The sequence below is a fragment of the Psychrobacter sp. MF31 genome, from assembly GCF_012847335.1.
GTDB lineage: Bacteria > Pseudomonadota > Gammaproteobacteria > Pseudomonadales > Moraxellaceae > Psychrobacter.
Window position 1 is genome coordinate 1 of the sequence record NZ_JABBDX010000005.1, and the last position, 230,686, is coordinate 230,686.

At 44.5% G+C, this 230,686-nt stretch carries 199 protein-coding genes, 6 tRNA genes, 1 other RNA gene, 4 pseudogenes and 2 riboswitches (1 of these 212 cut by a window edge); of the genes and pseudogenes, 105 read left to right on the plus strand and 105 right to left on the minus strand.

Annotation, left to right across the window (positions count from 1 at the left end; genetic code table 11):
• Positions 1–117: 117 nt before the first annotated feature.
• The 5 genes and pseudogenes from HF322_RS07615 to HF322_RS07635 all read right to left on the minus strand — a co-directional run.
• Positions 118–429, minus strand: a pseudogene (locus tag HF322_RS07615) (GNAT family N-acetyltransferase); the annotation flags it as partial.
• Between the two features lie 77 nt (positions 430–506).
• Positions 507–1,154: an aminodeoxychorismate/anthranilate synthase component II gene (locus HF322_RS07620; RefSeq protein ID WP_169392826.1), complete on the minus strand. Its 648-nt coding sequence runs from the start codon at positions 1,152–1,154 to the stop codon at positions 507–509.
• On the minus strand, positions 1,151–2,596 hold the full coding sequence (locus HF322_RS07625) for an anthranilate synthase component I family protein (RefSeq protein ID WP_169392827.1): 1,446 nt from the start codon (positions 2,594–2,596) through the stop codon (positions 1,151–1,153). Before HF322_RS07625 ends, HF322_RS07620 begins: the two co-directional genes overlap by 4 nt.
• A 23-nt stretch (positions 2,597–2,619) precedes the next feature.
• The gene (locus HF322_RS07630; RefSeq protein ID WP_169392828.1) at positions 2,620–2,907 is read right to left on the minus strand and encodes a Trp family transcriptional regulator; all 288 of its coding nucleotides are present in this window, start codon (positions 2,905–2,907) and stop codon (positions 2,620–2,622) included.
• A gap of 76 nt (positions 2,908–2,983) precedes the next feature.
• On the minus strand, positions 2,984–3,940 hold the full coding sequence (locus HF322_RS07635; protein WP_169392829.1) for an EamA family transporter: 957 nt from the start codon (positions 3,938–3,940) through the stop codon (positions 2,984–2,986).
• Between the two features lie 296 nt (positions 3,941–4,236).
• On the opposite strand from HF322_RS07635, the gene HF322_RS07640 reads away from it, so the two are divergent.
• Positions 4,237–5,514 carry a PLP-dependent aminotransferase family protein gene (locus HF322_RS07640; protein WP_223193232.1) on the plus strand — a complete coding sequence of 426 codons (1,278 nt, stop codon included), beginning with the start codon at positions 4,237–4,239 and terminating at the stop codon, positions 5,512–5,514.
• 833 nt (positions 5,515–6,347) lie between these two features.
• Positions 6,348–7,499 (plus strand): ABC transporter ATP-binding protein, encoded by a 1,152-nt coding sequence (locus HF322_RS07645; protein WP_169392830.1) that lies wholly within the window; start codon positions 6,348–6,350, stop codon positions 7,497–7,499.
• A 9-nt stretch (positions 7,500–7,508) separates the two neighbouring features.
• On the opposite strand, the gene HF322_RS07650 is transcribed toward HF322_RS07645, so the two are convergent.
• Both HF322_RS07650 and HF322_RS11790 read right to left on the minus strand, forming a co-directional pair.
• Positions 7,509–7,943 carry a glutathione S-transferase family protein gene (locus HF322_RS07650; protein WP_169392831.1) on the minus strand — a complete coding sequence of 145 codons (435 nt, stop codon included), beginning with the start codon at positions 7,941–7,943 and terminating at the stop codon, positions 7,509–7,511.
• Complete coding sequence (locus tag HF322_RS11790) at positions 7,910–8,128, minus strand: glutathione S-transferase N-terminal domain-containing protein (protein ID WP_169392832.1); 219 nt, start codon at positions 8,126–8,128, stop codon at positions 7,910–7,912. The genes HF322_RS07650 and HF322_RS11790 overlap by 34 nt, the downstream gene beginning before the upstream one ends.
• Before the next feature lie 85 nt (positions 8,129–8,213).
• On the opposite strand from HF322_RS11790, the gene HF322_RS07660 reads away from it, so the two are divergent.
• Positions 8,214–8,621, plus strand: a complete 408-nt coding sequence (locus tag HF322_RS07660; RefSeq protein WP_169392833.1) for an ACT domain-containing protein — start codon at positions 8,214–8,216, stop codon at positions 8,619–8,621.
• A gap of 20 nt (positions 8,622–8,641) precedes the next feature.
• Positions 8,642–9,064 carry a hypothetical protein gene (locus HF322_RS07665; protein WP_169392834.1) on the plus strand — a complete coding sequence of 141 codons (423 nt, stop codon included), beginning with the start codon at positions 8,642–8,644 and terminating at the stop codon, positions 9,062–9,064.
• A 33-nt stretch (positions 9,065–9,097) separates the two neighbouring features.
• Here HF322_RS07665 and HF322_RS07670 read toward each other — a convergent pair whose 3' ends face one another.
• Both HF322_RS07670 and HF322_RS07675 read right to left on the minus strand, forming a co-directional pair.
• Positions 9,098–9,643, minus strand: coding sequence for a DinB family protein (locus HF322_RS07670; protein ID WP_188211240.1), 546 nt, complete (start codon positions 9,641–9,643; stop codon positions 9,098–9,100).
• A gap of 74 nt (positions 9,644–9,717) precedes the next feature.
• The gene (locus HF322_RS07675) at positions 9,718–11,109 is read right to left on the minus strand and encodes a PLP-dependent aminotransferase family protein (RefSeq protein WP_169392835.1); all 1,392 of its coding nucleotides are present in this window, start codon (positions 11,107–11,109) and stop codon (positions 9,718–9,720) included.
• A 220-nt stretch (positions 11,110–11,329) separates the two neighbouring features.
• On the opposite strand from HF322_RS07675, the gene HF322_RS07680 reads away from it, so the two are divergent.
• Entirely contained in the window at positions 11,330–12,496 is a 1,167-nt protein-coding gene (locus tag HF322_RS07680; RefSeq protein WP_169392836.1) for an MFS transporter, read from the plus strand.
• Between the two features lie 177 nt (positions 12,497–12,673).
• Here HF322_RS07680 and HF322_RS07685 read toward each other — a convergent pair.
• The 4 genes from HF322_RS07685 to msrB form a co-directional block, all read right to left on the minus strand.
• Positions 12,674–12,750, minus strand: a tRNA-Asp gene (locus HF322_RS07685).
• A 47-nt stretch (positions 12,751–12,797) separates the two neighbouring features.
• Positions 12,798–12,873, minus strand: a tRNA-Val gene (locus tag HF322_RS07690).
• Positions 12,874–13,169: 296 nt separating this feature from the next.
• Entirely contained in the window at positions 13,170–13,658 is a 489-nt protein-coding gene (locus HF322_RS07695) for a glutathione peroxidase (RefSeq protein ID WP_169392837.1), read from the minus strand.
• Positions 13,659–13,697: 39 nt separating this feature from the next.
• Entirely contained in the window at positions 13,698–14,123 is a 426-nt protein-coding gene (msrB, locus tag HF322_RS07700; protein ID WP_169392838.1) for a peptide-methionine (R)-S-oxide reductase MsrB, read from the minus strand.
• Between the two features lie 405 nt (positions 14,124–14,528).
• On the opposite strand from msrB, the gene HF322_RS07705 reads away from it, so the two are divergent.
• Positions 14,529–16,214 carry an aminotransferase class I/II-fold pyridoxal phosphate-dependent enzyme gene (locus HF322_RS07705; protein ID WP_169392839.1) on the plus strand — a complete coding sequence of 562 codons (1,686 nt, stop codon included), beginning with the start codon at positions 14,529–14,531 and terminating at the stop codon, positions 16,212–16,214.
• 66 nt (positions 16,215–16,280) lie between these two features.
• On the opposite strand, the gene HF322_RS07710 is transcribed toward HF322_RS07705, so the two are convergent.
• Positions 16,281–17,888, minus strand: coding sequence for an inorganic phosphate transporter (locus HF322_RS07710; protein ID WP_169392840.1), 1,608 nt, complete (start codon positions 17,886–17,888; stop codon positions 16,281–16,283).
• A gap of 225 nt (positions 17,889–18,113) precedes the next feature.
• Positions 18,114–19,823, minus strand: coding sequence for an ATPase (locus HF322_RS07715; RefSeq protein ID WP_308811488.1), 1,710 nt, complete (start codon positions 19,821–19,823; stop codon positions 18,114–18,116).
• Between the two features lie 212 nt (positions 19,824–20,035).
• Between HF322_RS07715 and HF322_RS07720 the strand changes: the two genes are divergently transcribed.
• The 4 genes from HF322_RS07720 to HF322_RS07735 all read left to right on the plus strand — a co-directional run bounded on the left by HF322_RS07720 (position 20,036) and on the right by HF322_RS07735 (position 24,305).
• Positions 20,036–20,746, plus strand: a complete 711-nt coding sequence (locus HF322_RS07720; RefSeq protein ID WP_169392841.1) for a hypothetical protein — start codon at positions 20,036–20,038, stop codon at positions 20,744–20,746.
• A 38-nt stretch (positions 20,747–20,784) separates the two neighbouring features.
• Entirely contained in the window at positions 20,785–21,849 is a 1,065-nt protein-coding gene (ubiE, locus tag HF322_RS07725; RefSeq protein WP_223193233.1) for a bifunctional demethylmenaquinone methyltransferase/2-methoxy-6-polyprenyl-1,4-benzoquinol methylase UbiE, read from the plus strand.
• Between the two features lie 67 nt (positions 21,850–21,916).
• Positions 21,917–22,621 (plus strand): SCP2 domain-containing protein, encoded by a 705-nt coding sequence (locus HF322_RS07730; protein ID WP_169392842.1) that lies wholly within the window; start codon positions 21,917–21,919, stop codon positions 22,619–22,621.
• A 25-nt stretch (positions 22,622–22,646) separates the two neighbouring features.
• The gene (locus HF322_RS07735; protein ID WP_169392843.1) at positions 22,647–24,305 is read left to right on the plus strand and encodes an AarF/ABC1/UbiB kinase family protein; all 1,659 of its coding nucleotides are present in this window, start codon (positions 22,647–22,649) and stop codon (positions 24,303–24,305) included.
• Between the two features lie 36 nt (positions 24,306–24,341).
• Here the strand turns inward: HF322_RS07735 and ruvB are convergent, their stop codons facing one another.
• The 7 genes from ruvB to HF322_RS07770 form a co-directional block, all read right to left on the minus strand.
• Positions 24,342–25,322, minus strand: coding sequence for a Holliday junction branch migration DNA helicase RuvB (gene ruvB, locus HF322_RS07740; protein ID WP_169393054.1), 981 nt, complete (start codon positions 25,320–25,322; stop codon positions 24,342–24,344).
• A 121-nt stretch (positions 25,323–25,443) separates the two neighbouring features.
• A complete protein-coding gene (ruvA, locus tag HF322_RS07745) occupies positions 25,444–26,064 on the minus strand; it encodes a Holliday junction branch migration protein RuvA (protein ID WP_169392844.1) in 621 nt (206 codons plus the stop codon).
• Positions 26,065–26,128: 64 nt separating this feature from the next.
• On the minus strand, positions 26,129–27,169 hold the full coding sequence (fba, locus tag HF322_RS07750; protein WP_169392845.1) for a class II fructose-bisphosphate aldolase: 1,041 nt from the start codon (positions 27,167–27,169) through the stop codon (positions 26,129–26,131).
• 207 nt (positions 27,170–27,376) lie between these two features.
• Positions 27,377–27,775 carry a hypothetical protein gene (locus tag HF322_RS07755; protein WP_169392846.1) on the minus strand — a complete coding sequence of 133 codons (399 nt, stop codon included), beginning with the start codon at positions 27,773–27,775 and terminating at the stop codon, positions 27,377–27,379.
• Positions 27,776–28,060: 285 nt separating this feature from the next.
• The gene (locus tag HF322_RS07760; RefSeq protein ID WP_169392847.1) at positions 28,061–29,269 is read right to left on the minus strand and encodes a phosphoglycerate kinase; all 1,209 of its coding nucleotides are present in this window, start codon (positions 29,267–29,269) and stop codon (positions 28,061–28,063) included.
• A gap of 150 nt (positions 29,270–29,419) precedes the next feature.
• A complete protein-coding gene (locus tag HF322_RS07765) occupies positions 29,420–30,064 on the minus strand; it encodes a thiamine phosphate synthase (RefSeq protein ID WP_169392848.1) in 645 nt (214 codons plus the stop codon).
• Between the two features lie 111 nt (positions 30,065–30,175).
• Positions 30,176–31,237, minus strand: coding sequence for a serine hydrolase (locus HF322_RS07770; protein WP_169392849.1), 1,062 nt, complete (start codon positions 31,235–31,237; stop codon positions 30,176–30,178).
• Between the two features lie 541 nt (positions 31,238–31,778).
• Between HF322_RS07770 and HF322_RS07775 the strand changes: the two genes are divergently transcribed.
• The 3 genes from HF322_RS07775 (at position 31,779) to HF322_RS07785 (ending at position 35,866) form a co-directional block, all read left to right on the plus strand.
• The gene (locus HF322_RS07775; protein ID WP_169392850.1) at positions 31,779–32,414 is read left to right on the plus strand and encodes a response regulator; all 636 of its coding nucleotides are present in this window, start codon (positions 31,779–31,781) and stop codon (positions 32,412–32,414) included.
• Between the two features lie 92 nt (positions 32,415–32,506).
• Positions 32,507–34,249 (plus strand): PAS domain-containing sensor histidine kinase, encoded by a 1,743-nt coding sequence (locus HF322_RS07780; RefSeq protein ID WP_169392851.1) that lies wholly within the window; start codon positions 32,507–32,509, stop codon positions 34,247–34,249.
• 39 nt (positions 34,250–34,288) lie between these two features.
• Entirely contained in the window at positions 34,289–35,866 is a 1,578-nt protein-coding gene (locus HF322_RS07785) for a sigma-54 dependent transcriptional regulator (protein ID WP_169392852.1), read from the plus strand.
• A gap of 35 nt (positions 35,867–35,901) precedes the next feature.
• On the opposite strand, the gene HF322_RS07790 is transcribed toward HF322_RS07785, so the two are convergent.
• Together HF322_RS07790 and gpmI are read right to left on the minus strand one after the other, a co-directional pair.
• Positions 35,902–37,386: a S41 family peptidase gene (locus tag HF322_RS07790; RefSeq protein ID WP_223193234.1), complete on the minus strand. Its 1,485-nt coding sequence runs from the start codon at positions 37,384–37,386 to the stop codon at positions 35,902–35,904.
• Between the two features lie 416 nt (positions 37,387–37,802).
• Positions 37,803–39,431, minus strand: a complete 1,629-nt coding sequence (gpmI, locus tag HF322_RS07795; RefSeq protein ID WP_169392853.1) for a 2,3-bisphosphoglycerate-independent phosphoglycerate mutase — start codon at positions 39,429–39,431, stop codon at positions 37,803–37,805.
• Between the two features lie 288 nt (positions 39,432–39,719).
• Here gpmI and ssrS point away from each other — a divergent pair.
• Positions 39,720–39,911, plus strand: a non-coding RNA gene (gene ssrS, locus HF322_RS07800) — 6S RNA.
• Positions 39,912–40,016: 105 nt separating this feature from the next.
• Here the strand turns inward: ssrS and HF322_RS07805 are convergent.
• Complete coding sequence (locus HF322_RS07805; RefSeq protein WP_169392854.1) at positions 40,017–40,652, minus strand: FxsA family protein; 636 nt, start codon at positions 40,650–40,652, stop codon at positions 40,017–40,019.
• A gap of 219 nt (positions 40,653–40,871) precedes the next feature.
• Between HF322_RS07805 and ruvC the strand changes: the two genes are divergently transcribed.
• On the plus strand, positions 40,872–41,456 hold the full coding sequence (gene ruvC / locus HF322_RS07810; protein WP_169392855.1) for a crossover junction endodeoxyribonuclease RuvC: 585 nt from the start codon (positions 40,872–40,874) through the stop codon (positions 41,454–41,456).
• Positions 41,457–41,570: 114 nt separating this feature from the next.
• Here ruvC and HF322_RS07815 read toward each other — a convergent pair whose 3' ends face one another.
• From HF322_RS07815 to HF322_RS07835, 5 genes are all read right to left on the minus strand, one after another.
• Positions 41,571–42,479: an META domain-containing protein gene (locus tag HF322_RS07815; protein ID WP_223193235.1), complete on the minus strand. Its 909-nt coding sequence runs from the start codon at positions 42,477–42,479 to the stop codon at positions 41,571–41,573.
• Between the two features lie 299 nt (positions 42,480–42,778).
• Positions 42,779–43,438: a glutathione S-transferase family protein gene (locus HF322_RS07820; RefSeq protein WP_169392857.1), complete on the minus strand. Its 660-nt coding sequence runs from the start codon at positions 43,436–43,438 to the stop codon at positions 42,779–42,781.
• Positions 43,439–43,630: 192 nt separating this feature from the next.
• Positions 43,631–44,269, minus strand: coding sequence for a peroxiredoxin (locus HF322_RS07825; protein ID WP_169392858.1), 639 nt, complete (start codon positions 44,267–44,269; stop codon positions 43,631–43,633).
• 219 nt (positions 44,270–44,488) lie between these two features.
• Complete coding sequence (locus tag HF322_RS07830; protein WP_169392859.1) at positions 44,489–45,250, minus strand: phospholipase D family protein; 762 nt, start codon at positions 45,248–45,250, stop codon at positions 44,489–44,491.
• A 215-nt stretch (positions 45,251–45,465) separates the two neighbouring features.
• Positions 45,466–45,780, minus strand: coding sequence for a DUF305 domain-containing protein (locus tag HF322_RS07835; protein ID WP_219848198.1), 315 nt, complete (start codon positions 45,778–45,780; stop codon positions 45,466–45,468).
• Positions 45,781–45,928: 148 nt separating this feature from the next.
• On the opposite strand from HF322_RS07835, the gene HF322_RS07840 reads away from it, so the two are divergent.
• Positions 45,929–46,774, plus strand: a complete 846-nt coding sequence (locus HF322_RS07840; RefSeq protein ID WP_223193236.1) for a hypothetical protein — start codon at positions 45,929–45,931, stop codon at positions 46,772–46,774.
• 120 nt (positions 46,775–46,894) lie between these two features.
• Here HF322_RS07840 and HF322_RS07845 read toward each other — a convergent pair whose 3' ends face one another.
• Complete coding sequence (locus HF322_RS07845; protein ID WP_375138534.1) at positions 46,895–48,205, minus strand: lytic murein transglycosylase; 1,311 nt, start codon at positions 48,203–48,205, stop codon at positions 46,895–46,897.
• A 528-nt stretch (positions 48,206–48,733) separates the two neighbouring features.
• On the opposite strand from HF322_RS07845, the pseudogene HF322_RS11680 reads away from it, so the two are divergent.
• A pseudogene (locus HF322_RS11680) lies at positions 48,734–49,204 on the plus strand (hypothetical protein); the annotation flags it as partial.
• A 90-nt stretch (positions 49,205–49,294) separates the two neighbouring features.
• Positions 49,295–49,483: pseudogene (locus tag HF322_RS11685) on the plus strand (glycine zipper domain-containing protein); the annotation flags it as partial.
• Between the two features lie 935 nt (positions 49,484–50,418).
• Here the strand turns inward: HF322_RS11685 and HF322_RS07855 are convergent.
• Complete coding sequence (locus HF322_RS07855) at positions 50,419–51,096, minus strand: hypothetical protein (RefSeq protein WP_223193237.1); 678 nt, start codon at positions 51,094–51,096, stop codon at positions 50,419–50,421.
• A 178-nt stretch (positions 51,097–51,274) separates the two neighbouring features.
• A complete protein-coding gene (locus HF322_RS07860; RefSeq protein WP_169392862.1) occupies positions 51,275–51,595 on the minus strand; it encodes a YcgL domain-containing protein in 321 nt (106 codons plus the stop codon).
• A 162-nt stretch (positions 51,596–51,757) separates the two neighbouring features.
• Positions 51,758–51,876, plus strand: a riboswitch (glycine riboswitch).
• Positions 51,877–51,891: 15 nt separating this feature from the next.
• A riboswitch (glycine riboswitch) is annotated at positions 51,892–51,998 on the plus strand.
• A 138-nt stretch (positions 51,999–52,136) separates the two neighbouring features.
• On the opposite strand from HF322_RS07860, the gene gcvT reads away from it, so the two are divergent.
• From gcvT to HF322_RS07885, 5 genes are all read left to right on the plus strand, one after another.
• On the plus strand, positions 52,137–53,294 hold the full coding sequence (gene gcvT, locus HF322_RS07865; RefSeq protein WP_169392863.1) for a glycine cleavage system aminomethyltransferase GcvT: 1,158 nt from the start codon (positions 52,137–52,139) through the stop codon (positions 53,292–53,294).
• Between the two features lie 46 nt (positions 53,295–53,340).
• Positions 53,341–53,721 carry a glycine cleavage system protein GcvH gene (gene gcvH / locus HF322_RS07870; protein WP_169392864.1) on the plus strand — a complete coding sequence of 127 codons (381 nt, stop codon included), beginning with the start codon at positions 53,341–53,343 and terminating at the stop codon, positions 53,719–53,721.
• 157 nt (positions 53,722–53,878) lie between these two features.
• Entirely contained in the window at positions 53,879–54,694 is an 816-nt protein-coding gene (locus HF322_RS07875) for a nitroreductase family protein (RefSeq protein WP_169392865.1), read from the plus strand.
• A 74-nt stretch (positions 54,695–54,768) separates the two neighbouring features.
• Positions 54,769–57,666 carry an aminomethyl-transferring glycine dehydrogenase gene (gene gcvP / locus HF322_RS07880; protein WP_169392866.1) on the plus strand — a complete coding sequence of 966 codons (2,898 nt, stop codon included), beginning with the start codon at positions 54,769–54,771 and terminating at the stop codon, positions 57,664–57,666.
• A 126-nt stretch (positions 57,667–57,792) separates the two neighbouring features.
• The gene (locus HF322_RS07885; protein ID WP_169392867.1) at positions 57,793–58,470 is read left to right on the plus strand and encodes a triacylglycerol lipase; all 678 of its coding nucleotides are present in this window, start codon (positions 57,793–57,795) and stop codon (positions 58,468–58,470) included.
• A 1-nt stretch (position 58,471) separates the two neighbouring features.
• Here the strand turns inward: HF322_RS07885 and HF322_RS07890 are convergent, their stop codons facing one another.
• From HF322_RS07890 to HF322_RS07905, 4 genes are all read right to left on the minus strand, one after another.
• Positions 58,472–59,749, minus strand: a complete 1,278-nt coding sequence (locus HF322_RS07890) for an HRDC domain-containing protein (protein ID WP_169392868.1) — start codon at positions 59,747–59,749, stop codon at positions 58,472–58,474.
• A gap of 49 nt (positions 59,750–59,798) precedes the next feature.
• Complete coding sequence (gene recR / locus HF322_RS07895; protein WP_169392869.1) at positions 59,799–60,392, minus strand: recombination mediator RecR; 594 nt, start codon at positions 60,390–60,392, stop codon at positions 59,799–59,801.
• A gap of 120 nt (positions 60,393–60,512) precedes the next feature.
• Positions 60,513–60,842, minus strand: coding sequence for a YbaB/EbfC family nucleoid-associated protein (locus HF322_RS07900; protein WP_169392870.1), 330 nt, complete (start codon positions 60,840–60,842; stop codon positions 60,513–60,515).
• A gap of 77 nt (positions 60,843–60,919) precedes the next feature.
• A complete protein-coding gene (locus tag HF322_RS07905; protein ID WP_169393058.1) occupies positions 60,920–62,104 on the minus strand; it encodes an O-succinylhomoserine sulfhydrylase in 1,185 nt (394 codons plus the stop codon).
• Between the two features lie 512 nt (positions 62,105–62,616).
• On the opposite strand from HF322_RS07905, the gene HF322_RS07910 reads away from it, so the two are divergent.
• From HF322_RS07910 to dusA, 4 genes are all read left to right on the plus strand, one after another.
• The gene (locus HF322_RS07910) at positions 62,617–63,546 is read left to right on the plus strand and encodes an NAD(P)-dependent oxidoreductase (protein ID WP_169392871.1); all 930 of its coding nucleotides are present in this window, start codon (positions 62,617–62,619) and stop codon (positions 63,544–63,546) included.
• A 112-nt stretch (positions 63,547–63,658) separates the two neighbouring features.
• Positions 63,659–65,323 carry a phospholipase D family protein gene (locus HF322_RS07915; protein ID WP_169392872.1) on the plus strand — a complete coding sequence of 555 codons (1,665 nt, stop codon included), beginning with the start codon at positions 63,659–63,661 and terminating at the stop codon, positions 65,321–65,323.
• Between the two features lie 129 nt (positions 65,324–65,452).
• Positions 65,453–66,757, plus strand: a complete 1,305-nt coding sequence (locus tag HF322_RS07920) for an MFS transporter (protein WP_169392873.1) — start codon at positions 65,453–65,455, stop codon at positions 66,755–66,757.
• Between the two features lie 67 nt (positions 66,758–66,824).
• Positions 66,825–67,787: a tRNA dihydrouridine(20/20a) synthase DusA gene (gene dusA, locus HF322_RS07925; RefSeq protein ID WP_169393059.1), complete on the plus strand. Its 963-nt coding sequence runs from the start codon at positions 66,825–66,827 to the stop codon at positions 67,785–67,787.
• 15 nt (positions 67,788–67,802) lie between these two features.
• On the opposite strand, the gene HF322_RS07930 is transcribed toward dusA, so the two are convergent.
• From HF322_RS07930 to HF322_RS07945, 4 genes are all read right to left on the minus strand, one after another.
• On the minus strand, positions 67,803–68,567 hold the full coding sequence (locus tag HF322_RS07930) for a CPBP family intramembrane glutamic endopeptidase (protein WP_169392874.1): 765 nt from the start codon (positions 68,565–68,567) through the stop codon (positions 67,803–67,805).
• The gene (locus tag HF322_RS07935; RefSeq protein WP_169393060.1) at positions 68,564–69,490 is read right to left on the minus strand and encodes an alpha/beta fold hydrolase; all 927 of its coding nucleotides are present in this window, start codon (positions 69,488–69,490) and stop codon (positions 68,564–68,566) included. The genes HF322_RS07930 and HF322_RS07935 overlap by 4 nt, the downstream gene beginning before the upstream one ends.
• A 72-nt stretch (positions 69,491–69,562) precedes the next feature.
• Complete coding sequence (sppA, locus tag HF322_RS07940) at positions 69,563–70,624, minus strand: signal peptide peptidase SppA (RefSeq protein ID WP_169392875.1); 1,062 nt, start codon at positions 70,622–70,624, stop codon at positions 69,563–69,565.
• 102 nt (positions 70,625–70,726) lie between these two features.
• Positions 70,727–73,468 (minus strand): ComEC/Rec2 family competence protein, encoded by a 2,742-nt coding sequence (locus HF322_RS07945; RefSeq protein ID WP_223193238.1) that lies wholly within the window; start codon positions 73,466–73,468, stop codon positions 70,727–70,729.
• 257 nt (positions 73,469–73,725) lie between these two features.
• Here HF322_RS07945 and HF322_RS07950 point away from each other — a divergent pair, with 257 nt between their 5' ends.
• Positions 73,726–74,301, plus strand: coding sequence for a DUF2062 domain-containing protein (locus HF322_RS07950; protein WP_169392876.1), 576 nt, complete (start codon positions 73,726–73,728; stop codon positions 74,299–74,301).
• Between the two features lie 6 nt (positions 74,302–74,307).
• Here HF322_RS07950 and lolD read toward each other — a convergent pair whose 3' ends face one another.
• Both lolD and HF322_RS07960 read right to left on the minus strand, forming a co-directional pair.
• Positions 74,308–74,988, minus strand: a complete 681-nt coding sequence (gene lolD / locus HF322_RS07955) for a lipoprotein-releasing ABC transporter ATP-binding protein LolD (protein WP_169392877.1) — start codon at positions 74,986–74,988, stop codon at positions 74,308–74,310.
• Between the two features lie 35 nt (positions 74,989–75,023).
• Complete coding sequence (locus HF322_RS07960) at positions 75,024–76,259, minus strand: lipoprotein-releasing ABC transporter permease subunit (RefSeq protein ID WP_169392878.1); 1,236 nt, start codon at positions 76,257–76,259, stop codon at positions 75,024–75,026.
• Positions 76,260–76,601: 342 nt separating this feature from the next.
• Between HF322_RS07960 and HF322_RS07965 the strand changes: the two genes are divergently transcribed.
• Complete coding sequence (locus HF322_RS07965) at positions 76,602–77,570, plus strand: hypothetical protein (protein ID WP_169392879.1); 969 nt, start codon at positions 76,602–76,604, stop codon at positions 77,568–77,570.
• A gap of 66 nt (positions 77,571–77,636) precedes the next feature.
• Here the strand turns inward: HF322_RS07965 and HF322_RS07970 are convergent, their stop codons facing one another.
• A complete protein-coding gene (locus HF322_RS07970; RefSeq protein WP_169392880.1) occupies positions 77,637–78,026 on the minus strand; it encodes an SCP2 sterol-binding domain-containing protein in 390 nt (129 codons plus the stop codon).
• Positions 78,027–79,029: 1,003 nt separating this feature from the next.
• Between HF322_RS07970 and ccoN the strand changes: the two genes are divergently transcribed.
• The 6 genes from ccoN (at position 79,030) to HF322_RS08000 (ending at position 84,964) form a co-directional block, all read left to right on the plus strand.
• Positions 79,030–80,511: a cytochrome-c oxidase, cbb3-type subunit I gene (ccoN, locus tag HF322_RS07975; protein ID WP_169392881.1), complete on the plus strand. Its 1,482-nt coding sequence runs from the start codon at positions 79,030–79,032 to the stop codon at positions 80,509–80,511.
• A 9-nt stretch (positions 80,512–80,520) separates the two neighbouring features.
• Positions 80,521–81,159 (plus strand): cytochrome-c oxidase, cbb3-type subunit II, encoded by a 639-nt coding sequence (ccoO, locus tag HF322_RS07980; protein ID WP_169392882.1) that lies wholly within the window; start codon positions 80,521–80,523, stop codon positions 81,157–81,159.
• Complete coding sequence (locus tag HF322_RS07985) at positions 81,159–81,338, plus strand: CcoQ/FixQ family Cbb3-type cytochrome c oxidase assembly chaperone (protein ID WP_169392883.1); 180 nt, start codon at positions 81,159–81,161, stop codon at positions 81,336–81,338. The genes ccoO and HF322_RS07985 overlap by 1 nt, the downstream gene beginning before the upstream one ends.
• Entirely contained in the window at positions 81,338–82,519 is a 1,182-nt protein-coding gene (gene ccoP, locus HF322_RS07990) for a cytochrome-c oxidase, cbb3-type subunit III (protein ID WP_169392884.1), read from the plus strand. Before HF322_RS07985 ends, ccoP begins: the two co-directional genes overlap by 1 nt.
• Before the next feature lie 361 nt (positions 82,520–82,880).
• Complete coding sequence (gene ccoG, locus HF322_RS07995) at positions 82,881–84,293, plus strand: cytochrome c oxidase accessory protein CcoG (RefSeq protein WP_169392885.1); 1,413 nt, start codon at positions 82,881–82,883, stop codon at positions 84,291–84,293.
• A gap of 80 nt (positions 84,294–84,373) precedes the next feature.
• Positions 84,374–84,964 carry a FixH family protein gene (locus HF322_RS08000; RefSeq protein WP_169392886.1) on the plus strand — a complete coding sequence of 197 codons (591 nt, stop codon included), beginning with the start codon at positions 84,374–84,376 and terminating at the stop codon, positions 84,962–84,964.
• Between the two features lie 111 nt (positions 84,965–85,075).
• Here the strand turns inward: HF322_RS08000 and ttcA are convergent, their stop codons facing one another.
• Complete coding sequence (ttcA, locus tag HF322_RS08005; RefSeq protein WP_219848205.1) at positions 85,076–86,044, minus strand: tRNA 2-thiocytidine(32) synthetase TtcA; 969 nt, start codon at positions 86,042–86,044, stop codon at positions 85,076–85,078.
• A 286-nt stretch (positions 86,045–86,330) separates the two neighbouring features.
• On the opposite strand from ttcA, the gene queC reads away from it, so the two are divergent.
• The 10 genes from queC (at position 86,331) to HF322_RS08055 (ending at position 97,377) form a co-directional block, all read left to right on the plus strand.
• Positions 86,331–87,107 carry a 7-cyano-7-deazaguanine synthase QueC gene (queC, locus tag HF322_RS08010; RefSeq protein ID WP_169392888.1) on the plus strand — a complete coding sequence of 259 codons (777 nt, stop codon included), beginning with the start codon at positions 86,331–86,333 and terminating at the stop codon, positions 87,105–87,107.
• A 163-nt stretch (positions 87,108–87,270) separates the two neighbouring features.
• Positions 87,271–87,600 (plus strand): hypothetical protein, encoded by a 330-nt coding sequence (locus tag HF322_RS08015; protein WP_169392889.1) that lies wholly within the window; start codon positions 87,271–87,273, stop codon positions 87,598–87,600.
• Between the two features lie 286 nt (positions 87,601–87,886).
• Positions 87,887–89,365, plus strand: a complete 1,479-nt coding sequence (locus HF322_RS08020; RefSeq protein ID WP_169392890.1) for a dihydrolipoyl dehydrogenase — start codon at positions 87,887–87,889, stop codon at positions 89,363–89,365.
• A 100-nt stretch (positions 89,366–89,465) separates the two neighbouring features.
• Positions 89,466–90,647, plus strand: a complete 1,182-nt coding sequence (locus tag HF322_RS08025; protein ID WP_188211241.1) for a mechanosensitive ion channel family protein — start codon at positions 89,466–89,468, stop codon at positions 90,645–90,647.
• Between the two features lie 106 nt (positions 90,648–90,753).
• Entirely contained in the window at positions 90,754–93,018 is a 2,265-nt protein-coding gene (rlmKL, locus tag HF322_RS08030; protein WP_169392891.1) for a bifunctional 23S rRNA (guanine(2069)-N(7))-methyltransferase RlmK/23S rRNA (guanine(2445)-N(2))-methyltransferase RlmL, read from the plus strand.
• Positions 93,019–93,144: 126 nt separating this feature from the next.
• Complete coding sequence (locus tag HF322_RS08035) at positions 93,145–93,720, plus strand: TerD family protein (protein ID WP_169392892.1); 576 nt, start codon at positions 93,145–93,147, stop codon at positions 93,718–93,720.
• 217 nt (positions 93,721–93,937) lie between these two features.
• Complete coding sequence (locus HF322_RS08040) at positions 93,938–95,011, plus strand: DUF475 domain-containing protein (RefSeq protein ID WP_169392893.1); 1,074 nt, start codon at positions 93,938–93,940, stop codon at positions 95,009–95,011.
• Positions 95,012–95,275: 264 nt separating this feature from the next.
• Positions 95,276–95,851, plus strand: coding sequence for a TerD family protein (locus HF322_RS08045; protein WP_169392894.1), 576 nt, complete (start codon positions 95,276–95,278; stop codon positions 95,849–95,851).
• Between the two features lie 101 nt (positions 95,852–95,952).
• The gene (locus HF322_RS08050) at positions 95,953–96,705 is read left to right on the plus strand and encodes a TIGR00266 family protein (protein ID WP_169392895.1); all 753 of its coding nucleotides are present in this window, start codon (positions 95,953–95,955) and stop codon (positions 96,703–96,705) included.
• Positions 96,706–96,768: 63 nt separating this feature from the next.
• Positions 96,769–97,377 (plus strand): TerD family protein, encoded by a 609-nt coding sequence (locus tag HF322_RS08055; protein WP_169392896.1) that lies wholly within the window; start codon positions 96,769–96,771, stop codon positions 97,375–97,377.
• A 75-nt stretch (positions 97,378–97,452) separates the two neighbouring features.
• Here the strand turns inward: HF322_RS08055 and HF322_RS08060 are convergent, their stop codons facing one another.
• Positions 97,453–98,706, minus strand: coding sequence for a TerD family protein (locus tag HF322_RS08060; protein ID WP_169392897.1), 1,254 nt, complete (start codon positions 98,704–98,706; stop codon positions 97,453–97,455).
• 191 nt (positions 98,707–98,897) lie between these two features.
• Here HF322_RS08060 and HF322_RS08065 point away from each other — a divergent pair, with 191 nt between their 5' ends.
• The 6 genes from HF322_RS08065 (at position 98,898) to HF322_RS08090 (ending at position 105,513) form a co-directional block, all read left to right on the plus strand.
• Positions 98,898–99,980: an ATP-grasp domain-containing protein gene (locus HF322_RS08065; protein WP_169392898.1), complete on the plus strand. Its 1,083-nt coding sequence runs from the start codon at positions 98,898–98,900 to the stop codon at positions 99,978–99,980.
• A complete protein-coding gene (locus tag HF322_RS08070) occupies positions 99,977–101,107 on the plus strand; it encodes an NYN domain-containing protein (protein WP_169392899.1) in 1,131 nt (376 codons plus the stop codon). The genes HF322_RS08065 and HF322_RS08070 overlap by 4 nt, the downstream gene beginning before the upstream one ends.
• 43 nt (positions 101,108–101,150) lie before the next feature.
• Complete coding sequence (locus HF322_RS08075) at positions 101,151–102,377, plus strand: phosphoribosyltransferase domain-containing protein (protein ID WP_169392900.1); 1,227 nt, start codon at positions 101,151–101,153, stop codon at positions 102,375–102,377.
• Positions 102,378–102,418: 41 nt separating this feature from the next.
• Complete coding sequence (locus tag HF322_RS08080) at positions 102,419–103,243, plus strand: hypothetical protein (RefSeq protein ID WP_169392901.1); 825 nt, start codon at positions 102,419–102,421, stop codon at positions 103,241–103,243.
• On the plus strand, positions 103,240–104,376 hold the full coding sequence (locus HF322_RS08085; RefSeq protein ID WP_169392902.1) for a cysteine protease StiP family protein: 1,137 nt from the start codon (positions 103,240–103,242) through the stop codon (positions 104,374–104,376). Before HF322_RS08080 ends, HF322_RS08085 begins: the two co-directional genes overlap by 4 nt.
• An 84-nt stretch (positions 104,377–104,460) precedes the next feature.
• Entirely contained in the window at positions 104,461–105,513 is a 1,053-nt protein-coding gene (locus tag HF322_RS08090) for an HpcH/HpaI aldolase/citrate lyase family protein (protein ID WP_169392903.1), read from the plus strand.
• Here the strand turns inward: HF322_RS08090 and HF322_RS08095 are convergent.
• On the minus strand, positions 105,495–106,340 hold the full coding sequence (locus HF322_RS08095; protein WP_169392904.1) for an alpha/beta fold hydrolase: 846 nt from the start codon (positions 106,338–106,340) through the stop codon (positions 105,495–105,497). The genes HF322_RS08090 and HF322_RS08095 overlap by 19 nt on opposite strands.
• A gap of 252 nt (positions 106,341–106,592) precedes the next feature.
• Between HF322_RS08095 and HF322_RS08100 the strand changes: the two genes are divergently transcribed.
• Positions 106,593–107,390 (plus strand): enoyl-CoA hydratase/isomerase family protein, encoded by a 798-nt coding sequence (locus tag HF322_RS08100; RefSeq protein ID WP_169392905.1) that lies wholly within the window; start codon positions 106,593–106,595, stop codon positions 107,388–107,390.
• Between the two features lie 41 nt (positions 107,391–107,431).
• Entirely contained in the window at positions 107,432–107,842 is a 411-nt protein-coding gene (locus HF322_RS08105) for a hypothetical protein (protein WP_169392906.1), read from the plus strand.
• 124 nt (positions 107,843–107,966) lie between these two features.
• Here the strand turns inward: HF322_RS08105 and HF322_RS08110 are convergent, their stop codons facing one another.
• The 3 genes from HF322_RS08110 to HF322_RS08120 form a co-directional block, all read right to left on the minus strand.
• Positions 107,967–110,177 (minus strand): PhoX family phosphatase, encoded by a 2,211-nt coding sequence (locus tag HF322_RS08110; RefSeq protein WP_169392907.1) that lies wholly within the window; start codon positions 110,175–110,177, stop codon positions 107,967–107,969.
• Between the two features lie 199 nt (positions 110,178–110,376).
• On the minus strand, positions 110,377–112,980 hold the full coding sequence (acnB, locus tag HF322_RS08115; protein ID WP_169393063.1) for a bifunctional aconitate hydratase 2/2-methylisocitrate dehydratase: 2,604 nt from the start codon (positions 112,978–112,980) through the stop codon (positions 110,377–110,379).
• A 199-nt stretch (positions 112,981–113,179) separates the two neighbouring features.
• Complete coding sequence (locus HF322_RS08120; RefSeq protein ID WP_169392908.1) at positions 113,180–114,061, minus strand: IS982 family transposase; 882 nt, start codon at positions 114,059–114,061, stop codon at positions 113,180–113,182.
• A 548-nt stretch (positions 114,062–114,609) separates the two neighbouring features.
• On the opposite strand from HF322_RS08120, the gene lipA reads away from it, so the two are divergent.
• From lipA to HF322_RS08150, 6 genes are all read left to right on the plus strand, one after another.
• Positions 114,610–115,656, plus strand: a complete 1,047-nt coding sequence (lipA, locus tag HF322_RS08125; protein ID WP_169392909.1) for a lipoyl synthase — start codon at positions 114,610–114,612, stop codon at positions 115,654–115,656.
• Between the two features lie 191 nt (positions 115,657–115,847).
• Positions 115,848–116,774, plus strand: coding sequence for an alpha/beta fold hydrolase (locus HF322_RS08130; RefSeq protein WP_169392910.1), 927 nt, complete (start codon positions 115,848–115,850; stop codon positions 116,772–116,774).
• 310 nt (positions 116,775–117,084) lie between these two features.
• A complete protein-coding gene (gene dapD / locus HF322_RS08135; RefSeq protein WP_169392911.1) occupies positions 117,085–117,906 on the plus strand; it encodes a 2,3,4,5-tetrahydropyridine-2,6-dicarboxylate N-succinyltransferase in 822 nt (273 codons plus the stop codon).
• Between the two features lie 127 nt (positions 117,907–118,033).
• Positions 118,034–118,771: a radical SAM protein gene (locus HF322_RS08140; protein WP_169392912.1), complete on the plus strand. Its 738-nt coding sequence runs from the start codon at positions 118,034–118,036 to the stop codon at positions 118,769–118,771.
• Positions 118,772–118,838: 67 nt separating this feature from the next.
• Positions 118,839–119,879 (plus strand): multidrug resistance efflux transporter family protein, encoded by a 1,041-nt coding sequence (locus HF322_RS08145; RefSeq protein WP_169392913.1) that lies wholly within the window; start codon positions 118,839–118,841, stop codon positions 119,877–119,879.
• Positions 119,880–120,195: 316 nt separating this feature from the next.
• The gene (locus HF322_RS08150) at positions 120,196–120,912 is read left to right on the plus strand and encodes a trimeric intracellular cation channel family protein (protein ID WP_223193239.1); all 717 of its coding nucleotides are present in this window, start codon (positions 120,196–120,198) and stop codon (positions 120,910–120,912) included.
• Positions 120,913–120,976: 64 nt separating this feature from the next.
• On the opposite strand, the gene recJ is transcribed toward HF322_RS08150, so the two are convergent.
• Positions 120,977–122,821 carry a single-stranded-DNA-specific exonuclease RecJ gene (gene recJ, locus HF322_RS08155; protein ID WP_169392914.1) on the minus strand — a complete coding sequence of 615 codons (1,845 nt, stop codon included), beginning with the start codon at positions 122,819–122,821 and terminating at the stop codon, positions 120,977–120,979.
• Between the two features lie 215 nt (positions 122,822–123,036).
• On the opposite strand from recJ, the gene HF322_RS08160 reads away from it, so the two are divergent.
• Positions 123,037–123,555: a hypothetical protein gene (locus HF322_RS08160; RefSeq protein ID WP_169392915.1), complete on the plus strand. Its 519-nt coding sequence runs from the start codon at positions 123,037–123,039 to the stop codon at positions 123,553–123,555.
• Between the two features lie 88 nt (positions 123,556–123,643).
• On the opposite strand, the gene HF322_RS08165 is transcribed toward HF322_RS08160, so the two are convergent.
• The 3 genes from HF322_RS08165 to uvrB all read right to left on the minus strand — a co-directional run bounded on the left by HF322_RS08165 (position 123,644) and on the right by uvrB (position 127,086).
• Positions 123,644–124,018: a hypothetical protein gene (locus tag HF322_RS08165; protein WP_169392916.1), complete on the minus strand. Its 375-nt coding sequence runs from the start codon at positions 124,016–124,018 to the stop codon at positions 123,644–123,646.
• A gap of 196 nt (positions 124,019–124,214) precedes the next feature.
• Positions 124,215–124,805: a hypothetical protein gene (locus HF322_RS08170; RefSeq protein ID WP_169392917.1), complete on the minus strand. Its 591-nt coding sequence runs from the start codon at positions 124,803–124,805 to the stop codon at positions 124,215–124,217.
• A gap of 166 nt (positions 124,806–124,971) precedes the next feature.
• Positions 124,972–127,086 (minus strand): excinuclease ABC subunit UvrB, encoded by a 2,115-nt coding sequence (uvrB, locus tag HF322_RS08175; RefSeq protein WP_169392918.1) that lies wholly within the window; start codon positions 127,084–127,086, stop codon positions 124,972–124,974.
• A gap of 162 nt (positions 127,087–127,248) precedes the next feature.
• On the opposite strand from uvrB, the gene HF322_RS08180 reads away from it, so the two are divergent.
• Positions 127,249–127,674 carry a GFA family protein gene (locus tag HF322_RS08180; RefSeq protein ID WP_169392919.1) on the plus strand — a complete coding sequence of 142 codons (426 nt, stop codon included), beginning with the start codon at positions 127,249–127,251 and terminating at the stop codon, positions 127,672–127,674.
• A gap of 270 nt (positions 127,675–127,944) precedes the next feature.
• Positions 127,945–128,451, plus strand: coding sequence for a DNA starvation/stationary phase protection protein Dps (gene dps, locus HF322_RS08185; RefSeq protein WP_169392920.1), 507 nt, complete (start codon positions 127,945–127,947; stop codon positions 128,449–128,451).
• Positions 128,452–128,535: 84 nt separating this feature from the next.
• On the opposite strand, the gene HF322_RS08190 is transcribed toward dps, so the two are convergent.
• Positions 128,536–129,570, minus strand: a complete 1,035-nt coding sequence (locus HF322_RS08190) for a cation diffusion facilitator family transporter (RefSeq protein WP_169392921.1) — start codon at positions 129,568–129,570, stop codon at positions 128,536–128,538.
• 145 nt (positions 129,571–129,715) lie between these two features.
• On the minus strand, positions 129,716–130,264 hold the full coding sequence (locus tag HF322_RS08195; RefSeq protein WP_169392922.1) for an acyl-CoA thioesterase: 549 nt from the start codon (positions 130,262–130,264) through the stop codon (positions 129,716–129,718).
• 356 nt (positions 130,265–130,620) lie between these two features.
• On the opposite strand from HF322_RS08195, the gene HF322_RS08200 reads away from it, so the two are divergent.
• The 4 genes from HF322_RS08200 (at position 130,621) to HF322_RS08215 (ending at position 132,348) form a co-directional block, all read left to right on the plus strand.
• Positions 130,621–130,696 (plus strand) — tRNA-Asn (locus tag HF322_RS08200).
• A gap of 220 nt (positions 130,697–130,916) precedes the next feature.
• A tRNA-Asn gene (locus HF322_RS08205) sits at positions 130,917–130,992 on the plus strand.
• A 111-nt stretch (positions 130,993–131,103) separates the two neighbouring features.
• Positions 131,104–131,430: a CopG family transcriptional regulator gene (locus HF322_RS08210; protein ID WP_169392923.1), complete on the plus strand. Its 327-nt coding sequence runs from the start codon at positions 131,104–131,106 to the stop codon at positions 131,428–131,430.
• A gap of 138 nt (positions 131,431–131,568) precedes the next feature.
• Entirely contained in the window at positions 131,569–132,348 is a 780-nt protein-coding gene (locus HF322_RS08215; RefSeq protein ID WP_223193240.1) for a hypothetical protein, read from the plus strand.
• A gap of 85 nt (positions 132,349–132,433) precedes the next feature.
• Here the strand turns inward: HF322_RS08215 and HF322_RS08220 are convergent.
• The 3 genes from HF322_RS08220 to HF322_RS08230 all read right to left on the minus strand — a co-directional run bounded on the left by HF322_RS08220 (position 132,434) and on the right by HF322_RS08230 (position 135,880).
• Positions 132,434–132,524: transfer RNA gene (locus HF322_RS08220), tRNA-Ser, on the minus strand.
• 62 nt (positions 132,525–132,586) lie between these two features.
• The gene (locus HF322_RS08225; protein WP_169392924.1) at positions 132,587–133,810 is read right to left on the minus strand and encodes a type I glyceraldehyde-3-phosphate dehydrogenase; all 1,224 of its coding nucleotides are present in this window, start codon (positions 133,808–133,810) and stop codon (positions 132,587–132,589) included.
• Between the two features lie 135 nt (positions 133,811–133,945).
• Positions 133,946–135,880 carry an AAA family ATPase gene (locus HF322_RS08230; protein ID WP_169392925.1) on the minus strand — a complete coding sequence of 645 codons (1,935 nt, stop codon included), beginning with the start codon at positions 135,878–135,880 and terminating at the stop codon, positions 133,946–133,948.
• A 278-nt stretch (positions 135,881–136,158) separates the two neighbouring features.
• Here HF322_RS08230 and HF322_RS08235 point away from each other — a divergent pair, with 278 nt between their 5' ends.
• On the plus strand, positions 136,159–137,685 hold the full coding sequence (locus HF322_RS08235; protein WP_169392926.1) for an aldehyde dehydrogenase family protein: 1,527 nt from the start codon (positions 136,159–136,161) through the stop codon (positions 137,683–137,685).
• Between the two features lie 47 nt (positions 137,686–137,732).
• On the plus strand, positions 137,733–138,065 hold the full coding sequence (locus tag HF322_RS08240; RefSeq protein ID WP_169392927.1) for a DUF779 domain-containing protein: 333 nt from the start codon (positions 137,733–137,735) through the stop codon (positions 138,063–138,065).
• A gap of 5 nt (positions 138,066–138,070) precedes the next feature.
• Here the strand turns inward: HF322_RS08240 and HF322_RS08245 are convergent, their stop codons facing one another.
• Positions 138,071–138,853 (minus strand): nuclease-related domain-containing protein, encoded by a 783-nt coding sequence (locus HF322_RS08245; protein WP_169392928.1) that lies wholly within the window; start codon positions 138,851–138,853, stop codon positions 138,071–138,073.
• 155 nt (positions 138,854–139,008) lie between these two features.
• Here HF322_RS08245 and HF322_RS08250 point away from each other — a divergent pair, with 155 nt between their 5' ends.
• Positions 139,009–139,605: a YceI family protein gene (locus HF322_RS08250; protein WP_169392929.1), complete on the plus strand. Its 597-nt coding sequence runs from the start codon at positions 139,009–139,011 to the stop codon at positions 139,603–139,605.
• A gap of 91 nt (positions 139,606–139,696) precedes the next feature.
• Here HF322_RS08250 and tkt read toward each other — a convergent pair whose 3' ends face one another.
• Together tkt and serS are read right to left on the minus strand one after the other, a co-directional pair.
• On the minus strand, positions 139,697–141,694 hold the full coding sequence (gene tkt, locus HF322_RS08255) for a transketolase (RefSeq protein WP_169392930.1): 1,998 nt from the start codon (positions 141,692–141,694) through the stop codon (positions 139,697–139,699).
• 215 nt (positions 141,695–141,909) lie between these two features.
• Entirely contained in the window at positions 141,910–143,199 is a 1,290-nt protein-coding gene (gene serS, locus HF322_RS08260; RefSeq protein ID WP_169392931.1) for a serine--tRNA ligase, read from the minus strand.
• Between the two features lie 255 nt (positions 143,200–143,454).
• Here serS and HF322_RS08265 point away from each other — a divergent pair, with 255 nt between their 5' ends.
• A complete protein-coding gene (locus HF322_RS08265; RefSeq protein WP_169392932.1) occupies positions 143,455–144,108 on the plus strand; it encodes a YcxB family protein in 654 nt (217 codons plus the stop codon).
• Between the two features lie 154 nt (positions 144,109–144,262).
• Positions 144,263–144,748 (plus strand): Dps family protein, encoded by a 486-nt coding sequence (locus tag HF322_RS08270; protein ID WP_169392933.1) that lies wholly within the window; start codon positions 144,263–144,265, stop codon positions 144,746–144,748.
• 101 nt (positions 144,749–144,849) lie between these two features.
• Here HF322_RS08270 and HF322_RS08275 read toward each other — a convergent pair whose 3' ends face one another.
• From HF322_RS08275 to HF322_RS08285, 3 genes are all read right to left on the minus strand, one after another.
• Positions 144,850–145,530 (minus strand): DUF2057 family protein, encoded by a 681-nt coding sequence (locus tag HF322_RS08275; RefSeq protein WP_169392934.1) that lies wholly within the window; start codon positions 145,528–145,530, stop codon positions 144,850–144,852.
• A 24-nt stretch (positions 145,531–145,554) separates the two neighbouring features.
• Positions 145,555–146,358, minus strand: coding sequence for a DnaA regulatory inactivator Hda (hda, locus tag HF322_RS08280; RefSeq protein ID WP_169392935.1), 804 nt, complete (start codon positions 146,356–146,358; stop codon positions 145,555–145,557).
• A gap of 150 nt (positions 146,359–146,508) precedes the next feature.
• Positions 146,509–147,615, minus strand: a complete 1,107-nt coding sequence (locus tag HF322_RS08285; RefSeq protein WP_169392936.1) for an AI-2E family transporter — start codon at positions 147,613–147,615, stop codon at positions 146,509–146,511.
• Between the two features lie 322 nt (positions 147,616–147,937).
• Between HF322_RS08285 and purM the strand changes: the two genes are divergently transcribed.
• On the plus strand, positions 147,938–148,987 hold the full coding sequence (gene purM, locus HF322_RS08290; protein ID WP_169392937.1) for a phosphoribosylformylglycinamidine cyclo-ligase: 1,050 nt from the start codon (positions 147,938–147,940) through the stop codon (positions 148,985–148,987).
• The gene (purN, locus tag HF322_RS08295) at positions 148,987–149,664 is read left to right on the plus strand and encodes a phosphoribosylglycinamide formyltransferase (protein ID WP_169392938.1); all 678 of its coding nucleotides are present in this window, start codon (positions 148,987–148,989) and stop codon (positions 149,662–149,664) included. Before purM ends, purN begins: the two co-directional genes overlap by 1 nt.
• A gap of 80 nt (positions 149,665–149,744) precedes the next feature.
• Here purN and HF322_RS08300 read toward each other — a convergent pair whose 3' ends face one another.
• Positions 149,745–150,737: a LysR family transcriptional regulator gene (locus HF322_RS08300; RefSeq protein ID WP_169392939.1), complete on the minus strand. Its 993-nt coding sequence runs from the start codon at positions 150,735–150,737 to the stop codon at positions 149,745–149,747.
• 985 nt (positions 150,738–151,722) lie between these two features.
• On the opposite strand from HF322_RS08300, the gene HF322_RS08305 reads away from it, so the two are divergent.
• Positions 151,723–153,309 carry an isocitrate lyase gene (locus HF322_RS08305; RefSeq protein WP_169392940.1) on the plus strand — a complete coding sequence of 529 codons (1,587 nt, stop codon included), beginning with the start codon at positions 151,723–151,725 and terminating at the stop codon, positions 153,307–153,309.
• Between the two features lie 183 nt (positions 153,310–153,492).
• Positions 153,493–155,004 (plus strand): CYTH domain-containing protein, encoded by a 1,512-nt coding sequence (locus HF322_RS08310; protein ID WP_169392941.1) that lies wholly within the window; start codon positions 153,493–153,495, stop codon positions 155,002–155,004.
• 21 nt (positions 155,005–155,025) lie between these two features.
• Here the strand turns inward: HF322_RS08310 and HF322_RS08315 are convergent, their stop codons facing one another.
• The 3 genes from HF322_RS08315 to HF322_RS08325 all read right to left on the minus strand — a co-directional run bounded on the left by HF322_RS08315 (position 155,026) and on the right by HF322_RS08325 (position 157,637).
• On the minus strand, positions 155,026–155,646 hold the full coding sequence (locus HF322_RS08315; protein ID WP_169392942.1) for a nitroreductase family protein: 621 nt from the start codon (positions 155,644–155,646) through the stop codon (positions 155,026–155,028).
• A 147-nt stretch (positions 155,647–155,793) separates the two neighbouring features.
• Entirely contained in the window at positions 155,794–156,312 is a 519-nt protein-coding gene (locus tag HF322_RS08320; RefSeq protein ID WP_219848200.1) for a L,D-transpeptidase, read from the minus strand.
• An 86-nt stretch (positions 156,313–156,398) separates the two neighbouring features.
• The gene (locus HF322_RS08325; protein ID WP_169392943.1) at positions 156,399–157,637 is read right to left on the minus strand and encodes an argininosuccinate synthase; all 1,239 of its coding nucleotides are present in this window, start codon (positions 157,635–157,637) and stop codon (positions 156,399–156,401) included.
• Between the two features lie 376 nt (positions 157,638–158,013).
• Between HF322_RS08325 and pyrC the strand changes: the two genes are divergently transcribed.
• The 4 genes from pyrC to HF322_RS08345 all read left to right on the plus strand — a co-directional run bounded on the left by pyrC (position 158,014) and on the right by HF322_RS08345 (position 160,418).
• Entirely contained in the window at positions 158,014–159,081 is a 1,068-nt protein-coding gene (gene pyrC / locus HF322_RS08330) for a dihydroorotase (protein ID WP_169392944.1), read from the plus strand.
• A gap of 115 nt (positions 159,082–159,196) precedes the next feature.
• On the plus strand, positions 159,197–159,940 hold the full coding sequence (gene rnt, locus HF322_RS08335; RefSeq protein WP_169392945.1) for a ribonuclease T: 744 nt from the start codon (positions 159,197–159,199) through the stop codon (positions 159,938–159,940).
• Between the two features lie 154 nt (positions 159,941–160,094).
• Positions 160,095–160,283: a hypothetical protein gene (locus HF322_RS08340; protein ID WP_169392946.1), complete on the plus strand. Its 189-nt coding sequence runs from the start codon at positions 160,095–160,097 to the stop codon at positions 160,281–160,283.
• Between the two features lie 59 nt (positions 160,284–160,342).
• Positions 160,343–160,418: transfer RNA gene (locus HF322_RS08345), tRNA-Glu, on the plus strand.
• 146 nt (positions 160,419–160,564) lie between these two features.
• On the opposite strand, the gene HF322_RS08350 is transcribed toward HF322_RS08345, so the two are convergent.
• The 12 genes from HF322_RS08350 to HF322_RS08405 form a co-directional block, all read right to left on the minus strand.
• A complete protein-coding gene (locus tag HF322_RS08350) occupies positions 160,565–161,185 on the minus strand; it encodes a BLUF domain-containing protein (protein ID WP_169392947.1) in 621 nt (206 codons plus the stop codon).
• A gap of 289 nt (positions 161,186–161,474) precedes the next feature.
• Complete coding sequence (gene ispD, locus HF322_RS08355; protein ID WP_169392948.1) at positions 161,475–162,200, minus strand: 2-C-methyl-D-erythritol 4-phosphate cytidylyltransferase; 726 nt, start codon at positions 162,198–162,200, stop codon at positions 161,475–161,477.
• A 71-nt stretch (positions 162,201–162,271) separates the two neighbouring features.
• On the minus strand, positions 162,272–162,589 hold the full coding sequence (locus HF322_RS08360; RefSeq protein ID WP_169392949.1) for a septum formation initiator family protein: 318 nt from the start codon (positions 162,587–162,589) through the stop codon (positions 162,272–162,274).
• A gap of 114 nt (positions 162,590–162,703) precedes the next feature.
• The gene (eno, locus tag HF322_RS08365) at positions 162,704–164,020 is read right to left on the minus strand and encodes a phosphopyruvate hydratase (protein ID WP_169392950.1); all 1,317 of its coding nucleotides are present in this window, start codon (positions 164,018–164,020) and stop codon (positions 162,704–162,706) included.
• A 160-nt stretch (positions 164,021–164,180) separates the two neighbouring features.
• Positions 164,181–166,499 (minus strand): cation-translocating P-type ATPase, encoded by a 2,319-nt coding sequence (locus HF322_RS08370; protein WP_169392951.1) that lies wholly within the window; start codon positions 166,497–166,499, stop codon positions 164,181–164,183.
• A 193-nt stretch (positions 166,500–166,692) separates the two neighbouring features.
• The gene (locus tag HF322_RS08375) at positions 166,693–166,917 is read right to left on the minus strand and encodes a heavy-metal-associated domain-containing protein (RefSeq protein WP_169392952.1); all 225 of its coding nucleotides are present in this window, start codon (positions 166,915–166,917) and stop codon (positions 166,693–166,695) included.
• A 91-nt stretch (positions 166,918–167,008) separates the two neighbouring features.
• Positions 167,009–167,260: a heavy-metal-associated domain-containing protein gene (locus HF322_RS08380; protein ID WP_169392953.1), complete on the minus strand. Its 252-nt coding sequence runs from the start codon at positions 167,258–167,260 to the stop codon at positions 167,009–167,011.
• A 34-nt stretch (positions 167,261–167,294) separates the two neighbouring features.
• Positions 167,295–168,164: a 3-deoxy-8-phosphooctulonate synthase gene (gene kdsA, locus HF322_RS08385; RefSeq protein ID WP_169392954.1), complete on the minus strand. Its 870-nt coding sequence runs from the start codon at positions 168,162–168,164 to the stop codon at positions 167,295–167,297.
• 237 nt (positions 168,165–168,401) lie between these two features.
• Entirely contained in the window at positions 168,402–170,036 is a 1,635-nt protein-coding gene (locus tag HF322_RS08390) for a CTP synthase (protein ID WP_169392955.1), read from the minus strand.
• Positions 170,037–170,218: 182 nt separating this feature from the next.
• A complete protein-coding gene (locus HF322_RS08395; RefSeq protein ID WP_169392956.1) occupies positions 170,219–171,388 on the minus strand; it encodes a porin in 1,170 nt (389 codons plus the stop codon).
• Positions 171,389–171,471: 83 nt separating this feature from the next.
• Positions 171,472–172,653: a porin gene (locus tag HF322_RS08400; protein WP_169392957.1), complete on the minus strand. Its 1,182-nt coding sequence runs from the start codon at positions 172,651–172,653 to the stop codon at positions 171,472–171,474.
• A 422-nt stretch (positions 172,654–173,075) separates the two neighbouring features.
• Positions 173,076–175,268, minus strand: a complete 2,193-nt coding sequence (locus tag HF322_RS08405; protein WP_308811490.1) for a malate synthase G — start codon at positions 175,266–175,268, stop codon at positions 173,076–173,078.
• Between the two features lie 617 nt (positions 175,269–175,885).
• Here HF322_RS08405 and HF322_RS08410 point away from each other — a divergent pair.
• On the plus strand, positions 175,886–176,605 hold the full coding sequence (locus HF322_RS08410; protein ID WP_169392959.1) for a tRNA-(ms[2]io[6]A)-hydroxylase: 720 nt from the start codon (positions 175,886–175,888) through the stop codon (positions 176,603–176,605).
• 69 nt (positions 176,606–176,674) lie between these two features.
• Here HF322_RS08410 and HF322_RS08415 read toward each other — a convergent pair whose 3' ends face one another.
• The 6 genes from HF322_RS08415 to mtgA form a co-directional block, all read right to left on the minus strand.
• Positions 176,675–176,890: a hypothetical protein gene (locus tag HF322_RS08415; RefSeq protein ID WP_169392960.1), complete on the minus strand. Its 216-nt coding sequence runs from the start codon at positions 176,888–176,890 to the stop codon at positions 176,675–176,677.
• A 10-nt stretch (positions 176,891–176,900) separates the two neighbouring features.
• Positions 176,901–177,713 carry a hypothetical protein gene (locus tag HF322_RS08420; RefSeq protein WP_169392961.1) on the minus strand — a complete coding sequence of 271 codons (813 nt, stop codon included), beginning with the start codon at positions 177,711–177,713 and terminating at the stop codon, positions 176,901–176,903.
• A 150-nt stretch (positions 177,714–177,863) separates the two neighbouring features.
• Positions 177,864–178,226 (minus strand): hypothetical protein, encoded by a 363-nt coding sequence (locus tag HF322_RS08425; RefSeq protein WP_223193241.1) that lies wholly within the window; start codon positions 178,224–178,226, stop codon positions 177,864–177,866.
• 51 nt (positions 178,227–178,277) lie between these two features.
• Complete coding sequence (locus HF322_RS08430; protein ID WP_169392824.1) at positions 178,278–178,460, minus strand: hypothetical protein; 183 nt, start codon at positions 178,458–178,460, stop codon at positions 178,278–178,280.
• 255 nt (positions 178,461–178,715) lie between these two features.
• On the minus strand, positions 178,716–180,902 hold the full coding sequence (ppk1, locus tag HF322_RS08435; RefSeq protein WP_169392962.1) for a polyphosphate kinase 1: 2,187 nt from the start codon (positions 180,900–180,902) through the stop codon (positions 178,716–178,718).
• 115 nt (positions 180,903–181,017) lie between these two features.
• On the minus strand, positions 181,018–181,698 hold the full coding sequence (mtgA, locus tag HF322_RS08440; protein ID WP_169393068.1) for a monofunctional biosynthetic peptidoglycan transglycosylase: 681 nt from the start codon (positions 181,696–181,698) through the stop codon (positions 181,018–181,020).
• A gap of 163 nt (positions 181,699–181,861) precedes the next feature.
• On the opposite strand from mtgA, the gene HF322_RS08445 reads away from it, so the two are divergent.
• The 8 genes from HF322_RS08445 (at position 181,862) to HF322_RS08480 (ending at position 191,186) form a co-directional block, all read left to right on the plus strand.
• On the plus strand, positions 181,862–182,173 hold the full coding sequence (locus HF322_RS08445) for a glutaredoxin family protein (protein ID WP_223193242.1): 312 nt from the start codon (positions 181,862–181,864) through the stop codon (positions 182,171–182,173).
• Positions 182,174–182,380: 207 nt separating this feature from the next.
• Positions 182,381–183,847 (plus strand): FAD-linked oxidase C-terminal domain-containing protein, encoded by a 1,467-nt coding sequence (locus HF322_RS08450; protein ID WP_169392963.1) that lies wholly within the window; start codon positions 182,381–182,383, stop codon positions 183,845–183,847.
• The gene (gene glcE, locus HF322_RS08455; RefSeq protein WP_169392964.1) at positions 183,844–184,902 is read left to right on the plus strand and encodes a glycolate oxidase subunit GlcE; all 1,059 of its coding nucleotides are present in this window, start codon (positions 183,844–183,846) and stop codon (positions 184,900–184,902) included. Before HF322_RS08450 ends, glcE begins: the two co-directional genes overlap by 4 nt.
• A gap of 12 nt (positions 184,903–184,914) precedes the next feature.
• On the plus strand, positions 184,915–186,123 hold the full coding sequence (gene glcF / locus HF322_RS08460; RefSeq protein ID WP_169392965.1) for a glycolate oxidase subunit GlcF: 1,209 nt from the start codon (positions 184,915–184,917) through the stop codon (positions 186,121–186,123).
• A gap of 214 nt (positions 186,124–186,337) precedes the next feature.
• Entirely contained in the window at positions 186,338–188,128 is a 1,791-nt protein-coding gene (locus tag HF322_RS08465; RefSeq protein ID WP_169392966.1) for an L-lactate permease, read from the plus strand.
• A gap of 90 nt (positions 188,129–188,218) precedes the next feature.
• A complete protein-coding gene (locus HF322_RS08470) occupies positions 188,219–189,424 on the plus strand; it encodes an alpha-hydroxy acid oxidase (protein WP_169392967.1) in 1,206 nt (401 codons plus the stop codon).
• 88 nt (positions 189,425–189,512) lie between these two features.
• Positions 189,513–190,331: a rhomboid family intramembrane serine protease gene (locus tag HF322_RS08475; RefSeq protein ID WP_169392968.1), complete on the plus strand. Its 819-nt coding sequence runs from the start codon at positions 189,513–189,515 to the stop codon at positions 190,329–190,331.
• 63 nt (positions 190,332–190,394) lie between these two features.
• Entirely contained in the window at positions 190,395–191,186 is a 792-nt protein-coding gene (locus HF322_RS08480; protein WP_169392969.1) for a MipA/OmpV family protein, read from the plus strand.
• Positions 191,187–191,328: 142 nt separating this feature from the next.
• Here HF322_RS08480 and HF322_RS08485 read toward each other — a convergent pair.
• Both HF322_RS08485 and fumC read right to left on the minus strand, forming a co-directional pair.
• Positions 191,329–192,423: pseudogene (locus HF322_RS08485) on the minus strand (DUF4238 domain-containing protein).
• A gap of 162 nt (positions 192,424–192,585) precedes the next feature.
• Positions 192,586–193,989: a class II fumarate hydratase gene (fumC, locus tag HF322_RS08495; protein ID WP_169392972.1), complete on the minus strand. Its 1,404-nt coding sequence runs from the start codon at positions 193,987–193,989 to the stop codon at positions 192,586–192,588.
• Between the two features lie 246 nt (positions 193,990–194,235).
• On the opposite strand from fumC, the gene HF322_RS08500 reads away from it, so the two are divergent.
• Both HF322_RS08500 and HF322_RS08505 read left to right on the plus strand, forming a co-directional pair.
• On the plus strand, positions 194,236–194,892 hold the full coding sequence (locus HF322_RS08500; RefSeq protein ID WP_223193243.1) for a 5-formyltetrahydrofolate cyclo-ligase: 657 nt from the start codon (positions 194,236–194,238) through the stop codon (positions 194,890–194,892).
• Positions 194,892–195,131 carry a hypothetical protein gene (locus tag HF322_RS08505; protein ID WP_169392973.1) on the plus strand — a complete coding sequence of 80 codons (240 nt, stop codon included), beginning with the start codon at positions 194,892–194,894 and terminating at the stop codon, positions 195,129–195,131. The genes HF322_RS08500 and HF322_RS08505 overlap by 1 nt, the downstream gene beginning before the upstream one ends.
• A 559-nt stretch (positions 195,132–195,690) precedes the next feature.
• Here the strand turns inward: HF322_RS08505 and HF322_RS08510 are convergent.
• Entirely contained in the window at positions 195,691–197,052 is a 1,362-nt protein-coding gene (locus HF322_RS08510) for a Na+/H+ antiporter family protein (protein ID WP_169392974.1), read from the minus strand.
• Positions 197,053–197,397: 345 nt separating this feature from the next.
• On the opposite strand from HF322_RS08510, the gene lon reads away from it, so the two are divergent.
• The 3 genes from lon to HF322_RS08525 all read left to right on the plus strand — a co-directional run bounded on the left by lon (position 197,398) and on the right by HF322_RS08525 (position 202,289).
• The gene (gene lon, locus HF322_RS08515; RefSeq protein ID WP_169392975.1) at positions 197,398–199,893 is read left to right on the plus strand and encodes an endopeptidase La; all 2,496 of its coding nucleotides are present in this window, start codon (positions 197,398–197,400) and stop codon (positions 199,891–199,893) included.
• 156 nt (positions 199,894–200,049) lie between these two features.
• Entirely contained in the window at positions 200,050–201,066 is a 1,017-nt protein-coding gene (locus tag HF322_RS08520; protein ID WP_169392976.1) for a hypothetical protein, read from the plus strand.
• 65 nt (positions 201,067–201,131) lie between these two features.
• The gene (locus HF322_RS08525; RefSeq protein ID WP_169392977.1) at positions 201,132–202,289 is read left to right on the plus strand and encodes a hypothetical protein; all 1,158 of its coding nucleotides are present in this window, start codon (positions 201,132–201,134) and stop codon (positions 202,287–202,289) included.
• A gap of 93 nt (positions 202,290–202,382) precedes the next feature.
• On the opposite strand, the gene HF322_RS08530 is transcribed toward HF322_RS08525, so the two are convergent.
• Positions 202,383–202,796, minus strand: a complete 414-nt coding sequence (locus HF322_RS08530) for a hypothetical protein (protein WP_169392978.1) — start codon at positions 202,794–202,796, stop codon at positions 202,383–202,385.
• Between the two features lie 307 nt (positions 202,797–203,103).
• Here HF322_RS08530 and HF322_RS08535 point away from each other — a divergent pair, with 307 nt between their 5' ends.
• Complete coding sequence (locus HF322_RS08535; RefSeq protein WP_169392980.1) at positions 203,104–203,676, plus strand: superoxide dismutase family protein; 573 nt, start codon at positions 203,104–203,106, stop codon at positions 203,674–203,676.
• A gap of 115 nt (positions 203,677–203,791) precedes the next feature.
• Here HF322_RS08535 and topA read toward each other — a convergent pair whose 3' ends face one another.
• The gene (gene topA / locus HF322_RS08540) at positions 203,792–206,455 is read right to left on the minus strand and encodes a type I DNA topoisomerase (protein WP_169392982.1); all 2,664 of its coding nucleotides are present in this window, start codon (positions 206,453–206,455) and stop codon (positions 203,792–203,794) included.
• Between the two features lie 232 nt (positions 206,456–206,687).
• A complete protein-coding gene (locus HF322_RS08545; RefSeq protein ID WP_169392984.1) occupies positions 206,688–207,212 on the minus strand; it encodes a hypothetical protein in 525 nt (174 codons plus the stop codon).
• A 244-nt stretch (positions 207,213–207,456) separates the two neighbouring features.
• Between HF322_RS08545 and HF322_RS08550 the strand changes: the two genes are divergently transcribed.
• Positions 207,457–207,972, plus strand: a complete 516-nt coding sequence (locus tag HF322_RS08550) for a DUF2799 domain-containing protein (protein WP_169392993.1) — start codon at positions 207,457–207,459, stop codon at positions 207,970–207,972.
• 170 nt (positions 207,973–208,142) lie between these two features.
• On the opposite strand, the gene HF322_RS08555 is transcribed toward HF322_RS08550, so the two are convergent.
• The 3 genes from HF322_RS08555 to HF322_RS08565 all read right to left on the minus strand — a co-directional run bounded on the left by HF322_RS08555 (position 208,143) and on the right by HF322_RS08565 (position 210,586).
• A complete protein-coding gene (locus tag HF322_RS08555; protein ID WP_169392995.1) occupies positions 208,143–208,544 on the minus strand; it encodes a biopolymer transporter ExbD in 402 nt (133 codons plus the stop codon).
• A 72-nt stretch (positions 208,545–208,616) separates the two neighbouring features.
• Entirely contained in the window at positions 208,617–209,273 is a 657-nt protein-coding gene (locus tag HF322_RS08560; RefSeq protein WP_169392996.1) for a MotA/TolQ/ExbB proton channel family protein, read from the minus strand.
• A gap of 161 nt (positions 209,274–209,434) precedes the next feature.
• Positions 209,435–210,586 carry a TonB family protein gene (locus HF322_RS08565; RefSeq protein WP_169392998.1) on the minus strand — a complete coding sequence of 384 codons (1,152 nt, stop codon included), beginning with the start codon at positions 210,584–210,586 and terminating at the stop codon, positions 209,435–209,437.
• 306 nt (positions 210,587–210,892) lie between these two features.
• On the opposite strand from HF322_RS08565, the gene HF322_RS08570 reads away from it, so the two are divergent.
• From HF322_RS08570 to HF322_RS08585, 4 genes are all read left to right on the plus strand, one after another.
• Positions 210,893–211,939 (plus strand): siderophore ABC transporter substrate-binding protein, encoded by a 1,047-nt coding sequence (locus tag HF322_RS08570; protein ID WP_223193244.1) that lies wholly within the window; start codon positions 210,893–210,895, stop codon positions 211,937–211,939.
• Positions 211,940–212,017: 78 nt separating this feature from the next.
• Positions 212,018–213,103 (plus strand): ABC transporter permease, encoded by a 1,086-nt coding sequence (locus tag HF322_RS08575; RefSeq protein WP_188211242.1) that lies wholly within the window; start codon positions 212,018–212,020, stop codon positions 213,101–213,103.
• A 99-nt stretch (positions 213,104–213,202) separates the two neighbouring features.
• The gene (locus HF322_RS08580; RefSeq protein WP_169393003.1) at positions 213,203–214,228 is read left to right on the plus strand and encodes an iron chelate uptake ABC transporter family permease subunit; all 1,026 of its coding nucleotides are present in this window, start codon (positions 213,203–213,205) and stop codon (positions 214,226–214,228) included.
• A gap of 46 nt (positions 214,229–214,274) precedes the next feature.
• Complete coding sequence (locus HF322_RS08585) at positions 214,275–215,036, plus strand: ABC transporter ATP-binding protein (RefSeq protein ID WP_169393009.1); 762 nt, start codon at positions 214,275–214,277, stop codon at positions 215,034–215,036.
• Here HF322_RS08585 and HF322_RS08590 read toward each other — a convergent pair.
• A complete protein-coding gene (locus HF322_RS08590) occupies positions 214,960–216,330 on the minus strand; it encodes a PepSY domain-containing protein (RefSeq protein WP_169393011.1) in 1,371 nt (456 codons plus the stop codon). The genes HF322_RS08585 and HF322_RS08590 overlap by 77 nt on opposite strands.
• 500 nt (positions 216,331–216,830) lie before the next feature.
• On the minus strand, positions 216,831–217,484 hold the full coding sequence (locus tag HF322_RS08595) for a TetR/AcrR family transcriptional regulator (RefSeq protein WP_169393012.1): 654 nt from the start codon (positions 217,482–217,484) through the stop codon (positions 216,831–216,833).
• Positions 217,485–217,732: 248 nt separating this feature from the next.
• Here HF322_RS08595 and uraD point away from each other — a divergent pair, with 248 nt between their 5' ends.
• From uraD to HF322_RS08620, 5 genes are all read left to right on the plus strand, one after another.
• Positions 217,733–218,254 carry a 2-oxo-4-hydroxy-4-carboxy-5-ureidoimidazoline decarboxylase gene (gene uraD, locus HF322_RS08600; protein WP_169393014.1) on the plus strand — a complete coding sequence of 174 codons (522 nt, stop codon included), beginning with the start codon at positions 217,733–217,735 and terminating at the stop codon, positions 218,252–218,254.
• 72 nt (positions 218,255–218,326) lie between these two features.
• Positions 218,327–218,695 (plus strand): hydroxyisourate hydrolase, encoded by a 369-nt coding sequence (gene uraH / locus HF322_RS08605; RefSeq protein ID WP_169393016.1) that lies wholly within the window; start codon positions 218,327–218,329, stop codon positions 218,693–218,695.
• Between the two features lie 364 nt (positions 218,696–219,059).
• Positions 219,060–220,394, plus strand: a complete 1,335-nt coding sequence (locus HF322_RS08610; RefSeq protein ID WP_169393018.1) for a urate hydroxylase PuuD — start codon at positions 219,060–219,062, stop codon at positions 220,392–220,394.
• A 551-nt stretch (positions 220,395–220,945) separates the two neighbouring features.
• Positions 220,946–221,929: an allantoinase PuuE gene (gene puuE / locus HF322_RS08615; RefSeq protein ID WP_169393020.1), complete on the plus strand. Its 984-nt coding sequence runs from the start codon at positions 220,946–220,948 to the stop codon at positions 221,927–221,929.
• Between the two features lie 321 nt (positions 221,930–222,250).
• Positions 222,251–222,784, plus strand: a complete 534-nt coding sequence (locus tag HF322_RS08620) for an ureidoglycolate lyase (protein ID WP_169393022.1) — start codon at positions 222,251–222,253, stop codon at positions 222,782–222,784.
• Between the two features lie 66 nt (positions 222,785–222,850).
• Here HF322_RS08620 and HF322_RS08625 read toward each other — a convergent pair whose 3' ends face one another.
• The 4 genes from HF322_RS08625 to HF322_RS08640 form a co-directional block, all read right to left on the minus strand.
• Positions 222,851–223,594 carry an amino acid ABC transporter ATP-binding protein gene (locus HF322_RS08625; RefSeq protein ID WP_169393023.1) on the minus strand — a complete coding sequence of 248 codons (744 nt, stop codon included), beginning with the start codon at positions 223,592–223,594 and terminating at the stop codon, positions 222,851–222,853.
• A 66-nt stretch (positions 223,595–223,660) separates the two neighbouring features.
• Positions 223,661–224,344, minus strand: a complete 684-nt coding sequence (locus tag HF322_RS08630; RefSeq protein WP_219848209.1) for an amino acid ABC transporter permease — start codon at positions 224,342–224,344, stop codon at positions 223,661–223,663.
• 35 nt (positions 224,345–224,379) lie between these two features.
• Positions 224,380–225,213: an amino acid ABC transporter substrate-binding protein gene (locus HF322_RS08635; protein ID WP_169393027.1), complete on the minus strand. Its 834-nt coding sequence runs from the start codon at positions 225,211–225,213 to the stop codon at positions 224,380–224,382.
• A gap of 357 nt (positions 225,214–225,570) precedes the next feature.
• Entirely contained in the window at positions 225,571–226,167 is a 597-nt protein-coding gene (locus HF322_RS08640; protein ID WP_169393028.1) for a PepSY domain-containing protein, read from the minus strand.
• 213 nt (positions 226,168–226,380) lie between these two features.
• Between HF322_RS08640 and HF322_RS08645 the strand changes: the two genes are divergently transcribed.
• Positions 226,381–227,232 carry a hypothetical protein gene (locus HF322_RS08645; protein ID WP_169393030.1) on the plus strand — a complete coding sequence of 284 codons (852 nt, stop codon included), beginning with the start codon at positions 226,381–226,383 and terminating at the stop codon, positions 227,230–227,232.
• Positions 227,233–227,247: 15 nt separating this feature from the next.
• Here the strand turns inward: HF322_RS08645 and HF322_RS08650 are convergent, their stop codons facing one another.
• The 3 genes in view from HF322_RS08650 to HF322_RS08660 are tightly spaced (at most 55 nt apart) and all read right to left on the minus strand, a layout consistent with a single transcriptional unit that may run on beyond the window.
• Positions 227,248–228,201, minus strand: a complete 954-nt coding sequence (locus HF322_RS08650; protein WP_169393032.1) for a glycosyltransferase family 2 protein — start codon at positions 228,199–228,201, stop codon at positions 227,248–227,250.
• A gap of 55 nt (positions 228,202–228,256) precedes the next feature.
• Entirely contained in the window at positions 228,257–229,483 is a 1,227-nt protein-coding gene (locus HF322_RS08655; RefSeq protein ID WP_169393034.1) for a hypothetical protein, read from the minus strand.
• Positions 229,484–229,520: 37 nt separating this feature from the next.
• Positions 229,521–230,686: the 3' portion of a glycosyltransferase gene (locus tag HF322_RS08660; RefSeq protein ID WP_169393035.1), read on the minus strand. 61 nt of this gene lie beyond the right edge of the window; only the last 1,166 of its 1,227 coding nucleotides appear in the window; its start codon lies off the right edge, out of view — the gene reads right to left on this strand; its stop codon occupies positions 229,521–229,523.

Sequence of the window (230,686 nt, forward strand, 5' to 3'; positions counted from 1 at the left end):
TACTATCAAATCGTGAGACCGCACAGTTTTAATGATTATTTAACACCGCTAGAAAAAGAGAAACGCTACTTTAACCGAAACCTCTTATCAGGTGTCCTAAATTAGTTGACCACTACAAAGTAAGCGGCTTGCTACGCCTTTTTGTTGAAATTCAGGTTCAATAAAGACACTTGATAAAGTCGCTTTATGAGAAAACTTTGTTCCTGTTTCTTGGGTTAAGGTTGCTAAACCTATAATTTGATTATGATGATAAGCGCCAAATACCGTTGAGCTTGATAAGCAATTTTCGAAAAATACTAATGGTCTATCCACTTCTGCTTCATAGGTAGAGCCAAGCATTTCAGGCGACTTTTTTAAGGCTGAAAGTCTAATCGCTTTGAAATCTCTAGCTTCATCCACGGTTAGAATTTTAATCTTAACGTTTAACATATGATGACCTTTATTTTTATTTAAAAACTCTTATTATCTAACAGCTATTAAGCCAATTTAAAACGGGTAAAAGAAAATCAGACTCCCATCAAAAAATTAGTCAGTAGATTTTTTGCGCCTTCAGTGGCAAATGACTCGGGATGAAACTGAACCCCTTGAACGGGATAGTTTTTATGACAAATTCCCATGATTTCATCGCCTGCAAGTGCACATTGAGCCAAGCTTAATGACGCATGACCCTCATTTTGAATCACTGAGGTCACATCAAAACAATCCGGCAGCGTTTTACCTTCTACCATAAGCGAGTGATAGCGCATGATTTCAATACCTTGCGGCAAACCTTGATAAACCCCCATGCCATCATGGCGGATTGCAAATACTTTGCCATGCATCGGAACAGTAGCGCGAACTACCTTTCCGCCAAACACATGAGCTATGCCTTGCATCCCTAAGCAAACTCCCAAAATAGGAGTCGTTTTACCAAGAACATCAATGACCTTTGAGCAAATACCAAAATAAGCAGGGTCATCAGGAGCGCCAGGACCGGGTGAAATAATAATGCGGTCAACATTCATCGCCTGAATTTCCGCTAAGCTTATTTCATCATTACGTTTCACCACTACCTTATTTGTGCTGCCATGCTCTAAATATTGTAAAATCTCGCCCACATACTGATAAAGATTAAAAGTGAACGAGTCATAATTGTCGATGATTAAAACATTCATAGCAAAGCACTCTGTAAGGGCGTATTAAAGCTATCTAAAACGGTTTTCATGGCGGATAATTTACGTTGAATTTCTAAATACTCATCATCAGGATTGGAATCAAAAACATTGCCGCCACAAGTTTGTATATAAGCGGAAGAGCCATTAATAAATAAGCTGCGAATTGGAATAGCAAAAATGCAATCGCCGTTAAAATTAAATGAGCCGATGGCGCCGCCATAAGCCCCTCTGCCGTCAGTTTCTAGCTCATTAATGACTTTGATGGCTTCAATCTTTGGCGCTCCCGACAGCGTTCCTGCGGGAAAGTTGCTGGCAAGGGCGCTAAACATGTCCTCATCAGGGTGCAAGATACCAACGATTTCTGATGAAATGTGCTGAACATGAGAAAAGCGTTTGATGTCCATAAGACTACGCACTTTTACCGTACCAAATTGTGCCACACGGCCAATGTCGTTTCGGTGTAAATCAACCAGCATATTATGTTCAGCAATTTCTTTGGCATCGTTTAAAAGCGCTCTTGCCAGCTTGCGGTCTTCAGCACTATTAGCTCCGCGTTTGGTCGTTCCTGCTAAGGGGTACGTTTCCATCTCACCTTGGCGCAAGCGGAACAGAAGCTCAGGGGACGCGCCAATGATACATTGCTCAGTAAATTTCATAAAATACATATGCGGCGAGGGATTCACTAAGCGCAGCTTTTCATAAATGGGCATCTTATTGCCGCTGATATGGTATTTGGATTTAAAGCCGACTTCACATTGAAAAATGCGCCCTGACTTAATGGCTTCTTTAACTTTCATGACAGCATTGGCATGCTCCTCACGGCTCATACTGTCGCCTAAAAACTCAATGGCAGGCGGCTTGTGGTTTGGCGCGCACGCCGTTAGCAGCGCTTTGACTTGGTTAATTCTGTTGTCCTGCTCATCGGTTGGATAGTAAAAATAAAAGATTTCGCCCGTCATCTTATCAAGGGTTAATCCATCCAAATACAAACCGAACTTAAAAGGCTCAAAATCTGAATGAGCCTTTGCCGTTAAGCTGGGTTCAAAAAAATTAACACTGTCGTAGCCCAAATAGCCGACCAAGCCGCCGCTTTGCTCGCGGGAAATATCGTGCTGAGGGGTAATTTTGCGCAGTAATTGATAAGGATTTTCTGATTGATACTCCAAAAATTCATTCGTTCGATGATTGGTTATCGTCAGTGTTTCGCGATCAATAGCGCTAATTGTCAATACTGGATCAAAGCCAATGGCATGATGCCTTGACATGTGGCTGTCTTCCCCTAAAGACTCAAGCAAATAGCAAGTATCAAAATTGGCTTCAATGCGTTTAAATAACTCAAAAAAGTCAATATCTTGAGTCAGCTTAATGCGTATTGGCTTACTGGGAATCTTAATTGGGCTTGGCTCAATCGCTAAGAGGTTCTTATTTTGGTCTAAAATCATAAAATTTCCTAAAATTCATGCGGTTAAGCATCCCCGTTCGCGCCATTTCGATGGGTAGCTAATAAAGCGCTAACATCATTGTGCTGGATTGCCTTAGCGCCGCGCGATACCGTTGCAATACCGACACCGAGCTGCTCTGATATGTCACGTTGAGACATACCGCGATCTAATAACTCAAATATAAGGATTCGGTTAGTGATTTCGCGTTGCTCTTTTTCCGTTAAAAGTGCAGTTAATATTGATTTAATTTCGTCTTTGTCATTACATTTAGCTAAATGTACCAGTAGGCTATCGTAAGGATTATTGATCATGGCATGAGCTCGTAAGAGTCAGTATTAATTTAGATTGCTTATTCTACTGTACTAGTACGTAAATGCAAAGCGCTATTTACTCGTAAATCATCTTTTTAGAGCGTCTGATTTTCACGTTTGCAAATACTAAGCCTGATAAAATGAACACCATCGCAAGCATCTTCCACCACGTTACGCTCTCCCCAAGTAACATCACCGAGGTGATCATTCCAAATATCGGTACAAGTAAAGCAAATGGCACAACCTTGGACGCCGTATTTTGAGCCAATAAATGCGCCCAAAGTCCAAATCCTATCAAGGTTGAGATATAAACAATAAAGCCAAGCGACAACCAAGACTTAAGCGAAGCTTGCGTAAACGTTGCTAACTGCCAAGCCTCAGTTTCAAAGATAAAAGAAGATAGCGTTAAAATTACGCAGGCAATCAGTCCGCCCCAAACCACCAGTGATAGAGCAGATAATGCCGATGCTTTAGTTTTATTATCAGTAGTTGAAACCGTCGATACCTTAGGATTTTGCAGCGATGCTTGTTTGGTAGGTTGCTTTGATATCTGCTTTGAAGCAATGTTGCCAAAGCTCCAACCAATCGCCGCAATCAAAATACAAATAAAGCCCGTCAGCGGCATATCGCCACCAAGATTAAGCGCAATGGTCGTCAATCCTAAAACGCCAAACACCATTCCGACAATCTGCAAACGACTTACGGTCTCGCCCAACATGAAATAGGCCAGAAGTACGGTAATAAAAATCTGAATCTGCAATAGCAGTGCGGTAAGCCCAGCCGACGCGCCTAAATGCATCGCTGTGAAAACAAAAGCATACTGTATGACAAACGTGCCAATAGCATAGATGAATAGCGTCCGATTAAACTTAGGCGGCTTGAGGAAAAAAACCAATGGCACAGCCGTAAAGAAAAAACGCATTGCTGTCAGCATCAGTGGCGGAAAGCTTTCAAGTCCCCAAGCGATAAACGTAAAATTTACGCCCCAAATAAAGGCGACTAAGATAGCTAATGCCGTTTGTAAAGGAGTCATATAGTTATCCTAATTTCTTATGATTGCTGAACGCGTTAAGCGTGTTGTTTTTATCTCACCTGAACGCTTTAGCATTAAAATTGGCATGGTAGGTAGAATTAGTGCTGACGGTGTATTGCTTTTAAACCCCATTATTTTTTCACCTCGATCATTTTGACGGTTATAAACAATTCAAACTATAATTTAATTGACCATGACAGTACCTATACAGTTTTGCTTTTAGCAAACAATCTGTACCGTTGCTTTTACCATGACAGTTCAATCGATTATTAATTTTAATAAAAAACAGGTTTTTTATGGACAGCAGCTATCGCTTGAATCCTAATCTAACGAAAACCGCCGCCGTCGCTGAGTGGCTTCAGCAGCGTATCGATTGGCAAATTTATTTGCCCAATCAGCGCGTGCCATCGGTCAGAAAATTGGCAAAATTATTAAATATTTCAAGCTTTACAGTCGCTCAGGCCTATGAGCAATTGGTCGCAACCAATGTCTTGATTGCCAAACCCAGCTCAGGCTACTATGTCAACGCGACTTTAAGATTGAGCCACCAACACGCTAAAAATGAGCGCATAAATAAGTATCCAGTCATAGATACACGTTGGCTCTTACAAGTTCTTAACAACACTCCGCATCACCTCTCACCAGGATCAGGAACGCTACCAAACGATTGGGTGCGCAATGACAAAATGGAATGGGCAATCCGGCAGGTTACCCAGCAAGCTGACGATTTTATTTATAACTATGGCAATATCCAAGGTTATTTGCCGCTGCGTCAGCAGTTTGCACGGCACTTAAATACGCTAGGGCTGAAAGTTCGTGCTGACTACATCGTGACCACCGCTGGCGTCTCGCAATCGGTAACGATGGTCGGTCAGCTGCTTACCCAAGCTGGTGACACAGTATTGGTAGACAGCCCAGGTTGGTATTGGTTATCCAGCTGCCTGCAGCAGCAAGGTTTAAATGTCATCGCCGTTGATCGCGATCATCAAGGCCCCAGTATTGAGCAGTTGCAAAAGTTGTTTGCAGCGTATAGACCAAAATTATATTTAACCAATAGTGTCTTTCATAACCCAACGTCTTATCATTTGCATCCTGCCCGAGCCCATCAAGTGCTTAATTTGATTCATAAATATGACGCTTACATTTTTGAAGATGACTTATATGCCTCGCTGGTGCCAAACGGTCAGGCGCTACGATATGCCAGTCTTGATCAATTTGAGCGGGTGTTTTATGCCACAGGATTTTCAAAATTGATGGCATCAGGCTGGCGTGTAGGAATGCTCGTTTGCCCTGACAAATTTATTGATGACGTCATACGCATTAAAATATTAAGTAATTCTAATACGCCAGAATTTGGTGAGCGGGTCGTCCATCGTCTATGGACTCATGGCGAGTATCGTCGGCAAATTAAAAAGGTTCAGCAAAACTTATATTTAGCGCATCAAAGACTACGTGAAGCATTACCTAAAATTGGTCTTGAATATCCGGAGCATACGCAGGCAGGGATATTTATTTGGGTGGACACCAAGCAGGATACGGGACAATTGGCATTAGACGCTTATAATGAGGGTTAGCTTGTCGCTCCAGGGCATTTATTTAACCCCGAGGCAAAACCTTCCACTTATCTGCGATTAAATGTATCGACGACGAGTGATGAGTTTTTGGTCTGGCTGGGAGATTATTTAAAGAGTAAGGCGTAAGCTGGGCTGTGTTGTAAATAAAGGATTGGCAATAGTAAACGAACTACTTATTCCATATAGCTCAGTTATTTTGCAAAATGACATTAACTTTTCTTAAAAATATATGACAAATGAATAAAAAAATACGGCTGTTTTTTAGATCAGTTAAAGAAGTTTTTTCTGCCTGCCCTAACTACAATATCGCCATGGCGCTATGCTTATTTGTGGTTGGAATCATGCCAGCGTTAAATGTTTTTGCGACTGGTCAGCTGGTTTCAATTTTTGAAAATACCAGTTCAACAAACTCTATTGTTTTTATCATTACAATTTGGGGCATAAGTCTGTTGTTGCCTACGCTGCTTAATCCTTTTATCAGCTATCTACAATCGCATATCAATCAGCTTGTTACCAATAAAATAATCACGCAATTGATGAAAAAAAACGCCTCTTTTCATGGCTTGCAAGCTTATGAGGATGTAGACATTCAAGATGCGGTCGCCGTTTTAAAAAACCAATCTAAATTTAGACCTACCAATTTTTCAGTCAATTTAGTCACTATCGCCAGAGAGCTGATCACGGTGACCGCGTTATCCTTCATGCTGTTTGCGATTAAATGGTGGATTCCTTTCGCTATTTTGCTTGCGGCAATACCATTGTCTTATATCAATTTTAAAGTGGCATCCTTTAGCTGGCAAGCATTGATGACAACCGGAAAGCAAAGCCGATTGATGGACTATTTTTCTTCGATCACTTTTTTAAAAGAGGCTCAAAAAGACATTCATCTGTTTAGAGCATATCCACTCATCATAGACAAATATAGTGAGGCATTTCAAAGCGTTTATAGTGAGCTTAAAAAAGCGCAATTTAATATCTTTATCAAGCCAATACCGTTTCAGCTGATTTCTATTTTTGTGATCGGTTTGGTGTTGTTTTCACTTTATGAGCAAAACAAAGCAGCAACCATTACCGCATCATCAATCGTTGTGCTGTTACAGTCCATAGTAATCTTAAATAATCGATTGGATGGCTTGATACAGCACAGCGCTTTGCTTTATGAAATACTAGACTATTTTAAAAAGTACTTTTCATTTTTAGATTATTCAGACGATATTAGAAATGGTGAATTGGCAATTGATAAAATACAAACTATTGAGTTTGTGAATGTAAGTTTTAAATACCCAAAATCTGAAAACTATATTCTTTATAATCTTAATTTTTCGGCTAATCTTGGCGAGTCTATTGCCATTGTTGGTCATAATGGCGCGGGAAAATCAACGCTGGTATATCTGATTTGCAGGTTTTGGGACGTATCAAAAGGTCAAATCTTAATTAACGGTCAGGACATACGCTCATATGATGTTTTAAAGCTGCGAAAGTGCATTGGCGCAGTGTTTCAAGATTTTTTTAGATTTAAGTTAACGATTAATGAAAATATTAGCTTTAATAAAACTGCCGCGTTTAATGATCATAAAATCCAAGCTGAGCTTGGACTACGTGCTGATGTTTCATTAGATACTTTGGTTGGCAAATCATTTGGCGGTATTGAATTTTCAGGCGGTCAGTGGCAAAGATTAGCCATCTTACGCGGATTGAATGCTAAGACCTCTATGATCCTTTTAGATGAACCAACCTCAGCCATCGATCCAAAGTCTGAAGCTAAGCTTTATGAGGATTTTAAATTGCTGTCAAAAGGAAAGCTGAGCTTTATGATTACCCACCGATTAGGATCTATCAATGGCGTAGATCGGGTCCTAGTGATTGATAAGGGCGTTTTGGTTCAAGATGGAACTCCTGAAGAGTTAAAACGCGTTGATGGTGTTTTTAAAGAATTGTGGGGGTTGCAATCGAGCTTGTATACCACTGACAAGGCTATTTTCTAATAGTTTTTATCATAGTCTAATAAAATTAGGTAAAGACTCAATCCGCTCAAACCAAGTACATAGGTTTTTATAAGATGATAGATCTAATCCACCTTCTTCCGCATTATGCGTGTAAGCATACAGGCTAATATCTGCCAGGCTGACGCTATCTCCTAATATGTAAGCGTTACCTTGAAGCTGACTGTCTAAATAACTAAGAATACCTTTTGATTTGATAAATTTTTGTTGGTATTCTTCTAGCCGACTAGGTATCATATTTTGAAATTTTTTGATAAATCTTACGGAGGCTAAGTTAGGTCTAACTTCACCTTGCTCATACAGTAACCATTGCCACATTTTTGCATATTCTATAGCAGAGTTCGGAATGAGTGCTGAACCCTCAGCCAAATATCTAATAATAGCGTTAGATTCTAATAATAAAGCAGGTTCGCTATTAGCTGGCAAGTTACAGGTTCAATTTGTAGAACAGGTACTTGACCTAGGGAATTAATCCGTAAAAATTCAGGCTGTCTATTTTCTTGCGTTAATATATTGATTTCAACCCATTGGTATTTAATGTTTAATAGCTCGCAAGTTAGTCTCACTTTATAGCTATTTCCAGAAAATTTATTACCGTATAAGGTGTTCACGGTTTATCCTTATTATGAAAAATAAACTTTAATCTATCTATTTTTCACAATAAACGCTAGAGTTATTTCAAATTAAGGAAATAAAATGTCAGGAATTAAAGAGTTAACTCAATTACTTACTGCAATACAGCCAAAACTATTAGACCATGAGTTCGTATTTTGCACTGTAACAGGACAGTTAAATCAATATTTAGCATTAGAACCAATCGCAACATTTATGGAAGCTGAAGGCTTGACGTTAGTTTTAGCTAAAGATAAAGCTGTTAAAGCCGGTTTGCATTACGAAGGTATTTTCCGGCAAATTACACTAACCGTTCATTCAAGCTTGCAAGCTGTAGGTTTGACAGCAGCCGTGTCGAGTAAACTTGCTTCAAAAGGCATCAGTGCTAATATTCTTGCTGCTTATTATCATGACCATATCTTTGTTTCTAATAACAAGGCAGAAGCAGCTTTGATTGCTTTAAAAGAACTAAGTAATGAATCAAAAATTTAAAAAATGGGTGGGAAATAATAATGATTAAACCAGTCATTCAAGAAGAATCAACCGGTTGCGGCATCGCGTCAGTTGCCAATATCGCCGGTAAAAGCTATTCGGAAATGAAAGCGATTGCTAATGATTTGGGAATTTACGCTTCTGATAAATCGCTTTGGTCAGACACGCAGTATGTCCGCAAGCTGTTAGCTCATTTAGGGTTTCAAACTTCCCATAGCGAGATGGCATTTAAGTCTTGGGAAGCGCTACCAGATTTAGCATTATTAGCGATCAAGCATCACGTAGATGATGGCGTCAGCTTTTGGCATTGGGTCGTTTTTAAACGTTTAGAGGGTCAGCCTTTGGTTTTAGATTCTGCCAGTTATTTACCCTCGAATGTCCGGCAAGATTTTGCAGCGATGCAGCCGAAATGGTATATCGAAGTAAGAGTTTTTAATTTATAACTATAATTAAAAACTAAGTATTAAAATGTCCTTTCAACTATTTACGCTTGGAATCAATACCAATAAATCCGTTTCTCCGATATCAATACCTATTTGGCTAAGCAAAGTCGTCACTTGTCCACGATGATGAGTTTGGTGATTAAAAAGGTGTTGAAGTAGCATAAAAAAGGGCTTGTTAAAAACCTCACCTTTAGTACTTTGATAGCTCAAAATACTTAAGCAATCATCTTCATTCAATTCATTAATAAATTTAATAATTACTTGATCTAAAGCTTGTCTAGCAGTGATAAAGCTTTGCTTATCTTCAAATAAAATTTGCGTAAGACTGCTTGGTAAAGGAAACTCTTGTAATGACTCTAAGGCTTTAACGCCTGTCGGATAGTTGGGATGTTTATTAAACCGATTAAGCCAAATTAGATCGCCTACCATTAAATGATTTAATGTTCCTAATATTGAGCTAAAAAATGCTTTTTGATCCTGCCATAACGATTCATTAGGTATGGTTAAGATGCTAGCACAAATCTTTTGGTTCATCAGGGCATTGTACTCTGCCATAACTTTAAAGTTAGCTATCACCATAGATTATATTGCCCTTGTAAACCGGTCATTATCATAAAATCTAGTTGATTTTTAAGTATTTATCAACACTATTTTTAGCGCATGGATTGCCCCAATACCTCAAAAACTTTTGGATGATTTATTTGTGCCACATTAAATCGCATAAAGCTATCTGCATTTTTAGATAAGCTAAACGCATTTCCGGGCGCTAAGACCACACCTTGCGACAAACATTGGTTTGCCAATTGAGTGGCGCTATGATTATCTGGCAGTCGGCACCAAAGAAACATGCCAGCTTTTGGTATCAACCATGGCACGATTCCCAAGTTTTTTAACCGTGGTAAGACTTGATTTCGCGCATTTGCAAGGCGGTTATGAATCGTCGTCATATGCTTGCGATAACTGCCGTCCGTTAAGGCTGACAGCACGACTACTGCTGCCAGCTGACCACCACCGAATCCTGTTGCTATTTTTAAGTCCAGTAAATCCTCGACCCATTCGCTAGGAGCTGCAATATAACCGCAGCGCAAAGACGCCGATAAGGTCTTAGAGAAACTACCAATATAAAACACGCGTGATAAGCCATCTAAAGCGGCAAGGCGTGGCGCCGAGCTTATTTCAAAATCTGCAAAAATATCATCTTCAACAATATAAAGCCCTGCAGCTTGGGCTAACTGCAATACTCGAAATGCCGCCGCGGCTGATAAAGTGGCTCCTGTAGGATTGTGAATGGCAGCGTTAGTGATATAAAGGCGTGGTTTATGCTCTTGTAATATCTTTGCAAAAATATTGATATCAGGACCCTCTGCCGTATAGGGTACGCTAATTACTTTGACCCTATGGGCACGCAATAACGCTCGAAAATTAAAATAGCATGGATCATCAACCACTACCGTATCGCCCGGCGTCAACAAAAAACGAAAAATCAAATCTATCGCCTGAGTGCCAGATTCGGTCAATATCACTTGTGACGGCTTTGCCTTGATTCCAAGTTTTGTCATTCGCCGAGTTAATAGTTGTCTTAGCTCAAGCAGTCCAAGTGGCGTTGCGTATTCACTGATCACGGCCGCATCACCTCGTGCTACATGCCTTAGACCTCGGCGCATGCCTTCTTCAAATAGCCAGTCTGGTGGCAGCCAACCGCAGCCAGGTTTTAATACATCTTTTATCGAATCACTAGAGGGCTCAAGCGACTGCCGCGATATCCATAACGGGTCAACCGCGCGATCAAGATTATGCCCAGTTTCTTTTAATAATAATGGGGCTGTGGTCTCTGCGACATAAAATCCAGCACCAGGACGCGAGTAAATGGCGCCTTCCGTTTGCAGCCGCTCATAAGCCTCAACCACCGTTGAGGGCGAAAATCCATAAGCTTTTGCAGCAGCTCGTATGGACGGCAGCCTTGTTCCTGGAAGATAAGTGACCGATGCTATTTTTTCTTTGACATCTGCCATAACCATTTCAATTCGGGTTACTTGAGTTTTCATTTTTTTATCAGTGAGCCTATGATTGAGTCATTTTGACAATTTCACTGTATGGTATCTATACGCCAAACAGTTCTAATGAATTGTACTGGATTGTATGTGGTGATCCTAGCTTGCTTTTGATTTAATCATTGAACTTCAAACGAGGTAATATTGGCTTTAAAGCGACTTTTGCTCAAAGCCAATGTTGCAACTTCAACGAATCTTTTCAAAAGTAGCTTTTATGATGATAAAGAACAGCAATAAATATTTGGCATTTGCATTATGCGTGATAACGACGAGTGTTAATGTCCAAGGTCCGTTGTATGCGCTCTATGCACAAAATGACGGTTATGGGGTTTTGGCAACAACGATAGCGTTTTCTTTTTATGTCTTAGGCGTGATCCCAGTTTTATTAGCCTTTGGCGGTCTGTCTGATAGGATTGGGAGACGCAAGACGATTTTGATTGCTTTAGGGTTATCAATAGCAGCTACAGCTTTGATGATGTTTTATCCCTATACGCGGGCGCTTGCGGCAGCGCGATTTATGCTTGGGGTAGGAACTGCGTTAATGGCAGCAACGGCAACGGCCTATATGATTGAGCTGATTGGCGCGTCTAATACGGCTCGCGCCACCACTTGGGTTACAGCTAGCACGACGGTAGGGTTTGGTTTAGGTCCTGTACTTACTACCGTGTCTTTGCTAGTCCATGAGTCGCCGCAACCTGCCAGCTTTTATTTTTTATTGGTCAGCGCGTCCTTATCGATATTTTTAGTTTGGCAATTGCCTGAAACTGCACCAAAACGAGATACTTTCGGCACCATGCTTAAGCTACCTTATTTTAATCGTGACGTGTTGTGGTTCGGCGGCGCTATTTTAATTTGCTGGGCGACCACAGGACTTGTGCTGTCGGTGATTCCATCCGTATTAGCAGCATATGGTCTGGGCAAATATGCAGGGATCTCTTCTATGCTTGCCATTAGCTGCGGATTGTTATTTCAGCCAATCGCTCGAAAGCTTGATCCTAAAGTATCTACCAAGATTGCTATTTTAATTTTACTTCCCAGCTATGCTTTGCTGACGTGGGGCGCGCTGAATGCTAATTTGCCTGCGATTTTGTTGGCAGCATTTTTAGCAAGCAGCAGCTGCTATGGTTTTGTTTATCTAGGCGGGCTATCGGGCGTTGCACGCTCTGCTGGAAATGAGCAAGCGCGCGCTAGTGCGGGCTACTTTTTAATGGCATATTTGGGGTTTAGCGTTCCGGTCATTATTACCGGATTGATTGTTGATCGCTATGGTACGGCTTTGGCATTTTATGCGTTTGGATTATTTTTATTATTAGGGGCGCTCATTTTGTTTGGCAGTCAATTTAATTTAGCAATGAATCGAAATAGCCATTTTGATGTCTAATAAATCAACAATACTGATCTGTAAATTCCTTTTTAAATGAATAGAAATGATCTACTCATATTGTAAGTAAATAAAAAATCATTTTTCTTAAATAACACACACAAAAAAACCTCAAGCAAATTATTACTTGAGGTTGAAACTTTTGCACTTAATTAAAAGCAAACTAAGTTTTAAATATGGCGCAGCGGACGGGACTCGAACCCGCGACCCCCGGCGTGACAGGCCGGTATTCTAACCAACTGAACTACCGCTGCTTAGGTCGCTTAGCATTTTGTTCTAAAAGAACCCACTTGCTAATAAGTGGTGGGTGATGACAGGCTCGAACTGCCGACATTCTGCGTGTAAGGCAGACGCTCTACCAACTGAGCTAATCACCCTGAGAAGCGTTTAAAAAAAGCACTGCTTTTTTAGCTTCGCAAGAGAAATCCTTTAAATAGGATTTCTAAGCGTTAAAAATCGTACTTCTAATTTTTAGCGCAAGAGAAAATCTTTTAAAGAAGATTTTCTAAAAGCATTTTAACTTTTTAATGCTTTAACCTAGAACATATTGCCCTTGGTATGGGTGGCTATTATATACATTTAACAAGGTCTGTCAAACGTTAATTTGCCATTTTTTGCCTTAAAATAGCCAGTTTTTTACAACTGGCTGATTTTAATCATAATATCATTTAAATTATTTACTATTTTTTAAAGCTTGCTCGATATCAGTAGCAATGGCTTCAGGATTGACCGTTGGGGCGTAGCGTTTGACAACCTTGCCATCGCGACCGATTAAAAATTTAGTGAAGTTCCATTTAATCGCGTCATTGACCAGACCGCCCTGCTCGTCTTTAAGCCAAGTAAAAAGGGGATCAGCGTTTTTACCGTTGACATCGACTTTTGCCATCATATCGAAGCTTACGCCATAGTTTTTTTGGCAAAACTCGCTGATATTCTCGTTACTTTCAGGATCTTGACCGCCAAATTGATTGCAAGGAAAACCAATCACCATAAAACCTTGGTCTTTAAAACGCTGATACAAAGTCTCAAGACCTGCAAATTGCGGCGTAAAACCGCAGCGGCTGGCAGTATTGACGATGAGCACAACTTGCCCATCATAATCGCTAAAATCTTTAGGATTGCCTTCAATAGTTTTCGCAGAAAAGGAATATAAGTTTGTCATAGTTGTGATCACTGCCCTAGGTGTTATTGTTAAATTGGCTTATTGCTGCGATTTATCAAAATCAAGCGAAACGGAGTTGATGCAATAACGCATTCCAGTGGTATCGCGAGGACCATCAGGGAAAACATGACCTAAGTGGGCGCCACAATTGCTACAGGTCACTTCGGTTCGGCGCATGCCATGTGAGGTGTCTAAATGCTCGCTAACGGCGCTATTATTAATAGTTTGATCAAAACTTGGCCAGCCGCAGCCAGCATCAAATTTATGATTAGAATTGAACAATTCAGCGCCGCAGCCTTTGCAGCGATAAACGCCTTCTTCAGTATTGTCATTATAAACGCCAGTAAAAGGTCGCTCCGTGCCCTTTTCACGCATCACATGATATTCATCAGAATTTAACCGTGCGCGCCAATCCGCGTCAGTTAATTGGGCAATTTCTTCTTTAGTCAATTGATTGTCATTCATAGTCTTGTCCTTTGTTTTCAAAAAAAATTAAGTTTTAGTTTTCGTAATATCTTGGTAAACATAACGCAGATTTGGCAAAAACTGCAACCTATAGCGACATCTTTTTACTAAACCATGACGTAATGTTCTTAACATAAAAGAAGCAGTAAAATTTAATAGCTAGTATGAAGTCCTTGCTAACGGTTTTATTTTAACTGATCGCCAAATTATTGTTTTTTATGAACAATAAAATTTAAATGCAAGTTTTTCTTGCAAATGAAATATAAACTATAAAGCGCTTGCAAGTCGATTCTAAATGCAATAATATCTTGCATTAGAAAGTATTTATTGTTCTTTACTTAAATTTTTCAACCCTTTACTTACCCCGCAATTTTATAATCACGCCATCACTAAGGGGTCATGATTATGACGATCGATAAGGACATGCAGTCTCAAGGTGAGCGGCTGTCACAGCTGCGCCGAGATCAAGGCATGACCGCTCAACAACTGGCGCAAGCCATGACCAAAGCTGGGGCAAAAGTTAGCCGTGGCGCCATTTCAAATTGGGAGCGAGGCACCAACGGCATCGTTTCCTCAAAACTTCCCACGCTTGCGCGAATTTTAGGCTGCTCTGAGGGCTACTTATTGCGCGGCGACAATCAAGTAACCTCAACCTCTCAACCCTTTTCTACCTCAAATCAGGACGATTCTAAAGGCTCAATCACTATGGAAAACAATCAAGATACCATCAGCAATCCGCACGATTCTGTCAGCCATGACAACGGCAATAACGTCACGCTTGCGGTGCCTATGGATACCCAGCCTCAAACCGAGGCAGCTGCTTCTAAATCATCTGCGGCAACGAAGGATGGTAAACCGGTGAGCAAGTTAAAAAAATCTGATAAGTTACAAAACGTTTGCTACGATATCCGTGGACCTTTGCTTAAAATGGCAAATAAAATGGAAGCTGAAGGTCATCGTATTGTAAAGCTTAACGTCGGTAACCCTGCGCCATTTGGCTTTGAAGCACCGCATGAAATCTTGCGTGACGTGGCAATGAATTTGCCTGAAGCTATCGGTTATTCTGACTCGCAAGGGATTTTTTCAGCTCGCAAAGCGGTATTGCAATACTATCAATCAAAAGGGCTACTGTCTGCCGTTGACGTTCGCGATGTCTATTTAGGAAATGGGGTTTCAGAGCTAATCGTTATGACGATGCAAGCTTTGATGGATGATGGCGATGAAGTGCTTATCCCAATGCCTGACTATCCACTTTGGACAGCAGCAGCTAACCTTGCCGGTGGTACTGCCGTTCACTACCGCTGTAATGAAGATGACAACTGGCATCCTGATATTGAAGACATCAAGTCAAAAATCACCAGCAAAACCAAAGGTATTGTGGTTATTAACCCCAATAACCCAACCGGATCGTTGTATTCTGACGAAATTTTAAAACAAATCGTTGAAGTTGCCGTTGAGCATGACCTGATCATCATGGCAGATGAGATTTATGACCGCGTATTGTACGATGGCATGTCACACACGCCAATGTGTACCTTATCAGACGACGTTTTGATTTTATCTTATAATGGTTTGTCAAAATCACACCGTATTGCCGGCTTCCGCGCAGGCTGGATGATGGTATCAGGACGCAAGCATCATGCGAACGATTTCATCGAAGGTTTAGATATGCTTGCCTCAATGCGACTTTGCTCAAACGTTCCAGGGCAATACGCTATCCAAACGGCAATGGGCGGCTACCAAAGTATGAAGGCGCTTACTGCAGAGACGGGTCGATTATACAAGCAGCGTGAGCTGACCATTTCGCGCTTAAACGCCATTAAAGGCATTTCATGCACCATGCCACAAGGCGCATTTTACTGCTTCCCAAAAATGGATCCTGAAGTTTATCCAGTCGAAGACGACATGCAGTTCATGATGGATTTATTACTCGAAGAAAAAGTCTTGATGGTTCAAGGAACTGGCTTTAACTGGGACAAACCCGACCACTTCCGAGTGGTATTCTTACCAAACCTTCACGACTTAGAAGAAGCGATGGACAGTCTTGATCGCTTCTTTGCCAAAAAGCGTCAGCAGTATGGTACTGACTAATCTTGTAAATTGAGTACAAAAAAACGCCTACATGAAGTAGGCGTTTTTTTATAACTGATTTTTAGATTATAAAAAGACTTGTTTTAAAATCACAAAGCTGATCGCTGACAAAATTGCAGCAACGGGTAAGGTAATGATCCAAGCCAGCGCAATCGGTTTCATCAGCGCCCAGTTGGTATTTCTATTAACAATACCAATGCCTAAAACCGCGCCAACTAAAGTATGCGTGCTCGAAATTGGCAACCCTAAAGTTGAAGCTCCCATCACGACCGCAGCAGCAGCAAGCTCAGCTGAAAATCCAGAAGCAGGATGCATTTCTGCCAAATTGGTGCCGACCGTTTGGATCACCTCTTTACCAATAAACCAAAGCCCAACGATCAAGGCAACACCAAACGTCATCATTACTACCGGAGGGACAGCAGCATGCGATGCAATTTGGTTGGTTCGGATCACATCCATAATCGCCGCAAAAGGTCCAACCGCGTTTGCAATATCATTTGAGCCATGACTAAAGGCAAAGGCTGAGGCGGTAAATACCTGCATCCAGCTAAACATGATAAAGGTCGCTTTGGTCAAGTTTTCTTTGTGCTTGCCGCGAATGGTTTTGGTATAAATAAAGGTTGCAAGCCAAATTAACGCGCCAACCATTCCCATTATCAGTAGCCCATTAAGGTTGGTCAAGGAGCTGTTGACATTTTTAATGCCTTTAAAAACTACCATTGAGGTCATCACTACCCCACCAAAGGCGGCGATTAATGGAACCCATTTTTTCAAAGCTTTTAAGGTATCAAGGTTTTTGCGCTCATGCTCAAGATCATAAAGATTTTGATAATAGTCAGTTTCTAAATCATCGCGGTCACAGTCTTCATCTTTAAATACTTCTTGGTCACGAAGCATGGCTGAGGTGTAAGACAGCTGCAAAGACTCAGATAAATTTTCAAAAAACTCTTTGTGGTTTTCTTTAAGGGCGCGTTTGCTTTCTTTTAGTTCATGAATGTGCGCTTCGGTTTTGTCATTATAATCAATGATGTTCTTTTTGATTTGCGAATATAACACATAAGCCAAGACGCCACCTAATAGCGGTGACAATATCCAAGAAATGGCAATTTGACCAATGGTTCCCCAATTGATGGTCGATAGCGCCATTTCACTGCCGCCAACGTTATATCCCAAAACGATTGAGCTGCCGATAATGCCGCCAATGATGGCATGGGTGGTCGAAACCGGAAGCCCTTTTTTGGTAGCGAACAGTAGCCAAAACGCCGCCGCAATCAATGCTGAGAGCATCACATAAATGAAATTGTTGGGAGAAATGCTAAAGCCATCTAAATCAACGATGCCTTTTCGGATGGTGTCGGTCACTTCACTGCCGGCTAAAACCGCGCCTGACACTTCAAAGATCGCGGCAACAACCAATGCTTGAGTAACGGTTAACGTTCCTGCACCAACAGAGGTGCCAAACGAGTTGGCAACGTCGTTACCGCCAATATTGAATGCCATGAAAATACCAAAGGCAGTCGCAATGATGAACAAAAGCGTCTGCTGGTGCAAGGTATAATCAAATCCCCACCATAAAAAATAGCCGGTCATGCCAATAAGCAGCAGTGCAAAAAAAAGATTAATCCGCATTGAACCGACTTTTTTATCAGTTGACGGCGCGATATTGGTTCCCATAGATGGTTTTGCCTTACATAATCGAAAAAACTTGGATAGATTGGAATTAAGCAATCAAAGCGTTTGATGACTTTGATAAAAATGAAATTTTGCAACCTTTGGCAGTTAAACATCAGCGCACAATGTGATCTGATCACCAGAATTCGTTGTGCGCGTATTATATGAAAGAATTATGACTAATTTATGACAATTAGATGACTTTGAAGATCAGCTAAAAACTGCTTATTAATTAAGCACTTGCTTTAAATGAATTAGCGCATGATCCAAAACTTGCAAGCGAGCAAGGCGTTTATCATTGGTCGCAATCACGTGCCAAGGCGCAGCTTTGGTAGTGGTTCTTGCCAGCATGTCCGCCCCTGCCTGAACATAATCGCCCCATTTGTCACGATTGCGCCAATCCTCTTCGGTCAATTTATATCGCTTATAAGCCGTTTCTGATCGCGCCTCAAAGCGGGATAATTGCTCATTGTTATCAATGGTCAGCCAAAATTTAAGAACAATGGCGCCTGAATTGACAAGATCGGTTTCAAAGCGATTGATCTCACCATAAGCGCGCTGCCAGTCTTTAGGGGGAGTTAAGTTCTCAACGCGCTCAACCAATACTCGACCATACCATGAGCGATCAAAGATGGCGATCCGGCTTAGTCGGTCGGTTTGCGCGTTCGGAAGCCGCGTCCAAAACCGCCAAAGATAAGGGTGCTCAAGCTCAAAGCGCATAGGCGCACCAATATTATAAATTTGATATTCGCGCGGATCGAGCGGCGCCACCAAGCGCTTGATCGCCCCGCCTTTTCCGGCAGCATCCATTCCTTCAAACACAAAAATGACATGACGACCCTGACGCGCTCGCAGCAGTTTTGCCAACTGAGATTGTTTTTCGGCAAGGGCTTGGTGATAGTCCTCTTTTGTCAGCGCCGCTTTGCAGTCTTCATTTTTACCGGTTGTCGTTAAAGGCTGATCAAAAATGGCAACAGGAATAAACGGCTTGGCAGTCTCTGCCTCAAATCGCGGCGATTTAGCAGAAGATTTTGGGTTTTGCAGCGTCTGCTCATCCTCACAGCTGCTTATCAGCGCCGACTGCATGGCATGAAGCACATGATGGCAAAACTGCGTGGCAGCGTCCTCTTTATCCGTCCCATCAATAATCACCCAATCTTGCTGCTGACGAAGCAGCGCGGCGGCAACTTCATTAAATTGATCTAAAACCGCATCATCAAGCCAATCAATTTGGTACAAATAAGTTAAATCCTGAGCGCTCAGCCGCTTTTTTAAGGTGGCTTTATCAATATGAAACCAGCACTTTAATACTTTGGTGCCATTATTTGACAAATCATTTTCAAAAGCTTGCAGTTCGGTTAATTGCTGCTGAAAATAGCGCTGCCACTGCTCAATGGGCGCTTTATTGGTTAAATTGCCCTCGCCAATTTGGCTGATACTGGGATGTTTTTTAGCCAGTCGCATCACTTGATTGAGCAAATCAGCGTACCAGTTGCCAAAATAAATGAGCACATCGCCATGACGCGGTAAGGCTTTGGTAAAAATCTGCCAAATGGGCTGATTTTTTGCAGGCGGCGCGCCAATAGTTGCCTCAACTTTTAATAATCTTGGGTCAACCCATTGCCGAAGCTGGGTGACCGCTGTGCCTTTTCCGGCTTCCTCCATGCCATTGACCAACACCAAAAGTCCCGTTGGCTTAACATTTTCTAACTGCGCCTCGCGGGTGGCTTGTAGCGCCAATTGAGCTTGAATCAGCGCCACTCGCAACTCCTCTTTATCCATTGAAAAGGCACTTAACGGATTGGGAATGAGCCAATCATTCATATCGTTTTTAAAGCGTTGGCTTAAAGTTTTGGTGCTTGCTGCGAGCGTTGACTCAGAAGTTTTGGTGTGATTGGTTGGCGTTAAAGATTCAGGCGCTGATTTGCTTTTTTTCATGATTAATGTCCATATCCATGAGGTGGTGAATGTTTTACCCAATTAATGCTTATTATTATTTTATAAGATTACCATTTTAATGGCATGATCACGGCAAAACCGTTTGGCAATTGTATTCGCTATCGTTTTATGGTCAGCTGTCCGCTATAATAAGGCGACGCTTTTGTTTGCTTGACTTGATTTTAATATAAAAAGGATAAAGGATCGTTGCCATGACCGCTTTGACTAACTTACAACAACATTTAGACCGATATTGGGCGCTGCCCTACCATAATGACGCGGCGCTTGCAGCAAAGCTTAATGAAGTTCAGTCGTGGCAGCGCGACCGAATCCGAAACACGCATCAAGCACTATTTGCACAGCCTAAAAATCAGCTGATGGCAAGCTACTTTTTAACTCAGCTTTATGGCGGCGAAGAGTTCAAATCACTGGCAACGCAATTGGCAAGGATCATCCCTAAAGCCAAAAAACTTGAAAAGCTGGCAAAAGAGTCGGCGTTTGAAACCGGAAGCCTTGCGGTTCAAGCGGCGATTTTGGCGATTGAGCTGGATATGGATTTGGCACAGTGGTTGTTATCCCAAGACTTACCGGTAAATCAAGACAACATGCTGGCAGCTTATCGAGCGGTTGACAAAGGGGCTGAGCGTCGCCATCAAATCAATAACTTAAAAGACGTTTGCTATAAAACGGACAAATATTTAAATTCATTTATGCTTAAAAAAGCGTTTTCTTTGGCAAAAGGCACCGCTTATCGCCGCGGTTATCAGCCGCTTTATGACTTTATTGACGCAGGATTTGCCGCCATGAAGCCGCTTAATAGCGTGAGCAGCTTTATTGAGCCGTTTTGCAAAGATGAGCTGACCATTATTGACCAAGTCCACGATGACAGCCTTGATAATTCGACTGTTTTTAAGGTCGCTTAAGTTCATTTTTATAATAAAAACAACATTTAGGATCATTTATGAGCATTTCAAACCCGTTAAATTCTAATAATCATCATGAAGCATCATCAACAGATAGCCTTCAAAATAAGCTGATCAAAGATAGTATTGACCACAATGAGGCGGTCGTAAAACAAGCTGCCACTCGTCAAAATACTACGATAGAATCAAATAATGATGACTTTACGCAGGTTGAAGACTTGCCCGTAGGAACACCGCAAGGTCAGCAAAACTTTACCGATCAAAGCTTTGATAATAAAAGCTTTGATGGTAACACCAAGCAAAAATCTTCTTTTAATCAACGTGATGACATCCGCAATCCGCATACAGCGGACACGGATGGCGATGAAGTCACCCATTTTGGCTATCAGACGGTCAATAAAGCCGAAAAACAAGCTCGCGTTGCCGATGTGTTCACCTCCGTTGCCAAAAAATACGACATTATGAATGATTTGATGTCCTTTGGGATTCACAGACTTTGGAAGCGCTTTGCGATCAGCCTATCAGGGGTCAGATCAGGTCAGCACGTTTTGGATATTGCAGGCGGTACGGGCGATTTGGCAAAAGTCTTTAGCCGCGAAGTCGGTCGCCGCGGTCATGTCGTGCTCTCTGACATTAATGCCGCGATGCTTGAGGTCGGTCGTGAGCGCTTGATTAACGCTGGTTGCAACAACGTTGATTTTATCCTTGCCAATGCTGAAACGCTGGCGCCCTTTGAAGACAATAGCTTTGATTTAGTTACCATCAGCTTTGGGCTTCGAAACGTCACTGACAAAGATGCCGCGCTCAAATCTATGTTTCGCGTGTTAAAACCCGGTGGTCGATTACTGATTTTAGAATTTTCTAAACCTGTTTTTGAGCCATTATCCAAAGCTTATGATTTGTACTCATTTACCGCGCTGCCATTGATGGGCAAACTGGTCGCCAACGATTCTGAAAGTTATCAATATCTTGCCGAATCTATCCGAATGCACCCCAATCAGCAAACGCTCAAGCAAATGATGGAAAATGCCGGCTTTGAAAACTGCGATTATCATAACTTAACTGGCGGAATCGTTGCGGTTCATCGCGGCTTTAAAGCCTAGCGGCGGTTAATTTTGTTTTATTATTAAAAACAGTTATTAAAAATGGTTATTAAAAAGGGTTCCTGTGATGCTGACTGTGCTCCTTTTAGCTGGTGCTGAAAAGCTGATTAATTTTGCCATTCAAAGCGATGAAATCACCAAATCTGGACTTGAGCCGCTTGCTGGCAAAGTGCTTAGATTGAACATGCAGCTTCCCCAGTTGCAACTGGATGTTTTGTTTAATCAAGACCATATCCGCTTTGAGCCGGTAACGACGCCAAGTGTGTTTGAAACCAAAGCCCAAAGCGAAGATAGCGATCGGCAAAATGCGTATTTGGCAGCAAATCGAATCGGTTACAGTCAGCCGGATTGCACCATTTCCGTTGCTAATCCAGCTGAGCTTTTGAACCTTATCCGCGGCGCAGAAGGCAATTTGCCCATTGCTGGCGATTATAAAATATTGATGCAAATTAAGCAGTTGGTTGCCGGATTTGATCCTGATATTGCAGGTCAGCTAGAGCCGATCATTGGTAAACCTTTAGCCAGTCAGCTGCAATTGGTGATTACTCAGTTAAAAGGCAATCTTCGGCAAACTGCAAAACGCACCTTTTATGAGGTGAGCGACTGGGCAAATGACGTTGCTGGAGCCGGAGCGCCCGACCCAAGTGATCAGTCGGAAGCCGATAAGCTCAAGCAGCAGTTGCTACGGCTGCGAGCCGACGTTGAGCGCGAAGAAGCCCGACTTGCCTTGATTAAGGCAAAGCAAGCTGAGCTTAATCCTCATCAGCCTTAAGTTTTAATGAGAGTACCGATCTGCCATGTTATTATCTCACCGCGCCCGCCTGCTTGAGCTTTGGCGCATTGCTGCCCGCTACCGCATTGATACCCATTTTCCAATTGAAGAGGCGCCGCAACTTGCGCCTATTGCAAGGCTCATTCGGTTACATCCAAGTGCTTGGGGCAAATCGCATCAAGATAATGCGGTTAAATTTGCTTTAGAGGACATGGGAACGCTGTTTTTAAAATTGGGTCAGCTGTTATCAACGCGCCGCGATTTGGTGCCGCCTGAGATTATTGCTCAGTTGGTTCAGTTGCAAGATAAGGTAAAACCTTTTGATTCAAGCATTGCCATTAGTCAGATTGAAGATAAAAAGTTTGGCTTAGGTGCACCCCTTCATGAGCTGTTTGCGCGCTTTGATAGTAAGCCGCTTGCAGCAGCCTCCATTGCCCAAGTTCATACGGCAGCGCTCACCGATGGTCGCGAGGTGGTGGTTAAGGTCGTTCGCCCCGATATCCACAAAGTTATTGTTCAAGATTTTGAATTGCTTCGTGAGCTTGCCAGCTGGCTTTCAGCAAGAATTGAAGCCGCGCGAGCAGTTCACTTGATTGATATCGTTGAAGATTATCGGCAAGTGATGCTCAATGAGCTTGACTTAACTTTGGAAGCTGATAATACCACCAAAATGCGCGAGAACTTTTTGGGATCAGCGCTGATGTATGTGCCGGAAGTTTATGAGGCGGCAAAGCAGGTGATGGTCATGGAGCGCATCCAAGGCGTTCCCATTTCACAAACGGCGCTGTTTGATAAACTTGGCTATGACCGAGCGGCACTTGCTGAAAAAGGCTTGACCATTTTTTTCACCCAAGTATTTCGCGATAACTTTTTTCATGCGGATATGCACCCCGGCAACGTGTTTGTTGAAACGCCGCCAGTTGCCACCTTATCGCAAGCAAATCCGCCAAGTATCGGTCATGCGCCGCGCTATATCGGTCTTGATTGCGCGATTATGGGGTCGCTATCAAAAGACGACCAATTAATTGTGGCGCGGCTATTGCTTGCGGTGATGAATAATAACTTTACCGCGCTTGTCGATATCGTCAGCCGCGCCGGTTGGATTCCGCCGAATACTGATAAACACGCCCTGGTTCGCGATATGCGCCGGACGGTTGCTCCCATGGTGCAAAAGTCGATCAATGAGATCGATTTTGCCGGTGTGTTAATGCAGATTTTGGACATTGCGCGCCGCCATCACATGAGTATCCCGCCGCAATTGATGCTGCTGCTCAAAACTTTGGTTCATGTTGAAGGTCTTGGTCGCGATTTGTACCCTGATTTGGACATCTGGTCGCTTGCCAAACCCATTTTAACCGGTTGGGTCAAAGAGCAGCTCGACCCTGTTCGCAATTTACAAGCACTTCGTGAACAGTTGCCTGAGCTACTACTTTCCACCACCGACATTCCAAGACTGCTAGATCAAGGATTGCAAAGCCTTGCGTCACAAGGTTCACGTCAAGATCAACAACTTCGCGAAATTCAACAAATCCGTGCTGACTTACTTAATGATCGCCGCCGCGACTGGGCAGCGATTGCCGGATTTGGGATTTGTATTACGATTGCCACCCAAGTGATCGCTGTGGTGTCGCCCGTGTTTTATCTGCTGGCGATTTTCTTTGTAATTTGGCGGATGCTTGCTTAATAAGCGTTACATTAAAAGCTCATTTTAAAATTTGCATTAAGCAATTTGGTCAATTGCCATTTGGGTCAATACGCGACCGCGAGCTGTTCTTAACACAAAGCCTTGCTGAATTAAATACGGCTCAATCACATCCTCAAGCGTTCCGCGATCTTCTGCCATTGCCGCGGCAATGGCTTCAACGCCCGCTGGTCCCCCATCAAAACGCTCATGTAAAATCTCAATATAGCGCCGATCTAAGTGATCCAAACCACGACGATCAACCGCAAGCATATCAAGGGCGCTTGCAGCGATCACTCCGGTGACTGTACCATCGCCTTTGACTTCAGCGTAATCGCGAACGCGGCGCAGCAAGCGGTTGGCAATCCGTGGCGTTCCACGCGAGCGCCTTGCAATCTCAAGCGCACCATCTTCACTCATCGGCACGCGCATGAGCCTTGCTGCTCGGCTAACAATGGTGGTCAAATCGGCAATATTATAAAACTCCAAGCGCTGAACGATACCAAAGCGATCTCGAAGTGGTGAGGTTAAAAGCCCTGCCCGCGTGGTGGCAGCAACGAGCGTAAATGGTGGCAAATCAAGCTTGATGGATCGCGCCGCAGGACCTTCACCAATCATAATATCCAGCTGAAAGTCTTCCATTGCCGGATATAAAATCTCTTCAATGACCGGACTTAAGCGGTGAATTTCATCGATAAAGAGGACATCACCTTCTTCAAGATTGGTCAGCATCGCCGCTAAATCCCCTGCCCGCTCAAGAACAGGACCTGACGTTGATCGCAAATTACCGCCCATCTCGCGAGCAATGATGTTGGCAAGGGTGGTTTTGCCAAGCCCTGGTGGTCCAAAAATCAAGGTGTGATCAAGCGCTTCATCACGAGCGCGAGCCGCGCCAATAAACACCTCCATCTGCTCGCGAACTACCGGCTGACCGATATATTCTGCCAAAAGCGAAGGTCGAATATTGGCATCAGGCGCATCCCCAATGCCGGCTTCAGGATTAATCAATCGGTCTTGCATCATAGCTTAAACCCTAAAATTTGGAAAAATAAAGTTAGCATAACAGATTTGCGCCGGTATTTTTGAGCGCTCATAAAAAAAGCGACAACGGGTGTCGCTTGATTTTAACGTAAGTTATAGATTAAAAACTGGATAACTGCTTAAGGGTCGCTTTAAGTAAACTTTGGGTATCAGCAAAATGATCACCTTGACTTTTCGCCGCTTTGATCGCCAATTGCGCCTCTTTTTCTTTGTAGCCAAGACTAATGAGCGCGCCTTCAACCTCAGCAATGATGCTGCCTTCATGAGGAACGCTGGCTTCACTCATCGTCAGTTCTAAATGAATGCTGTCCATTTCAATGTCATTTAACTTGTCTTTAAGCTCAATGAGCAATCGCTGAGCGGTTTTTTTGCCAATACCTGGAATTTTGGTCAGCGCAAGCTCTGAGCCTTGCTCTACGTGCAGTTTTAGCTCCGAGGCGCTCATCGCAGACAACATCGCAAGCGCCATTTTCGCGCCAATGCCATTGATTTTAACGAGCCTACGAAACACATCGCGCTCTTTTTTATCAATAAAACCAAAGAGCAACTGAGCATCCTCACGGACATGAAAATGCGTCCAAAGGCTGACCGATTGACCAAGCTGCAACTGGCAAAAAGACGGCAGCGGCAGCTCGATCTCATAGCCCACGCCCGATGCGGTCATCACGCACGCCGTTGGCGCCATCAAATGCTGAACCGTTCCTGAAACTATGCCAATCATCGCTATTTTATCCTTTTTGCCAGATGGCTACACTAATTTGCTACGCGGTTATCAAACCTTATGGCTATTTTTGATAAAAACGAACCATATTTTCAAGGCTGATCGGGCGAATGTTATCTGCTTGCCCTGCTGAACCAAACGCTTCAAAGCGATTGCTGCAAATATCACTCATCGCAACCATTGACGCTTTAAAGTATTTACGTGGGTCAAACTCGCTTGGGTTTTTTGCCAAAAATTCACGAATTGCGCCCGTTGATGCTAAGCGCAAATCGGTGTCGATGTTGACTTTGCGAACGCCATGCTTAATGGCTTCAACAATTTGCTCAACCGGAACGCCGTAAGTTTCGCCGATATCGCCACCAAACTCATTAATCACTTTGAGCCATTCTTGCGGCACCGACGATGAGCCATGCATGACCAAATGGGTGTTTGGAATACGTTGATGGATTTCTTTAACGCGCTCAATTGATAAAATGTCGCCTGTAGGCGGTCTTGTAAATTTGTAAGCGCCGTGGCTGGTGCCAATCGCGATGGCTAAAGCATCAACGTTGGTATCGTTAACAAATTGCTCGGCTTCATCAGCGCTGGTTAATAATTGCTCAGCTTCCAAAACCCCTTCAGCGCCAATGCCATCTTCTTCGCCTGCAAGTCCAGTTTCAAGGCTTCCTAAACAGCCAATTTCGCCTTCCACAGAAACGCCGCAAGCATGCGCCATTTTGACCACCTCACGAGTGACGCCAGCGTTATAGTCATAATCCATCGGCGTTTTACCATCCTCACCAAGAGAGCCGTCCATCATGACCGAGGAAAATCCAAGCTGGATTGAACGCTGACAAACCGCAGGCGATGTGCCGTGATCTTGGTGCATGACCACCGGAATGTGCGGCCACTCTTCAATCGCAGCCGTAATTAAATGACGCAAAAACGCCGCTCCGGCATAACTGCGCGCGCCAGCACTAGCTTGGACAATCACAGGCGAATTGCAAGCATCCGCCGCCATCATAATCGCCCGCATTTGCTCAAGATTGTTGACGTTAAACGCAGGAACGCCATAGCTGTGCTCGGCGGCGTGATCAAGAAGTTGACGAAGAGAAATTAAAGCCATAACATGCTCTCAAAGTAGATAAAAATTAGCGGCAAAAAAATGACCGCAAGCTTCAGTCATTTTTGATGGCAATTATAGCAAAGTTCCAATGACCCCGTGGCATTTTCAGTCATCATAATTGAGCTTGCAAAAAAAAAGCCTTGGCAGACCAAAGCTTTTTTAATTTAACTTTTATTAAACTTGAGGTATGAAACCTCAAAATCAAGCTTAGTATTTTTGCTCTTCGGCAACGGCAGCTTCAGCTTGATTTGCTTCTGCGTTCGCGGCAACGTCGGTTGCGCCATCGGCCACTTTGCTTGCGCCTTCAGCAACTGCTTCAGCCGTGTTAGCAACTACAGCATTGGCACCTTCTGAAACAGCATTGCCCGTTTCAGCAACAGCTTCTGAAGCGTTCTCACCTGCAGTTTGCGCGCCATCAGCAAGCTCAGTTCCAGCGTTTTGAGCAGCAACTTCAGCGTCAGCGGTAGCCGCTTCGGTGTTCGCTGCGGCGTCGTCGGCAGCAGAATCCGCAGTTGCCGCTGCATTATCTTGAGTTTGCTGGCTACAAGCCGTGACTGCAAAAGTTCCGGCAAGAAGGCTTGCAAGTAATAAATGACGTTTTAACATAATCATCCTCTTAACATGATCTTAATTTAAATTACGGGAGTGGTTATCTGTCTTTAATACCGACCGTCAACTTATAGCATTGATAAGTTGATGCGGCTCACTAAAGATTATTTTAATAATAAAGTGGTGATAACGATGATTTATAAGTGATCTATTTATAAGTTCTCTTAAAACACTTTAAATAATGGATACTTTAAATAATAAACACTTTAAATAATCTGATATCAAGCGTCAATAGAGTAGCTGAATTGGCAGACCATTGTTGTACAAATCGTGTTACCAAAATTAGAGCTCTAGTGCGGCAACTGCTGGTAAGGTTTTGCCTTCAACAAACTCTAAAAACGCGCCGCCGCCCGTTGACAAATAGCTGACGCCTTTTTCGACGTTATATTTATCAATGGCTGCCAAGGTATCGCCGCCGCCAGCGATAGAAAACCCTGAGCTTTGCTCAACGGCTTTTGCTAAAATTTCGGTTCCTGCGCCAAACGCATCCACTTCAAAAACACCAACCGGACCATTCCATAAGATGGTTTTGGCATTTAAAATAGCTTCGGCGAGTTTTTCGGCGCTTTTTGGGGCAATGTCCAAAATCATATCGTTCGCATCAATATCGCTGACCGCTTTAATGGTCGCTTTGGCATGTTGCAATGACCCCATAAAATCATCAAAATCAATGTCATTTTTATCAGCAACAACGACAAATTCTGGCAATAAAATCTCAGTTTTGGTCATAATATCGCGCGCCGTATCCACCAAATCTGGCTCATAAAGCGAGGCGCCAACTGAAAAGCCTTTTGCTGCCAAAAAGGTATTGGCAATACCGCCGCCCACGATGATTTGCGAGCAGATGGCAGCAAGGCTAGTTAATACTTCAAGCTTGGTCGAAACTTTGGAGCCGCCAACGATAGCAAGCATCGGCTGAGCGGGCGCTTCGATCGCTTGAGATAACGCATCAAGCTCAGCGGCAAGCAAAGGTCCTGCGCAAACGGGCTTGTCCGCCTCAAGCATGGCTCGAGTGACGCCTTCGGTTGACGCTTGCGCGCGATGAGCTGTTCCAAACGCATCCATCACAAACACGTCAGCAAGATCAGCATAAGCTTTGGCAAGCGCGGCATCGTTCTTTTTTTCGCCTTTATTAAAGCGCACATTTTCAAGCAGTATCACCTCTCCGGTCGTCAATTCCACGCCGTTGGTCAAATAATCATCCACCAAGCGCACCGGCTGACTGATACTGGCGCTAAGCTTATGGCTTAAATAATCGGCAACGGGCGCAAGCGAGTATTTTTCCTCAAATTCACCTTCCACAGGACGACCTAAATGCGAGCAAACGATCACAGCAGCGCCTTTATCTAGCGCCATTTTGATGGTGGGAAGGCTTGCCTGCAACCGCGCATCGCTTGCCACGCGACCCTCTTTAATGGGCACATTTAAATCCTCGCGGATCAGCACCACTTTATTGGTCAGCATCATTTCACTCATGCGCAAAAAATTCATGACTTACTCCTAAGTTGTTATTATCTAAAAAAAACGATCCAAATTGCGACCTGCATTTTAGCCGCGCGACTTATCAGCGTCAACGGTTGCCCGCCGCGATTTTTGCTATAAGTTATGTTTACTAAAACAGTTTCAATCATGCTAAAAAATTTAGGTAAAATTTTGCAATGCTTGCCGCCACTCATCACAACGTTTGGCAATTTGCGAAACTGGCAGCGCCATAATATCGCCCACCACTGCCACGTAACGGATAGGTAATGGCGCTAAGGTCGCAATATTTTCAGCCGTTAATCCGCCAATAAGGCAAATATCAATGCCTTGATCGCAGCCTTGTTCAAGACAATCCCTGCTAACAGTAGCCGTGTTTGGCTTGGTGGTTGAGGCAAAAACCGCGCCCATTGCGGCATACGTTGCGCCCGCAAGTTTGGCATCAATCACCAAATCAATATCGCCATGACAGGTGCGACCGATAATGGCATTAGGATCAAGCCTTGATCTTGCCTCAGCAATCGTGCCATCGCTTTGACCCAAATGAACGCCAACGCCAAGCTTTTGGGCAAGGTCAATATCATCATTAATCACGACAGGGACGCGATAGTGCTTGGCAAGATTGATAATTTTTTGAGCTTCCACCTCAAGCTTTTTTTGACCATCCGTTTGTGACAGCAATTTTTTCCGGCGAATTTGCAACAAACCAATAATGCCTGTGGCTAACACTACCTCAAGCTTTTGGTAAAGCTGCTCAAAGTCATCATCATTGGTCAATAAATACAGCTGAGGCGTGGGCTTTGTCATTCTTATTTTCCTAATGTTTATTCAGACTTTTCAAATTGCCATAAAAAAAGACCGTTATAAAAATAACCGTCTTTTTTATTTACCTATACTTTAAGCAGACTCAAAGCGAAATCATACCGACTGGCGCGTTGATAAGCTGCTTAAAATACTCTTAGCGTCGCTCCAGCGGGTGTTTGAGCTGTCCGCGCCTAAGATGACAATAATGGCAGGGCGATTGTTCACGCGAGTTTCCATAACCACGCAGCGACCCGCTTCGTTAATAAAGCCTGTTTTTGAAATGCCGATTGGATAGTCGCCCGAGCGCACCAAAACACTGGTATTATTGGCTTTATAAACGCGGTTGCCGGCGCTGTAGTTTGAAACGTAAAAGTCATAGTTTTTGGTGGTTGAAAAGCGGCGGATCACATCATAATTGCCAGCCGCTTTTACCATTTTGGCAAGATCGCTTGATGAGGCAACATTGCGCTTATCAAGACCGGTTGGGTCACCAAAAAAGGCGCTGGTCATGCCGATATCTTTGGCTTTTTGGTTCATTGCGCGCATAAAGGCATCATAGCCGCCCGGATAGTTTCGCGCTAAAGTTTTTGCCGCAGGGTTTTCTGACTTCATGAGCGCCATCAATAAAAACTCGGCGCGATTCATGCGATCGCCAACTTTTAAGTTTGAGCTGGCGCGTTTTGGTCCCACAAAGTCGCTGGCAGTTAAGGTGATCTCTTCGCGCATGTCAAGGTTGCTATCAAGAACCACCATCGCGGTCATAATTTTGGTGATGGACGCCATTGGTCGAGCGATATCGGCGCTTTTTTCATAAATGGATTTACCCGTTTCCAAATCCATAACATAAACACTGCGCGAATCGGTGCTGATCGGCAGCATGGCACTGCTATTAAAGCCATTATTATAGGTGGTTTGGTAAGGCGCCTTGTAGCCGCTATTGTATTGGCTATCGGTTGGGAAACCGTTATCCACTTTTCTTACAGGGCTTGAGCTTGTTGCCGCTGAATTTGAGCGGTACATGATATTGCGAGCTTCTGAGAGACTGTCTGCGCCGCCCCAACTGACCTTGGCATTGGATGTGTTGCCATTGATGGTTAATGCAGCTTGCGCCAAACTTCCTAAGCTTAGTGAAATTAAGGCGGCAAGCAGCTGCTGTTTGGTTACGGGTGATTGCATTCTTTTTCCTCCAAGAAGAGCTTTTAAGTCCGCGCCGCTGAATTTTAGCCATATATCAATGGCTGATTTTTCAAAGGCTAATATCAATAATTCCGCTCAATAACTTACATAATAACGGCGTTTTTTAACACATCGGACGATTACGTAGCAATTTTAGATGGGTTTGTGGGTTCTCAAACAGGTAATTTGTAGCATTAGTGTATCATAGCTTGAAACAATTTTTCATCTAGCAAATTGACTTTATAGGATTTTTTTGGCTATGATTAAATTTTGCTACAATTGATTAAGTTTTTAGACATAATTTTTTAAGTTAAGAAAGGTCATTTTTAATTAACCGAGCTTTATTCAATCCATTTTAAAAGCTTATTGGCTTTATTTTTTAAAATTTAGCGTTTATCGATTTAGGTGTTTTTAATAATCCTATCTACAAATAGAGCATTGTTGATAAATAACGCTAAGATTGGAATTATCCCGTCTTTTTGAGTGGTTGGTGGTAAAATATTGACCATAACCCAGTTAAGCAGTCGCTAAGAGTGTGATTATGATTCGAGTATTGGTGGTCGATGACCATGATTTGGTGCGAATGGGCATCAGCCGAATGTTGGCGGACAGCCAAGATATTGAGGTGGTCGGCGAGGCAGACAGCGGTGATATGGCAATCAAGCTTGCCAGACAACTCACGCCTGATGTGATCTTGCTTGATGTCAATATGCCCAATATCGGCGGGGTTGAGGCAACCAAACGTTTGGTTCAGCTTGATTTGGGAATTAAGATTTTGGCGGTGAGCAGTATGGCCGCTCAGCCTTATCCGTCGATGCTGTTAAAAGCTGGCGTCAATGGTTACATCACCAAAGGCACACCGCTTGATGAGATGATTCGAGCAATCAAAAAAATCCATCAAGGTGGTCGCTACTTTAGTCATGATGTCGCTGAGCAATTGGCGGATGTGGTGTTGTCTGATAAAGCCAGCTCACCGTTTGATTTGTTAAGTGATCGCGAAAAACAAGTGGCAATGATGGTGGTTAATTGTCAAAGCCCGCAGCAAATCGCCGATCAGCTGTTTGTCAGCGTCAAAACCATCAACACGTATCGCTACCGAATTTACGAAAAAGTTGGGGTAGATAGCGATGTTAAATTGACCCATATGGCGATCCGTCATGGTTTAATCCAGCCGTAATTTTATTAATCCCAAAGCTTTCCTGCCAAAAATTTAAAAGCAAATTGCCATTTCAAGTTTCAGCATAAACAGTGACCCTTAAGCGCCATATGATGCCCAAAAAGATAATTGGATCAGGAGTGATCAGCTCGATTGTTGAGTATTTGCAGCAAGCTGATACCCTGCCCTCACCACAATTGCGCCGTCTTGGGCTGATTTATAGCAGCTATCGCTTGGTGGTTAGCTTATTTTTTATACTGATGAGCTACGTTGGTGCCAAAGCCAATGATGAGCTGCTCTTGCCAAGCTTACTTCAGCAAACTGCGCTGAGCTTTTATGTGATTATCAGCCTAATTTTATTTGCGCTGTTTTACGTGGTCACGCGCCAGCCGCGACATCAGCTGGTTTTTGGGCTTGCGCTTGATGTGATTATTTTAAGCTTGCTGCTTTATACCAATGGCGCGCCTGATTTGCAGCTGACCATGCTTTATATGGTGGTGGTGGCGGCAAGCTTTATGCTGCTTCATGGCACGCAAGCGCTGATTATTACGCTGCTTGCGGTCATTTTTGTCATTTATCAGCAATTTTTTTATGCCATTGCCAACAGCATGAGCTTAAATAATTTGGCGGATGCACTTCTTATTTCGGTCAGCTTTTTAGCGGTTGGATTTTTGAGTTGGTCGGTGTCACAGCGGTTGGTTCAAGTTGAAAAAATGGCAGCGCGGCAAGCAGAAGAAGTCCAGCGCTTAAACGCCATCAACCAAGAAGTCATCAGCCAAATGCTCAGTGGCGTGATGGTCATCGACGATCAGCAAATTATTATGACCAACAAAGCCGCTTATCAGCTGCTTAATATCCCAGCGTTTGACAATAAGCAAAGCTTGCTTTCAGAGGAGTTATCCAAGCTTAGCCCAAAGCTTACCATTCCTTGGCTATCTCAACATAAAAAAGCGCTTTTGCTTACAGCGCCTGACGCCAAGCGCTATTTTGAAGACCAAATCAGCCATCAACACCCAGCGCTACTGATGAGCTGCTTGGCGGTTGCCGCTGGTCAATCGCGCAGCTTTATTTATGAGCTGGCAGCAAAGCCAAATTCCATCATCGATAAGCTTCGCGTGCAAATCATTCCGCTAAAAAACCAAAGCCAGTTGGTGCTGCTTGAGGATTTGCGCCGCGAACTGGCAGGCGCTCAGCAATTAAAACTTGCCGCGTTAGGTCAGCTGACCGCAAGTATCGCTCATGAAATTCGCAATCCGTTAGCAGCAATTTCACAAGCCAGCCAGCTGCTCATTGAAGACGTTGATGAAGCAACAAATGACGAAAATAGCGAGCTTTATCAAATGATTTTTGATCAAACCAAACGCGTCAATCGCATCATTGAGGATGTGTTAAAACTGTCACGCCAAGAGCCGCCCAATCAGCAACGGATTGATTTGGATGATTGGCTTGCCAAATTTTTAAGCAATTATTTTTTGGGGCAAGATGTGTTTTTGCATGTAAAACCCTGCCCGCCTATTTTATTTGACGCGCATCAGTTAGAGCAGATTTTGATCAACCTTATCAATAATGGTCTGCGTTATAGTGCTCAATCCCACCCTAATGCCGCTGTGGATATTGAAGTTTATTGCCATCAAAACGATGTTATAATTGATATTTTGGACGATGGTTTGGGCGTTCCAAGCAGTCATTTAGATGAGCTGTTTAATCCGTTTTTTACAACCGATAAAGCTGGAACGGGACTTGGGCTTTACTTATCGCAAGCCTTTAGCGGCGCCAATCATGCGCGGCTTTTGTATGCCGAAGACCATCCCAAAACGTGCTTTCGGTTAATCGTTCCAAAAGCTCAAGACAAATAATGATAACTATTGTAATTTATGACTGATAAGAGGGTTGCTATGACAGCACGGGCGCTGGTGGTCGATGATGAGGTGGATTTGTGCCGATTGATGCAAATCACCTTGACCAAAATGGGCATCAAAAGCGATATTGCCTACTCGCTTGAACAGGCGCGGACGTTTTGGCAAAGCAACTCGTATGATTTTTGCTTGACCGATTTACGGCTTCCGGATGGCTCAGGGCTTGATCTGGTCAAAGACGTGAGCCGCACCTCAAGCACGCCGATTGCCGTTATTACCGCCCATGGCAGTATGGATTTGGCAATTGAAGCGCTCAAGCTTGGGGCGTTTGATTTTGTCAATAAACCGCTTGAATTGCCGCGACTGCGATTGCTCGTTGAAAACGCGCTCAAGGTCATCCGTCAAGACTTTGAGCCTGCCGTGAAGCAAAAAAGCCCTGAACAAGCCATGCTTGATGAGCGTTTAATTGGTCAATCCAAAGTTATGTCGCAGCTAAAGCGTACCATTTTAAAGCTGGCGCGATCACAAGCCCCCGTATTTTTAGCAGGCGCCTCAGGAACGGGGAAAGAAGTGGTGGCAAAGCTCATCCACGATTTAAGCCCGCGCCGCGATGGCGCCTTTGTTCCGGTCAACTGCGGCGCAATTCCCTCAGAGCTGATGGAATCGGAGTTTTTTGGTCATAAAAAGGGCAGCTTTACCGGAGCGGTCGCGGACAAGCAAGGCTTATTTCAACAAGCCAATGGCGGAACCTTGTTTTTAGATGAAGTGGCAGATTTGCCGCTTGCCATGCAGGTCAAACTGCTGCGCGCCATTCAAGAAAAAACCGTTCGCGTCATTGGCGATACGCGCGAGGTTGCCGTTGACATTCGGATTTTAAGCGCCACCCATAAAGACTTAAATCAGCTTGTACAATCAGGCGCGTTTCGTCAGGATTTGTATTACCGGATCAACGTTATTGAAGTCAAACTTCCGGCATTAAACGCCCGCTGCGATGATATTCCAGCGCTTGCCCAGCATTTTTTGGCGCTCATTGCCAAAGAGTGGCAACTTGACAACACGCCAACGCTTACCAAAGCTGCTTTTGAGCGCTTGCAGCAGCACGATTTTGCAGGAAATGTTCGCGAGCTTCGCAATATCCTTGAGCGCGCCATCACAATGGCAGAAACCGATGCTATTGACGCTGAGCAATTAGGGCTGCCAGAATTGCCAATCAGTGAAGCGGTTCAAACGCCATCCATGGTAATCAATGACATGGTCGATCCTGTTTTAGCGCAAGCGCCAACTGACGCCGCTGATCACCCTTATCGCAGCACAATCGCCTATCCTGACCCCAATGCCGCTTATCCGCAATCGCTTGAGGATTTGCCGCTTATAACGCTTGAAAATATACCGCCTGAAAACGCAATTGCGGACTTACAATCGGAAGAGGACAACGATTTGCCGCAAACAGGATTAGAAGCTTATTTACAAGCTCAAGAAAAACAGCTGATTATCAAAGCGTTAAAGCAAACCGACGGCAATAAAACTCAAGCGGCTGAACTGCTTGGAACAACGTTTCGCTCACTGCGATACCGAATGAAAAAACTGGACATTGATGAAGATATTAAAAGCAGTTAATTAAAACTGCTTTTAAGCATTTTGTTAATTCATCGCTAATTTTTTACGCTGTCGGTTTTGGTATTTTTTGTATTGTCACTTTTCATGGTTGAATTTTTCACTTGATCACCTTGAACAAAGCGGATGCCGTTTGGCTGGGCTTGTTTGCGTAAGATATCAAGCGCTTGCTGCTCCCAAGTCCGCTCGCTTCCCGATAAAATTGCATCCGGCTGAACGCCAACCTTTTCAATTCGAGCGCCATTTGCCGTTAGATAATGGGCAACAGTTAATTTCACGGCGTGATCGTCGTCAATCGGGATGACCGACTGTACCGAACCTTTACCGTAGCTGACCTCCCCAACAATAGTGGCGCGTTTTTGCGATTGCAAACTGCTTGCCAGCACCTCTGCTGCCGACGCCGAATAGCGATTTTGAAGCACCACCACCGGCAGCGGCTTTAAAACCGCTCGACCTTTGGTTGACAGCATTTTGGTATCATCGTGGCGGCTTTTAACTTGAACCACTTCAGTATTTTCCATAAATAAGCTGGCAATCTGAACCGCTGATGCCAAAACGCCGCCTGGGTTGTCACGTAAATCAAGCAGCACTCCAGATATCGGCGCGTCAATCTTGGTTAAGCTTTCCAAAATCTGATTGCGGCTGGTATTTTGAAACGCTGGCAGCTTAATCACCACCAAACCATCCACCAACTTTACGCTGATGGTTTGCGGGTGGCTATTATTGCGCTGCAAACTGATTGCTTGTTTGCGTCTGCCAGCTTTTGAGGTCACCACATCGATTTGCGATCCGGCAACGCCTGTCAATAGCTGCTCAATGTCGTTCGGGTTTTTATTTTCATCAAGTTTGACCTCGCCGATTTGATGCAAATAATCGCCCTTACTAATGCCTTTTTTATCCGCAGGCGAATTGTTAACGACCTCGGTTACTACCCAGTAGCCCAAATCATCGCGGTACTGCGCCTTGATGCCAATATCGCCCACATCGCCTTCGGTAAAGGCTTTGAGGTTTTGATAGGCATCAAAGTCTAAAAACTCCGCGTGGCTGTCAAGTTTGGTGAGCATTCCGCTCATGGCATTGTTAAACAGCGTTTCATCGTTGACCAAATCCACATAATCGCGGCGCACCAAATCAACCACTGCCACAAAAGTTTTCAGCGTTTTTGGGGAAATGGCATTGAGCGGCACGTGAGCGACTTCCGAGGGCACTTCAATGACGGTATCGTCCATGTCATCCGCCGAGCTGTCCTCTAACGTGCCATCGTCAATCGCGGTTAAATCCGGCTCAGCATCAATCATATCATCGTCATCAATACTTTGACTCATAGGCTGATTGACGCTTGGCGTTGGTATTTGCAGCTCAGCGGCTCGGCGAATAATACGCTGATTGGTATTGACATCCAAAGCAGTTGGTAGCGGCTGCGGGTCAGCTTGAGCGGTCATCGCCAGCTGACAGCAAATCGTCATCATTGTCAGTTTAAAAAAATGGGAAATACCGGCAATCGGCTTGGCAGAACGTTGCATAACACTCCATCACTCAACAAGGCAAAATAAAGCTACCTTAGCATTAATCAGGCGGCGGCGACTATGGCAGTATTGCAATTAAGATTAAAAATTAGGAATAAAAAAACCTTTTAGATTTTATAAAACGGCTTAGTTATCATCAATCTATAAGATTACGGATTCACCTTAATAGATATAAAATCCAAATACAGGAATTAACATGAAAGAACTCTTCCTATTTTTCTTTGTGATTTTGCTACATTTTTACTTTGAGAAAAATAATATGAATCACGCCAGCCAATATTTTTTATACTCTTTTATGGCGGTCATTCTTATCATGACGTATCGAGCGCTACGATATTCTCATTAGTTTTCCATAAAAAAAGGAAAGGTAAACTCACCTTTCCTTTTTTATTATTTTAAATTGGCATATTTGCTTAGCTTGCCGCAGTCAATACGCTCTCGCCTGTCATCTCTTTTGGCTGCTCAAGCTTCATAAGTGATAACATGGTCGGCGCAATATCGCTTAATTTACCGCCCGCGCGAACTTTAACGGCTTTATCACCGATATAAATAAGGGGCACAAGCTCGGTGGTGTGCTGAGTATGCACCTGACCGCTGTCATAATCTTGCATTTGCTCGCAGTTGCCGTGGTCAGCGGTAATCAGCAAATCGCCGCCCATCTTACAAACGGCAGCCTCAATGCGACCCACGCAAGCATCAAGCGCCTCAACGGCTTTGACGGTTGCCTCAAAAACGCCGGTATGACCGACCATATCGCCGTTGGCGTAGTTGACGACCAAAACGTCATAGTCGCCCGACTCAATCGCTGCAACCAGTTTGTCCGTCACTTCAAAGGCGCTCATTTCAGGCTTTAAGTCATAAGTTGCCACATCAGGCGATGGCACTAAAATTCGCGTCTCGCCCTGATATTCCTCCTCACGACCACCGCTAAAGAAAAAGGTCACATGGGCATATTTTTCGGTTTCAGCAATTCGCAGTTGGGTTTTATCTTGGTTTTGCAAATATTCGCCAAGGGTATTGGCAAGCGAGGTTGGAAAATACGCCACGCTCGTGTTTGCATTATTGGCAAGGTCTTCAGAATACTGGGTCAGCATGACAAATGCGGCAAGGTTTGGCTGCTTTTGGCGGGCAAATCCTGAAAATTCAAAATCTGGCAGCACAAACGCTTGGGTCAACTCGCGGGCGCGGTCGGCGCGAAAGTTCATAAAAATAACCGCGTCATTATCATCGATGGTCACAGGCTTATCGCCTTGCTCGATGACTGCCGTTGGACTGACGAACTCGTCGGTTTCGCGGGCTTTGTAAGCAGCTTGAATGGCGCCATCAGCGCGGGTGGCGCAGCGGTCAAACTTGCCTTCGGTCAGCAGCTCATACGCTTTTTGAACGCGGTCCCAACGGTTGTCGCGGTCCATAGCAAAGTAGCGCCCAATCATGCTGGCAATTTGAACGTTGGCTTCGTAATGGGCGTTCAATTTATCAATGTAATCGGTCAAGCGGTTGATGTATTTGTCCGCTGATTTGGGCGGGGTGTCGCGACCATCTAAAAAGCAGTGAACGAACACTTGCTTTGCGCCATGAACGACCGCTGAATGGCACATTGCTTCGATATGGTCTTGGTGCGCGTGAACACCGCCATCGGACAACAGCCCCATGATATGAACGCGACCGCCTTTGTCATTGGCAGCATTGATTGCGCCAACAAGCGCCTCATTTTTATAAAATTCGCGGTTGGCAAGCTCGCTTGAAATCCGCGTTGAGTCTTGATAAAGCACCCGACCTGCCCCTAAATTCATATGCCCCACTTCTGAATTGCCAAACTGACCATCGGGCAAGCCGACATCTTCGCCTGACGCTGAAATCAGTCCATGCGGATACTGCTGATAAATTCGGTCTAAATTGGGGGTATTAGCGGCGGCAATAGCGTTATCCTGAGTCTCCTCACGGTGACCAAAACCATCTAAAATCATCAAAACGTGCGGGGTTTTTTTAGTAGAGTTTTGAAAAATAGAATCTTGGGAAGGCTGACTTGACTGACTGCTCATGAATGAGTGCTCCTCATAGAACGGGAAAATAACCACAAAAAGGCGTTGAAAAATAAGTCGTAAGGTTAATTAAAGCAGTTGATAATAATTAACGATGATCTTACCATAATTTGCCAAAAAGCTGAAAAATTGCTCCCAAACTCGTCCTATTAAATGAATGTCAAGGCAATCACGTTATTTTTTAATGATCAAATTTCAATAATCGTAAGTAAGCATTACCTCAACAATTAAGGCGTTATCAATCTGTAATTGCGACTTGCAATGGCTTAAATCATTGGTTAAGATGCAACTATTCTGGAGTGCTCGCTAGTGGATGTTATTCCCTGAGCCGATAATGCGTTAAATGGATACGCTACCTATTGCTTTTTTGTGTATGCCTGCACCTTTGGTGACTCAGGAAACCTTTCGAAGCAGTGACGTATCCGCCCTGAACTTCACGGTTCATGGGTCACCATCTTACGGCGGTACTCCGGTTGTTAATTTCGGTAGTTTAAAGCGAGTTTGATAGCTTAACACTACCACCAAAAAGCCCCTAAAGTTAAGGGGCTTTTTTTATGGCAATAAATTTTTAATCGCTATTTTAAATTACTCGTCATTAGCAGATTTGGTGATTTTTTTGACCTCTTTTTGAACCGATTTTGCTGTTCCATCAATGGTGGTGTTTTGTTTAAACACATTGCCAAACGGATTTTTATTGGCATTATCAAAAGGATTGTTGTCACCAAAGGGGTTTTGGTTGTTCATGCCGCCCATGCCACCAAACGGGTTTTGACCACCCATTCCGCCCATGCCACCAAATGGATTTTGACCGCCCATTTGCTTTGCCATCATTGCCATCATTTTTTGCTGATTGTTCATGACGTAGTTGTTTGCCATGTCTTTGAGCTTTTTTTGTACCGGTGGCAAGATGACCAAAACCGCAAGCAAATCGCTTAACACGCCTGGGATCAGTAGCAATAGCCCTGCCACGGCTAAGGCAATGCTTTTTACCATAGTCGATTCTTGCGGGCGCATGGCAGGGTTCATCATGCCGCCCGCTTTCATTTGCTGCGCCATCGGATTGAGTGACACCATCGCTTTTTTAATCAGCACCACGCCAATGACAGCGGCGATAATAAACCACATAAATACCCACCAACCGCTGATAAATTGGGCAATTAAATACCAAAGCAGCATCTCGATAATAAACCAGACGATGGCGATTCCAACTATTTGACCCATGAGGTGTCGTCCTATAACTAAGCGTAAATAAAAAAGCAATGAAAATAAAAAGTTTAAATGATAAAAATTTGCTGTGAATAAAGATGAATATGGGGACGGCTTGCTATACTATCAAACTTAGCGCTGATTTTTAAGCTTGGATGATCGGCTGAGGCAAGTAAACCTCAAAACTTTATGGCTAAAATAAGGCGCAAAGATTTTTTAACAAGGTAATTCATTATGGCAATTATTATTGGCATCGATCCTGGATCACGAATGACCGGCTACGGAGTGATTCAGCAATCAGGCGATAAGCTCACCTTTATCGATGCCGGAACGATTCGTACCGACACCAAAGAGATGCCAGAGCGCTTAAAGCGTATTTTTCAAGGGTTAACTCGGATCATTCAATATCATCAAAAATATGCTGATGAGCCGATTTTTGCAGCGATTGAGCAGGTGTTTATGGCAGAAAATCCAGATTCAGCGCTCAAGCTTGGGCAAGCTCGCGGCGCCGCAATCGCGGCAATGGTGGCGCTTGATTTGGAAGTGTCAGAATACACCGCAAGGCAAATCAAGCAGGCCGTTTGCGGTTATGGGGCGGCAGCAAAAGAGCAGGTTCAAGAGATGGTTTGCCGGATTTTAAGCTTGGATATCGTACCGCAAGCGGACGCCGCAGATGGTCTTGCCTGCGCGATTTGTCACGCGCATTCAAGCCATTCGATGAATAAACTGATTTTAAATAGCGCCCTTCGCGGTCGCAGCACCTCTAAGAAAAAAGGGCGCTGGCGACTTTCTGAAGAAGATTTGGCACAGTTAAGTTAATAATTTTGTTAAGCTAATGACTTTGTTAAGTTAATTAATTTTCTAATAAGTCAGTTTGATTAAAGCGCTTTTATTTAAAATGTTAATAACAAGCTAAAAGCGCTAATCAAAAGCTTATTTTTTATCTACAGATTTTACCGATTTTTCAATGACCGTATCTAAAACATACGCATAGCCATCTGTACTGTTCGGCTCATCGGTTTTGTAGCGCTGAAGCCTTAAAACTTCATCATTTTTATCGTCATGCTGATAACCATCAATAGTTCCTGAAAATGTCATCCATTTGCCTTCGCCCGTTTTGATGCCCTCATCGTTATAATCGATGGATTTTACTTGTAAGCATTGTTTAGCAGCATCGTCAGGACAAGGCTTGGTATCGGCGCTTACTGCCCAAAAAAGCGTTTCACCATTGGTGTTATATTTGGCTTCGGCAGTAAGTTGACCTGACCAAATCAGCGTGCTGTTATCTTGAGTGATCAGCGTGAGCGTTGGTGATTCGCTATCTTTAGCCGTGTCCAAAGCGATCTGAATGTTACCTTGCATGAGCTCATTAAGCTTGTTTTCCGCATCATTCAGATCATCACAAAGCATCTTAGTGCTCATGACCTCTTCAATGGTTAATGTTTGGTTATTGAGCTGATAAGCAGAGCTCATCGTATTACAGCCCACGCTAAAATTAAGCGAGTCTTGACCATGGTATTTGTTAAAATTAAGCACCACTTTGTCTTTAACGTCTAGTAAATCACGAATAGGACGTTTGTTGCTATCAGAAGCTTCCAAAAGCGTCCAGCGATAACGAGGTAGCTCAGTGGCAAGTCCCTTATCATTCTCTGCCACAGGATCAGTTGATGAAGCAACTTCTGCATTTTTCAAAGTGCTGTCTGAGGTTTCAGCATTTTTGGTCATTTCAGCGCCCTTATCCGTGGTTTGATTTGGCGAAGTTGACTCAGGCTTTTGACAAGCACTTAGCGTTAGCCCAAGCGCTATCAGGCTTGGCATTAAAATATGAGATATCGTTGGCATCATCACTCTACCTATTTTCTTACCCTTATGACGTAATACAGTTGATATGGTTCAAAAAGCTTTTAATCCTTCTTAAACGCTTTGCCATTTAAATCATCCGTTCACTATAACCTTCATCATCGTAAATTTTGTAGCCTCAAAGTAACGAAATGTTTGAGTTCGTCACTATTATTTTTCTTAAACTCTAGTTAAGTTACATAAAATTAATTGTCATAAAAAATGGACAGCCCAATCAGCCATCCATTTTTATATAACATAAGCGTCAAGATAGATTAAAAATTAACTTATTGATTAACTTATTAATTGTCCGATTCTGCTTTAGCTTTAGGCATTTTATTGATGCTAAAGCGCTCATTCATTCGCTCATAAAATCGTGCAATATTTGTTCCATGATTGCTTGGGTTGACCTTGAGCACCTTGCCAAAATCAAGCCCCAAATAAAAGACGATATCAGCAAAAGTCATCTGATCAGTTACCAAATAGTCGCGACCTTCAAGGGCATCTTCAAAATAAGGCAAGGCTTTAATGGCGCGATCAACAGAAACTTTGGCAAACTCAGGGAATTGTTCAACGCGATCAGCTTTTGAAGGGTGGCTGTGCTGAAAAGCCAGCATAAAGTTATAAAGCACTTCAAACTCTGCCGTCCGGCGCATGGCGCAAACTCGGGCGCGCTGAACCACGTCATTTCCCATCACTGAGCGCTCGCCATAAACGCGATCAAGATATTCGCAAATGGCTTGCGAGTCGTTCAGCACGGTGCCATCATCGAGGGTCATCACAGGCAACGTTTGCATGGGATTGAGCTTAGTAAAGGCATCAGTCATGTGCTCTTTTTTAGCAATATCAATATCGACAATTTCTAAGTCGTCCATATCATCGATATCAAAACCTTTTGAAGCAAGCAAAATGAGCGCTTTTCTTGGATTAGGTGCGGTTCGGCTGACATATAATGTTTTCATCTTCACTCCTTGTTATTAACTTTCCGTTATAATTGCTGCCTTGATAGGGATGATTTATGAACAGGCAACAAGCTTATTATTATTGGTCTGCTCTTTGATCATCATAGCAAACGCTGTGAATCTCGTGGTAAAAAATCGTAAAAGCCCCATAACTTTTGGTTATAGGGCTTTTATTGAAAAATCAGTAAATCATTATTTGTTAGGCGCAGGCGTCGTCCGTAAATAGGGCTTGATCTCTGTATGACCTTTTGGATAATTTGCAGGAATGTCTTCGTTTTTAACGCTTGGTGGGATGATCACGTCATCGCCGTCTTGCCAATCTACTGGGGTTGCGATGTTATATTCATCGGACAATTGCAAGCCATCAATCACGCGCAAAATTTCGTTAAAGTTACGACCACAGCTGGCAGGATAGGTCAAAATTAGGCGAACTTTCTTTTTTGGATCAATGATAAAAACGCTGCGAACGGTGGCGGTATTATCAGCGTTTGGATGGATCATGTCATAAAGATCGGCAACTTTGCGGTCATGATCTGCAACGATTGGGAAGTTTACCGCTGTGCCTTGAGTCTCAGCAATATCACCGATCCAGCCGTGATGGTCTTCAAGGCTATCAACCGATAATGCGATGGGCTTGACATTGCGCTTTTGAAACTCGCCGCTTAGGGCAGCAGTGCGACCAAGCTCTGTGGTACAAACTGGCGTGTAATCCGCCGGATGCGAGAATAGCACCACCCAGCTGTCCCCTGCCCAATCATAAAAGTTGATGTCGCCCTCAGTGGTACTGGCGTCAAAGTTTGGGGCAGTATCGCCTAATCGTAAATGTGCCATAATTGTGTCCTTATAAAAATTGCCAAAACTGGCGTTTGGTTATTGTTGCAAAAAAGATGCACTTAATAATTACTATTATTAGTTAACTTAATTTGTATTTTTCATGCTAAAACATTTTTCAAAAATTATCTTACCAAATTGGTTATGAATGTCTTGTGATCGATTGTAATCCTGATATTCCCCAATTGACATTAGAAAGTTTAAAAACAAAGCTTACTTTTAAACGCTCAATTCGGCATCCCAAAGGCAATAACTGCCAAATCTGCCTTTGCGCATTTCTCCTACGGCAGCTCCCGCGTCGGTTAATACCATCTCGCCATCTTTTTCCTCAAGATAACCTGCGGCAAACAATTTTTCATTGAGTTCTGCCGTTTTTATTCCCAATTTTGTAGCAAGTTTGGCGGTGGTCAGTTTGCTATAGTTGGGCGCTTCGTCTGAATTGGCGTCATTGCTGCTGTCTTTATTATCGTTATTGGTTTTATTGTCATTGCTGATTTTATGGTTCGTTTTGGGTTTTGCAACGTCTTTTTCGCCCACTTTTTCAAGTGACATTCGGACTTCATCGCTGATTCGGATGATGCGCTGAGCTTCCTCGTAAGTGTCGGCATAAAGCTTGCTGTCCTCATCGCGAAAAATTAGCACGCCCATTTCATTATTATTAACTTGGCTAAACTCATAAAGATTGAGACTGGTAATAATGCACTCGTTTTCGTTCAGATAGCATTTGGCATGCAAATTTTTGCAAAAACTGGTTCGGATAAAGCTTAGATTTTTAAGCCAGTTGATTTCTTCAGGGTGCAAATCATTTTTACCATAAACGATTCGAATGTCAATTTTTAGCCGGTTTTTGTCTTCTAACAGCTCTTTAATGCGCTCATTGAGCTTTAAATAAGGGCTGATAATAATAAGTCTGTCCGAGGCATTTTTAATCAATTCTTCTAAATGATACGTTGTGCCACTGGTATTCAAAAATTTTGCCATAGCGCTTGTCCTTGTTTTAATAAAAATGATCGTCATTCAATTTGACGGCAAAAGTTTTATTATTTTTCAGACAGTATAAAGCATTAAAACGGTTTATTGCGGATAACTTTAAAAGCTGTCCTTAAACTGAGCCATAAAAAAGCCGAGACGACGCTCAGCTTTTTTTATTAAACCTCAGTTAATATTTATTAGCTGATTAGTGATCAGCCATTACATTATGAATGGTCAGCCAACCATTTTTCCATCTGCTCAATTTCACGCTTTTGGGCGCTAATGATCGCGTTGGCAAGATTTTTCATGCTGTCATCTTTGCCATATTTTAGCTCGACCTCTGCCATAGCAACGGCGCCTTTGTGATGCGAAAGCATACCTTTGACAAAAGCCAAATCCGGATCGGCAGCTTGAATCCCTGACATCATATCTTCATGCATGGATTGTATAATTTGCTCATAATCTCTTTGCATGGCTTTGCTATGGTCGTTTGGCGCGCTGTCAGGGTGCGTTTTAGCCACTTTTATTTTAACGTTCAAGTCATCCTTCCCAAATCATTAAATCCCAATTTTGATCGCGTAATAAAATGTGAGAAATAAACAATTCACTAGCCAAAAGTCAATGAACCACGGTAGGATAAGTGAACGTTAAGCTCATTTGGCTTTAAGGCAACAAGGAGGTTTGATCATGACCAATCCCGTTTTAAACAGTGATAAGCAGCCTAATAAAAAACTTGCGCCAAAAACAAGCGCTTTAATCAATCCTATGAGAGCAACTAATCCTAATGAAAACGCTGCTATGAGTGATACACCATCCACCTTGCCATTTGCCAAATCCGCGATGATTGGGGTTTCCATCGCAGCAATTTTGGCAGGGTCTGGTTGCGCCACCAGCTCACTACTTGAAAGCGACAACCGTACCGTAAGTAAAACGGTCAAAACTGTGCTGAGCGAGGACAGCATTATTGCTTTTGGTCGCCCAGCGCAAGCGTTGCCAAATTTACCCAATGCCAGCATGGTCATTGTGGGCAATAAAAACAGTTATGTGTTAACCGATGGCGGTCGCGAAATGACAACCATGCTCACCACGCTTTCGCCAAAAAATATTCAAGTTGACAATGAGATGGCATTTTTAGTGCCCAATAATGATGGTCATTTTCAAGGCACCATGAAGCTGTCTTACGCCAAACTCAAAGACGAGTTTCAACGCCGCGATTATCAGTTTTTTTTGCAAAATGGCGGTCAAGATTGCACCACGAGCAGTGATCAGCGAATTTTAGCGCAGCGCTTTTGTTTTAACGTTCCGATTAAAGGCGTGATTTATCCGCCAGTGAACAATTTGGCATTGATCCAAAGTCAATATCGACCGTTAAGCCGACCGTATTCTGTCAGCTTTTATACCATGAGTCAGCAAGACGATGTCATCCAAAGTCGCGGTAAAAGCGGCGCTCAAAAGCTTGTCCTTTTGCCGTTTGCTTTAGCCTTTGACGTGATTACCTTTCCATTTCAGTTGCTCGAAGGCGTTGCTAATTAACAATTAGCTTACTTGATTCAAAATATAAAAAAAGCCCTACGCTTAGGGCTTTTTTTGTAAATACTGATATTTTTGCTGATGCCAAAAAGGGCTGCTAAAAAATGGTTGCTGCCAAGCGGCTCACCACGAGGTCAATGCTCCTGCACTGCGCTGAGTGATGAAGCCATCAGGAATTTGACCGTTTGCCGATTGCCAGCGCTGAAAGGCTTTTTTGGTGTTGGTACCGATGATGCCATCCGCACCTTTGGTATCAAACCCTGCTTGGGTCAAGCGATTTTGTAGCTGAGTGACTTGCGTGGTCGACAATGGTCGCTCATGACGCGGCCATGATTGGCGCAGACCGGGCTGACGAGCGATGGCACGACCAAGCAGGCTGACCCCAAGCGCATAGTTTGACGAGTTGTTATAGACTTTAATCACATCAAAATTCGGGCTTAACAGTAACGCAGGACCTTCTTTTCCTGCCGGAAGCCAAAGCTCCATTTGGGTATTGGCATCTAAAAATACATCATCGATGGTATCAACGCCAAGCGCTGCCCAACGCGTGGCAGGAAGCTTGCTTCCCACAGTTGAATAATCAAAGCTTGCTGGCAACCTGACTTCATAAAATGGTGCCAATCCGCGAACCCAGCCAGAATTGCTCAAATAGTTGGCGGTAGAGGCTAACGCATCGGCAGTTGACCATGGATTTTTATGACCATTATTGTCGCCATCAACGCCTTGCTTTAACCACGTTTCAGGGATAAATTGCGTTTGACCCATGCCACCTGCCCAAGAGCCATCAAGCTGCGACCACGGCACATCGCCGCGCTGAAGAAGCGTCATCAATGCCAACAGCTGAGCTTCAGCAAACTCACGGCGACGACCATCATAAGCAAGGCTTGCCAAAGCGCTTGGCAAATAGCTGCTTCCTGTCACCGCGCCAAAGGATGACTCCATTCCCCAAATTGCCGCGACGATTTCGGCGTTGACGCCATACTGCGACTCAAGGCTTGATAAATATGAGCTTTGCTCGGCAAATTTGCGCCGACCCGTACTGACTCTGCCATCAGAGGCGGCAGAGTCGGCATAGTCCCAAGGCATTTTAGAAAATTCAGGCTGACCTGAATCCAAAGAAATCACTTGCTGATTTAAATAAGCCGAGGCTAATAACCGCTGAACGTCCGACGGATTTTGTCCAGAAGCAATAGCGCGGCGACTAAAATCAGCTTTCCAATCCTCAAAGCTTGAATAATACGTTTTTGGTTCAGGCTTGGGCGTGACAGGTTTGACCACCACAGGTTTTGGCTTTTGGATGGTTTGATTTTCGGTGATTTGAACGTTGACATTTCGAACAGGCTTTGATGGGACTTGACTTTGCTGCTGACTGGCACATCCTGCTAAAAATAAAATCGGCAATAAAGTAAGATAAAGATAAGAAGGTTTGGTCATCATAAATATCTCAGGTCACAATTTGGGAGTTCACGCTGTGATCGCTTAACGCTTAGGTCACATCCATTTAACGATTGCCGTTAGGGTAACAATAATTGCTTACAAAGTCGATGATTAGTCTCAGGTTTTGGATAAGCGTCAACCAAATCGGATTTTAAATAGATTAATTTAATCTTAATTTGCCTTAAATTTTATTGAAATTATTTTTAATAAGAATCGTTTAAATGATCTAGTTTTTCTTATTATCCCTTTGATTATTCACAATAAATTATCTTAAGCAGATTTTTGTTAACTTTACTAGAGGATTTGGTTAACAATATGGCGCAATCAAGTAACCTCATTTACTCAAATGCTGTGGATGTTATCGCGACTTGCCACAAATTTTGGAAAAGATACTGCTATATTGAACCTTGCTAAAATCATAACTGCGATTTAGCTTTGATTTAAAAGCCATTATTTAATAACGGCAGCTGATCAACAAAGCAATAATAAAATAATGATAATTTTGCAGGAAAAAGGATAGACATTATGGAAAACAATCACATTCATGGCAACGACAATGCAGATTTAATCACTGGTGAGCCAGGATCACATCCTATTGGCACAGCAATTGGCGGTACAGGTGGCGCGGCAGCTGGCGCAATGATTGGCGCGGTTGGCGGTCCTCTTGGTATGCTTATTGGTGGCGCCATTGGCGCGGTAGTTGGCGGCGTGGCTGGCAGCTCTGCAGGCGAGATGCTAGACCCAACGGTTGAATACGACTACTGGCAAGAAACGCACACCACAAGACCTTATTATAACGCCGACTACAACTACGAAACCGATTATCATCCAGCCTATGCCGTAGGCTATGCGTCACGCGTTCATTATCCAGCGGAAACTCGCTTTGAAGATGCTGAGTCAGATCTTGAGCGCAAATGGAATGAAGTCAAAGGTGACTCACGAATGACTTGGCTTCAAGCTCGTGATATGGTTCGTGATGGTTGGGACAAAACCAATGCTCGAATGACCGGTCAGCCTTATGAGCCGCGCCCTTATCCTCAAGAAACGATCGCTCGTCAGCACGTTGCAGGAACCGCTTATAATGATGAAGATAAGCCGCATCCTGTAGCAACGGGAACTGGCGCATTAGGTGGTGCCGCAGCAGGCGCAGCCGTTGGCTCGGTTGCAGGTCCTGTTGGAACGCTTGTTGGTGGTGCAGTAGGTGCGATGGCAGGAAGTAAAGTTGGTCATGAAGCTGGTGAAATCGTCAACCCAACGGATATCCAAGAAGCTCATGAAAAACCTCACCCAATGGCAAGTGGCGCTGGCGCTCTCGGTGGCGCAGCAGCAGGAGCAGCAGTTGGCTCAGTTGCAGGTCCAATTGGAACGGTAGTTGGTGGCTTAGCTGGTGCAGCGGTCGGTGGCGCTGGTGGTCAAGAAGTTGGCGAAGCAGTGAACCCAACTGATCCTAATGAGACGCAAAAAGAATCTAACCCAGTAGCTAGTGGTACAGGAATGGTCGGTGGTGCTGCTGCTGGCGCTGCTATTGGTGCCGCAGGTGGTCCTATTGGTTCGCTAGCAGGCGGTGCTATTGGTGCAGTTGTTGGCGCAAGTGCAGGTAACGCTGCAGCTAACGCCTTTGAAGGCAATGCCGATGAAGACAACTACTGGCGCTCGCAGTACAACACGACCAATTATTACAATTCACAATACGACTATGATACCGACTATCGCCGTGCCTACTCTTATGGCTATGAGCAGCGCAAACGCTATGGTCGCGATCAGCCATTTGAAGTGATCGAAAGCAGCCTTGCTAATGATTGGAATACCCATCGCGGCGATTCACGATTGGCTTGGGAAGATGCCCGTCCTGCAATCCGTGATGCTTGGAACCGCCCCGTTTACTAAGCCATCCTTTTTAAAAGCTACAATCGTAACCGATTAGTTTTATCCAATCAGCCGTACTAGTACGGCTGATTTTTTATGATGGCTTATTAACGAGATAAAAGGCTAAAAAATAACCCTAAAGAAGGTACTATTAATGACTGCCTTCTTTAGGGTTTAACTTCGTTTTAAAAATGAGATAACTTGCCGCCAAATAAAAAGATCGCTTAGGTGATCTTAAAATATCGACTTACGTTTTGACATCATTTAAGCCAAGTTCATATTCCAATATGAGACGCCATTCTTTGATCAAATTTTTGATCAAACTTTGCGATATAATTAAGCAATCAGTTGTCTTTTAAATCTTTTTCTGCGTTAGCGGCTTCGGTAATCGCGGTATCTTTACGAGTTTTGACCAAGTTAACCGTTTGCGATTCTGAAAGCTTAGCTTCATCTTGACCGTTAGCAGCTTCTTTTTGGATAGGCGTTTTCGTAACGATGGCATCGGTTGGCTCAGCCATTTTTTTTACCAAATAATTGCCACCTGCCAGCTGCAAGTTGGCTTTGGTGTCTTCGCGGCTACGAATTCGGGCTTTATCAAGGCTGGATTCAAACGCGCCGCGAACCAATTGCCAAACAAATCCTATAAACATCCCAACGACCAGCACCACCAAAATCGGCATGGCGCTGTTAATTGCCAGCGCTGTATCTTTCATCATGATGGCATAAACAACGCTGATACTGGCAGGAGCGATCACGCTTGGATCTCCCAGCGCTGATCCAGGCGCAAGCAGCACAGCAAACAACATCATCCAAGTCATGCCGCCCAAAGGCTTTGGCATGATCCGTGCGACCAACACCCAAAGCGCCAAAACAATAATGGCGCCACCAAGATAAGCATACATGGGCAAATCATCAGGCGGAACGCCTTTGACCATCTGGCTCCACCAAATGACAATTTCACCTAAAATGTCGCTGATGGCGTCAAGTGGCAAGCTTTGTAAAATACTTTTTAACCAATCCATGCTCGTTTAGCTACCTACTGTTATCCGTTGCAAGGCGCGCTTTTTGGCAAGACGCCGATGGTAAGCCGCTAGTTTATCACGACTTTTGCGCAAATTGCATCTTGATTCACTGATCTTAGCTTTTAGCAATGCGCTTTTTATCAAGACCTTATAACCCAATGGTTAAAAAAACAGCATCTTAATCGTATTTTTTATCTTGCGCTGCCCGAGCGCGCAGCTCCGCTTGCCGGCGCAAAACATCAGGCGGTGGCAACTGAACAAAGTAGCCTTGAGATTCAAGCTTTTCAATCACCTCCGCCTTATCCACCCGAGCAAGCTTTGGCGTCGTTGCCAAATCAAGGTGCATGACAAATTTGGCAGTGCCTAACGTCTGCCGCAAGTCTTTGGGCAACACAGAAAGCCAATCGGTGATCTCATCAACATCATTAGGATAGTTGGGGCGCGCAATATAAACGTACATGTCGTCATGGCGCGCAAATTTATAAACATCACAATGCATAAAGCTTCCTAATTTAAAATTAAGTCCACAGTGAGCTTAAGCCTAGCACAATTTCAAGTTGGAATTAAAAAATTTGACCTTAAGCTTTGAGTAAAAATCCACAAATTATTGGCATTAATCTGACGGACAGCTTGTAAAACGCTCAGGAACGTTTCATAATAAAAGCGTTTTTCAGGAGAGCGTTTTATCCGCGGTGAAACTAAGCAAAAATTCACGCGATAAAACCACCGAAGGCGCAATTACCCTAGCAATCGCTCAGGTTTCAGGACTGAAAAACAGTTGCCATAGCATATTGGCATAACAAATCTGGAGAGTGGTAAAACAGCTTTTACCCACCGAAGGGGAAAAAATACGGCACGATGTGCCTATTGAAAATCTCAGGTCACAGGACAGATAGGGCAATTGCCAAACTCAAAGCGATAGTTTGGTAAGGCTTTGTATTGTGCCACCTTTTCGCGTTCCGGTTGCTTTTTTACGGGGCGTCTTGTAATGTTAACGCGATTATTTTGATAAAAAATCGTGATTTATTCAAGGATTTGTTATGACGGAATCAGCGAACACCCCAAAGCGTACCCCGCTTTATCAGTCACACGTCGACAGCAGCGGCAAAATGGTTGACTTTTCCGGCTGGGAGCTGCCTATCCATTACGGCTCGCAGATTGATGAACACGAAGCGGTTCGCACCGATGCAGGCATGTTTGATGTGTCACACATGGTGGTGGTCGATGTCACTGGCAAAGACAGCAAAGCTTGGCTACAAAAGCTTTTGGCAAACGATGTGAATAAGCTCAAAACCGTTGGCAAAGCGTTATATTCTCCCATGCTAAACGACAATGGCGGCATCATCGATGACTTGATCGTATATTTGTCCAATGAAGATGAAACCGCTTATCGCATCGTCTCAAATGCCGCTACCCGCGATAAAGACATGGCGCAGTTTGAAAAAGTTGCCAAAGATTTTGATGTGACTCTCAATGAGCGCTTAGATTTGGCGATGATTGCCGTTCAAGGTCCTCAAGCGATTGAAAAATTAACGCAAGCTAAACCTTCTTGGCAAGACACCTTATCAGGATTAAAGCCTTTTGTTGGCGCTGCTCTTGATACGATTGAAGGCGAAAATTGGTTTGTTGCCAAAACAGGCTATACGGGTGAAGATGGCGTTGAAGTCATTTTACCTGACGACCAAGCCCCCGCATTTTTTGAGCTATTAAAACAAAATGGCATTAAGCCTGCTGGGCTTGGCGCTCGCGATACGCTACGAATGGAAGCTGGCATGAACCTTTATGGTCATGATATGGATGACAATATCAGCCCTTATGAGTGCAACATGGGCTGGACGCTGGCGCTAAAAGATGATCGTGATTTTGTAGGTCGTGAAGCACTGGTCAATAGTCAAAAAGCTGCCCAAGAAAACAACACGGCTATGAAGCAAGTGGGGCTGCTACTTACCACGCGCGGCGTACTTCGTGAAGGCATGACGGTGACCATCAATCAAGGCACAGATCATGAGCAAACGGGTATTATCACCAGCGGAACCTTCTCGCCAAGCTTAAAAAACTCTATCGCCATTGCTCGCGTTCCTGCCAATGTGACCAAAGACGATCATGTTCAAATCGATCTTCGCGGTAAAGGCAAATTTGTTGATGTCCGCGTTCTTGATTTGCCCTTTGTTCGTAACGGCAAGCAGCAGTTTGACTAAATTTTTGAGTTAACGTTTTACTATACCATCCTTAAAGGAGCACCCCATGAGCAATATCCCAGCCGATCTTAAATATGTTGCAAGCCATGAGTGGTTACGATTAGAAGACGACGGCACCATCACCGTTGGTATCACCGACCACGCTCAAGACTTACTTGGCGATGTGGTTTTTGTTGATTTGCCAGATGTTGGCGATAATATCAGCGTTGATGAAGAAATTGCGGTTGTTGAGTCAGTAAAAGCCGCTTCTGATGTTTTTGCCCCTATCAGCGGTGAAGTCATTGCGATCAATGAAAGCTTGGAAGATGATCCTGAAATCATCAACTCAGACCCCTATGGCGATGGCTGGTTCTTTAAAATGAAGCCTGAAAACATGGCAGATTTTGAAGCCCTCATGAGCGCTGATGAGTATCAAAACGAGCTTTAAGCGTTGCTTAAATTTATTATCCTATAAGTCGCAGCTGCCAAAGATAACTGCTTTGGCAGCTGTAAACTATTCTATCGCAGTATTTTGCAATTTAGCTTGTCATTGACAGTAACGCTAAACTGCTTTATTCCACTACCCTTTTGCGCCGGAGTGACTTATGCGACCTGATAATCTTGAACGCTCAAGCTTATCAAAAAATGGCTCACCGGATGACCACCAAGCCAAATCTCAACCAGTTTTACCCTCAGACGCCCCTCAAGCCGCGTTGCAACTTGCCGCCTTTTGTAATGTGGTTGAGTCAAGACGTTCGGTTCGCCGCTTTACCGATACGCCAATCCCTGATGCGGTTATTAATGATTGCCTGCGCCTTGCGATGCTTGCACCAAACTCAAGCAATTTGCAGCCTTGGGAATTTTATGTGATTGATAGCGTTGATAAAAAACAAGCTGCCATTCGCAATTGCATGAATCAAAACGCAGCAAAATCGGCAGCTCGGCTGATTGCTGTGGTGGCAAGAACTGACACTTGGCATGACAACGCCAAACAGCTGCTCCGCGAATTCCCTATTCAACCCGTTCCCAAAAAAGTCAAAGACTACTATAACAAAGTGGTGCCTTTGGAATTTTTACGAGGACCTATGAATGTGATGACGGCTGCCAAATGGGGCGCTACTCAAGCCATCCGCCGCTTTAAAGGTCCGATAAAATCGCCTTATTATACCTTTGATGACGTCAAAAATTGGGCAACCAACAATACGGCACTTGCCGCCCAAAACTTGATGCTAGCACTTCGTGCGTACGGTTTTGACAGCTGCGCTATGGGCGGCTTTGATGAGCCTGCGATGAAAGATCTGCTAAATTTGGGCGAAGATCACCATATTGTTATGATGATTGCCGCAGGCGAGCGCGCGGACAATGGCGTTTATCATGATCAATTTCGTATCACGTCGCGGCAATTTGTTTACTACGTTTAACCCTCAGCCTTTTTATTTGCAACCTTGATTTCATTTTATAGTTCGTTTTTAGTTTTCTTGCAACAAGGATTTTTATGACTACTGCAAAACATGCTGCCTTTGACTCATTTAAAGGCTTATTTAACGAAACTGAATTTGTTTATCGTCACTTAGGATCAGACGATGACAAACAAGCCGTGATGCTAAAAGCCATCGGTTATGACGACATGGCAAGCTTTATCAATGACACGGTTCCTGAGCCAGTTCGCCTTCATAAAGCGCTTGACTTGCCGCTTGCCATGAGCGAGCATGCCGCGCTTGCCAAATTGCGAGCGATGGCAGATGACATCACGGTTAACAAAAGTTATATCGGTCAAGGCTACGCGCCAGTTCGTATGCCTGCGGTCATTCAGCGCAATGTCCTTGAAAATCCGGGCTGGTACACCGCTTACACGCCTTATCAAGCTGAGATTTCTCAAGGCAGATTAGAAGCTCTGTTAAACTTTCAGCAAGTTTGTATTGATTTGACCGGTCTTGAGATGGCAGGCGCTTCTTTACTTGATGAAGCAACCGCCGCCGCTGAAGCCATGGCAATGTCAAAGCGTATCAGTAAAAGCAAATCAAATAGCTTTTTTGTCGATGAGCGCGTTTATCCGCAAACCCTTGATGTGATCCAAACCCGTGCCAAATATTTTGGTTGGGATGTGGTCGTTGGCGATTTTGAAACGGCAAAATCCGGCGATTATTTTGGCGCACTTTTTCAATACGTTGGTAAAGAAGGCGACGTTCAAGATTTAACTGACGTCATCACTGACGTTAAGAAAAATAAAACCTATGTCAGCGTTGCAAGTGATATCATGAGCTTGGTACTGCTCAAATCGCCTGCCGATATGGGTGCGAATGTGGCACTTGGTAGCACCCAGCGCTTTGGTATCCCAATGGGCTTTGGGGGTCCTCACGCCGCTTACTTTACCTTTTCAGATAAAGCCAAACGCTCAGCGCCCGGTCGTATCATTGGCGTATCTAAAGATGCCCAAGGCAACACTGCGCTACGAATGGCACTTCAAACTCGCGAACAGCACATTCGCCGCGAAAAAGCTAACTCCAATATTTGTACGTCACAAGTCTTGCTTGCCAACCTTGCAGGAATGTACGCGGTTTATCACGGTCCTGAAGGCATCAAACGCATTGCCACGCGGATTCATGCGATGGCAACTGCGTTTGCCGACGTGATCAACAATCAAAGCAATGATCAGCTAAGCGTTGTTCACAATCAGTTTTTTGATACGGTTTTGGTGGACTGCGGTTCTGAAAAACTGGCGTCTCAAATTTTTGAAAATGCGGACAACAGTGGCTATAACTTATGGCGCGTGGGTGACAGCAAAATCAGCGTTGCCTTTAGCGAAACCAGCGATGCCACCGATTTTAATATTTTAACGCAATTGTTTGTTAATAAAGCGCATGATTTGCCAACTGAAGCTCGCGTGTCATTAAGTGCTGATCACTTACGAAGCGATGATATTTTGACTCATCCGGTCTTTAACTCGCACCATACCGAGCACGAAATGCTGCGCTACTTAAAGTCGCTTGAAGATAAAGATTTGGCGATGAACCGCAGCATGATCCCGCTTGGCAGCTGCACGATGAAGCTGAACGCAACCAGCGAAATGCTACCGATCACGTGGTCTGAATTTGCCAACGTTCATCCGTTTGCGCCGCGCGATCAAGTGGGCGGCTACATTGCCATGATCGATAGCTTACAAGATCAATTAAAAGCCATCACCGGTTTTGATGACATCTCAATGCAGCCAAACTCAGGCGCATCGGGCGAGTACGCAGGGCTTCTTGCTATCCGCCGCTATCATGAGTCTTTGGGTGAAACGGATCGCAACATTTGCTTGATCCCAAGATCAGCTCACGGCACCAACCCTGCCACGGCAATGATGATGGGAATGCAAGTAGTCGTGGTCAATACGGACGACAACGGTAACGTTGATATTGAAGATTTGACCGCAAAATGTGAGCAGCACAGCAAAAATTTAGGCGCGCTCATGATCACTTACCCTTCAACCCACGGCGTGTTTGAAGAAGGCATCCGCAAAATTTGTGATTTGATCCATGAGCATGGCGGTCAGGTGTATATGGATGGCGCCAACATGAACGCTCAGGTCGCTATCATGCAGCCTGCGGATGTGGGCGCGGACGTTTTGCACATGAACCTTCATAAAACCTTTTGTATCCCACACGGCGGCGGCGGTCCTGGCATGGGACCTATCGGCATGAAGTCGCATTTGGCACCATTTAAAGCAAGCCATGTGGTCGCACCGGTATTTAACGCGCCAAAGGATTTCTCAGCGGTATCAGCAGCGCCTTATGGTTCAGCGAGTATCTTACCGATTTCATGGATGTATATCGCCATGATGGGTCGCGACGGTTTGCTCAAAGCGACCGAAGTTGCGCTATTGAACGCCAACTACATCGCCCATCAGTTAAAAGATGACTACCCTGTGCTTTATACGGGCAAAAACGGCAAAGTCGCTCACGAATGTATCATTGATATTCGGCCGCTTAAAGATGAAACTGGTATCAGCGAAAGCGATATTGCCAAGCGTTTGATGGACTATGGCTTTCACGCGCCGACCATGAGCTTCCCCGTTGCAGGAACGCTGATGATTGAGCCGACCGAATCTGAATCCAAAGAAGAGCTTGATCGCTTTATCGATGCGCTTAAAGCCATCAAAGCTGAAGCCATGAAAGTGAAATCAGGCGATGATGGCTGGACACTTGAGGACAACCCACTGGTGAACGCGCCGCATACCGCCTCAATGATTACCGCTGAGGACTGGTCGCATCCGTATACTCGCGATGAAGCGGCCTTCCCGCTGGCTTATATCCGCGCGCATAAGTTTTGGCCAACGGTTGCTCGCGTTGATGATGCTTATGGCGACAAAAACTTGATGTGCTCTTGCCCAAGCATTGAAAATTACATATAAGTTTCAATTCCTTATTGGTTGATTACACGGCCTTCAAGTCAGCTTTGGCTTGAAGGTTTTTTTGGCTCAATTTTTTATTGTTATTTGGCTTGGGCTATAATAACTTGATATTAAAAAAGGACAGTTATGAGCAACCACCGCGTCATTTTAATCCACGGGCTGCACCAATTTGCTTGGGTGATGACCCCACTGGCAAAACGTTTAAATCAGCACGGCTTTTATACCCATCAATTTGGCTATCGAAGCTTAAAGCATGATATTGCCACCCATAGCAATGAGCTGAACGCTTGGCTTAAACAAAATCATGATCCAAATCAGCCGATTAATTTGGTGGGTCATAGCTTGGGCGGATTAATCATTCGTGATTTTGCAGCAAGGTTTCCTAAGTGGCAAATTGGGCGCGCCGTTACGCTTGGATCACCACATTTGGGCAGTATTTGTGCCGATTACGCTTGGCGATTGGCACCGCCTTTGGTTGGAAAATCGTATTTAGAAGCGCTTGATGGCACGGTTACCCCTTTTGATGCAACAAAATTGTGCTTAGGGGTCATTGCCGGAACCAAACCCAAAGGCTTGGGACAAGTGATTTTAAATTACCATCAAAAAAAACAGCATGGCAATAGCGACTGGTCAGAAGAAAATAACATTCATGATGGCACAGTTTATTTGTTTGAAACTCGCCTTGATGGCGCAGCTGACCACTTGATCCTTCCGGTATCGCATACCGGAATGCTGCTAGATAAAACAGTTGCTAGCCAAACTGCCTATTTTTTACAGCATGGCTATTTCAAGCATGAGTCATGAGCTAAATCACGCCCATTCCCAATTTTAGCTCGTCTTTATGGGTGTTAATGATCGGAATTAACGTATCAACTACCCAATTAAGGCGCCAACCGCTCAAGCCTTCTGGCAAATTGGCTATCGGCTGATCGGTTGCGATCACCTCATAAAGCTCATTGAGCCATTTTTTACGCATTAAGACATTGTTTGGAACCCCAAGCAAAGCCGCCTGCTTTTTGATGGCATCTTGAACAGCATTGGCAAGCGCTTTATCTTTTGAGCGATAAGGCGCCAAAATTGGCGGCGGCTGATGGTCAGGCGCCAATTTTTTAGCCTGTTGAATGACGCTTAAAAGCTCCTCACCATATAAACGAATCATGCTTCGGTGCATGGTTGTTTTATGGGCAAGCTCACGCAAATTGCTTGGCTGCTCGGTGATGATTTCGCGGACGGCTTGTTTTTTAATCACAAAGGTTCGCGGCTGATTGGTGGCTCGCGCAAGTGCTTCTCGCCAAGCTGCTAAGGCTTTCAGCATCGCCAATTGCTCGCCAGTATAGCGATAATCGGCAAGCCCTAAATACATCTCATCATCTTCAACCTGCTGAATATCATAAAGCTCAGCGGCATAAAGCTGGCAGTCTTCCCAAACGTAATTATAAAGTCCGCTTGATTTTAGCTGCGCCTCAATCACCAAATACAGCGCGGGCAAATAGCGAACATCATCAATCGCATATTGCTCTTGCTCATCCGATAACGGTCGTATCAGCCAGTCCGATTGGCTGTGCTCTTTATCAATATGCATCTCTAAAATATCGGCAAGCGCTTGCTGATAGCCCATTTGCAGCTGACCGGTCAAATACGACAAGGCAATTTGGGTATCAAAAATATTGGTCAGCGGCGGACAACCGGACAATAAATAAAAAATCCCCAAATCTTCGCCACAAGCATGCCAAATGGCAATATCGACCTCACTGACCGCTTGCCAAAACTCTGCAAGCGGTAGCTTTGGCGCATCAAGTAAATAAATCGCCTTACCGGTATTTAACTGAACGAGCGCAAGCCTTGGGTAATAGGTATCGCGCTTGATAAATTCCGTATCGAGCGCGACGCGACCGCAAGTTGCCAAATCTTCAATGACCTCGGCAAGCTGATACTGCTCACGAACCCAAATCACCGGCGTCTCTTCTGCCAAATCAAGCAAATCATCAATATCTGCGGCTTGTGGTGATAACGCGATCGCTTGCTCAACTAAACATGGCGTATCGCTTGGGTCAGCTTGGGAGTGGGCTAAATCATCGGTCACGGAAAAGTGTCCTGCGTTATATGAAAAACAAAGCGGAAAAATAAAAAAGTTATAAAAAGGAACGATTTTGTAGCGCTTGACCAAGGGTCATGCTGTCTAAATACTCAAGCTCACCGCCCATTGGCACACCTTGGGCAAGTCTTGTGACCTTTTTGACATGACGACCAACCGCTTCGCTAATAAAATGCGCGGTCGTTTGACCTTCAACCGTCGTTCCCGTTGCCAAAATCAGCTCATCAATCGGTGCTTGAGTGACATAGCGAACCAGCTGATCGATGTTTAAATCGTCCGCGCTGATACCATCAATTGGTGATAAATGACCACCAAGTACAAAATAGCGACCGCGATAGTTTGCCGTTTGCTCAATTGCCATCACATCAGCGGCAGTTTCGACCACACAAAGCTGACCATCGTCGCGCCTTGGGTCTTGGCAAAGCGGACAAATCGGCTCATCGCTTAAGCTATGGCAGCGCTGACATTCACTGATGCCGCGCATGGCGTCATCTAAAGCGTGAGCCAGCGCAATACCTTGCGGTCGCTTTTTGGTCAATAAATACAGCGCCATGCGTTGGGCGCTTTTTTGACCGACACCGGGTAACACTCGCAGCTGTTTTACCAGCTCATCAAATTTGGCAGTAAGCAATTTTGCATCCTTAATTAAAGTGATGATTTACAATGCTCAAAGTGACATTATCACCTTAAAATGGGGGCAAATTAAGCCAATAACAACCCTAACTTGGCTTGCTTGACTACCAAAATGGACTTAAAACAGCCCTTGCATTCCAGGTGGCAATCCCATGCCAGAAGTCGCGCTAGCCATTGTTTCTTCATATAATTCATCAGCTTGGCGTACCGCGTCATTGATCGCCGCAGCAATCAAATCTTCAATCATGTCCGGCTCATCTTCAAGCAAGCTTGGGTCAATGCTGATGCGCTTGACCACATGGCGACCGGTCATGGTGACTTTTACCAAACCGCTTCCGGCTTCGGCGTGGACTTCTTTGTTGGCAAGCGATTTTTTCGCGCTCTCAACGTTAGTTTCGACCTTTTTTTGCATCGCTTGGGCTTGCTGCATCAATGCTTGAATGTTCATAATGCTCTCTTTTTAATAAAATAAAGGGTATAAAATAAAGATGATAAAATAACTAAAAACGCTCAATTATAACGCGCTTACGCCAATCTGTCTAAACCGCGCGCCAAATCTTTAATGATGTCGTCGGCGTCCTCTAAGCCCACCGATAAGCGAATCAAGCCATCGCCCACGCCCGCTTCAAGCCTTGCTTCTGACGTTAAGCGAAAATGCGTCGTCGTTGCCGGATGGGTAATCGTCGTTTTAGCATCGCCTAAATTGTTGGTAATTGAAATCATTTTGGTCGCGTCAATGACTTGCCAAGCCGCCGATTTTTCGTCCAGATTCTCCGTAGCCTTCACTTCAAATCCTAAAATCGCACCAAAGGCATTGTCCATATGGTTTTGTTTTTCGGCAAGCTTATGTGACGGATGATTTGGCAATCCTGAAAAATGAACGTGGCTAACACTGGGATGATTCACCAAAAATTCAGCCACTTTATTGGCATTGTCACAGTGGGCACGCATGCGAAGCTTTAACGTCTCAAGCCCTTTGGTCATGACCCAAGCATTAAATGGGCTTAGGCTGATGCCGCCTGAGCGAACGACCGTGAACGCCTCTTGCATAAGCTTATCGCTACCAACGAGCGCTCCGCCCAAAACGCGACCTTGACCGTCGATATATTTGGTCGCTGAATGAATGACAATGTCTGCGCCTAGATCAAGCGGTCGCTGAATGGCAGGGGTAGCAAAGCAATTGTCCACAACCAATAATATATTATTGTCACGGCAAAGCTTGCTTAAAAAACCAATATCGCAAATTTGCGCGAGTGGGTTGCTTGGACTTTCGCAATAAATAACTTTGGTGTTGGGCTTAACCGCAGCTGCCCAAGCATCGTTGTCAAAGCAGTCAACATAGCTGACTTCAACGCCAAATTTGACCATATAGCCATTAAACAGTCCGATAGAGGAGCCAAACAGCTGATTTGCCGCCAATAAATGATCGCCTGCCTTCAAATACGCCAAGCACATGGTTAAAATTGCGCCCATTCCAGACGCTGTGGCTACTGCGCGCTCGCCGTTTTCAAGAGCCGCTAATCGGCGCTCAAAGGTGCGAACGCTTGGGTTGGTGTGGCGCGAGTAAACGTTGCCAGTCTTTTTGCCATCAAAATGAGCAGCAGCATCGCTTGCGGACTGATAAACGTACGAGCTGGTGGTAAAAATCGGCTCGGAGTGCTCGCCCTCATCAGTTCGGTGCTGCCCTGCACGAACGGCAATGGTTTGCATGCCATAATCTAAGCTTAAATCTAAAGCGTCATCTTGCCAGTTGAGGTCTAGCGCCTCATCAAATTGCGAAGTCAAAATAATCGTCCCTAATGATAGTTGTTGTGTGGTAATTCCGACCGCTAATTTCCAAAATTAAGGGTTAACACGCTAAAAATTTTGGATAAAACGTCCGTTTCAGCTTAAAAGAAAATCAAAAATAGTGGCGGTTATCATAGCACGCAAGGGCTTATTGCGTATCGTCTTATGCGTAAAATTTTGCCGTCTCCTTATTAAATCAAAACGGTCATAAAATAGTGCTCAGCTTGATAAATTTAGACGGTTATCTTAGCAAGCTAAGAAAAGTAACGTATTTATCATAGGCATAAGTCTTAAGTCCTGCTAAGCTTAGCGGCGCTGGCGATCGTGGCTATTTTTGGTTATTTTTATTTGTCAAAATGAAATCGCTACTATTTTTAAACGCCAAAACGTATTTGCTCAAGGTTTACTTATTTTTATAGTCGATAAGGATTGTCATGACCACTCAAACTGCTACTCAAACTCCAACGTCGGTCAGCTTTTTAGGGCTTGGTGCCATGGGATATCCTATGGCAGGGCATCTGGTCAAAGCCTTTGACTCAGTGATGGTCTGGAATCGCAAATTTGATAAAGCCAATCAGCACGAAAGCGAGTTTGGCTCAAAAGCGGTCGATTTTGAAACGGCGGTGAGCGCTGATGTGATTTTTTCTTGTGTCCCAACGAGCGCGCAAACCGCAGAGCTTATTGAGCGCGCCAAGCCCTATTTAAAAAAGGGCAGCGTTTGGGTCGATTGCACCAGTGGCGTCCCTGAATCAGCTATCGCGGCGGCAAACACGTTGCAAGAATTGGGCAGTCATTTTATTGACGCCCCCGTATCAGGACAAACGATTGGCGCAATCAATGGTACGCTGACCGTCATGGTCGGCGGTGACAAGTCAGCGCTTGATTTTGCTTATCCGGCGATTGATTGCTTTGCCGGTCGTATCGAGCACGTCGGCGCAAGTGGTGGCGGCTTTGCGGTTAAAGCGATTAACAATACCTTATTTGCGGTCAACAGCTGGGCGCTTGGTGAAGGACTGAGCGTATTAAAAGCGCATGGCGTCAACCCAAGCGCCGCGCTTGCCTGCATCAATCATTCAAGTGGTCAAAGCTTTGCCTCGAGCGCCACTTTCCCCGATCGCATTGTCAATCGCAGCTTTCCAAAAACGTTTACGCTTGATTTGATGGCAAAAGATTGCGGCATTGCCACTGATTTGCAGCAACAAGCCAAACTTCCTGCACCCGTGATGGCAGCGGTTGCCAGCTTTATGCGCGCTGCTAGCAATCAAGTTGAAGCAGGGTCGGCAGATTTTTCTGAATTTATTAAGTTTTTGGAAAATTGGAGCCAAGTTATCATCAGCGATGAGATGACAACTCCAAAAAATTGATGAGATCATCGTAATAATTAAAGTATAAACGCTCAAATTAGCCCTCAGTGTTAATAGAAGCATTTCGTTGTTTTTGTTTAAAATTATTTTTGCCTAAAAAGGTCACTGCGCTATGCCAAGCTGCTCTGTCTTATTAAGTCGCCTTGCCCAAAGCCTTTGGCTAAGCTTAGCGTTTGGTCTTAGCGCTTGTCAGGTATTGCCAAGCCAGCCGCATTTGCCCAAAAGCCAAGCGCTCACCGCAAAAGTGGCAACGCTTTATCAAGACCAAAAAGCGCAGCCGATCCAAAATAATCCGCGCATCCAACAAAAAAATGCCACAAGCCTTCCTGCCAATAACAATTTGGTGGCGGCAATCAGCGAGCAGCGCGATATCCATCCTGATTTGTCCGGCTATCATCCGATCGTCACCGGTGCCAATGCTTTTGCCGCTCGCAGTATTTTGACTGGAATGGCAAAAAAAAATATCGATGTTCAATATTATATTTGGCATGACGATCAATCAGGTCAGCTGTTACTCAAAGACTTATGGCAAGCCGCGGAGCGCGGCGTGATCGTCAGGCTGTTACTTGACGATTTTAACAATAATGCTCAGTTCGATCAGCAATTGCTTCGGTTTGCCAAGCACCCCAACGTTGCCGTTCGTATCATCAATCCGCTCATGCACCGAAAATTGCAAACGCTGAACTATCTGACCGGACTGCCCAGAATCAATCGGCGAATGCACAATAAAAGCATGACCTTTGATCGGCAAATCACCATCATTGGCGGTCGTAACATTGGCAATGAATACTTAAGTAACGATCAAAAAAGCCAGTTTGCCGATTTGGATGTGCTGCTGATTGGCAAGGTGGTGACCGATATTGACAACAGCTTTAATAGCTACTGGTCAGCGCCGATTTCCTTTGATATTGAAACACTGGCTAAACCTGATCCTAACAGCACAACGGATTTTTTGGCAGGACTTGATAAGCTTGATGAGGATGAAAAAAACAGCGGTCGCAACAGCTTAAAGGTCTATAAAGCGGCGATTGAGGACTCCTCTATTGATCAAGATTTGATCAATAAGCAAGTGCCATTTCGCTGGACGGACATGCAGTTTTTAAGCGATGACGTGGGAAAACTGACCAAAAGCGCGCCCGTTGAAACCAATTTGGTTCAACAATTGCGAACGCTACTTGGTCGCCCAAGCAAAGAGCTGACGATCATTTCGTCCTATTTTGTGCCCACCAAAAATGGTGTTGCCACCTTAATTCAGCTTGCCAATAAAGGCGTTAAGATTAAAATTTTAACCAACTCCTTTGACGCCACCGACGTGACCGCTGTTCATTCAGGATACAGCCAATGGCGACCTCGATTGCTCAAAGCGGGGATTAAGATTTATGAGCTAAAATCAACGGCAAGCGAAGACAAGCGCGAAAATAAGCTTTGGAAAGCTAGAAGCCAGTCCTCAACGAGCCTTCATGCCAAGACCTTTGCTGTGGATGACCATCAAGTTTTTATTGGCTCTTATAATGTCGATCCGCGATCAGCCAACATCAATACTGAAATGGGCGTGATTATCAATGATGATGATTTGGCGCGCCAACTTCATGAAGCGCTGAGCGATGATTTGCTCAACCAAGCTTATGAGGTGCGCTTGACGCCAGAGGGTCATTTAGAATGGCACACGGTTGAGGGCGGTCGATCGGTCATTTATCAAGCCGAGCCGCGCGTGGATGTGATCGATCATATTTGGCTCACGGTGATGTCTTGGCTGCCGATTGATTGGCTGCTGTAATTAGTAAAATAGCTAAAAACTTAGTCATAACTTTAATTCATAACTTGTTAAATAAATTTATTCGTTGCTCAGTGTTATAACGATGCTTTTTATGTGGCACTTATTTGCTTTTTGGATGTGTGATTTATTATGCCTTCTCGATCTCAATATGCATTGATGTCATCAAAAGACAAAAATATGGTACTGTTTGTTTGCTTTAGCAGCGCCGTGGCATTTTTTGATTTTTTAATTTACCTTTATATGGCAGATACCGTTTCAGCGGCATTGTTTCCGATCATGGTGGATGCAAAATTTGCCAAATTACAAGGGCTAAGCTTGTTTGCGGTCGGCTATTTGGCGCGACCGCTTGGCGGCGTGATTCTTGGGCGCTATGGCGATATCAAAGGTCGCAAGCCGGTATTGCTGATCAGTATGCTGGTCATGGCATTTAGTATGTTGGCAATGGCGTGTCTGCCCACCTTTGCGCAATGGGGCTTTGCGGCTTCTGCGCTATTTATCATTTTGCGGCTGATTCAAGGCATGGCATTTGGCGTTTTTGTGCCGCTGTCTTGGACTTTTGTGGCAGAGCATGTGCCTCGGCAGTATTTGTCCATTGGCTGTAGTTACGTCACGGCAAGCTTTTTTGTTGGGGTGTTATTTTCCAACGGCTTTTTTACTTGGCTAAATAGCACCATGACCTCAGAAGAGCTGGTGACAAATGGTTGGCGACTGCCATTTGTTGTGGCAGCGGTGTTAAGCTTTTTACCACTGGTTGCTTGGCGCTTTATCAACGAAACGCCTTTTTTTGAGGAGCTCGTTAGAGCTAAGCAAAAATCACCCCCGCAGCCGATAACGCTATTGTTTAAGCATTGCGGTCAGTCCATTTTTATTGCCATGATGCTCACGTTAATCATCTCAAGTATTACCACGGTGGTGGTACTGCTGCTTCCGGATTTGATTGAGCTGAGCTTTACGATTAACAATGATTTGTTTGGGTTTTCGCACAGCCTTGGCATTGTGTTTATGGTGTTTGGCTGCGTGTTTTATGGTCTGCTTTCCAATTATCAAAACTTTGGTAAAATATTGGGGATTGGCTCCGCGCTTTTGATCGCCCAAACCATTGCCTTTTTTTATCATCTGCAAGCAGGCGGGGATTATGTGCTGATCATGTACGCCCTTCTCGGCTTTTTTTCTGGGATTGTTGGGATGGTTCCGGCAATTTTGGTACAATTGTTTCCAACCAACGTGCGCTTAACAGGGCTTTCTTTTTCTTACAACGTGATGTATAGCGTGGTCGGTGCTGTGGTGCCCTTTGGCTTGGGCTACGCGGCTTTAATCTTAGGATTTGCGCCTGCGCTTTATATGACATTTATTGGTGCTATTGGCATCATCATGGGCTTGTATTTTTATCAATTGCCAGAATTTAAGCGCATCAATGAGGTCGTTGAGGGTTAAAATAGCGTATTGACCCTCATTTGAAATCATGTTTGAGCTATAAATTTAAGGTAATTTAGTCATGGTTATGTCCCAAAAACGCCTATCGATTGCACCCATGATCGACTGGACCACTGCAGACTTTAGATTTTTTGCGCGGCTGTTTAATCCAAAGGTTGTGTTATATACCGAAATGATCAGCACCGGCGCTATTTTAAAGGGCAATCGAGCGCGGCATTTGCGCTTTGATGACGCTGAGCATCCGCTCGTATTGCAACTTGGCGGCGCGGACAGCACTGAGATGACCGACTGCGCTATCATCGCTCAAGACTGCGGCTTTGACGAAGTTAATATTAATGTTGGCTGCCCCTCTGATCGCGTTCAACATAACAAAATTGGCGCTTGCCTCATGGCAGAACCCAAAACGGTTGCCGCTTTGGTTAAAAATATGCAATCGGCGGTTGATATTCCAATTACTGTCAAGCACCGAATCGGCATTGATCACTTTGACAGCTATGACTTTATGCGCGATTTTGTGACCACAGTTGCTGACGCGGGATGTAAGCATTTTATTGTTCATGCCAGAACCGCTTGGCTTCAAGGCTTAAGCCCAAAACAAAACCGCGAAATCCCGCCGCTGCGCTACGAGGAGGTTTATCGATTAAAGCAAGAATTTCCGACGCTTATGATCGAAATCAACGGCGGCATTGAAAGTATTGCGGATATCAAAGCGCACTTAGCTCACGTTGATGGCGTGATGATCGGTCGCGCCTTTTATCATAATCCGTATTTGTTAGCTGAAGCCAATACGCTGTGGGGCAATCCAGTGCCAAAGCGCTCAGAAGTTTTGGCTCAGCTTTATCCGTATTTGGAAGCCAAAGTGGCAGATGGTGAAGTGCTTGCAACCATGGCACGGCATTATTTAGGGCTGTTTCAAGGCTTGACTGGCGCTCGAAAGTGGCGTCAGGCGCTCAGCGGCAAACCCCAATTAACCCTTGATGATATTAAAACAGCTGCAAGTGAGGTTTTGGCATTAAATCTGGACGCTTAATTACGCTGCATTTTGTTAAGTTCCTGATTGCTGCAAATATTGCAGCATTGCCGCGCCATTATTGATGATGTGCAAGAGCATGGGCAGTAGCAGCGATCCGGATTTGATTCGCGCTAAGCAAAATATCAGCGCTAAAATCACAATGGTAGTCATCTCATAAATGCCATATTGCAAATGGATCAGCGCAAAAATGATGCTGGTGATTAAACTTGCAATCACCACACCGCGCGGCGGCTCAAATTGCTCAGCGATCGCTGACCAAAGCAGCCCACGAAACACCAACTCTTCATAAATGGGCGCAACCACCACCATCACGGCAACCAATAACCAAACTGAGCTTACCGATTCAAACAGCGGATCAACAAACTCAAGCGGCACTTTATCTAGCACATAAGTTAGCGCTTGGCTGCCAATCATAAATATCAACAAAATACCGATCATAGCAATCGCGACTTTGGCGCTAAAAGACTTGATGGCAAGATAATCGAGCATTGAGCGCTTTTTTAGCCGCAATATCAGCCAAATCAACAAGGTCAATATCAGCGCGCTAAAAATGATGGAAGCGCTCACCACCGTGCCATCACTACTTCCTAAAAACAGCACCTCATCCCAAAGTAGCGCGTTACTGTTAGGAAGTAACCATTTTCCCGCCAAAAATACGCTTGCCGTTTGGCTGACAAAAAACAAAATAAGGGCAGCTATCACCAGCCCAATAACCCCAAGCCTTGAAAATAATGGCTTTGGTAATGCGGCATTAGGCGTTGATAGCGCTTGCCTCATTCAGCGGATTCCAAGTTGGCGCGCGATTGATTAGACGCTTTACTTTGCGCTGCCAAAATCTCAAGAACACGCTTTGATACCGATTTTGGATGCTCAAGCGGAAACATATGACCACCCGGATGAGTTTCAAAGTGAATGCCAAGCCTTGCGTTCACTTTTTGTGGAAATTTTTGTTTATAAAACACGCTATCTTCACCAATAATTAAGGTGACCGGCGGCTTTGGCGCTTTATTTGGCGTGAGCCAATACCACGACGGGTTGCTACGAAATACTGCCACTTCACTGGCTTTTGGAATCGCAAGCGTCACTTTACCATCCGCGCGCTCCTCAAGACCATGATTAATATATCCTTGAAAACTGGCTTCGGTAAAGTCTTTAAAAAAGGCTTTTTGGCGCAGCTTTTGATAAGCATCTTCGCGGCTGTCCCAAACATCACGGCGGTATTTTGAAATGCCAGACGGTGAGAGTTTATCCATCAAGCGGTGGTTCATCATTGGCAAGCGATCGGCAGTTTTTGCCAAATGCCAAACAAAGCTTTTATGACCATAAATCCAAGGCGGATCTAAAAGTACCGCTTGGCTAACGCGATCGGGCGCGCGGTAAAGCGATTGTAGCGAGCACATTGCCCCAAGCGAGTGACCAACTACCACTAGCGTATCCACGCCGTGCTTTTGGCAAGCACTTTCAATGCTGTCCGTCACCTGCTGAGTGAGACTTTTCCAGTGGTTGTCCACCGGATAATCAGGCGTCGCGCCGAGCATCGCAATGCGCTCAATGGTAAAAAACGGCTCAAATACCTCAAAAAATGCCGCCTCCAAATAAATTGCACTTGGCATGCCATTGGCGTGAGCAAAATGCAAAACCGGCTTTTGAGTCAGCTTTGATTTTGGCAGCGCCGCAAAGCTTTTAACATCTAGGGTCATGGTCACTTTTGTTCCAGTCTTAATTACATCATTAAAAAAAAGCAGCCAAAGTTTGCTTTAGCTGCTGTTAAATTAGCGCATTTGCGCTTGATTGTCTTCTTTTGGCAACACATCAAGGCTTAAATTTGAGCCAAATCCTGCGCCCATCTTGACCGCAAAGCGATCCATAAACTGCTGAAACGGATCCATTGGCGTGTAATTGACCACGTTATCAAGCTTTAATTGGCGCTCAAGCGTTGCAATGCTTCCGGTTTTATCGGCAAGACCTAAAGCGATGGACTGCTCACCTGTCCAAAACAGCCCTGAAAACAGCTTATTTTCTTCAGGGTTTTTTAGCCGATCGCCACGACCTTGTTTGACCGCATTGATAAAATGCTTGTGGGTATTGGCAAGCACCAATTCGACGTGTTTTTGCTCATACTCAGTCAAAGGTCGCGATAAGCTTAAAATGTCTTTGTACTCGCCTGCCGTGATGGTACGATCTTTAACGCCGACTTTATCCATCAAGCCCTCAATATTATAGCTTGGCATAATGACGCCGATGGAGCCGACCAAACTTGATGGGTTGACATAAATCTCATCTGCTGCTGAAGCAATGTAATACGCACCCGATGCGCCCATATCGCCAATCACCGCATAAAGCTTTTTCTTTGGATATTTTTTCTTAAGCTCCATCATGGTTTGCCAAATCTCATCCGACTGCACCGGCGAGCCACCGGGCGAGTTGATATCCAACGCCACCGCTTTTGAATTTGGATTTTCAAAAGCGCGGGTTAATGCCTCATTGACATCATAAGCGTTTGCCGGATCGCTATTGCTGATCGTCCCTTGCAAGTCAACGACAGCTAGGTGCGATTGGCTGCTATCGCCGCTGAGACTATCAAACCCTGTTGCTTTTGGCGCACTGCAACCGCGACCAAGCGTTAAAAATATCAATAAAATATAGCCAAAGGTCAACAGTTTAAAAAAAATGCCCCAACGGCGAGCTCGGCGCTGCTCCTCAACGCTTGCCAGCAACGTTTTTTCGATCAAGCGCCATTCTTGACCGCTTGGCGGCGTGGCGACCGGCTTTAAATTGTCATTATTATTCAAATTTTCTGGGCGTCTATTGGGATCAGGGGGCCAATTTGGCATAACTATTCCTAAACAAATCAATAAAAATTGTCAGTATGGTGACAATTGCAAACAGGTTCAATAGTTTGTTGGTGAAATCTTCTTAATCTAAATAAAAAAGGCTTAAGGCGGCAAATTTGCCAGCAACGCATCAAGCGGTTTTTTATCATAAGTGACCACGGAATCAATGGATAATTTGGTTAAGCTTTCAGTAGAAATTTGCGATCGGCTGTGACCCAGCCAACGACTTGCTTCGTCAATATTTTGATTGGCGCAAAGCAACTGCCAAAGCTGCCAACTTCTTGAATGACGACTGCTGTCCAAAATAATACTTTGGGATTTGGCAGATTTTTTGTCATTATCCATATTAACTGATTGCACTAAGGCTTTCTCAGAGTTTTTGGGATTTACGGTATTAAAATGAACAATTTGAATGGGCGCTTGACTGCTAATTTTAACACTACAATCCCAAACGCGACTGTCGCTGATATCAGCCCAGCCCGTCATTGCTTCAATACTTATTGAGCTGTCCGTTGCGATTGGTTGCCAAATTTTTCCCGCTTGGCACGGCTGAGCACTTAACGCAGCTTTGGGCAACCTACCAAGCTTCCCTGCTTGCCAATAGTGATGAATTGCGATTTTCTCACTTAATATCGCAGCAGTGGTAGGTAATAATGGCAAACGGTTTTGCGCGGTTACCTTTTCTTCAAGATCATCCGCTGATTGGACAATCATACCATCAAGGCGCGTGATATTTAACCGCTGCAAGTCGTTGATTAAGGTTTCAGCAAGCGTTTCGCCGTTTAACTGACTTGGGCGCTGCTGCCAAGATGAATTATCCATTGGTCGATGATCGGATAATATCAGCCAATTAGCCGAACTGTCCTTTGACGCTAACGGATATTGCAATATCGCAGCGCTGATCAGCGTATCATCGGTGGGTAAAATATATAACGTCGGCGCGGCTATCAGCGCTTGATTTTGCGCATTGACCGTCATCACCAACAAAATTAATGGTGGAATTGCCAAATAACGACTGAGTAAACCGCGCGGAAGTAGCCAAGGCAGCAGGACAAAACCGGTGATTAACAATAAACTTGGCGTCATGACGGTGGTCAACCAAGCTTGCTTTGTACCAACAAGTCCTGTTATCCAAGTGATCACTTGATGAAGCCAAGTAACCATTTGAATAAGCAATTGCCAAATTTGATCTGCCGCCGCTGGTAACAACAAATAAAGAATACCTGCCAATAAATTTAGCGGCACAAGCAGCCAACCAAAGACGCCAATGGCAAATAAATTGACCGCCAACCCCCAAAGCGACACTTTGCCAAACAATAGCAGCGTTACTGGCAATAGCGCTAAAAACAGCCAACATTGCAGCTTAAATAAGCTTTTAAATGCTTGCCAAACGCGATTTATCCAACCGATATCAAGATAATCATCAGAGTTTATTTTCGCGTGCTTTTCTTCATAAGCCAATAACAGTGCCACCGCAATAAAGGACAGCCAATAGCCTGCCTGCCAAAGCACCATGGGGTCAAACCAAGCCATAATCACCGCAAGACCAAGCAGCACTTGCCGCGTAGAAATGGGCAGAAGCGTTAATCTCACCAGTCCTACCGCCAAAAGCGTCCAAGCCGTCCTTGCTGCTGGAACATCAAATCCAGTAAACAGCGCATATAAAAATGCTGCCGCGACCATCACCAAAAACCGCCATTGCCAACGTGGTAGCCGCTGATAACCCGTTGCCCAAAACCGATCCATCATGTTGCTGACCACAGCCGCTAAGATCAGCGCCAAAAACAAAACATGAGTTCCTGATATAGCAAGCAGGTGCGAAATCCCTGCAACTTGGTACAACTCTTTGGTATCGCGATTGATTAAGCTGCGATCGCCTGTTAACAAGCTGAGCGTCACAGCCCAAGCTTGCTGATTATCATTTGTATAAGCTTCCCAATCTTGATAAAAATGCTGACGTAAATTAAAACGCGAGAGGTCAATGGTTTGGTGGAATTTTTGAAATAAACCTTCCTCTGATGACGTTTGCAATCCTGAAAGCGTCACCTCACTGACCGCCTGAATTTGCGCCGTGCCATCAATATGCCGCGAGCGCAGCCAGCGATAACTGTCAAACCCTGACGATGACACCTCATTTGATTGAGCTAACGGCTTAAGCGTTAATGTCATCAACCTGATCTCATTGGGTTTTAAGCCATTGAGCTTATCGGCAAGGTTATCCTCGTCATTTTGGCGTTTTTTTTGAAACTTTGATGCCGCTTTTGATTTGGGTTTTGGCGGTGATGTTAAAGCATTATTAGGTTTTGGATAAGCTTGCAATAAAACACGCGGCGGATTTGCCAAAATATTTGCTTGCCAAGGTGAATTAGGATTAAGGGCTTGCTTTGCCAGTTGATCAAGCTGAGCTGAAGACAATTTTTCCGTCATGGGCAGCATTGCTTCAATGATTGCCACTTGCCGATAACCGCTATCGACCGTCATGACGCTATCGCTAAGACCTTCAATCCGAACCAGCGCTTGAACGCGAAGACTTTGAGTGATTTGGCTATTTTGCGTGAAGTGATGATTGATTAAAACTTGTAAAACACTAATTGCAATAATCAGACAAGCCAGTCCAAGCAAAATAATTTGCCGACTTAGCCGTATAAGCAATTGATAAGATTTAAAATAAGGCTTGTAATCATGCAAAAATATCATTATCAAAGCGATTATTATACCGATAATGATTAAGGTGGATGACGTAAAAGAAGTGATCCAACTGCTTTCAGGAATGCCCATACCAGTTGCGACATCAAGCGCCGCCAGCATAACGAGCAATATGGCAGTCCCCAATAACCAAAACAATCGCCCTCCTTAAGCTTTTACTAGCAAAACTATTGTCTTGATTATTAAATAACTGCCATCATTATTGATACTTCCATCAAACCGCTAGTTATAGTCAATTACTAATAAAAAGTCGAGCACTTTTTTTAGTGAATGGCTTTAAATAAGATATTGTCTTATACTGACTTTGATTTTTATGATCGATTTTTCTTTTAATTTTTAAGCAAGCTTTTTGCAATCAAAAAGTATGGTAACAGCAATTAATGTAAGGCAATCTTGTGCCCAAAAAACGTCTTAAAGCCCTACTCCCAACGCCTGAAAAGCTGATGGAAAGCCGCTCAATGAAGTACTTTGCGCCGCATTTGGTGGATGCAAGGCTTTGGCAATTTAACCGAAAAAGCTTGAATAAAGCCGTTTATATCGGCGTGCTTAGCGCTTTTTTTCCGCTGCCAGGACAGATGCTGCTTGCGCTCATTGGGGCGCTGGTGTTTCGCGCCAATGTGCCGATGGCGCTTGGGCTGACTTGGATCACCAATCCCGTTACTACTTTGCCGGTGTTTTATGCCGCGTATTATGTGGGCGCGACCATTTTAGGCGAGCCGATGATCAGCTTGCGCCTTATTGGTAAGATGGTTGCAGATTTTAGCTTATGGATTTTGGCAGATGGGGCAAACCCGTTTGTGACGTATCAAGGTTCGGTATCGATTACGGCGTTTTGTTTGGGGCTGGTACTGATGGCGATTGTCACCAGTATTATTTGCGGTTTGGCATTTAATGTCATTTGGCGTTATAAAACCATTATTTCATGGCAAAAACGCCAACTTGACGACCAAAAGCGCGACTTTAAAAGATAAAGGCGCTTAATACGACTCCCAATGACCATTTCGAAGCAGCAACTGCCGATCAGCAAGTTCAGCAAGACTGCGATCATGAGTGACCATCAATAGCGCCGTTTGCATCGTACTTTGAAGCTCTGAGAGCATCCCAAACACGCTTTGGGCATTGTCATAATCCAAGTTACCCGTCGGCTCATCGGCTAAAATCAGTGATGGCTTAGTCACAAGCGCGCGAGCAATGGCAACGCGTTGGCGCTCACCGCCTGACAGCTCACCGGGTCGATGATCAAGCCTGTGACCAAGACCTACTTTTTCAAGCAGCTCAACCGCTTGGTCGCGGGCGCTGTCCACGCTGACTTTTGGGCGCATGAGTAACGGCATGGCAACGTTTTCAACGGCGGTAAACTCTGCCAATAAATGATGAAACTGATAAATAAATCCCAAATATTGATTGCGCATCGCGCCGCGCTCAGTTTCATTCATTTTATTTAGGCATTTACCATGAAGCCAAACCTCACCGCTTGTTGGCGTATCCAAACCGCCAAGCAAATGCAGTAAGGTGCTTTTTCCAGAACCGCTCGTACCAACGATGGCAATGCGCTCACCGGCATTAACCGTCAAGTCAAGCCCCGTTAACACTTGCGTGGTCACTTTACCTTCATCATAAATTTTGCTGATATTGGTTGCTGTTAAAATTGCGCTCATCGCCTGTTTATCCTTTTTATTCTTTGACCCAATGCTTATTCGTAACGCAGCGTTTGCGCAGGCTGAATTTTTGCCGCTCGGCGCGCCGGATAAATGGTTGCCAAAAAGCTTAATACAAATGATGCCGTGGTAATCAGCACCACATCAAGCGCTCGCAGTTGTGACGGTAAATAATTGATAAAATAAGCGTCAAATAAATGCAGCCCAAAGCTTTGGTTAATAAAGCCTAAAATATCGCTGATGGTGAGCGCAAAAATCACCCCCAAAATCGTTCCGGCAACCGTTCCGATCACGCCAATGACCACGCCTTGAACCATAAATACTTGGGTGATGAGCTTTGGGGAGGCGCCAAAAGTTTTTAAAATGGCAATGTCCGCTTTTTTATCGGTGACGAGCATCACAAGGCTTGAGACGATATTAAACGCCGCCACTAAAATGATTAAAAATAGCAATAAGCCAACCATCGCTTTTTCCATTTGGATTGCGCCAAACAAGTTGCCATGCGTTTGCGTCCAGTCACTTGGATACAGCTGATCGGGCGCTATTTGCGCCGCTTTTTGGGCAGCCATTGGCGCATTAAAAATGTTATCAAGCTTCATTCGGATGCCTTGAGCGCCATCAGGAAGCCTGAGCAGTTTTGCTGCATCATTCATCGGGATAAACGCCATGAGGCTGTCAACTTCAGGGCTGATGCTAAACACGCCAGACAGCGTAAAACGCTTAAATCTTGGAATCACGCCAGCAGGCGACGGTGATGCTTCAGGAAGCACGAGCGTCACTTTATCACCGACTTGAAGCCCTAACGACTGAACCATCTCCTCGCCCAAAACAATATTAAAATCGCCGCTTTTGAGCGTATCAATACTGCCTTCAGTCATGTGATTGTTAATGATAGAGACATTTTTTTCGTATTTAGGATCAATTCCTGTGACCATAATTCCGGCAACTTGACCGTTTGCTGTAAGCATCCCTTGCAGCTGAATAAAAGGCGCAACCGCACTGACTTCGGGGTCTTTTTTAATGTCCGCCGCCAATGATTGCCAATCGCTGATCACCTCCGTTGATACCACCGTGGCTTGCGGCACCATCCCTAAAATTCGCGATTTAAGCTCACGATCAAAGCCATTCATCACCGATAACACCGTAATCAGTACGGCAACGCCAAGGGTCAGCCCAATCATCGAAATCAGTGAAATAAAGGAAATAAAACGGTTACTGCGCTCAGCTCGGGTATACCGAAGACCGATAAATAACGCTAAAGGACGAAACATAAGTCAAACTCTTTTTACCAATGACTGCCCGCTGTCGCTTTTAGGCGAACAGCAAAGCTTGCTTTTATAGGCTTTTTATTGATGGTTAAGACGACACTTTGCCAAAATGGGGATAGTTTGACACAATTTGCGCGCTCTGTGCCAATCATTAGTAAAATCTTTTTTGCCGTGATCCTGCGCTTTGGTATTATTTTTTATGACAGACTTGCTATTATAAGTGGTTATACCTATATAGATTGGGTGAGATAACGTAAGCTTGGGATATTGACAATCATTTTTCATAGTCGACTTTGAATGCATTTTTTGCCAAATGCCCCGACTGACTTCATTTTGAGTAATTTTATGACCATCAATTATCAATATAAAAACGTGCAACCCCCCGCCAAAGTCGTCTTAACCGATGAGCAGACCACAGGTCACGCCGATCATTGGCGCATTTTAACCGATGACATGAGCGAAGATGTGCCAAATTGGCTGTCGCAAATGATTGATCGCGCTGTCATGCCCAAAGGCTTAAACGATCAGGTCAGTGCTTATGACCACAGACTTTTGCTTTCTGAAAACGCGCCTTGTCATATCAATCAAGTGCTAGCAATGAAAGAGGGTAAACCTGAGCGCTTTATCAATGCTTATCCTTGCATCAATGGTCCTTATGGATTGCACTGCCAAATTGAGCGCGTGATTGTCAATGACGACACTTTAGATGCCGTTTTACGATTAAAATCCTCGGATGGCAGCATTATTTATGCTTTTGACCAACTTTATGCGGTCAATCGCCACTTATACCAAAAGCAAGAAGAGTATTTTGTGAACTTTAGCGCTTGGGCGCATGAAATTTCACAAAGCAAACAAGATGAAGTGATTTTAGTTGAAGATCAAGAAGCCATCCGTTATCACCGCGCGTTCAACGATATTGTTGCGGAAAATAATGGCGTCATTCCTGAGGATATCCAAGATAAAATCAAAGTTTGGCAGCCTGAAACCGAAGCTCAAATGGCGCCTGTTGAAATTAACCTTGGTCACATGTGTGCCTATTTATTTGGCGACACCTTTGGTCAAGAAGATGAAGCGTGGTGTCAAGGTCAAGTATTAGGCAAACAAGAAGCTCAATTTAACGGTCAAACGATTTTATTGTTTGATGTGGTGATCCTTCGTGAAGCCAATGCTATGCCCTTTGTGGTTCGAATGGGCGCGGTGAATAACAAAGCCCACCAAGCCATTGAAGTGAATGACTATATTCAAGCAAATATTTGGCTTCAAGCCGCGATTTATAAAGAAAACCAACAATCAGCGCAGTCTCAAGCCAGCTAAGCTTGTTAACCACCATAAAAAAGCGCCCTTAAATTTGGACGCTTTTTTATTATAAAAACGTTGCAATTATGCCATTTCGGTCATTGCATAAACGCGCTTAAACAGCTGTTTTTGCTCCGCGCTTGGTCGCGCCGTTTGTAGCGCCATCAATTGTGACATATCGCCTTCAACGCGAATTTTTCCAGTCATAAACGCACCCATCACCTCATTAATATCAAAGCCGCTGATGAGGTTTTGCAACGTTTCGCGATCCAAAATCAACGTGGTGGTCGCCGCATCCGTCAAGCCTTTATGCAAATAACCTTGAGCATAATTGGCTTCAACATCACCGCTACTATCAAGCACTTTTAAATTAATGGTCATGTTTGCAAGTGCAGGCGGCAAATTTAACTCCCCAACCTCGCTTGCAATTTGATCCACTTCATTAAACCAATCTTCTGTTAAAAATACCGCCATTAAGCTCTCCTTTATTTTAAAATTTTAAGTTAGCAGATAATTACCGATTATAAGTAACGTCTTGCGTATAAGTAGCGCCTTGCGATTATTTGGCAAAGCCTTGGCTATTATGGCGCGATTTGGCTCAAAGTAACACTGTTAATCAATGTTGCTTGCCAAACTGTAACAATAAGTCCGATTAGCTATCACTATCTTGAAGTCAATAATCACTAATTCCTTACTTATTGTATTGATATGTTACCGCAATTTGATATGATAGGGTCGTTAAGCGTAAGCAATATTTTATCTTAACATTCAAGAGCGTTGAGCGTATCATAAGGCGATTTTTAAAAAGATAAAGCAATGTGTTCCATCCAAGCTTTATTTTCTTAATAAAAACGCAAAAATTTTCATGGAAAAATATAGCAGATTGACGTTTATATTTTGGTCAATCAAGCTTATAATGATCCTGAAAAATTTCAAATTTTTGCTGATATTCCAACGACTTAGCTTTTATTTTTTTCAAAAATTAAATCTAAACGCTGCTGGAATAATTACCAAATAGTTTGTATTTTGGCGCATCACTTTGATGATATTTGATTAAGATTGCGTTACAATACCTTAAACAGAGTCGGGAGTTTTAACTAAACATTACGTAATTGTGTAACTGTCAGCCGCCGCTAGCATACTTCTTCGATTGCTGAGCCCATCATCATGAGAAGGCATGTGACATACTCATTTAGATGAGGATCAAGCTGGCGCATTTTCTTATCAACCCAAACCTTTATTTAAGTGACCCCTTATTTGGCAAAGCGCTTTTGCTTAAAAAGCCCGTCACTTGCGCTGATCATTAAGTCATACGGCTTAGGCAAGTGATAAAAAAGCAGAATAAAAGGTTTAGGAAGTTAAGCTAAATTGGACATTGGCAAGTGGCGTGGTCGGTTTTAACCTTTGCTATAAAAGCGTTTAATCGTCAAGCATTAGTTAATTCTATTGATAATTCGGGCTGTAAAGGAATCATCCAATGAGTTTACAAAACACAGCAGTCGCCCCTGTTGACCGTGAGTACGAGATTACTGTCGTAAGATTCTTTACGATCATGGCGGTCGTTTGGGGCATCGTCGGCATGAGCCTTGGTGTGTTCATTGCTTCACAACTGGCATGGCCAGCGCTTAACTTTGATATCCCATGGCTGACATTTAGTCATTTAAGACCCCTTCATACCAACGCGGTAATTTTTGCGTTTGGCGGTTGTGCTTTATTTGCAACTTCTTATTACATCGTTCAAAGAACGTGTAAAACCAGATTGTTTGCGCCTTATTTAGCTTGGTTTACCTTTTGGGGCTGGCAAGCGGTCATTGTGGCGGCGGTCATCACCCTACCCTTAGGCCTTACGTCATCAAAAGAGTATGCTGAGCTTGAGTGGCCTATTGATATTTTAATTGCGCTGGTTTGGATCTCTTATGCCATCGTATTTTTTGGCACCCTAATCAAGCGTAAAACCTCGCACATTTATGTGGCGAACTGGTTTTTTGCCGCGTTCATCATTACGATTGCGCTACTTCACATCGTTAACAGCATGGCAATTCCGGTCAGCGCCTTTAAGTCGTACTCACTGTTTAGTGGGGCAACTGATGCGATGGTTCAGTGGTGGTATGGTCATAATGCGGTTGGGTTTTATTTAACCGCAGCGTTCCTTGGGATGATGTATTATTTCGTTCCGGTACAGATTGGTCGTCCTATTTATTCTTATCGTTTGTCGATCGTTCACTTTTGGGCATTGATTGCGTCTTACATGTGGGCAGGCGGTCACCATTTGCATTATTCAGCGCTTCCTGATTGGACGCAGTCTTTGGCAATGGTTTTCTCGGTTATTCTTTTTGCACCCTCTTGGGGCGGGATGATCAACGGCGTTCTGACGCTATCTGGCAGCTGGGACAAGCTTCGTACCGACCCGATCATCCGCTTTATGATTGTGGCACTATCGTTCTACGCCATGTCGACGTTTGAAGGTCCAATGATGTCGATCAAAACGGTCAACGCGCTTTCGCACAACACGGACTGGACTGTAGGTCACGTTCACTCAGGCGCACTTGGCTGGGTTGGAATGATCACGATCGGCTCACTTTATGTCTTGTTACCTCGTATTTATAACAAGCCTAAAATGTATTCCATCAGCTTGATCACCACCCACTTTTGGCTGGCAACTGCCGGAACGATTTTTTACATCGTTTCAATGTGGATCTCAGGAATCGGTCAAGGCATGATGTGGCTTGCCACCAACCCTGATGGCACGCTGGTTTATAGCTTCGTTGATACGGTTGAATTCTCGCATTTCCCTTATATCGGTCGTGCGTTTGGCGGCTTATTATACGTTTCAGGGATGTTTGTGATGGCGTATAACTGTTATAAAACCTTGAAAATGCCTGAAGGAAAACCCGTGAGTGTGGCCGATCCTACGGATCATGAACCCAGTGTCGATGAGTCACAGACAGCTAAAGTGTAAGGAGCAATCATGGCTGGTATTCCGCATGAAATAATCGAAAAAAATACAGGCTTGTTGGTCATCTTTATCGTGATTGCGATTAGCTTTGCAACTTTGGTTGAAATCGTACCGCTCATTTATGATCACAAAGCGCCTGAAGAAGGCGGGGTCAACACCCCAATGCCTTCGATGAAGCCTTGGACGGCGCTTGAGTTTGAAGGTCGTGATATTTATATCCGTGAAGGCTGTCACGTTTGTCATACCCAAATGGTGCGCCCACTTCGAGCTGAAGTTGAGCGTTATGGACCTTATTCACGTGCCGCTGAATCTACTTGGGATCACCCCTTCTTGTGGGGCTCAAAGCGTACCGGTCCTGATCTTGCGCGCGTTGGTGGTCGTTATTCTGAAGATTGGCAAAAGCAGCACTTGATCGATCCGCGCTCATTGGTTCCTGAATCAGTGATGCCAGGATTCCCATGGCTTGCCACCAATGAAGTCAATGGTACAAACGTGCAAACCAAAATGCGACTGTTCCGCGATCGCTTTGGGGTTCCTTATACCGAAGAGGATATCGAAGGCGCGCCAGATGCGGTTCAAGGGGCAACAGAGCTTGACGCCTTGGTCGCCTACTTACAGCAGCTTGGTACCGCGATGGAAGGACAGCGCTAATGGGAATTGGTGAATTACAAACAATTGCGACAGTTTCAGCATTCATTGCTTTTGTGGCGGTCGCTTGGTGGGCGTATTCGCCAAAAAATAAAAAACGCTTCGAAGAAGATGCACAACTTGCGCTTGATGATGAGGTAGAGCCTACCTCATCGGATGAGACGCGCAATAAGGATAAATGATGACATTTTTTTGGAGTTCTTGGATCACCGTATTAAGTCTTATGTGCTGGCTTGGCATCCTTGGGGTCTTATTATTTGTATTAAAATATAGACCCAGTGTCGAGGACGACGGAACGACCGGTCATACTTATGACGGCATTCAAGAATACGACAAACCACTGCCAAAATGGTGGCTTGTGATATTTTTTGGGTCGATCGCTTGGGGCGCTGTGTATTGGGTATTTTTCCCAGCTATTTTCCCCTCGCACTGGAAAGGCATCTCAACCGTTGAAGTGGACGGCGAAACCGTGCCTTGGACCTCACGAAACGAGCTGTTTAGTGATCTTGAGAGCAACAACAAAGTTTTTACTGACAACTTTGAAAAAAGTATTTTGGCAAAAGCGGGCGCTAGCGGCGCAACCTCAACGCTAAAATCGTTGTCTGAAATGCAAGAAACTTTGCGCAAAAATGACAAGCCACCAGCAGATTTACAAGCCAACATTGACACCAAAATCAATGAGCTTGGACCTTACGTTGAAAAGCTTGCTGCTGACCCAAATGCGCTTAAAGTGGGCAGCCGCTTATTTTTGCAAAACTGTGCCGTTTGTCATGGTTCAAACGCTAAAGGTGCAACCGGCTATCCAAACCTTACTGATAACGACTGGCTGTATGGCGGCGAAGCTCAAAACATCTTGACTACCCTTCATAAAGGTCGCGTTGGTGGAATGCCTGCTTGGCGTGATCAAATCGGTGAAGATGGCGTTCGCGCAGCTTCTGAATACGTATTGTCGCTGTCCTCAAATCACGGCAACAAAGCCAATTTGCCACTTGATAAAACCCTTGTAACCCAAGGCGAGGCAATTTTCAAGCAGCAATGTGCGCTTTGTCATGGTGAAAATGCAAAAGGTATGCACTCAACGGGCGCGCCAAACTTAACCGATAATATTTGGTTGTATGGCGGCGATCGTGAAACGGTTCGTGATACCTTGCGTTATGGTCGAGCGGGCGTCATGCCTGAATGGGAAACGAAACTTGGTAATGAGCGTATCATGCTGCTTGCCGCTTATGTTTACTCCCTATCAGATCGCGGCGCGCAAACTGACAATACCAAAGTCCCTGCCAATACCACAGCGCCAAAAGCTGCCAAACCTGCAGCCGTTAAGCAAGATGCTGAAGAAAAAGTAGTGGTAAAAGAAAGCTAATCTTATTTATTGTAATGACTATAAATTAAGGAGACCTGATCATTCAGATCTCCTTTTTTATTGATAATTTTTACTAATTAATTATTTAATGCCATTTATGGTGATTAGACGCCAAATGATAGACAGCTCAAGGCTTGGGCTTTATTATTTAATTTTAAATAATAATTGATTTTTGCCAAAATTGCCCCATTTATCATTCAGGTGATGCTACACTATCACCAAGCTTTTTTTACCTTTTGTCGTTCATTGAAAGCTTAGGCTCTCAACTGACATTGATAACATCGTAACGCCCAGCATTGCAAGATCACGCTCTTTGTTACCCATGCCAGCAGACTGATTCTTTTTTTAAAGAGGCAAGTTTATGTCAGCACCACAACCCAATAGAATTCCTATTCACGAGGTCGATTTAAACGCGGATAAAAAGCGCGTTCATCCCCGATTTGTTAAAGGTTTTTATCAAAACATTCGGGTGATTAGTATGTATGCGCTGCTGGCGTTGTTTTTGATTTTACCTTGGCTGCGCTTTAATGGTCGCCAAGCGATTTGGTTTGATGTGCCCTCGCAGCATTATTACATTTTTGGGTTGACCTTTTTGACCCAAGACTTTTATTTCATTGCCATTTTTGCCATTATTGCCGCATTCACTTTGTTTTTGGTGACCGTTTACGCAGGTCGCGTTTGGTGCGGTTACGCCTGTCCGCAAACCATTTGGACACACCTTTATCAGCACGTTGAAAAATGGGTGATCGGCGATCGCAACAAGCGAATGAAGTTTGACAAAGAGCCGATGAGTGCTTCAAAAGTTTTAAAGCGGCTTTTGGTTTATTTTATTTGGTTTGTTTTGTCCGTCATCACTGCGGCAACCTTCGTCAGTTATGTGGCTGGGACTGACTTTTTATACCACAGCTGGCAGCTACTTGGCGGCGTGATTCCGATTCCTGATTGGCCGGTTTGGGTTTGGGTATCGATGTTTATTTTTACCTTTGCCACTTATGCCAATGCTGGTTACATGCGTGAGCAGATGTGTATCCAAATCTGCCCTTATGGTCGCTTTCAAAGCGTGATGTTTGATAAAGACACGTTGATTGTCTCTTATGATTATGAACGCGGTGAACCTCGCGGCGCTCGTAAAAAAGGCACGCATCCGGACAATCTTGGTGACTGCGTTGAATGTACCATGTGCGTTCAGGTGTGCCCAACAGGTATCGATATCCGCGAAGGCTTGCAGGTGGCTTGTATCCAATGCGCAGCTTGCGTTGATGCTTGTAATGAAATCATGGACAAAGTTGGCTATCCGCGCGGTTTGATTCGCTACACCACCGAGCGACAATTGGCAGAAAAAGAAAAGAGCCGACTGCTGCGACCACGACTGTTTGCTTATTTGGCGCTGTTAGCCATTTTGATCGGTGGTCTGGTTTATGCGCTTACCGGTCGTGTGCCGCTTGAGATTGACATTCGCCGTGACCGCAATCAGTTGTCCTCAACCAACGCCCAAGGGATGATTGAAAACAGCTATATTGTGAAGCTGACCAACAAAACCCAAGAGCCGCACAACTATAAGCTGACTTTAGAGCCACAAAAAGGCTTAAGCTTACAGCTTCGATTCAATGAAGTTCCGCTTGATGCGGGCGAAAGCTTTGATATGCCGGTTAGCATTTATGGTGATCCTGCAGTGGTTGAGTCAGGACAAACGCCTGTGACCTTAACTGTGACCAGCGAAGATGGTAAATACAATGTTAGCAAACAAAATATCTTTACCACCCAAGGTCAATAATTTTTGAAATTAGCGTTTAGGATAGCTTCTGTCCTAAGCGCTCCCCCCTTTTGGCAAGACGTCAATACGATAGGTAACTTATGGCAACTCAACAGCAATCATCAAACTTTAAGCACCAAGACCGCCAGCCGTGGTACAAAAACTATATGGTGATCATTTTTGTGATTGGCATGCCGCTATTTGTGGTGGTGGCGTGCCTTTGGTTTGTATATTACTCCTATCAGATTCGCGACAGTGTGGTTCGCGATGACTGGTATATGGATGGCAAAACGCTTTATCATGACATCTCACGTGACAAATTGACCTATGATTTAGACCTTCGCGGCGATCTCAAGTTTGCGCCCAATGGCGATGTGACGTTTTATCTGAACTATCCTGAAGAAAGCCTACAATCTGGAAAGCTGCTCAATGGTGACCCCCTCACCTATCCGGACAAGCTTGAATTGTCCATCTCGCACGCCACCGACATCCATAAAGACCGCGATACGATTTTGACCCACCAAAGCGGTAACAAATACAGCGCTCATGTGGATTTGGATGCGACCAAAGGCAAATATTACTTGCAAGTCAGCTATGATGGCAAAGATGATTGGCGGATGCAGGATGTGGCAAAACTTCCACGCGCTGAGATCAGCTTTAGCCCGCTTCCGGTTTTTGAAAAGCACTCTTAAAAAACCACTCTTAATTAAGCCAATTAAGCGATTAAATAAAAAAGCCAGCACGAGTTTTGCTGGCTTTTTTTATCATGACGTTTTTATAAAATAGATAATGCCGCCAAAAAATTAAATTAGTGGATTAACCGTTGGGATTTTTTGGGGGCTTTTTTGACGTTGGCTTTCAGCAAATTTAGGATTAAAGGTTTGCGATTGCGGGGCGGTTGGTAAGCCAATTTCAGCTAAGCTTTCAAGCTGACCGGCTTGGATATTTTCACCTTCAAATAATCGCTCACTGTCATCGCGATCAAGGCTTAAATTTTCAAAATCAAAAAATTCGCGATCCGCAAGTTGTGAGGGCGCAACGTTTTGTAGCGCTTTAAAAATGGACGCCAAGCGCTGCGGATGCGCATTGTCCCAGTCTTTGAGCATGTCATTGATGATGGCGCGCTGAAGGTTTTTTTGGCTGCCGCAAAGGTTACATGGAATAATAGGAAAGTTTTTATAGCGCGCGTATTTGATGATGTCTTTTTCTTCGACATAAGCTAAAGGGCGGATCAAAATGTTTTGCTTATCATCGCTTAACAGCTTTGGTGGCATGGCTTTGAGCGCGCCGCCATGAAACAAGTTTAAAAAAAACGTCGCCAAAATATCATCGCGGTGATGACCTAATGCCACTTTGGTCGCGCCAATTTGTTTGGCAAAACCATAAAGCGAGCCACGGCGCAATCGCGAGCACGCTGAGCAATACGTTTTACCTTCAGGAACCACGCTTTTGACGATGCTATAAGTGTCTTTTTCTAAAATATAATGGGCAATGCCTTGCTCGTTGAGATAGTTTGGTAACACATCTTCAGGGAATCCAGGCTGCTTTTGATCAAGGTTGACCGCCACAATATCAAAATTGATGGGCGCAATACGCTTGAGCAGCAGCAAAATATCCAGCAAGGTGAAGCTGTCTTTGCCGCCTGAGATGCAAACCATGACCACATCGCCGTCTTCAATCATATTAAAATCGCGAATCGCCCAAGATACTTGCTTGCGCAATTTTTTTTGCAGCTTTTTAAAGCGTACAGAATCAGGATCAGCGGCTGCCATGGCTGCCAACTCTTGAGCATCGTCTTGAGCGTCATCAAAGCTTGGCTCAGGGCTTTTGTCATCAAAATTAAACTTATGATTTTGGCTTGGAACAAATAAGGTAGCGGCACTCATAACAGTCTCAATAGTGGCAATCATCAAAGGCGCTGATTATAGCAAATTTTGCTAAGCGATTGAAAATATGCTGATATTGATTGGCTTATTAATGCCTGTATTGATTAAGACGGTGTTGTCTAATCAGCAATTTTGTTAGAATAACCGTTTATCTTTTATAGTGATGATAATAATGACGGCAATTACAGAAACTTCTCATCAGCCAACCTTAAACCAAGATGATGCGGCAACTCAAAATGCAGTGGTGCTGCTATCCGGCGGTCTTGATTCGGTCACATGTTTGTATTGGGCGCAAAAAAAATTCAATCAAGTCACGGCGATCAGCTTTGATTACGGTCAGCGCCATAACAGCGAGCTTGAGGCAGCAAAAATGATTGCCCGTGAGGCTGGCGTTTCACATCGGATAATCAACATTGATATTGCTCAGCTTGGCGGCTCATCTTTAACTGACCACAGCATGAGCATTCCTGATGGCGACACAAGCAAATTTGCCAGCCACTCAGAAGATCACATTGACGATAACGACGCCATTCCAAACACCTACGTTCCGGCGCGAAACACCATCTTTTTATCCTACGCATTAGCCGTTGCTGAAGTTACCAATGCCAATCATATCGTCATTGGCGTCAGCTCCATTGATTATTCAGGATATCCTGATTGCCGACCTGAGTTTATCGCCGCGTTTGAGCGCTTGGCAAACCTTGCCACCAAAGCGGGCGTGACAGGTCAGCATTTATTTGTGCAAACTCCATTGCAACAGCTGTCAAAAGCACAAACCATTGAGCTTGGACTTAGCCTTGGCGTCGATTACAGCAAAACGATTTCTTGCTATCAAGCGGACAGCCAAGGTCAAGCTTGCGGTGTTTGCGACAGCTGTACCCTTCGCCGGCAAGGGTTTTTGGACGCGGGCGTTACCGATCCGACCCGATATCAACGCTCCGCCTTTTAAAAGGATTTTCACAATCGCGTAACATTCACTTTCATCATTACAGCAGGGCGGCAGTTTTCATCACGCCCAAACCTTGCTATGGTGAGAGCGATTTTTTGGTTATATTCAATAGCGATATTCAAGCCTTTATTCTTAACTTAATCTCGCTCACGAGAGGAACTCTATGAAGCTGTTGCAAATCCTACCTTTAGCGGCGCTTGGTTTTATCGCCATGCCTCAAGCCAACGCTTTGGACATCAAACAAAACAACATCAACCAGTGCGTTGAAGGCGCGGTCAAATATAAAGTGGCTAACAAAGCCACCGCAACCAAACTTTGTAACTGCACCATCAATGTTCGCAGCAAAATGACCATTGGTCAAATGTGGGAAATCGAAAGCTACGCGCAAAGCAAAAAAGACCCATCAACCCTGCCTTATGTTAAAAAAATGCAAAGCGACTTGCAGCAATGCACCAAAGGTCTTGACTTGAAGCCACCTCAAAAACCATCCTAAGTATTGGCTGTTAAGACTTAGTTATAAATCATCATAGATAATGAACAAGAAAAGGTTGGCTTCGGTCAGCCTTTTTTTCTTTTGATAAAAAACACTTTAACAACTTTATTTAAAAACCTTTTTTAAAATAAAGCGCATTAAAAATAGCCGTCACAGTTTTGCAACAGCAAGCTACTTTGATTCGGCTGATTTACTTAGTGTTTCATTATACTATGACGGAACAACTATAAAAATTTTGACCCGTTTGTTTTTACTATGGTCGCAAATAATAACTATTGAGAGTCTTATGAATCAAAATAATGCCCAACAAGATAACCCTATTGAAAATACTGCCAGCCGTCATGTTGCCGTTGCCATCATTGGTGCAGGAACTGCGGGGCAAAATGCGTTTCGCCAAGCTCAAAAAACCACAGAAAATATCGTCATTATTAATGATGGCTTTTGGACAACCACTTGCGCAACTGTAGGCTGTATGCCAAGCAAGCTTTTGATTGCTGCTGCCGAGCGCGCTCATGATGCCAAGCATTCAGAAGCATTTGGGATCACCAATGACGTTCACATCGATGGCAAACAGGTGATGAAGCGCGTTCAAAATGAGCGGGATTATTTTACCCAAAACATTCAAAAACGCGTTGAAGATTGGGATGCCAGTAAAAAAATCGAGGGCAAAGCTTGGATTAATCACGATGGCATTATTGAAGTCAATCATGAAAAAATCAAAGCCGATAAAGTTATTATTGCAACTGGAAGCTCGCCGTTTGTCCCAGAGGGCTGGTCGGATAAATTAAAAGACAAACTGCTGACCTCCGATTCCGTTTTTGAATTGACAGATTTGCCAAAGTCGCTTGCGGTCATTGGTGCAGGAGCAATCGGTCTTGAGCTTGCGCAAGCGTTTTCGCGGCTTGGAGTAGCGGTCACTTTATTTAATCAAAAATCACAAGTTGGCAGTTTAATTGATGAGGCGATCAATCACAAAGCGATAGATTGTTTTTCCTCCGAGCTGACCTTGCAGTTAGGAAGTAAAATCACTGAGGTTGGCATCGATCCAGATGACAGCGCCGTTGTCCAATTTGACGATCATGACGATCATTCACAAAGTTGGCGCGGTGATTTTGTTCTTGTTGCAACGGGTCGGCGCAATCATCTCAAAGCGCTTGGTATTGAAAACTTAGGCGTCAAGCTTGATGACAAAGAGCGCCCCATTGATTTGAATATTAATACCGGTCAAATTGGTGAGTTGGAAGTTTACGTTATCGGCGATGCCAACGCGCATTTGCCGCTGCTGCATGTGGCAAGTGATGAGGGTTTTAGCGCCGGAAGTGCCGTTTGCCGAAATAATTTTGGCGCTTATATCCGCGCCCCTGCCATTCCGATGTCGATTATTTTTACTGCGCCGCAAATTGCCAATGTCGGCAAGTCGTTAATTGACATCAAAAATGCCAATTTAAATTTTGTAGTTGGTAAAGTCAGCTTTGATAATCAAGGTCGCAGCCGGATTATGGGCGTTAATTGCGGTCTTTTGCATATTTACGCTTGTAAAGAGACAGATCGGATTTTGGGCGCAAGTATGGTCGCCCCTGACGCGGAATATTTGGCGCACATTTTAGCGATTGCCATCACCAATCAGCTGAGCGTTAAACAGCTTCTTGATGCGCCATTTTATCACCCAACCATTTTGGAGGGGCTTCGTACTGCGCTTCGAGACATTCAATTAAAAATGAAAATCCCCTATCAAACTGAGGACAGTAAAGGCGATGGCTTTTAATCAATCATTATTGCTGCGCATTTTTTGTTACAATAGCGCTTAATCGTTTGGCAGTTTTAACTTTTTTGTTTTATGGCTTATAAAAGGCATTAATGGCATTATGGCAATCGCTGGAATTACTGATTTTTTTAAAGAAATTGGTTGGGATTTATACACCAGTTTGTACCTTGCCATTGGCGGCTCTTTGGAGGAGGATTCGCGTGATTGGACATCGCGAGCGGTTGAGCTTGCCAGCACCGCGATTAAAATTTTAATTTTGCTTGCCGTTTTGGGATTTATTTATTGGTTGGCAACGTATCTTCTTAAAAAAAATAAAACCCGAATCCGACTTAACGAGCGCCGATTGGGAATTATCCGCTCAGTGCTGCGCTATATGTGGATTGTGGCAAGTTTGATTGCGATTATGAGCCAAATTAATATCGCCCCTGCCACGGTCAAAGCGACCGCAAAGGCAAGTATTTGGGCGGGGATTTATTATGTACTTTGGACATCGTCGGGGCACATCATCCATAAGATTTTGCAACATTATGGTTTAAGCGCGTCCATTGAGCAGTTATTAAAAAATATTTTATCGGTGCTGATTTTGGTGCTTGGACTGGCAAGCGTATTGGCACAATTTGGCTTTGATATCGTCTCGCTGGTTGCCGGTCTTGGGATTGTCGGTTTAGCCGTCGGTTTTGCCGCGCAATCAACGCTTGCCAACTTTATTGCTGGCATCACCATTTTGCTTGAGCAGTCGTTTCAGGTCGGCGATTGGATCAGTATTAATGACAAAGAAGGTCGCGTGGTGGTCATCTCATTGCGAACGACGCATATTTTAACCCGCGATAACGTCACCGTGATTATTCCTAATGCCACTATGGCATCCTCTGAGGTGGTTAATTTAACGTCTAAAAACTTCGTCCGCTTTGATATTAAAGTCCGGATTGCTTTTGAAGACGACATTGCCAATGCCCGCGAGGTCATTTTAAACGTATTAAGCGATACCGATGTGGTACTTACGCGACCTGAATCATCGGCAACGGTTTCTGAAATTGGCGATTACGGGGTGTTTTTTATCGTCAGGTTTTGGGTGAAACCGGCATCCGTTGCCCGAATTCCTAAAATCAAAGAAGATTTATACGAGCATATTAAAGTTGCCTTTGATGCGGCTAATATTTCAACGCCTTATCCACATATGCGCCTGTTGATGCCAAAAGATGTGGAGTATCCCATCCCAACCAAACCCTTTGCCACCACGGTTCAAGTCACTGAACCAAACGATGCTAATCCCTCCTCGTAACTCAGTGGCGCCGGTGATCTTAGCCAATCTATCCAAAAAGCTGCCAAGTTATCGCTTATAAACTGTGCTAAAATGACAGGATTTGTAAGCTAACTTTTGGTCAGGAATGTGTATGACAACTCCCGCTCGCCCTTTGCAACCCTTTATCATCACTTGCGCCGATGGTCTTGAGCTGCCACTTCAAACCGAACTTGCAAGCTTTGGGGTCAACAGCGAGATTAAAAGCACCGGCAGGTTGTCCGTTGACGGCACGATTAAAGAGTTATATACCATTTGTCTGTGGTCGCGGGTGGCGTCGCGGGTTTTGTTGCCGATCAAACGCAAAAATATCAATACCGAGTATGACGTTGCCGAGCAGTTATACGGCTTAGCAAAGTCGGTCGATTGGTGCGATCAGTTTGGTGTTGAGGATACCTTTGCCATTCGCTTGTCGGTCGATAAACGCGTGGCGGTCAATCAGCAATTTGCTATGCTGCGAATTAAAGATGCCATTGCCGACACCTTTAATGAAAAAATGGGCGCAAGACCCAGTGTGGATAGCCGTCAGCCGGATTTTGCGATTTTTGCAACGGTCAATGACAAGCAAGCCGAGCTTTATCTTGATTTGTCCGGAACGAGCCTTCATCGCCGTGGCTACCGCGTGGCAATGACCGAGGCGCCATTAAAAGAAAACCTTGCCGCTGCCCTACTTTATAGCGCAGGTTGGCACGAAAAAGACCAAAAGACGAAGCTTGATGCGCTGATTGATCCAATGTGCGGTTCAGGAACCTTTATCATCGAAGCGCTACTCATGCACTGTGATTATCCGGTGGGCATTGACAAAGCCGCTCGGCAATTTGGCTTTTATCACTGGCAGCATCATGATGAGGCGCTTTGGCAATCGATGATTGAGACCGCGCAATCACGATTTGAAACAGCGCTTGCCCAAGCGATTAACACTCCTGAAACACTGCCCTTTATTGCCGCTTTTGATGCGGATATCGGCGCAATCATTGCCACTCAAAAAAACTTGATTGCCGCAGGACTTCAAGATTTACTGCCGAATCTCACCATTGAGCAGCGAGCCTTAAACCAGCTTCAAGGTAGATTGAAAGTCTTTATCAAGGATGACCGATTTACCCGACCGTTAATCATCACCAACCCGCCTTATGGTGAGCGCTTAGGAACGGAAGACAGCATCCGACCGCTGTATCAAGGTTTGGGACTGATGCTTCAAGACAGCTTTATTGGCACGCCCATCACGCCGATGCTTGGGATTTTGGCAGCGAAGGTTGAGCAAGCGGACGTGCTCCCCATTATTGAGCCGCAAACGCTGCGCTGTCATAACGGCGCAATTACCGTTTATTTTCGCTTTGGCAAGCTCAATAAAGTTAAGCCTGACAATTTAATTACCCGTTTTGAAAAGCGCGAGATTCAAAGTGAAGAAGCTCAAGACTTTATCAATCGCTTGCAAAAAAATCTTGGTAAATTAAAAAAACAAGCTCAAAAAGAGGGCGTGACCTCCCTTCGGGTTTACGATGCTGATTTGCCAGATTTTAAAGTGGCGATTGACGTTTATGGTGATTACGTTCACGTTCAAGAGTACGCGCCGCCAAAAAGCATCCCCCCTGAAACTGCCAAAAAGCGCTTTAATTTGGCGCTGCTTGGCATCCGTGAAGTGCTTGGCGTCAACCGTGAGCAGGTGTTTATCAAAACGCGAGCTCGCCAATCGGGGAATGAGCAATACCGCAAGCAAAATACCACCGAAAAGCGCGGCAAATTTTATATCGTTAAAGAAGATGGCGCTTATTTTTATGTTAACTTTACCGATTATTTAGATACCGGATTGTTCCTTGACCACCGCAATATGCGAGCTCGCGTTAAAGCGGCAAGCGCGAACAAATTGGTGCTCAACTTATTTGCTTATACCTGTACCGCCAGCGTTCACGCGGCAATGGGTGGTGCAAAAAAAGTCACCAGCGTAGATTTGTCACAAAACTATCTCGATTGGGGCAAACAAAATTTTGCGCTCAACGGTTTGGACGTCATGGGAAGCAAATTCAACTTTGAGGCGGCAGATATTTTTGAGTGGATTAAAAGCAATACCGAGCAATTTGATGTGATTTTTATTGACCCGCCAACCTTTTCAAACTCCAAAAAGTTTCAAGGAACGTTTGACGTTCAGCGCGACCATTCAGCATTGATCAATCGCGCGATGAACCGCTTGAGTGCAGGCGGCGTATTGTATTTTTCTAATAACTTTACCCGATTTGAATTGGATGAAAATCTGCGCGAGCGCTATGAGGTGATTGATATTACACCTCAGACCATCGGTTTTGACTTTAATCCTAAAAAGCCGATTCACCAAAGCTTTGAGATTCGCCACCGCTAATCAGGTCTGTATTTAAAATTTTGTTGATTAAAAAACTTTCGATGGCGCAATCGGCTTTGATTGCGCCATTTTTTGTTGCTATGATAGAAAGATTATTTTTATTCACAATGACAATAAGGACAACTTATGGCGTTATCTCTTAGTAAAGGCGGCAATTTATCGCTCACCAAAACTGACCCTACCCTAAACAAACTATTAATCGGTCTTGGTTGGGATGAGCGCGCAACCTCAGGGGCGGAGTTTGACTTGGACGCTAGCGTATTTTTGCTCAGCAATGCCGGAAAAGTTCGCGGTGATCATGATTTTATTTTTTATAACCAGTTAAAATCGGACAACGGCGCGGTTGAGCATACCGGCGACAACCGAACGGGTGAAGGTGATGGCGACGATGAGGTCATCAAAGTTAACCTTGCACAAGTTCCTATGGATGTCGATAAAATCGTGGTAACGGTCACCATTCATGACGCTGCCGTCCGTAATCAAAACTTTGGTCAAGTGGCAAACGCCTTTATCCGCGTGGTGAACGAAGATACCGGCGCTGAAGTCGTTCGCTTTGACTTGGCAGAAGACTATTCGGTGGAAACGGCGATGGTCTTTGGCGAAGTTTACCGTCACAACGGCGAGTGGAAATTCCGAGCGGTCGGTCAAGGCTACTCTGGCGGTCTGCAAGCCATGTGTCATCAGTATGGCGTCAATATTTAATTTAAGAGTCGGGTTTTATCTTAAATCAGCTAACTTTTGTGGTTTGAATTGCCAAAATAGTTTGCAAAATAGCGACAATTTACGCTAGCAAATTTTTGTTAAATGCTTTATGTTGCATTAAGGATTATTAAAGAAAGTGGCTCTCATTGAGCCACTTTTTTGTAATTTTGGGCGGTAATAATCTGACGATACATTTTGTAACCAGACAGGATATGTCATGAGACATTTTTATTTAGACTTTATATTTACAGCAATTGCACTTGCGGTGGCGTCGTGGTGGGGCTATTCCCACGGCGGTTTAGGAGGGCTGATCACCGCGCTGTCGATTACCGCAATTTTGGCGGTGATGGAAATCTCACTGTCGTTTGATAACGCGGTGGTTAACGCGTCCGTGCTTAAGCATTGGGACAAATTTTGGAAGATGATCTTTTTAACCGTCGGGATTTTGATTGCCGTTTTCGGGATGCGTCTGGTGTTCCCGATTGTGATTGTGGCGGTGACGGCGGATCTTGGGATGATGGAAGTGGTCAATTTGGCGCTTTACAACCCTACCGAATACTCACAAAAATTGCTTGCACACCATGCAGAAATCTCAGCATTTGGCGGGATGTTCTTGTTACTGGTGTTCTTAAACTTCTTGTTTGATGACAAAGAGGTGCATTGGTTTGACTGGCTTGAAGGTCGCTTAGCAAGATTTGGTCAAGTTGATGCTATGAGCGTGTTTGTGGCGCTGGCGATTTTGGTATTGTCCCTGTCTTGGGTCGATGATGCTAAAGATTCAGTTGTCTTGATGGCAGGAATTTGGGGCATTTTGATTTATCTTGGCGTTCAAGTGGTATCGAACATGCTTGAAGGCGATTTGGAAGAAACCGAAGAAGCTGCCGAGCAAGGTAACGCGGCTGCCGCCGGAAGCGCCATTATGAAAGGAGGGATTGCAGGGTTTTTATATTTAGAAGTGCTTGATGCGTCGTTCAGTTTTGATGGCGTGATTGGCGCGTTTGCGATCACCAATGATGTGATTATCATCATGCTAGGACTTGCCATCGGGGCGATGTTTGTGCGATCAATGACCATCTTTTTGGTGGACAAAGGCACGCTTGATGAGTTCATCTACCTTGAGCACGGCGCGCATTATGCCATCGGCGCACTTGCCATCATTATGCTGCTGTCCATGCGCTTTGAAGTTCCTGAACTGGTCACCGGACTGATCGGCATTGCCTTTATTGGTTGGGCGCTTTTTGCGTCTATCAAGCATCGAAAGCTTGAAGCAAAAACGACCACGCTTGAATAATTTTTGGCGATTATTTCATCAAAAGCAGACTGTATTTTAAAATAGGGTCTGCTTTTTTATGCTTAGTCTTTTATGGTTAGTTTTTTCCTATAACAATTTTAAAATTTGACGGTAAAAATTGCTTAAGATTGCAAAACTTTAGCACAAAATTTGGCTTGCGAGCCTCTGCCCGCTCAAGTATAGTTAATGGCAATAAGCGGCTCAAGTTGAGCAAAGCTTACGTTCAATCATTAAAATAAATTCATTTTATATAAAGGACATCTTATGGCGATCAGCTTAACCAAAGGCGGCAACGTCAACTTATCAAAAGAAGCTCCAGGGCTTACCAACATTACTGTAGGTCTTGGTTGGGACCCACGTGCCACCGACGGTCAAGATTTTGACTTAGACGCGATTGGCTTTTTGCTTAATGATGCCGGAAAAGTTCGTAATGATAGCGACTTTATCTTTTTTAACAACTTAAAATCAGACAACGGCGCGGTTGAACATACCGGCGATAACCGAACTGGCGAAGGCGCCGGTGATGACGAAACCATCAAAGTTAATCTTGCCAGCATCCCAAGCGATGTCAACAAAGTTGCCGTTTGCGCCATTATTTATGACGGTCAAACCCGTAACCAAAACTTTGGTCAAGTTAGTGACGCTTATATCCGTATTGTCAATGACAATGGCGGCTCTGAGATCGCCCGATATGATCTTTCTGAAGACAGCAGCACTGAAACCGCGATGATCTTTGGTGAACTCTATCGCCACAATGGTGACTGGAAATTCCGCGCGGTGGGTCAAGGCTTTAGCGGTGGTTTAGGACCTTTAGCTGCCTCTTACGGCGTTAATGTCTAATTGATTTATCGCCTTTATTTGCCATCAAATGCTAGCGTGGTGTTTGGTGGCTTTATTTTATCAGTTTTAATGTTATAAAAAGATCAAGATAGGATGGCATTATGGCGGCAACGTTTAGCATGATTGGCACGATTGAACCATTTTTACATTGCAACTTAAAAAAAGGCGACGCGATATTTTGTGAAGCCAATGCCATGGTCATGATGGAGTCAAACCTTGAATTAAAAGGTAAGCTTCAAGGCGGCATTATGCAGTCACTCATGCGCCGATTTGCCAATGACGAGTCGCTGTTTCAGCAGCAAATCGAGGCGGTTCATGGTGAAGGCGACTGCTTACTTGCGCCAACCCTCGATGGCGATATGCAGATTTTGGATGTGGGCGCTTGCCAATATACGCTCAGCGATGGCGCGTTTGTCGCTGCGCAATCCGGCGTTGATATCCGAGCGCAAATTCAGCGTAACCTTGGTGGCGCGCTTTTTGGTGATACCGGCGGCTTTATGGTCATGCAAACGCACGGCTCAGGTCAAGTGGTGGTGTCAGGGTTTGGCTCTTTATTTGAAATTGAAGTCACCCCCGACAAAGATGTCATTATCGATAACGGTCACGTCGTTTGTTGGGATTCAAGGCTTGATTATAAACTGTCAGTATCGACCAGTAAAAATAAAGGCTTTATGGGCAATATCATCAACTCGGTGACCAGTGGCGAGGGCATGGTATTAAACTTTTCTGGCAGTGGTAAAGTAGTGATTTGCTCACGCAACCGCGACAGCTACCAAACTTGGCTACAAAGTATTTTTGGAACAAATTCGGGCGGTCGCGGCGGCAGTAATGGCTTTTTAAACAATATTTTATAACGTCGCTCTTGATAAAGCACTTTTTAAAAATTCAAAAACAATGACCATCATAAGGAGAACATTATGGCAGTAAGCTTACAAAAAGGGCAAAAAATCTCGCTTGCCAAAGAAGCCGGCGGCGAATTAAATCGCGTGAAACTTGGTCTTGGTTGGGATGTGGCAACCCAAAGCGCCCCGCAAAAATCAGGACTGCTTGGTAAGCTATTTGGTGGTGGTGTTGGCGGTAGCTCCATCGACCTTGACGCGTCTTGCATTATGTTTGATGCCAACAAAAAGCAGGTCGATGCCATTTGGTTTAGCCAATTGCAATCTAAAGATGGCAGCATTATCCATTCCGGCGACAACCGAACGGGCGCGGGCGACGGCGATGATGAGGTCATCAAGGTTGATTTATCACGCGTTCCAAGCAACGTCACCGCGCTTGTCTTTACCGTCAACAGCTTTACGGGTCAAAGCTTCGATAACGTTGCCAACGCGTTTTGCCGCCTCGTTGATGCCAATAACAATCAAGAAGTGGCGCGCTACGACTTGTCCGCTCAAGGCAGCCATACCGCATTGATTATGGCAAAAGTTTATCGCCATAACAACGAGTGGAAAATGCACGCCATTGGCGAAATTGCCACGGGTCGCACCTTTCACGACTTAATGCCAGCGATTGTGCCGTTTGTTTAAGCCATTTTTTCTAAATTTTAATATCATTCCGTTTTAATCTCAGCCCACCATAAGCGTGGGCTGATTTTTTGCTTCCTACTTACGACCGCGCTTCCAGTTAAAGCCCCAATTAAAGGCTTTGTCCATATACTGATGACCTTGAAAATACTGGTCGATGCGTTCAACGTTAATACTGCCGTTTTGGTTGACCAGTCGTGCGATCGCGCACATCGGCAGGTTACCCGCCCCTTCAGTAAGCCGTGTTTCAATCGGTAGCTGCTCCGGAACATAAATCGTCACCACGCCGTCTGTCTGCGACCAGTTCGGAACGCCATCGTAAATAAAGGCAAAAATCAGCACCTCATCAATCTGCGACCAGTTGGCACCATTAATATCAAGCCACTCGCCGCCAGAAACTTGACCGGTTCGGTCATCGCCGCGAAGGCAAACAAACGGCGCGCGCTGCAAATCACCAAAGTTACCGCCAAGCGCTTGAATTAAGGTTTTGTCGCCATTTTTTAGCGAAATCATTGCTCCCAAGTCCAAATCCACGCTTGCCGAGCTGCTGCTTTGTTTAAATAAATCGCTTAAGCGACCTTTTTTGGGCGCTTGCGATGGGCTGCCCCCTTGATTCCAGTTCAAATTGATGGAGATTTTGCCAAAGTTATCGCGTTTTTGTAGGTTGATGGTCGATTGATTTTTGGTTAAGGTGATTTTGCTTAAGTTAACCGTTGGCGCTGGTGGCGGCGTGCTTTTTTGCGTATTAACACTTGAGTTTGCAGGGGTTGGATTGATTCCTGAAGATTGGTTTTGAAACGAGTTTTGTGAAGCATTTTGCGACGTTGGTTGCGGATTGTCCGCAATGTCAACCCCAAAATGCTCAGACAACGGCTTTAATCCGCCATCAAACCCTTGAGCGATAAAACGAAACTTCCAAGCGCCTTGACGTTTGTAGCATTCGGCTAAAATCATCGCCTTTTCACTGCGATTATCAGCGCTTAGCGGACAATTTAAAATGAGCGTTTGACCTTGAAACACTTGAATATCAATGTCGCCTAAAGTAGATAATGGCTTGTCACTTGAAAACGCGATCGCGATTTTTTCAATCGCCGCAGGTTGAGCGGTTAAATTAATATCAAAAAAACCATCAGCATCATGACCGCGAAAGCTGATACTGCCATCATCCGCGCGCGTTTGATTATAAAAAATCATATCGTTATCACCGCGAACTTTTCCCGCGCTCGTCAAGCGATACGCGGCGCAATCAATCGGCAATTGGCTTAAAATACGAACGCTAATCGTGTCATTTGGCAGCGCAGCATTAGCACCAGCAACTAAAGTTTGACTCATAAAGCCCCCTTTTTTTAAAAAATTAATTAACTAAAATCTGATTTACCCTATAGTAGCATGGGCGCTTTGCAATAGCTTTATTCAAAAGAAAGTTTGGCTTTGACTGTCACCCATTAGCGCAATCGACTATAATTCACTATTAGAAAAATTTAAAAAATAACTTTTGGCGCACCGATTTAGAGCAACTTTTTATGAGCAATGATTCATCTAGCACCCTGCCTGCCGTTTGGCTTGCCGAGGGTCAATCCAGCCAGCGCGATATGCTGCAAAGTTTGCAGGCGTTGAAAGCCAAATCAACCTTAAAATTTACCATCATTGCTTCGCACCGCCACCACCGACCTGAGATTTTTGAATTTGCCGATAAAGTCTATATCGAGCCAAAAGATGATGACGAGAACGCCTTACCGCGATGGCAATTTGTGCTCAATCACGCCCGCGACAATAACGTCAAAGTGCTGCTGACGGGTCGCAACAGCATCGATTATGAAGCTCACCGCGATGAGTTTACTCAAGCTGGAATTCGTTTGTTAACGGGAGCCACGTCAACGAAAAACCTTGCCGCCATCGATGACAAATTTGCCTTTATGCAGCATTGCCAAGCTCATGATATTGCCGTGGCGACCGCTTGGCGCTTTGAAACGCTTGCTGAGCTGCAAATTTTATTAGCCGAACATGGTGATGAACCGCTTTGCGTCAAGCCGGTTAGCGGGATTTTTGCACAAGGGTTTTGGCGACTTGATACGGGAGCCACCAACGCTTACGACAGCTTTGAGCACCTGTATTTTACCGACGATAAAAAAATCCATCTTGATCAGTTTATCAGTGCTTATGAGCACAGTAGCATGGTTCAAAATAAGCCCATTCCGATGCTGCTGATGCCCTACTTGTCCGGTCAAGAGTTTTCGATTGATGTGGTTTGTGAAAATGGCGAGATTTTAGCGGCTATCACCCGCCATAAAACCGATAAAATTCAACATATTGGGCTTGATGATTCGGTGATGTTGGTTGTCACGCCTTTGATTCGCGCGTTTGGCTGTGATGGTATCGTCAGCGTTCAAACCAAAGCGGATGTTGATGGCAATCACCACGTCCTTGAAATCAACAGCCGACCCTCCGGCGGTATTGGTTACACAAGCTATAGCGGTATTGATTTGACCCAAATTGGCTTTGGCTATTGGCTTGGACTTACCTCAAAACCGGAGTTAGCGACGATCCGACAGCAGATCAAACCATGCCAAGTTCGAGCGATTACGGTTGGGGTAAAAATTGAATGACCAGTAAGCTTGCTCAAACTGCTGCCAAATTAAATAATATTGCAGTGCTAATTGACGCTGATAACACCTCTGCCAAAAGCATTGGTGATGTTCTTAAAAGAATTGCCAATCTTGGAACTATTGGCTGCAAAAAAGCATTTGGCGATTGGAGCTGCGCGCATTTGCAACACTGGCAGCCAGAGCTTTTGACCCATGTTATTGACCCTGTTCAGCAATTTGCCTTTATTAAAGGCAAGAATACCACCGACATTGCGATGGTCATTGAAGCTATGGATTTGCTTTATAGCCAAGCTTTTGATGGCTTTTGCTTGGTGTCAAGTGATAGTGACTTTACGCCGCTTGCCATTCGGATTCGCCAAAATAAAGTTAAAGCCATTGGCTTTGGCAAAAAAAATACCAATGAGGCTTTTATCAAGTCTTGCGATGATTTTTATTATATTGAGAATTTAACCTTAACAACAACCATAACCGAATCCACAACGCCAACGCCAAGCGACAACTTAAAAGCCGTAGTAAATACGCCAAGCCAACCTGCATCCAATCAATCTGTCGTGCAAGCTTGGACTGGTCAGCAAATAAAGTGCGATGTTAAATTGTTAAATAGTTTGCGCGATGCGGTCAATGACCATCCTAAAACTACTAAAGATGGTTGGGTCAATATCAGTCAGGTTCATCAACAGTTGAAACAAGCTTTGCCAGAATTTCAGACTAAAAATTACGGTTACAGTAAATTTACAGGCTTTATCAAAGCCATTGATTTATTTGAAACTAAATCTCATAAATCAACCATTTATGTTCGTCAAAAGGTTAGTCAACATAAAGCAGCCTCTATTTCAGAAATAAATCGTCAACCCTCAATACCACGATGGTCAACCGAAAAACTTCAAAAACAAACCCATTTTACCAGTGTCATTAATAAATTGATTCAAGAAAATCCAAGCTCTGATAATGGTTGGACGGCGCTTTCTTATATTGCGAGCCAAATCAAGCAAAACCATCCTAATATCGACTGGAAAAAATACGGCTTTGCAAAATTTTCAGAACTAATTTCAGCTTTAGCGATTTATAATATACAAAAAAGAAATCAAGCCGTTTTCATTCAGCAAAAAACTAAAATACCTTTATAATCGCTGATTTACCAAAATGAAATTTTCGGAAGCGCTTTAGAACATGACTCAAAACCTTAATAGCCCATCACAACTCAAAGTTACCCTCCCCCGAGGCACACTTAATTTAACCTACCAAAGCAACCCAGATGTTGATAACAGCTACGATATTAGCGACTTATTAGATTTTGCTCAGCGGATTAACCCAAAGCGGGCATTTTTGTTTGTCTCCAAAGTCCTTGGTCGGCATATTCCCGTTGCTCCAAGTGTAATGCGCCGCGCCTTTAGCGATTTGGCAAGCTTAATCCCAGATGATTTGCCCGAGCCTATTTTGGTACTTGGCATGGCAGAAACCGCCGTTGGGCTGTCCGCAGGCGTCCATCAAGTGCTGCAATCGCGCTATCCTAATGCGCTGCTCCTAAACTCAACCCGCCACGCCTTTGCCGATCCTAATGCTAAATTGCTCGCCACTTTTAGCGAAGATCACAGCCATGCCAGCCGCCATCTCATTTATCAAAGTGATGATGAGCAAACGCAAAGCGCAATTTTAAATACCAAAACGCTGATTATGGTTGATGATGAAGCTTCAACGGGAAATACTTGTCGAAACGTGGTCAATGCGCTAACAGAGGCAGGACTCAATCAGCTTGAGCTAGTACATTTAGCAACGCTCGTCGATTGGTCGCTTGACTCAGCAGCAGATCTTCAGGACACAAAAGATATCCATTTTTTTCGGCAGCATTTATTAGCCGGCAATTGGCAGTGGTCGGACGCGCCAAACCCCACTCCTATCACGATGCCAAGATTGGATACCACAGCAGCAGGGTCTAAGCCTGTATTGCCAACGGGAAATTGGGGACGGCAGCCAACTCTTGATAGCACATCAGGATTTGGCAATTATTTAGCCAATTTTTGGGACAACTTTTCGCGCAAATTTGGCGACAATGCGCCGCTTCCTAACAGAATATTGATGCTAGGTAGTAACGAATTTGTTTGGTTGCCGTTTTTATTGGCTGAAAATTTAGAACAAGAGGCTAAGCTGCAAAGCTCAACGCACCAAGTTTGCTTTAGCGCCCTCACCCGATCGCCGATTGCGATGGGCGGGGCGATTTCCGCAACGTTAAGCTTTCGTGATAACTATGGTTTGGGAATGACCAATTTTGTTTATAATGTCGAGCCAAGCGCTTGGGAGTTGATCGTGCTTTGTGTTGAGACGCCCACTGATAGCGTAGATGAACTTTGGCGAAATTTGGACAACGTGCTGATTGTTAGCCCTGAGCCATCGTTTTAGCTATTTTTTAACTGACTTTTAATAAACCATTGAGCCAAACCATGAGTGCGTCATTTTTTAGCCCTAGTTCGAACGTCATTTTGCCATACGCCTTTATGGATTTGGACGATACCTTATTTCAAACCAAGCGCAAAATTAACGCTTGGCAAATGGCGACAGATGAAAATACGCTAGTTTGTGCGGCGGTTAATAAGCAAAAGGAGCCGCTGAGCTTTATGAGCGCTCGGCAAAATGCTTTTGTCAATTGGCTATTTGCCAGTACCGAATTAATCGCCGTGACCGCTCGCGATAAAGACGAAATCCGGCGTGTCAAACTGCCCTTTGCCAGCTGGCAAGTGCTGACCCATGGCGCGCTGATTATGACTTCTGAGGGCGCGCCGCTCAAAATTTGGCAAGAAAAAATGCAATTAGCGCTCACGCCTTTGCAAGATAAATTAAATTCGCTGACTGACTTGATTCAGCAATTAAATAATGATGAGTTGACTTTTACACCGCATATTGACCATTTTTGCGATGAGGAATTGATGATTTATTTAGCGATTAAACATCCGCAAAAAGACCATGACGCGCTTGCAACTTTGGCAAAAAAACTGCCGCTACTGATCCCTGATTTTGCTGATGATTTTTATATTCATGTCAATGCCAACAATTTAGCAATTTTGCCCAATGCCATTCATAAAAAAAACGCGGTAAGTTTTTTGCTTGAAACTTATTTAGACCCAAACCGACCGAGCTTCGGTTTTGGCGACAGCTTGGCGGATTTGCCGTTTTTACAGGGTCTTGATTGGTATGGTATGCCAGCTCGCGGTCAGCTTCATGACCATTTAAACGCCTCTATTCAACCCAAGCGGAATAATATTAAATGACAAAAATCAATGAGTTTGGGTCAGGAAGCTATTTGCCAAGTGATGTCACGGTACTGCTTGAGGTGGTGGATAGAGCAAGCGTGATGGATGTGCCGACCGTGCAAAAAGAGGCGTTAATTCAAAGTGGTCAGCGTCATTATTCTGAAATGCTCACCCTTGAGACTGCGCCGACGCCAGAGCATTTGGCACTATATCAATTGGCACTTGATAATGGCAAAAATAGAATGGCTGCCGAGATTGACAATTTAACGGCAACGCTGGCGGCAATTTTTAACAATAAAATCAATACCGATCAGCCATTGATTTTAGTCAGTCTTGTTCGGGCAGGGTTACCCATTGGCGTATTATTGCAGCGCGCACTGAATGAAAACAAGGTTCCAAGTCGGCATTTTGGTTTAAGTATTTTGCGCGGTCGTGGTCTTGATTTGGCGGCATTACAGCTTATTTTGCAAAACTTTCCAAAAAGCCCTATTGTTTTTGTTGACGGTTGGACGGGAAAAGGCGCGATTTATGATGAGCTTGCCAAAAGCCTTTCGCCATTTAACGATCCAAATCAGGACCATTTTAGCCAAATCTTTCATCAAGGTAACAACGTTATTCCGCTATTAACCCTTGCCGATCCTGCCGGCGTAGCTTGGTTGTCGGCAAGTTCGGACGATTGGCTGATTCCTTCGGGGCTATTAAATAGTACGGTTTCAGGGCTGATTTCGCGAAGCTTATTATCGGCAGAACCCTCAAGGCTGCATCGCTGTATCATTTACGATGATTTGAAAAATGCGGACAAAAGCCTTGATTTTATTGATCAAGTTGATAGTGAAAGACAACAGTTAACTCAATCGCCGATCATTTTGCCGACTTATTCTCAGCCACGATACGCGACCAAAGCCATTATTGTTGAGTTGGCAAATCAATATCATATTAGCAATCGCAACCGAATTAAACCCACGATTGCGGAGGCAACGCGAGCCATTTTGCGCCGTGATCCTGATCGCGTATTGCTTGCAGCAGTAGCGCATCCAGACACCGCCTTGCTTCGGCATTTATGCGCGGCGCGTGGTATTGCCGTAGATGTGGTGGGCGATTTTATTTTACCGTACCAAGCGATAACATTAATTAAGCAACGAGCGACTTAATTTTAAGTATAAGCTTTTTAACGCAAAACTTTTAATATAAGCTTTGATTATTATATTTTAACTTTAACTTTTGTGATGACTGCAATGCCCGATAACCTTGCCCACCTAAAACCGCAAACCCAGTCTTTTTCGTCCGATATCGCTGAGCGCCATGATGTGCCGATGTCGCATGCCCATCATCCCTATCAACTTGGCGCAAGCTTATATATGCCAGCGACGCGCCAAGATATTTGGCAGGTGATCAAGCGCGATAAATTGCCGACGATTAACAGCATTATCATTTGCCTTGAGGACGCGGTCAGCCACAGCGACGTGGACATGGCGCTTACGCAGTTGCAAACGCTGCTGTCCACGTGGCAATCGCACCGCCATAGCATCAGCAACCCTAGCCAGCCAGCGCCGCACGCCAAACCTCCTATCAGACCGCTGGTATTTGTCCGACCAAGACATCCTGAGATGCTCAGCCAACTTGCCGACTTTGAGCATATTGAACTCATCGACGGCTTTGTGTTGCCAAAAGTCGATTTGTATACCTTACCCAAGTGGCGCTTGGCTTGCGCGGCGCACCATGCCGAGCAATTATTAATGCCAACGCTTGAAACAGCGGCGCTATTTAACCCGCAGCATAATAATGATTTGGCGATTGCCTTTAAAAAGGCGTTTCATCAACCGATATTTGCGCTGCGAATCGGCGGCAATGACTTATTTGCTGCCCTCAGACTGCGCCGACCAAAAGACAGCATCGTTTATGAGACGCCCGTTGGCATGCTTGCTTATCAGCTGCTTGGCTGCTTTGTGCCGCACGGCTTTTATTTGTCCGCGCCGGTGTTTGAGTATCTCGACCAGCCCATGCTATTTATGCAAGAATTAAATCGCGATGTCAGCCTTGGGTTGGTGGGCAAAACGGTCATTCACCCAAGCCAAATTGCGCTCGTTCAGCAAGCGTTTTGCGTTCCAACCAGCATTTTAGAAGAAGCTCAGCAGATTTTGCACGTTGAAGCCAAAGCAGTATTTAAGTTTAACAATACCATGCTTGAGCCTGCCACGCACCGCACTTGGGCAACTGAAATTATCAATCGCGCTGAAGTTTTTGGTACGATTAACGACAGCCATAGCGATTATAAACCGCTGCTATAACCGTTTGCAGATTCAAAATTGAGCTGACTTAAAAACTTTTGAATGACCGCATTTACTTGATCTGGGGCTTCAATGGTTGAGCTGTGACCGGCGCAAGCGATCATGGCAAGCTTTGATCCTGCAATGGCAAAGTGCATTCGCTCCGATTTGCGATAAGGTGTGGCTTTGTCATCCATACCAGCCACAATCAGCGTTGGCGTTTTAATTCGCGGCAATTGCTCAAAAACGCCTTCGCGCTCAATCACCCCAAGCGTGGCTCGGGTGACGCCCATTTTATGGTTATTCTGCATGCACGCTTGCCAAGCTTTGCACTCACTTTTTCGGGACTTATCGGTTAAAAACGCCTCACCAAACATAATTGGCATGACCTTTTTACTCACCCTGCGCATCCCAAGCCAGCGCAAACTTGCCAAAAATTTTGAATATTGCGCAACTTTTGCAGTCTCTTCAGGATCAGCCGTGGTGTTCAATAGCATCAGCGAAGATAGTCGCTCAGGAAAATCAATCGCCAATCGCAGACCAACAAAGCCGCCCATTGACAACCCCAAAAAGTGACAGCGTTCGATATTGAGCACATCCAAAAGCGCCACCACATCGCGCGTTAAATTGTCCATATCATAGCCGTCTTTGGTGATCTGTGAGCGACCTTGACCGCGAAAATCAAACGCAATGCAGCGAAAGTGATCACTTAGCGCGGCAATTTGCGGGTCAAACATTCGCAAACTCCAAAGTAGACCGTGAGCAAAGACTATAACTGGTTTATTATTATCTTGAGGGGCGCTGTCTTCATAATAAATGTTGGCACCGTTCAGCTCAACTTGGGGCATAACGTCATCCTTGATCATAATTGGCAATATTTTTCTTTAGCATAAATCACAATGCCCGCTTTGAATAGCGCAATTCAAGACGAAATGAAACTTTTTATTTAAGGCAGGTAATTTTTAAGCAAGCTTTATCTTTTTTTAGACGCATGGCTTACAATTGCGGATTTTTCTTCCTGCATCAACCTGATATAGTCAGCTTAAACAAGCCGTTTGTGATCCACGCACCCATTGCCAAAACAAGAATAAGGAATCGTTATGCCCACTGACCTTGTGACCTATCAGGTTGCCGACCATATTGCGACCATTACCATGAACGATCCGGCAACGCTCAATGCCATCAGCACGCCTATGAAAAATGCGCTTATGGCGGCGCTTATTGAGGCTGACAGCGATGATGGCGTTCGGGTGATTGTCCTTCAAGGCAGCAATCAAAACTTTTCAAGCGGCGGTCACATTGGTGAGATGCTTGAAAATGGCACAAAAACCGAAGCTTTGGCAGAAAAAATTGAAGCGATGGTCAGTGGCGTTGCCGAGCTGAGCTTAAAATTGCGAACCGTTTATAAGCCCATTATTGCCAAATTAGAAGGCGCGGTGGCAGGAGCGGGAATGAACTTGGCACTCACTTGTGACTTTCGCATTGCAAGCGACAATGCCAAATTTGTGCAAGCCTTTGTTAATATTGGCTTAATTCCAGATGCCGGCGGCATTTATTTATTAACTCAGCTGATTGGTGCGGCAAAAACGACCGAGCTTGTGATACTGGGTGACAAATTGACGGCAGAGGACATGAAACGGCTTGATTTGGTCAACGAGGTGACAAGTGCAGCGCATATTGATGATTGCACCCAACATCTTGCCAAGCGCTTAAGTCAACTGCCAAGTAAAGCCCTTGCCACCATGAAAGATATGATTAATACTCATGCGTTTATGGGACTCAATGAAGCGCTTGATATGGAAGTCCATCAGCAAACAATGATGGCACAAACGGCAGATTTTAAAGAAGGCATCAGCGCGTTTATGGAAAAGCGCACGCCGAATTATCAAAATAAGTAAGCTAATTTTTGACAAGTTAATCGTAAAATTTAAGGCTGACTATGAAAAAATACATAATCGGATTTGGCTTAACTTTGCTTGCCTCAACGGCAATTGCAGACTCGTTTTGGAATCATAACGGCTCCATCATGCGACTGTCGGATTATGGCAATGAGCGCGTGTTTTCCTATGAGCATCCGTCCGCAAAAATGCAAAGCGCAGGCGTCAGAACTGGCGACGTCTTATTTAATGGCGTTCGGCGCGGCGATAAATATTTTGGAACGGCGCGCGTTTTTTCTAAATATTGCAATCATAGCCTGCCCTATAAAGTCAGCGGCAATGTTTACAAAGGTTCTAAAGTGGTATTGACGGGAACACGACCTAGCTATGATACCGGCTACAACAAAGGCTGTTTGCCAAACGGTAAAATGCGAACGGATACGCTGGTTTTTACGTATATCAGCTCTGAATAATCAGAAAAAGCTTGCCAATTGAATAAGGCAGCTGTTCAAAAAACGGCTCACAGGCTTCAAATATCAGCAAAAAAAGGGCGGCTCAGTTAAATGACCGCCCCATTGTTTTATCTAAAAGGGCAAATTATGCTTGATTGACCGACTCAGCAAGGATCACATCGCCGTCATCTTTGGTAATCATCACGGTTGCTGATCGCGGTGTGCTGCCACCGGCAACCGCGCCCCACGACTCCTCTGGGTGCTGAATATTAATAAATAAGGTTTTAAAATCGGGTGTTAGCGTAATCCCTGTGACCTCGCAGCCTTTTGGTCCCACAAAAAAACGCTTAATGGTGTCCTCAGTGGCCGTTTTGCCCATAATTGTAGCTTGATTGGCTGAGGTGATGATTGGCGCGCCATCTTTAACTTGACCTGGCAACGCGGCAAGCAACATGCAGCTGCTGGTATCGGTATAAGCGCCGTCATCGGTCTGAATCCAAAGCACGCCGCGCGGATCAAAATACAAGCCATCGGGCGATGAAAAGTCATTCTTCACCGTTAATGCCGATAGGTTCTCCGACGCCAACTCATTTGGGGCGGCAAACAAATAGATATCCCATTCAAAGCTTGTTGCGGCATGGTCGCCGCCAGTTTCTGACCAGCGGATGATATGACCGTTATCATTGCCGCGGGCTTTATTACCGACACGATAGCTGCGCGGATTTGACGCGCTTAACGGCTGATCGCTTTTCTCGCCGCGATACTTATTGTTGGTCAAAGTCACATAAACTTCACCGGTAATTGGACTCACAGAAACCCACTCAGGGCGATCCATTTTGGTAGCACCAAGCGCGTCCGCTGCCGCCCGAGCAAAAATAAGTACCTCATCTTGACCATAAAAAGGCTGCTCGCTATTGGACAAATCTAAGCCATTTTGACCATAGACCAACGAGCGCCACTCACCGCGACCATCTTCATGGAACACAGCAACATAAAGCGTGCCCTTATCCATATATTTGTCGCCTGCTTTTAAGCCGCCGCCGATGTCTTTATTTGACCAAAGCGCGCTTGAGACAAATTTATAAATATATTCGCCGCGAGCATCATCACCCATATAAAACACCACCGGCTTGCCTTCAATGACGGGCGCATAAGCACAGTTTTCATGAGCAAAGCGCCCCAATGCCGTACGTTTTTTAGGAGCAGAACTTGGGTCAAACGGGTCAATTTCGGTGATATAACCAAACGTGTTAAAATTGTTGCGGTAATCCTCGCTCGCGCTTGCAGCAACAGCCGTCATATCCCAACGCGAAAACTCATCTTCAAAAATTGCCTCGCCAGCAGCAGGCGTATGCCAAAGGTAGCCGTTGCCCGCAAAATTAGGATTAGCACCATAGCGCGCTCGACCATAGTTTTGAGCTGCCGTAAGCTTACTGTCATCTTGACCACGCGCAAAAACGCCTACAAAATTTTCTTCTGTGGTCAGATACGTGCCCCAAGGTGACAGCCCTGCCCCGCAGTTGTTATTAATGCCACGCGTTTGGTGACCGGTTGGATCAAACTTTGTCTTTACCCAATCCGATCCTGCGACAGGTCCAGCCAATTGCGTCACCGTACTGCTGGTAATCCTACGATTGTATTTAGACACTGGCACCAACTCATAACCTTTTCCATTACCGCGCTTTCGAAGTTCAGCAACACAAACCCCATGACAGTTGACCTCACGGCGAACATCACTTGCCAATCGGCGCTTTTGAAAAATAGGCGCAGCGTTGTTATTGTCTAAAACCTTATACCCAAAAGGACTGAGCTCTTCGCTGTTCACATACTCATGATTCATCACAAGCAGCCCATTGTCCGATACTTTTGGATGATACGAGCTGCCTTGCTTGCCAAAAAACCACATGCCATCATGATTGTCACCCACACGCCACTCAAACGACTCAGCGGACAGCAAGCGATCATCACGCCAGTCCTCAAGCCCTGGCATTAGCGGCGTTCCAAGCGGCAAAATCATCTCAGCGGTATAACCCTCGGCAACGCTCATTTGTGCCGCTGTTGAGTGCGCCACCGCGTTAAATTTTAGTGAGTTGGGTCGACTCAAATTGCCCGACGCTGGAATAGCCGCTTGGTTATCTCCACTGGATGGAATCAGGTTGTCGCCTTCATCGTTTTGACAACCCACCAACGGCAGCGCCCCAAAAAATGCAGCTGCGGTCAGCCCCGCCCCACCCTTTAACAAACTTCGGCGCTGCAATCGGCGGCTGATGACCGTTTGAAAGTCAAGGTTATTGGTGGGATTTGAGTCCTCAATCATTTCATGAGCAAGATTTTTTGGCGGGCTTAGTTGAGTCATAATAACTTACCTTGCAATTAGCGGGATAAAAATAGCAAATAAAAATCAGCACTATTAGTGATATGCCAAAGCTTACGCAGGGTTTATGACAGGGTAATGAAAAGTTTGGAAATAAAATAAGCAGTCGCCCATAAAAAAACCCCAAACGATGAAGTTTGGGGTTTTGTTAAATCATTAAAGCAAATGTCTGTTTAAGCGATTAAGTCAACTGCGCCACATCAATTTTATCAGCTTCATCGGTGTAAGTTGCCATACGATCAAAGTTCATATATTTATAAACTTCACCGCTCATGCTGTTGAGCATTCCAGCGTATTGCTGATATTCATCATTCGTTGGCAATTTACCAAGAACGGCGGCAACTGCAGCAAGTTCAGCGGAAGCCAAATAAACGTTTGCGCCTTGACCTAAACGGTTCGGGAAGTTCCGCGTTGAGGTCGAAACCGCCGTTGATTTTGGTGCGATTCGAGCTTGGTTACCCATACAAAGTGAGCAGCCTGGCATTTCAGTTCGCGCGCCGGCTTGGGCGTAAATGTTGTAGTAGCCTTCATCCATCAATTGACGTGCGTCCATTTTGGTTGGCGGCGCAATCCAAAGCCGAGTTTTCAAGCTTCCTGCTGGAACTTCTTGCAACAGTTTTCCTGCCGCGCGGAAGTGACCGATGTTGGTCATGCACGAGCCGATAAAGACTTCATCAATGCTATCGCCTGCTACATCAGATAGGGTTCTAGCGTCATCTGGATCATTCGGGCAGCAAAGGATCGGCTCTTTGATCTCGCTCATATCGATGACCATATCGATGGTATATTCGGCATCGCTGTCTGCGCGCATGAGACTTGGGTTGGCAAGCCACTCTTGCATTGCTTCAATGCGGCGACTGATAGTTCGCGCGTCGCCATAGCCTTCAGAAATCATCCATTTAAGAAGCGTGATGTTTGAATTCAAATACTCTTTTACCGACTCTTCAGAAAGGGTAATCGTACAACCTGCGGCACTTCGCTCCGCTGATGCGTCCGACAATTCAAACGCTTGCTCAACCGTTAAATTCTCAAGACCTTCAATCTCAAGAATACGACCGTTAAACTCGTTGATTTTGCCTTTTTTATCAACGGTTAAATAGCCCTCTTTAATGGCTTGATAAGGAATGGCATGAACCAAGTCACGTAACGTGATGCCAGGCTGCATTTCACCGACAAAACGAACGCGAACCGATTCTGGCATATCCAGCGGCATGACGCCCGTTGCAGCAGCAAACGCCACAAGACCAGATCCTGCTGGGAAGGAGATTCCCATTGGGAAGCGGGTATGCGAGTCGCCGCCTGTGCCTACCGTATCAGGAAGGAGCATTCGGTTCAGCCAAGAGTGAATGATGCCATCGCCTGGGCGCAAGCTGATGCCGCCGCGGTTCATGATAAAATCAGGTAAGGTATGCTGAGTTTCAACGTCAACTGGCTTTGGGTAAGCAGCGGTATGACAGAATGACTGCAACACCAAGTCCGCTTGGAAACCAAGACAAGCCAAGTCTTTTAATTCATCACGGGTCATAGGTCCTGTGGTATCTTGTGAACCCACCGTGGTCATTTTTGGCTCGCAGTACATTCCAGGACGAACGCCCTCTAAGCCGCAAGCTTTGCCCACCATTTTTTGCGCTAAAGTATAGCCGCGACCGGTATCAACGGGCTCTTCAGGTTTGGCAAAAATTTCAGAGTGACCCAGTCCTAGATACTCGCGAGCACGATTGGTCAAACCGCGACCAACAATAAGCGGAATTCGACCCCCAGCGCGGACTTCATCAAGTAGCGTTGGTGAGTTGAGTTCAAACGTTGATAAGACTTCGTCTGAGTCGTGTTTAGTGATTTTGCCTTCATAAGGATAGATGTCAAATACATCGCCCATTTCTAGCTTTTCAACATCAACGCTTTCAATCGGTAATGCGCCTGAATCTTCCATGGTGTTAAAGAAAATCGGTGCGATTTTACCGCCCAATACCAAGCCGCCGCCGCGTTTATTCGGAACGTTTGGAATGTCATCGCCCATCAGCCAAAGGACCGAGTTGGTTGCTGACTTTCGGCTTGAGCCAGTTCCGACCACATCACCCACGTAAGCCAGTGGGAAGCCTTTTTCTTTAAGCTTGTCAATTTGGGTCATAGGACCGCGAACACCTTCAACGTCAGCAATGATGCCGTCACGTGAGTTTTTGTGCATTGCCAAAGCGTGAAGTGGAATGTCAGGGCGACTCCAAGCATCTTGCGCTGGTGATAAGTCATCGGTATTGGTTTCACCAGTGACTTTAAACGTGGTATAGGTTGATTTTTTAGGAACTTCTTTACGCGTGGTGAACCACTCGGCATCCGCCCAAGATTGCAACACTTCGCGAGCACAAGCGTTTCCGGCTTCCGCTTTTTCAGTCACATCGTGAAACGCGTCAAACACGAGCAAGGTTTTTTTCAGCGCATCGGCAGCATCTTGAGCCACTTCTGCATCATCAAGTGCTGCAACCAACGGCTGAACGTTATAACCGCCTTGCATCGTTCCTAAAATTTGAACGGCTTTTTGCCTAGATATTAGTGGAGAGGTGGCTTCACCTTTAACAATCGCAGCTAAAAACGCAGCTTTCACATAAGCGGCTTGGTCAACACCCGGTGGGATTCGGTTTTCAAGCAAATCCATCAAAAAGGCATCTTCACCAGCTGGAGGATTTTTAAGCAGCTCAACCAAATCAGCTACTTGATGCTCGTTTAGTGGCAGAGGAACAGTCCCCAGCTCGGCACGTTCTGCGACATGTTTACGATAAGCTTCTAACACGATAGTCGTCCTCTCGTTGGTCATCGCGCGCCGTGTAAGTGGTCAAAATACCTGCCTGCTGACGCGCAAGATGGATGAATTATAGGTATTAATATACCGTAATTGGGCTAAAAAGTTAATGACCTGCCCACCAATTAACTGCCATAGCCAACATTTATTAAAAAAATGAGTGGTATTTTTAACTAAACTTACCCCACTCTCAACTTGAAATAAGCAAATCAAACTGAAGAGGCGGATTACCAAGTTTTTTGTTGAGTACAAAGCACAGATTGTGTGAAAGAATCTTACGAATCAATCGATGAGACAAATGCCATAAATCTCTTGCTCGCACTCTTTGTATATTAAATCGTTCTGATAGCTGACCAATGACTGTTTCAACGATACGGCGGGCTTTCATTAGCCGTCTTACCACAGGTTTGGGTCTATCCTCTTTCATGTTGGCTCTGAGTGGCGTTTGTAAATCTACTCCTTGAGCGTCGTAGTACGATGTCAGACTAGGGCTGATATACCCTTTATCAGCGCCGAGCAAACCATGGATATGGTCAGTAATATCAGGCGCAACCGCTCTTTCATCAACATTGGCAGGAGCAAAGGTAAAGCCTTTAATCATGCCCGATAAGTTAACAAGCAAATGTCCCTCAAAGCCATAGTATCTCTCTTGCTTAGCCGCACAGTAGCTAAAAGCCGCTAAGTCTTGATAGTTTTTATGCCGATAAGCGCGTCCATAATGACAGACGGGTATCGGAAAACCATCCATAAAATGGATGTTGTCACGGCCTTCAATTTGACTGACGTTATCTTGTATCCGCTGTTTGACTTGCCACAGATTCGCGCAATGCTTTGCGAAGTTAGGGTATGAGCCGATGGCTGGAAACCAGTCTTGCCAATGCTGGGTAAAGTATTGCCAAATTTGTTTGTCTTGATCAAGGTGTAAAAATTCACCGACCATCTCCATGCAAATAACCTCAGGATCACTTAGCTTTGGCGCGTAACCTGCACTTCGCAAGGGTTTGGTGACGACTATTTTGTAATATTGCTCTACCATTAAATAGATATTGATGATAAATTCGTCTATGGGCATCTCACAACTCCATTGTATTCTTGGTCGAAAACAATAGATTAGTGAGGTGCTCTTCTTTTTTCAATCACTTTCGAAGTTGAGAGTGGGGTAAACTTATAACTAAAAATAACCTAAAGCAGTGAATATTTTTAACTAAAAAGAGAATAAACGTCTCAATAATAAACTTTAAAAAATATTTGTTACCTAAGATTTAATTTAGTGATGAAGGCAGATCAGCATTAGGATTTTAAGCAGATTTCTGTTACATTAGAGATCAATTAGCAGGACTGCTGCTTCACTTTACTTGTCTATTTAAGCTTGCTTGCAATCACGGACGCTTGCGGTGCGCTTAATTCGTTATTCAATTTCATCATTGGTTATTGCAATTTTAGTAAGTGATTGATTTATCGATTATTAATATCGCCAATTGCGCGAATTTTTATTTCCCATTAATAATTGCCAGATGAAAAATCGTCCGAATATTGCTATACTCCAAGCCAATACCTGCTTTATTTTCAAAGTTTCTTATGATTAAAACCCTTGGGATTATAAGGGTTTAGGATACGTCTATGAATTCTTCAGCCGTTCAAACGCACGTCCCGGCATCAAAACCACAACCTAAAAAAGCCATCCAAGGCGAAAAGCTACGTGGTTATGATAAAGTTGCCAAGATTCCAATTAAGATTATCCCAACCGTTGAGGCGAAAAAAAAGCCGGATTGGATTCGGGTGAAAATGTCCTCGCCTGCTGAGGTCACGCGAATCAAAGAAACGCTTCGCGAGCAGCGCCTTTATACCGTTTGTGAAGAAGCCGCTTGCCCAAACTTGCCGCAGTGCTTTGGTGATGGTACGGCAACTTTTATGATTATGGGCGATATTTGTACCCGCCGCTGCCCGTTTTGTGACGTCGCTCACGGTCGCCCAAACAACCTTGATCCTGACGAGCCGCGCCATACTGCTGAGACCATTTTAGGGCTTGGGCTAAAATATGCAGTGATTACCTCTGTTGATCGCGACGATTTAAAAGACGGCGGCGCGGCGCACTTTGTTGAGGTGATTAACGAGTCAAAAGCTTTAAGTCCGAACTGCTTAATTGAAATCTTGGTTCCGGATTTTCGCGGTCGCATGGACATCGCGCTTGATTTATTGACCGAAACGCCGCCCGATGTGTTTAACCACAATATCGAAACCGTACCGCGCCTTTATAAAGCGTTCCGCCCCGGCTCGGATTATCAGCACTCGCTTGATTTATTAAAAATCTATAAAGCGCGTCGACCTGATATCGCCACCAAATGCGGCTTTATGGTGGGTTTGGGCGAAACCGAAGAAGAAGTTTACGCCCTGCTTGATGACTTAAAAGCGCATGATGTTGACATGATTACCATCGGTCAATATTTACAGCCAAGCAAAAACCATGCCCCTGTTGAGCGCTATGTTCACCCCGACGAGTTTCAGCGCTATATGGACTACGGCAAAAAAATTGGCTTTTTTAGCATTTGGGCAGGTCCTATGGTGCGCTCAAGCTACTTTGCTGATCGCCAATATTACGGCGAGGATTGCCCAGCGCCAATCCGTAGCAAAAAAGCCTTGGAAGCAGAAGGTAAATTAGGCTGTTGATCCCAAATCCGTCATTAAATATTAAAAGAGGTCACCTTGACCTCTTTTTTGTTTTGGGCGCTTTTTGGTAGGCTAAGGAAATTATTACTGACAGCGCTTTTGTGAACCCTTTATAATGGTGGGTATTTTTGTTTTAACTGCAGTCAATCATAAGTTTTGCTTTTAATAATAATCATAATAGGATCAATGACGTGACGACTACTAGCCCCATTACCTCATCGGATCAAGCGCATCAGCTTTATCATACCTTTTTTGACCCAAAAACGCCGGTCAAAGCAACTTTGCTCATCGTTCATGGGATGGCAGAGCACAGCGGTCGTTATGAGCAATTTGCGCAGTTTTTGGCGGACCATGGCATTGCTGTAGCAACTTACGATCAGCTTGGTCACGGCAGAACCATCAAATCACGCGAAGAATTGGGGTTTTTTGCCGTTCAGCATCCGGTGCAAACGCTGCTCAAAGACGTCATCATCATGGCGGATAAATTAAAATCGCGCCATCCTAATGTGCCGCATTTTATTTTTGGGCAATCGATGGGATCGTTTATCGTTCGAACGGTGATGAAGCACCATGCTCAGGATTTTGCAGGCGCAATTTTGATGGGCAGTGCTGACCGCAATGTATTTTCTAAACTGATGCTTCCTATCAACAGTTTACTGGCAAAAGCGGCGCCTAAAAAGCCCAATCCCCTGTTTGCCGATATGATGAATGAGATGTTCAATAGCAAACTGAGCCGCAAAATCTCCCATTCTAAATTTGCATGGCTGAGCGAAAACACGCGAAATATCAAAAATTATGAAGCCGATCCGTTGGCTGGATTTGCCTTTACTAATAATGGCTTTTTAACGCTGTTTGCGCTGATGCAAACTGGGCTGAATAAAAATTGGGCAGCAACGATCGACAAAAATTTCCCTATGCTGTTTGTCAGCGGTGATAATGATCCGGTCGGTAATATGGGTCGCGGCATCAAAAAAGTGGTCAAGCGCTTACAAAAGCAAGGCTTCACTCAAGTTGATCAGCGGCTTTATCCCAATATGCGCCACGAGCCGCTCCATGAGCAGCATTTTGACGTGGTTTATCACGATATTTTAAACTGGATTAATAAAATCGCCCGTTAAAAGCGCTTGCCAGCATTTGCTAATTGCGTATAAATTGGCGACAATACCTAAGCTTTTTATTGCGCTTATTAGGGCGTGTCCTCAATTCAAACAAAGGCTGTCTAAATAGGCTAAAAATGGCTAAATTTTGCCAAACCGCGTCAAATAGCTTGCTAATATCCCGATATTATCGGCGCTATTTTCCTTGTTTGGCGGCAATTTATCTCATTTTTATCGCTATTTTTAAAATGAGGACAAGCCCTAGCCTCATCGTCACTTTTTTTCAAACCACATCAGCAGTGATGCTGATGTTTAATATTTAGGATGAATCATGTCATTGCAACAAATTATCGAAGACGCGTTTGAAAACCGTAACGACTACAGCCCAAGCACCATGCCACAAGACATTCGTGATGCTATTGAGCAGGTGCTTGAGATGCTTGATAACGGCAGCTTGCGCGTTGCTGAAAAAAAAGATGGCGACTGGGTCGTTAACCAGTGGGCAAAAAAAGCGGTACTGCTCTCATTTCGCTTAAATGACAACTACGTCATGCCCGCAGGCGATCACGTTCAATTTTATGATAAAGTTCCCACCAAATTTGCGGATTGGACAGAGCAGCAGTTTAAAGAAGCAGGCGTTCGCGTGGTGCCGCCAGCGATTGCGCGTAAAGGCTCCTACATTGCCGCAGGCGCGGTGCTCATGCCCTCTTACGTCAACATTGGCGCGTTTGTTGACCAAGGCGCAATGGTGGATACTTGGGCAACAGTAGGGTCTTGCGCTCAAATCGGTAAAAATGTGCATTTGTCAGGGGGCGTCGGTATCGGCGGCGTTTTAGAGCCATTACAAGCCAACCCAACCATCATTGAGGACAACTGCTTTATCGGCGCGCGCTCTGAGATCGTTGAAGGCGTGATCGTTGAGGAAGGTTCGGTCATCTCCATGGGCGTTTATATCGGTCAATCCACACGCATTTATGATCGTGAAACAGGCGAGATCCATCGTGGTCGCGTTCCTGCCGGATCGGTGGTCGTTCCTGGAAGCTTGCCGTCAAAAGATGGCAGTCACAGCTTATATGCCGCCATTATCGTTAAAAAAGTAGACGCGCAAACCCGTGCTAAAACTGCGGTTAATGAGTTACTGCGTTTAGATTAATGCTAAAGATTTTTGCTATGATCCCTTTATAACACGATCCTTTTATAAAAAGATGCTGAGCAATTTGGCATCTTTTTTCCTTTATTTTATGCTAAACATTTTTATTTAATAAATAGTTTGACTGATTATGACTGAGCCATTGCTGCGATCGCCCAACATCCCAACCACTGACCCTGAAGCGGGATTAAAAATTACCGAGATTTTTTACTCACTTCAAGGGGAGGCGCTCACCTCGGGGCTACCGACGATTTTTGTGCGCTTAACCGGTTGCCCATTGCGCTGCGTTTATTGCGATACTGAGTATGCCTTTAGCGGCGGCACGCGCCAGTCGCTTGATACGATTATGACCACGATCAAAAGCTTTCCTTGTAAGCGCATTTGCTTAACTGGTGGTGAGCCACTTGCCCAGCCCAATGCCATTGCTTTAATGAACCGCTTATTGATGGATGATTTTGAGATTTCGCTTGAAACGGCAGGGGCATTATCGGTTGCTGATGTTCCGCCTGCGGTCAGCAAAGTTATGGATATTAAAACACCAAGCTCCGGCGAGTCGGATAAAAACCTGTGGTCAAATTTAGATTATTTAACCCAAAACGATCAGCTTAAATTTGTCATTATGAACCGCGCAGATTATGACTGGTCGCGCGCCAAGCTTATTGAGCATGGCTTGGATAAGCTCGTTGGAACGGTTTGGTTTTCCCCGATGTTTAATGTGGCTGAGGACATTGATACTCAAGATTTAACCTCGCCTGAAGTGCCGATTTTGGCGCGCCAGCTTGCTGAATGGATTTTGGAGGATGCCCTTCCTGTCCGCTTTCAGCTTCAACTGCATAAAATCATTTGGGCGGACGCCAAAGGTAAGTAAGTGACGTCAACGTAAAATTGAGCTCAATAACGCCCGCTACTTTCGACAAAAACAGCAAGGTTGCAACATGGTCAAATTAATCTTATTAGGACTCTTAGCAGGGGCGCTGTTTAGCTCAACCTTTATTTTAAATGAATTGATGAGCGGTGCCGGTGGTCATTGGTTTTGGTCAGCAAGTTTGCGCTATGTGTTTATGTGGCTGCTGCTTACCTTGATCATCAGCGTTCAGCATGGCTTTGGTCGCATCAAAGCGCTTGCAACTATTTTTCGTGACCACTGGGCGTTTTGGTGTATTTCAGGAACGATTGGCTTTGGGCTATTTTATACTGGCATTTGCTACGCAGGCGACCACGCCGCAGGTTGGGTGGTTGCGGCAACGTTCATGTTTACGGTGGTGACCAGCCTTTTGGTCTTGGTCGCTTTTGGTCAGCGCTTTGCTAAAAAATTTATTGCTTACGCTCTGATCGTTTTTGTTGGCGTGGCGATGGTAAATATTAGTGAAGGGCTTCGCGCGACCACCGCAATAGATGCTGCCGCTCCTATGAGTCAAATGCTGATATTTGGCGCATTGCCTGCCCTGATTGCTGCGTTTTGCTACCCGATTGGCAACCAATTGGTTTGGCAAGTGTCTTATAATTCACGCAATTCACGCAGTTCTCGCAATCTGACCTCAGACAATGCCAACGCTGAGCCTTCACAACCAAAATCAATGCTTGAGCGCTTGATTGCTAAAGTTCCCGCGATTGACACCGACCTACTACAAAATGCCTTTAACAAAGTCTGGCTGATGACCTTAGGAAGTATGCCATTTTGGCTCATTCTTGGCATTATCGTGCGCCCTGACGCGCCAAGCGGCTCGCAGATGTTTAACACGTTATTGGTGGCGCTGCTGGCAGGCGTTGGCGCAACCAGCATTTTTTTCTTTGCTCGTGAGCGCGCCGTCACCTCAAGCGAGGTGGCAGGCGTTGATTCGACCCAAGCCAGCGAGGTGATTTTTGCGCTGATAGGCGGGATTATTTTACTCAACAATGCCCTGCCCTCAGCGATGGGACTTGTGGGCGTTGGCTTGATTATTATTGGCTTAATTTTATTTGCAAAAAATGGTTAATCACGATCAAATGGGCTTTTGTCCCCATTTTGCAGAAAAAAAGCTTTGCAAATGCCAAAATATTGATTAAGCTTGCAGCAAGCTTAAGGGTGCCCTCCGCCCATAAGTCTCATGACAATAACCGCAACGTCCTTATCAGGGCGGCGTTACGATAGCCCCCACCCTTTAAATCGCATCTTATTCTTTAAAGCAGGTTACTCGTTAGCTTTGCCAAGGGTTTTTCCTATAAATTGCATTGGCAAGCTTTGCTTTTGTCAACGCTTTTGCTTGTGCCTTGGGCGTGATGGGGCAATCTTTTTAATGGTTTATATTTTTGATGAGCACAGATTTTTCCATGATTCCCATTCAGTTTTCCCCGCAACTGCCCGCGGCGCTTACGCCTGATTTTATGATGCGCTTTGAGCCGACCTCATTTATGTTTTGGCTTGAAATGTTCGGAATTTTTGCCTGTAGCGTTTCAGGAACGGTGCTTGCCAAGCACCATAAATTTGACATGTTTGGCTGTATTTTGGTGGCAATGATCACCGCCATCAGTGGTCCTACCGCTCGTGATATCATTCTTGACCGCTATCCGCTGTTTTGGATGGTCAATATGAACTATTTGGTGATTATTACGGTCACCTCCATCGGCTTTCAAATGTTTTGTAACCCAAAAGCGCGTCACGTTGAGCCGCTGCTCAAATTATTTGACGGCTTGGCGCTTGGGATTTTTACCTTGATTGGTATCCAAGTGGCGCAAGAGATGGGCGCAAATATTCCGATTTGTATCTTGATGGGCGTACTAAACATCCTATTTGGCGGCGTGATCCGCGATATGCTTTGTAATGAAATTCCGCTCGTTTTGCGGCAAGAGATTTACATTACCGCAGCCATCGTTGGCGGGATTGTTTACTTTGTGATGCAAGGTCTTGGGATCACCAGTTGGATCACTGAAGCTGCCACCATGCTGATTATCTTTGTCATTCGTATGCTTGCCGTTCACTACGATTGGCGCTTTCCAGATATCAGCTTGGTCAAACAACCTATGGCTTAAAATCATTTTTTAAACCAATAAAAAAGAGGAAAATTAACTTCCTCTTTTTTGATGGGTGCTTTTTTTAACGGCAATTGACTATCGCCAAATCACGAACCATCAATTGTAAGCTTTGATTGCCGCGCCACTCGTTAATGTCTAGCTCAAAAAGCACATGAACGCTTTGCGCGCGATAATCCCAAGTTTCAGGGTCAAAATTAAAATAAATCGCCTCAATCGGATATTGAACGTTTGCATAGCGCAAATTGAGCTTTAAATGTTTGTCTTTTAACACCTTAAAATTAAGCACTTCAAAGACGCCATCAAAGATCGGTTTGGCAAAGCCATGACCCCAAATGCTGGCGTTATTGATAAAATCAGCAAACGATAAGCTAAAATCTTGTGGCATCAGCTCGCCATCGGTTAAGGTTTGCGGTGTAAAAACAGCGGAATCAACCTCATTCATCGCGTCATTAAAGGCTTTGGCAAACGCGTCGAAATTTTTGCGTTGAATGGTCAATCCTGCTGCCATCGCATGACCGCCGAAATGGCTAATCAATTCTGGATGGCTTTCAGCAACGTTTTCAATCGCATCGCGGATATGAATGCCATCGATTGAGCGCGCCGAGCCTTTAATCAAATCGTCCGCATCCGTTTTGGTCACGTCGGCGGGTGCAAAAACGATACTGGGCAAATAATAGCGCTCTTTTAGCCGCCCCGCCACAATACCAATGACGCCTTGATGCCAATTGGGCTGATATAAAATTAAGCTGCGATTGTTCTTATTTTGCGTTTTATCGTTCTTGCTGCTTTTAGCGCAGTTACTTTTTGAGTCATTACTTTCAAAACTTGAGTCTTGGCTATCTTGGCTGTTTTGGCTATCTTTATCATCTTGACGATCAAGCGTTTCCACAATCAGCGCGGCTTCCTCGCGCATTTTGCCTTCGATTTGCCTGCGCGTTCGGTTTAAGCTGTCAAGCTCAAATGCCAATTTCTGAGCGGTTTGCCAATCATCAGCAAGCAAGCATTCAATGCCAACTCGCATGTGCTCAATGCGACCAGCGGCGTTAATCCGAGGTCCTAAAATAAAGCCAAAATCTTGCGCTTGCAGCTTTTCAGGAGCGCGACTGGCTTGCTCAAGAAGCGCTAAAATTCCAAGACAGCAGCGCTTTTGCCGGATCGCATTTAGCCCATGATGCACCAAAATTCGGTTATTTTTATCCAAAACCCCAACGTCAGCGACCGTTCCAAGCGCCACCAAATCCAAATGCTTACTGACTTGAGCACTTGATTTTTGGGCATCGCGGCGAAGCTTTGCCAAGCGCCCAAGCACATAAAACGCCACCCCAACACCAACCAAAGCTTTACTTTTAAACGGGCAGCCCAATTGGTTGGGATTGACCACCGCTTCGGCATCCGGTGTGGGCTTGGTGGTTAAATGGTGATCGGTAATGACGACTTTGATGCCAGCGTTATGAGCGCGAGCCACGCCTGCGGCGCTTGAAATGCCATTATCCACCGTCACGATCAGCTCGGGATGGTGCAGTTCAACTGCCAAATCGACAATTTCAGGGGTCAGCCCATAACCGTATTTAAAGCGATCAGGAACGATAAAATCAACCACCGCGCCCATTTGCCGCAAAACGCGAATCATGAGCGCGGTACTGGTTGCACCGTCACAATCAAAATCGCCGACGATCAGAATTTTTTGCTGATCGTCAATCGCAGCATCTAAAAGCTGAACCGCATCATCAATACCAAGCAAATCCTCAGCAGAAAGCAGCGCGGCAAGCGACGTTTCTAAATCGTCAGTATTCTCAATACCACGGCTGGCATACAATCGCGCAAGGGTCAAAGAGTGCTGAGCAAAAGGCTGCAAAGCGGCGGGCAGCGCCTCAATCGCGCTGAATCGGGGAGTTAAAGTTAGCATGGGGCTATTTTACTGGGAATTGCTGCTCTGCTCAACGACTCTTTAGCCTTTGATTGGCTTAATTTTTTTAGAAAAAAGGGCTATTTTTACAAATCCTGACTTTAGCCCTCTGCGGATTTATGGTTTGATACAAAGCGATGCTGAACTGCGCCATAAGATTTTATAAAATAAGTAATACTTATGACCATAACCCAAAAACAAATAAGGATAATAATATGCAAACGACCCCTGCTGTCGAAAAGCTTCCTAAAACGATCGACCCCAATTTAAATTTGGAGAACGTTAAAAAAGAATGCCAAGAGCTGGTTAAAAAACGCGCCAAAGTTTCGGCAGGCGTTGCGATCGTTCCGGTGCCCTTTTTTGATGTGGCAATCGATGCGGGAATGCTGACCACCTTGCTTCCTGAAATCAGCGAGCGCTTTGGGCTGATCGAAGGTCATGAGTCTGCCATTGATTTGGAATCGCGTGACATCCATTGGAGCGCGCTTAAAGACCGTGCTGTTGACTTTGCAGGACTCATGGCAACTCGCGGTATCGTTAAAAAGACCATCCAAGGCTTTGGCGGTCGCATTGTTGCCAAGCAAGTCACCAAATTCATTCCGCTAGGTGGTCAAATGGTTGCTGCAACCATGGGCTATATGATTTTTAGAAAAATCGCTTTTGATCACATTGACCAGTGCTACAACTTGGCAAAAGAGATTCAAGAAAAACAGCATGCCAAAACGGTTGCTTAAGTTTGACTTTCGCTAAGCCATAAAAAAGCCAGTGTTGATACTGGCTTTTTTATTAATAACTGTCTTTAAAAAATGACTGCTTTAAAAATTAACGGTTATCAGAGGTTAACACTTCAGGCTCAACAGTTGAGGCGAGTGACAAGACGCGATTGCGAAAATATTCTGATTTACCATCGATCACTTTATCAACTTCTTTAATCAACTCTTTGATCGAATCATCATAAATACCGTGGTTCAGCTCGGTTTCAAAGGCGGTAAACGGATGCTTTCTGGTCGCTGAGCGCACATCAGTGATGCCATCTTTGGTATAAAACAGATCAACGCGACCATCGCTATTAAGCACGCAATTTAATAGACCGCCCTCCACCATCAGCTCGACCCGTTCCGGCATAAAAATATAGTCAGCAACATCAACGAGCTCTTTTTCAACGCCGCGCAGTAATAATGATTTTAAATCAAACATGTGGTTCTCCTAATTTTTTATTTTAAATGTTCAAATAGCCGTATTATTTTTAAGTTGTACCCTTCAATATTTTGCTATTTTAGCAGTTATTATTTATCCCTTTTGACATACTACAAAAGCTTTCGGCACTTTTTAAGTGTGAAAGTGTAAGACTACGTTTAAGAACGTTTAAAAACGCGCTCAAAATAAGTAAACATTACCTGTCTACCCGCTCAAGGCGACCGTTTTTCCATTGCATCCGAAAGTGAGTTTCAGGAGCGATCAACTCCCCATCTTCAAAAGCTTCCGGATAAACGCGAAAATTGGGAATCGCACGATATTCAATTCCTTGCTTTGATAAGTCATACTCAATATATTCCTCGCTAAAAGGCGCGTAAAGCAGCACCTCAAAGCTCGTTTTCACCCGCTTATTTTTATCCAAAATAAAATAATAAATCGTGCTGTTGCTATGAACATTGCCGCCAAGCGCGCCTGCCGATTCAAGCTCAACTGCCAAATCAAGATTCCCATCATTGTTAAAATCTTGGGCAATCAAAGGATGAATAGCAATTTGGTAATCGGGCGTGGCGCTTTTTGAACTTGGTTTTTCATCAAAGCAAGAAAACTCTAATGCGCTGGTAGCTTTGACCGTGGTAGCTTTGGGATTGGGAGTTGGAAAACCACAATATTCCAAAACCAAATTATTGATAATGGTTTTGGGAATTTTTGGCGGATTTATTGGCGCTGAAGCAGCTATCGCTAGTCCCGAACTTGCAAAAAATACAGCGGCGATAAGTAACGTTTTCATTTGCGCCTCCAGTTGCCACTCCTGATACATCTAGCCTATCACAGCCTTAAATGCGGATCGTTATTCAAGCTCAAGTGTTGCTTATCATTCCTGTTAACTTTAACTAAAAAAAACGGTCTGACTTGTCATCAAACCGTTTTTATTAAAGCTTTTGTAAAATCTAAAGCTACTGAACAATATAAGCTTTAAGCTCAAGGACTTTATCACGAGTTTTAGCGGCTTCCTCAAATTTTAAATCGCGAGAGAGCTGCTGCATTTGTTTTTCTAAGCGCTTGATTTCTTTGGCTAATAAATCAGGACTTCGTAAAATACTCACATCAACATCCGGCAAATTGCTGCTAATGGCAATGCTTTGGTTGTCGTTGGTGTCCAAATCCTCGCCCGTATCGATCTTATCAGTGATGCTTCGGCGAGCGCCCCTTGGGGTAATGTTGTGCTCAAGGTTAAAGGCAATTTGCTTTTCGCGGCGGCGCTCGGTTTCCTCAATCGCTTTTTCCATGCTTGGAGTGATGCGATCCGCGTACAAAATAGCTTTACCGTTTAAGTGCCTTGCGGCTCGACCAATAGTCTGAATCAGTGATCGCTCTGAGCGTAAAAAGCCTTCTTTATCGGCGTCAAAAATAGCGACTAAAGACACCTCAGGCATGTCCAAACCTTCCCGAAGTAGGTTAATCCCAACAAGAACGTCATGGACGCCCGTTCGCAATTCATGAATGATTTGCATGCGCTCAACAGTGTCAATATCCGAGTGCAAATACGCCACTTTGACATCGTATTCTTTTAAATAAATGGTCAAATCCTCTGCCATTCGCTTGGTCAAGGTCGTGATCAACACGCGCTCATCGACTTCGCGGCGTTTGATGATTTCGGACAACACATCATCGACTTGAGTTAAAACGGGTCGGATTTCGATCTCAGGGTCGACAAGTCCGGTTGGACGAACGACCTGTTCAACGATTTGCTCGCTATGTTCAAGTTCATATTGCGCAGGGGTTGCCGTCACAAATATGGTGGCAGGCTTGATGCGCTCCCACTCTTCAAACTTCATTGGACGGTTGTCCATCGCGCTTGGCAGGCGAAAACCGTAATTGACCAAGTTTTCTTTGCGTGATTTATCGCCTTTATACATCGCACCGATTTGCGATACGGTCACATGCGACTCATCGATAAACAGCAGCGCATCGGACGGAATATAATCAAACAGCGTTGGCGGTGCTTCCCCCGAGGGTCGCCCTGATAGATGCTGCGAGTAGTTTTCAATACCGTTGCAGTAGCCTAACTGCTGAATCATTTCCAAGTCGTATTGGGTGCGCTCTTTGATGCGCTGAGCTTCAATCAGTTTGTTATTGTCGCGAAAATAATTGAGCCGATCTTCAAGCTCAGCTCGGATAGTTTTGCTCGCCGCTTCAAGCTTGTTTCGCGGGGTGACGTAATGCGATTTGGGATAAATGGTGATTCGCGGCACACTGCGAACGGTTTTGCCAGTTAACGGGTCAAACCACGTAATTTTTTCGACTTCATCATCAAACAGTTGCACCCGAACGGCAAGCTGCTCAGATTCGGCCGGATAAATATCAAGGGTTTCTCCGCGCAAACGATACGTTCCGCGACCAAAATCAAGCTCATTTCGGGTATATTGCAGCTCAACCAAACGCTTAATCATCGCCGTTCTGTCAACCCGATCACCAACGACAATATGAAGCAGCATCGTCAAATAGCTTTCCGGATCGCCCAAACCATAAATCGACGACACCGACGCGACAATAATCGCATCACGGCGCTCAAGCAATGCCCGCGTTGCTGACAGTCGCATCTGATCAATGTGATCGTTAATCGCGCTGTCTTTTTCGATAAAAGTATCGCTTGCCGCAACGTAAGCTTCGGGCTGATAATAGTCATAGTAACTGACAAAATACTCGACCGCATTGTTGGGAAAAAATGCCTTAAATTCACCATAAAGCTGAGCCGCTAGCGTTTTGTTATGCGCCATAATGATGGTCGGTCGTTGACACTCGGCAATCACTTTAGCCATCGTGTAAGTTTTCCCCGACCCTGTCACGCCAAGAAGTAGCTGCTCATCCATTCCTGCATTGACGCCCGCGACCAGCTTTTTAATGGCTTGCGGCTGATCCCCTGCCGGCTCAAAGTCGGTCACCATCTCAAAGGCTCGGCTTGAAATTTGCGTTCCTGACGCGTTGATACCAGATATTTCTGCCTCACCTTGAAGCTGGGTGGCAAGCTGGTTCAACTGTCGTGATGACCGTGGTTCTGGCATTCTCATAAGCAGCTCTATTCAAAATTATTGAATTAACAATATGGGGCTAATCCCTCGTTTTTAAAGGCGATTTATGCTTCGTTTTCACTATAAAACCTCATAAAAAAGCTACAATTCTACCGCCAACTATTCGCTATAGTTTAGCCTTTAAAACTTAAGGACTCACTTATGAAAGGTCATTGTCTTTGCGGTCATATTCAAGTTGAATTGGAAGATATTCATACATTTGAAGCTTGTCATTGCGGGATGTGTCGGCGTTGGGGCAGCGGTCCTTTGATGGCAGTTCATAGCCAAGCTAAGCCTGACATTCAAGGCTTAGATAATCTTACCGTTTATCCTTCATCAAGTTGGGCGGAGCGCGCCTTTTGTCAAACTTGTGGCACTCATATTTACTACCATCAGCTTGGCGCAAAAAGCTATGTGCTATCGTTAGGCTTATTTCAAAATCAGCCGGAGTTTGACTTTAAAAGTCAGATTTTTATTGATAAAAAGCCCCCTTATTATGATTTTGCCAATCAAACCGAGCTGCTTACTCAAGATCAGCTGTTTGAAAAGTTTGCTGAAAAAGGCATTTCAGTTGATAAATTCGATTAATAAATTTGGCTAATAAATAAAGTTGTAAGTCATTTTTATCTATGGAACACAAAGCTATTAAACAATAGCATTTACAAAGCTTTGCACAGTTAACAAAGCCATTACATGCCTACCTCACAAACCCTAACTCTTGCTCTAGACTGACAGTTTGATCGTGTTAAGATAGTTTTTGTGGTAACCAATTGGCAGATAAAATAAAGCATAGAAATAATGGCGCTTGATTTGCTCTGTTAATTTGAAAATAACAACAAATAAGAACTGGAGAAAATAATGAGAGAACGCTACGCAAGTGGAATTGATGACGACACCGCGAAAAAAATGTCTGATCTATTAAATGCCAACCTTGCCAACGTCATTGATTTGACTTTAGATGGTAAGCAGTGTCACTGGAACCTTCAAGGCACTGGATTTATTGGCGTTCACCAACTTCTTGATGATACCGCAGATCGTATTCGTGAAGTCTCTGATGCGCTTGCCGAACGTATCGTTATCCTAGGTGGTGAGCCCGATGGTCGTGCAAGCCGTGTGGTCAAAGACTCAATCCTTGAGCCTTACCCCATTGACATTGCAACGGTTGAAGAACACGTTCGAGCATTAACGGGTCGCTACAAAAAAGTCGCCGCAAAACTTCGTGAAGCGATTGATACAGCAAGTGAAGCGGGTGATGAAGATACCGCTGACTTATTCACGGAAGCCAGCCGCGTGATCGACAAAGACGCTTGGTTCATTGGCGCAAACGCTCCAAAAGAAAACACCTTTAATAACAAAAGCAAATAAGTAAAAAAGCTATTGTTAATTTAATAAAAAAGTCGCTTTTATTAGCGACTTTTTTATGGCGGTTTAATTTTAAAAATAAACCTCTTATTTTGGCAAGGTTAAAACTTCAGCGTTTGGCACCGACAGCGTTAAAATCGATTCTTGAAATAACGGATTGGCGCGAAACTGATTTTCAATCTCTTCAAATTTTTGCGCCAAATGCTGCTCTTGCTGATTTCCCGTGATATCAACAGCTGCCACCATAAAGATCTTTTGTGGTCCCACCCACTCTAAATGCAAGTAAGAGACGCTATCAATATCCGGCTGAGCCAGCAATTGCTTTAATACGTAGCAGTGCATCTCATCGGAAACTTTGTGCCCCACCAAAAAATCCCGATTGCGGCTGATCAAAAAGACCGCAACAATGGCTAATAACACGCCGACAATAATAGAGCCTAGCGCATCCCAAACAGGATTGCCCGTATATGCATGAAGTCCCATAGCAATGGCTGCAATCAGCAAGCCAACGACCGCCGCCAAATCTTCAAAAAATACGCCGCGAAGGGTTGGGTTTGAAGTTTCGACCACATAGCCAATCGCACTAACATTTAGCTTATCGCCGTGCTGCTTACTTTGCCGATACGCTTGCACGAGCGAGAAGCCTTCTAATACAAAGGCAATGGCTAAAATCACAAACCCAATAGTGTAGTTGGTTTCGGTTTCCGCTGCGCTCCACTCTTTGATCCCCGTATAGATCGACACCACCGCCCCCGCCATAAACACACCAAACGCAGCAATCATCGACCAAACATAAGATTCTTTACCATAGCCTAACGGGTGACTTTTATCAGCAGGTTTGATCGCTTTTTTTTCCGCAATAATCAGCAATGTGCCATTGCCCGTATCTGCCCAAGAGTGCGCCGCTTCTGCAATTAACGAGGCAGATCCTGTCATAAACGCTGCAAACGTTTTAGCAATGGCGATCAATAAATTGGCACCGACCGCAATTAACACCGTGATCAGCGAGCTTTGCGGCTTATGATGGCTTACACTTTCGCCTCGGGCGCGCGGGACTGCCTGATCTTGTGTTTCAGGTTGCTGATTGACTGGTTGAGTGCTAACTGGGGGCTTTGAGCTCATAAAAATCTCAGATTAAAAAAGTTACGCTTAGCCTAAATCATCTCGCGTCATAGTACAGTAGCGCTTTGGTGGCGCAAGCGTTAATTAATTTCGTTTTTAACCTTGTTAAAATGAGTGCCCAAGCCTAAATTTTATCAAGTGATCTTTACTCTTCTTCAGCGTTGGTGCCAAGCTCGCCCACCATCGCAGAAAAATCACAGCTTGGGCGACGAGCGCGCTCCATATAAAACTTGCGGCGATCAAGAGCGGCATCAAATCGGCATTGCTGAAGCGGCGTTTTGATATTAAGCGGTGGAATTGCAGTGGGTTTGCGATTTTCATCGACCGCCACCATAGTAAAATAGCAGCTGTTGGTATGGCGAATGGTTCGCGCCCGAACGTCTTCGGCTTCAACACGAATGCCCACCTCCATCGAGGTGCGACCAACATAGTTAACACTTGCCGCAAAAGTGACCAGCTCACCGACGTAAATTGGCTCACGAAACATCACTTGATCAACGGATAAAGTCACCACGTAGCTGCCGCTATAGCGACTGGCGCAAGCATAAGCAACTTTATCAAGCAGTTTTAACAAATCACCGCCGTGAACGTTACCAATAAAGTTTGCCATATCTGGCGTCATCAACACCGACATATAAAGCTCATGATTGAGCGGCGCTTTTTTTGTGGTGCTAGAGTTGCTGTGTTGAGCCATACCTATCCTTAAGTTTTGAGCTGTCCCAAGAGTTTTGAATCAGTGTAACGCAGATTAGCAAAGTTTTGGGAGCACTATTTCTGTAATCTTGCATTTTTATGCTAAATCGACCAGTTTTATTATGACTTACGGTTATGATTAACTTATCATTGGCTGTCTTAGTCATCTAAAAGCGCTTTTAAGCATTTATTTAAAAGTACCTTTAAGCAAGTTATTAAAAAATCGCTAAAATTAATTTACTTTTGATATCAACGCCTTATTTTAATCCCTGATAGTTTTTTAAAAATATTTGGCAAAAGTGCTTGACCAATTTTTTATCTTTGCTAGAATACGCCCCACTTAGCAACAACTTCTAATCCCCAATAGCTCAGTTGGTAGAGCGTCGGACTGTTAATCCGTGTGTCCCTGGTTCGAGCCCAGGTTGGGGAGCCAAATTCTAGCAAGACCTTGAATGCTTTTGATTCAGTTATGGCAAATGCCAATACCCTCATCCACTTGATGAGGGTTTTTTTCTGCTTAAAATAAACATTCTCAACGATTCAAAGCTTATTTTTGATAAATATTTTATCCAAATGCTTGACAGTTACTAAACGCTTAGCTAGAATGTGTCCCACATAACGAGATGCCAAAAGCGTATCTGTTATGATGTTAATCCCCAATAGCTCAGTTGGTAGAGCGTCGGACTGTTAATCCGTGTGTCCCTGGTTCGAGCCCAGGTTGGGGAGCCAAATTCAAAAAGCCTTCATCATAATCTGATGGAGGCTTTTTTATGCGCTCTATTTTTGTTCGCGCTCAATAGCTGCTATCATCTGTCATTATACAATCAATAAAGGTGAATTATGATTCCTGTTCGCATCAAAAATAAGTTTTCGGATCATCCGCAAAAGGTCATGCGCCCGATCAGTATTCGCTTATCGGAGGAGATGATTGAGCTGCTATCGGCAACTGCCGCTGATCTTGGTTTTAAACGCATTCAAGGCTTGATTCGCTTATATATCCGCCAAGGTCTTGATCGCGATCATCAAGATTATACGTTAGCTCATGATGAGGTATTTATTGAAAAACTGCGCAAACATGGGGTCAGTCAGCGCATTATTGATGAGGCAATCAAAGATACTCATAACAATAATATCTCGCAGCCGTTATCTGAACTGCAAGATAAATAAAGCTTATAACTTAAACCTAAAAATGAGTTAACCTTGCAAAAGTTAACACAACCCAGCGCGAATTGCCCCCAAAGCGCTTGGAAAAACGCGCTATATTAAACGTTATAAAGATAGGTTCAAAGCATTAGGGGGCGAAGGATGTCAGGAGTTACCAATGATGTTCAGTATCAAATTAACGTAACGGGTCAAGCGAAAGTGGCGGCAGCGCTGATCATAGCCGTTTTAAGCGCAAGTATGATGCTAAGCGGCTGCTCGACCCCGCAAGATGATCCTATGCAGCAAACGATTCCAACGGATGCAGAGCACTGGCAAAAAAATCTTGAGACCGCACTTAAAAAACTGCCCGATGATGATCGCAAATTGCTAAGCCGCTATATGATCCGTATGAAGCTAAGCCAAGCTTATGAGTCCGGAGCCATTCCGCGAATAACGATTGCGCAAGCGCTCGTTCAGCAGCGCGAATATGAACGGCTACACCCTGACAATCCTACCGGTAAACAAAGCCCTGTTGCTGCTACCAATAACGCAGCTATTAATAGCAATTTTCCAATTGTTTTGCTTCCGGTAAAATCAAGCGTAAATGACAGCTTAAATCAAGTGAAATTGCAATTTGTGATCAGCAATCATGGCATCACGCCTATCAAAAGCTTTAAGGGCACGCTACTACTTTTGAATAATAAAGCAAATAGCAGCAAAAAAAATACGCTCGATGCCAAACCGATTGTTATTCCAAGAACGCAGTTTATCCCGCCAATCATGCCTGATCAATCTGGAATTATAGCTATCGATACCAGCATTGAGGACATCAATGTGATGCGGGCAATTCAAAATCCGCAAAACGTGAGCGTTCACGTAGAGAGCGGAACTGTTATCTTGACAGATGGTCGCGGAATTGAGATTGGTCAACAAGCTAAATAATAATGCTGACGACTAAACGTTTAAAACTGACTTTTAACACCCATAAAAAAAGCCCCAATCACTAACGATTAGGGCTTTTTCAATTTGGCGGAGACGGTGAGATTCGAACTCACGAAGGGCTATGAACCCTTGCCGGTTTTCAAGACCGGTGCATTCAACCGCTCTGCCACGTCTCCATAGGTGCATCATTATAGCGATATTTTTGCAGATGGCAAGGGCTTTTTTTCAAAAAATTAAATTATTTTTCATCTGCCGCATTTTTACTTTTTAAAAGGCTTTGATCAATGACGCGGCTTGATGCCAAATGCAGGCACATATCCAGCAAACGGTTAGCGTAGCCCCATTCGTTATCGTACCACGCAAAGACTTTAAACTGATTGCCAACTTGCATGAGTTGTTCGCCATCAATGATGAGTGACTCTGGCTGATGAATAAAATCGCTCGACACTAGCGGCTCATCGGTAAAGTCCATAATGGTGGCAAGATGCGACTGACAAGCAGCAATGAGCACTTGACGGATAGCGTCAATACTCACGTTGTCTTTTTCAAAAATAAAGGTGACGTCAATGGCGGCAACGTCGATGGTTGGAACGCGAATCGAATGACCGTTGATTTTCCCTGCCATGTTGGGCAAGACGCGCTCGGTGGCGGCAATGCTGCTTGAGGTGGTCGGGATGATGTTGTAACCCGAAGCTCGGGCGCGGCGTGGATCACGGTGGGCTTGGTCAAGGACGGTTTGGTCGGCAGTGACCGCGTGGATTTCGGTCATCATCGCCGACGCCACGCCAAAAGCATTATCTAGTGTATTAATCAGCGGAACTAAGGCTTGGGTAGTACAAGAGACACTTGAGATAATCGGCAACTCAGTGGTCAGCTCATCGCTATTTACGCCCATAACAATTGATGCGTCCACCTTATCAAAAGGCGCCGCGCCAATAATCACTTGCCGAGCGCCCGCTTTGATATGCAAATTGGCTTGCTCATACGAGCGAAAATGACCGGTACATTCAAGCACCACATCGATGCCTAAGTCTTGCCAAGGGAGCTTTTTTGGGTCGGACTCGGACAGCATTTGAATGCAATAAGTATAGTTATTTTTGGTGAGGCAAAGTTGATAATCCTCGGCAGCGTCATTTTTAATAATTCGATGACCTTTTTTGACTTCAGTGGCGACCAATTGCGCGCTGATACCAAGGCGACTTAGGCGACCATAAGTGCTGTCAAATTTTAACAAATGTAGCAAAATATCGGCAGGCGCTAAATCGTTAATCGCCACCACATGAACGGCGCGACCAAGCACTTCAAAGCGCTCAAGTAAGGCGCGAAGCACGTTGCGACCGATGCGACCAAAGCCATTAATGGCAATTCGTAGCGGCTGCTGACTGTCGCTTGTGGCATAAAAGGCTTTGGCAGCGGCAAAATCTGAGGTCAATTGATAATTGGCTTTGGAAAAATCAGGCATAACAAGGTCACTATGATGACAAGCCCAATTATTTAGCAAAACAGCTTTGTCAAAATAATTAAGCTTGAGGTGAATGGAAAAATAAGAGAATTGGGTGAAGATGAGCAATAAGCAGCAACATTGGTCTACTTAGCATCAAGCAACAATAAATATCAGCGCCAAACGAATGGTGTTGTAAGATAAAGCCGAATCGAGCGCCTCATAAATGGGCTTGATTTTGACATTGCCGTCATCGTCAACATCATTGGGATTGTTTGCCGCTTTGATCGCTTGATATGCTGACTCGACCGCTTTCATGACGCCTGATTCTGGCATCAGATGCGCCAAATCAAGCGTTGGCTGCTGCCTGTGAATGTCTCTAATATGGCGCATAATGGTCGATTGTGCAAGCCCTCGCACCTCGGCAATCGCCTGAATGCTCATTTTATCGAGCAAATGCTGGCGGGTAATATCAAGGGTGCTTACCGATTTATCATTTAACTGATTTTTTTGGGATTGCTTTTTTTGTTGCAGCTTTTGCTGATCTCGGCGCTTTTTTTGCATTTTTTCATAAGCGGCGATGGCAGCTTTGTTGGTGACGCCGCCTGATTTGATGATAAAGTTCTTTTGCGCTTGCAATAAGTCTTTGGCGTCAACTTTAGCAAATTTTGTTTCGGCGTCTTCTGACAATGCCAAAAAGCGCTTATCCGCCCCGCGCGCTAGTGGGTCAAGCTGAAGACTCATGTCGTTAAGCCCAAGTAGCCGCAATCCTGACAGCGATTTGAGCCGCGATAGTGCCACATAGCCTTGCCCCAATTCAAACGTCCGCGATAAATCAATCTCAGCCGCCTCCAAAGTCATCCCTTGCGATTTGTGAACGGTAATCGCCCAAGCCAAGCACAGCGGCACTTGAACATAACTTGCCAGCACCTCGCCATGCTCATCTTCAATGACCCATTCTTCAGGTTCAGCGATCACTTCGCGACCGCAATTTAAACGGACGACGGGCATTTTTTGCGTCGATTGAGTTTTAGCTTCTGCTTTTTCAGTTTTATCTTTTAAAACCGATTTTTCATCTTCTTTAGTTGGTTTATCGTCGTCTTCATCATTAAAAACTTTATCATTTTCTGATTTATTTGAGGCGGCATTGCTGCTTTCTGACGTTTGCGCCTTGATGGCTGAAAATCCAACCAGCTCGCCCATCGTGCCGTTTGATACGCCCGTCTCGTTATTATTTTTAATAAACATCACTTTGGCGCCGACTTTTAAGGTCAGCTCATCTTGGGTTCGGACGGTCTTTTTTAAGGTATCAATCAGCTTTTTATCGCCAAATAAAGACGCTTGAAATTCCAAACTGTCCCCTGACAACGCAGCAAGCTCCTTATCATTAATTTTATTGACGTTTAAATTATGAGTATAAAGCCGCGTCCGATTGGCATCAATGTCATGCTGATAAGTGGCTTCAAGCGCTTGGATGGCGTCTAGCGTGACTTGCTGGCGGCGGATTTGGTTTAAAATATCATCAAGGCTCAGCCCGTTCGCGTCCTCAGTCACTTGCCGATGCTGCTCGCTTAGATAGCAAATGTTAAATCCGGCATCAAGCCAAGCCTCACTCATAAAGGCAAACTTATCACGGTTGGTCTCTTCACGGTTGCCAATCGGTGGCAGCTGAAAAAAGTCACCAGCAACGACGATTTGAATCCCGCCAAACGGTTCGGAGGTTTTGCGAATATGTTTTAACACGGTATTGACAGCATTTAACTGCTTGGCATGAAGCATCGAGATTTCATCGATAATTAGCACGGCGGTGTCTTTAATGCGGTCGGTCAAAAATGGGTTTTTGGACAGCTGCGCCAAATCACGATCGCTGATTTCATCGCGAATGCCAATCCCCGACCAGCTATGAATGGTCGTGCCGCTCATGTGCGTGGCGGCAATGCCCGTGCTTGCCGTCACCGCAACCGATACCTTTCGCGCCCGCAAATAGTGGATATATTGGTTCAGCGTATAGGTTTTTCCTGCGCCTGCCGAGCCGGTCAAAAACACGTTTTGACCCGATTTTAAAATATCTAAAGCACAAGATTGGCGCATGACGACCCACAATATAATAAAAATCCTAATTATATCAGCTCAAAAGCTTTTGCGAAGCTTTTACCCCATTTAAAGCCAAATTGAAGCTATAAAATTGACCAAAATTTTTGTTAATTATAAATAACTTAAAGTTATCAATAGTCAATAAATACCATCGTAAAAAGACCTATAAATCACGACAAAAGCTCAGTAGGATAAAATGAAATCAGGAAGATTTATCAAGGACAGTTTCAAATGTAATTCCAACGATTAAAAACAATCTCAGCAAGGAGCGCGATATGTTGTACCCCTATCCCAATACCGATGGCAGCCAAGTTCAGTTCCGCAAAAAATACGATAACTTTATCAATGGCGAGTGGCTACCGCCGGTCGATGGCGAATATTTTGACAACCCAAGCCCGATTGATGGCAAGGTTATCTGCCAAGTAGCGCGCTCAAAAGCGGCTGACATTGAAAAAGCGCTCGACGCTGCCCACGCTGCAAAAGATGCCTGGGGTAAAACCAGTGTTGCCGACCGCGCTAACATTTTACTTAAGCTTGCTGACAGTATCGAAGCCAACTTAGAAAACATTGCGGTAGCTGAATGCTATGAAAATGGCAAACCCGTTCGCGAGGCTTTAGCCGCCGACATTCCGCTTGCTGTTGACCATTTGCGCTATTTTGCAGGCGCTATCCGCGCTCAAGAAGGCGGTATCAGTCAAATTGATGATGACACGGTCGCTTATCATTTCCATGAGCCGCTTGGCGTTGTTGGGCAAATTATCCCGTGGAACTTTCCCATCTTGATGGCGATGTGGAAGATTGCGCCGGCTTTAGCCGCGGGAAACTGTATCGTTTTAAAACCTGCTGAGCAAACGCCCGCCTCGATTTTATATTTGCTTGATGTCATTAATGCTGCCAATATTTTGCCCAAAGGCGTGTTAAACGTGGTTAATGGCTTTGGCGTTGAAGCCGGAAAGCCGCTTGCCTCCAACCCACGGATTAACAAAGTTGCTTTCACAGGGGAAACCACCACCGGTCGCCTAATCATGCAGTATGCCAGCGAAAATATCATTCCGGTGACTTTAGAGCTTGGTGGTAAAAGCCCCAATATCTTTTTTGCCGATGTGATGGCAGCGGACGATGAGTATTTGGACAAAGCCATTGAAGGCTTGGTGCTGTTTGCCTTTAACCAAGGCGAAGTTTGCACGTGTCCATCGCGGGCGCTCATTCACGAAGACATTTATGATGATTTTATAGCGCGCTGCCTTGATCGGGTTCGCGCGATCAAACTTGGCAATCCGCTGGATACTGAAATCATGGTCGGCGCGCAAGCCAGCTCAGACCAGTTAGAAAAAATTCTCTCTTATCTCGACATTGGTAAAAAAGAGGGCGCAAAAGTGCTGATCGGCGGTGAGCAAGACCGCCGCGAGGGCGAGATGGCAGACGGTTTTTATGTTCAGCCTACCATCTTTGAAGGTAAAAATGACATGCGCGTGTTCCAAGAAGAGATTTTTGGTCCCGTTCTTGCAGTCACCACCTTTAAAGATGATGACGATGCGATGAAAATCGCCAACGATACGCTTTATGGTTTGGGCGCAGGCGTTTGGACACGCGACATTAATCGCGCTTATCGCTTTGGTCGCGGTATTCAAGCCGGTCGCGTTTGGACGAACTGCTACCATCAATATCCGGCTCATGCGGCATTTGGTGGCTATAAACAATCGGGAATCGGTCGTGAAAACCATAAAATGATGCTGGATCACTATCAGCAAACTAAAAATATGCTGGTATCCTATAGCACCAAAGCGCTTGGGTTTTTTTGATCAAGGACGCAGTTTGACTGAGCTGTAACAACAATAAGGATATCGCCATGAAACTTACCGCAACTCCCGAGGCGCAAGCTTTAATTGCAACCCTCAAACAAAAGCATGGCGACTTAATGTTTCATCAATCCGGCGGCTGCTGTGATGGCAGTTCGCCGATGTGCTACGTGCTTGGCGAATTTAAAACCGGCGCTCAAGATGTACTTATAGGCACAATTGCCGACTGCCCGTTTTATATGGGGCGGTCGCAATTTGAGCGTTGGCAATATACCGATTTGACGATCGATGCGATTGCGGGTCGCGGCGCAAGCTTCTCGCTAGATATTCCTGAGGGCAAACGCTTTATCGTGCGATCAAACGTTTGTGCGGTGGACAGTTAAGCCAATTAAGCCTCAATGTTGACAATACCTTTGCACTTTGGATAATTTTGGCAACCAAAAAACGCGCGACCTTTATTTGTGCCCGTTTTTGCAGTTCGCTTAACCATATCACCTTGGCACTTTGGACAATTTGGCGGAGTTGTATTATCGTTTTTTATCACAGTAACCAATTCTGATTTTCTATTTTTCTTATTTAAACGCTCCGATTTTAATTTTTTATCATCAAATTTATTTTGCAAATAGTCACGGTGCTGACGGTCGGTTTTTCGGGATTTTGACAGTCGCGTTTTTTCGATTTTATCAGCAATCGCGGTCATTTGCTCATGGCTTAACAGTACCTTTTCCTTACTTTTGATATAGGTCATCATGCCTTTATTAAGGACATTTTCTGGCAACTCAGCGCGCGTTTTAATCTCACAATGCCCCATAAATGCAATAACTGAGTGAAAATAGCGCAAATTAAGGTTTAACAATTCGGACAACGTTTTCATATGCAAATAATTTTGCCGCAATGGATTTTGAAATTGGTATTTTCGACCCATAATCATTTGCGTCCATTTGGCGTCGCGCTCTTGACCAAAAATCCAACCTTTATAATTTTTGGTTTCAATCACAAAAATACCAAAGCTTGAGACGATAATATGGTCAATTTGGGTGGTTCCGCCATCACTGAGCGGCAAGGTGACATTATTTAGGCGTAAATAGTGGCGGCGATTGAGCATCACCCAAGTCGCAACGCTGACGATAAGCTCCCCGATTCGACCTTTAAAACGCGATAGCAATGACATGATAACTCTCAACAAATCAATTAATGATAAAAACAGTGTGAAAAAAATAAGGAAAATTTATGGCGGCAGCGACCATTTTTTAAAAAATGCTATCATAAACAATAGTTTTTAAAATTTCAGCCCCAATTTTATCATTATTTTCTTGGATAGCTTTTATGACCGCTTTTCGCACCACCTTGGTTAACTTTTCTTTGACCGGCTGCTTGCTGATGTCAATTTCTGCCGCTAATGCCGCTTTGCCGCAAAAATGGGCGCTTGACGTGCCAAAAACCAACGTCAATTTTAAAGTGGCGTATTTAGGCTCAGGAACGGTCGAGGGCAAATTTCATAAGGTGAATGGCACGATTCATTATGACGTTAAGCAGCCAACCAGAACGATGATTAATTTTACCGTCGATGCCAACAGCGTGGATACCGGTCGCAAAATGCGCGATAACTTTTTGCGCCGAAAAGAGCTTCTCAACAGCGATAAGTACCCAACCATGACCTTTGTGTCAAAAAAAGTGAGCATGATTACTGATAAAGAAGCCAACGTGACGGGCGATTTTACGGTACTTGGGCAAACCAAACCGCTCACCATTAGAGTAAAACTATCGAATGTTGAAAATGACCCTGCTACTAAGCAGCCGATTTTAAAATTTCGCGCAACCGGTCTGATTAACCGCTTTGATTATGGGGTTACCGCCTTTCCAAAAGTCGTTGGTAATATGATTCCGCTGGATATCACCGGAAACTTGGTGGCGGCGAATTAAATTTTATAACATTATAATAAAAAAGAGTGGCTAGATGCTAACCACTCTTTTTTTTATGGCTTATTTTGTATAGCTTAGTTTTTGAGGAAAACTAAACCAAACTTCTCACCGCGTCAATCACGGCATCACTGGTAATGCCAAACTCTTTATAAAGCTCGCCTGCCGGTGCGGACTCGCCATAAGTGGTCATGCCAATCACTTTGCCATCAAGACCGACGAATTTGAACCAATAGTCAACGTGAGCGGCTTCAACGGCAACGCGAGCGCGAATGTTGCTTGGTAGCACGCTGTCGCGGTAGTTAGCATCTTGCTCCATAAAGATTTCGGCGCAAGGCATGGAAACGACGCGGACGCCAACACCATCAGCGCTAAGCGTTTCATAAGCTTCCATAGCAAGGCTCACTTCAGAACCAGTAGCAATAATAATCGCTTGCAGCTCGCTTTGTTCTTTAGCCAATACATAGCCACCTTTGGCAATATTAGCCACCTGCTCGCTGTCGCGGTTTTGATGTGGCAATCCTTGACGGCTAAAAATCAGCGCCGATGGATTGTTTGCAGATTTAATCGCTTCAACCCAAGCGCTTGCAGACTCAGCATCGTCACAAGGTCGCCACGTCCGTAGGTTTGGTGTGGTTCGCAGGCTCGTTAACTGCTCAACCGGCTGATGGGTAGGACCATCTTCACCAAGACCGATGGAATCATGGGTGTAAACGTGGATGACGCGCTGACGCATTAAAGCGCTCATGCGAACGGCGTTGCGAGCGTATTCCATAAACATGAGGAACGTTGCCACGTATGGGATAAAGCCGCCGTGAAGCGCAATACCATTGGCAATGGCGGTCATCCCAAATTCGCGGACGCCATAATAAATATAGTTGCCCGCGGCGTCTTCCTGCAAGCCCTTAGCGCCTTTAAACAGCGTTAAGTTTGACCCTGCCAAATCTGCTGATCCGCCAAGCAGTTCAGGAAGCATGGGCTGAAGCGCATTAATCGCATTTTGACTGGCTTTTCGGCTGGCAATGTTGCCGCCGCCATTTTGGCAAGAATCAATATACGCTTTGGCTTTGGCGTCAAAATCGCTTGGTAACTCGCCGTTTAATCGGCGCTCAAGCTCACTTGCCAATTCAGGATAGGCTTTTTTATAAGCCTCAAAGTCAGCTTGCCAGTTATTTTGAAGCGCCGTACCTTTAGCGCGACCGTCCCAAGCTTCGTAAATTTCCTCGTCCAAATCAAATGGCGCATGCGTCCATGATAGCGCATCACGGGTTAAGAGGATTTCATCATCGCCAAGTGGCGCGCCGTGGCTTGCAGCAAGACCTTGCTTGTTTGGGCTGCCAGCACCAATAGTGGTTTTACAAATGATTAAGCTTGGCTTATTGGTTTCGCTAATTGCCGCTTGCGTGGCTTCGGTGATTTCATCAGTGTCATGACCATCAACGCTGATTACCTGCCAGCCATAAGACTCAAAGCGCTGTTTGGTATCGTCAGTAAACCAACCTTCAACATCACCATCGATTGAAATGCCATTGTCATCGTAAAAGAAGATAAGCTTACCAAGCTGTAGCGTTCCAGCAAGCGAGCAAACTTCATGGCTGATGCCTTCCATCAAGCAGCCATCGCCCAAAAAGGCATAGGTATGATGGTCGATGATGTTATGACCATCTTTATTAAACTGCGCGGCAAGGGTTTTTTCAGCAATCGCAAAACCAACGGCGTTGGCAATGCCTTGACCCAAAGGTCCTGTGGTCGTTTCCACCCCTGGCGTATAACCAAGCTCAGGATGACCCGGCGTTTTTGAATGCAATTGGCGAAAGTTTTTTAAATCGTCAATGCTCACATCATAGCCTGATAAATGTAAAAGCGAATAAATCAGCATTGAGCCGTGACCATTTGACAACACAAAGCGGTCGCGGTTTGCCCAAGTCGGGTCGGCAGGGTTGTGCTTTAAAAATTTGCGCCAAAGTACCTCGGCAATATCAGCCATTCCCATCGGCGCTCCGGGATGACCTGAGTTGGCTTTTTGCACCGCATCAAAGGATAAAACACGGATGGCATTGGCAAGTTTACGTTCGCTAATGGGAGCTGGCATAACATGTCCTAATTGACTAAAGAACTAAAAAACGCTTGAAGCCCAATTAAGGCTTATTTCGCGGCAAATTTTAGCGCTTATCTTATCATAACTACAAAAAAATAACGGTAACGCGAACCATTTTTTAGCGCGCGTTACAGTCAAGGATGATTCTTTTTAACCAATATTTTTGCTAAAAATAAATCTTTGGGTAAAAATAAAAGGCTAAGAATAAGCTATTTGGCAGCAATTACCGTCGCGCCGCCCATAAAGGGTTGAAGCACCTCAGGAATATCAATGCTGCCATCGGCGTTTTGATAGTTTTCCATCACCGCAAGTAGCGTTCGACCCACCGCAAGCCCTGAGCCATTTAGCGTATGCACCAAATTGGTTTGCTTGCCGTCTTTAAAACGCGCTCCCATGCGTCTTGCTTGAAAATCGCCGCAGTTGGAGCAGCTTGAGATTTCGCGGTACGTGTCTTGGCTAGGAAGCCAAACTTCGATGTCATAGGTTTTTTGAGCGCTAAATCCCATATCGCCCGTGCAAAGTTTCACCACGCGATACGGCAAATTGAGCTGCTGCAAAATATCTTCAGCTTGAGCAGTCATCGCTTCAAGCGAGTCATCTGACTGATCGGGCGCAGCAATATTGACCATTTCCACTTTTTCAAATTGATGCTGACGGATCAAGCCGCGAGTGTCGCGACCGTGCGAGCCAGCTTCACTGCGAAAACATGGCGTATGCGCGGTAAACTTAAGCGGCAATGCTTTAATATCCAAGCGCTCACCGCGAACCAAATTGGTCATCGGCACTTCAGCGGTTGGAATTAAATAAAAATCTGTACTCTCGTTATTCGTATGATTAGTCAGTTTAAACAAATCATCTTCAAACTTTGGCAATTGCCCTGTGCCTTGTAAGCTTTCGCTGTTGACAATATATGGCACGTAAGTTTCGGTATAGCCATATTTTTGGGTGTGGGTGTTCAGCATAAACTGGATCAGCGCTCGGTGCAGCTGGGCAAGTTGACCTTGAAGCACGCTAAATCGGCTGCCGGTTAATTTTGCTGCCGCTTCAAAATCCAGCATCCCAAGCGCTTCGCCAAGCGTTGAATGATCTTGAACTTCAAAATCAAACGCGCGCGGTGCACCCCATTTGCGCATCTCAACGTTATCGTCTTCTGATTCCCCAACCGGAACGTCGTCAGCAGGCAAATTGGGGATTTGTAGCGCCGCATGATTGATGCGGTCTTGAAGCAATTTAAGCGCTTCTTCTGCTGCTTTAATTTCGCCGCTGATGCTTTGCATTTCCGACATCACGCTACTGGCATCTTCACCTGATTTTTTAAGTGCCCCCACTTGTTTGGCGCCACTATTTCGGCGGGCTTGCAAGTCCTCGGTTTTGATTTGCAGCGCTTTTCGATCCGACTCAATCGTTTGCCAAAACTCCAAGTCCAACTCAAAGCCGCGAGTAGCAAGCTTTTTCTTGAGCGCTGGCAAATCCGTCCGTAACAGTTTGGGGTCAATCATAATCTTTATGCCTTTATGCTGGTGATGCCAAAAATTAAATATTTAAGTTAAATAAAACGCTCAATCGCGCCAAATTATTAGCCGCTATCATAGCAAGCTTGGCAAGATTTGACTATATTTTGCCGCCATCAGCTCAAGATTTGTCAGCGATCGACGCCGTTATGCAGTTTCTTTTATAGCCACTTTTCGGTAAGATAAGCAAAAACATGAGTCAAACTCATTTCGCCCCAATGTCACCGTCACCGAGACCCGTTTATGGCACTCTATCCCTACACCTTGCAGCCGGTATCCTTAAATTTGACCGAAGCTGAATTTCACCAAGCGCAATATGAGCTATTTACCAGCGCTCAGCCGTCATTTGGGCTTAAAGGTATCAAAACCAAAGAATGGGTGATTATCGCGATCGTTATCGTTCTTGCCATTGTTGGACTTTTGATGGTTTCAGGATATTCGACCATTATTTTTTGGCTGATGCTCGTCGCTGTCGTTGTTTATTTAGGGATTCGCACCATTGGCTTTAAATGGTATGTCACCAAAGAGTTTGACAAACAAGTTGCCGCTCAAGAAATGCCGGATGAGATGCGCGGTCTCAAACTTGGCGTTCAAAAACATGGCTTGGTGCTTGCTATTCCGGTCAACCAAAATGACCTGATCCAAAGCCCGCAAATGCGCGGCATGCAAATGCGAGCAGGCGCGACCCAACAAGCCGTTATCCCTTGGAGCGCGGTGACCAGCTGGGATGAAACGCCCGATTATTTATTTGTCATGTTTGAGCTCAAAGGTCAAAAAGGCAGCCAAATTATCCCGAAACGACTTGAAGCTCAAAACTTTCCGATTGCCAGCGTCCGTGACCACCTAAAAGAAGTCGTTCCGATGCAAGGTCTTAATTTAGAAGCCGTTAAAGAATAGCTATTAATTTATTTTATAAAACTAATATTATAATTTAATTTGTTAAACTTAACAAAGCCGTTTAATTTGCTAAAATAATTATAAGTTCTGATCTCAAAGGTTTTTTAAATCTTTGAAATAGCCCCCTAAATAACCTCAAAAAAAGGACAATAATATGAGCCAATCAGCAAATACCAACCAAATCGGTCTTGAATGTACCGAAGTCGGTCAGATTATTAGCAAATTAAACGATTTACTATCAAGTTACCATATTTTTTACATCAACGTTCGCGGCTATCATTGGAATGTCAAAGGCGCGCATTTTTTTACCTTGCATCCAAAATTTGAAGAGCTTTACACCGCGCTGCAACTGCAAATCGACGAGATTGCCGAGCGAATTTTAACTTTAGGTGGCACGCCCTATCATGCTTATAGCGACTTTGCTCAGCACAGCAAGATTACTGAGGACAAAAATGTCCACGATGGCAGCACTTGCGTAAAAGGCGTGGTCAATGGGCTCAAAGAGCTGATTGAAGAGCAGCGCCAAGTATCAAGCATTGCTGCAACCGCTGAAGACCAAGGTTCAGCCGATCTTGTTGATGCTTACGTTCAAGAACAAGAAAAACTCGTTTGGATGTACAACGCGTTTTTAGGTAAATAAGTTTAATCGTTAAAAATGATCTGTAAAAACTTAAGCCATAAAAAAAGCATCTAGTGAACTAGGTGCTTTTTTATTGAGCGATCCATTTTTTAAAGGTGGCGTTATTGCGCAATCCACTGACGGATTTTTTCGCGCTCGCTTGGCGTGGCTTTAAGCCAAAGCTGCATAAAGCTATCGAGCGTATCCGTCGTCGCAGATTGAGTAGCAGGCTGAACGATAACAGGTCGCGCAGGCATAGTTTGCACTGACTGCGAATCAAGCGCGGCGATCACTTCTTGGTTTTGCAATTGCGCATCACCGCTACCCCCAAACACACCGCCCAAAGCTTTATTTAATCCTGAAAAAATGCCGCTATTGTTGTTACTGGTGCTTTTTTGGCTGGCAATAATGTTGCCATTTTGCGACACCGCAAGCGTTGGGCGCTTGGCATAGTCTTTTGCTGTCTCGTAATCGTTTGGTTGATTGGGCATGATCAAGCGATAGGTTTGATTGTCCATCATGTCCGCTGCCACACTGATATTTGCCGATCGCAAATAATCGTGCTCATCGCGGCGCAAATTAAATAGACGGTCATATTTTGCAGTAATCACATGCTTGCCAGGCTGCAAAGTAAACTTTTTAGTATTTTCTTGAAATAGTCCTTGCTTTAACTCTTGACCATTAATGGCGGTGACTTTGATGTTGTCATCGACCAAAAGCGTCACTGCCGCTTGGGCGCTATTTGCTGCCGTAAAGCACAGCGCTACAGTCGTTAAAGCAAGGGGTAAAGCAGTCGATTTCATAAAAAAATCCTTTGGCTTGGGCGATTAAAAATCAAGCGGCATGGTGTGGTTGGAGATCTCATTTTGGTTCAGATCGTCTTGAGATTCTTGGGCGATATCGGCAAGCTCAGCGGCAAGCGTTTGCTCATCAATAATGCGCATGGCGTCACTGATGACCGCCTTTGAAATACTGCTTCGGCTTAAATTGGAAAACATCGGCTGAATATAATTGAGCACATCCATCATCGCGCCGATGCGGTGTGGTCCTTCATTTAATAAATGCTCAAGGATGCGATCATCAAACTGCCAGCCACGCCGGCGCAAAATTGATTGCAGCAGCGCTTTTCTATCGCTCAGCTCCTGACCGTTTGGGACTTTAAAGCTTGGGGCTTGCGCTAAGCGCGTGAGCAAATCGGTTAATTGAAACGGCAGCGTCATGGCTTTGGTATTGGCAGCAAATAGCAGTTGGCGCTGACCTTCACGGCTGCGATTGATCAGATGAAACAGCCCTTCTTGCCACTCTACGCTTTGCTCGATGACTTCTAAATCATCAATGGCAATGACATCAAAGGTTTCAAGCGAGGATAAGACGTTGACATCGGTATGAATCAGCTCATTGAGAGACAAACAAATTGCTGACTTGTCCATTTCAATAAAGGATTCACAAATGGCAGAAAGCAGATGGGATTTTCCTGTTGCCGGACTGCCAAACAAGTACAGCTGGCGAATCAGCCCCACATGAAGCTGACGCACCGCATCAATAATTGCCATCCAACCGGGACCTGAAAAGTCGCTAAGACTGGCATCATGCTTGATGTCAAGATTGAGACTTAGCTGTGCTTCTGCCATGAATCATCAACTCAGTTTGACCGCACTGCTTTATGATTTGCCATCAACCAGCAGCACTAAAGTGTAAATCTTAAGATCAGTCACCACTGATCGTGCGCCTATATATACCATATTTGCAAAATGACTGACAAGGCTTTTAAAAATATCGGCTTAGCGCTTGGCAAATAAATCAAGTTGTTTGCGACCTTTATATAAGTCCGTTGTCAAATAATACGCATATAAATGTCTAAACAAGACATTGATCACCGCTGACACAGGAAGCGCGATAAGCATCCCCACAAATCCTAACAGACTTGCCCCTGCCAAAACTGCAAAAATGACCCAAAGCGGCGACAAGCCAATTTTATCCCCTAAAAGAAGCGGTTGTAGCACATAACCTTCTGCGGCTTGACCAATCAAAAACGCGCCAACAATTAAGGACAAATGCACCCAGTCCATCCCAAATTGAAATAATCCTGCGATAATAGCGGCAATAAAACCAAGACCAAAACCTAAATACGGCACAAAGCTTGCGATCCCCGCCCCCATACCAATAATTAAGCCAAGCTCAAGACCAATCAGCTGCAACTGCACCGCATAAATGATCCCAAGCAGTACCATAACCAAAAGCTGACCTTTAATAAACGCCATCAGCGCATCGTCACATTCTTCAGCAACGCTAATCACTTTTCGGCTATAGGGCGCAGGGATTGCCATCTTCCAAGAGTGAATGCGAGCATCCCAATTAAATAAAAAGTAAAAGGTCAAAATTGGCACTAAAACGATCAGCCCTGCACTATTAATAAAGCTCATGCTCGAAGCAATCACTTGACTCATAAAGGTGCTGGCATCAGAGATTTTATAATGCGACTGCATGTATTCTAAAAAGCTTTCAGAGACGCCTTTTGGCTCCAAAGGTGGCAAGCGAATCCGACCATTTTCAAAAACCCAAACTCGAACGGTTTCGTTATACCACGTCAGCATTTTGGGCAAATATTCCCAAGCCGACTGCATTTGATGCCAAAGCGTTGGTACAAGCCACCATAAAAACAGCGCCATTCCCAAGGTGATGGTCGCATAAACCACCAAAATAGCAATCCAGCGCTTGACGTAACGCGACAGCTTTCGCACCAAAGGGTTGAACAAATAAGCCAGCACAAAAGCAAAGAAAAACGGCACGATGACAGGCGTCATTAAATGCAAAAGCAATAATGAGAGGACGATAACGGTCACAAAAAACAGTCGCCTAAAAAAAGGGTCAATGGGTTGGTGCAACATAAACGGTCATCCTGCCAAAAATTGCGATTTTTATTATTGGGCTTTTATTACTGTATTGATTGATAAATAAATGATTTATAAATGCTTGATTGCTAACTTGCATCGTATCATCGCCTGATTATCGCAGACTTCAAAAAAAATGCGGTGAATTTTTGTGAATTTGATCAAAATTCAAATAAAAAAGTTTACTTTTTAGCTAATTTTTTAGCTTTATTGAGATTCCCTAAGCTTACTTTGCCGATCGCCGCAGTTTTTGGGTATAATGCGCGCATCTTTATTCATTTCCCCCGTTAACTAAACTTCTTTAATCTGCGAGACAATCATGAGTGACAAGCCTTCTTTAAGCTACAAAGATGCTGGCGTTGATATTGATGCCGGTGATGCCTTAGTTCAGCGAATCAAATCGGTCGCCAAAGCCACCTCAAGACCTGAAGTAGTAGGCGGTCTTGGCGGTTTTGGTGCGCTTTGCCGAATCCCAACAGGCTACAAATCGCCGCTATTGGTTTCAGGAACGGACGGCGTTGGCACGAAGCTTAAGCTTGCCTTGCAACTGGATCGCCATGAGACCATCGGCATTGATTTGGTCGCCATGTGCGTGAATGACTTGCTCGTTTGCGGCGCGGAACCATTATTTTTCTTAGATTATTATGCCACAGGCAAATTGGACGTTGATACCGCTGCAACTGTGGTGGCAGGCATTGGCGAGGGCTGCAAACAAGCGGGCTGCGCGCTCATCGGCGGCGAGACTGCTGAAATGCCCGGAATGTATCAAGATGACGATTATGATCTAGCTGGCTTTTGTGTGGGCGTGGTTGAAGAAGAAGAGGTCATCACCGGCGATCAGGTGGCTAAAGGCGATGTCTTAATTGGTTTGGCATCAAGCGGCACCCATTCAAACGGTTACTCCTTGGTTCGAAAAGTCATCGAAGTTAGCGGTATTGATGTCAACAATAGTGACAAAACACTTGATGGTCAGCCGCTTTCCGAGGCGCTTATGGCACCTACGCGAATTTATGTTAACGCCATTAAAGCGCTTCAAGATGCGCTTGGCAATGACAACATTCATGCCATGTCACACATCACCGGCGGCGGCTTGACGGACAATTTACCGCGCGTATTACCCGATGAGCTAGCGGCGCAAATTGATACCCAAAGCTGGCAGTTCTCTGAGCTGTTCACTTGGTTGCAATCTGAAGGCAATATCGCGCAAAGTGAAATGTACCGCACCTTTAACTGCGGTGTTGGCTTTGTGATTGTCGTTCCAAAAGACAAAGCTGAGCTTGCGATTAAAACGCTCAATGACGCTGGCGAAACTGCTTGGCAATTGGGCGAGATGGTCAGTCGTCAAGACAATGCGGTGGAATACCGCTAATGGTCGCTGTAAGCAAAGCTGAGTCAAAGCCACTTCGCGTTGCCGTTTTGGTTTCAGGAAATGGTAGCAACTTACAAGTGCTCATTGATGCTATGCAAGCAGGCGCGTTGCCCATTGAGATTGTCGGCGTGATTAGCAACAACCAAGACGCCTTTGCCATTACCCGCGCCAAAAATGCGGGAATAGACGTTGCCGTGTTATCACACGTTGCAAGTGGCAAGCGAATGGCGCTTAAAACTTTTGAAAAACATGCGTTTGAGCAATTGACAACTTGGCAGCCAGATTTGATTGTGCTTGCTGGATTTATGCGCGTGCTGAGCGCTGATTTCATTGAGCAAAGCCCTGCGCCCATGATTAATTTGCATCCGGCGCTGTTGCCTGCTTATAAAGGGCTAGATACCCATCAGCGCGCCGTTAATGCTGGTGACCGCGTTCATGGTTGTAGCATTCATTTGGTGACCGCTGAGCTTGATTCCGGTCAAGTGCTAACCCAAGCGCTGCTTAATATCAGCCCAAAAGATTGCGGTGAAAGCTTACAATCACGCGTTCAACAGCTTGAGCATAAGCTTTTGCCATGGACGATTTTATTATTAGCAAAAGGCGTATTACCGCTTAATAATGACGATTATACGGCAAGTCCTTATTTACCGAGTCTACCTTTAAAGCTTGTGATTTAAAGTTTATATCGCTAAACCAATAACCGCCCATTGTTATAAAACGATGGGCGGTTATTGGTTTGCAGTATTATTGTTAATAATTAAAACAGATGATTAACCACCGGAATCTCTTCTTCTTTATAGTTTTCTTCTTCAGCAACCACTTGCCTTGCCACATGCATAATCAGCTGCCGCAGCCAACGATGTGCCGGATGATGCTGCAATAGCGGCGACCACGCCATTGTTAACTCAAACTCTGGAATAAAAAACGGCGGCTCTTTCATCACAATGCTGTCATTATTCGCCTGCATTCGAGCAACTCGCGTTGGCAACGTCGCAATTAAATCTTTATTTGCCGCAAGCATTGCTGGCATTTGATAATGACGGGTAAATACGCTGATTTGCCGCTTTTGACCCAAACGCTGTAGCGCCTGATCGATTGAACCAAGACCGCCTGATTTTTCAGGATTGACCCCAAATCCCACGCCCATTCCCGTTTTTGATACCCAAACGTGCTGACCTTTGAGATAGTTTTTTAAATTAAACCGATTGACATAAGGGCTTTCAGCGGACAACAAACAGCTAAACGTATCTCGCCAAACCAACACTTGATGAAAGCTTTGCGGGATTTCGTTAAAGCGATTGATCGCCAAATCAACGCGACCTTGCTCCATATCGCGATAAGAAACATCCGATGGCGTTAAAAAGTCCAAAATCACATTGGGCGCTTCTGATCTGAGCGCCTTGACCAGCTTTGGCACAAGCGTTGCTTCTGCATAATCGGAGGTCATAATCCGAAATACGCGCGAGGTGCTATAAGGTCGAAACTCCGTTCTTGGCTCCAACACTTGAGTCAAATCTGCTAAAATCTCACGAATTCGCGGCTGAAGCTCCAAAGCGCGCTCCGTTGGGGTCATGCCCTCTGAGGATCGCACCAATAATGGGTCATTGAATAGTTTGCGCAATCGGCGTAAAATATTGCTCATCGCAGGCTGAGTGATGCCAAGCTGCTCAGCGGCGCGCGTGACGTTTTTTTCTCGAAGCAGTACATCTAAATGCACCAATAAATTTAAATCAACCCGCTGCAAATTCATACGTCGTTCTCTTTGCCTAAAAATAATTGCTACTGACTGCTTTGAGCTTATGCTCGTGGTTGCTTTTGGTTGTTAATTTTGATCCAAAAGCTCGATTTAATATAAATACTAACTTTACCTTTTCAATATCCTACTGATTTTGTTATATTATCACTCTAAAAAATACTAACGATAAAAATCATATCATAGCTAAATATTATAATTATTATTATAGTGAGTCATCAAGAGGCAATAGAAAACTTACTAAAAAATTATTTATTAAATTTACAGCTTTACTTTAAAGGTTAGGATAAAATTTTGATCAACCTTATTGTAGCAGTTTTTACTTTCACTGGGATGATATTGTCCATAAATTAGTTAACAAAGGTTTTGATAATTTGCCATCAAAGATAAAAATCAGGAAACTGCGGCATTTTTTATAAGATTAGTGGCAAAAATCGCTTGAAATTTTAGCCGGATTTGTTTAGGGTATGACATTACCTACCCGTTTACCACTCGGCAACCGATTGCCAACTACTGCGCTTATATCAAAAGATTTTAGTCACAAATCATTATGCCGCAGAACTTCAAAACTATTTTCATTATCTTTTTGCGATAATTGGTTGTCATGGCTTAAAATAATGGGTAAACTCAAAACGATTTTATTAGCCTTGTTTTTTGAGACAAATTACCTATAAATAAGGCTTAACAGTATCTCTTCTAACTTAAAGCAAAGCCTAATCATAGGTGAGTTTAAGATAGAGTAATCTTGATGGCAGCATCAAGGTGCGGCATGACTTTGCCGTCTAGCAGTAGGAATTCCCTCAACTGGGGGGAGGAAGTCAAGGATTGAACTTCAATACTTTCTTTAGTTAGTCAAATCAGCATCAATTGAGTTTCGATCATTCCAACTTGTTGTGGCAGTCAATTTTCTTGCCATGATCAGCGTGTCAATACTTAATTTTTTGTGTGTTAACTTTTATTACCTCACCAAGGAGAAGTCTAGATGTCAACTTATACATCTGCAATCGATCACATTCGTGAACTAAAAAAGAAATACGGCAACTGGGAAAACATTAGCGAAACTGATGCGGCTCGTATGATCGTTCAAAACCGTTTTAAAACTGGTTTAGACGTTGCAAAATATACTGCAAAAATTATGCGTGATGACATGGCAGCTTATGATGCTGATCATTCAAAATACACCCAATCTTTGGGCGCTTGGCATGGTTTTGTCGCTCAGCAAACCATGTATGCTAACAAAAAATATTTTGGCACTACTGAAAGAAAATACATCTATCTTTCAGGATGGATGGTCGCTGCCCTTCGCTCTGAATTTGGTCCTCTTCCTGACCAATCAATGCACGAAAAAACAGCGGTTTCTGACCTTATCGAAGAAATCTACACCTTCTTACGTCAAGCTGACGCTAAAGTGTTGAACGATTACTTCCGTGAGCTTAAAGCGGCTCAAGACGCAGGTCAAGATACCAAAGCCATCCAAGACAAAATCGACAACTTTGAGTCGCACGTTGTGCCAATCATCGCTGATATCGATGCTGGATTTGGTAACGAAGAAGCCACTTACCTATTTGCTAAAAAACTTATCGAAGCGGGTGCTTGTGCACTTCAAATCGAAAACCAAGTTTCTGACGCTAAGCAATGTGGTCACCAAGCGGGTAAAGTTACCGTTCCTCATGAAGACTACATCTCAAAGCTTAACGCTATCCGTTATGCATTCTTAGAGCTTGGTGTTGACGACGGTGTTATCGTTGCTCGTACAGACTCTGAAGGCGCGTCATTGACTCAAAAAATCCCAGTATCTAATGAGCCTGGCGACCTTGCTTCTAAATACATCGATTTCATCGAAATGGAAGAAGTGACCCTTGATACTGCTAACGAAAATGACAGCCTACTTAAGCACAATGGCAAGTTGGTTCGTCCTAAGCGTTTGCCAAACGGCTTGTATCAGTTCCGTGAAGACACCAACATCGACCGCGTTGTTCTTGACTGTGTGACCGCGCTTGAAAACGGTGCTGACCTTCTTTGGATCGAAACCCCAACTCCTGATGTTGAACACATCAAAATGATGGTTGATCGCATCAAAGAACAACAACCACAAGCCAAACTGGTTTATAACAACAGCCCATCGTTCAACTGGACGCTTAACTTCCGTAAGCAAGTGATCGCTAAGTGGGAAAAAGAAGGCAAAGACGTATCATCATACGATAAGAGCAACTTGATGAGTGCGGATTACGACGGTACTGAACTTGATAAAGAAGCGGATGAGCTAGCTCGCAACTTCCAACGCGACGCTGCTCGTGAAGCTGGTGTATTCCATCACCTTATCACCTTGCCAACGTACCACACTACTGCGCTTGAAATGCACAACTTGGCAAAAGGCTACTTCGGCGACGAAGGTATGCTGGCTTATGTTGCAGGCGTTCAACGTAAAGAAATCCGTGAAGGCGTTTCAGCAGTTAAGCACCAAGCGATGGCTGGTTCTGACCTTGGCGATGATCACAAAGAAATCTTCTCTGGTGAAAACGCGCTTAAAGCCGGTGGTACTAAAAACACCATGAACCAGTTCGGTTAATCATCAACTGATTCTAAGTTGAATACTTAACTTTCAAGAATCGCCTTATTTGATATAAGGCGGTTTTTTTATGCGTTGTTATTTAAACGATTAAACCAAAATCCATAATAAAAATCTTGTGAAAGTCAGCGCTCTACCCTACGATAGCTTTAATTATCATCAAGGTTATTATAAGGGACAATCATGCAAGAAATTGAGCTGAAGTTTTTGGTCAACGAGACACAGCTAAAAGGGCTGCTGCGGCAAGTTAACGTTAAATCCGCTGAGCAAACTCAAATGACAGCGTATTACTTTGATACTAAAAAGCGCGATTTAGCTGAGCAAAATATTGGTCTTCGTATCCGTCGTGAGGGCGACCATTGGGTTCAAACCATGAAAGCGGGCGGCGATGGCTTAGCCGCAAGGCTTGAACATAACCAAGTGCTTGATGCTAAAGAGGTTCAAAACATGATTGACAGCCAATCTTTGACTCCGGACTTAAGCATTTATAAAAACACGCCAATGGCAGAAGCTTTAGCCAACTTTTCCTTAAAAAAACTTACCAAGCAGTTAACGCTGCAATATGTCACGGACATTAACCGAACTACCAGACTGATCACCAATCCGCAAAGCCAAATCGAAGTGGCTTATGATGTTGGCGTTATTAAAAGCGGTTTGGATGATGACTTACAATCGAGCGTCCATGAGATTGAGTTTGAGCTGTTATCAGGCAATACGGATTTTTTATTTCAAACGGCAAAGCAGTGGTGCAAGCGCTACAAACTTTGCTTATCAACGATTACCAAAGCCGAGCGCGGTGGGCTGTTGATTAACCATCAACGGTTCAGCGATCCTATTCTTAGCAGCGATATTGCCATTCAGTTGCCAAGTGACAGCTCACCATTTACCTTTTTCCAAAAGGCTATTCAGCATTCGCTATTACAAATTTTGCCAAATATGAGCGCGATGGCGGAAAAAAGCGCTAATTATCGGCATTATGAGGCGCTTAACGATGGTCTTGAGCGCTTAGCCTCAGTATTAACTATTGCTCCAACGTTATCCGTTGCTATTGATCCCCATTGGCAGGCGGATATTGCTGACTATCTAAAACGCTTTCGGCAAAAAACCTTGGAATTAAAACGACTTTGTAATGAACCAAACTTTTATCATAATAAGCCATTCAATGAAACCAACGAAGACGACATTCAACCACTTATTAATAAAACCGTTCAGCTTATTTTTCAGCCATCGCTTCAATTAACATTATTAGAGTTGATCGCATTTGTGATGCAAGATGAAGTTCTAAATAAAAAGAATAAACTGGCTTCTGCAAAGCTTTATAAACTTTTTGCAAAACAGTATTCGCAAATTATCAAATATCTTAAAGATCATGATATTAAGGCGCTACTAACTACAAACTCTCAAGACGACGATGATGATATTTTACAAAGTTTATTATTAAATCTTAATCAACTGAGTCATTTAAACGATATTGCCAAGCCATTATTCATCAAAGATGCCAAAGCTCAAGACGAGGCATCGCGTATTGATAAAGCGCAAAAAGCGCTGTCCAATTACCTTGAACAGCGCCAGAATCAAGAATATTATTTAAAACAATCGCAAAGCCAGCCTGATTATTTATTTCATAGTGGCTGGTTTGCAGCGCTTGCAGCTCACGATGGAAAGCGAGCTTGGCAGGCTCTGAAAGCGCTATAAGCATTTATTTGAAATAAGCTGTTAATCCGTTAAGCCAATCACTTTCATTCGCTCGTTCACCGGCTGATAGGTTTTTTCACCGGCAGGCGCTTTGATATTGCCAAAGGGCATTTGAGCAATCAATTCCCAAGATTCAGGGATATCAAACGCTTCTGCAACATCACCATCGATCAGCGGATTGTAATGCTGTAAATTGGCACCGATATTTAACGCGCGCAGCTCAACCCACATTGCATATTGGTGCATGGCTGAGGTTTGCTGCGCCCAAACGGGGAATTTGTCCGCATAAAGGGCAAATTTTCCTTGAAGCGATTTGACCACCTTTTCATCTTCAAAAAACAATACCGTGCCAAAAGCGCTACGAAAACCATCAAGCTTTTGCTTAGTACTTGAAAAATCGCCATCGCCAACCGCTTCTTTAAGCTTAGCTTCGGTAATGTCCCAAAGTTTTTGATGGGCATCATTAAAAAGCACCACCAGCCGCGAGGACTGCGAGTTAAATGATGATGGCGTGTGTAACAATACGCGCTCTGCCATGTTGACAATAGCTTCTGAGCTCACGGGCAGATCATTTCCCAAGGCGTAAATAGATCGGCGCTCGTTAAATGCTTCTTGAACGGTGCTTAACGTTTCTTGAGTCATCGTTGTTGTCCTTATGTTCATAGTAATTTTAAGATAAAAAATACTTTATCCAAAAAAATTATATCATTTAACTTAATTAGTATATTTCTTCATTAAATTTTTATTACAAATAAAATAGGGCTTTAAGAAAAATTTGCAATAAAAAGACTACTCTATAATTAATACTGGCGTGCCTTCATCAACGCAATCAAAAAGCGTAATGATATCGTCATTTCCCATTCGAACGCAGCCGTGAGATAACGGCGCGTCCATAGGTTCATCATCCGGCGTTCCATGAATATAAATATATCGTGAAAAAGTATCACAGCAGCCAAATTCATTGTTACCTTGATTGATGCCCATCTCACAACCTGCCAGCCACAAAATTCGCGTTAAAATCCAATCGCGGTTGGGAAAGGCTTGTCCAAGCGCGGTATTATAAATCTCCCCTGTCGGAACGCGACCGACAAACACGCTACTAATCGGCATATCTTGACCGATCTTGACGGCGATAATATGACGACCAAGCGGCGTGCAATTGCTACCCTCAAGGCTACCAATGCCATTTTTGGCGGTAGAAACGATATAGTCTTTTATCAGTTTGTCGCCCTCATAAACGCTTAAAATTTGGCGGCTGATACTGACCACAAGATGAACATTCGCTTCATTATTTATTTTATTTTCCAAAATTTTTCACCTTTTATCATTATCAATTCTCATAAAAAAACAGAGCTCAAAGAACTCTGTTTTTCATTTAACTTAACCTTGCGATATTATTTTGACAAATCGCGACCACGGCTGGCTTCAATCGCAAGGCGCAACCCATTTAGGCGGATAAAGCCTTCTGCGTCTTTTTGGTCGTAAGCGCCGGCATCATCTTCAAAGGTGGCAATTTTTTCATCAAACAGTGAGTCGTCAGATTTGCGACCAACGACGCTGACTGCACCTTTATAAAGCTTCACGCGAACCGTTCCGTTGACATATTCTTGTGATTTGTCAATCAAGGCTTGCAGCATTTCGCGTTCAGGGCTAAACCAGTAGCCGTTATAAATGATTTTGGCGTAGCGCGGCATCAGCTCATCTTTTAGATGCGCCGCTTCTCGGTCTAATGTAAGCGACTCAATACCGCGGTGGGCTTTGAGCATGATTGTTCCGGCAGGCGTTTCATAGCAGCCGCGTGATTTCATACCAACGTAGCGGTTTTCAACGATGTCCAAGCGACCAACGCCATGTTTGCCGCCAAGCTCGTTTAATTTAATCATCACTTCAAATGGCTTCATTGCCTCGCCATTGATGGCAACGATATCGCCTTTTTTATATTCAAGCTCGATATATTCAGGCGTATCAGGCGCGTTTTCTGGGCTGACCGACCAGCGCCACATATCGTCTTCGGCTTCAGCAAACGGGTCTTCTAACACGCCGCCTTCATAAGAAATGTGCAAAAGGTTGGCGTCCATAGAATACGGCGATTTTTTGCTGTTTTTAGCGTAATCAATGGCAATGTCGTGCTCTTCGGCGTATTTCATCAAGCTTTCGCGGCTCGATAAGTCCCACTCGCGCCAAGGAGCAATGGTTTTGACGTCAGGGGCGAGCGCAATCGCGCCAAGCTCAAAGCGGACTTGGTCATTGCCTTTTCCGGTGGCGCCGTGGCTGATGGCATCGGCGTTGTGCTCTTTGGCAATTTCAACCAAGCGCTTAGCAATCAGCGGTCTTGCAATGGACGTTCCAAGCAAATACTCGCCTTCATAAATGGCGTTGGCGCGAAACATCGGAAAAACGTAATCACGAGCAAACTCTTCGCGTAAGTCTTCGATATAGATGTTTTTGATTCCCATGGCTTCAGCTTTAGCGCGCGCTGGCTCCACTTCCTCGCCTTGACCGATATCCGCGGTAAAGGTAATCACTTCGGCATCATAAGTTTCTTGTAGCCATTTAGCGATGATGGAGGTGTCAAGACCGCCGGAATACGCCAAAACAATTTTATTAATTTTACTGGGGTCAAGCTTCGCCATGAATCGCTCCTGATTAAGATGTATGCAAATAGTAGGAATAAGAGAATAAAAAATGATCGATGAAAAATTACATTGTAAAAAATAAAGTCATCATGTCAGTTTACCTTATATTTCAAGTTGGCAAAAGGGATTAACGCCCGCGGCGGTTAATTTGCGCCAAATTTGATAAAATCGGCGCAACCCAATATCAACTTAGCACCGTAAAAAATAAACTTATTGTCATAAAATTCTCAAGCCAAGCTTTAATAGTCGCTAAGATCAAAATCTGCTATCATAATCCGGCGACAATTGCCGTTACATTTAACCTCATTTCTGGCTGATTTTCGCCAATTTTTACCACTGATTTGACCACTGACTTTACCACTGAGCGCTAATTATGAGCACCATCACCGAGCTTACCCTCATCCAGCCAGATGATTGGCACATTCACCTTCGCGACAATGCTGCCCTGACCACCACCGTTGCCCACGCTGCCACAAGCTTTAACCGCGTGATTTGTATGCCCAATTTGGTGCCGCCGGTAAAAAATGCGACGGATGCTGCCGCCTATCGCGAGCGCATTTTGCAAACTCTTGCAGCAAGCGATATTGATGATTCCCGAAAAGCGGCGTTTGATCCGCGAATGACGCTTTATATGACCGACCATACGACGGCAAACGACATTGAAGTTGCTGCCAAATCGGGCATCGTTCAAGCCGTTAAACTTTATCCGGCAGGTGCTACGACCAATTCTGCTGACGGCGTCACTGACATCAACGGTCGCGCTGATGTTTTTGCTGCCATGCAAAAGTACAACATGCCGCTCTTGGTTCACGGCGAAGTCACTCACCATCATGTCGATATTTTTGACCGCGAAAAGCAGTTTTTAGAAGAAGTGCTTACCAAAATGATTCGCGATTTTCCAGAATTGCGAATTGTTCTTGAGCACATCACCACCAAAGATGCCGCCGACTTTGTATTAGCTCAAGACAGCCACGTTGGCGCGACCATCACGCCGCAGCATTTAATGCTAAACCGCAATCACATGCTGCTTGGTGGTATCAAGCCGCATTTGTACTGCTTACCGATTTTAAAACGCCAATCGCACCAAGAAGCATTATTAAAAGTAGCCACCAGCGGTAGCCCAAAGTTTTTTGCCGGAACGGATTCTGCGCCGCACCCAACGCATAAAAAAGAAGCGGCTTGTGGCTGCGCAGGCTGCTATAGCTCAGCGACAGCGTTGCCACTTTATGCCACCGCTTTTGATAGCGCAGGAAAAATTGATAAGCTTGAAGGCTTTACCAGCCGCTTTGGCGCGGAATTTTACGGCTTACCCGTCAATACGGACACCGTAACGATCGTCAAACAGCCCATGCAAGTGCCAACCAGCTTCCCATACTTTGACGGCGGAACGCTAACGCCATTGATGGCAGGCGAAACACTGCCGTGGTCGATCAAAGCTTAAGACATTGACCGCAGGATTTTGGCGGCGGCTTGTTAAATGCCATCGTTAAAATTCTGCGTCATCAGTATTGATCCCCATTTTTATTAGCACTCATTAACAAAGCGATTTTAAGTCAATGATAAATAATGATGCCCTATCAGAGGTCACTAGCAGCGCGCCATCAAAAGACGAAGCTCAAAGCATCAAAAACCAAGCTCCGCCTTTAACCTTAAAATCGCGGTTTCGGCAGTTTTTGCCCGTGGTTGTCGATGTGGAAACCGCAGGATTTAATGCCAAAACCGATGCGCTGCTTGAGATTGCTTGTATTCCTATATTGATGGACGATTCAGGTGTGTTTTATTTGGGCGCGCCACAAAATGCGCACATTGAGCCGTTTATTGGTGCTAACCTTGAGCCAAGCGCCCTTGCTTTTACTGGAATTGACCCAAACAATCCCATGCGAAAAGCCATTGCTGAAGATGAAAAATCGGCGCTCAAACGAATTTTTAAAGCGCTTAAAGACATTAGAAAAGATCAAGATTGCCGCCAGTGTGTTCTTGTAGGTCATAATGCTCATTTTGATTTGGCATTTTTAAATGCAGCCATTGCCCGAACCAACAGCAAAAATCAAAATCCATTTCATCAGTTCTCCGTCTTAGATACCGTCACCTTATCTGCCCTTGCCTTTGGGCAAACCGTTCTTGCCCGAGCTTGCCGCGCCGCTGGAATCGACTTTGATGGTAATGACGCCCATTCGGCACTTTATGACACCCAAAAAACTGCCGAGCTGTTTTGTCATATTTTAAATCACTACCCTATGCTTCAAAATGCGTTAAATGAGCCAACTGTAGCAAGTAGCGAAACTGACGATCAGTCGTAATCATTAACTAATTCCTCAATATGAGCCACAAATCTAAACAATAAATCAGAATCCTTAATTTATACTAATAATTAAGCACTCAACATTGATTGTTTAATGGATGAAAGATTGCTCACATTGCGCAAAATCTGCGCCTATTATGAGGAATTGAACTATGGAACCAAATCATATTTTATGGGGAACCATATTTGGCTATATGGCGCTTGCTTTAACGATCAGCTGCATCACCTCGCTTTGGATTCGTCACCACTTAAAAAGCAATGATTTGCATCCAAAACGGGCAATTAAGAAAAAATATCTGGTTGCCAAAAGAAATCGCCAAAAAAGTATTGACAAGAGATAACGCCCTATTTATAATACGCACCACTTCAGCAATAATGGTGAAAGCAGCTGAAGCGACTAGTCCCCATCGTCTAGAGGCCTAGGACATCGCCCTTTCACGGCGGTAACCGGGGTTCGAATCCCCGTGGGGACGCCATATTTAAGCTCAATTGAGCGACTAAAGCCTTTAAAACTGTAAGCATGATAATATTGCTTATTGTTTTAAAGGCTTTTTTTATGGTTTAAAATTTTAATATTAAAAAAGCTAGCATTATAACCAGCTTTTTAATACTTAATTAATAATTAAAATCCTAATTTGTCAGCCAATACCACCCAAAGGAGCGCAATAATAATCAGCGCCGCAAGAACCGTTTGAATTAAAAAGAACGCTTGGTGCTCACCAACAACTTTACTCAACGTCAACCCAAGAGCGCTGTATTTGATAGGCTGAGCATCTATCTTATCCTCGCCTTGCTTTTGCTGATAGTAACCTTGCAGCGCTAATAAAAACTGCTCGGTTTCTGCCTCATCCCAAGAATAAGGCTTAAACGGCAATAAGCTTTTTACTTTTGGATCTTTTAATAACCAGCGCTCAAGGATAATTGAGCGCAGCGACCAGCCCTTAAACTTACGCTCAGCAATTGCTGAAAAGTCTAAGGTTTTTAAGTCTTTATGGCGATCATCCATTAGCAACTGATTTTTTAAATTGGTCAGTGCCTGCTCGGAGCCTTCAACACACTGAAAAAAATAGCCATTGCCATAGCAAAGAATGCCAGTAATATCATTGGCTTGATTGTTTTTAATAGACGTCTCTGCAATGTCATTTAACGTACTGGCGCCTGACAGTCCGGTCGAGGTGATCCGGCTGACATAAACCAGATGATAAAGGTCTGACTCCGCAAATAGGGTTGAATCAGCGACCATTGACAATTTACCTCTCCTAATCGATCACCATATTAGTGATATAAATAGTAATACAGTGAAAAACTTCTGTAATAAAACATTGATTTTATAACGATTATATTAATTGTATTAACTTGGTTACATCATAGGACAGTTTAGTCAACATAGCAACTTTTCATTTGTATCTGTGAGGACTTCTTGTAATCTAAACTAGATTAAACTAATATATTCACTAAAGTTAATATATAGCAATCAATTTATTTACAATTCCTATAAAAAAACTTAATAGATTAAAAAATTTTTCTAAAAACTAGCCTAACAAGGCTTCAATGATGGCTTTGTCTTCAGGAAAAGTCAGTTTAATATTTTGTCTGCTGCCTGCCACCAACCGAATTGGGAGGCTTAATGCTTCAAAAGCACTCGCCTCATCAGTGATCGCGATATCGTTTTGAGCAATATGGTCTAATGCTTTTAAAAGTGCACCAACACGAAAGACTTGCGGCGTTTGCGCGTGCCACATCTGGCTTCTATCGATAGTTTTAGCAATATAGCCGTTAGGGGCAGCTTGCTTGAGCGTATCGGCAACCGGAGCAGCTAAAATCGCGCCAAATGGCTCATCAAGGGCGCTGTGAATCACATTGTTGATGTCTGAAACTGGAACCGCTGGTCGCGCCGCATCATGAATTATGACCAAATCTTCATCACGAGCGCCACTTTCAATCAGCGCAATAAGCCCTGCCTTGACCGATTGCCAGCGCTCAGCACCACCAATGGCAAAGCTTACGGGTAAATCAAAATTTAGTTGGCGCGTGGTTTGATCCGTTGCGCTAATCACGAGCAAACAGCGCTCAATATAGTCGCTTTTAGCCAAACAGCGGACACTGTGCTCTAAAATAGTTTTGCCAAAAATTGGGGTGAATTGTTTTGGTAACTTTGTATTAAACCGGCTCCCCGATCCTGCCGCAACAATCATAGGATAAATTTGAATGGATAGATTACTGGCAGTTAACGCTTTGTCTAAGCGCTGTTGGGTCATGAGCGGGCTCTTAAAAAGGTAGGGGATAAGATAAAAAATGAATTCAAATGTGGATCAAGAAATATTGTCAACTATTGCTCAGGATTAGCTTGATAGGCGATAGGAGCGGTTGAGATTTGGACAAAAGTCTCATTGGGTTTAATCAGTCCTAAATCAAGGCGAGCGTGTTCTTCTACCGCCTCTAAACCGTTTTTTAAGTCGTAAACGTCGGTTTTTAGCAGCTCATTAGCAAGCAGTTGGCTGTCGTTTTGCTGTTGCTGCTTTTCAATTTCTGCATTTAATTGTTTGCGCTCAAAATGACCGTTTTCACCAAACCAATATTGGTATTGCAGCCCAAGCAGCACAATAATAGCAAACGCAGATAATAAAAACTGACTAAAATATTTCATAACCAATGAAGTCAACTAAAATAAGAGTAGATAACGGCAATAAACAAACAGTTTTAAAAAACGCTTAGCAAGACCACTGCCCTGCTAAGCTCAAAGCAATTAAAAACAAGTAAATTAGCCGCGAAGCCCAATAAACTCATCTGCCCCGCGGTAGCTTGCGCGGATTTGCTGCTCGATACGCAATAGCTGATTGTATTTGGCAACGCGATCTGATCGGCAAAGTGATCCAGTTTTGATTTGACCGGCGGCAGTTCCAACGGCTAAGTCGGCAATGGTGCTGTCTTCTGTCTCACCCGAGCGGTGCGAGATAATGGTGGCATAGCCATTTTTCTTCGCCAAATAAATCGCGTCTAAAGTTTCTGATAGCGTACCAATTTGGTTAAATTTGATCAAAATGGCGTTGGCAATGTGCTTGTCAATGCCTTCTTGCAAAATAGCAGGATTGGTCACAAATAAGTCATCGCCGACCAGTTGCACTTTATCACCGATTTGCTGAGTTAGGTACGCCCAGCCATCCCAGTCAGACTCATCCAAGCCATCTTCGATAGAAATGATGGGATATTGACGGGTAAGCCCAACCAAATAATCAGAGAATCCTTGACTATCAAAGGCTTTGTTGCCTTCGCCTGCAAGAACATATTGACCGTTTTTATAAAATTCACTTGCCGCGCAATCGAGCGCCAGATAAATGTCTTTTCCGGCTTGGTAGCCTACTTGTTCAATGGCTTTCATGATAACGGTGATGGCTTCTTCATTGCTACGAAGGTTCGGGGCAAAACCGCCTTCATCACCAACTGCAGTATTTAAGCCTTGCGATTTTAATACTGATTTTAAGCTATGAAAGATTTCAGTTCCGGCGCGAAGGGCGTCTGAAAAGCTGCTAAAGCCAACCGGCTCAATCATAAACTCTTGGATATCAACGGTATTGTCCGCGTGCTCGCCACCATTTAAAATGTTCATCATCGGCACAGGCATGGTCAAGGACGTTTGACCGCGAAGGTTGGCAATGTATTGGTGCAAAGGCAGATTTTGCGATTGCGCCGCGGCTTTGGCAGCAGCAAGCGACACCGCAAGCATGGCATTGGCGCCCAAGTTGTCTTTGTTTTGGGTGCCATCAAGCTCAATCATGGTGTCATCAATGCGCTGCTGTTCACTGACATCGGTATTCATCAAGGCGCTTCGGATTTGGCTGTTGACATTAGCAACGGCTTTTTTAACGCCTTTTCCCAAATAGCGGCTGCTGTCATTATCACGAAGCTCAAGTGCTTCTCGCGATCCGGTTGAGGCGCCACTTGGCGCGGCTGCGCGACCAATCGTGCCATCTTCTAAAATGACGTCCGCTTCAATGGTCGGGTTACCGCGTGAGTCTAAAATCTCGCGCGCGCGAATGTCTTTGATCTCTGAGCCGTTTTTGGTTTCTTCAGCGTACATGGTTTGAAATTATCCTTTGGTCATGCCAAGTGGTATGAAATAAAATAGAAAAATTTAAGCCAAAATTTATAGGAAGCATAGCAGGAAAAAAAGATGAGCCGCGCTTTTGGCAAAAGCAATTCGGCGCATTCTAATGGCTGCCATCATAGCATAAATTTTGTTAATCAGCGCGCTTTGGCAAAACATTATCTGCCTCAATAGGCGTTTGAAATCGCGTGAGACGTAGCGCATTGAGCAGCACGGAAATGGAGCTAAGCGCCATCGCAGCGGCGGCAATCATAGGGTTTAAAAATCCAAATGCGGCTAACGGAATCCCCAAACAATTATAAATAAAGGCAAAAAATAGATTTTGCTTGATGTTTTTTAACGTTGCATTAGCAATCTTTTGGGCGGCATTAATATGAAGTAACGACTCGCCCATCAATCGTGCTGATGCGCTATGCTGAGCCACATCGGTGCCTTCAACCATGGCAAAGCTGGCATCGGCAGTTGCCATGGCAGGGGCATCATTCACACCATCGCCTGCCATGGCAACTTTATGACCTTGACTTTGCAGCTCGCTAATTTTGTCAGCTTTATCGCGCGGACTTAATTGACCAAAGGCGCGATCCATTGCTAATTGTTCCGCCACATAATCGACGACCGATTGGTTGTCACCACTCATTAATATCACTTGGATCCCAGCATCTTTAAGCGCGGTAATTGCCGCTAAGCTGTCCGGTTTTAAATCATCGGCTAAAGCAAACGCGCCTAATGGCACATCATTAATACTGACCGCGACGGTACTGGCGATTTGCCAAGCTTTGGGCATCAGCTTTGGCAAGGTTAAATTGGCAAATTTTGCTGTTCCAACACGAACGATACCTAAGTTTTCAATGACCGCTTCAATTCCCGCGCCTTTCACGACATTAATTTGACTGGCAGGAAGTAACGGCAGTTTTTGCGCTTTTGCAGCATTTACAATAGCGGTTGCCAGCGGATGGCTGGCATGAGCTTCAACGCTTGCGGCTAATTGCAGCACCTCATCGCGGTTAATGCTCTTATCTGCCATCACCGCATCAACGATGGTTGGTCGACCAACCGTAAGCGTTCCCGTTTTATCCAAAACAACGGTATCAATATTTCCAGCAGCTTCAAGGCTTTGGGCATCTTTAAACCAAATCCCATGGCGCGCGGCAACGCCCATTCCTGCCATGATCGCGGCAGGGGTGGCAAGACCAAGGGCGCAAGGACAAGCAATCACCAAAACGGACACCGCATGCATCAGCGCCGTTTCTAAAACGCCCGACCACCACCACGTGATCCCAAAAGTAATCAGCGCAATCGTAATCACAACAGGAACAAAAACCGCGGTGACTTTATCAGCAAGCCGCGCCAAATTGGCTTTGGAGCCTTGAGCATCACTCAGCGCTTGCACCATATCACCAAGCTTGGTGTCACGACCTTTGGCTTGAACTTGATAAACCAAACTGCCATTTTCAACCAAAGCTCCTGCCAGTAAATCATCGCCGACTTGTTTTTTTAAAGGTACCGACTCGCCGGTTAAATGACTTTCAACGCAATAGCCTTCGCCCTTAATCACGTTACCATCGGTTGCAATTCGGCTGCCTTGTTTGGCGCGCAAAATATCCCCAAGTTGCACCTCTTTGAGCGCTACTTCATGAAAATCGCCGTTGGGCTGCAATTGCTCAACATTATCGGGCGTAAGCGATAATAATAAATCGATGCTGTTTAAACTTTGCTTTTTGGTGCGCTCCTCAAGGTATTTTCCGGTGCGAACAAAAGCGATGACCATCACGCCAGCTTCAAAATAAACGCCGGCGCTGTCATGACCCTGCCCCATGCCTTGCATCAAAGCCGCCGAACTGCCGTCGCCATGAGCCAGCCAAATATACGTCGAATACGCCCAAATGGTCAGTGTGCCAATGACCACAAGCACATCCATATTGGCAAGACCACCTTTGATCGACGCCCAAGCGCTTTTGTAAAAGGGTAGCGCTAAGCCAAACTGAACAATAGTCGCAAGCAAAAACTGAACCCAAAGCGGCGGCATCCACGACATGCCAGCCCCAACCATCATCCCAAGCATTCCTGCCAGAAACGGCAGCAAACACAGCCAAAGCGCAATCAATCGCCAAGGCAATCCTAATTTTTCGTCTTTTGCTTCAAACAGCTCAGCTTCTTCTTGTAAATTGGCAACAAATCCCGTTTTATTGACCCATTCTAAAATCTGCTTAGTGCTAACAGCTTCAGGATTGTAATCCACATTGGCGGTTTCGCCGGCAAAGTTGACGCTTGCCGCGTAAATTTCCGGCTTCTTATTAAGCACCTTTTCAATCCTTGAGGCGCAAGCTTGACAAGTCATGCCTTCAATCGCTAACTGCAAATGGGCGCTATCGGGCGAAGGCTTTGAGCGCTTGGTAACGTTTGAGGTCACATCAAGATCGGCATCAAGGACAGAATCGGAAAAATCACTCATGAAAACTACTCTTTATTTACATTGACAACAGGCAAACTCAACACGCATGATTATAAAGATGGTTATGCTTGCCAAAATTGCAATGCCTAAAACACTTAAAAACTAGTCACGCTTATAATATCAGCCTTTGACAGCGGTCAAAAAAAGAAAAACCAGCTCAAAGGCTGGTTTTTAGCTGTTATCTAAAAATGATTTATTGATTGGCAACCGCCGCGTCAAATCCAGCATCTTCAATCGCGCTTACGATCTTATCAGCGCTCGTTTGGCTGTCATCAAACGTTACCGTAGCATTGTTCGCTGACAAGTCGATGCTCATGTTGGTCAAGCCCTCAATATCGGCAGTGGCATTATAAATGCTTGCCACGCAACCTTGGCAGGTCATGCCATCAATGTTAATCGTTTTAGTTTGTTCAGTCATGATTGGCTCCTAATTAATTAACTAACAATCATTATTTTAAAAAGGTAATGTTTTAAAAAGGTAATATTTTAAAAATTTAGCGCGTTAAAAATTAGTGATAGCGCGGATTTTGCGGCGCATCGATAGGAAACGGCTGAGTGACGTAATCAACCATAGTAATCGCCGCGGTCAACGCATGAATGGTCGTCTCATTGTCATCATAACTTACCAATGCCGTTTGACTCACGGGATCAAGATCGATTGCCGTCACGCCCGTGATGTTTTTAAGCGCCGTCATCACACTGTCAACGCCCTCAGGGGTATCGATATTTTCAATACTGACTTTTGCCACTTGAATTGCCATAAGCGCTCCTTTTTTAGTTATTTTTTTAATGCTATTAATGAGTATCGAGCTTTTCAAAGCCTTTAACAAGCGTATCAAGCTGTTGAATTTGACGTAAAAATGGCTCAAGTTGGCTCACTCTAAGCGCACAAGGACCATCGCATTTCGCGGCTTCAGGATTGGGATGCGCTTCTAAAAATAGCCCTGCAAGTCCTGTCGCCATGCCAGCGCGTGCTAAAGTGGTGATTTGTTCACGGCGACCGCCTGCGCTATCACTTCGAGCGCCTGGCTGCTGAAGGCTATGGGTCACATCAAAAAACACCGGAACGTTCATCTGCTTCATGGTATCAAAGCCAAGCATATCCACGACCAAATTGTTATAACCAAAGGCACTGCCGCGCTCGCACAAAATGATTTTATTATTGCCTGCCTCAAGACACTTATTAATAATATGGCGCATCTCATGCGGCGCTAAAAACTGCGCTTTTTTAATGTTAATAATCGCGCCTGTTTTTGCCATGGCTTGCACCAAATCGGTTTGCCGCGATAAAAATGCTGGAAGCTGAATGATATCGGCAACTTCGGCAACTGGCGCGGCTTGATACGGCTCATGAACATCAGTAATAACTGGCACGCCAAATTTGGCTTTGATTTGCCCAAGCCAATCCATTCCCGTTTCAAGTCCAGGCCCGCGAAATGAGGTCAAACTTGAGCGATTTGCCTTATCAAAACTTGCTTTAAACACAAAGCCAATATTGAGGCGATTGCAAATTTCGATATACTGCTCGGCAATCTCAAACGCTAGCTCTTTGGACTCCAAAACGTTCATGCCACCAAACAACACAAATGGCTTATCATTACCAATGATAATATCTTGCTTTGGGCTTTGAATGGTAAGGTGGGACTGAGCTTGCAAATCGTTCATTGAGAGCATCCTAACGCGGTAAAGGTAAAATTGTTTTTAAAGTTATCATAAAAAACTATTCTAATATAGTAGCGCAAATTTTAGCGAAAAAAAGCGCCGCGAAACTTTTGACCACAAAATCATCACCGGCAAGCTACAATCTTAAAGATAGTAAAAAACTAAAATAATAAGAAAATCTTCAATAAAAAAGGTCAACCCAAAAGCTGACCTTTTTTATTTTAAACTTAAAGCTTCATCTTACTTGCTATCGTGATACGTTTTTGCCGCTTTTACAAAGCTGTTAAATAGCGGATGACCACCGCGCGGTGAACTGGTGAACTCAGGGTGGAACTGAACCGCGACAAACCAAGGATGGCTTTGAATTTCGACCGCTTCAACCAAATGCTGCTTGGCAGAATACCCTGAAATGGTCATTCCGGCAGCTTCTAACGGCTCAATATAGCGGTTGTTCATCTCATAGCGGTGGCGATGACGCTCGGTGATGGTAGTCGCACCATAAATCCGCGCAAGCTTACTTCCGGCGACCAACTCTGCCTTTTGAGCACCCAAGCGCATCGTACCGCCAAGGTCAGAGTCATCGCTGCGGATTTGCAGCTCGCCGCGCTCATCAAACCATTCAGTAATGAGACCGATAATTGGCTCTGCACTTTTACGATCAAACTCAGACGAATTGGCGTCCAAATTTAATACGTTTCGAGCGTATTCAATGACCGCAAGCTGCATTCCTAAGCAAATGCCAAGATAGGGAACATTATTTTCACGGGCATAAGTGATGGCTTTCATTTTGCCAATCGTTCCGCGCTCACCAAAGCCGCCTGGAACTAAAATCGCATCAGCGTTTTTTAAGTTTTCAAGTAAGCTGTCGTCATCTTCTAAACGCTCGGCATCGACGTAATCGATTTTGACCGCCGTTTGGTGGGTGATTCCGGCGTGAAGTAGCGCTTCATTAATCGACTTATAAGCGTCTGGAAGCTCAACATATTTACCAACCATTGCCACGGTAACGTTAGCTTTTGGATTGAGCTGAGCTTCAACGACTTTGTCCCAATCACTCAAATCGGCTTCCGGCAAATCAAGACCAAAACGCTCACAAATGATGTCATCCAAATCTTGCTCATAAAGCGCTCGCGGGATTTGATAAATGCTTTTGGCATCTTCGCACATGATAACCGCGCGCTCTTCAACGTTGGTAAATAGCGCAATTTTGCGGCGATTGTCTTGGGATATTTGATGCTCTGAGCGGCAAATCAAGATATCCGGCTGCAAACCAATGGAGCGAAGCTCTTTTACCGAGTGCTGAGTGGGTTTGGTTTTGGTCTCCCCTGCGCTTGAAATATAAGGCACAAGGGTTAAATGCATGAGCATGGCTTTGTTGCGACCAAGCTCAACTTGCAACTGACGAACGGCTTCCATAAATGGCAAGGATTCAATGTCACCGACCGTACCGCCAATTTCGATGATTGCCACATCGTAGCCTGCACCACTAGCTAAGATTTTATTTTTAATTTCATCGGTGATGTGCGGAATCACCTGAACCGTTCCGCCCAAATACTCACCGCGGCGCTCTTTATTAAGTACCGTTTGATAAATACGACCACTGGTAAAGTTATTGCTTTTGCTCATTTTTGAGTGGCGTAAAAAGCGCTCGTAATAGCCCAAGTCCAAATCCGTCTCAGCGCCATCGTCGGTGACAAAAACTTCACCGTGCTGAAAGGGGCTCATCGTGCCAGGGTCGACGTTGATATACGGGTCCATCTTGGTCATGGTGACCTTGACCCCGCGCGCCTCTAACACCGCGGCAAGTGAGGCTGCCGTGATACCTTTTCCTAGTGAGGACACCACCCCACCGGTCACAAATATAAACTTGGTCATAGCTCTTCTGTCGGTCATTGGTAAAAAAGAATTTTACTAAAAATACACAAGAAAATATAGGGCAAAATCTGAATCCGCCCGATTTTAAGCTTTTTATAAAACTTTGCGGCTCAAAAAGCGCTCATAAAAAAACCCATCATAAACGATGAGTTTTAAATATGACTTAAAATCAACCAAGCAAACTAAAACTTATATTCAAGTCCTGCTCCAAAAGCAAAAACGTCAATGTCAGATTCGATATTGGCGTAATAATTCTTCTTGCCTTTTTCATCCACTTTGACCTTGCCAACCGACACGTAATCAGCAGAGTTCTTACCGATATAAGCATGAGCGGTGATGTCCTTTTTAAAGTCATACGTTCCACCAAGCACGATCTGGTCGGAGTTTGAGTCGGCATAACCGTTTAAATTGTCCGTTTTGTTGTACTGCAAATAAACGGCAGCAGGCTTATCAAACTGCGCTAGCTTCATTTTTCCGCTAACGACCAAGCCTTTTTCAGTTTTTGATCCTTGATACTTATAATCGCCTTCTTGATACATCACCCCAAGCGTGAGCGGCAGTGAGGTAAATTTGTTCAAATCCGCACGAAGCGTTCCGCGAATGATATCGCCGGAATATTCAACTTTTCGGCTGTCAAGCTTATTGATATCGGTTAAATCCAAAATATCAATCTTGCCTTCATTGTCCATGTTTTTGGTGTAAGCAAGCCCTGCGGTGATGCCTTGAGCGCCTTCAAGCATTATGGAGGCGCCATAGCCTTCATTTCGCGATTCGTCCTCGTTGGTGGCATATTGCAGCGCAAGCTTGACTGGAACATCTTTATATTGCGGTGCAAACCAAACGATCGAGTTGCTTTGGCGCGAGTCATCAAGCATATTTAGCGCGCGAAGCTCTTGTTCATCTTTGAGCTTACCATCGCCTAGATTGTCCCAGTAACCTTCGGTAACGGTGACATTATTAACTTCGTCCAAAACTGAGGAGTTACGACCCACGCGAACTTCGCCAAATTTTTTATTTTCAAGTCCAAGGTAGGTATCGCGGCTTTTTAGGCTTTGGTCATCGCCATCAACATGAACGCCATACTCAAGCTTATAGATGATATTGGTATGATCACTTAGCGCTTCGTCACCTTTGATGCCAATTCGTGAGCCGTGAGAGTTGATCTCAACCGCATTTTTATCATAGCCGTCTAAAGTCTTCACCGTTTCGTTGAGCGCAAGCTTGGTGATCAAGTCCGATTGCATGTTGACATAATCGGCGGTTAAAAATATCTTGCCGTAAACTTTGGGGTTGGCATAAGCGGCGCTGGTTGCGGTAACGATTAAAACGGGGATCAAGAGTAATTTTTTCATAAAAAACAAGTATTCATTAAATTTAGAGCAAAAACAAAAACTCACCCCGATTGGAGTGAGTTTTTTACGACATTTAGCTAGGATTAGAATTTGTATTCTAAGCCGCCGCCTAAAGCAAAGACGTCGATATCAGATTTGATGATACCAGGAGCAGTTGTTGATACCCCACCATTAGTGGTAGTTACGTTGCCTACACGCGCATAATCTGCTGAGTTTTGACCAACATAAGCATGAGCAATCATGTTTTTCTTAAACATGTATTTGCCGCCCAATACGATTTGATCAGATTCAGCATCGCTAAAGCCATTCAAGTTGTCAGTTTTGTTGTACTGAAGATAAACTGACGCAGGTTTAGCAAAGTTGTTTAAGCCCATCTCACCGCTTAATACCAAACCTTTTTCTTTGCTTGATCCGGCAAAGTCGTAATCAGTTTGTTGGTACATCGCGCCAACTTTTACAGGATAAGCAACATACTTGCCTAAATCAGCAGTTACGGTTCCACGGATCACATCACCGCCGTAGCCAGCACCATCTTTGTTATAAATTGGTTTATTTGAATCTGAAAGATTTAAATCTTCTGATTTATTATAGGCATCCATGTCTTTACTGTAAGCAATACCTGCTGTGAAGCCTGTGCCTTGATCAAACATTAAAGAGGCGCCATAACCATTTTTGCTGTCAGTGAATTTTTCATCTGATGCATACTGAAGGGCAAGCTCAACAGGAAGACCTTGGTATTTTGGTGCAATCCAAACGATCGAGTTGCTTTGACGTGAGTCATCAAGCATGTTTAGGGCGCGAAGCTCTTTTTCGTCTTCAAGCTTGCTGTCACCTAAGTTATCCCAAAAGCCTTCGGTTAAAGTCACGTTATTCACATAACCTAAAACAGATGAGTTGCGACCGGCACGGAATTCACCAAAGTCTTTGTTAACAACCCCAACATAAGTATCGCGGCTTTTTAAAGTGTTGCTATCACCGTCAACACCAATGCCATACTCTAGCTGATAAACCACATCCGTGTTTGCTGATAGCGCTTCTGAGCCTTTAAGACCGATGCGAGAAGCATGAGAGTTAATTTGAACCGTATTTTCGTCGTACTGATTCAAATAGTCATCACTCACAGTTTGATTAGGCGCAAGGCTAAGATCAGATTCAGCATTGACATAATCAGCAGTAACGAATGCTTTACCATAAATGGTTGGTGCAGCTTGAGCAGCAGTTGCGGTTAGGGCAGCGATGGCGGAAGCTAAAAGTAGTTTTTTCATGGGAGTATCTCCACTTTACAATTTTAGTAAGGTGCTAGCTTTTGGCGGGCACCCAAAATGGTATCGTCACAAATCCTCAAAATAAATGTAACTGGCTACCGAGCTTAGTCAGAAACAAGTGTGGCGAAGTGTTATTACTGAAAGATGAAAAAACCTAACATTTACAAAAAAATTCCGTTTTTCGTAACTCGATTGTAAACCTAGGAGTTTATCACGCTTGTGCGTAACATCCGTTACCAAACTCATACTTCACCAATAAGCATATCAACTTTGACATAATTTGCAACATATTTTTTACAATCATCTGATTAAATAAGACCATAATTATCAAGATAATTTGTTTTAAGCGATAAAAAAGCCCTCATTGGTTCTAACTAACAAAGGCTTGGTAAAGTGGATCAAATCATAACTGATCTTTTGTGTCAAATTGGGCAAGCACTGGCTTTTAACGCAAGGCGCGCTTGATGCAGTAACGGTTCAGTATAGCCATTTGGCTGCTCGCGACCTTTAAAGACCAAATCGCAAGCCGCTTTAAAAGCAAATGAATTTTCAAAATCAGTTGCCATCGGACGATACTCAGGATCGCCTGAATTTTGATCATCAACAATTTCTGCCATGCGCTTCATGGTTGTCATGACTTGATCTTTAGTGACAATGCCATGATACAGCCAGTTAGCAATGTGCTGGCTTGAGATGCGCAGTGTCGCCCGATCTTCCATCAGTCCCACATTATTGATATCTGGAACTTTTGAGCAGCCAACGCCTTGATTGACCCAGCGAACCACATACCCCAAAATTCCTTGAGCATTGTTTTCAAGCTCCTCGCGGATTTCCTCGGCAGTCCAATTGGTATCGAGCGCCAGTGGAATGGTTAAAATATCATCGATATTGGCGCGTGGTCGCGATTTTAGAGCTTCTTGGGTTTCAGAAACGTTCACTTCATGATAGTGCAAGCTGTGCAACGTTGCCGCTGTAGGCGATGGCACCCAAGCAGTGTTCGCGCCAGCTTTTGGATGCGCAATTTTGGTCTCAAGCATCTCTTTCATATCATCAGGCTTTGCCCACATGCCTTTACCAATTTGGGCGTGACCCGGCAATCCGGCTTCAAGACCAACATCAACGTTCCACTGCTCATAAGCTTGTAGCCAAGGCTGCTCTTTCATTCGGCTTTTGCGAACAAAGGCGCCTGCGTTCATACTGGTGTGCATCTCATCACCAGTGCGATCCAAAAATCCGGTATTGATAAAGATAATGCGATCGCGAACTTGACGGATGGCTTCTTTTAAATTTACCGTCATTCGGCGCTCTTCATCCATAACGCCAATTTTAATGGTGTAACGCGGCAAGTTTAAGATATCTTCGGCGGCGGTAAATAAGTCGTCAGCAAAGCGAACTTCCTCAGGGCTGTGCATTTTAGGCTTCACAATATACATCGAGCCTTGTCGTGAGTTGGCAAGCTCATTTTTTCCTTGAATGTCATTGAGCGATAATAACGGCGTGATAAGACCGTCCATAATGCCTTCAAAGATTTCCTCATAGCCGTCACCCAAATCTACCAAAATGGCGGGATTTTGCATTAAGTGACCAACATTTCGGATCAATAACAGCGCGCGACCCGGAAGTACCAATTTTTCGCCTGTTGGGGAGGTATATTCACGATCTGGATTTTGGCGGCGGGTGATGGTTTTGCCATTTTTTTCAAAGCGCTCAAACAAATCGCCATTCATTAGCCCAAACCAGTTGCGATAAGCGGCAACTTTGTCTTCAGCATCCACCGCTGCAATCGAATCTTCCAAATCTTGAATGGCGCTTAATGCCGATTCCAGCAAAATGTCTTTGATTCCTGCCAGATCTGCCTTGCCAATCGGGTTTTCAGGATCGATTTGAATCTCAACGTGAAGGTTGTTATTTTTAAGCAAAATTCCCGTTGGTGCTGACGCCTCGCCAACAAACCCGACAAATTTAGCCGGATCTTGCAATGCCGTATCGCGATCCTCTTGATGAATCACCAATTTGCCATCAACAATACTAAAACCAGTTGCCTTGGTAAAAGACCCAGTGTCAAGGGCAAAATGCGCATCCAAAAACGCTTTGGCATAAGCAACCACCGCGGCGCCGCGAGTTGGATTATAGCCCTTCCCTGCTTCTTGACCGTTGTCGTTACTGATCACATCAGTACCATAAAGCGCATCATATAAGCTGCCCCAGCGCGCGTTGCTGGCATTGAGTGCATAGCGAGCGTTTAAAACCGGAACGACCAATTGCGGTCCTGCCATCGTAGCAATCTCATCGTCCACATTTTGCGTGCCGACTTGATAGTCCTCGCCTTCAGGCAATAAATAGCCAATATCTTGCAAAAATTGCTTGTACGCCGGAAAGTCAATTTTGCCGCCTTTTGCCGGATGATCGAGGTGCCATTGATCAATTTGCGATTGCAGATCAGCGCGCGTTTGCAAAAGCGCCTTATTTCTTGGCGTCAGCGCTTTGACAGTGGCTTCAAATCCTGACCAGTAGTCTTGAGAGTCGACGCCGACGCTTGGCAGCACTTCGTTTTCAATAAAATCAAAAAGCTGAGTGTCAATGGCAAGACTGCCTTTTTGAATACGATTGGCGATGGCTTGGCTCATAGCGGTGTCCTTATCAGTGGGTCGGGATGGTCGCATCAGACTGCGGGATTGACGCGGGTTTGGCGTTTTTTGAGTATTCATTCCACATTTGAATGCTCAGTATTTTTAAATTGACCTTATTAACAAATCATAAATCATTTCATAAGATCAGTAGCCTAGTCGATTAATCTTGTCGACTTTTTTATCTTAAGCCTTTTTACTAAAATAAATAGCGACAATAAAGACTGAGCATGACGCTTTTATGAAAAAGTAAAAATTTTTTATTGTTTGATTAGTATTGATTATCGACAAAAGCCATATTGATAACAATAAGTCATTAATATCAGATCAAGCGTAGCATTTTTACTAATAGTAAGATAATTTGTCTTAAAATCAAAACTTATCCTACTATCAAATTTAAAAATTAACAAGTTAATTCCATTTATTAAAAAAATAGTGGGCTTTTATAAAAATGATGTGCTATATCCCTTATGGCTTTGCCGTTATAATAAGAAAGACAAATTTTGATGACTTGCCAGTAATTCAAAACTGTAAGTAATTATTGCAACAGCTTAAGCAAATGATTCTTTTTAATTTTTCCTAAAAATTTTTTTAATGTGACAACTATGACTGACACAGCTTCACCAACAACTCTATCTTGTGATACCGATTCAAACTTTCATGATCCGCTAAGTGACGATAGCGTCGATATCAATAAAATAAAATCCCCAATTTCGGTGGATTTAACGCCTATTTTTAACTTTCTAGGCAGCCGAACGTCGCAAGGTTGGGTCACGGCAGCGCTGAATAATTTGCCGCTTATCATCCAAGATCATGCCAATTGCGAAAAAAAAGCGGCAGGAACGGCAATGAACTTGATGTTCCGTTATGAGTTTTCTTTTGAGTTGCAAAAAAAGTTAGCTCAGCTCATTCGTGAAGAAATGCTTCATTATGAGCAGGTTTTAGGAATCATGAATGAGCGCGATCAAGTATGGCAATACTTAAGTGCAGGTCGCTATGCAAAAGGGATGCTCAAGCACAAGCGAACTTTTGAGCCTGAAGCGATGATTGATGTGTTGATTATTGGCGCGTTTATTGAAGCTCGATCTTGTGAGCGCTTTGCAGCTTTGGCAGAACAAATCAGTGATGAGCGCTTAGGACGGTATTATCGCTATTTGTTAAAGTCAGAAAGTCGCCATTTTGAGGATTACTTGACGCTTGCTCAGTCGCTAAGTGACGATCCTATCGAGGAGCGGGTGCAGTTTTTTAAAACGGTGGAAAGCGAGCTGATTTCAAGCCCTGATACTGAGCTTAGATTTCATAGTGGCGATCCAGTGTTAATTTAATCGTCATTAGTTATAAAAATTAGGCAATATTTAAAAATACTGCCTAATATTGCTATTCACAAACCTGTTTTATAAATTTTGGTCATGATCTAAGCGATTTTTTACCACACCATGAGGATCATGGTCAGGGGTAAGTTTTTCGGCTAAGGCAGGATTGACCGTTTGCAGGTCATCCTCTGGAACAACGCCATCAAAATCATCGGCATCTTCGAGATGATAGTGCCGATTGGGCTTGACATCGTCATCGGCAATGAGTGGCTCATGCTTATTTTCATTAATTGTCATAAATCACCTATTATTCATTGTAGCGGTCATAGCTTTTGTCGTCGCCTTTATCTTCTGTAGGAAGCACCCGCGATTGCGCATTGTCAATGCTGGCATAACGGTTGTGATCGTCAATGAACTCACTTTTTGGAACTTCGGTTCCTGTGGTTTCTTCATTCACATTATTGTCAAACGGGCTGCCTTCTTGGTCACGGCGATCTGGTTCGCGAGCAGGATTGTCACCGGGGTTGACGTGTTCAGTTTGCATGACATCTGAGTCAAAGGTATCCGTGCCGTTTTCGACATGAGAATGGGCTTGAACGTCTCGCTCATTGAGTCGCATCTCAGCTCGATCAGCCATCGGCGCTCGAGTTGCTTGCAGCTCTTCGACTGCCATGGCATCAGTTTGCGGCGTTCTTAATGTGGCGCTTCTTTCGGCTTGATCAGCGGCTAAATGCGAGTCCAACAAGGTGTCATCTCTCATTGGCTGATTGCTCAGGTGATCTGAGCCAATCACCGTTTCTTGCATCGTCTCAGTATTTTTGACGGCTAACGGATCGCTGATTTCATTACGACGCTGCGCTGCCGCCAATTCTTCACGGCGCGATTCATGAAGCGGAGCAGTATTGTGATGAACGCTTGAGCGGTGCGCCAAATCAGGATCTAAAGTGTCTTGAAGCTCATTTCTTGCTAAAAATCCTGAGCCAATTACCGTTTCTTGCATGGTGTCCGTAATTGGGTTTTGCACGTGAGCATGATGATGTAAGTTTTCATCTTGACCTAAATGATCACGCTCCGTATCAGTAATTCTCGTTTTTGTTAAGTTTGGGTCGCGAGTTTCCATGATGGTATCCTTTATTATTGTAAGCATTGAAGTTAACTTAAACCGTTCAGCTAACTTCAAAGCATGATTTTTGATATCGTGGTAAAGCGGTCGTCCAACTTGAATGATGATTAAAGCTTAGTTATTAAAGTTCGTTATCAACACTGAAAATTAAAAAGAGTTGTCTTCTTTGCCTAAATTAAACGCGTTTAAATCCGCCGCATTTTTGCCGCCGGGCGGTAAGTCCTCTTCTTTTCTTGGGTCAGAATATACCTCATCGGTTTCTTGAGAGGCTTGCTCAGGACCGTCAATATTTGGCATATTTTTGCGACCGGCATAGCTACCCCGCGGATTTTCTACTTTTCCTGCCGCAGGATCACGAACCACCACGGCTTCTTCATCATTTACCAATCTTGGATCTTGCGACGAACCATCAGCAGCGCGTTTGTCAACGGCAAGTACCGGCTCGGCATCAAGTGGTACATCTTCAGGCGGAATGCCAACAATTTTTGCACCTGATTTGTCGTTAATCATGAGATTCTCCCTAGTTATTATTTTTAAAGCTCAATTTGATGTTTTTTAAAATCAGTTATCGGTTCGGACATCTTCGTCGATAAATGGCGTTTTTTGATCCTCGGTTAAATGCTCAGGCGCATTTACAGGCTTATTCGTTTGTAGATTATCTTGAAGCTGAGCTGGATTGACATTTTCTGCGGCTTTTTTAACTTCTGATTGATCGGCTTTGGTAGTATTATTTATATCAGTCACTTGGTAACTCCTTGATTTTTAATTTTTAATAAGAAATAGCTTAGAATAATTGATGACTAATTTTCATTATAAATCGCTTCAAAACGCTCGCTAGTAGCTTGGCGTAGCAATATGTGAAAAATTGTGAGGTTCACGTTTGCTTTGTAAAATTTGCTCGGGATATTCAATAAAAAAGCCCTCAAATCTATTTGTTTGAGGGCATATTATTTTAAAAAGCAGTTACTTAAAAACTAATTAAAAATAAGTAAGCATTGCTCAGTTATCTTCAACCACGCTATTGATCGTTCTAAGCAGATGATTTTGCGCAATATGAGCGCTCTCACCATCTTTTGGCTGCAATTGATGCCAATGACCTTCGCCGTCAAGCTCCCAAGCTTGGACATTATCTTTTAAATAGTTGATTAAGCCATCTTGATAAATTTGGTTAAACAACGCCTTGTCTTCAATCGGAAACGCCACTTCAACGCGGTGGAATAAATTGCGATCCATCCAGTCCGCGCTGCTGCAATATAAGCGCTCATCGCCATCATTATAAAAATAATAAACGCGCGTATGCTCCAAAAAACGCCCGATGATGGAGCGAACGGTGATGTTTTCAGACAACCCTTGAACTTGCGGTCGCAAACAGCACATGGAGCGCAAAATCAGCTCAATTTTCACGCCAGCTTGCGAGGCATCATACAGCTTGTCAATCAATCGGCGCTCAGTTAATGCATTGACTTTAATGATGATATGACCACGCTTACCTGAGCGAACGTTTTCGATTTCGTCATCAATAAATTTGATTAACGACTCATGCAAGGTAAATGGTGCATGAAGCAGCTTTTTCAGGTTGGCAGGTTTGCCCATTCCGGTCAGTTCTTGAAAAATTTTATGAACGTCTTCGGACATGTCAGGATCAGCGGTAAATAAGCCGTAATCGGTGTAGGCTTTGGCGTTGCCCGCGTGATAGTTTCCCGTTCCCATATGGACATAGCGGCGGATTTTGTTGTCCTCACGGCGGACAATTAGCATAAGCTTGGCGTGAGTTTTGTAGCCAACAATGCCATAAACGACCACCGCGCCTGCTTCTTGAAGATAGTTGGCAACCGCAATGTTCGATGCTTCATCGAAGCGGGCGCGAAGTTCGATCACGGCGGTGACTTCTTTACCATTTCGGGCGGCAGCCGCGAGCGCTTGAACGATTTCAGAATTGGTTCCGGAGCGATAAAGCGTTTGTTTAATGGCTAAAACTTTAGGATCATTTGCCGCTTGCCAAAGCAGGTTGACCACAGGCGAGAAGGCATTGAACGGATGATGAACCAACACATCGCCTTTACGCATCGCGGCAAACATGCTGGTGCTGCGATCAAGCTTGTCAAGATCGCGGCGAAAGGCTTTGGGAATGACAAAGTTAAACGGCTGATAGCGCAGTTTTGGAAGATTAAAGTCAAAGAGCAATCGGGTTAAGTTAACCGGACCGTTGACGCGGTAAAGCTGACTGTCATGAAGTCCAAACTCATCAAGCAAATAGTCGCTCATGTGTTTTGGGCAATCGGTGGTCACCTCAAGGCGAACCTTATCGCCAAAACGGCGGTTTTCAAGCTCACCCTCAAGCGCTTTGGCAATATCGTCCACATCGTCCGCCAAGTCCAAATCGGCATTTCGGGTCAAGCGAAACTGATGGCAGCCGGTCACATGAACCCCCGGAAACAGCTCGCTGACGTGCTCATGAATGATGGCAGACAGCATGACATGATACTCTTTGCCGCCGGTCAGCTCATCCGGCAGGCGAATGACGCGCGGCAAGCTTCGCGGCGCAGGAACAATCGCCAAATTGATATCGCGACCAAAGGCATCTTTACCTTCTAAACTTGCGATAAAGTTGAGGCTTTTATTCACCAAACGCGGGAACGGATGCGCAGGATCAATACTGATTGGGGTCAAAACTGGCATGACTTGCTCAATAAAATACTGCTTCATCCACGCCGATTGCTCAGCGTTTAGCTCATCGCGTTTTAAATAGCGGATGTCCTCAAGCGCAAGCGCTGGCAAAATATCTTCATTAAGCAGTCGGTATTGCTCATCAATCGCTCGGTGCGCAATGATAGAGATTTCATCAAGCACTTCGCTTGGTCGCATGCCGTGCGGCGTGGCGGCAACGTTGCCCAAATTGAGCTTTTGCATCAGCCCTGCCACGCGAATTTCAAAAAATTCATCCATATTGGATGAAAAAATAATCAAGAAAAATAAGCGCTCAAGAAGCGGATGATGTGGGCTTGCAGCTTGCGCCAATACCCGAAGATGAAACTGCAATAATGAGATTTCGCGGTTGATATAACTGTTTGCCGAATAGCTGCCGTCATCAAAACGCTGCCAGTCAATTTGCGTAAGTGATGTGATTGCCGTTTGTTGGATGCTTGGGTCTGAATTGTTCTTGTGATGGGTGAGCTTTTGAGTCATGCCGCGATTCCTTATTTTTTGCCATTAAGGGCTTTTATTCTAGTCCGAAACCGCGATTTTGTCCTGATTTAACGCCACAATTTATAATAGCGCGATTTAATACGTCTTAATCATGTCATTTGGGCAAAATCGCGCTGTTCATGCGCCGTTTAATGATGCGCTGCTTGTTTTTGAGTCGCCGATCGTTGCGATTTTTTTCATAATATTTGGGATTAGGAAGCATACTGATGAGCGTTGCTGACTCATCGCGGTTAAGTTTAGCCGCTGATTTATTAAAATAATGGTGCGCTGCGGCATCGATCCCATAAATGCCGTTGCCAAATTCAGCAACGTTTAAATAAGCGGTTAAAATGCGCTTTTTATCCCACATTTTTTCGATCATCACGGTGATGACGGCTTCTTCACCTTTACGCCAATACGAGCGGTGCGAGGTTAAAAATAAATTTTTTGCCAATTGCTGAGTGATGGTTGAGCCGCCCGCCGCCATTTTTCCCGAGGCTTCATTTTTTTTATGAGCCGCTTCAATACCTTGCAAATCAAAACCGTTGTGCTGAGTAAATTTAGCATCTTCACTGACAATCGCTGCTTGCTTGACGGGTTTGGCAATGGCGTCATAATCCGCCCAAGACTGCGATACCTTGCCCATCGTCAATCGGTGACTGAGCATAAACATACTGTTGTTGATCGGCTGGGTTTTCCAAAGTGCCAATAGCCCTGCCACCATCAAATGAAACGCCACTACCAGCAGCATTGCCGCCAGCAATAAGCGTTTAAAAAATCTGCCCATTACGGTCATGAAAACGATTCCAAAAAAAGCAGTTGCAGCCATAAAATATGCGTTAGCGCGCTGCAAGGTTGCATCATAAAATGCCAGTATCTTACCTAATCTCGGCTAAGCTGTCATTATCCGCACGATTTCTTTATGATAGGGTGACAACTTTGCAACATGAGGCAAGATAATGCCGCAATATTCACCTTCAATGCTCAAGCAACTTCGCGCGGATATTTTAGCGCAGGTTTCTTTTTCTTCCCTTCCTGACGATATGACATGGTGGCTGCTTGGCACCAAAGGCTGCCATTTATGTGAGTTGGCTGAGCAGCGGCTAGTTGAGTTTCAAAGCGTTGTTCCGATGTCTTATATAAACGTTGATATTGCCGATTTTGATGAGCCGCTCATGATGCAGTTTGCCACGCAAATTCCGGTGATTTTAACCCAAAACGCCCGCTTAGATTTTCCTTTTTCCGTGCTTGATTTGCAAAATTTGCTTTGAAATCGTCCTTTTGGTTTTTTATCTGTTCAAGACTTTGGAATCAAACAAAGTCGTTAGTGAATAAAGTGCTTATTTAATTCTAAATGATAATCATTGAATCATTATGATGAATAAACAGTCATTTTTAAGGTCAATAGTATTATGCCCGCCTAGTTTTATGTGTAATAATGAAGGAATTGTTACTGAATAAAGCTAAGGAGAGCGACGATGAGCCAAAGCCAAAAGCCAGATAAAATGGCGCTTGCGACCATGTTTCGCGCGTTTCTTGCGCCAGAATATGTCATTTGTGATGAAGAGACACAAAAGCCATTTGAATGCGATGGCTTATCCGTTTATTGCGATATGCCGCTTTTGGTGGTGCTACCAGGGACAGTTGAGCAGGTTCAAGAGGTGATGCGAATTTGCCATCGCTATGAGATTCCTGTGGTAGCGCGCGGCGCTGGAACGGGGCTTTGTGCAGGCGCTATGCCCAATCCTGACGGCGTTTTGCTCGTCTTATCCCGCTTCAAACACATTCTTGAGATCGACCCGCTTGCCCGCAGCGCACGCTTGCAACCGGGCGTTCGCAACTTAGCCATTAGCGAAGCGGCAAGCCACTACGGCTTATATTATGGTCCCGATCCCTCCTCTCAAATCGCCTGCTCCATCGGCGGCAATGTCGCTGAAAACTCAGGCGGCGTTCACTGTTTAAAATACGGTCTGACTGTTCATAACTTATTAAAGGTCGAGATGGTCACCGTTGAGGGTGAGCTTATTACCCTTGGCAGTGAAGGTTTGGATAATAACGGCATCGATTTGATGGCGCTCATTACCGGCTCTGAGGGCTTACTTGGCGTTATCACAGAAGTCACGGTCAAATTGCTACCCACCCCATCGATCGCTCAGGTGATCATGGCGGCGTTTGACAGCGTTCAAGCGGCAGGCGATGCAGTCGGCGGCGTGATTGCTAAAGGCATCATTCCGGCGGGGCTTGAAATGATGGACAGCCCCGCCATTATTGCCGCTGAAGCCTTTGCCCATGCGGGCTACCCAACGGACGCCCAAGCGTTGCTGCTTTGTGAATTGGACGGCAGTGAGGCTGAAGTGATTGAACAAATTGCGCAGGTTGAGCAGCTGTTTATCGACTTTGGCGCCACCGCCACTCGCGTCTCGCAAAGTGAAGCGGAGCGCGCGCTGCTTTGGAAAGGTCGCAAATCAGCGTTTCCTGCCGTTGGTCGAATTTCTCCTGATTACTACTGTATGGATGGCACGATTCCGCGAAGCCAGCTTGCCTTTGTCTTGACCGAAATGCAAAAGCTTTCTGATTATTATGGTTTAAAAGTTGCCAACGTCTTTCATGCCGGCGACGGCAATTTGCACCCGCTCATTTTATTTGATGCCAACGTGGCAGGCGAGCTTGAACGCACCGAAGAATTTGGCAGTAAAATCTTGGAGCTTTGCGTCAAAGTTGGCGGCTGTATCACCGGCGAGCATGGCGTTGGTGTTGAAAAAATCCGGCAAATGGCAGTTCAGTTTAATGATGAAGAGCTCACCCAATTTCACGCCATTAAACACGCCTTTGACCCTAATGGTCTGCTTAATCCCGGCAAAGGTATTCCGATTTTAAAGCGCTGCCAAGAATACCGAAGCCTTGATGCGATTAAAAACGATGCCCGACAAGGAGAGCCGGCATGAACGATATCAGCGCTCAATTGATTGAGCAAGTCAAACAAGCAGCAAGTGACGGCACAGCGTTACAAGTCATCGGCGGCGGTAGCAAAGATTTTATGGGACGAACGCCAACAGGAACGCCTATTTCAATCAAAGCCCATAGCGGAATCATCAGCTATGAGCCAGTTGAGTTGGTATTGACCGCTCGCGCCGGAACACCATTGTCACAAATTAAAGAGGCTCTGAGCGAACATCAGCAAATGATGGCGTTTGAGCCGCCATTATTTGACGGTAATGCCACCTTAGGTGGAACGCTTGCTTGTCATTTATCCGGTGCGGCTAGAGCTTGGAGCGGCTCGATTCGCGATCATGTGTTAGGAATTCGCTTGATCAATGGCAAAGGCGAGCATTTGCGCTTTGGCGGTCAGGTGATGAAAAACGTTGCCGGTTATGACGTGTCACGGATGCAAGCCGGCGCCATGGGAACGCTTGGCATCATTAGTGAGGTGAGCCTTAAAATTATGCCCAAACCTGCGGCAAGCTTAACGGTAGTTCAAGACATGAACGCCGCTCAAGCGATTGACACCATGAACCGCTTATCCGGTCAAGCCGTGCCGTTGACTGGCGCGTGTTGGTTAAACGGTCAGCTTTATTTGCGATTGGCAGGGGCAAAAAGTGCGGTTGAGACGACCGCTCGCGAGTGGCAAGGGTCAGCTTTAGATCATGGAGACGGCTTTTGGGAACAGCTTGGCGATCAGCGCTTGGATTTTTTTGCCAGTGACGCGCCGCTTTGGCGCTTTTCCGTCAAAAGTAGCTCGGAGCATGTCATGCCAAATGAGAATTGGTTGATTGATTGGGGCGGCGCTCAACGCTGGTTAAAAGGAGATTTTAATAAAGACGAGCTTGAAGCCATCGCTGAAAACATGGGCGGTCAAGTCAGCCTATATCGCGGCGGCAATCGCGATAGCGAGGTGTTTCACACTCAGCCTGAAGCGCTAAAGCTGATTCATCAACGCTTAAAACATGCCTTTGACCCCAATACCATTTTTAATCCCGGACGGCTTTATAGCTGGATGTAATAGGAGAGCATCATGCGAACCCAAATCAATGTTAAATATTTAGACCATCCTGATATTGCTGAAGCCGATAGCATTTTGCGAACCTGTGTTCACTGCGGATTTTGTAACGCCACCTGCCCCACCTATCAAGAGCTTGGCGATGAGCGCGATGGTCCACGCGGTCGCATTTATTTGATGAAGCAAATGCTTGAGACCGGAACGGTGAGTGAAAAATCACAAAAGCATCTTGATCGCTGCCTCACCTGCCGAAGCTGTGAGACCACGTGTCCATCCGGCGTTCAATACGGCAGATTGGCAGAAATTGGTCGCGATATTATGGAGCAGCAGCTTGAGCGACCACCCAACCAAAAGCTAAAACGCTGGCTGATTTTAAAAGTGTTGCCTTATCCGCGCCGATTTGGCTTTTTGTTAAAATTGGGGCAACTGTTTCGGGCGTTTTTACCGCGTGAGCTGAAAAACCAAGTCCCATTAAAACAAGTCACCAAGCCCTTGCCCAAACAGCAGCATGAGCGGCGGATGCTGGTTTTAGCAGGCTGCGCTCAACCGTCAGCCACGCCTAATACCAATATTGCCGCTGCTCGTGTGCTCGACAAACTTGGTATCAGCTTATTTGCTGCACCCGATGCCGGTTGCTGCGGCGCGGCAAGCTACCACATGCCCGCTCATGAAGAGGGGCTGAAGTTTATGCGCCGAAATATTGACGCGTGGTGGTCGCATATTGAATCCGGCGTTGAGGCGATTGTCATTAGCGCCTCCGGATGTGGCTCAATGGTCAAAGAATACGGCGAAAAGCTGCGTCATGACCCAGATTATGCTGCCAAAGCAAAGCGCGTCAGCGAGATGACCAAAGATTTAACCGAAATTTTGATTCAAGAAGATTTAGCAAAATTAGGACTAAAACGATCCGCGAAAAAAACGGCGGTTCATTGCCCATGTTCCTTACAGCATGGTCAAAAGCTTGGCGGCGTGGTTGAGCAAATCTTGCAAAAAGCAGGCGTTGAGCTGACCCGAACCCAAAACAAGCATTTATGCTGCGGCTCAGCAGGAACCTATTCTTTATTGCAACCTGAATTAAGTCAAAGGCTGCTTAGCAACAAAATTACCGATTTAACCATTGATCACCCTGAGCAAATCGTGACGGCAAATATTGGCTGTCAGCTGCATTTAGGAAGTCAATCAAACGTTCCTGTGAAGCACTGGATTGAGCTGTTAGATGCTTAATCAGTTTGTCTTTAACTGTTTTTTAAAGGAGTGAACAATAACTTATCGATGATGATTCATATTGAATTAAAAGTCTCAAAACTATTTAATCAAGAGAACAGATGAATAACGGTAACAAGGATAAATAAGGTCAACATTTTCCTAGAAAATTGATCCTAGTCTTGTTATTTTATTCCAAGGGCATTACCGCTTATAATAACAAGGATGGTTTATTATGTATGTATTTTTGGCGCTCGCGCCCATTCTCGTAGTTCTTGTGTTACTTGTCATTTTACGGCTTCCCGCTAAAATTTCGATGGGCGTAGCTTACCTTGTGACCGCACTTTTGGCGCTGTTTGTTTGGCATGCCAGCGGCGCTCAAGTGGCAGCAGCGACCGTAAACGGCATTATTGTTGCGCTCACCCTACTGTTTATCGTTTTTGCGGCGATTTTACTGCTGAACACCTTAAAAGAAGGCGGCGCCATTGTTGCTATCCGAAAAGGGTTTATGGACATCTCCCCTGATCGGCGCATCCAAGCGATTATCGTGGCGTGGTTGTTTTGTTCGATGGTGGAAGGCTCATCAGGATTTGGGACGCCCTCCGCGATTGGCGCGCCGCTACTGCTTGCGCTTGGCTTTCCTGCGATGGCTTGCGTGATGGCGGTATTGATTATTCAATCAACGCCGGTATCGTTTGGCGCGGTTGGCACGCCCGTTTTGCTTGGGGTTTGGACAGGGATCAATGACAAACCGGACATTGCGCAAGCAATTGCGCCGTTATCTCCTGAAAACTATTTATTGCAAATCACCGCCAACATCGGTCTGATTCATGCCGTCGTTGGGTTTTTAATTCCACTCATTTTAAGCGCTTTTTTGACGCGCTTTTTTGGTGAAAAACGCTCGTTTATTGAAGGGCTAAAAGTTTGGCCATTTGCCATTTTTGCAGGACTGAGCTTTACCATTCCTTATTATTTGGTCGCAAAGTATTTAGGTCCTGAATTCCCCTCGTTAGTTGGCGGCTTTATTGGCTTGATGATTGTTCTGCCCGCAGCTAAGCGCGGCTTTTTAATGCCAAAAGATATCTTTCATTTTGCGCCAAGAGCGTCTTGGGATAAAGATTGGCTGGGAACGCTTACCGAAGAAAAATTTGACGATACCGTTGCGCCAAAATTTTCATTAATTCGTGCGTTTTCGCCCTATTTAATCGTCATTGCGCTATTGATTTTAACGCGAACCATTGCCCCACTAAAAGCCTTTTTAACGGGCGATTTAACCAGCTTTGGCTTTAAAAATTTGTTTGGAACGACGATTTCAAGCAATATTCAGCTGGCGTATTCTCCCGGAACGATTTTGATCGTCACCTCATTAATTTGCATTTTACTGTTCAATATGAACGGCGCTATGGTGAAACGCAGCTGGCGCAATTCAGCTGTAACGATGGTAGCAGCTGCGCCTGCATTACTATTTTCCGTGCCGATGGTTCAGGTATTTATCAATTCAGGGTCAGCGGCGGACGTGGCAAACGCGCTTCCTGCCATGCCGATTTTACTTGCAGAAAGTGCGGCGGGTGCGTTTCAAAATGCGTGGCCCATGATTTCGCCTTGGATTGGTGCAATGGGTGCGTTTATTGCGGGATCAAATACGGTCAGCAACATGATGTTTGCCTATTTTCAGTGGTCAACGGCAACCCAAATTGGTCTTGATGGCAACCTTGCCGGTCAAGTGGTGGCGCTGCAAGCCGTTGGTGGCGCGGCGGGAAATATGATCTCGGTTCATAACGTGGTGGCAGCTTGCGCGGTCGTTGGTCTTATGGATAAAGAAGGTTATGTCATCCGAAAAACGCTGCTTGCCATGACCTATTATGTGATTCAAGCCGGACTGATTGGTATGGGACTCATCTTTGGGCAGCTTTGGTGGTGGATTTTGGCAGTGATTTGGCCCATTGCCTTTTTTGGCATCATGGCAATGATGTCTAAAAACGCCGCGGCTTCTGTTAAAATAGCTGAGCAAAACCGAGTAAATTGATAAATAGCGCCTTGATATAATAGTAGTAAGTGGTTTAAATATTGAGAATATCAAGGCGTTTTCTTCATAAAAATTCAGGAGTCTGCAAGCATGAAACTCAGCACCATTACCGAGATCGAAGACCTACGGCGAATTGCCCAGCGCAAGTTGCCGCGAATGTTTTATGACTATGTCGATTCAGGATCGTGGACGCAGACGACATATCGCAACAATGAAACCGATTTTGACAAAATCAAGCTGCGTCAGCGGGTGATGGTCAACATGGAGGGGCGCTCACTTGCGACCAACATGCTTGGCACACCAGTGAATATGCCCGTTGCCATTGCGCCGACCGGATTTACCGGAATGATGTGGGCGGATGGCGAAATTCATGCTGCTCGCGCCGCTGAAAAGTTTGGCGTGCCATTTTCATTATCAACCATGAGCATTTGCTCAATTGAAGACGTCGCAGCTCATACCAGTGCGCCGTTTTGGTTTCAGCTTTATGTGATGCGCGATAAAGAATTTATGGCAAATCTGATCCGCCGCGCTCAAGCTGCCAATTGCTCGGCGCTGATTTTGACCGCGGATTTGCAAGTATTGGGTCAGCGTCATAAAGATATTAAAAATGGGCTGTCCGCGCCACCAAAGCCCACGATTGCAAATATGCTTAACCTCATGACCAAGCCTGAATGGTGCTTTAATATGCTTGGCACGAAGCGGCGGACGTTTGGCAACATCGTCGGTCACGCCAAAGACGTTGAAGATTTGTCCTCATTGTCGGCTTGGACAGCGGAGCAATTTGATCCAGCGCTTAGTTGGGATGATGTGGCGCGGATTAGAGACTTGTGGGGCGGAAAGCTGATTATCAAAGGCATTATGGAACCTGAAGACGCCATTTTAGCCGCAAAAGTTGGCGCGGATGCGCTAATTGTGTCGAACCACGGCGGTCGGCAATTGGACGGCGCGCCCTCCTCCATTGCGGCGCTGTCCGACATCGTTCAAGCCGTTCGCGCTGAAAATAGCCATATAGAAGTTTGGCTTGATAGCGGTATCAGATCCGGTCAAGATGTGCTCAAAGCCATCGCCATGGGCGCAAGTGGCACGATGATCGGTCGGGCGTTTTTATATGGTCTTGGCGCGTTTGGTGAAGATGGCGTTCGCCGAGCGCTTGAGCTGATTTATAATGAATGCGATATTACTATGGCATTTTGTGGTCATACCGACATCAATGAGGTCAATCAAGACATTTTGGTCAAAGGCACGTTTGAGCATTTAAAATCTGCGCCGCCGTTTGTCACGCCCATTAATTGGTAGCTTTTTTTAAACCATACGCTTCACACTTCCATTTCATAATCCCATCTTGAACCGTTATACTGTCTTTTTATCCTAACCACGATGACTTATGACGGTTCAACACTTACTAAAAACAGCGCCTGTAACTACACTTTTGCTCATCAGCTTTGTGGGGCTATTTGCCTTTCAAGTTTATAGCGGCGTGGATGCCAATGAGCCAACCACCGAAGCGCTATTGCATTGGGGCGCAAACGCACTGCCTTTTACTATGGGCGGTGAGCCTTGGCGCTTGGTGACGAGCGCTTTTTTGCATATTGGCTTGATGCACCTATTATTTAACAGCTTTGCCATGTATTTTTTTGGTCAAGTTGCCGAACCGATATTGGGGTCGGCTAAGTTTTTGGCACTGTTTTTACTCGCGGCAATCGGTGGTAATTTACTCAACAGCCAAGTTACTTGGGATGCTATTTTGGAATCGGGCGCTCAGCCGGGGATTTCAGCAGGGGCGTCAGGCGGTATCATGGGGATTGGCGCGGCGCTCCTTATCATTGCCCTGTTTAAAATCTCGATAAATGGCTTACAGCTTAATTTAAAAAGTTTAATCATCATTATGGCAATCAACTTGGTTTATGGTTTTGCCGTTCCGGGGATTGATAACGCCGGTCACATTGGCGGCGCGATTACCGGAATTATTATTGCCGCTGCGTTTGCTTTAGCTTATAAATTTGATCCGCCAATCCCTAGCGCTTATTTCGATCCCGTCAGTAAAATCACCTATTACCCCTCACCTACCGACAGCCATAAATCAAAAGTCAGCCCTTGGCAATATTTGCCTTGGGCAGTGATTGCACTCATTTGTCTGGGATTTTTTGGTTGGTGGCAAAGCATTCATCAGCAAATTATTGCCGCGCTTACCATGATAAATTGACATCTTTTGGTGGTATGATGGCGCTATGATCTTAATTATTTTTATATTTTGCGAGCATCGACAATGACTATTTTAACCTTTGCAAACCAAAAAAAAGTGCCCCTTTTAGTGTTAAGCACTGCCGTTTTTGCCATGAGCGCGCAAGCCTTTGAATTTGATAACGTTCCGGTTGATAAGAATGCCGAGCTTAGCATTGGCGCCAACGTGCTGATTAACAAAAGCGCTTATGATACCGACAGCACGGACGTTCGTGTTCTGCCCGGTATATTTTACGACAACAATAAAATCTATGCTCGCGGCTCACAAGCGGGCGTTTATTTGATCAATGATGGCAGCAATCAGCTGTCCGCGTATACGGAGCTTGCCGGAAGCGAGTTTGACCCTGACGATGCCAATGGCGATTTATCCAAGCTTGATAAGCGTAAATGGTCGGCGGCGGCAGGATTGACGTATTTACGACTGACGCCGGTTGGTGGCTTTCGCGCTCAGCTTGCCACCGATGTGCTAGGTCGCAATGATGGCAGTCTTGGCAGGCTCACCTACCTTGCCAAAGTCAGCAAAGACAAGCTGACCGTGTACCCAAGCGCAGGCTTTGAGTGGCACGATAGAAATTACAATGAGTATTATTATGGCGTAAGCGCTGATGAATCCGCGCGTTCAGGGGTTGCCGCGTATCAGCCAAGCCCAAGCGTGAATCCGTATGTCAGCGTCAGCGCCAATTATGACATCAATGATAAATGGGCAGGATTTGCTAGCCAAAGTTTGCACTATTTGCCTAATGACCTTTATGGCAGCCCGATGGTGGACTCACGGATAGAGGCGAATACGGCGATTGGATTGCTTTATAAGTTTTAAGATCTCTTGCAGAAATTTGATTTGAAAAAGCTAAGCGTCTGCTTGGCTTTTTTTACATACAAATGAGTTTAATTTATAGGTTAGAATTTTAATAATTCAGAGTGCTTTATCTTAATCTAATTTTTAAGAAAAACTATCTTTACTAATTTTTACGGATTGGCACTTTATAGAAATCATTTTTTCTAGACTTTTTTATTATAGATTGGCGAACGAAGTCATCATTTTTGTCATTCGTCATTATAAATCCTTTAAAATTCCAGTTTATTATTCTAGACCATAATGGTGGTGCAACATAAACAGGTTGAGAAACCTTTAGAAATTTTTGATTGACTTTGATATCAGAAATATTAATTCGATTCTCATCTATTATCCTGCCGGACTGATTATCTGAAATATAAAACTCTGTTTTATGACCTTGTAAAGATTTTGAATAAGCCACAGTATTATGAAGTCTCTCCAAATATTCAAAGCTATCAGGATTTGCTGTGTATATGTTAGCTTGACAATTTAATAACTGGAAATAATTAAATGCATCTATATCATATGTGTTTTTAATCTGAACCCACCCTCCACTGTTAGAGATACTATATACATCTTTATCATAGGCTAACATAAGGAATTTAGGAGTAAGAGGTAAAATAAATAGAGCACCTGCTGATTGAATACCAAAAGATCTAAAGCGTACTTTTCTATTAAAAAAATACCACTTATTCGTAAGTACTGCTGGATGATCTGAAGTTATGAAATTAGTTCTTGTATTGTTCTTCAAAATACAAACTTTTAAGTCATCGACTAAGTATATCTTCTTTAAAATTGACTGCATTGACTTACGAACAACTTCTTTAGAGTTCATTTTTAAATCAATAGAAAATAATGTTTTTATATCTTTTTCAACTGACTCCATAATAGTATTAGAAAATTCTTCAGTTCTTGTAAACTGAATAAGCTAAAATATTTTAAGAAATGTTTTTTCTTCATCTAACAGTACGTGATTTTTACTTTCAAGATTACGGACTATTTCTGAGAAAATTCCTTCAATTTCCTGTAAGGCTTTTTCTATAACAAGATCTTCTCCGTAAAAGTAGTTCTTTGAACATTGATTTTTTATAGGAGCATTTTTTATTAGCTTTTTCCTATCTAAATTATAAAGACAAATTGCTGCTTTTGATTCACTTGATGTAGAAAATTTTTTTAAATAGCACTGAGGCACATAATGTTGATTTTTATTGGAAGCCATTGTTTGCCTTATTAAATAAAGTAGCAAAATTAAGGATATAGTCTATATTATCAGTATAATAAATAGCTACAAGAATGTAAAAAGACAGTATTAACATCGAAAAGTAAACAAAAAACCTTGCCACAATTCATGACAAGGTTTTTTATTAAAACAAAACCAAACCTACGACGGATGAACCATCTCCTCCGGTTTCACCCACTCATCAAATTCAGCTTCGGTTAATAACTCAAGCTCAACCGCGACTTGTTTTAACGTTTTGTTTTCTTTATATGCGGTTTTGGCGATTTTAGCGGCATTTTCATAGCCCACATGACGGTTTAGCGCGGTCACCAGCATGAGTGAATTGTGCAAATAGTGGTCAATTTTTTCTTTAACTGGCTCAATGCCGACCGCGCAATGCTCATTAAAGCTATTGCAAGCATCGCCTAGCAGTTTGATGGATTGCAGCAGATTGTAAGCAATCACGGGCTTAAAGACGTTCAATTCAAAATTGCCTGAAGCGCCCGCAACGTTGATGGCGGTGTCATTGCCAAGCACTTGCGCAACCACCATGGTCATGGCTTCGGACTGAGTTGGGTTGACTTTGCCCGGCATGATGGACGATCCTGGCTCATTTTCAGGGATTTTAATCTCGCCAATACCGCAGCGAGGTCCTGAGGCAAGCCAGCGGATGTCGTTAGCGATTTTGTTTAAACTTGCTGCCAAAGTTTTTAGCGCGCCGGAGGCAAACACTTCAGCATCACGAGCGGCAAGCGCTTCAAATTTGTTGGGCGCAGTGACAAACGGCAACTCGGTCAAAGTTGCCAATTGTTCAGCCGCTTTTACCGCGTAATCGGGATGCGCGTTCAGCCCTGTGCCAACGGCAGTACCACCAAGCGGCAACTCATAAAGCCCTTGCAGCGCGTTATCAATGCGAATCAGCGCATGGTCAAGCTGACTGACATAGCCGCTAAACTCTTGACCCAAAGTCAATGGTGTGGCGTCTTGCAAGTGAGTTCGACCGATTTTGACGATGTCGCTAAATTCATTCGCTTTGCTATCGAGCGTATCGCGAAGCGCTTTTACCGCCGGAATCAGTAAGCTGTTGATTTGACGCGCTGCTGCAACGCGAATCGCGGTTGGGAAGCTGTCATTGGTCGATTGCGCGTGGTTGACGTGGTCGTTTGGGTGAATCGGCTGATAGCTGCCGCGAGCATTGCCAGCGATTTCGTTGGCGCGGTTGGCAAGCACCTCATTCATGTTCATGTTGGACTGCGTTCCTGAACCGGTCTGCCAAACCACAAGCGGAAACTGGTCGGTCAAGCCGCCATTGATGACTTCATCCGCCGCCTTTACGATCAAATCGCGCTTATCATCGTCAATGCGACCCAAGCTTGCATTGGTGATTGCCGCTGCTTTTTTGACCAACGCCATTGCCTCAATCATTGGTCGCGGTAGCGTTTCGCCGCCGATTTTAAAGTTTTCGCGGCTACGCTGAGTTTGCGCGCCCCAGTATGCGTCCGCAGGCACTTCCACGTTGCCCATCGTGTCTTTTTCGGTTCGGGTTGCCTGATTATTTGTCGACATAACAGTCCTCTTTTTTTGATAATGTTCAAAAAATTGCGTGATTAAACCTTCGTCTTTTTACGGCTTTTAATGTTGAATCACCACCGCTTTGCTATGATAACATGAGTTATCACAAATAACGTTGCCATTCAAAAATGCTTTTTATAGCTATAACGATAACTATCGTATCGTAAAACTTACAATTAATCCTGAAATTTTTGCAAAACGTGGCGTTAATATTTAAGCAAAGTTTTCAAAGGCGCGATAATGACTAACAATAAAACCATAACTTCTTCTATTAACAATGATGCTGATATTCAAGAAGCGCTCATGAGCAATCCACCACGGCGTTATTTTACAAGGCAGCGCCGAAAATTAACTGTTCAAGAGCGCAGGCAATTTGCCAATCAAGCTCGCGTTTATCTGAATAAATTAAATGCCCGCCTGCCAAACCGCGCCAAAATCGGGCTGTATTATGATGGCTTTGGGGAGTTACCAACGCAGCCAATTTTGGATTGGTGTTTAAAGATGCAGTTTTCACCCTATTTGCCTGTAGTCGGCTCGCTTGGTCAACACGACAAACGGCTACGATTTGTGCCGATTTATCAGCATAAACTTATCACTATTCCCACCAGAATTCATAACCTTGGCATGAAGCAAAACCATCATCGCAGGCTACTTTGGGCAGATGAGCTTGACGTGATATTTTGTCCACTGACGGCTGTCGATAGCTTTGGCACGCGAATGGGAATGGGCGGCGGATTTTATGACACAACTTTGGCAAAAAGTTACCGCGCTCGAGCCAAAAGACCGTTAAAAATCGGTTGGTGCTATGACTTTCAGCGAACGGCAACCTTGGTTCGCGCGCCTTGGGACGTGCCGCTTGATGGGGTGATTTCGCCAAGTAGTTTGAGGTGGTTTTGATGAATAAAAAATCTTTAGATAAGCACTCTAGCGCAGAAAATGTTGAACAGCATTTGCAAGAGCTAGAAAAAGCGGACTATGAGCTGCTCTATTATAGCCATGAGCAAACTTTTGATTCTAAGGAGCTTGCAAGCTTAATCAATGAAAAACGGTTGCATGAACTATTGGCGCAAAGTGATGCGTTTTTAACGGAATTAAATATTGAAATTGAAGCCTTTAAAGATAATGATGACTTATAAAATAAATTATTTTAAAGAACTATTGTTTGAAAATAAAAAAAACCTTATTATAAACGATAATTATTATTGTTCATAATAAGGCATTATGGTGCTAACCCACACTCTTAAAAAAACCAAATCATTTTACGTGTTAACCTTGTCACTAGTTTTTTGGCTAGCGGTTGCCCTATTTGCGATTAACTTTTGGGAATATAACGAGTCTAGAAGTTTTATCATGCTCTTACACTTACTGATTAGTTGTACGGTATTCATTGTTATGGGCTACAGAGAGATTGAGTAAAAGAAAAAACGTAACTATGACCATCACTTATTATCGTCATCACCCATGACAGAAGAAACAACGCAACTGTTATTTATATCCAGTAAAAAGTTTTTAAAGTTGTCGATAGTTGCTTTTTACATTTTGCTTACGTTATTGTCTGCTTCCGTAGCGTTAATTTTTTATGATTGTATAAAGGGTTCCGTAGAATACAGCGCTTTTGCCGCAATTTACCTTGAGCTGTTTTTTATAACGCATATTGTTAAAGAAACTAAAGCGTTAGAGCAAAGCTTGGTCTGACTAAAGCACCATCGCCGCCACCCAACCAAATATCAATAGCGGAATATTATAGTGAATAAAGGTCGGAATAACGCTGTCTTTAATATGGTCATGCTGACCGTCGATGTTCAGCCCTGAGGTGGGTCCAAGGGTTGAATCGGACGCCGGCGACCCGGCATCACCAAGCGCGCCTGCCGTGCCAACAATTGCCACTGTGGCAAGCGGCGAAAATCCTAAGGAAATACAAAGCGGAACATAAATCGCCGCCAAAATTGGAATGGTCGAAAACGACGAGCCAATCCCCATCGTTACAATCAAACCAATGAGCAGCATGACAAACGCTGCCATCGCTTTATTGCCAGAAAACAACGCCGCCGCCCCATCGACCAGCGGCTGAATTTGCTCGGTTGCTTTCATCACCTCAGCAAAGCCTTGCGCGGTAATCATGATAAAACCAATCATCGCCATCAATTTGATGCCATCGTTAAATACGGTATCGGCTTCGTGCCATTTGACCACGCCGGTTGCCATAAATACGCCAAAGCCAAACATCGAGCCTAAAATCAGCGAGTCGGTCAGCAGCTGAACAACAAAAGCAGTAATCAGCGCGGCAATGGCAACAAGGGTTTTAAATAGCGGCTGCTTGGGTGCATTTTTGGCAGTTTGGCTTAATGGATCGTTATCAATGGCGGCTTGTTCGGCGGCTTCATCAATTGCCAACTGCGCATAATGGCGCGGCTTTCGGTAGCTGATAAAAACGGCAGTTAACAGCCCTGTCACCATGCCAAGCGCCGGAATTGCCATCGCATGAGTGACAGAAATGTTTGCTATATCAATCCCCGCCTCACCAACGTTTTTAAGCATGATTTGGTTGAGATAAATATCGCCAAAGCCATACGGGATAAACATATACGTGGTGACCAAACCAAAGGTCATCAAGCAAGCAACCAATCGCCTGTCCACCTGCATTTTATTAAAGGCAAGCAGTAACGGCGGCACGAGCAGCGGAATAAAGGCAATGTGAATGGGGATTAAATTTTGGCTAAAGCAGCTCATGAGCACCAGCCCTGAAAACAAGCCGTATTTAATCATCAGGCTCGTGCCGCCCGCTTCAATGCGCCGAACGACGCCACCTGCAAGCGCTTGCGGCAATCCTGAATGGGCAATTGCCACCGCAAACGCCCCAAGAAGCGCATAAGACAATGCAATTTGCGCGCCGTTTTTAATGCCTTCGCTAAACGCATCAAGGGTGGCGCTCATGCCAAGCCCTGCAATCAGCCCGCCTGCCATCGCCCCAATCAGCAAGCTTAATACCACGTGAACCCGAGCCAATGACAGTCCAAGCATAATCACCACCGCAACCAATACTGCATTGATGGTCATAACTTCTCCCAAATTTTTCAACGCCTAGCTAGCAGACGCTCGCCCAAGCGCCTTTTACTTTTTTAAATCACTTTTTTCGTTACGCTTACTGTTTTTTAAGCAAAGCCTGAAACAGTCGGGCGCAAGTTTACCTGATTTTTTGGTATCATCGGGAATTTTTACAGCGCTTATTTTTCAATAAATCTACGCAAATCCTTATAACTTAAGGGCTAAGCGACATCATTTTTTATAACCAACTATTTGTTATTAACCCAAGCTTAAGCCTTGCAATTTTTTATCGCAGCACCATTTAGGGAACATGAACCACGAACTTGACTTGACAAGTCTGGTTAACGAGGAAAATATATGAATGAATATAATATTGACAACATCAACATTGACATCGATGATGAGGCGCTTGACAGCACCAAAGCTACCGATAAGCCTGAGAATTACCTCCCCCTTTTAGCCCTTCGTGACGTTGTCGTCTATCCGCACATGCAAATTGCGCTGTTCGTTGGTCGCGCGCCGTCGGTGAAAGCCGTTGAGCTTGCGCAAGCCGAATACGATAGTAAGGTGCTGGTGGTCGCGCAAAAAGACTCTTTAACCGAAGACATCGACCAAGATAACCTTTATAAGTTTGGCACAGTTTGCCGAATTGTCAGCACCATGCCGCACGACAGCGATGACAACTGCATCAAGGTATTGATTGAGGGCGAATACCGCGCCCGCGTTGATAGCTTAGAAGACCATGATGACGTGCTAATGGCAAGCTTTGATCGTGCCGATTTGAACGTCGAGATGGACGAGCGCCAACAAAAAAACACCATCAAAGCGCTGATTAGCTTATTTGAAAGCTATGCCGACGCACGCCTGCGCAATGCCCGTGAGCTAATTCGCGTTGCCAAACGCATTGATGATTTGCTCGAGCTTGTGTATTTTATCTCAACGCGCGTGTCGATGGATTTAGATATCAAGCAATCGTTTTTGGAAGAGGACGATTTAAAAGCGCATATCAATACCTTGACTGAGTATTTGGTCAAACAAAGCGCAGAGCAAAATATCGAACAAGACATTCAAGACGCTGTCCGTCAGCAAATGGAAGACAATCAGCGCGAGTATTTTTTAAATGAAAAAATGAAAGCCATTAAAAATGAGCTTTCAGACCTTCATAACGGCGCGTTTGATGCGGAAGATGATACTGCTGAACTTGAGCAGCGCTTGGCTGAGGCTGATTTGCCAGAAGACGTTCGCAAAAAAGCCGAGCAAGAGTTTAAAAAGCTCAAAATGATGCCGCCTGCCTCTTCTGAGTCGTCCGTTGTCCGTAACTATATCGAGTGGATTTTGGACACGCCTTGGAACGCGGCAAGCAAAGTGTCGATCAACCTTGATAAAGCCAAAACCATCTTGGATGAAGACCATTACGGCTTGCAAGATGTGAAAGACCGCATTTTGGAATATTTAGCGGTTCAGTCACGGGTGAAAAAACTTCGCGGCCCTATTTTGTGCCTCGTTGGCCCGCCAGGGGTAGGTAAAACCTCGCTTGGGGAGTCCATTGCTCGCGCAACCGGCCGTAAATTTGTACGGATGGCATTGGGCGGCGTCCGCGATGAAGCTGAAATCCGTGGTCACAGACGTACTTATATTGGCGCGATGCCCGGTAAAATCGTTCAGTCATTGGCAAAAGTTGAAGTCAAAAACCCGCTATTTTTATTAGACGAAGTCGATAAAATGGCGCAAGACTTCCGCGGTGACCCCGCGTCAGCGCTACTTGAGGTGCTTGACCCATCGCAAAACGACAGCTTTAACGACCATTATTTAGACATGGACTTGGACTTGTCGCAAGTGATGTTTATCTGTACCGCCAACAGCATGGACATTCCGCCCGCGCTGCTTGACCGGATGGAAGTGATTCGCCTTCCGGGTTACACCGAAGAAGAAAAAATCAATATCGCTCAAAAGTACCTTGTACCAAAAGCAGTGAAGCAAAATGGGCTCAAAGACGGCGAGATTGAAATCGTTGATGCCGCGCTGCACAGCATCGTTCGCAGCTACACTCGTGAAGCTGGCGTTCGAAACCTTGAGCGCGAAATCAATAAAATCTGCCGAAAAGTCGTCCGCGAGTCGGTCGAATCACACGGCGCGCGAACTCCGAAAAAAGACGAGCGTAACCTTGTCACTGTTGACGACAACAACATTGATGACTATCTAGGCGTTCATCAGTTCGACTACGGCTTGGCAGAAAAAGAGCCAGAAATCGGTCGCGTCACCGGTCTTGCTTGGACGCAAGTTGGCGGCGAGCTATTGACCATTGAAGCAGCGGCAATGAAAGGCAAAGGCGAGCTGATTTTCACAGGCTCTCTTGGCGATGTGATGAAAGAGTCGATTCGCGCTGCCATGAGCGTGGTTCGCGCTCGCGGGGATTTACTCGGTATCGATTACGAAACCATCAAAAATACCGACATTCACGTTCATATGCCAGAGGGTGCAACGCCAAAAGATGGTCCATCAGCCGGTGGCGCGCTAACGACGGCGTTGGTATCGGCATTAACTGGAATTGCCATCCGACCTGATATTGCCATGACAGGGGAAATTACCCTTCGCGGTAAAATCCTGCGCATTGGCGGGTTGAAAGAGAAGCTTCTTGCCGCCCATCGCGGTGGTATCAAGCACGTCTTGATCCCAGCAAGCAATGAGCGCGACTTGGCGGACATTCCGGACAACGTCAAAGCAGGATTGACCATTCAGCCAGTATCGACCATTGACGAGGTGTTAAAAGCGGCACTGGTTAGCGCTCCTGCCCCAATCAGCCCCACCAAAGTCACGGTAGATACCACCAAAGGCAACGCGCTTCATAACTAATTTGCCAGCCTAAACTTTATCATAAAAGCCGCTTATTTATAAATAGGCGGCTTTTTTATGGTCTATCTTTTTTATTTCTATGAACAATTTTTTACATCTACTTTAAAAAGGGCTGTGTTATGGTTTGGTAAAATAATGATTAAACGGCTTTTTATCATGTTAAAAAAATTATCGTTAACAACCATAGCAACGCTTAGTCTGACCTTTTTAGTTGGCTGTCAAACCGCGCCGTTATCAAAATCTGCTAATCAAAATTCAGCAAGTCCAACTTTTAAAAACATGAGCTTAAACGCCGTTTCACCGCAGCAACTGCTTGAGCGCTTAACCTATTACGATTGGCAATTAATTCAGGTTAAAAGCGCGACTGGCAAAACCAAACCCTTTCGCCACGACCCGCCTTTACTCATGGATGTCACTCCGAACAGCTTGATGTTTAGTGAAGGCTGCTACCGTTATCAAGTATTTCTTAGTGATGTCCTTGGTCGAACCTACCTTTATAGTTTTAATAACTTCAGAACGCTTGAGGCACTTCCGGCGCTAATTTGCCAAAACAGTGGCACTGATGATAGCAGCGAGATTCGATCGACACTCGAGCGCTTATTTGTGCCTTATGGCGATGTCGGATTTAATTTTGAGGTGTTATCCGCAAGCCAACCGCAACCAAAAATTGCGCTAAGCATCAACAACGGCGCCGCGCTTATTTTTAGCGGTAAAGCAAAGCCTCAGCAGAGCGTTTCAGGGATTCCGATTACCCATGAGTTATTGCAGCGCTATAACTGGCGACTGATTCGGGCAACAGACGCCAATCAAAACTTGATTGATGACTTTCATCAGCCCGACATTCCGATCACAGCAAGCTTTTTTACTGATGAGTATCGGCAACAATTTGGGGTGTCAGTCGGTCAGCATGGCTCAGGCGGAAGTTATGTGTTATCAGTCAATCAAACCTTGTTAACCCAAACTGACCCCTCAATCGCCATTAGCTTTGGTGAAAGATTGGATAACATCTGGCGTAAATTTGTCGTTGTGGCATTAAAACCAAGCCAGCTTATTTTAACGGAGCAACAAGCGCCATCGCAAAATAGCAATCAAACCAGTCCGCGATATTTACTTACGCAAAGGGTAGAATCAGGCGAAACTTTGGTTTGGGAAAATGAGGTAAAAAATCATTAATTTAAGCGTTCTCTTAAGCAATTTTATCCAACGCCCGATTTATATTTTTATAAAAGGATTTTAGCATGGCGCTATTTAAAACCCCTCATTTTAGAACCACTCAATTATTTTCTGCCATTGGAATTATTAGCTCTATTGGTCTGATAGGATGTCAAAGTACGCCTTCGCAAGTGAATACTTTTCCTGTCGTTACGCCTGCGTCTAGTCAGGACATTGAAGTGACAGGGGATAAAGTGATTGAATGGGCAAATGGCTACGATTGGCAGTTGGCGCAAGCCATTGACGCTCAGGGTAAGACTACGACTATTTCCGCTGCTGATCCTATTACCTTTGAGATCACGCCGCATACAGTCAGCTTAAAGCAAGGCTGCCAAAATTATAGTATTGGCTTTAACTCTTTAACCGCGCCGCCCTTCCCCTATCATGGTTTTGGCTTATTGCCCTCTAAGACAGATTGTATCAACCATTTGCCTAATCAAGAAGATGTCAGTGGTGGCAGTATGCTTGCTACATTATTGTTAAAAGACTCCTTTTTAAACTTTAATCTTAAACAGTTGCATCAAGATCAGTCACCAACAGCAAAACCTTTTGCATCACAGCGTCTGGCGCTTATCACCAAACAAGGCAACACCCTCATCTTTCAAGGAACACCTAAAAGCTTTGCTAAGCCTGCCGGACTTCCTATTACCCATGAGTTGCTTGAAGCGTATCAGTGGCGGCTTGTCAGCGCGCTAAACCCTTCTTATGACGACCACGGCAAATTGCTGTCTAAAGCGCCAATTGGTGATTTTTATCACCCTGATTTTCCCATTACCCTTGGATTTTCTAATACTAAAGAGCAATATGCTTCTTTTTATTCAAACTGTAACTACGGTATCGGTGGCATTTATGCCTTATTAAAAGACCATACGCTACTAATAGGAAAAGGGTCGCAAACGGTGATGAGCTGTGGTCTTAATGGCAATAGGGTCGAAACGCGACTATCAAATCTTGAAACTGGTAGCCGCAGCAAGCTGACCTTGAGCTTACAGCCAACAACAGCGACCGCAGATTTTCCGCGTTACAACTTACTGCAAACGATGGCAACAGGTGAAACCTTAGTTTGGCAAAATGAACCTTTACCTAAATATTCAGGATTGCCGCTTGAGGAATCGAACGTAAGCAAAACCGATAGTACTAAAGATGATCAACTGCCAACCGTTAATGTCGAGCCAGATCATTAACCGTTAATTATCACTTATAAAACATAAAAAAGCTGAACATCATGGCTCAGCTTTTTATATGTTTATTTGAACTTTTTCAAAATTGTCTAAAAGCTATTTAATCGTCACAGTTAAATAATACGGCTTTGGCGTGTTGCTCGCTCGGGCTTGGTTTCGTGGTTGCAGCACGCGGATGGTTTGTGTCCCTGTTTTGCTTAGTGTTACCGGATTTTCACTAATATCGGGTGAGTTTGTGCCATAAAGTACCGGATACAGATCTTGGCTACCGACAAGCTTAGCGCTCACCTTTTGACCTTTTTTGGCATAGAATTTATATTCGCAGTAGTCGTAGCCGATCACTGCGCCTGCGCGATTGACGTCATAGCTGCCTTTATTCATTTTGAGCTCGGACTGACCGCAGCGATTAACGTCTTGAGCAGCATTGGCATTGACCGCCATTCCCCCAAATAACAATGCTGGGATGATGGCTAAATTTAAGGCTTTAGTCGTTTTCATAACTGATTTCATTATTTCTCCTTATTTTTTAATTTAATTAACACCGCTATTTATCATAACGAAATTATCCGTTTTTTAAGCAATATTTTGTTGTTCGACGTTTCTTAGCGTATTAATAATGCTTATTTTAGCGCTAACAAAACCATTATTTTTTCTCACCTTTCACAAAATTTACAATTATTAACCGATTGTTGCGCTTATCTTCATCAGTTTCAGCTTTTGCGCCGTTATACTAAAACCGATGTCGAGTTAGCCTTAACTTGGATTTCACAATTTTAAATTTATTTGATAATTAATAATGACAATAATGGAGATAATAATGAAAACGCTCATCAATAAAAAAACCATGCTAACGAGTGCCGTATTATGTAGCGCCGCGCTTGCGCTCAGTGCCTGTCAAAGCACCGAAGGTCAGATGCATACGGGCAACCCATTAAGCCAGCCTACCTTAAAATCCACGTTGAAAACGACTGATGCCAAACAAATGGAAGTGGGTCAAATGTTCTTGCGACCTGTTGAGGGCGGCGTTCAAGTCTATGGCAAATTGATGAATTTGACTCCAGGGCAGACGGTTGCGATCCATATTCATGAAACCGGAAGCTGCGCGGATATGGGCAAAGCAGCAGGTGGTCACTTTAACCCTGACAATTATAAACACTCAAACCCAAATGATATGATGGGTCACGCAGGCGACTTGCCAAACATTACTGCTGACGCTTCTGGCGTAGCAACGCTTAACTTTGTAAACAAAAAAATCTCCGCCGCCGAAGCCGGAAAATATAGCGTTAACCGCCGCGCCTTTATCATCCATAGCGGCGCTGATGACTATATGAGCCAGCCTGCAGGGGCGTCAGGTGATCGAATTGCTTGTGGTATTATTGAAAAGAACTGATTTGATAAAGCTCTAAAACAGCCATAATAAAAACCTCTTATCCTGTTATAGGTTAAGAGGTTTTTTTATAAAATATATATGGAAATATAAATGCTAAATGATAAAGCGTTAAAAACTACTCTTCAATCCATTTGCCATTGCGCCAGTAAACCCCCCAACGCGTGGCTTTGCCATTTTTTTCAGAACCGACATACTGCTCTTTGTTTTTTCTTGACCAGCGCAAGATCGTTGGGTTGCCCTCGGGGTCTTCGTCAGGCGCGTCAAACAGATATTGAAACTTGTCTTCCAATTTGTCTTTGATTGGTCGCAGCTCACGAAGCTTTGGTGCTCGCGTTTCGCGGACTTTGGGAAATTTGGACGCCGCTAAAAACATCCCTGCCGCCCCTTCACGCAAAATAAAGTGGTCGTCATGCTTGGTGGATTTTAAATCCGGCATGTCGATCGGCTCCATTCGTGGCGGTGCAGGCTCGCCCGTTTTGAGCACTTTTCGGGTATTGTCACATTTTTGACAAGCAAAATAAGGTCCAAAGCGACCCGTTTTTAGCTCCATTTGACCATCGCATTTGTCGCAATCGATGGTAGGCGCATCTGACCCTGGAACTTCAAACTTGCCTTCTTCTAAAATATAGCCGTCGCAGTCCGGATTGTTGCCGCAAATGTGCAACTTTAAACCGCCATCGACGATATAGCCGTCCATGGCGGTGGCGCATTTTGGACAGCGCTTTTTTTCCATCAAGTCTTTGACTTCGGCGATATCATCGCTATCACTGTCATCAAGATTGGCAAATGCTTCGACCGGCATTAGATTTTTGGTGCCTTTGCAGCGCTCTTTTGGCGGCAAATTATAGCCCGTGCAGCCTAAAAATACACCGGTTGATCCGGTTCGCAACTGCATGGGGCGACCGCACAAGTCGCAATGAACGTCAGGGACGTCCGTTGGGTCATTAGGTCGCATGCCGTCTTGGTCTTTGGCGCGATCAAGCTTGGTTTTAAAGTCGCCATAAAAGTTATCAAGGACGTTTTTCCAGTCCTGATCCCCTTCGGCAACGTGGTCAAGCTTGTCCTCAAGCGCCGCGGTAAACGTATAATCCATTAAGTCCGGAAAGCTTGCGGTCAAGCGGTCGGTGACAATATCGCCCATTTTTTCGGCAAACAGGCGCTTATTTTCAAGCTTGACGTAGCCGCGATCTTGAATGGTTGAGATGATCGACGCATAAGTTGATGGTCGACCGATGCCTTTTTTCTCAAGCTCTTTGACCAGGCTTGCCTCAGTGTAGCGCGGTGGCGGCTTGGTAAAATGCTGACTTGGGTCAAGCTTATCTAAAGTGAGCGCCTCCCCTGCTTTAACATCAGGAAGTAAGGTATCATCCGTTTTGGCAGGCGGCATAACTTTGGTAAAGCCATCAAAGGTCATGGTGCGACCGCGAGCTTTAAGCTCCACGTTGCCAGCGGTGACGATTAAATTGACCGATAAATACTTGGCAGGCGTCATTTGACACGCCACAAACTGCCGCCAAATCAGCTCATAAAGTCGGATCGCATCGCGCTCAACGCCTTTTAACTGCGTTGATTTTAAATTGACGTTGGAGGGTCGGATGGCTTCGTGAGCCTCTTGCGCGTTTTGCTTATTGCCATAAACGTTGGGCTTGGCAGGAACGTATTTTTTTCCAAAATTGTCCTCAATAAAGCCGCGTGCTGCTATTTGAGCGTCGTTTGACAAAAACGTCGAGTCAGTTCGCATATAAGTGATGTAACCGGCTTCATACAAACGCTGAGCCAAAATCATGGTCTTTTTCACTGAAAAACCAAGCCGAGTGCTGGCGGCTTGCTGCAACGTTGAGGTGATAAACGGCGCACTTGGCTTGGACTGAGTCGGTTTTTCTTCGCGCTCTTTGACGATAAAATCCGCCGATTTTAAAATATCAAGAACGCTGTCCGTTTGTTTTTTATTGCCAAGCTTTAAGGGTTTACCGTCTTGTTTAACGGCTTCTAAGCGAATATTTTCAGGCTCGGCACTAGCACTTTTATTAGCAGCACTTTTTTTAGCATCAGAAATGTGCGTGTCCGCGTGAATTTGCCAGTATTCTTCAGGGATGAAGGCGCGAATTTCTTGCTCACGCTCAACGACCAAGCGCATCGCAACCGACTGAACGCGACCTGCTGACAAGCCGCGAGCGACCTTTTGCCAAAGTAGCGGCGACACCATAAAGCCGACCACGCGGTCTAAAAATCGGCGCGCTTGCTGAGCGTTCACGCGGTCGATATCCAGCTTTGAGGGCTGCTCAAAGGCGCTTTGGATTGCCGATTTAGTGATTTCGTTAAACACCACGCGCTGATATTTGCTATCGTCGCCACCGATGACTTCTTTTAAATGCCAAGCAATCGCTTCACCCTCACGATCCATATCGGTCGCCAAATAAATTTTATCGGCGTCTTTAGCAAGCGCTTTAAGCTCTTTGATGACTTTGGTTTTATTGGGCAGCACTTCATAAACGGCTTTCCAGCCGTGCTCAGGGTCAACACCCATCCGCCGAACAAGCGCTTGCTGAGCTTTTTCTTCTTTACTGAGCTTGTCATCTTTGGCGGTTTTTTTAGTCGTTTTACCGCTGCCGCTGACTGGCAAGTCGCGAACGTGACCAATGCTTGATCGCACAATAAAATCGTTGCCCAAATATTTATTGATCGTTTTGGCTTTGGCGGGTGATTCGACGATCACTAAGGACTTGCCAGCGCTTTCGCTGTCACTTTTTTTGCTCGGTTTGGTTGGGGTTTTTGCCATGGGTAACGACACCATAATAATCAATGAAAATAAATAATTGTGGATCAGTCAGGGTTCATATTGTCATTCTTGTTGTTGACCGATCAGGAGTTAAGTCCCATCATCGCGCTGATATCAAGGACTTTTAAGCTATATTGACGGTACACTGCTAAGAGTTGGACTGTCAACCGTAAAATTTATTTGCTGCTAAAATAGTCAAGCTTTATAAAACAATGCCTTATAAAAAAATGTCTTATGCTTGCTGCGTCTCAATAGATGTCGCCAACTGCTCAAGATGCGCTTTTAGCATTAAAAGTTCAGCCTCAAGCTGATTTTGTTGATAATTGGGATTGGTGATCGGGCGAACATAGTTCACATCTTCCCAAAATATCACGATACTATTGGCTTTAATAACCAGCGCTTTGACAAACGGTGCTATGCTTTTTGGCAGATCAATCGGCTGATTGTCTAAAATAAACGCGGATTTTGGTGGATTGTCCATCGCAGCTGCGCGCCAACGCCCGTCAACCGCATGATAGCGCAAATACGGCAACTGACGACCTTCAAGCACCAAGCCATATTGGGCGATCATGCCGCGACCAAGCTCGCCATCACGACCGCGAACCCAATCAGGGCAAGCGATCAGCTTTGGGTTAAGATCAAGTCGCCGAGCCTCCATCCGAAGCTTATCCAAGCGCTGATCAATGCCGCTGGGCTTTAGTGCCAGCATACTGCCAAGCACAAATAAAGCAATCGCAATTGCAATCCACATTCCCATAGCTTTTGCACCTATCTGTCATATTACGGCTATTGTTTTGCCTTCAGCGCCATTTTACGCTTGCTATCAACGTAATGCCTCAATATCGCGGCGGCAATTGCAAAAATCAAGCCTGAATCAAATTTCTACTAACATATCAATCACTTGATTGCCCATTTTTTGCGCTAAGTCACAATAAGACGCTCATCAGTTGACAAAAAAGGTGCTATGATAAACTAAAATCATTGATTAGCGCAGGATTATTATGAGCAATTTATCTTGGCTATCCTTATCGTCTTATAAAGTGATTGTGCCTAAACCCCTTAGCCGAAATTCACTGATTTTAGCAGCAGGGATCAGCTTGCTCCTAATTTCAGGATGCGCGACTACCCAAAGTCTCACTCCGCAGCAATGCCAAGGCAGTAATTGGCAGGATTTGGGCTACCGTGATGGGCTTCAAGGGCGATCGGGCGCGTATTTTGGTCGTTATGTGAATCAATGCGCCAGTGTAATGGGCGCTCTACCCAACCGAATAGCTTGGGAAAAAGGTCGCAATCAAGGCTTAAAAAGCTACTGCACAGAACTGAACGCTTACAAGCTTGGTCGCGAAGGTTATGATTGGCAACCGGTTTGCCCTATTGAAGGCATTGACAAGCTTGAGGAAGCGTATTCACAAGGTCGCTACTATTATCTTCGTCAGCGCGATTTGGATTATTTGCACTCGCCTTACCCTTACGGCTACCGCCCTTTTGGTTATCGACCGTTTGGCTATTATTGGTAGCTTAACGCTTTTCCATAAAGAAAACCTCACAGGACAAACCTTGTGAGGTGGGAGAACAATGATTATTTTCGTTGTTTTTCTTATTATTGTTTTTATAACGGTACTGCTGGCGGCGCTGATTTACCTTGCTCGCTTTTTACTATAGAACGATAAATAGATATTACATTTGCTTATTCATTTACAAAAGCAATTTTACTCAGTCCAGCTTGACTTGCTGAAGCCAATACCTGCGCGACCGTGTCGTATTTACTGTCTTTATCAGCGCGCAGTTGAATTGAGGGATCGCTTCCTTTTGCACTTTCAGCAGCAAGACGACTTTCTAGCTCATCAATGCTGATCGCCTCACTGTCCCAAAAAATCCCCGCGTCTTTATCAACGCTGATTTGGATGACCTCGGCAGGCTGCTCATTCATCGACGCGCTGGTTTTTGGCAAGGTTAGCGGCACGGTGGGATTGAGGACGGTTGCGGTCAATAAAAAGATAATCATCAATACCAGCATGATGTCAATGAGCGGAATCAGGTTCATCTCGTTCATGCTTTGGGCGTCGTCATCACCTAACTGAAATGCCATAGTGGTCTCGGTCGTTGTTCGTTACGGTTTTAAATTAAAAGCTCAATGAAAAGTGCTCAAAAATCGCCATCGTTATGATTGTGACACTGAGCTTGAATAGTTGGTTGCGGTCATCACCGACTCTTGCGCTGATGTTGCCAAAGGCGCTTTTGCCGCCACTGAAGTTTCCTTCACCACTTCAACGGTTCCTGCTAACAATTCATGGGCGCGGTCATTGGCAAAAAACATCACTTTGCGATTAATTCGCATTGATAAGTTATAAAATACCACTGCCGGAATCGCAACGGCAATCCCAAATCCCGTCATAATTAGCGCTTCACCAACGGGACCTGCCACTTGACCAAGCCCTGCTTGACCACTCATGCCGATGTTATGAAGGGCGTGAAAAATACCCCAAACGGTGCCAAAAAGTCCGATAAATGGCGCAATGGCGGCTGTGGTTCCAAGAATAGGCAAACCGCGCTCGCTGGTGTAGCGGTAGCGACCGATTTGCTGCAAAAGCGCTTGCTCTGTCGCAAGCCTGCGAGCGCTGATGTCCAAACCCTTCATCGCCGATTGTTTTTGTTGAATATGACCTGCCAAGTCTGAGGCAACATATCCCGAGAGTTTTTGGCTTTGAATGACGCGGATCACGCCGATGACCCAAGAGCCAATGGATAATAGTAGCAAAATAAAAAACAGGCTTTTGGTCACCAAATCGCTATATTGCCAGTAGCTTGCAAAGTCCATGGTAGATTCCTTGTGTTCCTCCAAAAGCGCCGGTTAATTTCAGCCCGCAATTGGATATTATGACTTTATAATAAGTGATGATCACTTGGCTATTTATATCGCCAAATCATCGCATTCGTTTTTTAGTCATCAACGCAATTGGCGCTGAGACTGACAGACAGTTACGGTACTTGATAGCTGATCGGGAGCGTGACATTGCCAACCACAGGAACACCATCCTTTTTAAAAGGAGTAAATCGCCCTGATCTGACTTGGCGCTGAGCCTCGCGGTCTAAGATTGCGTTTCCTGAGGATTTTGCCAATTGAACGCTATCAATGCCGCCTTGCTTATTGACTCGTAGCAGCAGCACCACTTCAAAGGTATCTCCAGATTTTGTGCCGCGAGAGGCGCGTCCTGGAAAGCTAAATTTTGGCATCGATGCCCAGTTGGCATTGGTTGCCGTAAAGTTCATTGGCGTATTGCTCGCAGCTTCAGCAGCTTTTTTTGCCGCATCAGCTTCGGCTTTTGCTTTGGCATCTGCCTCAGCTTTAGCGCGGGCGTCCGCTTCTGCCTTGGCTCGGGCGTCCGCTTCAGCACGGGCTTTATCTGCTGCTACCTTTTCAGCAGCGCGTTTTGTCTCTTCTTGTCGGCGCGCTTCATCTTGTTTTTTGAGCGCTTCTTGTTGCAAAGCTTCTTGACGGCGCAGCTCATCTTGACGCAATTGCTCTTGCTGAGCTTCTTGTTGCTTGATCGCCTCTTCTTGCTGCAATTTTTCTTGACGCTTAGCTTCAGCGGCGTCTTGATTGCGTTGACGCTGAGCTTCTTCAAGGCGCTGCTGCTCTACAAACCAGTCTTGCTCATGAATATTTTGATCTTCAACCGCGTCAACTTTTTCTTTGATGATTGGTTTTTCGGTTATTTCAGGCTCAGGTTTGGGATCAAACTGCTCTGCAATTGGTGGCTCTTTAGCCACAGGCGTCTCATCAACAACTGGCTCAGGCGGCGGCTCGATAGGATCAGGCGTTGGCGCAGGTAGCACCTCTTCTTCAACGATCTTATCCAAAACGGGATCAGCTGCCGCTTTAACCGGTTCAGGCTCGACCACATCTTGCTTGGGCGCTGGCGGTTCAACTTGTTGTTCAGTTTTAACGACAGGCTTTGGCGGCGGCAAACTGATCAGTTGAATTTCAATAGGCGGGGGTTCAGGGACTTTTGCCATCGGCTCGGGCGCTTTGACCATCATCAACCCCAAAGCCGTCAACGCATGGATCCCAATGACCCCAGCGGCGGCGCCGAGTTTCAGTTTTTGCGATGGCGCATCAAAATCCTTCAAACCCTTATCACCTTAATCAAAACTTTAAAATCAAATCGCCTAAAATTGTGCCAATAATAATACAAACGATAATTGTTATCAATAAATTTTTTAATTAATTCATAGTCCCAAATATTATCAGAAATAACAATCGTTATCATTAGCATTGAAAAAATGAATAAACTGCCGTATGATGACGTTATATTTTGAGTCAAAATCTAGAGTTTTGCTAAGGCTGACGCATGGCTTTAGCCCAATATTTTAGAAAATTTGACTTATCGTTTTTATGATTTTAATTTGAGATAATCCATGATGACTGACAAGCCTATGTTGACCTCGCCTCGCTTTATGAACCTTAAACGCCCCTTATTGGCAGTCATGATGACCTCGTTGCTTGGGTTTGGTGTGGTGGGATGCTCTAATTCTGAGACCAAAAATCCAGACTCGGCAGCCGCAGAATCGCAAAAGAAAAATGAAACTGCTGATGCAGCGTCAAATGTGGCAAAAAATGACAACGTAGCTACCGCAAAAGTTGACGTGGATACGGTAAAAGGGGTGGTCAGCTTACCGATCAATCCTGCCCCTGTCGTCGTTTATGATATGACCTTGTTGCAAGACTTGGCAGCGCTTGATGTCGCGGTTGATGGCAAGCCTGCCAATTTAAAACTTGATAATTTACAATCAAAAAATCAGCCCGATCCAAAAGAAGTGGGAACATTATTTGAGCCGGATTTAGAGGCGCTCAACGCCATGCAGCCGCAAGCGATTTTAATTGGTTCACGAATGGCAGAAAAATATGATGAGCTGTCAGCCATTGCGCCGACCCTTGATATGAGCATTGATACTGCTAATATCTATGAGTCAAGCAAAAAACGCCTTCATGATTTAGGGGCGCTGTTTGGCAAAAGTGATGAAGCAATGAAGCTTCAACAAAATATCGATACGGCAATTAACGAAACCAAAGCGGTAACCAAAGACAAAGGCGATGCCCTTGTGGTCATGGTCAATGGCAATAAGTTATCCGCCTTTGGTCCTGAGTCGCGATTTGGATTTTTGCATACCGTGCTCGATATTCCAGCAGCGGATAGCGCCATTAAATCAGGACCTCACGGTCAGCCCATTTCGTTTGAATACATTCAAAAAGTAAATCCAGATTGGCTGTTTGTGATTGACCGCAGTGCAGCGGTTGGCGAAGATGGCGCTGGCGCAAAAGCGGTTCTTAATAACCCACTGGTTGCCCAAACCAACGCTTGGAAAAATCAGCACGTGGTTTATTTAACTCCAGATTCTTATTTAGCGTTTGGGGGTTATAACCAATGGATCAGCGATTTGACCAATATCAAAAAAGCCTTTAGTAATGCTAAAGTGTCGTAATTTTTTTTAATGGTTGGTTGAAAACCTTAAGTGATTTAGCTTAAGGTTTTAATTGACCCCACCAAAACGTAACTGCTTATGACTTCGTTTTATCGTAGCAACGCCATCTTGCCAGATGCGGATCCCAACGTTTCGATCTCCTCGTTAAAAAACGTCAAACCAACTTACCAAAATCCTAGCAAAATCCCGCCTTGGTTATTAAATTCAGGCAGTTTTTTGGTGATGAGCGCGCTGATTATGATCAGCCTATCGCTTGGGGTGGCAGATTTTTCTTGGTCAGGGATTTATCAAAGCCTGACTGATCAAAGCGCCAACTCTGACACAGCTTTGTTAATGATCAGCCGAATACCAAGAACGCTTGCGATTATTTTAACAGGCGTTGCTATGGCAGTTTCAGGGATGATCATCCAAGTGGTACTCAAAAACCGCTTTGTTGAGCCATCCATGGTTGGGGCAACCCAAAGCGCAGCGCTGGGATTATTGGTGGTCAGCTTGCTGTTTCCGGCAAGTGCACTCATCATCAAAATGGGGGTGGCAACAGTAACGGCTGTGCTTGGCATGATGCTGTTTATGCTGCTCATTCACCGCATTCCGCCGACCGATTTTTTGATGATTCCGCTCATTGGTATTGTTTTTGGCGGCATTATTGATGCCATCACAACCTTTATTGCTTATCAAACCGAAACGCTGCAAATGCTAAGCGTTTGGCAGTTTGGCGATTTCTCAGGCGTTCTTGCTGGGCGCTATGAGCTGCTTTGGTTTACCGGAATACTTTGCGTGATTGCTTATATCTTGGCGGACAAACTGACCATTGTGGGGCTTGGCGACAATATTGCGCTGAATCTTGGTATCAGTCGGCGGCAAGTCACTTGGCTTGGCGTTGGTATGGTTGCTATGATGAGTGCGGTTGTGGTGGTGACTGTGGGAATGATCCCGTTTATTGGCTTGGTTGTCCCTAACATCGTTAGCCGCTTGATGGGCGATAAGCTCAAACGCAGCCTGCCTGCCGTGGCGCTGCTTGGGGCGTCGGCGGTGCTGCTTTGCGATATTATTGGTCGCGCGATCCGCTATCCGTTTGAGATTCCGGTGGCGACGGTGTTTGGCGTGGTAGGAACGGTGGTCTTTTTATGGCTGCTGCTGCGAGCGCCGAGCGATCAGCGCTGATCCTCTTCAAGGGCTTTTAATCGGCTGGCAAGCTAATATTTTTAGCAATTGCGCGACCTTTTTCAAGCGGTCATTCACGCAAAAACTGGCAATCTTCGTATGATTTTTACCCCTCAACACCAAGCGGATACTCAAAATCATCGCTTGAGCTCAAAATTTGCGGCGGCTTTGGCAATGATTGCACGACATCCGATTGCGATCACTGCCGTGATTTTGCTGATCTCAGCTGGGCTGTTTTTAACGCTCAATGTTCAAGGTCATTGGGATTTTGTGTTGCCACTTCGCGGTAAAAAGCTATTGTCCTTAATCGTGGTCGGCTACGCCATTGGCGTGTCAACGCTTTTGTTCCAAACCCTAACTCAAAACCCCATTTTAACGCCCTCGCTGTTAGGATTTGACTCGCTTTATGTGCTGCTGCAAAGCCTTATGGTGTTTTTTTTAGGGGCAATCAGCTATTCAAGCTTCTCCCCTATCGCTAAGTTTTTATTTGAAGTGCTGCTGATGTTTGGCGCCTCTTTATTGCTGTTTTATTTGCTGTTTTCTAAAAGCAGTCAGGATTTAACGCGATTGATTTTGGTGGGCGTTATTTTTGGGGTGCTGTTTCGCAGTTTGTCGGCTTTGATTGCAAGGCTGATCAACCCTGATGATTTTGTGGTGATTCAAGCGGTCAGCTACGCTCAGTTTAATTCAGTTCATCCGCAGCTTCTTGGCGTTACCACCATAATTTGCGTAATCACTGCCATCATAATTTGGCGGCTTCGGTTTCAGTTTGATGTGCTCATGCTTGGAAAGCCGCAAGCGATTAACCTTGGTATCAATTATCAGCGCTTAGCATTTGGGCTATTAGCGATCATTGCCATTTTGGTGGCAACCGCCACTGCCCTTGTGGGACCGGTGACCTTTTTTGGGCTTTTGGTTTGTGCGCTGACCAATCGCTTATCGCGGCAGATGTATCACAGCGAGCGGCTGATTTTGGTAAGCTTGATTGCCATGCTTTGCTTGGTATTGGGGCAAACTATTTTTGAGCAGTGGCTTGGCATGGCAGGGGTATTGTCTGTGGTTATTGAGCTTGCGGGCGGATTGGTATTTTTGGCGCTAATTTTTATGATGCAGCGCCGCCGTTAGTTAACTCGCCGATTTTTAAAATTTTTATTTGTAAAAAAGAGCCATTATGATTGCGCTTTCAAACATTTCTTACCAAATTGGTCAGCATCAAATCCTTCACGATATTGAGGTGACCTTACCCGAAGCTCAAGTCATTGCGCTCATTGGTCCCAATGGCGCGGGCAAGTCAACGTTGTTTTCGCTCATGTCGCGGCTACAACCGCTGCAATCGGGCAGCGTTCGCTTTGGGGATTTTGATATCACGCACTGCGATACCAAAACCCTTGCCAAAACGGTAGCGATGCTCAGCCAAGAAAATCACGTTCAAGGTCGGCTTCGGGTTCATGAGCTGCTGATGTTTGGTCGCTATCCGTATCACCAAGGCAAACCTACGAGCGCTGATATTCAAAAAGTTCACGAGATGATCGAGCGTTTTGAGCTTGAACCGCTCGCCCACCGCTTTTTGTCCTCGCTTTCAGGCGGTCAGCGTCAGCGCGTGCTGATCGCGATGATTGTTTGTCAAGATACGCCCTATGTGCTGCTTGATGAGCCGCTAAACAACCTTGACATGTATCATACCGGAAAGCTTATGCGCAGGCTTCGTGAGCTCAGTCAAAATCAGAAAAAAACAGTCGTCATTGTGCTTCATGACATTAACCAAGCCGCGCAATTTGCCGATACCGTGGTGGCAATGAAAGAAGGTCGGATCATGGCAATGGGCGCGCCCGTTGATGTGATCACCCAAGCCACCATCAAGACGCTTTATAATGTTGAGGTGACGGTGCTTCAGCATGCGGGTCGACCGGTGATTGTGGATAGCGTGTCTTAATCAGCTCGCGTCTTTTTGAGGCTTGTCGTTGCAGCCGACCTTGGTTCCACAAATAAATCCCAGCGCCCGACGCTACTGATAGCGCAATCCCGACCAGCGCCAAAAATAGTTGATACGCCAAATGACCAGCATCTTTTCCAATATGCCCCATATGTAAGCTGCTGAGCCACTGGTCTGTCTTTTCAGCCGCAGCGCTCTCATCACCAAAATGACTGCGAGTGACCACCCCAGATTTGGCATCAACGGTGATGCTCGAAGCGCCGCCTTTTTGACCAATATCTTTGTTGGTTTTAAAGCGCAACTGCCAAGCTTTTTCTTCTGAATCCCAGCGAGCTCCTAACGGTTTTTGAATAATCACCCCACGATCTTTTGCTAAAACAGCAGCTTGTTGGCTTAGATAAGTTACGCTATTGGCTTTGGTTACAGCATAATGTTTATCATCAGTGGGCATAGCTTGCGGCTTTTTTGAGTTGCCTTTAGGCTGATTTGCAGCTTTTGCTTGAGGCTTGTCAGCTTTTCTCTGTTTTTCCTCAAGTCCGATCATCGCTTGCATGACTGGACGGTAAACTTGCTTGAGGTTAAAGCCAACGCTTGACCAAGCAATCACCAAAAAGATCACCCAAAGCCATAATCCAAACGCTTGATGCAAGTCATAGTTCAGCTTAAAGGTATTGGTTTTGGTGCGAATTTTCCAAGCCGGAAGCCAGCGTTTGAGTAATGACGCGCGTTTTTTGGCACGATTTTGCCTGGTTTTAGTCGGTCTTGGCAGGGTCAAATAAAAGCCAATAAAGCAGTTGATCGTCCAAATTAAAGCCACAACCCCAAGCAGCAACTTACCAACATCGCCAAGTAGCAGCTCACGATGCAGCCAAAAGACTTTCCACATCACGTTTTGTACGCGCCAAGCCTCTTTATCGCGAGTACCAATAATTTTCCCTGAATATGGATTAACATAAACCTCTTGAAATAAAGGCTTAGCTGCCGATTTGCTCTTATCACGCGATCTATCCACTGAAAATACCACGGATTTATTTGGCGCAATTATGACCGGAAGGCTTGAAAAGCTATAGTTTGGATACGTTTGAATGACGTTATCATGAAGTCTTGCAATCGGCAATAACGGCGCATTTTGCGGAGGAACGTTAACCAATTGATGATTAAACGCCTCATCAAGTTCATCATGAAAGGCAAGTAAGGCGCCAGTGATCCCTGCCATGATCAAAAATCCAGCCATAAAAAGACCGGTATAACGATGAATCCAAAGGCAGTATTGGCGAAGTTTTATGGCGATCATCTTTGTGATTCTTATGAAATGATAGAAAGGACTACTCTTAAAAAGAAAAACAGCACGAGTTTTTCCTTTTATAGCAGCAAATTTTTTACTGTTGATTTACCAACAAAATATTATTTTAAATAATAAATAAAAATGATAATAATTAGCATTTAAAATTTGCGCCATCATAACGACCTTCGAATCATTTGGCAATATTTACACCAAATATTTTTTAATACGAAACCATAAACAGATCGGATAATGAAGAAAAATAAGAAAGGAAGCTTATGGTAAAAATAGGACAAATAGCCAATAACGCTTTGAAACTACGAAGCTTTAAGCATAAATTTTGAGTAATAATTTATAAAGTAAAGTGTTACGACTGGGGCAGATTATTGATTGGCAGGATAACAAAAAAATTTGATTAGACAGGAAAAACTGCAAACCTAAGGTAGGCTTAACTATAGGAATGGTTCTTTTTTATTGGAAGGATGGATAAACAATAATTGCGTAAATTAACGCTAATCCAACCCGCAACCTTTTAGGATAAACGGAATCAAAAACGCTTCAGCTCGCGACTCATCGGATTTATCATAGGACTGTTTTCCAAGTAGCCCCACCACTTCCGTTTCAAACTCAGCGTAGCGCTGAGTGGTCGCCCAAATCAAAATAAGCAATTGCAGCGGATCGTCAATGCCAATTTTGCCTTGATCATACCACGACTTCATCACGTAAGTTTTATCAAGCGCCCAAGCTTTCATGGTTGATGACATAAAATCGTGAAGGTGAGGCGCGCCGCCGATCACTTCGATGGCAAACAGCTTATGACGGTTGGGATGAGCAAACGCTTGCTTTAATTTGGTTCGAACAAACTTTTCAATCACCGTTTTAGGATCGCTATCCACCGTCATTGTGACTAGCCCGTCATTCCATTCTTCAATGATTGACCTTAAGACCGCTTTATATAAATTTTTTTTGTTCTTAAAATAGTAATGAATATTGGCTTTGGGCAGCCCCGCCCGATCCGCAATCCCTTGCATGGTCGCCCCGCGATAGCTTTGCAGCACAAACTCTTCTTCAGCGGCGCTTAAAATTAAGGCTTGGTTATGAGCGCGAATGTCTTGTTGGCTTCGAGAAGTGGTTTGGGAAAGGCTTTTTGAGGTTTTTTGAATCATAACAATCAGTTGCGATAAGTGGAAAAGATCAGCTTTATCTCAAAAAAACTTTAAATAGTGAAATTATTTTAGAATAAAGCAAGACAATTAAAAATATTTTTTATAAAATAGTTGACCAAATAGTCAGGTTTTAGCAGAATAGACAATATAAACCAATTTGGTTGGAATTCATATCATTTTAACAATACAAGATTGTGAAATGATTTTAGCTCAATTATGAGCGGTGGTTAAAAGAAAAGGATGTCATTATGAGCCTCACTTTGCAACAATTTAATAATTTATCGGATTCTGAAGCAACCTCTCAGCTGCTCACCTGCTGCACCAGTGAAGCTTGGGCAAAAGCACTTGCTGAAAAAAAACCTTTTGCTGATATTGATGATATGCTCAAAGCCAGCGATGCCGCTTGGGATGAGGCAGCAAAGTCTGAAGCCAACTTGATGGAAGCTTTTGAAGGTCATCCGCAAATTGGTAATGTCGATTCTTTAAAAGAAAAATACCGCAATACTCAAGCCAGCGCAGCTCATGAGCAATCAGGCGCAAGCGAAGCAGATGACAGCGTTTTAGAAGCATTGGCTCAAGGTAATCAGGACTATTTAGACAAATTTGGCTTTATTTTTATTGTTTTTGCGACCGGCAAAAGCGCTCAGCAAATGCTTGATTTGTTGCTTGCACGATTACCAAACAGCCGCGATACTGAGCTTGCTAACGCAGGCGCTGAGCAAAACAAAATTACTCGCCTTCGTATCCAAAAGATGTTTGGATTAGCGTAATAAGCCATTAGGATTTATCATTTTTTAATCATGATCCTTGGATCGTGAACTGACTTTTAACAAGGAAGCACTATGTCAGCCACCCTATCTTCGCATATTTTAGACACTCATCTTGGAACGCCTGCCGCCAATATCGCTGTGACTCTGCACCGAGTTAGCGACAGTGGTGAAGCGACGTTACTTGCAAACGGCACCACCAACGATGATGGTCGCGTTACCCCAAATGATTGGCAATTTGATTCATCCGTTGACAGCAAAGATTGCAACTTATCAGCCGGTCGCTACACGCTAAGCTTTGATACGCAATCTTATTTTGATTCGCAAGAGTTAAAAGCGTTTTATCCACAAGTCGTTATCGATTTTGTGGTCAGCGATGAAAGCCACTACCATGTGCCTTTATTATTAAGCGCTCATGGTTACGGCACTTACCGCGGGTCGTAATTGATTTTTGATGGTCGCTAAAGGCTTTTGATTGAGGTTATCGCTGTTTTTAACGTCTTTGGTTATAAACAGCTTTAACACTTTTAGTTAAAAGCCACCCATTTATTTCCTATGAATATTTCAACACGCTAGCTCTGGTAATTTAATCTTTGTCTTAATTCATTGTTTAACTTCAATAAATTGCTTTTGGAATTGAGGTCAACTTTTGGCAACTTATACGGATAATAAGGGGTCATCAGTCATCGTTCCAATAAGCCGGCAACTGACTGCTTGTTTCATCATATCGCCATAAATTGTGACTGTATGATGCGCTGCCGCTGTTATCACTTACCACGACCTAGCAACACAAAAGGACACTTGCTGCATGGGCGCATATATTCTCGATTGGTTAAACTTATTCTTCCGCTGGTTCCACGTTATCGCTGGGGTAGCTTGGATTGGCGCGTCATTCTATTTCGTTTGGCTCGATATGAGTTTACAAAAGCCGCCCCAATGGAAATCTGATAAAGGGATTTCAGGGGATCTTTGGGCGGTTCACGGTGGTGGTTTCTATGAAATTGCCAAATACAAACTTGAACCTGAAGAAATGCCAAAAACGCTGCATTGGTTTAAGTGGGAAGCTTACACTACCTGGCTTACGGGTATGTGTATGTTGTCGATTGTCTATTATGCCAACGCAACCGCTTATTTGATCGATCCAAATAAGGTCGCTTTTGGAAACAGCCTTGGGGCAATTGCGACAAGCTTACTTTTCTTATTTGGTAGCTACGCGTTATACGAAGTCATCGTTCGTAGCCGCATCGGTAAAAACGCAGTTGCTTTCAGTCTTTTGATGTTCATTTTGATGATCATTGCAAGCTGGGGCGCGTATCAGTTGTTCAGCGATCGTGCGTCATTTATCCACGTTGGTGCCTTACTTGGTACGATCATGGCAGGTAACGTATTCTTTGGGATTATGCCAGCCCAGCGCGCGCTTGTTGATTGCGTTCGCCGCGGTGTCAAACCAGACCAAAACGTTGCAAACTTAGCCTTGATGGCGCGTAACCGTTCACTAATGAACAACTACTTTACGCTACCATTGATCTTCACAATGATCAGTAACCACTACCCAATGATGTACTCGCCAAACAGCAGCTGGCTTAGCGGCTGGGTAGTGTTGGTATTTGTAGGTATCATTACCGCAACGGCTCGTCATTTCTTCAACCAAAAACACTTAGGAAAAATCAAGCCACAGTTCTTGATCGTTCCTGCAATTTTAACTTTGATTTTAATTTTCTTAATGCGTCCGGCGCCAATTGAGCCAGCTCCTGTGTCACCTATCAAATCAGCAGCCCCTGTTGCTAAAAGCACGGCTCCTGCTGCCGATAGTGCCACTACCGCTGCACCTGCTGATGGGGCTGCTGCTCCTGCCGCTGGTGATACTGCAACCGCAGAAGCAACGCCTGCTGCCGCTTCAGGTGATGATGCCATCATGGCTATCGTTCATGAGCGCTGCACCGTTTGTCACGCCGCTCAGCCAACTCAGCCAGGCTTTGCAGCTCCTCCTGCTGGTATCATTTTGCAAGAAGCTGCTGACATTAAAACGCATAAAGCAAAAATTGTTACTGCCGTTCAAAGCAGCTACATGCCGCTTGGAAACATCACCAAAATGACGGATGAAGAGCGTCAAAAAGTGGTTGCTTACGCTTCAGGATTGTAAGTCATCGCTTAGCGTTTATTAATAGCAATTGCTATTAATTGCTTGATCAAAAAGATAAGTGGCTGATAGATCGTCAGCCGCTTATTTTTCTATAGTTAAAACCTTTCTTCTTTAAAAATTTAGTTATTAAAATCGACGATTTTTTTCTAATTATTTGCAGATTTAGCTTGACCAAAGCGCTATATCGTCATACAGTAATTGCAATTCAAATTATAAACATTCTGGTTTTAATGATTAGTTACAACCACTGTTTTACGATTAATGATCAGCCCATGAGTTACCGCGTGATTTCCGGGTTTCCCCATATCTAACAATCCGCGATTAATGATAATTTCAAAGTTTACCTTCAGTAAATCGTTTAGATTCCAAACATTTACGCCAAATAATTCTGACTTAGCACATGGTTTGGTCAGAAATAAAATAACGGCTTTAAACTTGCTTGGATAGAAGCGTTTGGCTGCAAAATCATGGGCTCAACCCTTATTCTATCCTGCGCCATCGATCTGATTGGCAAGGTCATTGAGCCTCAAATTAACCCTCAAGGATTTGTTATGACGACTCCAAAAATCACCAGTGACTTTGATCACGACGCCTATCCACGCGATCTTAAAGGCTATGCTGGCAATCCCCCAAAAGCAAATTGGCCAGGTGGCGCGAAGATTGCCGTTCAGTTTGTATTAAACATCGAAGAAGGCGCAGAAAATAGCGTATTGCACGGCGATGGTCAGTCGGAGCGCTTTTTGTCTGATGTGTTAGGAACGCCTGAATTTACCAACCGTCACCAATCCATCGAATCTGCGTTTGAATACGGCAGCCGCGTTGGGGTTTGGCGCATTTTAGATCTATTTAAAGATTACGGTCTGCCACTTACCACCTTTACTTGTGCTGCTGCTGCTGAAAAAACCCCGCACATCATCGAGCGCGTTTTAGAAGATGGTCACGAAATTGCAAGCCACGGTCTGCGCTGGATTACGTATCAATACATGTACCGTGAAGTTGAGCGTGAGCATGTTCGCCGCGCTACTGAAATATTCGAGCGCATGCTTGGCAAGCAACCTTTAGGCTGGTACACCGGTCGCGATAGTCCAAACACGCGCGAGCTTGTTGTTGAGCAAGGTGGCTATGTTTATGACTCCGACTCTTATGCCGATGAGCTTCCTTATTGGGTCGATGTTAAAGTAGAAGATGGCAGCAGCATCGTAAGAAAGCCGCATTTGGTTATCCCCTACACGCTTGAAACCAATGACATGCGCTTCTCATCAAGCCCTGGATTTACCAACGCTGAACCTTTTTATCAGTATTTAAAAGACAGCTTTGATACCCTTTATGAAGAAGGCGCTGACACTCCTAAAATGTTGACCATCGGTCTTCATTGCCGAATTATCGGTCGTGCTGGTCGCATTACCGCTCTTAAGAAGTTTTTACAATACATCACCAGCAAGCCTGATGTTTGGGTTTGCCGCCGCGATCAAATCGCTAAGCACTGGTATGAAAATCATCCAGCCACCAAAGAAAACACGACCAATTGGATGTAATTTAAGGTCGGTTATTTCTTTAATTTCAAAAGTTATGCTTAATACGTGTCTTTGGGCACGTATTATCAGCCTTCGGTCTTTTATCAGATCATCAACATAGCAAATAATCGACTTGACGGTGATCGCCGTCACCTGATAGCGGCTAATAATGATCTTAGCTTGCAACTATCAAAACCCCATCGATCATTAACTAACCATAAAGGATTATGAGCAGCTTTTAAGCCTCACTCTTTTGAGTTTACCCCCGCTTAGCTTAAATAGTCGTTTAAGCTGAGCTTATCATTGTGGTAAATGGCTCAACGCTGCTAAAAAGGTAGAAGTATGAAAAATAAAATTATCGCACAACCATTAACCAAAGAAGCATTTGCGCCTTATGGCTCCGTGATCGAGCCTTACAATGAGAAGGAAGCTTGTCCTGAAAACAGCTGGGATATCAACCGCGGCTATGCTTGTCGTCATCATGCCATCTCAAAAGTTGCTTTGGATGGTGGTGAAGTTGGCTTTAGTATTTTTCGCACCAAAAAACGCGACTGCCCCATCACCCTATCTGTCATGGAATACCATCCGTTTGGCACGCAAGCGTTCTTTTCTATGAACGGTCGTGACTACCTTGTTGTGGTTGCTAAAGCTGGCGATGCACCTAAATCTGTGGATGATTTAAAAGTATTTTATGCCAAATCACATCAAGGCGTTCAGTATGATGCCAACGTTTGGCACCATCCTTTGCTAGCACTTAGCGCAGATTGTGACTTTTTAGTGGTTGATCGAATCAATGGCGAAGGCAATAACTGTATTGAACTTAATATCGATGATTGGGAAGTTTGCGTTGATTATGAAGGCGCATCAGCCAACTAATGGATCATTGAGATATCAAAAAGCCAGTTGAGTCATTCAGCTGGCTTTTTTATGAGGGGTTAAAAATCACTGCAAAATCCGCTGTAAAAACGCGCGCGTTCTTGGATGGGTTGAGCGCTCAAACAGCTGCTCGGCGCTGCCCTCCTCAACGACAACGCCATCTTCAATCAATACCACATGATCGGCAACGTCGCGAGCAAAGCTGATTTCGTGAGTGACCACCACCATCGTCCAACCCTCTGACGCCAACTGCTTCATGGTTGCAAGAACGTCCTGAACCAGTTCCGGATCAAGCGCTGAGGTTGGCTCATCAAATAATAACAGCTCAGGCTCAATAGCCAGCGCCCTTGCAATACCAATGCGCTGCTGCTGACCGCCAGAGAGTTGAAACGGATACAAGTCCGCTTTATCTTTAAGTCCTACTTTGGCTAACAGCTGTAATGCTTGCTCATGGCTTTGGGCTTTGGATTTTTTTTGGGCAATCATGGGACCTAACATTAAATTTTCCGCAGCGGTTTTATGCGGAAATAAATTGTAGGACTGAAAAACCATTCCAGATTTTCGTTGAAGCGCGATCAATGATTTTTTACTGGGATGAGCGCCAAAATCTACGGTTAAGCTGCCATCATCAAACGCAATCACCCCATTATCGGGGATTTCAAGGGCATTTAAACAGCGTAAAAAGGTGGTTTTTCCTGATCCTGAAGGTCCCAAAATCACCACCACGCTGCCTTTTTGGATGGTTAAATCAATCCCCTTTAATACCCTGTTGTCGCCAAATGCTTTTTGAATGTTACTAATTTGAATCATTAAGGCTCCTGACAGCAGCAATATAATTTTTAAACAAAGGGTTGAGCGTAAGCTTATAAGCCAAATCTATCGCGCCACATAACGATCAAGACGCATCTCAACCCGACCTTGAATAAAGGTTAAAAACAAGCAAATACACCAATAAATCACTGCCGCTTCCGTATAAACGAGCATAAATTCATAATTGCGAGCAGTGATGATTTGCGCTTGTTTAAAAAGCTCGGTAACCAAAACCAAGGAGGCAAGCGAGGTGTCTTTTACCAAACTGATAAAGGTGTTCGACAGCGGCGGCACCGAAACGCGAAGCGCTTGCGGCAAAATGACATGGCGAAACGTTTGCAAATAGCTCAACCCAACTGTGGCGCCTGCTTCCCACTGACCTTTTGGAATCGATAAAATCGCCGCGCGAACCGTTTCTGAGGCATAAGCGCCGATATTTAGCGAAAACGCAATGGTTGCTGAGGGAAAAGGATCGAGCTTGACACCGATGCTTGGCAAACCGTAAAAAATAATAAACAGCTGAACCAGCATTGGCGTTCCGCGAATGGCAGAAACATAAATTCGCGCTAAGCGATAAATGACACGATGCCAAAGGCTGGCTCGCGGAACAATGCGAATAAGCGCCACCCCAAGCGCGATAATCATGCCAATGGCAAAGGAGATCAGCGCTAACGGAATGGAATAATAAATCCCCGCTTTAAGCATTGGCCAAAACGAGTCAATGACGATTTGGGCACGCTCCGGCGTCATAAATGGCAGAAGCGCTAAAAGATCACTAAGCGCTGTCATTTTGGTTGCTGGCTGATATCAGCACCAAAAAACTCTTGGCTCAATTTGGTCAAAGTGCCGTCGGCTTGCAATTGACTCATTGCCTCATTGATTTTGGCAACCGCTTCATCCTCGCCTTTTCTAAGTACCAATCCTGAACCGCGAAGCTCTTCTTTTGGCGCAACAAGCTTAATCTCAAGACCACTATTAGGAACGTTTTTGAGGTAATCGAGCACCGCTAAGTTATCATTCATCGTAAAGTCAGCGCGGTCTTGTTTAACCAGCTCCACCGCTTGCGCCATACCCTCAACCGGAACGATCGTGGTTTGATAACGCTCAGCAAGCTCGCCATAGTTACTGGTAATTGACTGCGCAGAGCGAAGCCCTTTGAGCGCCTCCCATGAGCTGTAGCGATTGTCATCTTTTGGCGCAAGAACAACCGCGCCCGACCAGCTATAAGCCGTTGCTTTGTCATATTTGGCTTGGCGCTCAGGGGTGGTTAAGCTCACCTGATTTGCCACCATATCAAAGCGCTTGGCATCCAATCCTGCCAGCATGGCATCCCACTGCGTCTCTTTAAACTCGACTTTGACGCCCAGTTTGTCTGCAATCGCTCTAGTCACCTCAACATCATAGCCGGTCAATTTGCCGCTTTTATCATGATACGTAAACGGCGGATACGTGCCCTCAGTCCCTACATTGATCGTACCGCCGCTATTGATGCGCTCAATAAGGCTGGCATCTTTTGCCGAACCGGTGGCTTTTTCAGCATCGGCAGTTGGCGCGTTTTGGCTACAAGCGCTTAAAATTGCAGCGCTTGCGGCAAAAATAAGAAGGGATCGGCGAATCATAAGGCGTCCTTTTTAAAAAAGTTGTTATAATTTTACAACATCATCGTCTTGATCATTGGAAAGCTAGCCAATTTAAGGTTGATGCTTGATTTTTTCAATAGTTTTAAAAATATGTTATTAAAAATAGCGTTTTGACAACTTTTACTACCGCAAATTTTATAAAATTAAGGGTAACGACACAAGAAAGCTTTTATCTTAACGTAATTCCGCCAAAGAAGCGTACAAAAACGGTGAAATTGCGGCGATAAATTAAAGCTAATCGTGCTTTGAGCGGCTATAATTGCTAACCAACCTGCTAAATAAAAAAACACCTGCGTTTTGCAAGTGTTTTTTAGCCGATCACTGCTTATTTTGCCGTTAGTTTTTTACTTTAGTTTTAAAGACTTGCCCTGAATTGGCATCCATGCTCAGCTCAGTAATTTGATTGCCTTTGAGCACTTCAATTTCATAATAGCTTGGATGGGCGTTGTAATCGCGGTCGTTTTTAAACTCAATTTCCATCACGCGACCCCCAGAGTGCTTTTCGGCGCGGTTGATGGCATTCATGATATTAATTTTAGCCTTAAGCTGCGTTTGATAGTCGCTAATATCGCCGCTATCTAAGCGCTCGCTGTCTTTACTGATAACTTGTCCGGTCAGCGCGTCAATTTTGGTTTCATAATTTTGAGTGGCAGAACTAAACTCAATCTCATAAACGCCGCCTTTTGTTTTGCTGTCATCATCATCAAATTCAGCGCTGACTAAAGTGCCTTTAGAATGCTTACTGGCAATATTTATGGCTTGTTTTAGACTGACTTTGGCAGCTTTTGCCGCGCGAACTTCGCTTGATTCATGAGCAGGTTTGGTTGACGCCGTGGCGCTGTAGGCACTGATGCTAAAAGCACTCACCGACAATCCCAAACAAAGCGCTGTACTTATGGTTTTAATTGCTGAATGCTTAACAGTATGAGTCATGAGTGGACATCCTAATTTAGAGTAGTTGCGTTTATCATAATGAATTTTTGGCTTTTTTTTACAATAAAAAGGTATCATCGTGTAGCAGAATGTTTTTTATAGTCATAATAAACTTTTTGGCTGTTTTTCACGTTATCTTCCAACCAAAGTAACGCAAATTTAATAATAAAATCAAAAATTAGCTCAATTTATTACAAGGTTCAATTTGCTTTTATGACCAACTTATCCCGCCACTCGCCTGCGTTTTTAGCCGCGATTTCGGATGAAGAAATCTTTCATCATCACCCTGCAAACTTTTCGCAAAACCAAACCCTTCAAGCCAAAAGTCATGCCAAAGATGCCTTTTTAAGTTTGCCTTTGGTCACGCAAACTGCTCTACTTAAGCAGCAGCGCATTGTTTGTATTGCCAATAATCCGTCGATTTCGACAACCACGCTTGACAGATTACTTAAACCTACGGACATTGTAGTGCTGTTTAATCATTTTATTCATGCTGACTTTTTTACGGATCATGATTGCGCAAAATTATTGCCAAAGCTTTTATTTTTTCGGCAGATTGGGAGTAGTAATTTACATTTTGGTATGCCGCCGCGAAGCAACCATGTCAATCATATTGAAACGATGCAATCGCAAGCGCCTGTTGGGATGATGTTTGCTAATATTCCTTACCAATTTCCAACCCCAAACGACGACCCACGACCAAGTGACGATCCCATCACCAAATTTAGGCAATTGAGCGTGCCTGCGGCTATGAAATCAGCAATTATGTCTCAAAATCACTGCCGCGTATTGCCCGAAACGCATGCGGTGGTAAGCGATTACCCGATCTTTAGCCACATTCACTCCTCAGCGCCAACGTCCGGATTTTTGCTTTATCGTTTGCTGCTCGCTGCGCGCTATCATGTCAAACAAGAAAAAAAAGCTGCGAATCTTATGACCATGATTATGCTTGGGTTTAATGATGAGGACAAAACAGGCTACTTTTGGGAAGGTCACAACTGGCAGTTTGAGCGCTTTGAGCTTGCCAATCCACCCGCAGGCGTTAAGCGCATTAACCAATATTGAGATTGATAGTCCGCCTCAAACAAAAGGCGCATCAGGATGATGAGCCGCTTGAATCTGAGCTTTGGTGGGCAGTTTTTGGATGACAATCGGCGTGGACTTTGCCGCTGACCAGTCAATCAGCTGCAATTGAGCAAATTCAGACAACCATCCCGACATTGCCCAATGCTGCCATTTGTCATAAAAGCGGTTGGCATTGACCACGATGCTGCCCAAATGGTTAAGCGGTGGTCGATAAACGCTGTGCTGCTGATGATAAACGACATCATCAGTCAAATAAAAATCGATGCCAAGCGCTTTTGCGCTAAAAGCAAAGTCGGTATCTTCCGCGCCATAGCCAATATAATCAGTATCAAAGCCGCCAATGCGTTCAAACTGATTGCGGGAAATGGCAAAGCATAAGCTCCAAAACGCGCCGTAATCTTCAGTAAGCAAAATGCCATGGTTGCTATCAGCTAGATTTTCAGCATCCTTGTTTTTATTAAAATTAAAACGGTAAGGATTGAGGATAGAAAGCCGATTCAGCGTTGTCATTGCAAGCTTGCCTTGATTTAACTGCTTGGCTTCATTTTCTGACAGCGGTCGGGTTAAATAGCGCGGCTGCCCCATAAGTAAGGCTTTTGGATGATGTCTTAAGCGATTAAATAGGCTTTCAATAAAGTCATCAGCCACCAAACAATCGACATCTAAAAATATCAACGCGCTATTGGTGGCAGCAGCAGCGCCCAAATTACGGTTGCAGCCAATGTCAAATTTGGCGTTTGCTTTGGCAACTTGAGTTGGGATTTGCTTAATGGTTAAGTCATAACTTGCTAACACTTTTGCTTCCGCATCATCATTAACGATGATCACTTCACTTGGGATAGCGCTTGCAGTTGCAAGGCTTGAGAGCAAATTATATAAATGCGAATTGCGACCAAAACAGGTGGTAATGACGCTAACTGGAAGTATTTTTTGATTTACTTGTGACATGATTGCCTTGTTATATGATGATCGTTGTTCGCCGATTATTTAAATTATGATGAACTTAGGATGTTGGCAATACTTTAAATTTGGGCAATAACCAATCCTCAAACCAAGCTTTAACTGAATTGCCTACTGCCAAGCTTGTCATGAAATCGACTGCCACTTTATTATCAAGGCTGTTGTCCAAAGCAGTTTGATCTTGCAAAGCTTTTGGTAGTAATTGCGCATCAAGCGTGGTTGAGTATGCCAAAAACTGTGACCAACTCATCGCGCGCTGCTGATTGATAAGCGCTGATGCCATGACTTGCTGCTCATCATGCGGTCGCTCATCAGGAAGCGCAACAAGCGGCGTTGGATATAAAACTGCTTGGGCAATGGCATTTAACCCACAAGCCATCAATAAATAATCGCTAAATGCAATAAATGGCGTAACGTCTGAAACGGTCGCGGCAATATCAACATAAGCTTTCGCCTCATTACTAATAGGACCCAGCGAAATAATTAATGCGTTTGACCACTGTTGTCGCAGTACTTGCAGTTTATCATCAATATTTTTATGACCGCCAAAGCCTTTAATGACGGTAATCAGCGCCGTTTTTTTAGCGATTAATGGCGTGTTATTGGCATGTTCTTGTTGGTATTGAGCGATTTTTTCAGGGTCTTGTTGGTTCAATGAATTATTTTCAGCAAGCTCATTAAGCGTCGCAAGAAACTGATCAAAGCAAGGAGTAACTTGACAGCCTTGAGCTAAAAATCCTAAATAAAGCGTTTTTTGGCAAACCCAATCCGGCGTATGTTGCGCCTCAAAGGTTGCCGGATAAGGCGCAAGAAGCCCAAGCGCACCTGCAAAAGCATTTAGGTGCGGCAAATCATCACGATTTCCTGCCAACCGGACATACAAATACGGAATACTTGCCGCTCGGCAAAGCATAGCAACCTCAACGCTTACATCAATAATCATCAAATCAATATTAAAACGCCGAATGCTGTCAAGCAGCTGCCAACTGCGTTCTTGAATATCAACATTACCTACAGGAGAATAATGCAGACTTTCTGGCATAAAATGGCGGCTTACGCGACCAGCAATCACCTCGTCTAAGCGCTCTTCTTCTGCTGCCAATCGCACAACTTGCGACTCATCAATCGTTGAAAAATTTGATTGCGCCGCGCTCAAGCTGGTAAAAACAATAATATTTTTTTGACCGTCTTTTGGCAATAACGCAGCAAGTTTTTCCGCTTGCCGGCAATGCCCTGAGCCGTGATGATGCGCATAATAGCCAATATTCATACTTAAAACTTCACCTTAATGTCTATGAATTTAGCTTTTAAGCTGAAGCTGCCGTATAAGCTTGCAAAACTGCTGAGTTATCAACTGTGTTTGGGGTTAATGGCTTGACCAATTGCGATATTGCTAATTTTTTTTGCAACGATTTTTGCGCTGTAGCAAAGTAAAGCTGTAAATAGCCCTCAACCATAGCAGCAACTGAGCAAAATTCTTCAGCGCGGCGGCGGCAATCAGCGCGAGAAATCGCCTTGATGTTATCAAAAGCGGCAACAAATGCATCTTTGTCCATTTTAGGAACGATAATACCGGTTTTTTCGGTGATGATTTCTGAGCTTGCGCCAACCTCAAAGCCGATAACGGGCGTCCCGCAAGCTAAGCTTTCAGCTAAAGTTAAGCCATAAGGCTCATCCCAAGTGCTGGTAAATAGCATGGCGGTAGCTTGGGTTAAATAATGATTGATTTCAGCTTTGGTTAAATGACCAACGTAATCAAAATATTTTGGCGCGCCATGTTGACCATCGGCTGCCAATAGCGGGGCTACTTTTTCATGAAAATAAGCTTCATTGCTTTTAGGTCCTGCGATAATCAAGCGTTTGTTCGCAGCTAAGCAATATTCCATTGCCAAATGCGTGCCTTTTTCAGGGCAAATGCGCCCAAACCAAAAATAAACCTCATCATTTATCAGTTGGATATTGGCAGTAAAGTTATCGACCTCAATGCCGTTATAAACCACATTTGAGGGAACAAACGGCGCAAATACATGCTGTTGATAGCGACTGACGGCGGTAAATTGCGTTGTCGTTCCCAATTGCAGCGTTAACAATGCCAAGCGCAATTGCGGCAAATTGGGCGTGTGAAAAGTGCTAAAAAAGCGCTCGCCAAACGCCTGCCCCATAAGCATCGGCACATGATGCAAACTGTGATTGTGAATGATATCAAAAGGCTTTAGCTGGTCGCGCTCAATAAGATCGCGCATCGCAGCCTGATATGCCAAATGCTGATAAACCTCATTCGGCGTCATTTCAAACAGATCAGCATCACCTTCTTTGGTCATTGCCGACACTTCATCCCGAGATAACAGCGGCACCAATGTCGCTTGTGTTTGGCTATCGCGGTGAGCAAATAGCAGTACCTCATGACCTTGAGCGACCAGTTGGTTGCAAATAAGCTGAGTGATCATCTCAAGACCACCGGCAAAGGGCTCGG

Excerpts from the sequence above, each read along its gene's own strand:
- HF322_RS07775 (WP_169392850.1), top strand. The coding sequence starts at position 31,779 with ATGATTCGAGTATTGGTGGTCGATGACCATGATTTGGTGCGAATGGGC.
- HF322_RS08350 (WP_169392947.1), bottom strand. The coding sequence starts at position 161,185 with ATGGTCGCTGATTCAACCCTATTTGCGGAGTCAGACCTTTATCATCTG.
- ccoO (WP_169392882.1), top strand. The coding sequence starts at position 80,521 with ATGGCTGGTATTCCGCATGAAATAATCGAAAAAAATACAGGCTTGTTG.
- HF322_RS08655 (WP_169393034.1), bottom strand. The coding sequence starts at position 229,483 with ATGAATATTGGCTATTATGCGCATCATCACGGCTCAGGGCATTGCCGG.
- HF322_RS08475 (WP_169392968.1), top strand. The coding sequence starts at position 189,513 with ATGACGGTTCAACACTTACTAAAAACAGCGCCTGTAACTACACTTTTG.
- fumC (WP_169392972.1), bottom strand. The coding sequence starts at position 193,989 with ATGTCGACAAATAATCAGGCAACCCGAACCGAAAAAGACACGATGGGC.
- ccoN (WP_169392881.1), top strand. The coding sequence starts at position 79,030 with ATGAGTTTACAAAACACAGCAGTCGCCCCTGTTGACCGTGAGTACGAG.
- HF322_RS08525 (WP_169392977.1), top strand. The coding sequence starts at position 201,132 with ATGGCGCTATTTAAAACCCCTCATTTTAGAACCACTCAATTATTTTCT.
- HF322_RS08085 (WP_169392902.1), top strand. The coding sequence starts at position 103,240 with ATGACAAAAATCAATGAGTTTGGGTCAGGAAGCTATTTGCCAAGTGAT.
- HF322_RS08390 (WP_169392955.1), bottom strand. The coding sequence starts at position 170,036 with ATGACCAAGTTTATATTTGTGACCGGTGGGGTGGTGTCCTCACTAGGA.
- HF322_RS08275 (WP_169392934.1), bottom strand. The coding sequence starts at position 145,530 with ATGAAATCGACTGCTTTACCCCTTGCTTTAACGACTGTAGCGCTGTGC.
- topA (WP_169392982.1), bottom strand. The coding sequence starts at position 206,455 with ATGGCAAAAACCCCAACCAAACCGAGCAAAAAAAGTGACAGCGAAAGC.
- recJ (WP_169392914.1), bottom strand. The coding sequence starts at position 122,821 with ATGCTAACTTTAACTCCCCGATTCAGCGCGATTGAGGCGCTGCCCGCC.
- HF322_RS07710 (WP_169392840.1), bottom strand. The coding sequence starts at position 17,888 with ATGGGAACCAATATCGCGCCGTCAACTGATAAAAAAGTCGGTTCAATG.
- HF322_RS08305 (WP_169392940.1), top strand. The coding sequence starts at position 151,723 with ATGTCAACTTATACATCTGCAATCGATCACATTCGTGAACTAAAAAAG.
- HF322_RS08070 (WP_169392899.1), top strand. The coding sequence starts at position 99,977 with ATGACCAGTAAGCTTGCTCAAACTGCTGCCAAATTAAATAATATTGCA.
- ruvB (WP_169393054.1), bottom strand. The coding sequence starts at position 25,322 with ATGCAAGACCGATTGATTAATCCTGAAGCCGGCATTGGGGATGCGCCT.
- HF322_RS08105 (WP_169392906.1), top strand. The coding sequence starts at position 107,432 with ATGAAAAAATACATAATCGGATTTGGCTTAACTTTGCTTGCCTCAACG.
- HF322_RS07670 (WP_188211240.1), bottom strand. The coding sequence starts at position 9,643 with ATGGTGATAGCTAACTTTAAAGTTATGGCAGAGTACAATGCCCTGATG.
- HF322_RS08195 (WP_169392922.1), bottom strand. The coding sequence starts at position 130,264 with ATGGCTCAACACAGCAACTCTAGCACCACAAAAAAAGCGCCGCTCAAT.
- HF322_RS08065 (WP_169392898.1), top strand. The coding sequence starts at position 98,898 with ATGAGCAATGATTCATCTAGCACCCTGCCTGCCGTTTGGCTTGCCGAG.
- HF322_RS07720 (WP_169392841.1), top strand. The coding sequence starts at position 20,036 with ATGACCGCTTTGACTAACTTACAACAACATTTAGACCGATATTGGGCG.
- HF322_RS07635 (WP_169392829.1), bottom strand. The coding sequence starts at position 3,940 with ATGACTCCTTTACAAACGGCATTAGCTATCTTAGTCGCCTTTATTTGG.
- HF322_RS08160 (WP_169392915.1), top strand. The coding sequence starts at position 123,037 with ATGCAAACGACCCCTGCTGTCGAAAAGCTTCCTAAAACGATCGACCCC.
- HF322_RS08630 (WP_219848209.1), bottom strand. The coding sequence starts at position 224,344 with ATGACGCCGGAGCGTGCCCAAATCGTCATTGACTCGTTTTGGCCAATG.
- HF322_RS08480 (WP_169392969.1), top strand. The coding sequence starts at position 190,395 with ATGACTATTTTAACCTTTGCAAACCAAAAAAAAGTGCCCCTTTTAGTG.
- HF322_RS07915 (WP_169392872.1), top strand. The coding sequence starts at position 63,659 with ATGCCAAGCTGCTCTGTCTTATTAAGTCGCCTTGCCCAAAGCCTTTGG.
- HF322_RS08300 (WP_169392939.1), bottom strand. The coding sequence starts at position 150,737 with ATGAATTTGCAGCGGGTTGATTTAAATTTATTGGTGCATTTAGATGTA.
- HF322_RS08590 (WP_169393011.1), bottom strand. The coding sequence starts at position 216,330 with ATGATCGCCATAAAACTTCGCCAATACTGCCTTTGGATTCATCGTTAT.
- HF322_RS08370 (WP_169392951.1), bottom strand. The coding sequence starts at position 166,499 with ATGAGTGATTTTTCCGATTCTGTCCTTGATGCCGATCTTGATGTGACC.
- ttcA (WP_219848205.1), bottom strand. The coding sequence starts at position 86,044 with ATGGCAGCCGCTGATCCTGATTCTGTACGCTTTAAAAAGCTGCAAAAA.
- HF322_RS08425 (WP_223193241.1), bottom strand. The coding sequence starts at position 178,226 with ATGATTAACGACAAATCAGGTGCAAAAATTGTTGGCATTCCGCCTGAA.
- HF322_RS07660 (WP_169392833.1), top strand. The coding sequence starts at position 8,214 with ATGTCAGGAATTAAAGAGTTAACTCAATTACTTACTGCAATACAGCCA.
- HF322_RS07790 (WP_223193234.1), bottom strand. The coding sequence starts at position 37,386 with ATGCAACGTTCTGCCAAGCCGATTGCCGGTATTTCCCATTTTTTTAAA.
- HF322_RS08140 (WP_169392912.1), top strand. The coding sequence starts at position 118,034 with ATGACTGAGCCATTGCTGCGATCGCCCAACATCCCAACCACTGACCCT.
- HF322_RS08240 (WP_169392927.1), top strand. The coding sequence starts at position 137,733 with ATGAAACTTACCGCAACTCCCGAGGCGCAAGCTTTAATTGCAACCCTC.
- HF322_RS08555 (WP_169392995.1), bottom strand. The coding sequence starts at position 208,544 with ATGGCATTTCAGTTAGGTGATGACGACGCCCAAAGCATGAACGAGATG.
- purN (WP_169392938.1), top strand. The coding sequence starts at position 148,987 with ATGGTCGCTGTAAGCAAAGCTGAGTCAAAGCCACTTCGCGTTGCCGTT.
- HF322_RS08285 (WP_169392936.1), bottom strand. The coding sequence starts at position 147,615 with ATGTTGCACCAACCCATTGACCCTTTTTTTAGGCGACTGTTTTTTGTG.
- HF322_RS07970 (WP_169392880.1), bottom strand. The coding sequence starts at position 78,026 with ATGGCGGTATTTTTAACAGAAGATTGGTTTAATGAAGTGGATCAAATT.
- HF322_RS08650 (WP_169393032.1), bottom strand. The coding sequence starts at position 228,201 with ATGTCACAAGTAAATCAAAAAATACTTCCAGTTAGCGTCATTACCACC.
- HF322_RS07735 (WP_169392843.1), top strand. The coding sequence starts at position 22,647 with ATGTTATTATCTCACCGCGCCCGCCTGCTTGAGCTTTGGCGCATTGCT.
- HF322_RS08150 (WP_223193239.1), top strand. The coding sequence starts at position 120,196 with ATGAGCACAGATTTTTCCATGATTCCCATTCAGTTTTCCCCGCAACTG.
- HF322_RS07630 (WP_169392828.1), bottom strand. The coding sequence starts at position 2,907 with ATGATCAATAATCCTTACGATAGCCTACTGGTACATTTAGCTAAATGT.
- HF322_RS08075 (WP_169392900.1), top strand. The coding sequence starts at position 101,151 with ATGACTCAAAACCTTAATAGCCCATCACAACTCAAAGTTACCCTCCCC.
- uraH (WP_169393016.1), top strand. The coding sequence starts at position 218,327 with ATGTCAGCCACCCTATCTTCGCATATTTTAGACACTCATCTTGGAACG.
- HF322_RS07780 (WP_169392851.1), top strand. The coding sequence starts at position 32,507 with ATGCCCAAAAAGATAATTGGATCAGGAGTGATCAGCTCGATTGTTGAG.
- HF322_RS08225 (WP_169392924.1), bottom strand. The coding sequence starts at position 133,810 with ATGCCTGATTTTTCCAAAGCCAATTATCAATTGACCTCAGATTTTGCC.
- HF322_RS08520 (WP_169392976.1), top strand. The coding sequence starts at position 200,050 with ATGTTAAAAAAATTATCGTTAACAACCATAGCAACGCTTAGTCTGACC.
- msrB (WP_169392838.1), bottom strand. The coding sequence starts at position 14,123 with ATGAATGACAATCAATTGACTAAAGAAGAAATTGCCCAATTAACTGAC.
- eno (WP_169392950.1), bottom strand. The coding sequence starts at position 164,020 with ATGTACGCTGAAGAAACCAAAAACGGCTCAGAGATCAAAGACATTCGC.
- HF322_RS07820 (WP_169392857.1), bottom strand. The coding sequence starts at position 43,438 with ATGAAAACATTATATGTCAGCCGAACCGCACCTAATCCAAGAAAAGCG.
- HF322_RS07910 (WP_169392871.1), top strand. The coding sequence starts at position 62,617 with ATGACCACTCAAACTGCTACTCAAACTCCAACGTCGGTCAGCTTTTTA.
- HF322_RS08450 (WP_169392963.1), top strand. The coding sequence starts at position 182,381 with ATGAGCCAAAGCCAAAAGCCAGATAAAATGGCGCTTGCGACCATGTTT.
- HF322_RS07920 (WP_169392873.1), top strand. The coding sequence starts at position 65,453 with ATGCCTTCTCGATCTCAATATGCATTGATGTCATCAAAAGACAAAAAT.
- fba (WP_169392845.1), bottom strand. The coding sequence starts at position 27,169 with ATGGCTTTAATTTCTCTTCGTCAACTTCTTGATCACGCCGCCGAGCAC.
- HF322_RS07785 (WP_169392852.1), top strand. The coding sequence starts at position 34,289 with ATGACAGCACGGGCGCTGGTGGTCGATGATGAGGTGGATTTGTGCCGA.
- kdsA (WP_169392954.1), bottom strand. The coding sequence starts at position 168,164 with ATGAACGATTTGCAAGCTCAGTCCCACCTTACCATTCAAAGCCCAAAG.
- HF322_RS08580 (WP_169393003.1), top strand. The coding sequence starts at position 213,203 with ATGATTTTTACCCCTCAACACCAAGCGGATACTCAAAATCATCGCTTG.
- gcvH (WP_169392864.1), top strand. The coding sequence starts at position 53,341 with ATGAGCAATATCCCAGCCGATCTTAAATATGTTGCAAGCCATGAGTGG.
- HF322_RS08530 (WP_169392978.1), bottom strand. The coding sequence starts at position 202,796 with ATGAAATCAGTTATGAAAACGACTAAAGCCTTAAATTTAGCCATCATC.
- HF322_RS08620 (WP_169393022.1), top strand. The coding sequence starts at position 222,251 with ATGAAAAATAAAATTATCGCACAACCATTAACCAAAGAAGCATTTGCG.
- HF322_RS08325 (WP_169392943.1), bottom strand. The coding sequence starts at position 157,637 with ATGGCGAAGCTTGACCCCAGTAAAATTAATAAAATTGTTTTGGCGTAT.
- dapD (WP_169392911.1), top strand. The coding sequence starts at position 117,085 with ATGTCATTGCAACAAATTATCGAAGACGCGTTTGAAAACCGTAACGAC.
- HF322_RS08360 (WP_169392949.1), bottom strand. The coding sequence starts at position 162,589 with ATGAAATATTTTAGTCAGTTTTTATTATCTGCGTTTGCTATTATTGTG.
- HF322_RS08210 (WP_169392923.1), top strand. The coding sequence starts at position 131,104 with ATGATTCCTGTTCGCATCAAAAATAAGTTTTCGGATCATCCGCAAAAG.
- ppk1 (WP_169392962.1), bottom strand. The coding sequence starts at position 180,902 with ATGACTCAAAAGCTCACCCATCACAAGAACAATTCAGACCCAAGCATC.
- HF322_RS08400 (WP_169392957.1), bottom strand. The coding sequence starts at position 172,653 with ATGAAAAAACTACTTTTAGCTTCCGCCATCGCTGCCCTAACCGCAACT.
- HF322_RS08550 (WP_169392993.1), top strand. The coding sequence starts at position 207,457 with ATGAGCAATTTATCTTGGCTATCCTTATCGTCTTATAAAGTGATTGTG.
- gcvP (WP_169392866.1), top strand. The coding sequence starts at position 54,769 with ATGACTACTGCAAAACATGCTGCCTTTGACTCATTTAAAGGCTTATTT.
- HF322_RS08110 (WP_169392907.1), bottom strand. The coding sequence starts at position 110,177 with ATGACTCAACTAAGCCCGCCAAAAAATCTTGCTCATGAAATGATTGAG.
- hda (WP_169392935.1), bottom strand. The coding sequence starts at position 146,358 with ATGGCAGAAGCACAGCTAAGTCTCAATCTTGACATCAAGCATGATGCC.
- HF322_RS07755 (WP_169392846.1), bottom strand. The coding sequence starts at position 27,775 with ATGTTAAAACGTCATTTATTACTTGCAAGCCTTCTTGCCGGAACTTTT.
- dusA (WP_169393059.1), top strand. The coding sequence starts at position 66,825 with ATGTCCCAAAAACGCCTATCGATTGCACCCATGATCGACTGGACCACT.
- HF322_RS08640 (WP_169393028.1), bottom strand. The coding sequence starts at position 226,167 with ATGACTCATACTGTTAAGCATTCAGCAATTAAAACCATAAGTACAGCG.
- HF322_RS07825 (WP_169392858.1), bottom strand. The coding sequence starts at position 44,269 with ATGGCACATTTACGATTAGGCGATACTGCCCCAAACTTTGACGCCAGT.
- lolD (WP_169392877.1), bottom strand. The coding sequence starts at position 74,988 with ATGAGCGCAATTTTAACAGCAACCAATATCAGCAAAATTTATGATGAA.
- HF322_RS07695 (WP_169392837.1), bottom strand. The coding sequence starts at position 13,658 with ATGACAAACTTATATTCCTTTTCTGCGAAAACTATTGAAGGCAATCCT.
- HF322_RS08270 (WP_169392933.1), top strand. The coding sequence starts at position 144,263 with ATGAGCCAATCAGCAAATACCAACCAAATCGGTCTTGAATGTACCGAA.
- HF322_RS08645 (WP_169393030.1), top strand. The coding sequence starts at position 226,381 with ATGACCAACTTATCCCGCCACTCGCCTGCGTTTTTAGCCGCGATTTCG.
- HF322_RS08340 (WP_169392946.1), top strand. The coding sequence starts at position 160,095 with ATGGAACCAAATCATATTTTATGGGGAACCATATTTGGCTATATGGCG.
- ubiE (WP_223193233.1), top strand. The coding sequence starts at position 20,785 with ATGAGCATTTCAAACCCGTTAAATTCTAATAATCATCATGAAGCATCA.
- HF322_RS08470 (WP_169392967.1), top strand. The coding sequence starts at position 188,219 with ATGAAACTCAGCACCATTACCGAGATCGAAGACCTACGGCGAATTGCC.
- lipA (WP_169392909.1), top strand. The coding sequence starts at position 114,610 with ATGAATTCTTCAGCCGTTCAAACGCACGTCCCGGCATCAAAACCACAA.
- HF322_RS08545 (WP_169392984.1), bottom strand. The coding sequence starts at position 207,212 with ATGGGAATGTGGATTGCAATTGCGATTGCTTTATTTGTGCTTGGCAGT.
- HF322_RS08265 (WP_169392932.1), top strand. The coding sequence starts at position 143,455 with ATGGCACTCTATCCCTACACCTTGCAGCCGGTATCCTTAAATTTGACC.
- HF322_RS08315 (WP_169392942.1), bottom strand. The coding sequence starts at position 155,646 with ATGACTCAAGAAACGTTAAGCACCGTTCAAGAAGCATTTAACGAGCGC.
- HF322_RS07900 (WP_169392870.1), bottom strand. The coding sequence starts at position 60,842 with ATGAACATTCAAGCATTGATGCAGCAAGCCCAAGCGATGCAAAAAAAG.
- HF322_RS07965 (WP_169392879.1), top strand. The coding sequence starts at position 76,602 with ATGACCATCAATTATCAATATAAAAACGTGCAACCCCCCGCCAAAGTC.
- HF322_RS08380 (WP_169392953.1), bottom strand. The coding sequence starts at position 167,260 with ATGGCAATTCAAGTGGCAAAAGTCAGTATTGAAAATATCGATACCCCT.
- HF322_RS08625 (WP_169393023.1), bottom strand. The coding sequence starts at position 223,594 with ATGATTCAAATTAGTAACATTCAAAAAGCATTTGGCGACAACAGGGTA.
- rlmKL (WP_169392891.1), top strand. The coding sequence starts at position 90,754 with ATGTGTATGACAACTCCCGCTCGCCCTTTGCAACCCTTTATCATCACT.
- HF322_RS08560 (WP_169392996.1), bottom strand. The coding sequence starts at position 209,273 with ATGGACTTTGCAAGCTACTGGCAATATAGCGATTTGGTGACCAAAAGC.
- HF322_RS07875 (WP_169392865.1), top strand. The coding sequence starts at position 53,879 with ATGCGACCTGATAATCTTGAACGCTCAAGCTTATCAAAAAATGGCTCA.
- HF322_RS08090 (WP_169392903.1), top strand. The coding sequence starts at position 104,461 with ATGCCCGATAACCTTGCCCACCTAAAACCGCAAACCCAGTCTTTTTCG.
- HF322_RS07760 (WP_169392847.1), bottom strand. The coding sequence starts at position 29,269 with ATGAATTTTTTGCGCATGAGTGAAATGATGCTGACCAATAAAGTGGTG.
- HF322_RS07830 (WP_169392859.1), bottom strand. The coding sequence starts at position 45,250 with ATGGCAAAATTTTTGAATACCAGTGGCACAACGTATCATTTAGAAGAA.
- dps (WP_169392920.1), top strand. The coding sequence starts at position 127,945 with ATGAGAGAACGCTACGCAAGTGGAATTGATGACGACACCGCGAAAAAA.
- HF322_RS07715 (WP_308811488.1), bottom strand. The coding sequence starts at position 19,823 with ATGAAAAAAAGCAAATCAGCGCCTGAATCTTTAACGCCAACCAATCAC.
- HF322_RS07620 (WP_169392826.1), bottom strand. The coding sequence starts at position 1,154 with ATGAATGTTTTAATCATCGACAATTATGACTCGTTCACTTTTAATCTT.
- glcE (WP_169392964.1), top strand. The coding sequence starts at position 183,844 with ATGAACGATATCAGCGCTCAATTGATTGAGCAAGTCAAACAAGCAGCA.
- HF322_RS08420 (WP_169392961.1), bottom strand. The coding sequence starts at position 177,713 with ATGGAAACTCGCGACCCAAACTTAACAAAAACGAGAATTACTGATACG.
- HF322_RS08505 (WP_169392973.1), top strand. The coding sequence starts at position 194,892 with ATGAATAAAAAATCTTTAGATAAGCACTCTAGCGCAGAAAATGTTGAA.
- HF322_RS08465 (WP_169392966.1), top strand. The coding sequence starts at position 186,338 with ATGTATGTATTTTTGGCGCTCGCGCCCATTCTCGTAGTTCTTGTGTTA.
- HF322_RS08020 (WP_169392890.1), top strand. The coding sequence starts at position 87,887 with ATGAATCAAAATAATGCCCAACAAGATAACCCTATTGAAAATACTGCC.
- ccoG (WP_169392885.1), top strand. The coding sequence starts at position 82,881 with ATGTCAGCACCACAACCCAATAGAATTCCTATTCACGAGGTCGATTTA.
- HF322_RS07840 (WP_223193236.1), top strand. The coding sequence starts at position 45,929 with ATGACCAATCCCGTTTTAAACAGTGATAAGCAGCCTAATAAAAAACTT.
- ruvA (WP_169392844.1), bottom strand. The coding sequence starts at position 26,064 with ATGATTGGCATAGTTTCAGGAACGGTTCAGCATTTGATGGCGCCAACG.
- uvrB (WP_169392918.1), bottom strand. The coding sequence starts at position 127,086 with ATGAGAATGCCAGAACCACGGTCATCACGACAGTTGAACCAGCTTGCC.
- HF322_RS08050 (WP_169392895.1), top strand. The coding sequence starts at position 95,953 with ATGGCGGCAACGTTTAGCATGATTGGCACGATTGAACCATTTTTACAT.
- rnt (WP_169392945.1), top strand. The coding sequence starts at position 159,197 with ATGATAAATAATGATGCCCTATCAGAGGTCACTAGCAGCGCGCCATCA.
- HF322_RS08120 (WP_169392908.1), bottom strand. The coding sequence starts at position 114,061 with ATGCCCATAGACGAATTTATCATCAATATCTATTTAATGGTAGAGCAA.
- HF322_RS08250 (WP_169392929.1), top strand. The coding sequence starts at position 139,009 with ATGACCGCTTTTCGCACCACCTTGGTTAACTTTTCTTTGACCGGCTGC.
- HF322_RS08410 (WP_169392959.1), top strand. The coding sequence starts at position 175,886 with ATGACTGACACAGCTTCACCAACAACTCTATCTTGTGATACCGATTCA.
- HF322_RS07625 (WP_169392827.1), bottom strand. The coding sequence starts at position 2,596 with ATGATTTTAGACCAAAATAAGAACCTCTTAGCGATTGAGCCAAGCCCA.
- mtgA (WP_169393068.1), bottom strand. The coding sequence starts at position 181,698 with ATGACCGTAATGGGCAGATTTTTTAAACGCTTATTGCTGGCGGCAATG.
- HF322_RS08310 (WP_169392941.1), top strand. The coding sequence starts at position 153,493 with ATGCAAGAAATTGAGCTGAAGTTTTTGGTCAACGAGACACAGCTAAAA.
- HF322_RS08510 (WP_169392974.1), bottom strand. The coding sequence starts at position 197,052 with ATGACCATCAATGCAGTATTGGTTGCGGTGGTGATTATGCTTGGACTG.
- pyrC (WP_169392944.1), top strand. The coding sequence starts at position 158,014 with ATGAGCACCATCACCGAGCTTACCCTCATCCAGCCAGATGATTGGCAC.
- tkt (WP_169392930.1), bottom strand. The coding sequence starts at position 141,694 with ATGCCAGCTCCCATTAGCGAACGTAAACTTGCCAATGCCATCCGTGTT.
- ruvC (WP_169392855.1), top strand. The coding sequence starts at position 40,872 with ATGGCAATTATTATTGGCATCGATCCTGGATCACGAATGACCGGCTAC.
- HF322_RS07905 (WP_169393058.1), bottom strand. The coding sequence starts at position 62,104 with ATGCAAACCATTGCCGTTCGTGCAGGGCAGCACCGAACTGATGAGGGC.
- HF322_RS07675 (WP_169392835.1), bottom strand. The coding sequence starts at position 11,109 with ATGAAAACTCAAGTAACCCGAATTGAAATGGTTATGGCAGATGTCAAA.
- HF322_RS08060 (WP_169392897.1), bottom strand. The coding sequence starts at position 98,706 with ATGAGTCAAACTTTAGTTGCTGGTGCTAATGCTGCGCTGCCAAATGAC.
- HF322_RS07985 (WP_169392883.1), top strand. The coding sequence starts at position 81,159 with ATGGGAATTGGTGAATTACAAACAATTGCGACAGTTTCAGCATTCATT.
- gpmI (WP_169392853.1), bottom strand. The coding sequence starts at position 39,431 with ATGAGCAGTCAGTCAAGTCAGCCTTCCCAAGATTCTATTTTTCAAAAC.
- puuE (WP_169393020.1), top strand. The coding sequence starts at position 220,946 with ATGACGACTCCAAAAATCACCAGTGACTTTGATCACGACGCCTATCCA.
- HF322_RS08190 (WP_169392921.1), bottom strand. The coding sequence starts at position 129,570 with ATGAGCTCAAAGCCCCCAGTTAGCACTCAACCAGTCAATCAGCAACCT.
- HF322_RS08535 (WP_169392980.1), top strand. The coding sequence starts at position 203,104 with ATGAAAACGCTCATCAATAAAAAAACCATGCTAACGAGTGCCGTATTA.
- HF322_RS08215 (WP_223193240.1), top strand. The coding sequence starts at position 131,569 with ATGTCAGGAGTTACCAATGATGTTCAGTATCAAATTAACGTAACGGGT.
- HF322_RS07845 (WP_375138534.1), bottom strand. The coding sequence starts at position 48,205 with ATGACCAAACCTTCTTATCTTTATCTTACTTTATTGCCGATTTTATTT.
- HF322_RS08000 (WP_169392886.1), top strand. The coding sequence starts at position 84,374 with ATGGCAACTCAACAGCAATCATCAAACTTTAAGCACCAAGACCGCCAG.
- sppA (WP_169392875.1), bottom strand. The coding sequence starts at position 70,624 with ATGCCAAATTGGCCCCCTGATCCCAATAGACGCCCAGAAAATTTGAAT.
- HF322_RS08040 (WP_169392893.1), top strand. The coding sequence starts at position 93,938 with ATGAGACATTTTTATTTAGACTTTATATTTACAGCAATTGCACTTGCG.
- HF322_RS08095 (WP_169392904.1), bottom strand. The coding sequence starts at position 106,340 with ATGCCCCAAGTTGAGCTGAACGGTGCCAACATTTATTATGAAGACAGC.
- HF322_RS07805 (WP_169392854.1), bottom strand. The coding sequence starts at position 40,652 with ATGGGTCAAATAGTTGGAATCGCCATCGTCTGGTTTATTATCGAGATG.
- HF322_RS07705 (WP_169392839.1), top strand. The coding sequence starts at position 14,529 with ATGACGATCGATAAGGACATGCAGTCTCAAGGTGAGCGGCTGTCACAG.
- HF322_RS07815 (WP_223193235.1), bottom strand. The coding sequence starts at position 42,479 with ATGCCAACGATATCTCATATTTTAATGCCAAGCCTGATAGCGCTTGGG.
- HF322_RS07935 (WP_169393060.1), bottom strand. The coding sequence starts at position 69,490 with ATGACCCTAGATGTTAAAAGCTTTGCGGCGCTGCCAAAATCAAAGCTG.
- HF322_RS08585 (WP_169393009.1), top strand. The coding sequence starts at position 214,275 with ATGATTGCGCTTTCAAACATTTCTTACCAAATTGGTCAGCATCAAATC.
- HF322_RS08015 (WP_169392889.1), top strand. The coding sequence starts at position 87,271 with ATGAAGCTGTTGCAAATCCTACCTTTAGCGGCGCTTGGTTTTATCGCC.
- HF322_RS08245 (WP_169392928.1), bottom strand. The coding sequence starts at position 138,853 with ATGTCATTGCTATCGCGTTTTAAAGGTCGAATCGGGGAGCTTATCGTC.
- serS (WP_169392931.1), bottom strand. The coding sequence starts at position 143,199 with ATGATTGACCCCAAACTGTTACGGACGGATTTGCCAGCGCTCAAGAAA.
- HF322_RS08445 (WP_223193242.1), top strand. The coding sequence starts at position 181,862 with ATGCCGCAATATTCACCTTCAATGCTCAAGCAACTTCGCGCGGATATT.
- HF322_RS08045 (WP_169392894.1), top strand. The coding sequence starts at position 95,276 with ATGGCGATCAGCTTAACCAAAGGCGGCAACGTCAACTTATCAAAAGAA.
- HF322_RS08025 (WP_188211241.1), top strand. The coding sequence starts at position 89,466 with ATGGCAATCGCTGGAATTACTGATTTTTTTAAAGAAATTGGTTGGGAT.
- gcvT (WP_169392863.1), top strand. The coding sequence starts at position 52,137 with ATGACGGAATCAGCGAACACCCCAAAGCGTACCCCGCTTTATCAGTCA.
- HF322_RS08570 (WP_223193244.1), top strand. The coding sequence starts at position 210,893 with ATGTTGACCTCGCCTCGCTTTATGAACCTTAAACGCCCCTTATTGGCA.
- HF322_RS08500 (WP_223193243.1), top strand. The coding sequence starts at position 194,236 with ATGACTAACAATAAAACCATAACTTCTTCTATTAACAATGATGCTGAT.
- ispD (WP_169392948.1), bottom strand. The coding sequence starts at position 162,200 with ATGACCCAACAGCGCTTAGACAAAGCGTTAACTGCCAGTAATCTATCC.
- HF322_RS08055 (WP_169392896.1), top strand. The coding sequence starts at position 96,769 with ATGGCAGTAAGCTTACAAAAAGGGCAAAAAATCTCGCTTGCCAAAGAA.
- HF322_RS08610 (WP_169393018.1), top strand. The coding sequence starts at position 219,060 with ATGGGCGCATATATTCTCGATTGGTTAAACTTATTCTTCCGCTGGTTC.
- HF322_RS07765 (WP_169392848.1), bottom strand. The coding sequence starts at position 30,064 with ATGACAAAGCCCACGCCTCAGCTGTATTTATTGACCAATGATGATGAC.
- HF322_RS08180 (WP_169392919.1), top strand. The coding sequence starts at position 127,249 with ATGAAAGGTCATTGTCTTTGCGGTCATATTCAAGTTGAATTGGAAGAT.
- glcF (WP_169392965.1), top strand. The coding sequence starts at position 184,915 with ATGCGAACCCAAATCAATGTTAAATATTTAGACCATCCTGATATTGCT.
- HF322_RS08170 (WP_169392917.1), bottom strand. The coding sequence starts at position 124,805 with ATGAAAACGTTACTTATCGCCGCTGTATTTTTTGCAAGTTCGGGACTA.
- HF322_RS08230 (WP_169392925.1), bottom strand. The coding sequence starts at position 135,880 with ATGCGCCAATCTTGTGCTTTAGATATTTTAAAATCGGGTCAAAACGTG.
- uraD (WP_169393014.1), top strand. The coding sequence starts at position 217,733 with ATGAGCCTCACTTTGCAACAATTTAATAATTTATCGGATTCTGAAGCA.
- purM (WP_169392937.1), top strand. The coding sequence starts at position 147,938 with ATGAGTGACAAGCCTTCTTTAAGCTACAAAGATGCTGGCGTTGATATT.
- HF322_RS07960 (WP_169392878.1), bottom strand. The coding sequence starts at position 76,259 with ATGTTTCGTCCTTTAGCGTTATTTATCGGTCTTCGGTATACCCGAGCT.
- HF322_RS07680 (WP_169392836.1), top strand. The coding sequence starts at position 11,330 with ATGATGATAAAGAACAGCAATAAATATTTGGCATTTGCATTATGCGTG.
- HF322_RS07860 (WP_169392862.1), bottom strand. The coding sequence starts at position 51,595 with ATGCATTGTGATGTTTATAAATTTGCGCGCCATGACGACATGTACGTT.
- HF322_RS08035 (WP_169392892.1), top strand. The coding sequence starts at position 93,145 with ATGGCGTTATCTCTTAGTAAAGGCGGCAATTTATCGCTCACCAAAACT.
- HF322_RS08575 (WP_188211242.1), top strand. The coding sequence starts at position 212,018 with ATGACTTCGTTTTATCGTAGCAACGCCATCTTGCCAGATGCGGATCCC.
- HF322_RS08165 (WP_169392916.1), bottom strand. The coding sequence starts at position 124,018 with ATGTTTGATTTAAAATCATTATTACTGCGCGGCGTTGAAAAAGAGCTC.
- HF322_RS08080 (WP_169392901.1), top strand. The coding sequence starts at position 102,419 with ATGAGTGCGTCATTTTTTAGCCCTAGTTCGAACGTCATTTTGCCATAC.
- HF322_RS07855 (WP_223193237.1), bottom strand. The coding sequence starts at position 51,096 with ATGGATTGGTTAAAAAGTATTTTACAAAGCTTGCCACTTGACGCCATC.
- HF322_RS08100 (WP_169392905.1), top strand. The coding sequence starts at position 106,593 with ATGCCCACTGACCTTGTGACCTATCAGGTTGCCGACCATATTGCGACC.
- HF322_RS07730 (WP_169392842.1), top strand. The coding sequence starts at position 21,917 with ATGCTGACTGTGCTCCTTTTAGCTGGTGCTGAAAAGCTGATTAATTTT.
- HF322_RS08375 (WP_169392952.1), bottom strand. The coding sequence starts at position 166,917 with ATGACTGAACAAACTAAAACGATTAACATTGATGGCATGACCTGCCAA.
- queC (WP_169392888.1), top strand. The coding sequence starts at position 86,331 with ATGACGGCAATTACAGAAACTTCTCATCAGCCAACCTTAAACCAAGAT.
- HF322_RS07885 (WP_169392867.1), top strand. The coding sequence starts at position 57,793 with ATGAGCAACCACCGCGTCATTTTAATCCACGGGCTGCACCAATTTGCT.
- HF322_RS08235 (WP_169392926.1), top strand. The coding sequence starts at position 136,159 with ATGTTGTACCCCTATCCCAATACCGATGGCAGCCAAGTTCAGTTCCGC.
- HF322_RS07640 (WP_223193232.1), top strand. The coding sequence starts at position 4,237 with ATGGACAGCAGCTATCGCTTGAATCCTAATCTAACGAAAACCGCCGCC.
- HF322_RS07645 (WP_169392830.1), top strand. The coding sequence starts at position 6,348 with ATGGACTATTTTTCTTCGATCACTTTTTTAAAAGAGGCTCAAAAAGAC.
- HF322_RS08635 (WP_169393027.1), bottom strand. The coding sequence starts at position 225,213 with ATGATTCGCCGATCCCTTCTTATTTTTGCCGCAAGCGCTGCAATTTTA.
- HF322_RS08395 (WP_169392956.1), bottom strand. The coding sequence starts at position 171,388 with ATGAAAAAATTACTCTTGATCCCCGTTTTAATCGTTACCGCAACCAGC.
- ccoP (WP_169392884.1), top strand. The coding sequence starts at position 81,338 with ATGACATTTTTTTGGAGTTCTTGGATCACCGTATTAAGTCTTATGTGC.
- HF322_RS08145 (WP_169392913.1), top strand. The coding sequence starts at position 118,839 with ATGGTCAAATTAATCTTATTAGGACTCTTAGCAGGGGCGCTGTTTAGC.
- HF322_RS08595 (WP_169393012.1), bottom strand. The coding sequence starts at position 217,484 with ATGATTCAAAAAACCTCAAAAAGCCTTTCCCAAACCACTTCTCGAAGC.
- HF322_RS07665 (WP_169392834.1), top strand. The coding sequence starts at position 8,642 with ATGATTAAACCAGTCATTCAAGAAGAATCAACCGGTTGCGGCATCGCG.
- HF322_RS07770 (WP_169392849.1), bottom strand. The coding sequence starts at position 31,237 with ATGCAATCACCCGTAACCAAACAGCAGCTGCTTGCCGCCTTAATTTCA.
- HF322_RS08415 (WP_169392960.1), bottom strand. The coding sequence starts at position 176,890 with ATGACAATTAATGAAAATAAGCATGAGCCACTCATTGCCGATGACGAT.
- lon (WP_169392975.1), top strand. The coding sequence starts at position 197,398 with ATGAATGAATATAATATTGACAACATCAACATTGACATCGATGATGAG.
- HF322_RS07930 (WP_169392874.1), bottom strand. The coding sequence starts at position 68,567 with ATGAGGCAAGCGCTATCAACGCCTAATGCCGCATTACCAAAGCCATTA.